Origin of the sequence: Ancylobacter sp. VNQ12 (assembly GCF_049445835.1) — a bacterium.
Lineage (GTDB): Bacteria > Pseudomonadota > Alphaproteobacteria > Rhizobiales > Xanthobacteraceae > Ancylobacter.
The window spans coordinates 1-222,449 of the sequence record NZ_JBMSDU010000002.1; the positions used below are offsets into that span (position 1 = coordinate 1).

At 67.4% G+C, this 222,449-nt stretch carries 212 protein-coding genes, 4 tRNA genes, 2 pseudogenes and 1 riboswitch (1 of these 219 running past the window's edge); of the genes and pseudogenes, 90 read left to right on the forward strand and 128 right to left on the reverse strand.

Annotated features, from left to right (window positions below; translation table 11 throughout):
• Positions 1 to 127 (reverse strand): annotated as a pseudogene (locus tag ACO2RV_RS03505) (2-hydroxyhepta-2,4-diene-1,7-dioate isomerase); the annotation flags it as partial.
• Positions 128 to 288: 161 nt separating this feature from the next.
• Between ACO2RV_RS03505 and ACO2RV_RS03510 the strand changes: the two are divergent.
• The 5 genes from ACO2RV_RS03510 (at position 289) to ACO2RV_RS03530 (ending at position 7,087) form a co-directional block, all read left to right on the forward strand.
• Positions 289 to 1,239: a LysR family transcriptional regulator gene (locus ACO2RV_RS03510; protein WP_423289889.1), complete on the forward strand. Its 951-nt coding sequence runs from the start codon at positions 289 to 291 to the stop codon at positions 1,237 to 1,239.
• A gap of 210 nt (positions 1,240 to 1,449) precedes the next feature.
• Positions 1,450 to 2,724 (forward strand): glycosyltransferase family protein, encoded by a 1,275-nt coding sequence (locus tag ACO2RV_RS03515; RefSeq protein WP_423289891.1) that lies wholly within the window; start codon positions 1,450 to 1,452, stop codon positions 2,722 to 2,724.
• A 1-nt stretch (position 2,725) separates the two neighbouring features.
• Positions 2,726 to 4,066, forward strand: coding sequence for a glycosyltransferase family 4 protein (locus tag ACO2RV_RS03520; protein ID WP_423289893.1), 1,341 nt, complete (start codon positions 2,726 to 2,728; stop codon positions 4,064 to 4,066).
• Positions 4,067 to 4,070: 4 nt separating this feature from the next.
• Positions 4,071 to 5,192 (forward strand): glycosyltransferase family 4 protein, encoded by a 1,122-nt coding sequence (locus ACO2RV_RS03525; RefSeq protein WP_423289895.1) that lies wholly within the window; start codon positions 4,071 to 4,073, stop codon positions 5,190 to 5,192.
• Complete coding sequence (locus ACO2RV_RS03530; protein WP_423289897.1) at positions 5,189 to 7,087, forward strand: glycosyltransferase; 1,899 nt, start codon at positions 5,189 to 5,191, stop codon at positions 7,085 to 7,087. Before ACO2RV_RS03525 ends, ACO2RV_RS03530 begins: the two co-directional genes overlap by 4 nt.
• 126 nt (positions 7,088 to 7,213) lie before the next feature.
• Here ACO2RV_RS03530 and ACO2RV_RS03535 read toward each other — a convergent pair whose 3' ends face one another.
• The 8 genes from ACO2RV_RS03535 to ACO2RV_RS03570 are packed head-to-tail and all read right to left on the reverse strand — an operon-like array spanning position 7,214 to position 18,814.
• On the reverse strand, positions 7,214 to 7,714 hold the full coding sequence (locus ACO2RV_RS03535) for a class I SAM-dependent methyltransferase (RefSeq protein ID WP_423289899.1): 501 nt from the start codon (positions 7,712 to 7,714) through the stop codon (positions 7,214 to 7,216).
• 15 nt (positions 7,715 to 7,729) lie between these two features.
• Positions 7,730 to 8,926: an ABC transporter permease gene (locus ACO2RV_RS03540; protein WP_423289901.1), complete on the reverse strand. Its 1,197-nt coding sequence runs from the start codon at positions 8,924 to 8,926 to the stop codon at positions 7,730 to 7,732.
• Positions 8,923 to 9,921 (reverse strand): ABC transporter permease, encoded by a 999-nt coding sequence (locus ACO2RV_RS03545; protein WP_423289903.1) that lies wholly within the window; start codon positions 9,919 to 9,921, stop codon positions 8,923 to 8,925. The genes ACO2RV_RS03540 and ACO2RV_RS03545 overlap by 4 nt, the downstream gene beginning before the upstream one ends.
• Positions 9,922 to 9,924: 3 nt before the next feature.
• Positions 9,925 to 11,886, reverse strand: coding sequence for an ABC transporter substrate-binding protein (locus ACO2RV_RS03550; RefSeq protein ID WP_423289905.1), 1,962 nt, complete (start codon positions 11,884 to 11,886; stop codon positions 9,925 to 9,927).
• A gap of 10 nt (positions 11,887 to 11,896) precedes the next feature.
• Positions 11,897 to 13,813: an ABC transporter ATP-binding protein gene (locus tag ACO2RV_RS03555; protein WP_423289906.1), complete on the reverse strand. Its 1,917-nt coding sequence runs from the start codon at positions 13,811 to 13,813 to the stop codon at positions 11,897 to 11,899.
• A 3-nt stretch (positions 13,814 to 13,816) separates the two neighbouring features.
• Positions 13,817 to 15,562 carry an adenylate/guanylate cyclase domain-containing protein gene (locus ACO2RV_RS03560; RefSeq protein WP_423289908.1) on the reverse strand — a complete coding sequence of 582 codons (1,746 nt, stop codon included), beginning with the start codon at positions 15,560 to 15,562 and terminating at the stop codon, positions 13,817 to 13,819.
• 10 nt (positions 15,563 to 15,572) lie between these two features.
• Positions 15,573 to 16,088: a cyclic nucleotide-binding domain-containing protein gene (locus ACO2RV_RS03565; protein ID WP_423289910.1), complete on the reverse strand. Its 516-nt coding sequence runs from the start codon at positions 16,086 to 16,088 to the stop codon at positions 15,573 to 15,575.
• On the reverse strand, positions 16,085 to 18,814 hold the full coding sequence (locus ACO2RV_RS03570; RefSeq protein WP_423289912.1) for an ABC transporter transmembrane domain-containing protein: 2,730 nt from the start codon (positions 18,812 to 18,814) through the stop codon (positions 16,085 to 16,087). The genes ACO2RV_RS03565 and ACO2RV_RS03570 overlap by 4 nt, the downstream gene beginning before the upstream one ends.
• 104 nt (positions 18,815 to 18,918) lie before the next feature.
• Between ACO2RV_RS03570 and ACO2RV_RS03575 the strand changes: the two genes are divergently transcribed.
• Positions 18,919 to 19,944 (forward strand): polysaccharide lyase, encoded by a 1,026-nt coding sequence (locus ACO2RV_RS03575; RefSeq protein ID WP_423289914.1) that lies wholly within the window; start codon positions 18,919 to 18,921, stop codon positions 19,942 to 19,944.
• 41 nt (positions 19,945 to 19,985) lie between these two features.
• Here ACO2RV_RS03575 and ACO2RV_RS03580 read toward each other — a convergent pair whose 3' ends face one another.
• Positions 19,986 to 21,350, reverse strand: coding sequence for a nucleotide sugar dehydrogenase (locus ACO2RV_RS03580; RefSeq protein WP_423289916.1), 1,365 nt, complete (start codon positions 21,348 to 21,350; stop codon positions 19,986 to 19,988).
• A 215-nt stretch (positions 21,351 to 21,565) separates the two neighbouring features.
• On the opposite strand from ACO2RV_RS03580, the gene ACO2RV_RS03585 reads away from it, so the two are divergent.
• On the forward strand, positions 21,566 to 24,478 hold the full coding sequence (locus ACO2RV_RS03585) for an autotransporter outer membrane beta-barrel domain-containing protein (protein ID WP_423289918.1): 2,913 nt from the start codon (positions 21,566 to 21,568) through the stop codon (positions 24,476 to 24,478).
• Positions 24,479 to 24,485: 7 nt separating this feature from the next.
• Here ACO2RV_RS03585 and glyA read toward each other — a convergent pair whose 3' ends face one another.
• Together glyA and ACO2RV_RS03595 are read right to left on the reverse strand one after the other, a co-directional pair.
• Positions 24,486 to 25,748, reverse strand: coding sequence for a serine hydroxymethyltransferase (glyA, locus tag ACO2RV_RS03590; RefSeq protein WP_423289920.1), 1,263 nt, complete (start codon positions 25,746 to 25,748; stop codon positions 24,486 to 24,488).
• A gap of 133 nt (positions 25,749 to 25,881) precedes the next feature.
• Positions 25,882 to 26,970, reverse strand: a complete 1,089-nt coding sequence (locus tag ACO2RV_RS03595) for a DUF2778 domain-containing protein (protein WP_423289922.1) — start codon at positions 26,968 to 26,970, stop codon at positions 25,882 to 25,884.
• Positions 26,971 to 27,192: 222 nt separating this feature from the next.
• Here ACO2RV_RS03595 and ACO2RV_RS03600 point away from each other — a divergent pair, with 222 nt between their 5' ends.
• On the forward strand, positions 27,193 to 29,079 hold the full coding sequence (locus ACO2RV_RS03600; protein ID WP_423291016.1) for a heavy metal translocating P-type ATPase: 1,887 nt from the start codon (positions 27,193 to 27,195) through the stop codon (positions 29,077 to 29,079).
• A 16-nt stretch (positions 29,080 to 29,095) separates the two neighbouring features.
• Here the strand turns inward: ACO2RV_RS03600 and ACO2RV_RS03605 are convergent, their stop codons facing one another.
• A complete protein-coding gene (locus ACO2RV_RS03605; protein WP_423289924.1) occupies positions 29,096 to 29,977 on the reverse strand; it encodes an NAD(P)-dependent oxidoreductase in 882 nt (293 codons plus the stop codon).
• A 278-nt stretch (positions 29,978 to 30,255) separates the two neighbouring features.
• On the opposite strand from ACO2RV_RS03605, the gene ACO2RV_RS03610 reads away from it, so the two are divergent.
• The 3 genes from ACO2RV_RS03610 to ACO2RV_RS03620 all read left to right on the forward strand — a co-directional run bounded on the left by ACO2RV_RS03610 (position 30,256) and on the right by ACO2RV_RS03620 (position 34,688).
• Positions 30,256 to 30,675 carry an Hsp20/alpha crystallin family protein gene (locus ACO2RV_RS03610; protein WP_423289926.1) on the forward strand — a complete coding sequence of 140 codons (420 nt, stop codon included), beginning with the start codon at positions 30,256 to 30,258 and terminating at the stop codon, positions 30,673 to 30,675.
• A gap of 15 nt (positions 30,676 to 30,690) precedes the next feature.
• Complete coding sequence (gene lon, locus ACO2RV_RS03615) at positions 30,691 to 33,108, forward strand: endopeptidase La (RefSeq protein ID WP_423289928.1); 2,418 nt, start codon at positions 30,691 to 30,693, stop codon at positions 33,106 to 33,108.
• A 146-nt stretch (positions 33,109 to 33,254) separates the two neighbouring features.
• Positions 33,255 to 34,688 carry a phospholipase D-like domain-containing protein gene (locus ACO2RV_RS03620; RefSeq protein ID WP_423289930.1) on the forward strand — a complete coding sequence of 478 codons (1,434 nt, stop codon included), beginning with the start codon at positions 33,255 to 33,257 and terminating at the stop codon, positions 34,686 to 34,688.
• Positions 34,689 to 34,821: 133 nt separating this feature from the next.
• Here ACO2RV_RS03620 and ACO2RV_RS03625 read toward each other — a convergent pair whose 3' ends face one another.
• On the reverse strand, positions 34,822 to 35,856 hold the full coding sequence (locus ACO2RV_RS03625) for a glutamine synthetase beta-grasp domain-containing protein (RefSeq protein WP_423289932.1): 1,035 nt from the start codon (positions 35,854 to 35,856) through the stop codon (positions 34,822 to 34,824).
• A 452-nt stretch (positions 35,857 to 36,308) separates the two neighbouring features.
• On the opposite strand from ACO2RV_RS03625, the gene ACO2RV_RS03630 reads away from it, so the two are divergent.
• The gene (locus ACO2RV_RS03630) at positions 36,309 to 36,509 is read left to right on the forward strand and encodes a DUF2735 domain-containing protein (RefSeq protein WP_423289934.1); all 201 of its coding nucleotides are present in this window, start codon (positions 36,309 to 36,311) and stop codon (positions 36,507 to 36,509) included.
• A gap of 125 nt (positions 36,510 to 36,634) precedes the next feature.
• Here the strand turns inward: ACO2RV_RS03630 and ACO2RV_RS03635 are convergent, their stop codons facing one another.
• Both ACO2RV_RS03635 and ACO2RV_RS03640 read right to left on the reverse strand, forming a co-directional pair.
• Entirely contained in the window at positions 36,635 to 37,600 is a 966-nt protein-coding gene (locus ACO2RV_RS03635; protein WP_423289936.1) for a glutaminase, read from the reverse strand.
• Positions 37,601 to 37,640: 40 nt separating this feature from the next.
• The gene (locus tag ACO2RV_RS03640) at positions 37,641 to 40,646 is read right to left on the reverse strand and encodes an HD domain-containing phosphohydrolase (protein ID WP_423289938.1); all 3,006 of its coding nucleotides are present in this window, start codon (positions 40,644 to 40,646) and stop codon (positions 37,641 to 37,643) included.
• Between the two features lie 262 nt (positions 40,647 to 40,908).
• Here ACO2RV_RS03640 and ACO2RV_RS03645 point away from each other — a divergent pair, with 262 nt between their 5' ends.
• The 5 genes from ACO2RV_RS03645 (at position 40,909) to ACO2RV_RS03665 (ending at position 45,593) form a co-directional block, all read left to right on the forward strand.
• Positions 40,909 to 41,976: a LacI family DNA-binding transcriptional regulator gene (locus ACO2RV_RS03645; RefSeq protein ID WP_423289940.1), complete on the forward strand. Its 1,068-nt coding sequence runs from the start codon at positions 40,909 to 40,911 to the stop codon at positions 41,974 to 41,976.
• Between the two features lie 192 nt (positions 41,977 to 42,168).
• Positions 42,169 to 42,672 (forward strand): gluconokinase, encoded by a 504-nt coding sequence (locus ACO2RV_RS03650; protein WP_423291018.1) that lies wholly within the window; start codon positions 42,169 to 42,171, stop codon positions 42,670 to 42,672.
• On the forward strand, positions 42,669 to 43,262 hold the full coding sequence (locus ACO2RV_RS03655) for a TRAP transporter small permease (RefSeq protein WP_423289942.1): 594 nt from the start codon (positions 42,669 to 42,671) through the stop codon (positions 43,260 to 43,262). Before ACO2RV_RS03650 ends, ACO2RV_RS03655 begins: the two co-directional genes overlap by 4 nt.
• Positions 43,259 to 44,536, forward strand: coding sequence for a TRAP transporter large permease (locus ACO2RV_RS03660; RefSeq protein WP_423289944.1), 1,278 nt, complete (start codon positions 43,259 to 43,261; stop codon positions 44,534 to 44,536). The genes ACO2RV_RS03655 and ACO2RV_RS03660 overlap by 4 nt, the downstream gene beginning before the upstream one ends.
• A gap of 40 nt (positions 44,537 to 44,576) precedes the next feature.
• Positions 44,577 to 45,593, forward strand: coding sequence for a TRAP transporter substrate-binding protein (locus tag ACO2RV_RS03665; RefSeq protein ID WP_423289946.1), 1,017 nt, complete (start codon positions 44,577 to 44,579; stop codon positions 45,591 to 45,593).
• 94 nt (positions 45,594 to 45,687) lie between these two features.
• On the opposite strand, the gene ACO2RV_RS03670 is transcribed toward ACO2RV_RS03665, so the two are convergent.
• Together ACO2RV_RS03670 and ACO2RV_RS03675 are read right to left on the reverse strand one after the other, a co-directional pair.
• On the reverse strand, positions 45,688 to 45,906 hold the full coding sequence (locus ACO2RV_RS03670) for a hypothetical protein (protein ID WP_423289948.1): 219 nt from the start codon (positions 45,904 to 45,906) through the stop codon (positions 45,688 to 45,690).
• 133 nt (positions 45,907 to 46,039) lie between these two features.
• Positions 46,040 to 47,008 (reverse strand): LysR family transcriptional regulator, encoded by a 969-nt coding sequence (locus ACO2RV_RS03675; protein WP_423289950.1) that lies wholly within the window; start codon positions 47,006 to 47,008, stop codon positions 46,040 to 46,042.
• 152 nt (positions 47,009 to 47,160) lie between these two features.
• On the opposite strand from ACO2RV_RS03675, the gene ACO2RV_RS03680 reads away from it, so the two are divergent.
• The 8 genes from ACO2RV_RS03680 to ACO2RV_RS03715 all read left to right on the forward strand — a co-directional run bounded on the left by ACO2RV_RS03680 (position 47,161) and on the right by ACO2RV_RS03715 (position 54,731).
• A complete protein-coding gene (locus ACO2RV_RS03680) occupies positions 47,161 to 48,150 on the forward strand; it encodes an agmatinase (RefSeq protein WP_423289952.1) in 990 nt (329 codons plus the stop codon).
• Positions 48,151 to 48,278: 128 nt separating this feature from the next.
• Positions 48,279 to 49,106, forward strand: coding sequence for a transporter substrate-binding domain-containing protein (locus ACO2RV_RS03685; protein WP_423289954.1), 828 nt, complete (start codon positions 48,279 to 48,281; stop codon positions 49,104 to 49,106).
• A 51-nt stretch (positions 49,107 to 49,157) separates the two neighbouring features.
• A complete protein-coding gene (locus tag ACO2RV_RS03690; RefSeq protein WP_423289956.1) occupies positions 49,158 to 49,817 on the forward strand; it encodes an amino acid ABC transporter permease in 660 nt (219 codons plus the stop codon).
• Between the two features lie 2 nt (positions 49,818 to 49,819).
• On the forward strand, positions 49,820 to 50,542 hold the full coding sequence (locus tag ACO2RV_RS03695) for an amino acid ABC transporter permease (protein ID WP_423289958.1): 723 nt from the start codon (positions 49,820 to 49,822) through the stop codon (positions 50,540 to 50,542).
• Complete coding sequence (locus ACO2RV_RS03700; RefSeq protein WP_423289960.1) at positions 50,539 to 51,333, forward strand: amino acid ABC transporter ATP-binding protein; 795 nt, start codon at positions 50,539 to 50,541, stop codon at positions 51,331 to 51,333. The genes ACO2RV_RS03695 and ACO2RV_RS03700 overlap by 4 nt, the downstream gene beginning before the upstream one ends.
• 11 nt (positions 51,334 to 51,344) lie before the next feature.
• Positions 51,345 to 52,298, forward strand: coding sequence for an arginase family protein (locus ACO2RV_RS03705; RefSeq protein ID WP_423289962.1), 954 nt, complete (start codon positions 51,345 to 51,347; stop codon positions 52,296 to 52,298).
• Positions 52,299 to 52,451: 153 nt separating this feature from the next.
• Positions 52,452 to 53,042 carry a DUF1989 domain-containing protein gene (locus ACO2RV_RS03710; RefSeq protein ID WP_423289964.1) on the forward strand — a complete coding sequence of 197 codons (591 nt, stop codon included), beginning with the start codon at positions 52,452 to 52,454 and terminating at the stop codon, positions 53,040 to 53,042.
• Positions 53,043 to 53,276: 234 nt separating this feature from the next.
• The gene (locus ACO2RV_RS03715; RefSeq protein ID WP_423289966.1) at positions 53,277 to 54,731 is read left to right on the forward strand and encodes a DUF1254 domain-containing protein; all 1,455 of its coding nucleotides are present in this window, start codon (positions 53,277 to 53,279) and stop codon (positions 54,729 to 54,731) included.
• A 28-nt stretch (positions 54,732 to 54,759) separates the two neighbouring features.
• Here ACO2RV_RS03715 and ACO2RV_RS03720 read toward each other — a convergent pair whose 3' ends face one another.
• Positions 54,760 to 55,323: a hypothetical protein gene (locus ACO2RV_RS03720; protein WP_423289968.1), complete on the reverse strand. Its 564-nt coding sequence runs from the start codon at positions 55,321 to 55,323 to the stop codon at positions 54,760 to 54,762.
• A gap of 324 nt (positions 55,324 to 55,647) precedes the next feature.
• On the opposite strand from ACO2RV_RS03720, the gene ACO2RV_RS03725 reads away from it, so the two are divergent.
• From ACO2RV_RS03725 to ACO2RV_RS03750, 6 genes are all read left to right on the forward strand, one after another.
• Positions 55,648 to 55,806, forward strand: a complete 159-nt coding sequence (locus tag ACO2RV_RS03725; protein WP_423289970.1) for a hypothetical protein — start codon at positions 55,648 to 55,650, stop codon at positions 55,804 to 55,806.
• Positions 55,803 to 55,976 carry a hypothetical protein gene (locus ACO2RV_RS03730; protein WP_423289972.1) on the forward strand — a complete coding sequence of 58 codons (174 nt, stop codon included), beginning with the start codon at positions 55,803 to 55,805 and terminating at the stop codon, positions 55,974 to 55,976. The genes ACO2RV_RS03725 and ACO2RV_RS03730 overlap by 4 nt, the downstream gene beginning before the upstream one ends.
• 18 nt (positions 55,977 to 55,994) lie before the next feature.
• Positions 55,995 to 56,318, forward strand: a complete 324-nt coding sequence (locus tag ACO2RV_RS03735) for a hypothetical protein (protein ID WP_423289974.1) — start codon at positions 55,995 to 55,997, stop codon at positions 56,316 to 56,318.
• Between the two features lie 80 nt (positions 56,319 to 56,398).
• The gene (locus ACO2RV_RS03740) at positions 56,399 to 56,674 is read left to right on the forward strand and encodes a DUF1488 domain-containing protein (protein ID WP_423289976.1); all 276 of its coding nucleotides are present in this window, start codon (positions 56,399 to 56,401) and stop codon (positions 56,672 to 56,674) included.
• 26 nt (positions 56,675 to 56,700) lie between these two features.
• Positions 56,701 to 57,513, forward strand: coding sequence for a transglutaminase-like domain-containing protein (locus ACO2RV_RS03745; protein WP_423289978.1), 813 nt, complete (start codon positions 56,701 to 56,703; stop codon positions 57,511 to 57,513).
• Positions 57,514 to 57,598: 85 nt separating this feature from the next.
• A complete protein-coding gene (locus ACO2RV_RS03750) occupies positions 57,599 to 57,724 on the forward strand; it encodes a hypothetical protein (protein ID WP_423289980.1) in 126 nt (41 codons plus the stop codon).
• Positions 57,725 to 57,735: 11 nt separating this feature from the next.
• Here ACO2RV_RS03750 and phnE read toward each other — a convergent pair whose 3' ends face one another.
• The 3 genes from phnE to ACO2RV_RS03765 all read right to left on the reverse strand — a co-directional run bounded on the left by phnE (position 57,736) and on the right by ACO2RV_RS03765 (position 60,290).
• Positions 57,736 to 58,530 (reverse strand): phosphonate ABC transporter, permease protein PhnE, encoded by a 795-nt coding sequence (gene phnE / locus ACO2RV_RS03755; RefSeq protein ID WP_423289982.1) that lies wholly within the window; start codon positions 58,528 to 58,530, stop codon positions 57,736 to 57,738.
• Positions 58,523 to 59,356 carry a phosphonate ABC transporter ATP-binding protein gene (locus ACO2RV_RS03760; protein WP_423289984.1) on the reverse strand — a complete coding sequence of 278 codons (834 nt, stop codon included), beginning with the start codon at positions 59,354 to 59,356 and terminating at the stop codon, positions 58,523 to 58,525. Before ACO2RV_RS03760 ends, phnE begins: the two co-directional genes overlap by 8 nt.
• Positions 59,357 to 59,432: 76 nt before the next feature.
• Positions 59,433 to 60,290, reverse strand: coding sequence for a PhnD/SsuA/transferrin family substrate-binding protein (locus tag ACO2RV_RS03765; protein ID WP_423289986.1), 858 nt, complete (start codon positions 60,288 to 60,290; stop codon positions 59,433 to 59,435).
• Positions 60,291 to 60,398: 108 nt separating this feature from the next.
• Here ACO2RV_RS03765 and ACO2RV_RS03770 point away from each other — a divergent pair, with 108 nt between their 5' ends.
• A complete protein-coding gene (locus tag ACO2RV_RS03770) occupies positions 60,399 to 61,568 on the forward strand; it encodes an alpha-D-ribose 1-methylphosphonate 5-triphosphate diphosphatase (protein ID WP_423291020.1) in 1,170 nt (389 codons plus the stop codon).
• A gap of 4 nt (positions 61,569 to 61,572) precedes the next feature.
• Positions 61,573 to 62,349, forward strand: a complete 777-nt coding sequence (gene phnF, locus ACO2RV_RS03775) for a phosphonate metabolism transcriptional regulator PhnF (protein WP_423289988.1) — start codon at positions 61,573 to 61,575, stop codon at positions 62,347 to 62,349.
• A gap of 22 nt (positions 62,350 to 62,371) precedes the next feature.
• Here phnF and ACO2RV_RS03780 read toward each other — a convergent pair whose 3' ends face one another.
• From ACO2RV_RS03780 to ACO2RV_RS03890, 23 genes are all read right to left on the reverse strand, one after another.
• Positions 62,372 to 65,092: a molybdopterin-dependent oxidoreductase gene (locus tag ACO2RV_RS03780; RefSeq protein ID WP_423289990.1), complete on the reverse strand. Its 2,721-nt coding sequence runs from the start codon at positions 65,090 to 65,092 to the stop codon at positions 62,372 to 62,374.
• Positions 65,092 to 66,693: a sulfite reductase subunit alpha gene (locus ACO2RV_RS03785; protein WP_423289992.1), complete on the reverse strand. Its 1,602-nt coding sequence runs from the start codon at positions 66,691 to 66,693 to the stop codon at positions 65,092 to 65,094. Before ACO2RV_RS03785 ends, ACO2RV_RS03780 begins: the two co-directional genes overlap by 1 nt.
• Positions 66,690 to 68,471 carry a NirA family protein gene (locus ACO2RV_RS03790; protein WP_423291022.1) on the reverse strand — a complete coding sequence of 594 codons (1,782 nt, stop codon included), beginning with the start codon at positions 68,469 to 68,471 and terminating at the stop codon, positions 66,690 to 66,692. Before ACO2RV_RS03790 ends, ACO2RV_RS03785 begins: the two co-directional genes overlap by 4 nt.
• Complete coding sequence (locus tag ACO2RV_RS03795; protein WP_423289994.1) at positions 68,471 to 69,715, reverse strand: NAD(P)/FAD-dependent oxidoreductase; 1,245 nt, start codon at positions 69,713 to 69,715, stop codon at positions 68,471 to 68,473. The genes ACO2RV_RS03790 and ACO2RV_RS03795 overlap by 1 nt, the downstream gene beginning before the upstream one ends.
• The gene (locus ACO2RV_RS03800) at positions 69,715 to 70,509 is read right to left on the reverse strand and encodes an ABC transporter ATP-binding protein (protein WP_423289996.1); all 795 of its coding nucleotides are present in this window, start codon (positions 70,507 to 70,509) and stop codon (positions 69,715 to 69,717) included. Before ACO2RV_RS03800 ends, ACO2RV_RS03795 begins: the two co-directional genes overlap by 1 nt.
• Before the next feature lie 10 nt (positions 70,510 to 70,519).
• A complete protein-coding gene (gene ntrB, locus ACO2RV_RS03805; protein WP_423289998.1) occupies positions 70,520 to 71,422 on the reverse strand; it encodes a nitrate ABC transporter permease in 903 nt (300 codons plus the stop codon).
• A gap of 50 nt (positions 71,423 to 71,472) precedes the next feature.
• Positions 71,473 to 72,801, reverse strand: a complete 1,329-nt coding sequence (locus ACO2RV_RS03810; RefSeq protein WP_423290000.1) for a CmpA/NrtA family ABC transporter substrate-binding protein — start codon at positions 72,799 to 72,801, stop codon at positions 71,473 to 71,475.
• A gap of 404 nt (positions 72,802 to 73,205) precedes the next feature.
• Positions 73,206 to 74,357, reverse strand: coding sequence for a CmpA/NrtA family ABC transporter substrate-binding protein (locus ACO2RV_RS03815; protein ID WP_423290002.1), 1,152 nt, complete (start codon positions 74,355 to 74,357; stop codon positions 73,206 to 73,208).
• Positions 74,354 to 74,944: an ANTAR domain-containing response regulator gene (locus ACO2RV_RS03820; RefSeq protein ID WP_423290004.1), complete on the reverse strand. Its 591-nt coding sequence runs from the start codon at positions 74,942 to 74,944 to the stop codon at positions 74,354 to 74,356. The genes ACO2RV_RS03815 and ACO2RV_RS03820 overlap by 4 nt, the downstream gene beginning before the upstream one ends.
• Before the next feature lie 145 nt (positions 74,945 to 75,089).
• Positions 75,090 to 75,845, reverse strand: a complete 756-nt coding sequence (arsH, locus tag ACO2RV_RS03825; RefSeq protein ID WP_423290006.1) for an arsenical resistance protein ArsH — start codon at positions 75,843 to 75,845, stop codon at positions 75,090 to 75,092.
• Between the two features lie 11 nt (positions 75,846 to 75,856).
• Positions 75,857 to 77,107, reverse strand: a complete 1,251-nt coding sequence (locus ACO2RV_RS03830) for an MFS transporter (RefSeq protein WP_423290008.1) — start codon at positions 77,105 to 77,107, stop codon at positions 75,857 to 75,859.
• Positions 77,104 to 77,433 (reverse strand): ArsR/SmtB family transcription factor, encoded by a 330-nt coding sequence (locus tag ACO2RV_RS03835; RefSeq protein WP_423290010.1) that lies wholly within the window; start codon positions 77,431 to 77,433, stop codon positions 77,104 to 77,106. Before ACO2RV_RS03835 ends, ACO2RV_RS03830 begins: the two co-directional genes overlap by 4 nt.
• 78 nt (positions 77,434 to 77,511) lie before the next feature.
• Positions 77,512 to 78,594 (reverse strand): ACR3 family arsenite efflux transporter, encoded by a 1,083-nt coding sequence (arsB, locus tag ACO2RV_RS03840; RefSeq protein WP_423290012.1) that lies wholly within the window; start codon positions 78,592 to 78,594, stop codon positions 77,512 to 77,514.
• A 17-nt stretch (positions 78,595 to 78,611) separates the two neighbouring features.
• Positions 78,612 to 79,037, reverse strand: a complete 426-nt coding sequence (arsC, locus tag ACO2RV_RS03845; protein WP_423290014.1) for an arsenate reductase (glutaredoxin) — start codon at positions 79,035 to 79,037, stop codon at positions 78,612 to 78,614.
• 10 nt (positions 79,038 to 79,047) lie between these two features.
• Complete coding sequence (locus ACO2RV_RS03850) at positions 79,048 to 79,602, reverse strand: arsenate reductase ArsC (protein WP_423290016.1); 555 nt, start codon at positions 79,600 to 79,602, stop codon at positions 79,048 to 79,050.
• Positions 79,595 to 79,981 (reverse strand): ArsR/SmtB family transcription factor, encoded by a 387-nt coding sequence (locus ACO2RV_RS03855; RefSeq protein ID WP_423290018.1) that lies wholly within the window; start codon positions 79,979 to 79,981, stop codon positions 79,595 to 79,597. The genes ACO2RV_RS03850 and ACO2RV_RS03855 overlap by 8 nt, the downstream gene beginning before the upstream one ends.
• A gap of 65 nt (positions 79,982 to 80,046) precedes the next feature.
• Positions 80,047 to 81,858: a phosphomethylpyrimidine synthase ThiC gene (thiC, locus tag ACO2RV_RS03860; protein ID WP_423290020.1), complete on the reverse strand. Its 1,812-nt coding sequence runs from the start codon at positions 81,856 to 81,858 to the stop codon at positions 80,047 to 80,049.
• Between the two features lie 94 nt (positions 81,859 to 81,952).
• A riboswitch (TPP riboswitch) is annotated at positions 81,953 to 82,085 on the reverse strand.
• Positions 82,086 to 82,149: 64 nt separating this feature from the next.
• Positions 82,150 to 83,001, reverse strand: coding sequence for an IclR family transcriptional regulator (locus ACO2RV_RS03865; protein WP_423290022.1), 852 nt, complete (start codon positions 82,999 to 83,001; stop codon positions 82,150 to 82,152).
• A gap of 73 nt (positions 83,002 to 83,074) precedes the next feature.
• Positions 83,075 to 83,464: a RidA family protein gene (locus tag ACO2RV_RS03870; protein WP_423290024.1), complete on the reverse strand. Its 390-nt coding sequence runs from the start codon at positions 83,462 to 83,464 to the stop codon at positions 83,075 to 83,077.
• A 14-nt stretch (positions 83,465 to 83,478) separates the two neighbouring features.
• Positions 83,479 to 84,249 carry an amino acid ABC transporter ATP-binding protein gene (locus ACO2RV_RS03875; RefSeq protein ID WP_423290026.1) on the reverse strand — a complete coding sequence of 257 codons (771 nt, stop codon included), beginning with the start codon at positions 84,247 to 84,249 and terminating at the stop codon, positions 83,479 to 83,481.
• A gap of 13 nt (positions 84,250 to 84,262) precedes the next feature.
• Entirely contained in the window at positions 84,263 to 84,928 is a 666-nt protein-coding gene (locus ACO2RV_RS03880; protein ID WP_423290028.1) for an amino acid ABC transporter permease, read from the reverse strand.
• A gap of 10 nt (positions 84,929 to 84,938) precedes the next feature.
• Positions 84,939 to 85,601: an amino acid ABC transporter permease gene (locus ACO2RV_RS03885; protein WP_423290030.1), complete on the reverse strand. Its 663-nt coding sequence runs from the start codon at positions 85,599 to 85,601 to the stop codon at positions 84,939 to 84,941.
• Positions 85,602 to 85,673: 72 nt separating this feature from the next.
• The gene (locus ACO2RV_RS03890; protein ID WP_423290032.1) at positions 85,674 to 86,519 is read right to left on the reverse strand and encodes a transporter substrate-binding domain-containing protein; all 846 of its coding nucleotides are present in this window, start codon (positions 86,517 to 86,519) and stop codon (positions 85,674 to 85,676) included.
• A 172-nt stretch (positions 86,520 to 86,691) separates the two neighbouring features.
• On the opposite strand from ACO2RV_RS03890, the gene ACO2RV_RS03895 reads away from it, so the two are divergent.
• Positions 86,692 to 87,771: a D-TA family PLP-dependent enzyme gene (locus ACO2RV_RS03895; protein ID WP_423290034.1), complete on the forward strand. Its 1,080-nt coding sequence runs from the start codon at positions 86,692 to 86,694 to the stop codon at positions 87,769 to 87,771.
• An 81-nt stretch (positions 87,772 to 87,852) separates the two neighbouring features.
• On the opposite strand, the gene ACO2RV_RS03900 is transcribed toward ACO2RV_RS03895, so the two are convergent.
• Positions 87,853 to 89,730, reverse strand: a complete 1,878-nt coding sequence (locus tag ACO2RV_RS03900; protein WP_423290036.1) for a sigma-54-dependent Fis family transcriptional regulator — start codon at positions 89,728 to 89,730, stop codon at positions 87,853 to 87,855.
• Between the two features lie 236 nt (positions 89,731 to 89,966).
• On the opposite strand from ACO2RV_RS03900, the gene ACO2RV_RS03905 reads away from it, so the two are divergent.
• The 12 genes from ACO2RV_RS03905 to ACO2RV_RS03960 all read left to right on the forward strand — a co-directional run bounded on the left by ACO2RV_RS03905 (position 89,967) and on the right by ACO2RV_RS03960 (position 103,730).
• Positions 89,967 to 91,019 (forward strand): NAD(P)-dependent alcohol dehydrogenase, encoded by a 1,053-nt coding sequence (locus ACO2RV_RS03905; RefSeq protein ID WP_423290038.1) that lies wholly within the window; start codon positions 89,967 to 89,969, stop codon positions 91,017 to 91,019.
• A 564-nt stretch (positions 91,020 to 91,583) separates the two neighbouring features.
• Positions 91,584 to 93,254: an aromatic/alkene/methane monooxygenase hydroxylase/oxygenase subunit alpha gene (locus ACO2RV_RS03910; RefSeq protein ID WP_423290040.1), complete on the forward strand. Its 1,671-nt coding sequence runs from the start codon at positions 91,584 to 91,586 to the stop codon at positions 93,252 to 93,254.
• A 73-nt stretch (positions 93,255 to 93,327) separates the two neighbouring features.
• Complete coding sequence (locus tag ACO2RV_RS03915) at positions 93,328 to 94,389, forward strand: NADH:ubiquinone reductase (Na(+)-transporting) subunit F (protein WP_423290042.1); 1,062 nt, start codon at positions 93,328 to 93,330, stop codon at positions 94,387 to 94,389.
• Between the two features lie 51 nt (positions 94,390 to 94,440).
• Entirely contained in the window at positions 94,441 to 95,511 is a 1,071-nt protein-coding gene (locus ACO2RV_RS03920; protein ID WP_423290044.1) for an aromatic/alkene monooxygenase hydroxylase subunit beta, read from the forward strand.
• 5 nt (positions 95,512 to 95,516) lie between these two features.
• Positions 95,517 to 95,888 carry an MmoB/DmpM family protein gene (locus ACO2RV_RS03925; RefSeq protein ID WP_423290046.1) on the forward strand — a complete coding sequence of 124 codons (372 nt, stop codon included), beginning with the start codon at positions 95,517 to 95,519 and terminating at the stop codon, positions 95,886 to 95,888.
• A gap of 110 nt (positions 95,889 to 95,998) precedes the next feature.
• A complete protein-coding gene (locus tag ACO2RV_RS03930; protein WP_423290048.1) occupies positions 95,999 to 97,021 on the forward strand; it encodes an amidohydrolase family protein in 1,023 nt (340 codons plus the stop codon).
• Between the two features lie 4 nt (positions 97,022 to 97,025).
• Positions 97,026 to 97,898: a metal-sulfur cluster assembly factor gene (locus ACO2RV_RS03935; protein WP_423290050.1), complete on the forward strand. Its 873-nt coding sequence runs from the start codon at positions 97,026 to 97,028 to the stop codon at positions 97,896 to 97,898.
• Between the two features lie 66 nt (positions 97,899 to 97,964).
• Positions 97,965 to 99,596 carry a molecular chaperone GroEL gene (locus ACO2RV_RS03940; RefSeq protein ID WP_423290052.1) on the forward strand — a complete coding sequence of 544 codons (1,632 nt, stop codon included), beginning with the start codon at positions 97,965 to 97,967 and terminating at the stop codon, positions 99,594 to 99,596.
• 134 nt (positions 99,597 to 99,730) lie between these two features.
• Entirely contained in the window at positions 99,731 to 100,411 is a 681-nt protein-coding gene (locus tag ACO2RV_RS03945; RefSeq protein WP_423290054.1) for an aquaporin, read from the forward strand.
• Positions 100,412 to 100,571: 160 nt separating this feature from the next.
• Positions 100,572 to 101,069 (forward strand): hypothetical protein, encoded by a 498-nt coding sequence (locus ACO2RV_RS03950; protein WP_423290056.1) that lies wholly within the window; start codon positions 100,572 to 100,574, stop codon positions 101,067 to 101,069.
• Positions 101,070 to 101,160: 91 nt separating this feature from the next.
• The gene (locus ACO2RV_RS03955; protein WP_423290058.1) at positions 101,161 to 103,221 is read left to right on the forward strand and encodes a sigma-54-dependent Fis family transcriptional regulator; all 2,061 of its coding nucleotides are present in this window, start codon (positions 101,161 to 101,163) and stop codon (positions 103,219 to 103,221) included.
• Positions 103,222 to 103,262: 41 nt separating this feature from the next.
• Entirely contained in the window at positions 103,263 to 103,730 is a 468-nt protein-coding gene (locus tag ACO2RV_RS03960) for a hypothetical protein (RefSeq protein ID WP_423290060.1), read from the forward strand.
• A 12-nt stretch (positions 103,731 to 103,742) separates the two neighbouring features.
• On the opposite strand, the gene ACO2RV_RS03965 is transcribed toward ACO2RV_RS03960, so the two are convergent.
• The gene (locus tag ACO2RV_RS03965) at positions 103,743 to 104,015 is read right to left on the reverse strand and encodes a hypothetical protein (RefSeq protein ID WP_423290062.1); all 273 of its coding nucleotides are present in this window, start codon (positions 104,013 to 104,015) and stop codon (positions 103,743 to 103,745) included.
• Positions 104,016 to 104,105: 90 nt separating this feature from the next.
• Here ACO2RV_RS03965 and ACO2RV_RS03970 point away from each other — a divergent pair, with 90 nt between their 5' ends.
• The 3 genes from ACO2RV_RS03970 to ACO2RV_RS03980 are packed head-to-tail and all read left to right on the forward strand — an operon-like array spanning position 104,106 to position 105,767.
• On the forward strand, positions 104,106 to 104,408 hold the full coding sequence (locus tag ACO2RV_RS03970) for a hypothetical protein (protein ID WP_423290064.1): 303 nt from the start codon (positions 104,106 to 104,108) through the stop codon (positions 104,406 to 104,408).
• A gap of 37 nt (positions 104,409 to 104,445) precedes the next feature.
• Positions 104,446 to 105,588, forward strand: a complete 1,143-nt coding sequence (locus tag ACO2RV_RS03975) for a WD40 repeat domain-containing protein (RefSeq protein WP_423290066.1) — start codon at positions 104,446 to 104,448, stop codon at positions 105,586 to 105,588.
• The gene (locus ACO2RV_RS03980) at positions 105,585 to 105,767 is read left to right on the forward strand and encodes a hypothetical protein (protein WP_423290068.1); all 183 of its coding nucleotides are present in this window, start codon (positions 105,585 to 105,587) and stop codon (positions 105,765 to 105,767) included. Before ACO2RV_RS03975 ends, ACO2RV_RS03980 begins: the two co-directional genes overlap by 4 nt.
• Positions 105,768 to 105,975: 208 nt before the next feature.
• Here the strand turns inward: ACO2RV_RS03980 and ACO2RV_RS03985 are convergent.
• From ACO2RV_RS03985 to ACO2RV_RS03995, 3 genes are all read right to left on the reverse strand, one after another.
• A tRNA-Arg gene (locus ACO2RV_RS03985) sits at positions 105,976 to 106,052 on the reverse strand.
• A 175-nt stretch (positions 106,053 to 106,227) separates the two neighbouring features.
• Positions 106,228 to 107,514 carry a glycosyl hydrolase gene (locus tag ACO2RV_RS03990; RefSeq protein WP_423290070.1) on the reverse strand — a complete coding sequence of 429 codons (1,287 nt, stop codon included), beginning with the start codon at positions 107,512 to 107,514 and terminating at the stop codon, positions 106,228 to 106,230.
• Entirely contained in the window at positions 107,507 to 109,096 is a 1,590-nt protein-coding gene (locus tag ACO2RV_RS03995) for a sensor histidine kinase (protein WP_423290072.1), read from the reverse strand. Before ACO2RV_RS03995 ends, ACO2RV_RS03990 begins: the two co-directional genes overlap by 8 nt.
• A gap of 487 nt (positions 109,097 to 109,583) precedes the next feature.
• Between ACO2RV_RS03995 and rpmH the strand changes: the two genes are divergently transcribed.
• The 5 genes from rpmH to ACO2RV_RS04020 all read left to right on the forward strand — a co-directional run bounded on the left by rpmH (position 109,584) and on the right by ACO2RV_RS04020 (position 113,932).
• On the forward strand, positions 109,584 to 109,718 hold the full coding sequence (gene rpmH / locus ACO2RV_RS04000; protein ID WP_183191444.1) for a 50S ribosomal protein L34: 135 nt from the start codon (positions 109,584 to 109,586) through the stop codon (positions 109,716 to 109,718).
• Between the two features lie 65 nt (positions 109,719 to 109,783).
• The gene (rnpA, locus tag ACO2RV_RS04005) at positions 109,784 to 110,188 is read left to right on the forward strand and encodes a ribonuclease P protein component (RefSeq protein ID WP_423290075.1); all 405 of its coding nucleotides are present in this window, start codon (positions 109,784 to 109,786) and stop codon (positions 110,186 to 110,188) included.
• Complete coding sequence (gene yidC, locus ACO2RV_RS04010) at positions 110,185 to 111,987, forward strand: membrane protein insertase YidC (protein ID WP_423290077.1); 1,803 nt, start codon at positions 110,185 to 110,187, stop codon at positions 111,985 to 111,987. The genes rnpA and yidC overlap by 4 nt, the downstream gene beginning before the upstream one ends.
• 110 nt (positions 111,988 to 112,097) lie before the next feature.
• Positions 112,098 to 112,751: a ribosome biogenesis GTP-binding protein YihA/YsxC gene (gene yihA, locus ACO2RV_RS04015; RefSeq protein ID WP_423290079.1), complete on the forward strand. Its 654-nt coding sequence runs from the start codon at positions 112,098 to 112,100 to the stop codon at positions 112,749 to 112,751.
• A 107-nt stretch (positions 112,752 to 112,858) separates the two neighbouring features.
• Positions 112,859 to 113,932 (forward strand): NAD(P)-dependent alcohol dehydrogenase, encoded by a 1,074-nt coding sequence (locus ACO2RV_RS04020; protein WP_423290081.1) that lies wholly within the window; start codon positions 112,859 to 112,861, stop codon positions 113,930 to 113,932.
• Positions 113,933 to 114,004: 72 nt separating this feature from the next.
• Here ACO2RV_RS04020 and ACO2RV_RS04025 read toward each other — a convergent pair whose 3' ends face one another.
• From ACO2RV_RS04025 to ACO2RV_RS04070, 10 genes are all read right to left on the reverse strand, one after another.
• Positions 114,005 to 114,331, reverse strand: a complete 327-nt coding sequence (locus tag ACO2RV_RS04025; protein ID WP_423290083.1) for a helix-turn-helix domain-containing protein — start codon at positions 114,329 to 114,331, stop codon at positions 114,005 to 114,007.
• A 111-nt stretch (positions 114,332 to 114,442) separates the two neighbouring features.
• Positions 114,443 to 114,907, reverse strand: coding sequence for a PTS IIA-like nitrogen regulatory protein PtsN (gene ptsN / locus ACO2RV_RS04030; protein WP_423290085.1), 465 nt, complete (start codon positions 114,905 to 114,907; stop codon positions 114,443 to 114,445).
• A 75-nt stretch (positions 114,908 to 114,982) separates the two neighbouring features.
• Positions 114,983 to 115,576 (reverse strand): ribosome hibernation-promoting factor, HPF/YfiA family, encoded by a 594-nt coding sequence (gene hpf, locus ACO2RV_RS04035; protein WP_423290087.1) that lies wholly within the window; start codon positions 115,574 to 115,576, stop codon positions 114,983 to 114,985.
• Positions 115,577 to 115,880: 304 nt separating this feature from the next.
• A complete protein-coding gene (gene rpoN, locus ACO2RV_RS04040) occupies positions 115,881 to 117,464 on the reverse strand; it encodes an RNA polymerase factor sigma-54 (RefSeq protein WP_423290089.1) in 1,584 nt (527 codons plus the stop codon).
• 63 nt (positions 117,465 to 117,527) lie between these two features.
• Positions 117,528 to 118,445 (reverse strand): LPS export ABC transporter ATP-binding protein, encoded by a 918-nt coding sequence (gene lptB / locus ACO2RV_RS04045; RefSeq protein ID WP_423290091.1) that lies wholly within the window; start codon positions 118,443 to 118,445, stop codon positions 117,528 to 117,530.
• Between the two features lie 163 nt (positions 118,446 to 118,608).
• Complete coding sequence (locus ACO2RV_RS04050) at positions 118,609 to 119,271, reverse strand: LptA/OstA family protein (RefSeq protein ID WP_423290093.1); 663 nt, start codon at positions 119,269 to 119,271, stop codon at positions 118,609 to 118,611.
• Between the two features lie 46 nt (positions 119,272 to 119,317).
• On the reverse strand, positions 119,318 to 119,968 hold the full coding sequence (lptC, locus tag ACO2RV_RS04055; RefSeq protein ID WP_423290095.1) for an LPS export ABC transporter periplasmic protein LptC: 651 nt from the start codon (positions 119,966 to 119,968) through the stop codon (positions 119,318 to 119,320).
• A gap of 317 nt (positions 119,969 to 120,285) precedes the next feature.
• A complete protein-coding gene (locus ACO2RV_RS04060) occupies positions 120,286 to 120,918 on the reverse strand; it encodes a ribonuclease D (RefSeq protein ID WP_423290097.1) in 633 nt (210 codons plus the stop codon).
• Positions 120,919 to 121,021: 103 nt separating this feature from the next.
• Entirely contained in the window at positions 121,022 to 121,972 is a 951-nt protein-coding gene (gene ubiA, locus ACO2RV_RS04065; RefSeq protein WP_423290099.1) for a 4-hydroxybenzoate octaprenyltransferase, read from the reverse strand.
• Between the two features lie 8 nt (positions 121,973 to 121,980).
• Complete coding sequence (locus ACO2RV_RS04070; RefSeq protein ID WP_423290101.1) at positions 121,981 to 122,727, reverse strand: hypothetical protein; 747 nt, start codon at positions 122,725 to 122,727, stop codon at positions 121,981 to 121,983.
• A 116-nt stretch (positions 122,728 to 122,843) separates the two neighbouring features.
• Between ACO2RV_RS04070 and ACO2RV_RS04075 the strand changes: the two genes are divergently transcribed.
• The 3 genes from ACO2RV_RS04075 to ACO2RV_RS04085 all read left to right on the forward strand — a co-directional run bounded on the left by ACO2RV_RS04075 (position 122,844) and on the right by ACO2RV_RS04085 (position 126,533).
• Complete coding sequence (locus ACO2RV_RS04075) at positions 122,844 to 123,608, forward strand: 16S rRNA (uracil(1498)-N(3))-methyltransferase (protein ID WP_423290103.1); 765 nt, start codon at positions 122,844 to 122,846, stop codon at positions 123,606 to 123,608.
• Positions 123,609 to 123,911: 303 nt separating this feature from the next.
• Positions 123,912 to 125,033: a carboxylate-amine ligase gene (locus ACO2RV_RS04080; protein WP_423290105.1), complete on the forward strand. Its 1,122-nt coding sequence runs from the start codon at positions 123,912 to 123,914 to the stop codon at positions 125,031 to 125,033.
• Between the two features lie 129 nt (positions 125,034 to 125,162).
• On the forward strand, positions 125,163 to 126,533 hold the full coding sequence (locus ACO2RV_RS04085; RefSeq protein ID WP_423290107.1) for a glutamate--cysteine ligase: 1,371 nt from the start codon (positions 125,163 to 125,165) through the stop codon (positions 126,531 to 126,533).
• Positions 126,534 to 126,560: 27 nt separating this feature from the next.
• Here the strand turns inward: ACO2RV_RS04085 and ACO2RV_RS04090 are convergent, their stop codons facing one another.
• Complete coding sequence (locus ACO2RV_RS04090) at positions 126,561 to 127,445, reverse strand: LysR substrate-binding domain-containing protein (RefSeq protein ID WP_423290109.1); 885 nt, start codon at positions 127,443 to 127,445, stop codon at positions 126,561 to 126,563.
• Between the two features lie 193 nt (positions 127,446 to 127,638).
• Between ACO2RV_RS04090 and ACO2RV_RS04095 the strand changes: the two genes are divergently transcribed.
• Both ACO2RV_RS04095 and ACO2RV_RS04100 read left to right on the forward strand, forming a co-directional pair.
• Complete coding sequence (locus ACO2RV_RS04095; protein ID WP_423290111.1) at positions 127,639 to 128,001, forward strand: DUF1127 domain-containing protein; 363 nt, start codon at positions 127,639 to 127,641, stop codon at positions 127,999 to 128,001.
• Positions 128,002 to 128,242: 241 nt separating this feature from the next.
• Positions 128,243 to 129,292: an LLM class flavin-dependent oxidoreductase gene (locus tag ACO2RV_RS04100; RefSeq protein ID WP_423290113.1), complete on the forward strand. Its 1,050-nt coding sequence runs from the start codon at positions 128,243 to 128,245 to the stop codon at positions 129,290 to 129,292.
• Between the two features lie 15 nt (positions 129,293 to 129,307).
• Here the strand turns inward: ACO2RV_RS04100 and ACO2RV_RS04105 are convergent, their stop codons facing one another.
• On the reverse strand, positions 129,308 to 130,708 hold the full coding sequence (locus ACO2RV_RS04105; protein WP_423290115.1) for a glutamine synthetase family protein: 1,401 nt from the start codon (positions 130,706 to 130,708) through the stop codon (positions 129,308 to 129,310).
• A gap of 194 nt (positions 130,709 to 130,902) precedes the next feature.
• On the opposite strand from ACO2RV_RS04105, the gene ACO2RV_RS04110 reads away from it, so the two are divergent.
• The 7 genes from ACO2RV_RS04110 (at position 130,903) to ACO2RV_RS04140 (ending at position 138,110) form a co-directional block, all read left to right on the forward strand.
• Complete coding sequence (locus ACO2RV_RS04110; protein ID WP_423290117.1) at positions 130,903 to 132,078, forward strand: ABC transporter ATP-binding protein; 1,176 nt, start codon at positions 130,903 to 130,905, stop codon at positions 132,076 to 132,078.
• Positions 132,079 to 132,089: 11 nt separating this feature from the next.
• Positions 132,090 to 133,001 carry an ABC transporter permease subunit gene (locus ACO2RV_RS04115; protein ID WP_423290119.1) on the forward strand — a complete coding sequence of 304 codons (912 nt, stop codon included), beginning with the start codon at positions 132,090 to 132,092 and terminating at the stop codon, positions 132,999 to 133,001.
• 110 nt (positions 133,002 to 133,111) lie between these two features.
• Positions 133,112 to 133,930 carry an ABC transporter permease gene (locus ACO2RV_RS04120; RefSeq protein ID WP_423290121.1) on the forward strand — a complete coding sequence of 273 codons (819 nt, stop codon included), beginning with the start codon at positions 133,112 to 133,114 and terminating at the stop codon, positions 133,928 to 133,930.
• Between the two features lie 9 nt (positions 133,931 to 133,939).
• On the forward strand, positions 133,940 to 134,335 hold the full coding sequence (locus ACO2RV_RS04125; RefSeq protein ID WP_423290123.1) for a VOC family protein: 396 nt from the start codon (positions 133,940 to 133,942) through the stop codon (positions 134,333 to 134,335).
• A 69-nt stretch (positions 134,336 to 134,404) separates the two neighbouring features.
• Positions 134,405 to 136,270 carry a DNA mismatch repair endonuclease MutL gene (gene mutL, locus ACO2RV_RS04130; protein WP_423290125.1) on the forward strand — a complete coding sequence of 622 codons (1,866 nt, stop codon included), beginning with the start codon at positions 134,405 to 134,407 and terminating at the stop codon, positions 136,268 to 136,270.
• A gap of 24 nt (positions 136,271 to 136,294) precedes the next feature.
• A complete protein-coding gene (locus ACO2RV_RS04135) occupies positions 136,295 to 137,575 on the forward strand; it encodes an NAD(P)/FAD-dependent oxidoreductase (protein WP_423290127.1) in 1,281 nt (426 codons plus the stop codon).
• A gap of 13 nt (positions 137,576 to 137,588) precedes the next feature.
• Entirely contained in the window at positions 137,589 to 138,110 is a 522-nt protein-coding gene (locus ACO2RV_RS04140) for a DedA family protein (RefSeq protein WP_423291024.1), read from the forward strand.
• Between the two features lie 57 nt (positions 138,111 to 138,167).
• On the opposite strand, the gene ACO2RV_RS04145 is transcribed toward ACO2RV_RS04140, so the two are convergent.
• The 7 genes from ACO2RV_RS04145 to ACO2RV_RS04175 all read right to left on the reverse strand — a co-directional run bounded on the left by ACO2RV_RS04145 (position 138,168) and on the right by ACO2RV_RS04175 (position 143,937).
• Entirely contained in the window at positions 138,168 to 138,353 is a 186-nt protein-coding gene (locus tag ACO2RV_RS04145) for a hypothetical protein (RefSeq protein ID WP_423290129.1), read from the reverse strand.
• A 7-nt stretch (positions 138,354 to 138,360) separates the two neighbouring features.
• A complete protein-coding gene (locus ACO2RV_RS04150; protein WP_423290131.1) occupies positions 138,361 to 138,654 on the reverse strand; it encodes a BrnT family toxin in 294 nt (97 codons plus the stop codon).
• A 103-nt stretch (positions 138,655 to 138,757) separates the two neighbouring features.
• On the reverse strand, positions 138,758 to 139,777 hold the full coding sequence (gene ilvC / locus ACO2RV_RS04155; RefSeq protein ID WP_423290133.1) for a ketol-acid reductoisomerase: 1,020 nt from the start codon (positions 139,775 to 139,777) through the stop codon (positions 138,758 to 138,760).
• Between the two features lie 16 nt (positions 139,778 to 139,793).
• Complete coding sequence (locus tag ACO2RV_RS04160; protein ID WP_423290135.1) at positions 139,794 to 140,456, reverse strand: TetR/AcrR family transcriptional regulator C-terminal domain-containing protein; 663 nt, start codon at positions 140,454 to 140,456, stop codon at positions 139,794 to 139,796.
• An 83-nt stretch (positions 140,457 to 140,539) separates the two neighbouring features.
• Positions 140,540 to 141,481 (reverse strand): DMT family transporter, encoded by a 942-nt coding sequence (locus ACO2RV_RS04165; protein ID WP_423290137.1) that lies wholly within the window; start codon positions 141,479 to 141,481, stop codon positions 140,540 to 140,542.
• 10 nt (positions 141,482 to 141,491) lie between these two features.
• Entirely contained in the window at positions 141,492 to 142,010 is a 519-nt protein-coding gene (gene ilvN, locus ACO2RV_RS04170; protein WP_423290139.1) for an acetolactate synthase small subunit, read from the reverse strand.
• Between the two features lie 166 nt (positions 142,011 to 142,176).
• On the reverse strand, positions 142,177 to 143,937 hold the full coding sequence (locus ACO2RV_RS04175; RefSeq protein ID WP_423290141.1) for an acetolactate synthase 3 large subunit: 1,761 nt from the start codon (positions 143,935 to 143,937) through the stop codon (positions 142,177 to 142,179).
• Between the two features lie 326 nt (positions 143,938 to 144,263).
• Here ACO2RV_RS04175 and dapB point away from each other — a divergent pair, with 326 nt between their 5' ends.
• Genes dapB through ACO2RV_RS04190 form a run of 3 tightly spaced genes read left to right on the forward strand, consistent with a single transcriptional unit; the run spans position 144,264 to position 146,087 of the window.
• The gene (dapB, locus tag ACO2RV_RS04180) at positions 144,264 to 145,079 is read left to right on the forward strand and encodes a 4-hydroxy-tetrahydrodipicolinate reductase (protein ID WP_423290143.1); all 816 of its coding nucleotides are present in this window, start codon (positions 144,264 to 144,266) and stop codon (positions 145,077 to 145,079) included.
• 19 nt (positions 145,080 to 145,098) lie between these two features.
• Positions 145,099 to 145,722: a 2,3-bisphosphoglycerate-dependent phosphoglycerate mutase gene (locus ACO2RV_RS04185; protein WP_423290145.1), complete on the forward strand. Its 624-nt coding sequence runs from the start codon at positions 145,099 to 145,101 to the stop codon at positions 145,720 to 145,722.
• A 47-nt stretch (positions 145,723 to 145,769) separates the two neighbouring features.
• On the forward strand, positions 145,770 to 146,087 hold the full coding sequence (locus ACO2RV_RS04190; protein WP_423291026.1) for an SMR family transporter: 318 nt from the start codon (positions 145,770 to 145,772) through the stop codon (positions 146,085 to 146,087).
• Positions 146,088 to 146,117: 30 nt separating this feature from the next.
• Here ACO2RV_RS04190 and ACO2RV_RS04195 read toward each other — a convergent pair whose 3' ends face one another.
• Positions 146,118 to 147,011 (reverse strand): methylated-DNA--[protein]-cysteine S-methyltransferase, encoded by an 894-nt coding sequence (locus tag ACO2RV_RS04195; RefSeq protein ID WP_423290147.1) that lies wholly within the window; start codon positions 147,009 to 147,011, stop codon positions 146,118 to 146,120.
• 83 nt (positions 147,012 to 147,094) lie between these two features.
• Complete coding sequence (locus ACO2RV_RS04200; RefSeq protein ID WP_423290149.1) at positions 147,095 to 147,637, reverse strand: DUF2244 domain-containing protein; 543 nt, start codon at positions 147,635 to 147,637, stop codon at positions 147,095 to 147,097.
• 22 nt (positions 147,638 to 147,659) lie between these two features.
• Here ACO2RV_RS04200 and nth point away from each other — a divergent pair, with 22 nt between their 5' ends.
• Entirely contained in the window at positions 147,660 to 148,526 is an 867-nt protein-coding gene (nth, locus tag ACO2RV_RS04205; protein WP_423291028.1) for an endonuclease III, read from the forward strand.
• Here nth and ACO2RV_RS04210 read toward each other — a convergent pair.
• Complete coding sequence (locus tag ACO2RV_RS04210) at positions 148,523 to 149,209, reverse strand: sulfate transporter family protein (protein ID WP_423290151.1); 687 nt, start codon at positions 149,207 to 149,209, stop codon at positions 148,523 to 148,525. The genes nth and ACO2RV_RS04210 overlap by 4 nt on opposite strands.
• A gap of 294 nt (positions 149,210 to 149,503) precedes the next feature.
• Between ACO2RV_RS04210 and ACO2RV_RS04215 the strand changes: the two genes are divergently transcribed.
• Positions 149,504 to 150,883, forward strand: a complete 1,380-nt coding sequence (locus ACO2RV_RS04215; protein WP_423290153.1) for a flavin monoamine oxidase family protein — start codon at positions 149,504 to 149,506, stop codon at positions 150,881 to 150,883.
• Positions 150,884 to 150,898: 15 nt separating this feature from the next.
• Here ACO2RV_RS04215 and pheT read toward each other — a convergent pair whose 3' ends face one another.
• The 5 genes from pheT to ACO2RV_RS04240 form a co-directional block, all read right to left on the reverse strand.
• Positions 150,899 to 153,304, reverse strand: coding sequence for a phenylalanine--tRNA ligase subunit beta (gene pheT / locus ACO2RV_RS04220; RefSeq protein ID WP_423290155.1), 2,406 nt, complete (start codon positions 153,302 to 153,304; stop codon positions 150,899 to 150,901).
• 19 nt (positions 153,305 to 153,323) lie between these two features.
• Positions 153,324 to 154,424 (reverse strand): phenylalanine--tRNA ligase subunit alpha, encoded by a 1,101-nt coding sequence (gene pheS, locus ACO2RV_RS04225; RefSeq protein ID WP_423290157.1) that lies wholly within the window; start codon positions 154,422 to 154,424, stop codon positions 153,324 to 153,326.
• Between the two features lie 206 nt (positions 154,425 to 154,630).
• Positions 154,631 to 154,999, reverse strand: coding sequence for a 50S ribosomal protein L20 (rplT, locus tag ACO2RV_RS04230; RefSeq protein ID WP_423290159.1), 369 nt, complete (start codon positions 154,997 to 154,999; stop codon positions 154,631 to 154,633).
• Positions 155,000 to 155,033: 34 nt separating this feature from the next.
• The gene (gene rpmI, locus ACO2RV_RS04235; RefSeq protein WP_183191402.1) at positions 155,034 to 155,234 is read right to left on the reverse strand and encodes a 50S ribosomal protein L35; all 201 of its coding nucleotides are present in this window, start codon (positions 155,232 to 155,234) and stop codon (positions 155,034 to 155,036) included.
• A gap of 243 nt (positions 155,235 to 155,477) precedes the next feature.
• Entirely contained in the window at positions 155,478 to 156,293 is an 816-nt protein-coding gene (locus ACO2RV_RS04240; RefSeq protein ID WP_423290161.1) for an SH3 domain-containing protein, read from the reverse strand.
• A 259-nt stretch (positions 156,294 to 156,552) separates the two neighbouring features.
• Here ACO2RV_RS04240 and ACO2RV_RS04245 point away from each other — a divergent pair, with 259 nt between their 5' ends.
• Positions 156,553 to 157,359, forward strand: a complete 807-nt coding sequence (locus ACO2RV_RS04245; RefSeq protein WP_423290163.1) for an undecaprenyl-diphosphate phosphatase — start codon at positions 156,553 to 156,555, stop codon at positions 157,357 to 157,359.
• Positions 157,360 to 157,432: 73 nt separating this feature from the next.
• Here ACO2RV_RS04245 and ACO2RV_RS04250 read toward each other — a convergent pair whose 3' ends face one another.
• Positions 157,433 to 158,458: a complex I NDUFA9 subunit family protein gene (locus tag ACO2RV_RS04250; protein ID WP_423290165.1), complete on the reverse strand. Its 1,026-nt coding sequence runs from the start codon at positions 158,456 to 158,458 to the stop codon at positions 157,433 to 157,435.
• A 267-nt stretch (positions 158,459 to 158,725) separates the two neighbouring features.
• Here ACO2RV_RS04250 and ACO2RV_RS04255 point away from each other — a divergent pair.
• The 4 genes and pseudogenes from ACO2RV_RS04255 (at position 158,726) to ACO2RV_RS04270 (ending at position 160,186) form a co-directional block, all read left to right on the forward strand.
• Positions 158,726 to 158,810 (forward strand) — tRNA-Leu (locus ACO2RV_RS04255).
• Positions 158,811 to 158,977: 167 nt separating this feature from the next.
• The gene (locus tag ACO2RV_RS04260; protein WP_423290167.1) at positions 158,978 to 159,145 is read left to right on the forward strand and encodes an Arm DNA-binding domain-containing protein; all 168 of its coding nucleotides are present in this window, start codon (positions 158,978 to 158,980) and stop codon (positions 159,143 to 159,145) included.
• A gap of 141 nt (positions 159,146 to 159,286) precedes the next feature.
• Positions 159,287 to 159,553: pseudogene (locus ACO2RV_RS04265) on the forward strand (phage integrase central domain-containing protein); the annotation flags it as partial.
• The gene (locus ACO2RV_RS04270) at positions 159,554 to 160,186 is read left to right on the forward strand and encodes a tyrosine-type recombinase/integrase (RefSeq protein WP_423291030.1); all 633 of its coding nucleotides are present in this window, start codon (positions 159,554 to 159,556) and stop codon (positions 160,184 to 160,186) included.
• Between the two features lie 201 nt (positions 160,187 to 160,387).
• On the opposite strand, the gene ACO2RV_RS04275 is transcribed toward ACO2RV_RS04270, so the two are convergent.
• From ACO2RV_RS04275 to ACO2RV_RS04285, 3 genes are all read right to left on the reverse strand, one after another.
• Entirely contained in the window at positions 160,388 to 160,861 is a 474-nt protein-coding gene (locus tag ACO2RV_RS04275) for a methyltransferase family protein (protein ID WP_423290169.1), read from the reverse strand.
• 85 nt (positions 160,862 to 160,946) lie between these two features.
• Positions 160,947 to 161,327, reverse strand: coding sequence for an antibiotic biosynthesis monooxygenase family protein (locus tag ACO2RV_RS04280; protein ID WP_423290171.1), 381 nt, complete (start codon positions 161,325 to 161,327; stop codon positions 160,947 to 160,949).
• Between the two features lie 56 nt (positions 161,328 to 161,383).
• A complete protein-coding gene (locus tag ACO2RV_RS04285; RefSeq protein WP_423290173.1) occupies positions 161,384 to 162,277 on the reverse strand; it encodes an NAD(P)/FAD-dependent oxidoreductase in 894 nt (297 codons plus the stop codon).
• 107 nt (positions 162,278 to 162,384) lie between these two features.
• On the opposite strand from ACO2RV_RS04285, the gene ACO2RV_RS04290 reads away from it, so the two are divergent.
• The 5 genes from ACO2RV_RS04290 to ACO2RV_RS04310 all read left to right on the forward strand — a co-directional run bounded on the left by ACO2RV_RS04290 (position 162,385) and on the right by ACO2RV_RS04310 (position 167,235).
• Positions 162,385 to 163,032, forward strand: coding sequence for a TetR/AcrR family transcriptional regulator (locus tag ACO2RV_RS04290; protein WP_423290175.1), 648 nt, complete (start codon positions 162,385 to 162,387; stop codon positions 163,030 to 163,032).
• A 711-nt stretch (positions 163,033 to 163,743) separates the two neighbouring features.
• Positions 163,744 to 164,676: a metal ABC transporter substrate-binding protein gene (locus tag ACO2RV_RS04295; protein WP_423290177.1), complete on the forward strand. Its 933-nt coding sequence runs from the start codon at positions 163,744 to 163,746 to the stop codon at positions 164,674 to 164,676.
• Positions 164,673 to 165,536, forward strand: coding sequence for a manganese/iron ABC transporter ATP-binding protein (locus tag ACO2RV_RS04300; protein WP_423290179.1), 864 nt, complete (start codon positions 164,673 to 164,675; stop codon positions 165,534 to 165,536). The genes ACO2RV_RS04295 and ACO2RV_RS04300 overlap by 4 nt, the downstream gene beginning before the upstream one ends.
• The gene (locus ACO2RV_RS04305) at positions 165,533 to 166,393 is read left to right on the forward strand and encodes a metal ABC transporter permease (protein WP_423290181.1); all 861 of its coding nucleotides are present in this window, start codon (positions 165,533 to 165,535) and stop codon (positions 166,391 to 166,393) included. The genes ACO2RV_RS04300 and ACO2RV_RS04305 overlap by 4 nt, the downstream gene beginning before the upstream one ends.
• Positions 166,390 to 167,235 (forward strand): metal ABC transporter permease, encoded by an 846-nt coding sequence (locus tag ACO2RV_RS04310; RefSeq protein WP_423290183.1) that lies wholly within the window; start codon positions 166,390 to 166,392, stop codon positions 167,233 to 167,235. Before ACO2RV_RS04305 ends, ACO2RV_RS04310 begins: the two co-directional genes overlap by 4 nt.
• A gap of 70 nt (positions 167,236 to 167,305) precedes the next feature.
• On the opposite strand, the gene ACO2RV_RS04315 is transcribed toward ACO2RV_RS04310, so the two are convergent.
• Positions 167,306 to 168,049, reverse strand: a complete 744-nt coding sequence (locus ACO2RV_RS04315; protein ID WP_423290185.1) for a universal stress protein — start codon at positions 168,047 to 168,049, stop codon at positions 167,306 to 167,308.
• A gap of 68 nt (positions 168,050 to 168,117) precedes the next feature.
• Positions 168,118 to 168,525, reverse strand: coding sequence for a fluoride efflux transporter CrcB (gene crcB, locus ACO2RV_RS04320; RefSeq protein ID WP_423290187.1), 408 nt, complete (start codon positions 168,523 to 168,525; stop codon positions 168,118 to 168,120).
• A 311-nt stretch (positions 168,526 to 168,836) separates the two neighbouring features.
• Here crcB and ACO2RV_RS04325 point away from each other — a divergent pair, with 311 nt between their 5' ends.
• Positions 168,837 to 169,556: a hypothetical protein gene (locus ACO2RV_RS04325; RefSeq protein WP_423290189.1), complete on the forward strand. Its 720-nt coding sequence runs from the start codon at positions 168,837 to 168,839 to the stop codon at positions 169,554 to 169,556.
• A 9-nt stretch (positions 169,557 to 169,565) separates the two neighbouring features.
• Here the strand turns inward: ACO2RV_RS04325 and ACO2RV_RS04330 are convergent, their stop codons facing one another.
• The 16 genes from ACO2RV_RS04330 to ACO2RV_RS04405 all read right to left on the reverse strand — a co-directional run bounded on the left by ACO2RV_RS04330 (position 169,566) and on the right by ACO2RV_RS04405 (position 190,443).
• A complete protein-coding gene (locus ACO2RV_RS04330; RefSeq protein ID WP_423290191.1) occupies positions 169,566 to 170,072 on the reverse strand; it encodes a DUF1993 domain-containing protein in 507 nt (168 codons plus the stop codon).
• Between the two features lie 121 nt (positions 170,073 to 170,193).
• Positions 170,194 to 170,514, reverse strand: coding sequence for a thioredoxin (gene trxA, locus ACO2RV_RS04335; RefSeq protein ID WP_423290193.1), 321 nt, complete (start codon positions 170,512 to 170,514; stop codon positions 170,194 to 170,196).
• Between the two features lie 81 nt (positions 170,515 to 170,595).
• A complete protein-coding gene (gene addA, locus ACO2RV_RS04340) occupies positions 170,596 to 174,027 on the reverse strand; it encodes a double-strand break repair helicase AddA (protein WP_423290195.1) in 3,432 nt (1,143 codons plus the stop codon).
• Positions 174,024 to 177,083, reverse strand: coding sequence for a double-strand break repair protein AddB (addB, locus tag ACO2RV_RS04345; protein WP_423290197.1), 3,060 nt, complete (start codon positions 177,081 to 177,083; stop codon positions 174,024 to 174,026). Before addB ends, addA begins: the two co-directional genes overlap by 4 nt.
• Before the next feature lie 39 nt (positions 177,084 to 177,122).
• On the reverse strand, positions 177,123 to 177,842 hold the full coding sequence (locus ACO2RV_RS04350; RefSeq protein ID WP_423290199.1) for a nucleotidyltransferase family protein: 720 nt from the start codon (positions 177,840 to 177,842) through the stop codon (positions 177,123 to 177,125).
• Complete coding sequence (gene tsaE, locus ACO2RV_RS04355) at positions 177,839 to 179,761, reverse strand: tRNA (adenosine(37)-N6)-threonylcarbamoyltransferase complex ATPase subunit type 1 TsaE (protein WP_423290201.1); 1,923 nt, start codon at positions 179,759 to 179,761, stop codon at positions 177,839 to 177,841. The genes ACO2RV_RS04350 and tsaE overlap by 4 nt, the downstream gene beginning before the upstream one ends.
• A 3-nt stretch (positions 179,762 to 179,764) precedes the next feature.
• Positions 179,765 to 182,263 carry an ATP-binding protein gene (locus ACO2RV_RS04360; RefSeq protein WP_423290203.1) on the reverse strand — a complete coding sequence of 833 codons (2,499 nt, stop codon included), beginning with the start codon at positions 182,261 to 182,263 and terminating at the stop codon, positions 179,765 to 179,767.
• Between the two features lie 339 nt (positions 182,264 to 182,602).
• Entirely contained in the window at positions 182,603 to 183,586 is a 984-nt protein-coding gene (gene cysK / locus ACO2RV_RS04365) for a cysteine synthase A (protein WP_423290205.1), read from the reverse strand.
• A 119-nt stretch (positions 183,587 to 183,705) separates the two neighbouring features.
• Entirely contained in the window at positions 183,706 to 184,149 is a 444-nt protein-coding gene (locus tag ACO2RV_RS04370) for an RrF2 family transcriptional regulator (protein WP_423290207.1), read from the reverse strand.
• Positions 184,150 to 184,158: 9 nt separating this feature from the next.
• On the reverse strand, positions 184,159 to 184,632 hold the full coding sequence (gene dut / locus ACO2RV_RS04375; protein WP_423290209.1) for a dUTP diphosphatase: 474 nt from the start codon (positions 184,630 to 184,632) through the stop codon (positions 184,159 to 184,161).
• Complete coding sequence (coaBC, locus tag ACO2RV_RS04380) at positions 184,629 to 185,858, reverse strand: bifunctional phosphopantothenoylcysteine decarboxylase/phosphopantothenate--cysteine ligase CoaBC (RefSeq protein ID WP_423290211.1); 1,230 nt, start codon at positions 185,856 to 185,858, stop codon at positions 184,629 to 184,631. The genes dut and coaBC overlap by 4 nt, the downstream gene beginning before the upstream one ends.
• Before the next feature lie 202 nt (positions 185,859 to 186,060).
• Positions 186,061 to 186,282 carry an amino acid transporter gene (locus ACO2RV_RS04385; RefSeq protein ID WP_423290213.1) on the reverse strand — a complete coding sequence of 74 codons (222 nt, stop codon included), beginning with the start codon at positions 186,280 to 186,282 and terminating at the stop codon, positions 186,061 to 186,063.
• Positions 186,283 to 186,298: 16 nt separating this feature from the next.
• The gene (gene ubiB, locus ACO2RV_RS04390) at positions 186,299 to 187,867 is read right to left on the reverse strand and encodes a 2-polyprenylphenol 6-hydroxylase (protein WP_423290215.1); all 1,569 of its coding nucleotides are present in this window, start codon (positions 187,865 to 187,867) and stop codon (positions 186,299 to 186,301) included.
• Between the two features lie 3 nt (positions 187,868 to 187,870).
• On the reverse strand, positions 187,871 to 188,668 hold the full coding sequence (gene ubiE / locus ACO2RV_RS04395; RefSeq protein ID WP_423290217.1) for a bifunctional demethylmenaquinone methyltransferase/2-methoxy-6-polyprenyl-1,4-benzoquinol methylase UbiE: 798 nt from the start codon (positions 188,666 to 188,668) through the stop codon (positions 187,871 to 187,873).
• A gap of 130 nt (positions 188,669 to 188,798) precedes the next feature.
• Positions 188,799 to 189,857, reverse strand: a complete 1,059-nt coding sequence (locus ACO2RV_RS04400; protein WP_423290219.1) for a L,D-transpeptidase — start codon at positions 189,855 to 189,857, stop codon at positions 188,799 to 188,801.
• 103 nt (positions 189,858 to 189,960) lie between these two features.
• Positions 189,961 to 190,443, reverse strand: a complete 483-nt coding sequence (locus ACO2RV_RS04405) for a hypothetical protein (protein WP_423290221.1) — start codon at positions 190,441 to 190,443, stop codon at positions 189,961 to 189,963.
• Between the two features lie 208 nt (positions 190,444 to 190,651).
• On the opposite strand from ACO2RV_RS04405, the gene ACO2RV_RS04410 reads away from it, so the two are divergent.
• The 7 genes from ACO2RV_RS04410 to ACO2RV_RS04440 all read left to right on the forward strand — a co-directional run bounded on the left by ACO2RV_RS04410 (position 190,652) and on the right by ACO2RV_RS04440 (position 197,410).
• Positions 190,652 to 191,182, forward strand: a complete 531-nt coding sequence (locus ACO2RV_RS04410; protein ID WP_423291032.1) for a GNAT family N-acetyltransferase — start codon at positions 190,652 to 190,654, stop codon at positions 191,180 to 191,182.
• A 4-nt stretch (positions 191,183 to 191,186) separates the two neighbouring features.
• Entirely contained in the window at positions 191,187 to 192,080 is an 894-nt protein-coding gene (locus tag ACO2RV_RS04415) for a DMT family transporter (RefSeq protein ID WP_423290223.1), read from the forward strand.
• Between the two features lie 99 nt (positions 192,081 to 192,179).
• Positions 192,180 to 193,394 (forward strand): ABC transporter substrate-binding protein, encoded by a 1,215-nt coding sequence (locus tag ACO2RV_RS04420; protein WP_423291034.1) that lies wholly within the window; start codon positions 192,180 to 192,182, stop codon positions 193,392 to 193,394.
• A 48-nt stretch (positions 193,395 to 193,442) separates the two neighbouring features.
• A complete protein-coding gene (locus ACO2RV_RS04425; RefSeq protein WP_423290225.1) occupies positions 193,443 to 195,377 on the forward strand; it encodes an ABC transporter permease in 1,935 nt (644 codons plus the stop codon).
• Positions 195,374 to 196,141, forward strand: coding sequence for an ABC transporter ATP-binding protein (locus tag ACO2RV_RS04430; protein WP_423290227.1), 768 nt, complete (start codon positions 195,374 to 195,376; stop codon positions 196,139 to 196,141). The genes ACO2RV_RS04425 and ACO2RV_RS04430 overlap by 4 nt, the downstream gene beginning before the upstream one ends.
• Positions 196,138 to 196,845, forward strand: coding sequence for an ABC transporter ATP-binding protein (locus ACO2RV_RS04435; RefSeq protein WP_423290229.1), 708 nt, complete (start codon positions 196,138 to 196,140; stop codon positions 196,843 to 196,845). Before ACO2RV_RS04430 ends, ACO2RV_RS04435 begins: the two co-directional genes overlap by 4 nt.
• 106 nt (positions 196,846 to 196,951) lie before the next feature.
• Entirely contained in the window at positions 196,952 to 197,410 is a 459-nt protein-coding gene (locus tag ACO2RV_RS04440) for a MarR family winged helix-turn-helix transcriptional regulator (protein WP_423290231.1), read from the forward strand.
• An 8-nt stretch (positions 197,411 to 197,418) separates the two neighbouring features.
• On the opposite strand, the gene ACO2RV_RS04445 is transcribed toward ACO2RV_RS04440, so the two are convergent.
• Positions 197,419 to 198,159, reverse strand: a complete 741-nt coding sequence (locus tag ACO2RV_RS04445) for an aspartate/glutamate racemase family protein (protein ID WP_423290233.1) — start codon at positions 198,157 to 198,159, stop codon at positions 197,419 to 197,421.
• A 62-nt stretch (positions 198,160 to 198,221) separates the two neighbouring features.
• Positions 198,222 to 198,296 (reverse strand) — tRNA-Gln (locus tag ACO2RV_RS04450).
• 159 nt (positions 198,297 to 198,455) lie between these two features.
• On the opposite strand from ACO2RV_RS04450, the gene ACO2RV_RS04455 reads away from it, so the two are divergent.
• Positions 198,456 to 198,532 (forward strand) — tRNA-Pro (locus ACO2RV_RS04455).
• 68 nt (positions 198,533 to 198,600) lie between these two features.
• On the opposite strand, the gene ACO2RV_RS04460 is transcribed toward ACO2RV_RS04455, so the two are convergent.
• The 27 genes from ACO2RV_RS04460 to ACO2RV_RS04590 all read right to left on the reverse strand — a co-directional run.
• On the reverse strand, positions 198,601 to 199,188 hold the full coding sequence (locus ACO2RV_RS04460) for a hypothetical protein (protein ID WP_423290235.1): 588 nt from the start codon (positions 199,186 to 199,188) through the stop codon (positions 198,601 to 198,603).
• Positions 199,188 to 199,445 carry a hypothetical protein gene (locus tag ACO2RV_RS04465; RefSeq protein ID WP_423290237.1) on the reverse strand — a complete coding sequence of 86 codons (258 nt, stop codon included), beginning with the start codon at positions 199,443 to 199,445 and terminating at the stop codon, positions 199,188 to 199,190. Before ACO2RV_RS04465 ends, ACO2RV_RS04460 begins: the two co-directional genes overlap by 1 nt.
• A 506-nt stretch (positions 199,446 to 199,951) precedes the next feature.
• Positions 199,952 to 200,299: a hypothetical protein gene (locus ACO2RV_RS04470; protein ID WP_423290239.1), complete on the reverse strand. Its 348-nt coding sequence runs from the start codon at positions 200,297 to 200,299 to the stop codon at positions 199,952 to 199,954.
• Positions 200,299 to 200,709 carry a hypothetical protein gene (locus tag ACO2RV_RS04475; protein ID WP_423290241.1) on the reverse strand — a complete coding sequence of 137 codons (411 nt, stop codon included), beginning with the start codon at positions 200,707 to 200,709 and terminating at the stop codon, positions 200,299 to 200,301. The genes ACO2RV_RS04470 and ACO2RV_RS04475 overlap by 1 nt, the downstream gene beginning before the upstream one ends.
• Complete coding sequence (locus tag ACO2RV_RS04480) at positions 200,706 to 201,578, reverse strand: glycoside hydrolase family 108 protein (RefSeq protein WP_423290243.1); 873 nt, start codon at positions 201,576 to 201,578, stop codon at positions 200,706 to 200,708. Before ACO2RV_RS04480 ends, ACO2RV_RS04475 begins: the two co-directional genes overlap by 4 nt.
• Before the next feature lie 364 nt (positions 201,579 to 201,942).
• Positions 201,943 to 202,863 carry a hypothetical protein gene (locus ACO2RV_RS04485; protein ID WP_423290245.1) on the reverse strand — a complete coding sequence of 307 codons (921 nt, stop codon included), beginning with the start codon at positions 202,861 to 202,863 and terminating at the stop codon, positions 201,943 to 201,945.
• 7 nt (positions 202,864 to 202,870) lie between these two features.
• A complete protein-coding gene (locus tag ACO2RV_RS04490; RefSeq protein ID WP_423290247.1) occupies positions 202,871 to 204,427 on the reverse strand; it encodes a DUF2793 domain-containing protein in 1,557 nt (518 codons plus the stop codon).
• Positions 204,428 to 204,433: 6 nt separating this feature from the next.
• Entirely contained in the window at positions 204,434 to 204,859 is a 426-nt protein-coding gene (locus tag ACO2RV_RS04495; protein ID WP_423290249.1) for a hypothetical protein, read from the reverse strand.
• Positions 204,856 to 205,986: a DUF2793 domain-containing protein gene (locus tag ACO2RV_RS04500; RefSeq protein ID WP_423290251.1), complete on the reverse strand. Its 1,131-nt coding sequence runs from the start codon at positions 205,984 to 205,986 to the stop codon at positions 204,856 to 204,858. The genes ACO2RV_RS04495 and ACO2RV_RS04500 overlap by 4 nt, the downstream gene beginning before the upstream one ends.
• Positions 205,987 to 205,996: 10 nt before the next feature.
• Positions 205,997 to 207,337 (reverse strand): hypothetical protein, encoded by a 1,341-nt coding sequence (locus ACO2RV_RS04505; RefSeq protein ID WP_423290253.1) that lies wholly within the window; start codon positions 207,335 to 207,337, stop codon positions 205,997 to 205,999.
• A gap of 2 nt (positions 207,338 to 207,339) precedes the next feature.
• Positions 207,340 to 210,789: a host specificity factor TipJ family phage tail protein gene (locus ACO2RV_RS04510; RefSeq protein ID WP_423290255.1), complete on the reverse strand. Its 3,450-nt coding sequence runs from the start codon at positions 210,787 to 210,789 to the stop codon at positions 207,340 to 207,342.
• Between the two features lie 8 nt (positions 210,790 to 210,797).
• On the reverse strand, positions 210,798 to 211,214 hold the full coding sequence (locus ACO2RV_RS04515; RefSeq protein ID WP_423290257.1) for a hypothetical protein: 417 nt from the start codon (positions 211,212 to 211,214) through the stop codon (positions 210,798 to 210,800).
• Position 211,215: 1 nt separating this feature from the next.
• Positions 211,216 to 211,428, reverse strand: a complete 213-nt coding sequence (locus ACO2RV_RS04520) for a hypothetical protein (RefSeq protein WP_423290259.1) — start codon at positions 211,426 to 211,428, stop codon at positions 211,216 to 211,218.
• A 132-nt stretch (positions 211,429 to 211,560) separates the two neighbouring features.
• Entirely contained in the window at positions 211,561 to 212,091 is a 531-nt protein-coding gene (locus ACO2RV_RS04525; protein WP_423290260.1) for a DUF1833 family protein, read from the reverse strand.
• Positions 212,091 to 212,495 carry a hypothetical protein gene (locus ACO2RV_RS04530; RefSeq protein ID WP_423290262.1) on the reverse strand — a complete coding sequence of 135 codons (405 nt, stop codon included), beginning with the start codon at positions 212,493 to 212,495 and terminating at the stop codon, positions 212,091 to 212,093. The genes ACO2RV_RS04525 and ACO2RV_RS04530 overlap by 1 nt, the downstream gene beginning before the upstream one ends.
• Before the next feature lie 15 nt (positions 212,496 to 212,510).
• Positions 212,511 to 214,415, reverse strand: coding sequence for a phage head spike fiber domain-containing protein (locus ACO2RV_RS04535; RefSeq protein WP_423290264.1), 1,905 nt, complete (start codon positions 214,413 to 214,415; stop codon positions 212,511 to 212,513).
• A complete protein-coding gene (locus ACO2RV_RS04540) occupies positions 214,415 to 217,834 on the reverse strand; it encodes a phage tail length tape measure family protein (protein WP_423290266.1) in 3,420 nt (1,139 codons plus the stop codon). Before ACO2RV_RS04540 ends, ACO2RV_RS04535 begins: the two co-directional genes overlap by 1 nt.
• Before the next feature lie 9 nt (positions 217,835 to 217,843).
• Entirely contained in the window at positions 217,844 to 218,116 is a 273-nt protein-coding gene (locus ACO2RV_RS04545) for a phage tail assembly chaperone (RefSeq protein WP_423290268.1), read from the reverse strand.
• A 56-nt stretch (positions 218,117 to 218,172) separates the two neighbouring features.
• Entirely contained in the window at positions 218,173 to 218,574 is a 402-nt protein-coding gene (locus tag ACO2RV_RS04550; RefSeq protein ID WP_423290270.1) for a hypothetical protein, read from the reverse strand.
• Complete coding sequence (locus tag ACO2RV_RS04555; RefSeq protein ID WP_423290272.1) at positions 218,571 to 218,756, reverse strand: hypothetical protein; 186 nt, start codon at positions 218,754 to 218,756, stop codon at positions 218,571 to 218,573. Before ACO2RV_RS04555 ends, ACO2RV_RS04550 begins: the two co-directional genes overlap by 4 nt.
• A 32-nt stretch (positions 218,757 to 218,788) precedes the next feature.
• Positions 218,789 to 219,718, reverse strand: a complete 930-nt coding sequence (locus ACO2RV_RS04560; protein ID WP_423290274.1) for a phage tail tube protein — start codon at positions 219,716 to 219,718, stop codon at positions 218,789 to 218,791.
• Positions 219,719 to 219,746: 28 nt separating this feature from the next.
• Complete coding sequence (locus ACO2RV_RS04565) at positions 219,747 to 220,157, reverse strand: phage tail terminator-like protein (protein ID WP_423290276.1); 411 nt, start codon at positions 220,155 to 220,157, stop codon at positions 219,747 to 219,749.
• Positions 220,157 to 220,858 (reverse strand): hypothetical protein, encoded by a 702-nt coding sequence (locus tag ACO2RV_RS04570; RefSeq protein WP_423290278.1) that lies wholly within the window; start codon positions 220,856 to 220,858, stop codon positions 220,157 to 220,159. The genes ACO2RV_RS04565 and ACO2RV_RS04570 overlap by 1 nt, the downstream gene beginning before the upstream one ends.
• Positions 220,858 to 221,196 (reverse strand): hypothetical protein, encoded by a 339-nt coding sequence (locus tag ACO2RV_RS04575; RefSeq protein ID WP_423290280.1) that lies wholly within the window; start codon positions 221,194 to 221,196, stop codon positions 220,858 to 220,860. The genes ACO2RV_RS04570 and ACO2RV_RS04575 overlap by 1 nt, the downstream gene beginning before the upstream one ends.
• Positions 221,193 to 221,819, reverse strand: a complete 627-nt coding sequence (locus ACO2RV_RS04580; RefSeq protein ID WP_423290282.1) for a hypothetical protein — start codon at positions 221,817 to 221,819, stop codon at positions 221,193 to 221,195. Before ACO2RV_RS04580 ends, ACO2RV_RS04575 begins: the two co-directional genes overlap by 4 nt.
• Position 221,820: 1 nt before the next feature.
• Positions 221,821 to 222,108 (reverse strand): hypothetical protein, encoded by a 288-nt coding sequence (locus ACO2RV_RS04585; protein ID WP_423290284.1) that lies wholly within the window; start codon positions 222,106 to 222,108, stop codon positions 221,821 to 221,823.
• Between the two features lie 71 nt (positions 222,109 to 222,179).
• Positions 222,180 to 222,449: the 3' portion of a phage major capsid protein gene (locus ACO2RV_RS04590; protein WP_423290286.1), read on the reverse strand. 1,104 nt of this gene lie beyond the right edge of the window; the window shows 270 of its 1,374 coding nt (coding positions 1,105-1,374); the start codon falls outside the window, past its right edge; its stop codon occupies positions 222,180 to 222,182.

Here is a 222,449-nt window from a genome sequence, read left to right on the forward strand (position 1 = left end):
GGCTTTCCGGCAGCAGCGCCGCCCCGGCAATGTCGGCAACGACGGCCGAGAGGTCGCGAAGAACCCCCGCCCCATCAACCAGCCCGGGCTTCTCCGAACCGAAAGACCCATAGCGCACGAGTTTCATCGAACGTTTCTCCTGAGCGTATTTTCACGGCAGCCTTCTGGCGGGCGGCTCTTGACCGCACTTCCACTAGCGGCAGGCCCGATAACTGAATAATGAAAATTCTGACTTGGATAATTCCTTCAGGTTATCGGTTCCATCTCCTCTCTCGGCACCCCCGTCCCATGGCCCCTCCCCTTGCCGCCCATCTGATCGCCCGGCTCCGCCTGCGGCACCTGCGCCTCGTCGACGCGCTGGCGCGCAACGGCAATCTGCACCGCGTCGCGGTGGAGATGCATGTGACGCAGCCGGCGGCGACCAAGATGTTGCAGGATGCCGAGCATATTCTCGGCGCCGCGCTGTTCGAGCGGCGTCCGCGCGGCATGGCGCTGACCGAGATCGGCGGCTTCGTCGCCGACTATGCCGCGCGCCTCCTGCGCGAGACCGACAGCTTCGCCGAGGGGCTGGACAATCTGAAGGCCGGCGGCTTCGGTGCGCTGGCCATCGGCGCCATCATGGCGACAACGCCGGGCCTCCTGCCGCGCGCCATCGCCGAACTGAAGCAGCGCCGGCCGCTGATGACCATCCGCCTGCTCGCCGCCACCAGCGACATCCTGCTCGGCGCGCTCAGCCGCAACGAGATCGCGCTCGCCATCGGCCGCTTCACCGAGCCGGAGGATGCGCTGGCCTTCGACATCGAGCCGCTGGCGCGCGAGGAACTGTGGATCTTCGCCGCCAACGACCACCCGCTGGCCGGACGCGCGGCGATCCCGCTTGTCGAAATGGCACGGCTGCCCTGGGTGCTGCAGCCCAAGAGCAGCCCGATGCGCCAGCTGATCGACCGCACCTTCGCCGAACAGGGCGTCGTCTCGCTCGACAATTGCGTCGAGACCACCTCGATCTTCGCCACGCTGCATCTGGTGCGCGAGGCCGGCATGGTGGCGTGCCTGCCGAAGTCCATCCTGGTGGAGGGCGTGGCCAGCGGCACCTTCACCCGCCTGCCGGTCGCCATGCCGAACCAGCTCGGCATGCTCGGCATCATCACCCGCAAGGGCGAGACACCCTCCGCCAACGCCGCCGACTTCATCGACGTGCTGCGTTCGATGGGGCGATCGACCCTCGGTGCGGAGGGTTAGGCTCGTGCAGAGCGACAAATATGCCGCAACGCGAAGTTTTCCCCAGCTGGCTGTCGCGAACGGTTTATCGAAACCGACCTACGCGTTATCCCGCACAGGCTCGACACAGCCTATCGCGTCGTCTTACCATCCCTCGGCACGCTTGTGCGGACGCCGCTGGTTTCCTCAGTGGATGCCGCATCGCGGCAAAGGCCCCTACCGGATATATTGATGGAACGCGTTACCAGCCCCGTCTCCCAGCCTGACTCTTCCCGGCCGGGCAAGAGGATGCCGCGTATCCTGATGTACAGCCACGACACCTATGGGCTGGGACATATCCGCCGCTCGCGCGCCATCGCCAACTCGCTGGTGGCGGCGCATGGCGATGTCTCGGTGCTGATCATCTCCGGCTCGTCGCTCGCCGGCAGCTTCAATTTCGCCCCCGGCATCGACTTCGTGCATGTGCCGGGCATCGCCAAGAGCGAGAATGGCAGCTACGCCAGCGCCAATCTGCGCCTCGACCTGCCGGAGGTCACCGCGATCCGGGAATCGCTGATCCGGCAGACGGCAGAAGCGTTCCGGCCCGACATCTTCATCGCCGACAAGGAGCCGGCCGGCTTTCGCGGCGAGCTGGTGCCGAGCCTGAAGCTGATGGGCACGATGGGCACCCGCCGCATCATCGGCGTGCGCGACGTGCTCGACAGCCCGGAGACCATCCGCGCCGAATGGCACGACAAGGGCGCCATCCGCGCCATGACCGACTATTACGACGACGTGCTGGTCTATGGCTCCGAAGAGTTCTACCGCCCGCTCGACGGAATTCCCATGCCGGCGGACCTGCATTCGCGCATCGTCTACACCGGCTATCTGCGCCGCTCCGTGCCCTCCGGCACTTCCGGCGTGCGCTACCCGCGCAGCACCAAGGGGCCGTTCATCCTGGTGACCACGGGCGGGGGCGCCGACGGGGCCGGGCTGATCGACTGGGTGATCTCGGCCTACGAGGCCAATCGCGACATTCCTCTGCCCGCCGTCATCGCCTTCGGGCCGTTCCTGTCCAACACCCAGCGCAGCCATTTCCAGGAACGCATCGACCGGCTCTCCAAGGTCGATTCCATCGTGTTCGATCCCAAGATCGAGCGGCTGATGAGCCGCGCCAGCGCCGTAGTCGCCATGGGCGGCTACAACACGTTCTGCGAGATCCTTTCCTTCGACAAGCCGGCGCTGCTGGTGCCGCGCTCGCGCCCGCGCCAGGAACAGCTGATCCGTGCCACGCGGGCGGAGAAGCTCGGCCTCATGCGCATGCTGGTCGATCCGGTCGAGGAAGGCGCCACCTCGCGCGATCCGCACGTCATGGCCGGCGCGCTCGCCGCGCTGTGCGAGCAGGGGCCGCCGTCGAAATCCGCCTCGCCGGGCATGCTGGAGGGCCTTGCCAGCATCTCCAACCATCTGGCGCCCTATATTGACGGGCCGGGCGCGGCCGGCGTTTCCGTCAGCGTCGGAGGCTGAGGTGCCGGCATCTGTGCCGTCGCCCGCGGTGCCGAACCACGGCACGCCCCGCGTCGCCCTCGTGCTGAAGGGCTATCCGCGCCTGTCGGAGACCTTCATCGCCCAGGAGATATTGGAGCTGGAGCGGCGCGGCTTCGTCTTCGACATCTGGTCGCTGCGCCGCCCCACCGACCGCTACCGCCACCCAATGCATGAGGAGATCACCGCCCGGCTCCTCTATCTCCCGGAATATCTCAAGGACGATCCGCGCCGGGTGTGGCAGGGCTTCGTTCACGCGGTCCGCCACCTCGCCTTCAGGCCGACGCTGCGCACCTTCCTGCGCGATCTGCGCCGCGACCCGAGCGCCAGCCGCCTGCGCCGGCTCGGTCAGGCGCTGGTGCTGGCCCGCGAGCTCGATCCCGCCATCCGCCATCTGCACGTGCATTTCCTGCACACGCCCGGCTCGGTGACGCGCTATGCCGCTCTGCTCTCCGGCCGCAGCTACTCTTTCTCCGCGCATGCCAAGGATATCTGGACCACGCCGGAATGGGAGCGCGCCGAGAAGATCTCCGACGCGCGCTGGGGCGTGACCTGCACCGCCGATGGCTGGCAGGAACTGCGCCGCGTCGCCGGCCCGGCGGGCGCCAGGGTCGAGCTGGTCTATCACGGCCTCGACCTCGCCCGCTTCCCCGCGCCCCCGCCGCGCGAGCACCTCGCCGACGGGCGCGCCCCCGCCGACCCGGTGCGGATCGTCGCGGTTGGCCGCGCCGTCACCAAGAAGGGCTTCGACAAGCTGCTCGACGCGCTCGCCCTGCTGCCCGCCGATCTCCACTGGCGGCTGGTGCATATCGGCTCGGGCGAACTCATCGCCGCACTGAAACAGCAGGCGGAACGGCTCGGCCTGTCGGATCGCATCGAGTGGCGCGGCAGCCAGGCGCAAAAGGCGGTCGTCGAGGCGCTCCGCGAGGCGGATATCTTCGTGCTGCCGAGCCAGCCCGGCGAGGATGGCGACCGCGACGGCCTGCCCAATGTGCTGATGGAAGCGGCGACGCAGGCGCTGCCGGCCATCTCCACTCGCTTCGCCGGCGTACCGGAATTCATCGATGACGACGTCAATGGCGTGCTGGTGCCACCCGGCGACGCTCCGGCTCTGTCGCAGGCGCTCGCCGCCCTTATCGGCGATCCGACGCGGCGGCTGCGGCTCGGCATGGCGGCGCTGGCGCGGCTGAAGGCCGACTTCACCTTTGACGCCGGCATCGACCGGCTGGAAGCCCGGCTGAGCGCGAGCGCCGGCGGCGTGCACCCGGCTCCCGGCACGGCGGCCGCCACCGAGGCGGCGGGCAGCCTCGCCCCCGGACAGTAAGGCGATGCGCTGCCTGTTCCTCGCCCCGCTGAAGGCGCCGGACCATCCCGTCCCCTCCGGCGAGCGCACCATGGCGCGGCTGTTCTCGCGGCTGCTCGCCAGCCTCGGCTATGACGTCGAGCTCGCCTCCCGGCTGCGCAGCTTCTGCCCCGAACCCTCGCCCGCGCACTGGAAAGCCTTGCAGGACGAGGCCGCCGCCGAGATCGACCGCCTCATCGCGGCCGAGCGTGGCCGCGCGCCCGTCGCCTGCGTGTTCACCTACCACGTCTATTACAAGGCGCCCGACCTGATCGGCCCGGCGCTCGCGCGCGCGCTCGGCGTGCCCTATGTCATCGCCGAGCCCTCGCGCGCACCCAAGCGCGCCGCTGGCCGCTTCGCCGAGGGTCACGCGCTGGCCGAAGCCGCCATCGACGCCGCCCAGCTGCTGCTCACCCCCACCAGGGCCGACCGCGAGATGCTGGATCTGCACCGCCCGCCGCAGCAGCGCATCGTCGACCTGAAACCCTTCCTCGACCTGTCGGAATGGCCGTCCCTGCCCGCCCACCGGCCGATGATGGACGCGCCGGCCACCCGTCTCGTCACCGTCGCCATGATGCGGCACGGCGACAAGCTCGCTTCCTATCGCCAGCTCGGGCAGGCGCTGGCCGGGCTGGAGGGCGACTGGACGCTGGATGTGGTGGGCGACGGCCCGGCACGGACCGAGGTGGAGGCCGCCCTCGCCCCGCTCGGGTCGCGCGTGCGCTATCGCGGCGCGATCGGCGAGCGGGCGGCGCTTAGTGAGGTGCTGGCGCAGGCCGAGCTCTTCGTCTGGCCCGGCGTCAACGAAGCCTTCGGCGCCGTCTATCTGGAAGCGCAGGCGCATGGCCTGCCCTGCATCGCCGGCGCCTATGGCGGCATCGCAGACGCCGTGCGCGAGGGCGAGACTGCGCTGCTGACGCCGCCCGGCGACATTCCCGCGCTGCGCGAGGCGGTCGCCGCGCTGGTCACGGATCCTCCGCGCCGTCGCGCCATGGGCGACGCCGCCGCCCGCTTCGTTGCCACGGAACGCACCCTGCCCGCTGCCGCCGCGACGGTTGCCGCTGCCTTCGACAGCGCCGGCATTTCGCGTCCCGCGAGGGCGGCATGAAGGTTCTCATCGTCGTCACCCATCTGCTCGGCGTCGGCCATCTCGCGCGCATGGCGGCGGTCGGGCGCGCCATGGCGGCGCAAGGCTTCGACGTCACCCTCGCCTCCGGCGGCCGGCCGGCGGGAACCGTCAACACGCAGGGCTGCCGCGTCATTCAGCTGCCGCCGGTGCATTGCCTCGGCAGCGATTTCCGCACGCTCTACGCCGCGCCCGGCATGATTGCCGACGCGGCCTATCTGGCGACGCGACGCGCGGCGCTGATCGATGCGTTCGACGACATCCGCCCGGATGCGCTGATCACCGAGCTCTACCCGTTCGGCCGGCGCTCGCTCCGTGCGGAGTTCGACGCGCTGCTCGAACATGCCCGCGCCGCCACGCCGCGGCCGGCGATCCTCGCCTCCGTTCGCGACGTGCTGAACCCGCCCTCAAAGCCCAAACGCGCGGAGGGCGCGCTGGCCAAGCTCGGTGCCTTCTACGACGGCGTGCTGTTCCATGGCGCGAGTGGGGTCGTGCCGCTCAGCGCTTCATGGCCGACGCCGCCCGCGCTGGCCCGCCGGCTGATCGAGACCGGCTATGTCCATGACGGCGAGCGGCTGGCAAGCGAAGCCGGCACGGACGGACAGGACGAGATCATCGTCTCTGGCGGTGGTTCGGCCGCCGGCCTGCCGCTGGCGCGGCGCGCGGTGGAGGCGGCACATCTCGTCCCCGAGCGCCACTGGCGGCTGCTGCTCGGCGCCAGCGTGCCTGCCGACGCCTTCGAGGCGCTGAAGACGCAGGCACCCGCCAATCTGATCGTCGAGCGCGCGCGGCCGGACTTTCCCGCCTTGCTCGCCCGCGCCGCGCTGTCGGTCAGCCAGGCCGGCTACAACACCGTGCTCGACCTCGCTGCCGCCAATGCCCGCGCCATCCTCGTGCCCTTCGCGGAAGGGCAGGAGCAGGAGCAGACGCTGCGCGCGGGCGAACTGGCCCGGCGCGGCCTCGCCTTCACGCTCGACGCGGCGACGCTGACGGCTGAAGCGCTGGCGCAGGCGGTACGCGCGGGCCTCGACGCGCCGCGCCCGGACTGGTCCGCCATCGGCCGTGACGGCGCCGCCCGTACAGTGGAACAGGTCGGCGCGGCCGTCGCGCGGCAGCAGGCCGCGAGTGCCGCCTGGAACCGGCTGGACGCCGTGCTGGCGCGCGCCTGCGAAGCCGGCCGCACACTCGATTTCTGGTGGCGCGACGATGACGCGGTGGCGCCGACGCCCGCGCTTGAGGCGCTGCTCGCCGCCCGCGCGCGCTGGGGCGTGAAGCTGCATCTCGCGGTGATCCCGCAACGCGCGTCGCCGGCGCTGGCCGAACGCCTTGCCGATGAGCCTGATGTCGAGGTGCTGGTGCATGGCTGGGCGCACGCCAACCACGCCCCCTCGCCTGAGAAGAAAGCCGAGTTCGGCGCGCACCGGCCGCTCGACGCCATGCTCGCCGAGGTGCGTGCGGGTAAGGCGCGGCTCGGTGAGCTTTTTGCCGGCAAACTACTCCCCGTCTTCGTGCCACCATGGAACCGCATCGCGCCGGAGCTGGCACAGGCCCTGCCGCAGGCCGGATTTACCGCGCTGTCGATCTATAAACGCCGCGCGCCGGGCGCCATGCCGCTGCGACTCAACACCCATTGGGACCCGATCAACTGGCGCGGCGGCGGCGGCCTCGCGGACGAGGCGGCCCTGCTCGATCAGCTGGTACGGCTGATCGAGGAGGAGCTGGCGAGCGACCCCGGCCGGTTAGAGCCCATCGGCCTGCTCACCCACCACCTCGTGCATGATGGGTGGATCGACCGCTTCCTCGACGAACTGGTCGGGCGGCTAAACGGTTCGGGCGCGGCGCGGTTCGTCAGCCTGCGGCAATACCTGCCGATCTGACGCGGCCGTCATCCCGGACGACCAAAGGCCGATCCGGGATCGCAGGACAATTGGAGAGCGATCCCGGCTCTACGGCTACGCCTTCGGCCGGGATGACGATGGGAAAGGGATGACGGCAGCGGGAGGCTACCCTCCCCGCCGATAAAGATAATACCGCCCCTCGCGCGCGCCGGGCGGCAGCGGCACGGTCTCGAAGCCGTCCAACTCCAGCGGTAGGTCCGACATGATGATGCCGCGCGGCGCCATCAGCGGCGGCAGCAGCCGCGCCGACATGGCGGCGACAACGCGGTTCAGCTCGCGGTCATGCGAGCCGAGGTCGGAATTTGCCAGAACCACCGTTCCGGCCAGCCGGGACGCGAGAGGTGGCAGCGTCTGCTCGATCTCGCCCAGATGCAGCAGGGACGGGTCGGGCTGGCAATCGACATAGGCGCCATTGACCCGGTCGAAGACGTGGATCTCGCGATCCGGCAGATGCCGGCGCAGATGGTCGAAGGTGCGCCCGAGCCCGAGGCCGAGCTCCACCACCGGCCCGGGTCGCCCGGCGATCTCGTCGAAGGCGAAGGCCAGGCATGCCTGCTGCGCCTGCAACCGGTGGAGCGTCTTCTCCAGGCGGGAAAGACCGGACATGCGTACTCCCAGTGCTCAGCGATAGGGATCGGCCGCGTCGCGCAGGCCGTCGCCGAGGAAATTGAAGGCGAGAATGACCACGATCACCGGCACCACTGGCAGGATCAGCCAGGGGTAGAGCACGACGATGTTGATGTTCTGCGCCTCGTTCAGCATCACGCCCCAGGAGGTGATGGGCGGGCGCAGGCCGAGGCCGAGGAAGGACAGCGCCGTCTCGCCGAGGATCATCGAGGGAATGGCAATGGTCGCCATGGCGATGAGATGGCTCATGAAGCCCGGCACCAGATGGCGGAACACGATGCGCGGTGTGCGCGCGCCCATCAGCTGAGCGGCGACGACATAGTCGTCCTCGCGCAGCGCCAGCAGTTTGGAGCGCACGGCGCGCGCCAGCCCGGTCCAGTCCATCAGGCCGAGAATTACGGTGATGCCGAAATAGACCAGGATCGGGCTCCAGCTCGGCGGCATGATCGCCGACAGGGCAAGCCAGAGCGGGATGTGCGGCAGCGACTGCACCACCTCGATGGCGCGCTGGGTCAGCATGTCGAAGATGCCGCCATAATAGCCGGCGAGGCCGCCGATGATGATGCCGAGCGTGAAGCTGACCGCGACGCCGATCAGGCCGATGGTGAGCGAGATGCGGGCGCCATAGATCATGCGCGAGAGCATGTCGCGCCCCAGCCGGTCGGTACCGAGCAGAAACAGCGTGCCGCCCTCGCCCGGACACACCAGATGCAGGTTGCCCTCGACGAGACCCCAGAACTGGTAGCTGTCGCCGCGGCAGAAGAAGCGCACCGGATAAATACGGCTGGTGTCCTCGGTATAGGTGCGCCGCAGCGAGTTCATGTCGAGCTGGTAGTTCAGCCCATAGGTGAACGGCCCGATGAAGCTGCCCTCGTGGAACAGGTGGATGCCCTGCGGCGGCGAGCGGATGAAGTCGGTGTGGCGCTGCTGGTAATTGTAGGGCGCCAGAAACTCGCAGATCAGGATCGAGGCATAGAGCCCGGCGAGGAAGATGCCGGAGATCAGCGCCAGCTTGTGGCGCTTGAACTTCCACCACATCAGGGTGAGTTGGGAGGCGAGATAGACCCGCTCCTGCGCCTTGGTCATCGGCTCGGCGGCGCTGGGGTCGAACGGGCCGGTGGCGACGAAGTGCGGCAGCGGCTCCCCGGCCGGCGGCAGCGGCTGGGAGGTCAGGGTGTCGGCCGTGCTCATTTGGTGCTGCCTCCGTGAAGCCGGATGCGCGGATCGAGGAAGGCGAGCACGACGTCGGAGATCAGCACGCCGACCACGGTGAGGCACGACAGGAACAGCAGGAACGAGCCGGCCAGATACATGTCCTGGCTTTGCAGCGCGCGCAGCAGCAGTGGCCCGGTGGTCTGCAGCGACAGCACCACGGCGGTCAGTTCCGAGCCGGAGACGATGGTCGGCAGGATGTCGCCGATCGAGGAGACGAAGAAGTTCAGCGACATGCGCAGCGGGTATTTCACCAGCGCCCGGCCCGGCGGCAGCCCCTTGGCCTTGGCGGTGATGTAGTACTGCTTCTGCAATTCATCGAGCAGGTTGGCGCGGATGGCGCGCACCATCGAGCCGGTGCCGCCGGCGCCGATGATGAGCACCGGAATCCATAAATGGGCGAGGATCGACTTCGCCTTGGCCCAGCTCATCGGCTCGTTGAAATAGACGGGGTCCATCAGCCCGCCGATCGACAGGCCGAACCAGACATTGGCGAAATACATGAAGATCAGCGCCAGCAGGAAATGCGGCACGGCGATGCCGATCAGGCCGATGAAGGTCAGGCCGTAATCGCCCCAGCTGTACTGGTGCGTGGCGGAATAGATGCCGATCGGGAAGGCGACGATCCAGGTCATCAATATGGTGCAGAACGACACCAGGATGGTCAGCGCGAGGCGGTCGCCGACGAGGTCGCGCACCGGCATCTCGTACTCGAACGAATAGCCGAAATCCCCGCGCACGAAATTGGCGACCCAGTAGACATAGCGCTCGATCGGCGGGCGGTCGAAGCCGTATTCGCGCTTGAGGAATTCGATGCGGCTAGTGTCCGCCTTCTCGCCCTGCGCCGCCATCTCGGCGACATAGGTCTCGAAATAGTCGCTCGGCGGCAGTTCCATCACGGTGAAGATCAGCGCGCTGGTGACCAGCAGCGTGGGGATCATGATGAGAAGGCGGCGGAGGATGTAGCGCAGCATCGCTCAGTCCCTCGTCACTTCAAGGCCCGACGTGCCGTCGTCGAACCAGAAGGTATCCGGCAGGTAGATGCCGAAATAGGCGCCGGGCTCGAAGGCGTAGATCCCCTCCTTCGGCACGTTGCGCAGCTTGTTGCTCACCACGACCGGCTGCTTGGTGCGGTTCAGGATGCCGATGGTGAACACCTCGTCGGCATTGATCTCCAGCATGCGCGTCCAGATGGCGCGGCGCTCGGCGGTGTCGACCGAGCGGCGCCACTTCAGGGCGAGGTCGGCGAGCTCGGCCGCCGCCGGGATTTCGGGCTTCTCGCCCTCGCGCCCACCCGTGTCGACATACTGGCCCCAGAGCGGCCACTGGAGTTGCATCGAATTGGTCGGCGCCAGCGCGTCAGGCGGCATGTCGGGGCCCGACGTGGCGTTGTCGAGCCCCGGCCACATCGACATCATCACATTGCCGGCGATGACGGACCGCCGCAGCAGGTTGGTCTGGGCGCTATGGACGAACAGCCGGATGCCGACCTTGTACCAGTCATGGGCGATCAGTTCGAGGATATCGGTCTCCTCGGTGCTCATGCCTGCGGTCTCGACGGTGATCTCGGCCCTCCGCCCGTCGGGCAGCAGGCGGAAGCCGTCATGGTCGCGCTTGTCCAGCCCCGCCGCGTCCAGCAGCTTGTTGGCGAGCGCGGGATCGTACTGCGCCCAGGCCCGGTCGTATTTCGACTCGTAGAGCGGGCTGCCGGGGATCACCGTATTGGCCCCCTCATGGCCCAGCCCGAAGAAGATCACCTGGTTGATGTCGCGGCGGTTGATGGCGACGGAAAGCGCGCGGCGCACATTGGCGTCGCGCAGCAGGGCGCGCCAGGCGGGATCCTTGACGTTGAGATTGGGCACCAACGTCACATAAGCGCCCTCGCCGCGCTCCCACAGCCGCACCTGATAATTGCCGCGCGCCTCGCCCTCCTTGAGGAAGGTGTAGTCGGAGAAGGCGATATAGCGGGCCTGGAGATCCGCGCCGCCGGCGGCCACCTTGGCCGGGATCAGCGAGGAAGTGCCGATGGAGATCGTGACTTCGTCGATATAGGGCAGCTGCCGCCCCAGTTCGTCGACCCGGTGATAGAACGGGTTGCGGCGGAACACGAACAACTCGGCTGGTGGCGAGGTGCGCGGAATCCACGGCCCCAGCTGCGGCAGCTCCGGGTTCTCCGGCCGGTAGGCGCGCGCCATGCGGTCGTGCAGCGCTGACCAGTCCTTCACCCGCAACTGCTTGATCAGGCTGGAGAGCTTCAGCGGATCGGCGTAGCGCTGGTGGAACTGCTTCATGTAATGGGCGGGGAGCATGATCACGAGCGGCTGCGCCGCCGCCAGCGCCGGCAGAAAGCCCGGATTGGGCTTCGACCAGCTGAAGCGCACCGTCGTCTCGTCGAGAACCTCGAATGTCGGCGCCTCGCCCTCCACCAGCAACTGGAGCGGCGGCCCGCCGGGGCTCAGCCTTTCATTGTTGGCGAAGTCCTCCCACCAGTAGCGGAAGTCCTCCGAGGTGAAGGGATGCCCGTCCGACCAGCGGTGCCCCTTGCGCAGATGCAGGGTGAAAATCCGCCCTTCCTCGACATCGACGTTGTAGAGGATGTCGGGGACGATCTCGCCCTTTTCGTTGAACACAACGAGGCGGGCATAGGAGTAGACGGAGATCATGCGGATGTCGCGCTGGTCGCCCATCAGCATGCGCAGCGTGCCGCCGTAGCGGCCGGGCTCGCGACCCATCGCCGGAAGATCGATGATACGCGGAGTTTGCGGCAGGCGCTCGGCGAGTGGCGGCAGCTGGCCTTCCAGTATATCGCGCACGAAGCTGGGCGGCTCCAGCGACAGGTCGCGCGCCTCGGCCCGGGCGGCGCCGGGGCCGGCGACGCCACAGAGCAGCAGCGCCAGGGCGAAAAGCAGCATGCGCGACAGCATGTTGTGCGTCAGCATAGCACCGCCCTCATGCCGCGGTCAGGTCGCGGGCGGTGCATTCGACATCGGCCAGCACGGTGTGCCCGCCGCCGAGGTCGAGCATGCTCAGCCGTCCGGGCGCGCTGGCGCGGAAGCATTCCGGCCAGGACGATGGGTCGGAGACGCTGGTGGTCGGCACGCAACTGGCGAAATCCAGCCGCCGGTCGAGATCGGGCTGCGGCACGGCCTTGAGCAGCGCCTGCGTATAGGGATGGGCGGGCTTGCGGAAAATGACGTCGCGCGGCCCGACCTCGACGATGCGCCCGCGCGCCATCACCGCGATCCGTTCCGCCATGTAGTGAACCACCGCGAGATTATGCGAGATGAACAGGTAGGTCAGGCCGAGCGAGGCTTGCAGGTCCTTCAGGAGGTTCAGCACCTGCGCCTGCACCGACACGTCGAGCGCCGAGACCGGCTCGTCGCAGATGATGAGGTCGGGATTGAGCGCGAGGGCGCGGGCGATGCCGATGCGCTGGCGCTGGCCGCCGGAGAAGCTGTGCGGATAGCGCGAGAGGAAGCGCGGGTCGAGGCCGACGCATTCCATCAGCTCCACCGCGCGGCGCTTCTGCTCGGCGTCATTGCCGCGGTTCTGCACGATCATCGGCTCGCGGATGATGTCGAGCACGGTCATGCGCGGCGAGAGCGAGGAGACCGGATCCTGGAAGATCATCTGCATGCGCGGGCGGAAGGCGCGCAGCGCCGCCCCCTCCAGCGCGCGTATGTCGATCGGCCCGGACGGGTCGTGATAGGTGATGCTGCCCGCATCCGCCGTGCGCGAGCGCATGATCATGTGGCCGACGGTGCTCTTGCCGGAGCCACTCTCGCCCACCAGGCCGAGGCACTGGCCGCGCAGCACGTCGAAGCTGACATCGTCCACCGCGAGGACGCCGGCGCCCTTCTTGCCGCCATAGGATTTGCGCAGGTTGCGCACGCTGAGCAGCGGCGTCGGCCCGGCCGCCCGCGTGGCGTCGCGGCGCACGAAATCGGCCGGCGGGCGGGGCGCCACCTCGCGCAGCGCCACCAGCCGCTCGCCCGGCTTCATGTCGAAATCCGGCGAGGCCTTGAGCAGCGCCTTGAGATAGGGATGGCCCGGCCGGCGGAAGATGTCGTCGACGGGGCCGGCCTCCATCACCTGGCCGCGATAGACCACCACCACCTCGTCCGCCATGTTGGCGACGACGCCGAGATCGTGGGTGATGAGCAGGATCGCCATGCCGATGTCGCGCTGAAGCTCCTTCATCAGCTTCAGCACCTGCGCCTGGATGGTCACGTCGAGCGCGGTGGTCGGCTCGTCGGCGATCAGCAGGGCCGGTCGGCAGATCAGCGCCATGGCCAGCATGGCACGCTGGCGCAGGCCCCCGGACAGTTCGAACGGATACTGGTCGTAGGAGCGATGCGGATCGCGGAAGCCCACGAGATCGAGCATCCGCTCGGTCACCGCGCGCGCCTCGCGGCGCGGATGCGGGCGGTGCAGCTGCAGGGCCTCCTGGATCTGGTTGCCGATGGTGTGCACCGGCGACAGCGAGGACATCGGCTCCTGGAAGATCATGCCGATCCGCCCGCCGCGCAGCTTGCGGATCTTCTTGCCGTCGCGCTCCAGCGAGGCGATGTCGAGGACATGGCCGGGCGTGACCGGGCTCTTGGCCGTGTTTTTGGCCGGATCGGAAAACAGGATGCGGCCCTCGGTGATGAAACCGTTGCGCGGCAGCAGGCCCATCACCGCCTGCGAGATCACCGTCTTGCCGGAGCCGGACTCCCCCACCAGCGCCACGGTGCGCCCGGCCGGTACCCGCAGGGAAACCCCCTTTACGACCTCGTTCGCCTGTCCGTGCGAGAGGAACGAAATACGCAGGCCCTCGATACGCAGAACGTCACCGCCGGCCGCCTGCGCCCCCTGCTCCCCCACGCCCTATGCCCTCGTCATGTGCAATGCGCCGAGCATGGCCGGTGCCGACATCGCCCGATCCAGCGCCGCCGCGTCCGGCACGGCATAGCAGGAGACGCCGGTGCCGCTGACATCCATCATGACCTCGCGCCGGCCGAGGCTGGAGAAGTCGAAGCCGGAGGCGTCGGCGGTCTCCTGCGAGATGACGTAGTCGGCGATGAATTCCTTGGTCGCGCTCTCCAGCGTCGCCGCCACCGCCACGGTCTCACCGATGGCCCGCACCTCGTTGACGTTGAGCCCGTCGCCGACGCGTGCCAGCACGACCGGCCCGGTGTGGATGCCGATGCCGGCGCGGATCGGAATGGGCAGCGCGCCGCGCATCTCCGCGTTCAGCAGCTCGAGCACGCGCGTCATGTCGCGCGCCGCGCGCAACGCCTCGCGCGCGCCCTTGCCCTTCTTGTCCGACGCCTCGAACACCGCCATCAAGCCGTCGCCATACATCTGGTCTACACGCCCGCCATGACTCTCGACCGCCTGCCGCATTTCGGCAGCGAAACGGTTGATCAGCACAGCGATCTCATAGGGAAGCCGGTTGTGCGTCAAGGTCGTGAAAGCGCGAACGTCGAGCACGAGCACCGTGGCCAGGCTTTCCATCGCCCATTCCTGGGCATCGGCGTCATGGTCGAAGCCGATGCCGGTGCGTCCCAGCACCGGCATCAGGATACGCACGCCGATATCGCGCGAGGGCCGCAGCTGGCAGGCGAGGCGCACATTGCCCGGTGCGCCGATGCTGGCGAGCACCATGCGCTCGGCGCCGAACGGCTCGGGAATACTGTCGGCGCCGCTCAGGATCTGCACCCGGCAGGAGGCGCAGCGTCCCCGTCCCCGGCAGGAGGAGGGATGGGGAATGTGGTTGACGCGGCTGGCCTCCAGAATCGAGGTGCCGATCGGCACCTCGACCCGTCCGAAGCCGCGATAGGTGATGCTGACGGTATTGCCCGCGCGCCGGCGCAGATAGAACACGCCGATGATACCGACGAAGCAGGCCGCGAAGGCGGCGATGCCCCAGTAGATCACGTCGCCGATTTCCTTCAGCCGCGCCGCGTCTTCTTCCGACAGCCCCTGCGGGGCGATGCCCCCCGACGCCTCGCGTCCGCTGGCGACGAAGCCCATCAATGCGGCGCTCGGGATCAGGATAGCCAGCACCAGGCCGACCATGCGCCAAGTTGAATTGTACCAGGTCTGGTAACGCATGGCGTGGTGCATGCCGATGACGCCATGGCTCCAGGACACCAGCAGCAGCAGTACCTGAGAGCCCACCGCCGCCGGCCACATCCGATACAGCACCGCCTGATAGCTGGTATCGAGGCTGAACCAGGAATAGGCAATCCGCGTCTGCATCACATGGCTGATTGCCAGCAGCGGGATGGCGAGGCCGGACATGATCTGCCACGCCTCGTCGCGCGGCATGCGCCAGGTGTGGCGGCGGGTGATGCGATAGGCGGACAGGCACATATGCGTCGCCACCGCGCCATAGAGCAGCACCGTGCCCGGCCAGGACTGCCAGAGCAGCCAGCGCCATTGCTGGGCATACTGCATCGCCTCCACGCCGAACACGCCCACGGCATGGTTCAGGAGGTGGGTCAGCACGAAGGCGAACAGGATGATGCCGGACCATTGCCGCGCGACGCAGCCCCACGGCATTTCGCGCAGCTGCGTTCCGGACGCCCCCGCTCCATCGCGCAGCTGATTTGACGAGGTCAGGGACATGGGTCAGCCGTCAGTGCGCCGTCTCGGCCACGGGCACCCCAATCCTGTGCCCGGCATCGACCGCCGGCGTGCCCTTCGGCAGCCGCTGGACGAGCTGGGCGCAGATATTGTTCAGCTCCATGATCTGGCGGCCGAGTTCGCGCATCACCGCGTGGTTGAACGGCGGCGATTCCTTCAGCAGTTCGAGGAAGGGCTGGCGGTCGAGCCGCAGCGCCACCACGGCGGTCTCCGCGGTGATGGTCGCCATGCGGTTCTGATCGCACAGCACGCCGGCTTCCCCGAGCAGGGCGCCGCGCACATGTTCGGCAAAGTCGATCACGCCGTTCAGCGTGTTGAGCGACACTTTGAACTGCCCCTCCAGCACGATGTAGACCGCGTCCGACATATCGCCCTGCGCATAGATCACCTCGCCGGGCTGGAACACCACGCGGTCGCTGATCATCGCGAGGAGCTTCAGCTTCGCGCTTTCCACATTCTTGAACATGCGGAACTTCTGAAGCGATCGGACTTCGTCCTCGATGGTCATTTCACGACCTCCTCGGGTGAGCGTTCGGCAGGTGCCGGCGCCTCCACCCCTTGTTCCTGGGAACCTTGCGCCCCTCGGCGCTCGGTCCCAATCAGCTTGGCTCCCTCAAACGTCAGTACCAGATCGAACGCGCCAAGATCATCATCGTTCGACTGCGCGGCGATGACAGTCTTACCCGTCATCGCCGCGAAGATATTCTCCATGATCATATGCGCCTCCGTGGCTCCGAAGCTAGAGAGCGCGTCGTCAAGGATGAGAATGTCCGGCCGGCGCAGCATGGCGCGGGCCAGATGGATCGTCACCCGCTGCTGCGGCGAGAGCAGGCGACCGCCGGGGCCCGCCTCCTGGTCGAGGCCCTTGGACACGACGAAGCTCTCCAGCCCCATCTCGTCCAGCACCTGCGCGGCGGCGGCCACCAGCTTCTCGCGCGCATGCGCCTTGCCGTAGCGGATCCTGCCGAAAAGCAGGTTGTCGCGGATGGAAGCGGCCGGCATCAGCCGGGTCGTGTCGTAGAATTCGATCTCCCCGGCATCCTTGGCTGGCAGGAATTCGCGGAAGCTGGCCCGCGCCCGCAGCACGCGCGCGATCAGCTGCTCGTCGACCAGATTGAGCCGGTGGCGTGGCTCGACATACATCAGCGCGTAGCTGATCAGCCTGTCGCGCAGCTCCGGCGAGAACTGCCGCCGCTGGCCGCGCTGCCAGGCGACCTGCACCTGCGACCACAATTCGCTGAGTTCCGCCTCGTCGATGAAGGAGTAGCGCTCGCGCAGCGGATTGTCGGCGGCCAGGCCATGGAAGGCTTCCGCGACCGTCTCCACCATCTTGAGCCCGATGGCGGTGAGCGGCCCGATCAGTGCCTCGGCGGCGATGATCGAGCGCACAAAGGGATCGTGCGCCAGGTTCTCCGGCGCGAAGCGGCTGCCGATCGACACGCCGAACAGCAGGTTCTCGCCGATCGAGGCGCTGGTGTTGAAGTGGTCGGGTCGGAAGGTCTCGACATAATTCGCCAGGCCGAGCGTCTCGTAGCGCGCCAGGATGGCGGCGCGTGCGGACAGCATACGCTCGGCGATGTGCGGATCGAGATCGTCGCCGAGCTGGCTCGACAGGCCGACGCGGAAGATGTCGTCATAGCCGCGCACGATGCGCAGCGCCGAAATGACCGCGGCGTTCAGCTCCTCCGGGCTGGCGAGGCCGAGACCGGCATAGTCGATCCATTCCGCGTCGGGCGACACGATCGGATTGTCGGTCATCAGCGCCTCGTCGCGCCAGTAGCGGGCGATCGCATCCGCCGGCTCTTCGGCAGGCGGCACGGCGCGCCGCACGGCGAGGCTGAGATTGTCGCGGATCGTGCCCGACATGATGTAGGGCTCGCCCGAGACATAGAGCATCACCGCGCTCGCCTCGCGGTCGGACATGGTGCCGACCTCGCGGCCGCCGATGGTGACGCTGCCCTGATAGTCGGTGATCTGCCGCCCGAGCACCTTGGGCAGGATGTCACGCGCGCTCCCCGAGGGCCCGGCCAGCGCGACCCGGCCGGGCCGGCCGATCGCCGCCGACATGCGGTCGATCTGCACCAGCCCGCGGGTGCTGAGCACGCGCAGGCCGACAATGGTGATCGGCGCGTCGAGCGGAATCGGCTCCGGCGGCGTCTCCGGGTCCGGCGGCAGCATGAATTCTTTGGAAAAGGCCCCGACCACCTGCTCGTATTTCACTGTGACGTCGGCGCGCTGCTGGTCCCAGTCGATCAGTTCCTTGATCGGACCGGGCAGGTCGCGATAGGCGGCGATGACGGCGACCAGCTGGCCGATGTCGAGCCGCCCCTGCAGCGCGAGATAGCCGCCCACCGTGTAGAAGATGAAGGGGGTCAGCTGGGCCAGCAGGTTGTTGAGGTACTTCACCGCGAATTTGCGGCGGTAGAGCCGCAGGCGGATGTCGAACAGTGTGCCGAGGCGCTTGCCGATCTCCGAGCCGGTGAAGCGGGTCACGCCGAAGATGTGCAGCACCGGCGCCGCCTCGACCATCTCGCCGATGCGCCCGGCAAGCACGCGTGACTCGATCTGCCGCATGCGGCCGAGCCGAATCTGCTCGCGACGCAGATAGGGGATGACCACGCCCTGCACCGCGATCAGCGACAGCGACAGCGTGCCCAGCCACATGTTCTGCGCCAGGATGAACACCATGGCGGTCAGCGCCTGTGTGCCGAGGAAGGCCGGTGTGATGAAGGCCTCGCCGAAAAACCCGCCAATGGGCTCCACCTCGTCCTTGATCATCGAGGTGACTTCGGCCGACTTGGTGGTGCGCACATCCTCCGGCCGGAAGCGCATCACCAGCGCGAACAATTCGAAGCGCAGCCGCCGCAGCATGCGCTCGCCGAGCACGCCCTTGCGGATGTTGATGACGTATTTGAACCATCCATTGATCAGCGTGAGCACGAGGAACACCATGCTCAGCGCGAACAGGTAGGGCACCTGCTGCAGCATGATGCCGTCGCTGATCTGGAAGGTCGCGCCGCCGAGGAAGGACGGCAGCGAGATCGAATAGTCGAACAGGCGGGCGGAGGCCTCGCCATGGGCGAACACGCTGCCCTGGATCGCCTCGTTGACGATGCGCTTGGGCACATCGAGCGACCACCAGTAGAACGGCAGCGATGCCACGACAAAACACAGCACGATCAGCTGCTCGCGCTGGCTGTGCCGCCAGACGTAACGGAAGAAGTTAACGGCCAAGGCCTTTACGCCCTTCTTGTCCCGAGCTTAAGATTTTGATCGTCCTAAATAGGAAGCTGCTCCTGCGCGCGCACGTACGATCACAAAATCATGACAATGGTAGCATGAACGAGCTCGATCCGCGTCATCCCCGTCCGTCCAGGCCGTTGTTCGCACTCATCTTCGCAGCGCTTCTCGCTCTCGGTGCCTCTGCCCCGGCCGGCGCGGCGGACAGCACACGCGACCTCGTCCTGTTCGACGGCTTCGAAGGAACCGACTTCGCGCCGGGTGGGGGGCTCTACTACAAGGACAATCACGAGCAGGAGGCCGGCACCTACGTCTTCCAGTCGCAGGTCGCGCGCGACGGCAAGCAGTCGATCGAGCTTTCCGTGCGCTCGCAGTGCAAGCACCAGAACGGCCTGTGCAGCGAGCGCGCCGAGGTGTGGGAGAAGCCGGAGGTGCTGGTGCCCTATGGCCAGCCGGTCTGGTACGCCTTCTCCATGCGGATGGCGACGCCCATCCCGGCCGAGATGCACCGCTATGTGATGGCGCAGTGGAAACGGGAGATCATCCCCGGCGCCCATGGCGACTATTCACCGCTGCTGGCTCTGCGTATGGTCGACGGGCGGCTGGTCGCCACCATCGACACCGACACCGGCGCCTTCCAGCCGACCGGCACCGCCGCGCGCCCGGAAGGCTGCCTGCCGGGAGAGGCGCCCGCCGGCACGCCCGACGAGTTCAACCAGTTCCGCACCCTTGTGGCGGCGGCGCAGGGCGAGCACCTGCCGGCGCAGATCGGCTTCCCCGGCTGCACGCCGGACCTCGTCGTCACCCCGCGTGGCGGCACGCTGCCCGCGCTCGAATCCGGCTGGATCGACCTCGTCTTCCAGGTGAAGCCCGGCCCCAAGGGCGACGGGCGCATCGACATTGTCGCCAACGGCCAGTGGATCGTCACCGTCGAGGGCAAGATCGGCCATGAGGGCGACGGCCTCGGCGACAACATGTACTTCAAGTTCGGCCCTTACCGCGCCGGGCGCGACGGCATCTGGACGCTCTGGTACGATAACTTCCGGCGCGGGCCGAACTGCGCCGACGTCGCGTCGGCGGAGGTCTGCGGCGGGCTGCAGGTGACGGCAACGTCGGCGCCGTAGAGGCTGCCCCCTCCCCCCATCGGGGAGAGGGAGAATTGACTTCACGCCTTCACCAGCCCCGCCGGCGCCAGCCCGAGCCGGGCGAACGCATTGCGGGTGTCGACCAGCACGCGGGCGTGGGCGGCGACGAGAGCGTAGTCGACCTCGTCATGGTCGGTCGCCACCAGCACCGCATCGACACCGGCAAGAGCTTCGGCGGTCAGCGCCACCGATTGCTTGCCACTCAGCCGCTGGTGGCGCCGGGTCGGCGGCAGCGCGGACACGAACGGGTCGTGGAACTCGCACAGGCCCCCGCGCTCGTCGATCAGCTCCATCAGCTTCAGCGCCGGACTCTCGCGCACATCGTCGACATTCTTCTTGTAGGCAGCGCCGAGCACGAGGATGCGCGCGCCGGCAAGGCCACGCCCGGCCTTCTGGTCCAGCGCCTCGGCCAGCTTGTCGACCACGAGATAGGGCATGCGGGTGTTGATCTGCCCGGCCAGCTCGATGAAGCGCGTCTCGATGTCGAATTCACGCGCCTTCCACGTCAGGTAGAACGGATCGATCGGGATGCAGTGGCCGCCAAGTCCGGGGCCGGGATAAAACGGCATGAAGCCGAACGGCTTGGTCGCCGCCGCCTCCAGCACCTCCCACACATCGATGCCCATGGCGCCGTAAACGGTCTTCAACTCGTTGACGAGGGCGATGTTGACCGAGCGGAAGATATTCTCCGTCAGCTTGGCTGCCTCGGCCACCTGGGTGGAGGAGACCGGCACGACCTTCGTCACCAGCGGGCGGTAGAGCGCCTGCGCCAGCTTTCCCGCCGCCGCGCCGTCGCCGCCGACCACCTTGGGTATGGTGGCGGTGGAGAAGCTGACATTGCCGGGGTCCTCGCGTTCCGGCGAGAAGGCGAGGAAGAAGTCGCGCCCCGAGACGAGCCCCCCCTCCTCCAGGATCGGCTTCACCACCTCGACCGTGGTGCCGGGCCAGGTGGTGGATTCCAGCACCACCAGCTGGCCGGGGCGCAGCGTGTGGGCAATCGTGCGCGCGGTCTCGACGATGAAGGACAGGTCCGGCTCGCGCTGCCGGGTCAGCGGCGTTGGCACGCAGATGATGATGGCATCGCAATCCGCCAGTCGGGCGAAATCGGTGGTCGCAGCAAACCGCCCGTCCGCCAGTGCCGCCTGCATGCGGGCCTGCGGAATGTACTTGATGACCTGCCGGCCGCTCGCGATCTCCTCGACACGGCGCGGATTGATGTCGAGGCCGATCACCGGGAAGCCGGCTTCCACCGCCACCAGCGCCAGCGGCAGGCCGACATAGCCGAGCCCGATCACGCCGATGCTCGCGCTGCGGTCGGCCAGGCGTGCGGCCAGACCAGCGGCAAGGAGCGCCTCGGAGCTATCGGCGGGTATGTTCTCGGTCATGCGGCGACTCGCGGCTCGACGATGGCGCGGGGATGGGCGCGGGGAACTAGGTGAGGTGATCTAGCCGTCTCCCGGCCAGCAGACAACGGCGCTCGCGAAACGATGCCGTGCGTGCGCGGATGACGCCACGCATGCCCTTGCGGCCAGGGCCCTGTCAACGGTAGCGTAATCCGTCCAGATCCGCGGGGCGGCGGAGCGGGTTTGGGGGTGGGCTCATGGATATTCGCATCAGTTTTCCGCGCGGCATGCGGTTCGGCTTGTCCGTCCGCGCCCGGTCGCTGCTGCGCACGAGCGCCCTGTCCGGCCTTGCCGGACTGGCTCTGCTGGCGCCGCCGGGCAGCGTGCAGGCGCAGGAGAGCGCGACCATTCCCCTGCACACCGGCGCCGCGACCAACGGCTTCAGCAACCAGATCGCCGTTGCGGTCGGCGGCGGCTCGACGCTGACGGTGCTGATGGATACCGGCTCCACCGGGCTCTATGTGTATGAGAGCCAGATCGGTCCGGCCAGTACGGTCATCACCTCTGGCGGCGCGCCGGTCACCTTCCAGTACGGCTATTCAAGCGGCAACGAGCTGCACGGCTACTTTGTCTCCACCCTGGTCGCCTTTCCCGAGGCCAGCACCGCCCTCTCCACCGGCTGGATCACCGTCGGCGCGGTCACCTCGCTCGAATGCAAGGGCGGCGGCGACTGGTGCCCCGGCTGGCCGACCGGCCAGAGCGGGGTGATGGGCGTCGCCTATTCCGCCGAACCGGCGGCGGTGTTCAATCCCTTCGCGCAGCTTCCCGGCAATTACGGCAGCGGCTTCATCGTCGTTTCCAACGATCTCGGTGAGCCCGGCATGACGCCGCACGTCATCGTCGGGCTGACGGCGCAGAACACCGCCGGTTTCGTCTGGTCGCAATTCGCGGCGGATGACGGCGGCACCCAGCCGGCCGGGCTCAATGCCTGGAACACCAAGTCGATCAACACCTGCTTCTCCGTGAACAACGGCTCGCCCGGCTGCTTCGTCACCGTGTTCGACACCGGCGCCCCGCTCGGTTCCTTCGAGACCGGCACCTCCGGCGAGGCATATGGCCAGGTGACGCCCGGCTCCAGCGTCACCACCACCGTGCCGGGGGTGATCTCCTTCGCCAATGTCGCGGGAAGCAGCAACAACGAGAACTTCTACGTCTACGACCCCGCGCACGGGACCTCGGCGGGCTACAATTCCGGCGCCGGCCTGTTCCGCTATTACGTCGTCGCCTATGACGGGGTGAACGGGCGCATCGGCTTCGCGCCGCTGCAGAACGTGCTGCTCGGCACCATCTTTGCGGCGAGCGATGCCGATCTCGGCGTACCGGGTGGCGGCGTGCTGCTCGCCGGCCAGCTCGTCACCTCGCCCGGCTTCTCCACCGACCGCGCCATCGCCTTCGGCACCGATGCCGGGCTGACTATCCTCGGCAGCGCGACCTTCGCCGGCACACTGTCGGGCAGCGTCGACATGGACGTGGCCATCGCGCCCGGCGGCGTGCTCGCGCTCTCCGGCACTAACCTCTATTCCGGCATCATGACCGTGTCCGGCGGCGCCCTCGTGGTGAACGGACTGCTGCCGGCGACGCTGCTGCTGGACGGCACGGTGCTGTCCGGCTCCGGCACGATCGGTGCCGTGGCGGCCGCCACCGGCAGCAGCCTCGCGCCGGGCAATTCCATCGGCACGCTCACCGTGCTCGGCAATGCCGTGTTCGCGGCCGGCGCGACCTACACGGCAGAGATCGGCGCCTCGGGCAGTAGCGACCTCATCGCCGTCGGTGGCACGGCCTTTCTCGCCGGCACGCTCGACATCGAGCTCTACGGACCGGGCACGCCGGTGCTCGGCAGCCACTACACGCTGCTCAGCGCGCAGGGAGGCATTGCCGGCAGCTTTCAGTCGGTGCAGGCGGCCGATTTCGGCGCGGCCGGCACCGCCTTCCCCTTCCTCGAACCGCTGGTGAGCTATTCCGCCGGCACGGTCGAGCTCACCATGGGCCGCAGCGCGGTGAGCTTCACCACTGCCGCGCGCACGCCCAACCAGTTCGCCATGGCGCGCGCCGCCGACAGCGCCACCGATGCCAGCGACGCCATCGTCGCGCTTGCCGGGCTGAACGAGACCACGGCGACGCCGGCGCTACAGGCGCTGTCGGGCGAAATCTACGCTTCAGCGCAGAGCGTGATGCAGCAGCAATCGGCCTATCTGCGCGACGCGCTCAGTGCGCGGCTGCGTCAGGCCCAAGACGAGCCGGGCGCTCCCGCCGCCGCGCTCGGCCCGACGGTCGTCGCTTCCGGCGGCCTGCCGCTGTCCTTCTGGGGGCAGGGCTTCGGCGGCTGGGGCGACATTTCCTCGAACGGCAATGCGGCCTCGGTGTCGAATTCCATTGGCGGCGCGGTGTTCGGCCTCGACACGCCGCTCGGCGAGGGCTGGCGCGCCGGCCTTGTCGGCGGCTACAGCCGTTCCTCGTTCTCGCAATCGAGCGGCTGGGGCAATATCGACACCTATGATATCGGCCTCTATGCCGGCGGGCGCATCGGTGCCGCCAGCCTCAGCCTCGGCGCCGCCTATGGCTGGAACGACGTCACGGTCAGCCGCAGCGTCGCCTTCTCCGGCTATGCCTCCGGCGCCGCGGGCGACTACGACGCCGATGGCTTCCAGGCTTTCGCCGAGCTCGCCTATGACGTCGTCCTAGACCGGGTGACGCTGACGCCCTTCGCCGGCCTCGCCTATGTCGGCCTCAACGGCGCCGATTTTGCCGAGAGCGGCACCGGCGCGGCGCTCGATGTCGCCACGAAGGACATGGACACGCTCTATTCCGCGCTCGGCTTGCGATTCAGCGTGCCCATCGCCATCCGTGGCCACGATATGTGGCTCGGCGGCACGCTGGGCTGGCAGCATGCCTTCGGCGACGTGACGCCGACAACCACCGTCGCCTTCGCCACCGGGTCCGATGCGGTGGCGCTTAGTGGCGTGCCGATCGCGCAGGACGCCGCCCTACTGGGGCTGGAGCTGGCCTATGCCCCCACCGACGCCACGCGGCTGGCGGTGAAATATGCCGGCCAGCTCGCTGACAGCGCCAACCAGAACACCATCCTCGCCCAGTTGGTAGTGAAGTTCTGAGGCCCGCTCAGCGGTAGATCGGGAAGCGGGCGCACAACGCGCGCACCTCGCGCCCGACCTCGGCGATGCCCGCCGCGTCCGCCGGCGCCTTGACGATGCGGGCGATCCATTCACCGATGGTGGCGAATTCGGCCGTGCCGAAGCCGCGCGCCGTGCCGGCATTGGAGGAAAGCCGCAGCCCCGAGGGCGCCTCCGGCGGACGGGTGTCGAACGGGATGAGGTTCTTGTTCACCGCCAGCCCCGCCTTTTCCAGCGCCTTGGCGGCGACGTCCCCGGTGGTGCCGATGCCGCCGAGATCGACCAGCATCAGCCCGCAATCGGTGCCGCCGCCGACGATGCGCACGCCCGCGTCCGACAGCGTGTCCGCGAGCACCCGCGCATTCTCCAGCACGGCGAGATTGTAAGCGGTGAATTCCGGCCGCAGCGCCTCGCCGAAGCAGGCGGCCTTGCCGGCGACGATGTGCATCATCACCGAACCCTGTACGCCGGGGAAGATACCGTAATTGATGCGGTCGCTTAAGAACGCATCGTTCCACAGCACGAGGCCGCCGCGCGCCCCGCGCAGCGACTTGTAGGTGGTCGAGGTCACCACATGCGCGTGCGGGAACGGATGCGGGTAGAGCCCGCTCGCCACCAGCCCGGCGAAATGCGCCATGTCGACCATCAACAGCGCGCCGACCTCATCGGCGATCTCGCGCATGCCGGCGAAATCCAGCGCGGGCGGATAGGCCGAGCCGCCGGCGACGATGAGCCGGGGCTCATGCGTCCGCGCCAGCGCGCGCAATTCGTCCAGCTCGATGCGCTCGCTCTCGCGGCTCACGCCGTAGCGCACGATGTTGTAGTCGCGCCCGGTCAGCGTCGCCGGGTGACCGTGGCTGATGTGGCCGCCGGCCGCCGTGTCCATCGACAGGATGGTGTCGCCGAGCTTCAAAAGGCCGAGAAACACGCCGGCATTGGCGTTGGAGCCGGAATGGGGCTGCACATTGGCGAATTCGCAGCCGAACAGCCGCCGGGCCCGGGCCACCGCCAGCGCCTCGATGGCGTCGGCGAATTCCGCCCCGCCATAATAGCGGCCATAGGGCAGGCCCTCGACGGTCTTGTTGGTGAGCACCGAGCCCTGCGCCTCCAGCACGAGGCGTGAGACGATGTTCTCGGAGGCGATCAGCTCGATGCCGTCCTGCTGGCGGGCCTGCTCGCCGCGAATGGCGGCGGCAAGTTCCGGATCGGCGTCGAGGCCTTCGGTGAAATAGCCGGCGTGGAGCGTGGACATGTCGTTCCCGGTGCGTGGGTGCGGCGCGAAATGGCGCCGCTATACCGCGCGGTCCGGCGGCCCGATGCAAGAGGATCGATCAAGGTCAAGCCGTCAGGACCGAGTCGGACCCGGTCCATCCACGTCTTTCGGCTCAGCTGCGCTTGCCGGTCAGCCAGGAGATGAGCGGGCTTTCCGGCTCGGCCGACTTCGGCATGGATTCGACTACGATAACCTCCTCCACCTCGCCCTTCTTGAACGAGGCGAGGAAGGCGTCGTAGTCGGCGATCGAGATGCAACCGTTGGAATCGCCGCGCGGCCCGAGCAGATAGGGATGCAGCAGGAAGCCGTTGCGGCCATACATCTTGCCCTCGCCGACCGGGGTCATGCGCACCGCTTCCGTGCCGTGGAACAGCGCCTCGCGCATCCTCAGCTTGTAACGGTTCGGCGGCGTCGGGCCGAGCATCTTCACATGGACGTAGCGCACGTCGTCGAACTTGTCGCCATAGCCGGAATGCGCCTCCAGCTTCCTGCCGCCCGGCAGATAGAGCTTCTTGGCGCGGATGTCGTAAATGGCGAACCGGTCTTCCGCCGCGGGGTAGCGCAGCTCGTCCTTCGCCTCGGGAGCGGTGTCGGCAGGCGGCTCGGCGGCCGCCGGCGCCATGTCCTCTTCCATCGGCGGCGGCAGCATGGCGACGTCCACCGGCGCGGCCTGCGTCGGAATGCCCGGCTTCCTCGGCGGCAGCGGCGCCAGAGTGAGCGAATCCTCGGGCTGGTCGCCCGGCATCACGCGGCCGGCGAACAGCGGGTTGGCCATCGGCAGCGGCACCACGCTCGCCACCTCGACGGTCGGCTCGCTTGTCGGGCGCGGCACCGGAACGGTGGCCAGCAGGGCGGGGCGCACCGGCATGACGGCGGGGTCGAACAACCAGCCTTCCGGCTGCGACAGCTCGCCGGACGCATAGAAATTGCGGACGTCCATCACCGTGCGCACCGGCTCGGCCACGGGGACGTCGGTCATCTTGGTGTCGAAAGGCAGCGGCGCAGCATCGAAAGGTGCCGAGGCGGCGTTGAAGGGCGCCATGGCGGCAGGCACCAGCCGCAGTTCGGGATCGACCCGCGCGGCATCGGCCGGCGTCGGGATGAACGCATTCGACACCCAGGCCACCGCCACCGCCATGGCGACGAAGCTCACTGAGCCGATCAGGAACGTTCCGACAAATCGAGGCGCGACGTGGCGCATGCAGGCGTCTCTACTCAGGTGGCGAATCAGGCGAAAGCGTCGTCGGCCCGGGCCATCACCCGGACGTTACCGGCAGTCCTCGCATTCGAACAGTCCCCAAGCTCCGGCTCTTTCGGCCGGTTGGCGGCGCTGATCGCGTCGACCCTAGAATTGTTTAGGTAATATTTCATTAATGCCGCAAGGACAATGCCCGCACGGCAAAGGGAGCGCGACGTGCCCGACATGGTTAACCCTGCGGCGATGCCGGGAAGCATGCTGCAAGCCCTCAAGCGCGGCCTGTTGCCGCTGGCGCTGGGCTGCCTCGCCGCCGGGGCGGTCGGCTGGCTGGCGGCCTCGCCCGGCCTCGCCGCATGGCTGTGGAGCGGAGCCACGGCCGCCGTGCTCGCCGTGCTGCTCGCCGACATGGCGACCCGGCTGCGGCGCGGCGATTTCGGCCTCGATCTGATCGCGGCGATGGCCATGGCCGGTGCGCTGGCGCTGGGCGAGCATCTCGCCGGCGTCATCATCGCGCTCATGTTCACCGGCGGCGAGGCGCTGGAAGCCTTCGCCCAGGGCCGCGCCCGCCGCGAGATGACGGCGCTGCTGAACCGCCTGCCGCGCCACGCCGCGCGCTATGCCGACGGGAGGCTGGAGGAGGTCGCGCTCGACGCGCTACGCCCCGGCGACCGGCTGCTGATCCGCCGCGGCGAGGTGGTGCCGGTCGACGGCTGCGTTTCCGGCGTGCCGGCTGTGTTGGACGAATCCGCGCTCACCGGCGAGGCGCTGCCGGTCCGCCGGGATGTCGGCGAAGCGGTCATGAGCGGTACGACCAACGCTGGCGACGCCTTCGATCTGGTCGCCGCCCACGCCGCCGCCGACAGCACCTATGCTGGCATCGTGCGCCTCGTCGCCGCGGCGGAACAGTCCAAGGCGCCGATGGCCCGGCTCGCCGACCGTTTTGCCCTCGGCTTTCTCGCCCTCACCCTCGCCATTGCCGGAAGTGCCTGGCTGGCGACGGGCGAGGCGGTACGAGCGCTGGCCGTGCTAGTGGTGGCGACGCCCTGCCCGCTCATCCTCGCCGTCCCGGTCGCGATCATTTCCGGCATTTCCCGCTGTGCCGGCCGGGGCGTGCTGGTCAAAAGCGGCGGCGCGCTGGAGATGCTGTCGCGCATCCGCACCATACTCATCGACAAGACCGGTACGGTGACCGACGGGCGCCCGCATCTCGTCGACATCCGCGCCCGGCCGGGCATCGCTCCGGACGAATTGCTGCGCCTCGCCGCCTCGCTCGACCAGGGCTCGGCCCATGTGGTCGCGCACGCCTTGGTAGCGGCCGCGCGCACGGCCGGGCTGGCGCTGGAGACGCCGCTCGACCTGCGCGAGACGCCGGGCGATGGCGTCACCGGACGCCTCGGCGGGCATGAGGTCGCGGTCGGCGGCTGGGATTTCGTCCGGGCGCAGGTTCCCGACGATGCCTTCGTGGCCGAACTCGCCACATGGATCGCACGTCCTGGCACGGTGGCCGTGGCGGTGGCGGTCGACGGCGCACCGGCCGGCGCCCTGCTGCTGGCCGACCGCATGCGCGAGGGCGCGCCCGCCATTGTGCGCCAGCTGCGCGCGACCGGCATCGGCCGCGTCATCCTCGCTACCGGCGACCGGGCGGACCGCGCCGAGCCGATCGGGAAACAGATCGGCGTCGACGCCATTCTCGCTGGCATGACCCCGGAGGCGAAGGCCCGCGCCGTGGCTGTGGAGCGGGCGACCGGCCCGGTCATGATGGTCGGCGACGGGGTGAATGACGCCCCCGCGCTCGCCAGTGCCGATATCGGCGTCGCCATGGGCGCGCGCGGCGCCGCCGCCTCCTCGCAGGCCGCCGACATCGTCATCCTGGTCGACGATCTCGGCCGGCTGGTCGATGCGCGGCGGATTGCCAGCCGCGCCCGCGCCATCGCGTTGCAGAGCGTCTATGTCGGCATCGGCCTGTCCTGCGCCGGCATGCTGGCCGCCGCCTTCGGCTATTTGTCGCCGGTGCAGGGGGCGCTGTTTCAGGAGCTCATCGACGTCGCGGCGATCCTCAACGCGTTGCGCGCGCTGGCCGCTCCCGCCGCCGAGCCGCGCGCGACGTCCTGATCCTCCCGCGAACCCCTCACTGGGCCTCACCAGCATCCTTGCCCGGCAACCGGCCGATCGCCGACCAGTCGAGCCCCTCCCCGCCGGTGGCAAGCAGCGTGAGGAAGCGGTCGCGCACCAGATTGGCGAGCGGCAGCGGCACGCGCAGCTCCTCGGCGGCGGCGAGCGCCAGGCGTACATCCTTGAGCCCGAGCGGAGCGGCGAAGCCCACCGGGCGCGGGCTCGTGTCGATGATGAGGTTGCCGTAATTGCGGTAGACCGGCGCGCCGAACAGCGTGGAGGTGAGGAAGTCGAGATATTGCTTCTTGTCGATCCCACCCTTGCCGACCAGCGCCAAGACCTCGCCCAGCGCCTCGATCACCGTGGTGATGAGGAAATTGCCGCTCAGCTTCACGAGGTTTGCCTTAGCCGGCTCGTCCGAGAACACGAAGGTCTGCTTGCCGATGGCTGCGAAGATCGGCTCGGCGGCCGCCCGCGCCGCAGCACTGCCCGCCGCGACGACGAAGAGATCGCCCGCCGCCGCCGCGTCCGGCCGGCCGAACACCGGCGCGGCGACATAGAGCTGTCCGGCCGCCGCATGCGCGCCGGTGAGCCTCTCGGACAAAGCGACGCTAACGGTGGAGCAGGACACATGCAGCGCCCCCTTGGCCAAAGTGCCCAATATGCCGCCCTCGCCCTCCACCACGCCGGCGAGTGCCGCATCGTCCGCCAGCATGGTGACCACCGCCTCGCCCTTGCACGCCTCGGCGACGCTGGCGGCGGCCACCGCGCCAACTTCGACCAGCGGCGCGGCCTTGGCCGGCGTGCGGTTGAACACGGTCACCTCGTGGCCCGCCTTGATGAGGTTGCGCGCCATGGCAGCGCCCATATTGCCCAGTCCGATGAATCCGATCTTCATGATGTCTCTCGTGCTTGCGTGCGCCGGCTTCGTCCGGGCCCGGCGCAATGCCTGTGAAAGCGTAGATCGTGACGGCGCCCCGGCATCGCCATGTGCCAGGCCGATCAACTTTCGAACCGCGGGCGACCGGCCCGCTCTGCCAGCCGGGCAGCCCGGCGTTTCGAGAGCGCCCGGTCGGGCGGCAAGGTCGGCATGCGCTCTCTGGCACGTTGTCGAAGCGTCACCATATGAGCCTCGCGGGCCGAAGGAGACGCCCCCGGTCTGCCCAGGAGAACCCCATGAAGAAGACTGACCCCCGCGCCTGGATGTGGTCGGAAGCCCTCGACATGCTGAACCGTGCCGAGCGCATGCACCGGCAGATGTTCCAGCCCGTGCCGGTATCCGATACCCGGCGCCGCCCCGGCCCGCTGTGCTGGGAGCCACCGGTGGACGTGCTTGAGACCGAGCGCGAACTGCTCGTGCTGGCGGCGCTGCCCGGCGTCGACCCGGACCGCATTTCCGTCGCGATCAACAGCGGCGTGCTGACCATTACCGGCGAACGCGTGCTCCCGCCGGAGCTTCATCGCGCCACCATCCATCGCATGGAGCTGCCGCAGGGCCGTTTCGAGCGCCAGCTGGCGTTGCCGCCCGGCCGCTACGAGGTCGCGCATCCGCGCGTGGTCAATGGCTGCCTCGCCGTCGTGCTGCGCAAGGTTTGAGAGGGGGACTGAGACATGACACACCCCGTTTACGAGAATTTCGCCCCCGCCCGCGCGGCCGATGCCGGCGGCAATGGCGGCACCAACGGCAACATTCCGGCCGATCAGCTGATCATCCTGCCGGTGCGCAATTTCGTGCTGTTCCCCGGCGTGGTGATGCCGGTCGCGGTCATGCGTCCGTCTTCCGTCGCCGCCGTGCAGCAGGCCATCCGCGAGGGCCGGCCGGTCGGCATCCTCATGCAGCGCGACGCGCAGCAGGAGGAGCCGGGCGTCACCGACCTGCACCGCATGGGCGTTGTCGCCAACATATTGCGCTACGTCACCGCGCAGGACGGCACGCATCATCTCGTCTGCCAGGGCGAGCAGCGCTTCCATGTCGAGGAATTCGTCAAGGAGAAGCCGTTCCTCACCGCCCGCGTGCGGCGGATCGAGGAGAATGACGAGCGCAACTCCGATGTCGAGGCCCGCTTCGTCCATCTCCAGGGCCAGGCCGCCGAGGCGCTCGAACTGCTGCCGCAGGTGCCGGGCGAGCTGATGGCCGCCGTGCGCGGGGCGGAATCGCCCTCGACGCTGGCCGACCTCGTCGCCGCCTATATCGACATCTCGGCCGACGAGAAGCAGGAGCTGCTGGAAACGATCGACATCGTCGCGCGCATGAACAAGGTCGCCCGCCTGCTGGCGCACCGCATCGAGGTGCTGCGCCTGTCGCAGGAGATCGGCCGGCAGACCAAGGCGTCGCTGGACGAGCGCCAGCGCGAGGTGCTGCTGCGCGAGCAGATGGCGGCAATCCAGAAGCAGCTCGGCGAGGACAACGGCAACAGCCAGGAGATCGCCGACCTCGAGAAGCAGGTCGCGGATGCCGGCATGCCGGACGATGTGGAGCAGATGGCCCGCAAGGAGCTGGGCCGGCTGCGCCGCATGTCCGATGCCGGGCCGGAATATGGCATGATCCGCACCTATCTCGACTGGCTGATCGCCCTGCCGTGGAAGCTGCCCGAGGAGGCGCCGATCGACATCGCCGAGGCGCGCCGCATCCTCGACGAGGATCATTTCGGCCTGCCCAAGATCAAGCAGCGCATCGTCGAATATCTCGCCGTGCGCAAGCTCGCGCCGAACGGCAAGGCGCCGATCCTGTGCTTCGCCGGCCCTCCGGGCGTCGGCAAGACCTCGCTCGGCCAGTCGATCGCCCGCGCGCTGGGCCGCAAGTTCATCCGCGTCTCGCTCGGCGGCGTGCATGACGAGGCGGAGATCCGCGGCCACCGGCGCACCTATATCGGCGCGCTGCCCGGCAACATCATCCAGGGCATCCGCAAGGCAGGCACCCGCGACTGCGTGATGATGCTGGACGAGATCGACAAGATGGGTTCCGGCATCCAGGGCGACCCCTCGGCGGCGATGCTGGAGGTGCTCGACCCCGAGCAGAACGGGACGTTCCGGGACAATTATCTCGGCGTGCCGTTCGACCTGTCGCGCGTGGTGTTCATCGCCACCGCGAACATGCTCGACACCATACCGGGGCCGCTGCGCGACCGCATGGAGATCATCACGCTCTCGGGCTACACCGACAGTGAGAAGCTGCAGATCGCCAAGCGCTATCTCGTCCGCCGCCAGCTCGAGGCCAATGGCGTCAGCCCGGAACAGGTCGAGGTCGATGACGGCGCGCTGCAGACCATCATCCGCGCCTATACGCGGGAGGCCGGCGTGCGCAATCTCGAACGCGAAGTCGGCCGCGCCGTCCGCCACGTCGCGGTCGGCATCGCCGAGGGCAGCGTCACCCATGCGCATATCACATCCGACGGCGTCGCCGAACTGCTCGGCCCGCCGATCTTCGAGGACGAGGTCGCCTTGCGCGTCAGCGTGCCCGGCGTGGCCACCGGCCTTGCCTGGACGCCGGTCGGCGGCGACATCCTGTTCATCGAGGCGACAAAGGTGCCGGGGCGCGGCGGGCTGATCCTCACCGGCCAGCTCGGCGACGTGATGAAGGAAAGCGCGCAGGCGGCGATGAGCCTGGTCAAGAGCCGCGCCGCCGAGTTCGGCATCGATCCGGCGGTGTTCGCCTCGAACGATGTGCACGTGCATGTGCCCGCCGGCGCGACACCGAAGGACGGGCCGAGCGCGGGCGTGGCCATGTTCACGGCGCTGGTCTCGCTACTCTCCGGCCGCACGGTCCGCAAGGACACGGCGATGACCGGCGAAATCTCGCTGCGCGGCCTCGTCCTGCCCGTGGGCGGCATCAAGGAGAAGGTGGTAGCGGCGGCACGCGCGGGGTTGACCCGCGTCATGCTGCCCGCCCGCAACCGGCGCGACTATGAGGACATTCCCCAGGACGCGCGGGACCGGCTGGAGTTCGTCTGGCTGGAGCGGGTGGACGACGCCATCGCCAATGCGCTGGAGCCGGCCGAAGAGGCCCAGCCCCTGCGCGCGGCGGTATGAGGCAATCCCAACCCACAAGCCCCGGGACAGCGTTCCGGGGCTTTTAACCGGGGTAGACCACCCCGCCGGCCGGATGACGCACGCCCGAATACCGGCTAGAGGCTTGTACAGGGAGTACCCCGCTCCCAGCCTCCCGGGTCGTCGCGATGCTCAGCGTCTTGTTGGAATACTGGCCGCACATCTTCCTGGCGATATCGACCGTGATCGGCATCGTCGCGGCCATCCATGCCGCGATGACAAAGGACGACGTGCGCGCTGCCATCGGCTGGGTCGGCGTCATCCTGCTCTCGCCGGTGCTCGGTGCCCTGCTGTATCTGGTGGCCGGAATCAACCGCATCCGCCGCACCGTGGCGAAGCGACGCCGCGCCAGCCAGGAGCGGCGCCGCCACCATGAGCGGGCGCCCATCGCCATCACCCTGTCGCCCAGCCTCTCCGCGATGAAGCGGCTCGGCGACCGGGTGTGCGCCTTCCCGCTCACCACCGGCAACAAGGTCCGCCTGCTCGACAGCGGAGACGAGGCCTATCCCGAGATGCTCGCCGCCATACGCGGCGCTACGCGCCATGTCGCGCTGTCGAGCTACATCTTCGACAATGATGCCGTGGGCGTCGAATTCGCCGACGCGCTGATCGCGGCGCGTCAGCGCGGCGTCGCGGTGCGGGTGCTGATCGACGCCATCGGCGCACGCTATTCGCGCCCCTCCATCGTCGGCCGGCTCATGGATGGCGGCGTGATCACCGACCTGTTCATGGGCAACCTCATCGGGCTGCGCCTGCCCTATGCCAATCTGCGCAGCCACCGCAAGATGCTGATCGTCGACGGCGCGCTCGCCTTCACCGGCGGCATGAACATCCGCGCCCAGTTCACCAGCAACCATGGCGGCACCGACCAGGCACGCGACACGCATTTCCGCGTCGAGGGGCCGGCGGTCGAGCAACTACTGACGGTGTTCAGCCAGGACTGGACGTTCACCACCGACGAATTCCTCGACGGGCCCGCCTGGGCCGAGGCGCCGTCGGGCACGGTGCACGGCCCGGCCGCGGTGCGCGTGGTGCCCTCGGGCCCCGACCGCAACCTCGCGTCCGCGCACAGCGTGATCATGGGCGCGCTCGCCATGGCGCAGAGCCGCGTGCGCATCTGTTCGCCCTATTTCCTGCCCGACCAGCAGCTCATCGCCGCACTGCAGGTCGCCGGACGGCGCGGCGTCGAGGTGGACATCGTCATCCCCTCAGCCAACAACCTGAAGCTGGTCGACTACGCCATGACCGCGCAGCTCGACCAGGTGCTGGACGGCGACTGCCGGGTGTGGCGCGCCAGCGGCATGTTCGACCATTCCAAGCTGCTGGCGGTCGATGGCTGCTGGGCCTATGTCGGCTCCTCCAACCTCGACCCGCGCAGCCTCAGGCTCAATTTCGAGCTGGATCTGGAGATTTACGACCCGGCCCTCGCCGGCGCGGTCGAGGCGCGCATCGGTGCGATGATCGCCTCCGCTGGTGCCGAGACGCTGGAAACGCTGAAGGCCCGCCCCTTCCTCAAGCGGCTGCGCAACCGTGCCATCTGGCTCGCCTCGCCCTATCTGTGAACCGCTCTAGCGTCCTGCCGGACAAACAAAAGCCAGCCCCGTTTCCGGGACTGGCTTGAGGGAGACGGAAGTCCGTCTCGGGAGTTCGCGGGCGGCAGTACAGCGGGGCGCCGCCCGCCCGGTCGAGTCGGGCTCAGGCCGCGGCGACGGCCTTGGTCGGCACTTCCGAAACGGTCTTGAGGACCTGGGAAGCGATGGCATAGGGGTCGCCCTGGGAGTTCGGGCGGCGATCCTCGAGATAGCCCTTATAGTCGTTCTTGATGAACGAGTGGGGCACGCGGATCGAGGCGCCACGGTCGGCGACGCCATAGCTGAACTTGTTCCACGGCGCCGTCTCGTGCTTGCCGGTCAGACGCAGGTGGTTGTCCGGGCCATACACGGCGATGTGGTCGTCGAGGTTCTTCTCGAAGGCCGCCATGAGCTGCTCGAAATACTCCTTGCCGCCCACTTCGCGCATGTACTTCGTGGAGAAGTTGCAGTGCATGCCCGAGCCGTTCCAGTCGGTGTCGCCGAGCGGCTTGCAGTGGAACTCGATGTCCACGCCGTACTGTTCGGTCAGGCGGAGCAGCAGGTAGCGGGCCATCCACACTTCGTCGGCGGCCTTCTTGGAGCCCTTGCCGAAAATCTGGAATTCCCACTGGCCTTTCGCGACTTCCGCGTTGATGCCTTCGTGGTTGATGCCAGCCTCGAGGCAAAGCTCAAGGTGCTCCTCGACGATCTCGCGGGCAACGTCGCCTACATTCTTGAAGCCGACGCCGGTGTAGTACGGGCCCTGCGGCGCGGGATAGCCATGCTCGGGGAAGCCAAGCGGACGGCCGTCCTTGTAGAAGAAGTATTCCTGCTCGAAGCCGAACCAGGCGCCTTCATCGTCCAGGATGGTGGCGCGCGCATTGGTGGCATGCGGGGTGACGCCGTCCGGCATCATCACTTCGCACATCACCAGGGCACCGTTCTTGCGAGCCGGGTCGGGATAGACCGCGACGGGCTTCAGCACGCAGTCGGAGCTGCGGCCCTCGGCCTGCATGGTGGACGAGCCGTCGAAGCCCCACAGCGGGAGTTCCTCGAGCGAGGGGAAGTGGTCGAATTCCTTGATCTGCGTCTTGCCGCGCAGGTTCGGGGTCGGCTTGTAACCGTCGAGCCAGATGTACTCGAGTTTGTACTTCGTCATTGCGTGTCTCTCATAGCTTGTGACCGGGCGCCGAAGACCCCAGGTCGCTTTGCCGGCCGCGCGAGGAGGTCCGACCGCCAACGGCTATCTTCCCGCAAGCATTTCGCGTGCCAACTCGGGCGCGCGCGGCGCGCGAGCGGTGGCGGCCGGGCGCCGGATGCGCGGCCGCCACCGCCGCCCTTTCGGCGGCCAGGCGCACGATTCGCCTGAGTTCTGCGCGGCTTGAATGAATCTTCGCGCCGCGCCGGCCCTGCTGCAGCGCACAGTCGCACGCAACCAAACGGCCGTCAGCGCCGTTCACTCATGGGCATCGGCCGCCTCATTCGGCGATGCACAATTCTTAGCCTCTTTGTGATCTTAAAATGTGCATATTGCGCAAACGCCAAGCATAAGATGCTATATTGCTATCAAGGGCTGACGCACGAACGCGCAGCCTCATAAGGAGCGAAAGAATGAACACCAATGCCCGGCGCGAAAGCGCGGAGATTTTCCAGTTCCCGACCGGCGGTCGTGCCGGCTTGGCGGCGCGCACCACGGTCGCCCGTCAGGCGGCGGAGATTCCGGCCAATGTGGCGAACATCGCCTTCGGCAGCTGGTATCACGAAGAGGCCGTCCGGGAAGATCGCGAAGGCGATCACAACCGCAAGAACTGACATCGCACGACGATGACCCCAGTACGCGCCAACCGACGCGCCATGCGGAATTCCGAAGGACTAAAGTGAGGACCAGCGTTCCGGCGTCTGGTCCTCACTCGTTTCAGGGCCCCTGAAGCCCCCCGTTAGCCGAACACCGACCAGCCGAGCCGCTGGGTGAGCATTTCGAGCGCGATTCGGCCCAGATGCGAGTTGCCGCTGGCGTCGAGCCCCGGCGACCATACCGCAATCGAGGCCTTGCGCGGCGCGATCGCCAGAATGCCGCCACCCACGCCGCTCTTGCCCGGCAGCCCCACGCGATAGGCGAACTCGCCCGAACCGTCATAATGGCCGCAGGTCATCATGATCGCGTTGATGCGGCGTGCCCGCTCCGGCGATACCACCGACAGCCCGGTCGCCGGGTTGCGCCCGCCATGGGCTAGGAAGCGCCCGGCCAGCGCCAGTTGGCGGCACGACATGGCCAGCGCGCAGTGGTGGAAATAAACCCCCAGCGTGTAGTCGACAGGGTTCTCCAACACGTCGAACGCCTTCATGTAATTGGCGAGCGAGCGGTTGCGGAAGCCGGTGCGCTGCTCGGAAGCGGCCACGGCATCGTCCATGGAGATGCTCGGGTCGTCGGCAAGGAAGCGCATGAAGCGCAGGATCTCGCCGAGTACCTCCTTGGGCTGGTGGCCGGAGAGGATGACGTCGGTGACGGCGATGGCGCCGGCATTGATGAAGGGATTGCGCGGAATGCCGTTCTCGGCCTCCAGCTGCACGATCGAGTTGAACGCGCTTCCCGAGGGTTCGCGCCCCACCCGCTTCCACAGCCGGTCGCCGACCTTGCCGAGCGCCAGCGTGAGGGTGAACACCTTGGAGATACTCTGGATCGAGAACGGCACGTCCGCGTCGCCGCCGACCGCGACATGGCCGTCGGCATCGGCCACCGCGATGCCGAAGGCGGTGGGGTCGGCGCGCGCCAGTTCCGGGATGTAGCTCGCGACCTCGCCGCGATCCGGGCGGGCTCGCATTTCCTCGGCGATTTCCCTGACGATGAGGTCGAGATCGGGCACGGTCTTGTCGGTTCCTGTCGCAAATGGCGGGGTCGTCACCTGCAATAGCCCATCGTCGAGGCAAATCGCCAGCGCGGAGTCAGGCGCTCGCCATGTCGAGCGGAGCGGTGCGCGCATTGGGGCGGATGGCGAGCACCGCGGCGATGTCGGGCTCGTCGATCTGCTCGGGGCGCAGGTAACGGCGCGCATAGTCGCGCCAATGGCCGCAGGTCAGGAACAGGTCCAGCAGTTCGGGGTCGAGATGGTTGTCACGCTTCATGGCACCCATGATGGCAATCGCCTCGCTCAGCGTCTTCGCCTTCTTGTAGGGCCGGTCGCCAGCGGTGAGCGCCTCGAACACATCGGCAATGGCCATCATGCGGGCGACCGGGCTCATCTGGTCGCGCGTGAGGCCGCGCGGATAGCCCTTGCCGTCCATCCGCTCATGGTGGCCGCCGGCGAATTCCGGCACCTTGGTGAGCGCCCCCGACAGCGGCAGCGCCTCCAGCATCAGGATGGAGCGCGTGACATGGCGGTTGATCTCGTAGCGCTCCTCCTCGGTCAACGTACCGCGTGGAATGGAGAGATTGTGCAGCTCGCCGAGATCGAGCCGCACCGCCGGACGTTTCATCGCGAAGCCGGCCTTGCGCTCCTGCTCATCGAGCTCGTTGCGGAAATGCGGCACGATGTGCTGCGGCTTGTCGGCCAGCAGCGGCTCCTCCACCGGCAGCGTCGGCGCAGGGGCGTCGCCAAAGCGCTGGCTCTCTCCCGTGGAGATGCCGAGGCGATCATCCAGCGTGCGCGTCCACCTTCGCGCGGCGATCCGCTTCAAACGCTCGATCTTCGCCGGCTCCATGAACTCGCCACCGAGATTGCAGTCGGCGACGAAGGCGAATTCCTCGTCGAGTTCGCGCCAGGTGGCATCGCGCGCGGCCCGCAGGCCCGCCGCGTCGCCGCCCTCGGCCACGCCCTTCCAGTACTCGGTGTCCGCCTTGGCCTTGAGCAGCTCGAACCGCATGCGGACCTCGTGGATGCGGTTCCAGATCGTCTCCAGCTTGGTCGCCTTGTCGATCACATATTCGGCCGTGGTCAGCTTGCCGCAATCGTGCAGCCACGCCGCGACATCGACCGCCTCCCATTCGTCCGGCGACAGATGGAAATCGGCGGACGGTCCCTCGCGCGCCTCGCAGGCGGCCTGCACCAGCGCATGGGTCAGGATCGGAACGCGTTGGCAGTGCCCGTTGGTATAGGGCGACTTGGCGTCGGTCGCCTGCGCGATCATGCGGATCACCGCGTCGAGCAGCGCCTTGCGCGACTTGAGCAGCAGCGTCGTCTCGATGGCGACCGCGGCATTGCCGGAGAGCGCCCGCGCGAGGTCGAGGCTGTCATCGGAGACGGTCTCGTGCTCGCCGACCCGGTTGATCAGCACCAGCGCGCCCATCGTCTCGTTGCCGCGATTGCGCAACGGGATCACCGAATAGCGGAGCAGTTCGTCCGGCTTGAGCGGCAGGCCGGCGGTAAGGCCGGCGAAGAACGGATCCTGCTCGGCCGGCTTGACGTCGACATGGCTGACGGACGAACGCTGAAGTGCGTTGACGAGGCGCCGGGCAAAGCTGCCGGCCCCGGCATCGAGGCGCTGGGCGCGGGTCTGCATTTCCGTCTCGCCATCGTACCCCTCATCCGGCGCGACCACCGCGTCCGGCCGGTAGACGACGGCGGAATAGCTCTTCCCACTATCCTCGCTGAGCAGGATAAGCCCGGCCTCCGCTCCGGTCAGGTTGGTCGTCTCGGTGAGCAGGCGCTGCATCAGCCGCTCGGGATCGCGCTCGGCGGCCAGCGTGCGACCGATCTCGATGAAGCGCTGGATGGTGAGCCGCGCATTGCGGATGGCGCGCGAAAGCGTGTCGATCTCGGCGACGGAGGAACGCACGACACCGGGTTCATCCCTGAAATTGAACGCCTGCATCGCCTCCGCCTCGCCGGCGATGGCCATCAGCGGCCGGCTCACCGCGCGTGCCGTGAGGCGGATGGCAACGACGACGAACAGGATGAAGGCGAGGCTGATCCAGCCGAGCGTGGCGACTAGCCGGCGCACGCCGGCGATGATCTCGTCATGCGGCATGGCCACCGCCATGGCGAAGGTCCAGGGCCCGGAGCGCAGCGGAGCGACATGCATCATCCAGGACTGGCCACGCTCGCGCACGATGGCGCTGTGGTCCTCGGTTCCGCTGCCGCGCACGGCCCGCAGCATATCGGGAACGATGTCGGGCATGGCCGCGCTCGCCCCGCTCGAGCGTCGCGGTGGGCCGTCGAAGCTCTGCGGCAGCGCCGCCACCGGGTTGCTCGCCGCCAGCACCCAGCCGGCCTGATCAGCGATGACGATCTCGGTCGAGGGCGTACTCTTCATGCGCCGCAATTCGCTCGACAGGTCAGCAAGGCTGAGATCGATGCCGATCACCCCGCGCCCGCTCTCCAGCTGCTGGGCGATGGTGACGCCGCTCTCGGCCGTGGCGAAGAACCGGTAGGGCCGGGTGAGGATCGGCTCCGACACGCTCATGGCCTCGATGAACCAGGGTCGCTGTCGCGGGTCGAAGCTGAAGCCGGGACGCTGCAATTCGCCGACCTTCCGCAGCGCGCCATCGAGAAAGGTGAAGCTGGCCTGGGGCGTGGGCCCGTCCTGTTCGACGACCTGCAACAGATAGGCTGCATCCTCGCCGGCCTGCAGGTTACGGCGGGCCACGTCCGACGTCAGGTGGCGCAGCAGGAGGAAGTCGCCATTCGTATAGCCGACATAGATCGCCGAGGTGAAGGGCAGGGAATCCATCACCGTGCGGAAGCGGTCCAGCACCGACATGCGCGCCGCCTCGTCCGGCGCGTTCAGCTGGGGATCGGCCGCGAAGACCTGCACCAGTACGTCAAGCGTATTGAAGTTCTTGTCGATATGCGACCGGCTCTCGCCGGCCATGCTGGCGAACAGCGCTGTGGTGGCGTCCTCGACAATCGCCGCCGCCCGGTTGTTCACGACGACAATGATGCCCGCGAGTGCCAGCGTGATAGTGACACCGAACACCAGTGCAAGATGCGTGTCGAGGCGTCGACGTGCCATGGGGGCGCTACCCTCGCGTGCAAGCCTCCAGATAAAGCATCACGAGACTAGAACGAATCTCCATCAAGTTATGAATGAAATCCACGGCATATGCGGCGAATTTGGCAGCCGGCTCCGCCGGCGCCACGTGATCGGCGGGGGAAATCGCGCAGGCGGGGTGAGAGGGAGTTGAAACGGCCGGTGGGCCAGCGCCAATGTCAGCGCTATCATGGTGGAGGCGACCAGGCGGTTCGACCCGCCATCGCAAGTGAGGGACGCGAGGATGCGCACGAGACGAAACGCCGGCCGGCCGACCATCGCCGATGTCGCGAAGCGCGCCGGGGTGAGCTCGATCACGGTGTCGCGGGCGCTGCGCGATCCCGAGCGCGTCTCGCAGGAACTGCGTCGGCTCATCGACGAGGCGGTGCGCGCGCTGAACTACGTGCCGGACCAGAATGCACGGGCGCTGGCCTCGGCACGCACCGACGTCATCGGCGTCATCATCCCCTCGCTCACCAACAACGTCTTCGCCGATGTGCTGCGCGGCATCTATGACGGCGTGGCGCAGACCCCGCATCAGGTCCAGCTGGGCAATAGCCGCTATTCGCCGATCGAGGAGGAGCGGCTGCTCGACACCTTCCTCAGCCAGCGGCCGGCGGCGCTGATCGTGGCCGGCATCGACCAGACCCCGCGCAGCCGCGCCCTGCTGGAGGGCGCCGGTTGCCCGGTGGTGCAGATCATGGAGCTGGGCGACGCCCCCATCGACATGATGGTCGGCTTCTCGCACCGTGCCGCCGCGCAGCTGGTCACCGGGCACCTGATATCCGCCGGCTACCGGCGCATCGGCTTTCTCGGCGCGCGCATGGATCCGCGCACCCAGCGACGCCTGGAGGGCTACCGCGCCGCGCTGATGGAGGCGGGCCTCTACGACCCGCAGCGCGTCACCACCACGCCCACCTCGTCCAGCGTGACGCTCGGCCGCGACCTGCTGCGCGACCTTCTGGCGCGCATGCCCGACACCGATGCGGTGTTCTGCATCAATGACGACCTCGCCATCGGCGCCCTGTTCGAGTGCCAGCGCGCCGCACTCGCGGTGCCGGAGCGCATCGGCATCGCCGGCTTCAATGATCTGGAGATGATGGCCGCCGCCTGGCCGGCGCTGACCAGCGTGCGCACGCCGCGCTACGAGATCGGCCAGCGTGCGGTCGAGATGGCCCGCGCTGCCATCGCCGGCAAGCGACCGGCCGAGCGCGTCATCGATGTCGGCGTCGAGCTGCAGATCCGCGCCAGCACGCAGCGCACCGGCACCGGCGCGACGGGCGCCGTCGGTGCGCTTTACACAGTCACATGATAGCGCTAACATAGCATCATCCAAGAACGAGAGCAGATCATCTGCCAGCCTGTCGATCCTATGGGTCGGCAAGCCTCAAGGGAGGACGATCGTGTCTGTTAGCGCTGTCTTCACAGCGAGCGCTTGGCCGTGAACGCGCCGGCTCCCCGCGATTTTTCCGCCGCAACCCCATCCGCTCCCGTCATCGTGGTGATGGGCGTGTGCGGCTGCGGCAAGTCAAGCATCGGCGCGGCGCTCGCCGCCCGCCACGGCTGGGCCTTCCTCGAAGGCGACGATCTCCACCCGCCGGCCAATGTCGCACGCATGTCGCAGGGCCTGCCGCTCACCGACGAGGACCGCCTCGGCTGGCTGGACGCCATCGGCGCGCACATCGCCGCGGCGAGCCATGCCGGCACCGGCCTCGTTGTCGCCTGTTCCGCCCTCAAGCGCAGCTATCGCGCGCGGCTCGATGCCGCCGGGCCGGATGTGCGCTTCCTGCATCTTGCCGGCGACCGGCCGCTGATCGAGGCGCGGATGGCCGCGCGCGCGAACCATTTCATGCCGCTCAGCCTTATCGAGAGCCAGTTCGCCACGCTGGAGCCGCCCGGCCCCGGCGAGCGCGCGGTCAGCGTCACCATCGACCAGTCGCCCGAGGCGCTGCTGGAGGAGGCCGAGCGCGGCCTCGCACGCCTGCGCCAGAAGGAACCACAGCCATGAGCCGTGCGCTGGGTTATGTGCAGACCCTCATCGAGTGGACCATCGGCGCCCTGCTGGCGGTGATGGTCGTTCTGGTCTTCGCCAACGCGGCGGGGCGCTACCTGCTCAATACCGGCCTTGCCGCCTCGGAGGAGATCGCCCGCCTCGCCTTTGTGTGGATGATCTTCCTCGGCGCCATTCTCGCCGTGCGCGAGCGCTCCCATGTCGGCGTTGACATGCTGGTGACGCGCCTGCCGCGCTGGGGTCGCCGGCTCTGCCTGCTGGTCACCAATCTCGCCATCCTCTACGGCCTGTGGCTGTTCGCTGAGGGCAGCTGGCAGCAGGTGATCGTCGGCTTCAACAGCCGGCTGCCAGTCACCGACATCTCGCTCGCCGCCTTCGCCGCCGCCGGCCTCGTCTCGGCCATCGCCATGGGGCTGCTGATCGCGGCCGACCTCGTGCGTCTCGTCACCGGACACCTGCGCGAGGACGAGCTGGTGCAGGTGCGCGAGAGCGCCGATGGCGAGGAAATCCGCGAATACCAGCACGATTTCGCCGACATCGAACGTGCGGCGGCACAGGGTTCGGCCCGTTCGGGGAAGCCGTCATGACCATCGCCATCTTCCTCGGCTCGCTGCTGGGCCTGATGACCATCGGCATGCCGATCGCCTTCGCGCTGATGCTGACCGGCGTCGCGCTGATGTACCATCTCGACTTCTTCGACGCGCAGCTGCTGGCGCAGAACATGCTGGGCGGCGCCGACAATTTCCCGCTGATGGCGGTGCCGTTCTTCCTGCTGGCCGGCGAACTGATGAATGCCGGCGGCCTGTCGAAGCGCATCGTCGATCTCGCCGTCACCCTGTTCGGCCATATCAAGGGCGGGCTGGGCTATGTGGCGATCGGCACCTCGGTGGTGCTGGCCAGTCTGTCCGGCTCGGCCATCGCCGACACCGCGGCGATCGCGGCGCTGCTCATCCCGATGATGCGCAACAACGGCTACAATCTCGAGCGCTCCTCCGGCCTCATCGCCGCCGGCGGCATCATCGCGCCGATCATCCCGCCGAGCATGTCCTTCATCATCTACGGCGTGGCGACCAACATCTCCATCACCAAGCTGTTCATGGCCGGCATCGTGCCGGGCCTGCTGATGGGCGTGACGCTGGTGCTGATCTGGATGCGCGTGGCGCGTAAGGAGAACGTGCCGGTGCGCCCGCGCCAGCCCTGGTCGGTGCGAGGGCGAGCGGCGCTCGACGGCATCTGGGCGCTGGTCATGCCGGTCATCATCATCGGCGGTATGCGCTTCGGCATCTTCACGCCGACCGAAGCCGCCGTGGTGGCGGCGGTCTACGCGCTGGTGATCGGCCTGTTCGTCTATCGCGAGATCACGCTGCGCGATCTGCCGCGCCTGTTCATCGCCGCCGCCAAGACCACCGCCGTGGTGATGTTCCTCGTCGCCGCCGCCATGGTCACCGCCTACATGATCACGCTGGCAGAGCTGCCGGGGCAGGTCATCACCCTGCTGGAGCCGATGCTCGACCATCCCAAATGGCTGATGGCGGCGATCGTCGTGCTGCTGACGCTGGTCGGCACCGCGATGGACCTCACCCCCACCATTCTGATCCTCGGCCCGGTTCTGGTGCCGCTCATCACCCGCGCCGGCATCGACCCGGTCTATTTCGGCGTGATGTTCGTCATGGTCGGCGCGGTCGGCCTGCTCACCCCGCCGGTCGGCACGGTGCTCAACGTCGTGTGCGGCGTCGGCCGGGTCAGCATGGAAGGCATCATCCGCGGCGTCTGGCCCTATGTCGTCGCCTATACGGCGCTGATCGGGCTGTTCGTCGTGTTCCCGGAGATCATCACCGTGCCGGCGAGCTGGCTGCACTGACAGCCGCGCCGGCCAACAACTGGAAGAGGAGGAAACACGCATGAAGAAACTGCTGCTGACAGTCACCGCCACCGCTCTCGCCCTCTCGTTCGGCGCCAGCGCCTATGCACAGGACATCAAGCCTCGGCTGATCCGCTTCGGCTACGGCCTCAACGAGGACAGCAACCAGGGCCGTGCCGCCCGCTTCTTCGCCGAAGAAGTCGCCAAGCGCTCCGACGGCAAGCTGAAGGTGCGCACCTTCGGCGCTGCCACGCTCGGCCCCGACCCGCAGATGCAGAACGCCCTGATCGGCGGCGCGCAGGAGATGATGGTCGGCTCCACCGCCACCCTCGTCGGCACGGTGAAGGAATTCGCCGTGTGGGACGTGCCGTTCCTGTTCACCAATGAGAAGGAAGCCGACGCCGTGCTGGACGGCCCGGTCGGCCAGAAGCTGCTCGACAGCCTCCAGGCCAAGGGTCTCGTCGGCCTGGTCTATTGGGAGAACGGCTTCCGCAACCTCACCAACAGCCGCCACAAGATCGAGAAGGCCGAAGACCTCGAAGGCGTGAAGCTGCGCGTGATGCAGAACCCCGTCTTCATCGACACCTTCAAGGCCGCTGGCGCCAATGCCGTGCCGCTCGCCTTCGCCGAACTGTTCACCGCGCTGGAGACCAAGGCGGTCGACGGCCAGGAGAACCCCTACACCACCATCGTCTCGTCGAAGTTCTACGAGGTGCAGAAGTACCTCACCGTCACCAACCACGTGTACAGCCCGTGGATCATGACCGCGAGCAAGGTGTGGTGGGACAAGCTCTCCCCGGACGAACAGAAGATCCTCATGGAAGCTGCCGTCGCCTCGCGCGACTTCGAGCGCGTTGACACCCGCGCCCAGGCACAGAAGGCGCTCGACGAACTCAGGGCCGCCGGCATGGACGTCACCGTGATGCCGGAGCCGGAAGTCGCCAAGCTGCGCGAGAAGGCCGCCCCGGTTACCAAGACGGTCATCGACAGCGTCGGCCAGCCGCTGTGGGACGAGGTTCAGGCCGAGATCAAGAAGAGCCGCACCACGACGAACTGATCCGCTCCTGCGATCAGCATCGAAGATCAGCCCCCGGACCCGCGTCCGGGGGCTTTTTTATATTGGACCTTCATGGGCGGTAAGCCGGTGCCGGCTAGGCCGGGTCGCCGAGGCGCGCCCAGATCCGCCGGACATTGCGCATTATGTGGTCGGTGGAGTGATCGACGCCGGACTGGGCGCCAGTGCCGCGCGTGACATGCTGCCGGATGGCCTCGGAATGCAGCAGGATCGCCGTCATTGCGTTGGCGATGTCGGCGTTGGCGATGTCGGCATCGGCCGGCGGCGGCTTCGCTCTGTCTCCAGACCGGCCCATCGCTGTCTCCTGCGTTGCCGTCTGCCCCAGGACGGTCCGCGACAGCTTACCTCGCGCGCGACCGAAAGCTTACCCGATTCCACATAACTGATGATCGAATGCGCAAAATCCGCCGGTGAGCGCGCCGGAGACGTTAGGCATAGTTGCCCGATACCAGCGCGAAGCGCTGGCCGAGCGCACGCTTTTCCGCCCCCTGCAGCTCGCGCAGGATGCGTGTCAGCAACGCGGCACTGGAGGGCAGCGGGCGGTCCTTCAGCGTCACCAGCGAGAAGATGGTGTCATAGGCGAGGTCCTCGGCGCCCTCGACCTCGACGAAGCGATAGAGCGGCGCCCACGCTTCCACGTAATGCACGGGCAGGAAGCCGACAAAGCCGCCGCTCACCAGCATGGTCGCCACCGCCTCCAGCCCGAAGGCCATCGCCGTGCGCTCGAGCTTCAGTTCGCGTGCCGCCATCTGCGTGCGCTGGTCGTTGGTGCGGGTGACGAGGCCGAAGCCCTCGCGGGCGAGGTCGGCACGCGCAGGGGCACGGCCGTCGCGCGCATAGGTGTAGAGGCGGAAATCCTCCAGGAACAGCGGCTCGAACACCAGCCGCTCCACCCCCGGCGCGGCGCCGGTGACGCCCAGATGAAGGTTCTTGTCCTGCAGTCCGGTAAGGATGTCGCCCGGCAGCTTGATGGAGAGGTTCACCGTCACATCCGGCGCCAGCTCGCGAAAGCGCGTCAGTGCGCGGGCGAAGGCCGAGCGCGGGTTCGACAGGCAATTATCGGCGATGCCGATGCGCAATTCGCCGGTCATCACATGGCGGGCGAGGTTCAGCTCGTGGCGGATGGCGTCAAGCGCTTCCGAGGCCGACACCGCCGCGACGAGCGCGCGCCGCCCAAACTCGGTCAATTCGAACCCGGCCGGCCCGCGCAGGCACAGCCGCCCGCCGAGCCGCAGCTCCAGCGTCTGCAAATGCCGGCTGATGGTGGAGCGCTCCATACCCAGCGCAGCCTCGGCCGCCGTCAGCCCACCAGCCTCGGCGACGCTGCGGAAAATCCGCAGGAGCCGGAGGTCGCTCTCGGTGAGCGGGGGCACGGAGGAGTGGGGCGAGGCATCCATGTTGCACATTATACAAGCATGGTTTCGATCTGCGACATTTTTAATCCTCCCCCTCCCTCCTACCGTGAGACCACGCAGTTCGTTGCGTTCGGTTTCGCATTCCGGCGCGGGCGCCAGACGGTTCCGCGTCGCTTCGCCCCTTGGGAGGTCACATGGCCCTGCCGCTCACCGTCGAGCCCTCGAAGGCTCACCAGAGCTTCCTGTTCGCGCCGATCTCGACAGATCTCGACAATCTCGACGCGCACATCGCCTTTCTCGGCATCCCTTATGGCAGCGCCTATCACGCCGGTGCCATCACCAACGACCAGACCAAGGCGCCGGATGCGGTGCGCGCGGTGACGGACCGCATCTCGCGCCATCTCGAGCGCTACGATGTCGATGTCGGCGGGCCGATCTATGACCGGCGCGCGGTGAAGGCGGTCGATGTCGGCAATGTGCCGGCCGACATGACCGACCTGAAGAGTCATTACATCCGCGCCGAGCAGGCGGTCCGCAAGATCCTCAAGGCTGGCGCCATGCCGATCACCATCGGCGGCGATCACGGCATCCCGATCCCGATCCTGCGCGCCTACGAGGATGAGGGCCCGATCACGCTGATCCAGGTCGATGCGCATATCGACTGGCGCGACCACGTGAACGGCGTTCATGATGGCCTCTCCAGCCCGATCCGCCGCGCCTCCGAGATGGCGCACATCAAGGACATCTTCCAGATCGGCATCCGGGCCCAGGGCTCGGGCCGCCCGGAGGAGTTCGAGGCGGCCGCTGCCTATGGCGCCAACATCATCCCGGCCTTCGAGGTGCACGACAACGGCATCGAAGCCGTGCTCGCGCGCATCCCGGACGGCGGCAAGTACTACATCACCATCGACGCCGACGGCCTCGACCCCAGCGTCATGCCGGCCGTCGAGGGCCCTGCGCCGGGCGGGCTCACCTTCCACCAGGTGCGCAAGCTCATCCATGGCCTGGTCGGCAAGGGTCGCGTCGTGGGCATGGACATCGTCGAGATCACCCCGTCGCTCGACGTCAACATGATCACCTGCATCACCGCCGGCCGCCTGATCGTGAACCTGATCGGGGCGGCGGTGCGGGCCGACTATTTCGACGCGCCGAAGGTCGATCCCTCGACCATCGTGGCTCCCTGAGCTGGGCCGAATTGAGCTGAGCTGTGCCGCGTCGCGTTCCGGAGTTGCCCCCGACTCCGGGACATCCATTGCCAACGAGACGATAACCAGAGGGTCGTGCCATGTCACAGATGTGCCGCAGAGTGCTCATGTTCGCCGCAGGCGCCGCCTGCGTCGCCTCGTTCAGCCTGCCCGCCGGCGCCGAGACCACGCTTGAGAAGATCAAGCGCACCGGCGAGGTCACGGTCGGCACTGAGGCCGCCTTCCCGCCCTTCGAATTCGTGCAGGACGGCAAGATCGTCGGCTACGGCTCCGACATCCTCGCCGTCGTGGTCGAGGAACTGGGCGTGAAGAAGCTGAACCAGCTCGACCTGCCCTGGCAGGGCATCCTGCCGGGCGTGCTGGCCGGCAAGTTCGATTTCGTCGCTACCACGGTCGGCATCAATGAAGAGCGCGCCAAGCGCTACGCCTACACCTTCCCGATCGCCGACGGCATGCCCTACACGATGAAGCGCAAGGGCGAGGCGATCACCAAGATCGAGGATTTCAACGGCAAGGTGATGGCGACGCAGCTCGCCTCCTCCACCGAGCCGGTAGCCCGCGCCCTCGACGAGAAGCTGAAGGCCAATGGCGGCACCGGCTTCAAGGAACTGAAGCTTTTCACCTCCTTCCCGGAATCCTATGTCGCGCTCGCCAATGGCGAGGTCGACGCCGTCATGCAGTCGCTGCCGGCGCTGGCCGTCGCGGTGAAGGAGAAGCCCGACCTTTTCGAACTCGCGGTCGCCACTCCGAAGGATGGCGGCTACCCCTATCTCGCCTGGGTCACCCGCCCCGATGACAAGGACCTGCGCGACGCCATTTCCGCCACCATCAAGAAGATGCGCGACGATGGTCGCCTCGCCGCTCTGCAGAAGAAGTGGTTCGGCTTCGAGATGAAGATCCCGGATTCCGGCTACCTCCCGCCCGGCGCCGAGTGAGGCGAGCGCCCCGTCCGGCTGCGCTCTAACGAAGAGAGGAGACGTTCGCTCTTGAAGTTCAATGTGGACTATCTCCTCTCCATCCTGCCGCGTCTCATCGACGCCTCGCTGGTGAACATCAGGCTGGCGCTGATCATCATGGCGATCTCGCTGATCCTCGGCACCAGCCTCACCGTGCTGCGCGCCGCCAAGCTGCCGGTGGTCAACGAAGTCATCGCCGTCGTCATCAGCTTCGTGCGCGGCACGCCGCTGCTGATCCAGATCTTCATCGCCTATTACGTGCTGCCGGCCATCGGCCTCGACATGTCGCCGCAAGTGGCGGGCGTCGCCGCCATCTCGTTCAACTCAATGGTCTTCGTGTCGGAGACGCTGCGCGGCGGCCTGTCCACCATCGATCCCGGCCAGATCGAGGCGTCGACCGCGCTCGGCCTGCCCCCGCGCGCCATCTGGCGCAAGGTAGTGCTGCCGCAGGTCTTCCGCCGCGTCGTGCCCGTGCTGATCAACGAGGCCACCATCGTGGTGAAAGGCACCGCCCTGCTCTCGGTCATCACCGTGATCGAGGTACTGCGCACGGCTCAGCAGATCGCGGCCTCCAGCTTCCGGCCGTTCGAGACGCTGGTCGGCGCGGCGCTGATCTTCCTCGTGCTCAACCTCGCCATCAGCCTCGCCGGCAAGGTGGCCGAGGCGCGCTTCTCCCTGGCGAGGGCCTGACCATGCGCTTCGAACCGCTGCTGCTGCTCGACTACTGGGACATCCTGCTGCTCGGCGCCTGGCTGACGGTACGCATCACCTTCATGGCCTTCGTCTTCGGCTACATCTTCGGCATCGCGGTGGCGCTGCTGGCGATGGCGCCCTCACGCATCGCCCGGGCGGTTGCCGGCAGCTATGTCGAGGTGCTGCGCAACATTCCGTTCATCATCATATTGTTCCTGGTCTATTACGGCCTGCCCTTCTCCGGGCTGCGCCTGCCCGCCATGTTCGCCGGCACGCTGGCGCTGTCGCTGTTCGTCAGCGCCTATTATGCGGAGATCGTGCGCGCCGCGATCCTCGCTCTGCCGCGCGGCCAGTTCGAGAGCGCGCGCGCCATCGGTATGTCGCCGGCGCAGGCGATGCGCCATGTGGTGGGCCCACAGGTGCTGCGCACCGTCATCCCGCCCTCGACCAACATGACGCTGACCATGATGAAGGAGAGCGCCGTGCTCTCCTCCATCACCGTGCCGGAGCTGACCTATCAGAGCCTCGTCGTGCAGGGGAACACCTTCGCCCCGTTCGAGGTGTTCGCCGCGGTGACGCTGATCTACTGGCTGATCGCCGCCATCATTGCGGAGGCCTCGCGCCGGCTGGAGAAGCGGGTCGGCCTCGCGCAGCAGGAGAACGTCGCCCGCAACAAGATCGCCGACCGCTATCTCTCGCTCGAGCGGAGGCCGGCGCGATGAGCATTCCCGCCCTCAAGGTCGAAGGCCTCACCAAGAACTTCCGCGCCACCACCGCGCTGGACCAGGTCTATCTGGAGATCCAGCCGGGCGAGATCGTCGCGCTGATCGGTCCCTCCGGCTGCGGCAAGAGCACGTTCCTGCGCTGCCTCACCTGGCTGGAGCAGCCCGATGACGGCTTTATCGAGGTCGCCGGCCAGCCCTTCGGCCGCGAGCGCGAAGGCGCCGTGGTGCGCCGCCAGTCCGCCCGTCAGATCGACCGTATCCGCCCCAAGATCGGCCTCGTCTTCCAGCAGCTCAACCTCTGGCCGCACCTCACCGCGCTGGAGAATGTGGTGCGCCCGCAGGTGGTGGTCCTGAAGCGCCCGCGTGAGGACGCCGCCCGGCGCGGGCGCGATCTGCTTACCCGGCTCGGCCTCGGCGACAAGGCCGAGCGCTATCCGCATTCGCTGTCCGGCGGGCAGAAGCAGCGCGTCGCCATCGCCCGCGCGCTGGCCATGGACCCGGCTTTGATGCTGTTCGACGAGCCAACCTCGGCGCTCGACCCCGAGCTGGTCGGCGAGGTGCTCGCCGTACTGCGCCAGCTCGCTGAGGCCGGCACCACCATGCTGGTGGTCACCCACGAGATCGGCTTCGCCGCCAATGTCGCCGACCGCATCGCCTTCATGGACCATGGCCGCATCGTTGAGGAGGGCCCGGCGCGGCAGATCATCGACGCCCCGCGCGACCCGCGCCTCAAGGGCTTTCTCGACCTCGTGCTGTCGCATCGCGACGCAGCCAGACCCGCTTCCTGACGGAGTTTCCCATGTCCCGCGTCAACCGCCCCTATGTCGGCATACCGAGCTTCCTGCGCGCGCCCATCGTCGAGGACCTCGCCGCCATCGACGCCGACATCGCCGTGCTCGGCGTGCCGTTCGACGAGGGCTCGCCCTTCCTGCCCGGCTCGCGCATGGGCCCGCGCGCGCTGCGCGAACATTCGCTGCGCTTCGGCACATCGGGCATCTACGATCCCGAGACCAAGAAGAGCTACCTCGTCGAGGAAATGCGGGACAGACGCATCGTCGATTGCGGCGATGTCGACGTGCAGCCGACCAATGTCGAGGCCACCTTCGCCAACATCACCGCCGACGTGAAGGCCATCCTCGCCTCGGGCGCGCTGCCGGTGGTGCTCGGCGGCGATCACTCGATCACCTATCCGATCTTCCGCGCGCTGGACGAGCCGGTGCATGTGCTGCATTTCGATGCGCACAGCGACTATGCCGATTTCGACGACGGGCTGCGCTACACCAATGGCCACGCCTTCCGCCACATCAACGCGCTGCCCAACAAGCTCAGCCTCACCCAGATCGGCATCCGCAGCCTGCGCTCGGCGCGGCCGATGATGGAAGACGTGGAGACCGACGGCAATCGCATCATCCCCATGGGCGAGTTCCGCGTCCTCGGCCCGGCCGGCATCGGCGCGTTGCTGCCAAAGGAGTCCAGGGTCTATGTCTCCATCGATGTCGATGCGCTCGACATGTCGCTGGTGCCCGGCTGCGTCTCGGCCGAACCGAACGGCATGAGCTATGCCGAACTGCGCGACAGCCTGAAGGCCATCGCGGAGAATTACCAGGTCGTCGCCTTCGACTTTGTCGAGGTCAATCCGCCGCTCGATGTCGGCACCGGCGTCACCGCCTATCTCGGCGCGGTGACCGTCATCGAGTTCCTTGGCCATATCTGCGCTCAACCGCGCTGGGCCGCGCGGCGGGTGAGGGCGTAAGGCTCCAACTATTCCTCTCCCCATTGGGGAGAGGTGACCCGCGCAGCGGGTCGGTGAGGGGTTACACCATTGCGGAGCTGAAGAGAACCCTCACCCCACCCCTCTCCCTGACGAGGAGAGGGAGCATCATCCGCAATTACAGAGGTGCCTTCCATGTCTCTCCAAACCATTCCCGCCCGCCACGGCAAGGCCGTGCACCTGAAGGCCGGCCAGGCCATCGAGGTGATCAATACCTCCGGCACGCAGGTCGTCGACACCTGGGCGTTCTGCCCGGAGGATCTCGAGCATCACATGTCGATGATGCACACCCGGGTAGAAACCAGCAGGCTGATGCCGGCGGTGGGCTCGACGCTTTACACCAATCGCCGCGAGCCGATTCTCGTCATGGAGGCGGACACCTCGTCCGGCATCCACGACACCATCATGGCCGCCTGCGACCGCTGGCGCTACGAGCATCTCGGCTGCACCGAATACCACCGCAACTGTGCCGACAACATGCTGGAGGCGTTGGCCGAACTCGGCCTCGACTTCGGCCACATTCCGCAGCCGCTGAACCTGTTCATGAACATCCCGATCGAGGGGGACTACAGGCTGGTGCAGGGCGTCCCGCCCTCCAAGGCCCGCGACAAGGTGGTGCTGCGCGCGGCGCGCGACTGCATCGTGGTGTTCTCCGCCTGCCCGCAAGACATCACCCCGATCAATGGCGGCCTGCCGACCGACGCGCATTACGCCGTCATCGACTGACGCTGGGAGAGCCGCACCACGCGCCGCCGCGCAGGTGCCGCGCAGTGCGTGCGCCGGCTAACCATTTCGCCACGTCTGCCGTTGCGGCATGGCGCGGCCGGCATCAAAAAGTTGCCGGCCGCGCGATCATTCGCGATTTCGTGCCATAAAGTTTGCGGATAGCTTGCCATTGTCGCTCCCCATCCCGCGGGGCAATCGCCCGGCGGGACGCGCAGAATGGTTGAGGATCCGCCCGTGTTCACTCGTCGCGATATGCTTCGCACTTCCGCGCTGGCGGCCCTGGCGCCTGTGCTCGCCGACACCCCCGCGCTCGCCCAGACCAGCCTGGCCGGCAACAGCACCAGCCGGCCCGGCTTCTTCAGCGCCCGCACTATTGCCGAGGCCGGCTACATCTACGGTCTGCCGCTGGTGATGAATTACGGCGTGATGAACGACTTCGTGCTGAACCGGAAGTCCGGCCAGTGGAAAGCGCCGTTCAACACGCTGCTCAACACCGCCCGCGTGTTCACCCCGCGCGACACTGCCATTCCCACGCCCAACAGCGACACGCCCTATTCCATGGCGTGGCTCGACCTCAGGGCCGAGCCGATGGTGGTCTCGGTGCCGGAGGTCGACCCGAAACGCTACTACTCGGTGCAGTTCTGCGACGGCAACACCTATAATTACGGCTATGTCGGCAGCCGGGCCACCGGCAGCCGGGCCGGCAACTATCTCGTCGTGCCGCCGCGCTGGACCGGCGCGGCCCCGGCCGGCATCGACGGCGTGTTCCGCTCCGGCACCTATTTCTCGCTGGTCATTTTCCGCACGCAATTGTTCGATGCCTCCGACATCGACAATGTGAAGAAGGTGCAGGCCGGCTATAAAGTGCAGCCACTCGCCAGCTTCCTCGGCAAGGGCGGGGCACAGCCGGTCCGGCATTTCCGCTTTCCCGCCTTCTCGCGCGAGCGCTACGGCACCGAGTTCTTCGACTATCTCGACTTCGCGCTGCGCTTCGCACCGGCCCAGCCGGAGGAGCGCTGGATCCGGCAGGAGCTCGCCCGCATCGGCATCGGCCCTGGGCGCAATTTCCGCATCCAGGACCTCTCCTACGAGGACCAGATGGAGGTGCTCGCCGGGCTGAAGGATGGCGAGCGCAAGGTGGAGGAGGCCGCCGCCACCATCGGCGCCGACGTCAATGGCTGGCGGGTTGCTTCCGCCTTCGGCGACGCTGACTTCTTCCACGGGGACTGGCTGCTGCGCGCCGCCGGCGCCAAGCTCGGCATCTATGGCAATGACGCGGCCGAGGCGGTGTACCCCGCCACACGGACGGATAGCGACGGGCAGGCGCTCGACGGCTCGAAGCACCGCTACACCATCACCTTCCCCAGGGGTGGCCTGCCGCCGGTCAACGCCTTCTGGTCGGTGACGATGTATGACGGCAAGACCCAGCTGCTGGTCGACAACCCGATCAACCGCTACCTCATCAATTCGCCGATGCTGCCCAGCCTCAAGACCGGTCCGGACGGCTCGCTGACGCTCTACGTACAGAAGGATTCACCCGGCGCCGACAAGCAGGCGAACTGGCTGCCGGCGCCGGACGGGCCGATCTATCTGGTCATGCGGCTCTACTGGCCGAGCGAGGGCGTCCCCTCCATCCTGCCGCCTGGCCGGGGCACCTGGCAACCGCCGAGGATCGTCCGCGCCGCCTGATCACCGGGCCGCAGCGAGCCGATCCGCGTCAGTCGACGACATCGTGATAGAGGTCGATCAGGGCGCGTATCCGACTGTCCGCGACGCCGGGCCGGCGGGCGAAAACCGTGAGGTCTTCGGTCTCCGCGACCGGCACCGCGACCTCCTCGATCGGGTGATAATGCGGGCGCGAGCTATAATCGTGGATCATCAGCCGCGCGTCCGGCCCCGCCCGCAGCAACGCCTGGCAGAAGCAGGCGACGCGGAAGCGGCCATCGATGAGATAGACGTCGAAGCTGCGGTCGATATCGACCCATATGTTGTTGTGATAATTAAGATAATCGACTTCGCCGTGGACTTTAAGCGGGCGCCCCCAGCGCCCCGTAGGCCCGATATCAGCGAAAATGAAGCGGCGCTCATAATCCGTCCCGGCGGCCAGCGAGCGCACCTTGGCGATCCATTCGCGGTCGGATTCGACCGAATAGACCGGCCCCCGCACCAGCCGGTCGGCGAGCACGGTGCTGCCACCGGCACCGAACTCCATGTAGGACCCCGCGCGCGTGAGGAAGCTCTCGAAGAGGCTCCTCTCGCCTTCAGTCATATGCGGTTCCATGCCCACTCCCCCGTTCCCGGACGTAAGCATGAACCTCCCCCGTCCCGCAATGCACAACAACCCTCTTTCAGCACACGCTTTCCCTCTGGGCACGGCGACACATCCCGACCGATCCAGAGGTCGGCGGGAGGCTCATGCGCATGCGTGCAGCGCTGAAATTGCAATCCATTCCGGCGATTATATTGGGACACGCCTTTTGCTTTCCGAGCGACAGGATGTTTTCTGACGAGATCATCGACGTATCTCGGACGAGTGAGGCGATATTTCTCTTTTTGTCGCAGCCTAATATCCGATATTTATCGACGCACGTGGATATTTCCTTGCATGAAAGGCAGTATCGGTATATTGGGTAGTCCTGTTGGTTTGACTGAGTTGGCTTTTCGCGGCGTCGAGAAAATTGACCCGCCATTCACCATCAAATTCTCGACAACGGATGCGTGCAACCAGCTGGCGCGCGTGCTGACCTGTTCGAAATCGGAATGAAATCTGCGCTGACCACGGATGTACTGGCAGCGGATGGTGTCATTCTGGTTCGGATGGGAGCGGATTTTCATTTCGGCCAACGCTTGCCGCGCTCATTGCTGATCGAACCGTCGATCGCCCCGGCATTCGATGGCGCCGACCCGCCCGGCGAGCCGACCGATCGCGTTTGACAAGGACCACAAGCTACCATGACCGCCACAACCACACCGCAACGCAGTGCTCATCCGGTCGGCCGCGATGCGGGAACGCATATCTTCGAAATCGGCCAGACCGTTCGCCTCAAGGGCGGCTACGGCGTCTCCGCCTCCCGCTTCGGCGACATCTATCGCGTTACCGGCACGCTGCCGGCGCGAGGGGATTCGCTACAGTACCGCATCCGCAACGACGGCGAGCGGCATGAGCGCGTGACGACGGAAGACAGCCTGGAGCTGGTCCTCGACGCCCCCTCGAACGAGGGCCCGACGCTGCGCGAGCTGACGTTCGGCAATGGCAGATCCTGGCCTCACATCTGAGGCGGGAGGAAGACCGGCGCTATTAATGCCCCAGGCCATGAAGCCGCGCGATGCATGCGCTCCATCGGGATGCGATCATCATGACGCTGGCATTCCCTAACCCGAGCCGCAGCTTCGACCGCACACGCAACGCCGTCCGGTTTACCGGCTATGATGGCATGTTCGAAGTGCCGTTCTTCGTCGAGACCAGCGCTCTGGGCCAATCGGGTGCCGAACCGCGCGGCGAGGACGTTCCGGAGACCCGGTTCCTTTCAGCCTTTGACGCATTGCGTGCGTCCATCCATGATGCCGCGCGCAAGGCGTATTTCGGCGGCCGGCTTACCTCTTACATTCTGACCGCCGCCGATCTCCGGTAGGCGGATCGATACTCCCGAGAGTGTGCATGCTGATCCGCTACGGCTATGAAATCACGCTGACCTGCCCGCAACCGACCGCCCTTGTCTGCCTTTTATCGGTCCATGAGGACCGCGCGGCCTATATCCGGGTGCCAGAAACCTTCTTCACCACGCCCGATCTTCCCACATCGACCTATCGCGACCTGTTCGGCAATCGCTGCCGGCGCATGGTCGCGCCGGCGGGCGACCTGATGATCTGGGGCGACGCGACGATCGAAGATGACGGCAGGCTGGACGAGGTGCTTCCGCAAGCGCGCGAACTACCCGTGCCGGAACTGCCGGACGATACCCTCGTCTATCTCTTGGGCAGCCGCTATTGCGAGACCGACCGCCTCAGCCAGACAGCATGGGATCTGTTCGGCACTGTCGCGCCCGGCTGGGGCCGGGTCCAGGCGGTGTGCGACTTCGTCCATAGTCACATCCGCTTCGACTACATGCAGGCCCGCTCGACGCGGTCGGCGTTCGAGACCTTCCACGAGCGCGTCGGCGTCTGCCGCGACTTCGCGCATCTCGCCGTCACCTTCTGCCGCTGCCTCAATATTCCCGCCCGCTATGTGAACGGCCATCTCGGCGACATCGGCGTGCCGGTCGTTGACCCGATGGATTTCAGCGCCTGGATAGAGGTCTTCCTCGATGGCGCCTGGCACACTTTCGATCCGCGCAACAATGTACGGCGGATCGGCCGGATCGTGGTCGCCCGCGGGCGCGACGCCGCCGACATCCCGCTGATCAATTCCTTCGGCCCCCACGTGCTGAAATCCTTCCGCGTGTGGACCTACGAGGTGCCGGATCTGCGATAAGCGTTGGAAATCCCGCGCCCTTCCAGGAGCGCGGGGCGTTCCGCTTCGTTACTGACGATCACAATGCAACATGGAGGATGCGATCATGGCCAAGGGTCAGCTACGCAGCAACAAGGAAGCCAAGAAGCCGAAGAAGATCAAGGAGCCCGCGCCGTCGCCCGCGCTCATCAGGGGCTCGGCCGCGATCGTGCTGCCGAAGAAGAAGGGTTGAGGCGTGGTCATCTACTGAAATTTCGTGCGCAGCCGGTCGGTCAGGAACTCCATCACCAGCACGATGGCGAAGATCGCCAGGATGATGGCGGAGGCGTTTCTGCACTGAAACAGATCGAACGCCACCTTCAGCTCCTGCCCGATCCCGCCCGCGCCAACAAGGCCAAGCACCACCGACGAGCGCACCGCCTTCTCCAGCGCGAAGAGCGAGGAATTGATCAGCGACGGCATGACGTCCGGCAGGATCGCCCCGCATAGCACCGCGACCCGGTTGGCGCCGATGGCCTGAAGCGCCTCCTGGGGCTTCTTGTCGGCCTCCTCCATGGACTCGGCGAAGAAGCGCCCGCAAAAGCCTATCGTGTCGACCACGATGGTCATCGTCCCGGCCACGGCGCCTAGTCCGAGCGTCGACACGAAGAGCAGCGCCCAGACGAGGTCCGGCACCGTACGGAAGAGCGACACGATCGCCTTCACCACATGGCGGAACGCGCCAAGCGGAGAGATGCCACGCGCCGCGAACCACGCCATGGGCAAGCTGATAATCACGCCGAACACCGTGCCGACGAGCGCGATCTGGAAGGTCTCGACGATGCGCCAAAACATGCGCTGCATGAAGGCCGGCTCGGTGTTCGGCGGAAGCATGCGGCCCACGAGGTCGGCCATGCGCGGCGCGCCCGCGGCCAATCGCTCGGGCGAAGGGGCGACCTGCCCGACGGAGGCGAGGAACATGGCGCCGAAGATGACGAGCAGGGTGAACGAAACCGGCGAGATCGACGGCAGCCGCGACGGCAAGGACGGGCTATGCATGGAAGACGCCGTCCATGTCGCGCAATGACACCGCCGAGGTCGGCAGGTCGAAGAACACCCGGCCTCCCTTCAGCGCGACGATGCGGTCGGAGTAGTCAAGCGCATGCTGCATGTCATGCGTCGTGTAGACGAGCGTGATGCCATGCTCGCGCGCGAGGTCGGAGAATATCTGCATGATGTCGCGCCCCACGGCCGGATCAAGGCTCGCCGCCGGTTCATCGGCGATCAGCAGCTTCGGCTTGCGGATCAGCGCCCGGGCGATGGCGACGCGCTGCGCCTGCCCGCCCGAGAGTTCATCGGCACGCGCGCGCGCCTTATCGGCAAGCCGAACCTCCGCGAGAACCTGCATCGCCTCCTCACGCCACATACGGTCTGCCAGGGCGTGATGCCAGGCGCGCCAGCTTCCCGGCAGGCCGAGCTTGCCCTGAATGACGTTGGTGAGTACGGACTGCCGGCTCACAAGACCATGGTTCTGGAACACGAAGCCGATCTGCCGCCGCAGCCGCTGAAGCTGCACCGGCGTCGGCGCCGCCGAGAAGCTCTCGCCGAGCGTCATGATCTCGCCCTCGCTCGACGGCAGCAGGCCGATCAGGCATTTCAGAAGTGTCGACTTGCCTGCACCGTTGGAGCCGATCAGCGCGACCCGCTGGTCCGCGCGAATGTCGAGCTGCACCCCCGCGAAGACGGACGGCCCCTTCGGGTAACTCTTGCCGAGGCCGTGGGTGCGAATGATCTGCGCGCCGTTCGGCGGCCGCGCCGGCGTGTGCGCCGGCGGCACGTTCACGGCGGCGGCCTGTCTCAGGGCGTCTTGCAACGCGGCATCCATGTGTTGCCCCTCGGTGCGGCGCCAAAATAGGAGAGCACCGGACAAGCGCGTGCTTGTCCGGCCTCGGAAGACGGGATCACTCGACGAAGGAGTTGAAGCTCTCGACACCGATGGTGCGGTACATCGAGCGGACATAGTCGTAGTCGCTGTCCTTGATGTCGGTGATGAAGATGCCGCCCTTGAACTTCTTGTTGTCCTCGCCTTCCAGCACGGCGCTCATCAATTCGTTGCCATGCTTGAGGAACGCCTCGCGGACCTTCACGAAGGTTTCCTCCGGAATGTCCTTGCGGGCTACGAGGATGTCGTTCGGCAGGTCGCGGCCGCGCGCCACCACGGCGAAGGCCGCGTTCGGGAATGCTTTGCGGATCGCGTTGAGGTGGCCGAAGTTCAGGCCCATGGCGGCGATGTCACCGCGAATGAGCGCTTCCGCCGCCACGTTGCGCGAGATGATCACGCCCTCATAGTCCTTGCCATAGACGAGGCCCTGGTCGGCAAGTGCCTGCGCCGGCCCCAGATGCTGCGAGGTCGAGCCCACCGACCCGAACGCGATCTTCTTGCCCTTAAGGTCGCCGAGCGTGCGGATCGGGCCGTTCGCCAGAACCGCGATCTGGGCGAAATAATCGGGACGCTGCCACGCGACGACGATACGCGGATCGCTGAGCTGCTTCATGATGACGTATTCGGCCGGGCCGGTGAGCACCAGCTCGACATGGCCGGCATTCATCGCCTCCACGGCGGCGGTACGCGAGCTGACGGGGATCAGCTCGATATCAAGACCGGTCTTCTCTTCCAGGGCCTTCTGGAACGGACCGAACTCCTGCTGGAGGGCCTCGAGCCCCTCAATGTCCGTTACTGCGAAGCGAACCGGCTCCGCCATGGCGGAGAAGGCGGTCACCAGGGAGATGGCGAGGGCGGGAACAAGCCTGCGAAACATTTTCTGCCCCTTGCTGTATAGACAGGATGTCTTTCGATTGCTTATCTGTATAGACAGCGAATGACGAGTTCGTGACATGGATGACGACAGGGCGGCGGGTGTGCGGTGATGGCGTGGCGGATTGAAAACGGCTCGACGCTGGTCGATGGTCGATGGTGCGACGGCCCGCTCTATATCGCCGGCGCGGGCCTGGCACCGGCGATCGATGGCGCGCGCCGCCTCGATGCTTCGGGGCTGCTGATCTTACCGGGTATCGTCGATATCCATGGCGACGCGTTCGAGCGTCACATCATGCCCCGCCCGGGCGTGCGCTTCGACACCAAGCTCGCGCTGCTGGACACCGATCGCCAGCTCGTCGCGAACGGAATCACCACGGCTTTCCACGGCGTCACCGTCTCGTGGGAGCCCGGCCTTCGCTCCGCCGAGGCGGCGCAGGCGTTCGTGCAGACTCTTACCGAGTTGCGCGACACGCTGGCCTGCGACACACGCCTGCATCTGCGCTGGGAGACCTTCGCGCTCGACGAAGCGGTGCAGGTGGCCCGGTGGCTGGAATTGTCGCCTGCGCCTATCCTCGCCTTCAACGACCACACGACAGGTTCGGTGCTGAAGGGCACCATAGCTCGCAAGATCGGCCAGATGGCCGAACGTTCAGGCGTCAGCCGCGACGACTACATGGCGCTGCTCGACCGCGTCTGGAGCCGTCGGGATGCGGTTCCCGCCGCCATTGAGGGCCTTGCCGCCCGTGCGCGAGCACACGGCAATGTCCTGCTCGCTCACGACGAAGCCTCGCCTGGAGAGCGGACCCGCTTCCGCGCGCTGGGAGCCGCATCGTCGGAATTCCCGTTGACGCTGGACACGGCGGAAGCTGCCCGCGCGGTGGGCGAGGACGTCATCCTGGGCGCTCCCAATGTCGTGCGTGGCGGCAGCCATAACGGCGCGCTCGATGCGGGCGACGCGGTCCGCCGGAATCTGTGTACCGTCCTCACCAGCGACTATCATTATCCTTCCCCGCTCTACGCGGCGTTCACACTGGCCGGCGGCGACCTGGACAAGCTGGCGAGCCTCTGGCCGCTCGTCTCGGGCAATCCCGCGCGGGTGGCGCGGCTGGCGGACCGCGGCAGCCTCCGCTGCGGCCAGCGCGCTGATCTCATCCTCGTCGATGCTGCCGATATGTCCCACCCGCAGGTGGTGGCGACGATCGTCGCCGGCGAAATCGTCTATGCTCGCCGAGCGCTTGATCGAGACCTGATGTCCAATCTCGCGCATGCCGCGGAGTGAAAGCGTGAACAGAAGCGTGAGGCCTCCGTCCGGCCGATCGGGCGACGTATCCGGCTTCGACGGTTTGGTCTTCCGTCCCCGCACCGACACGCCCATCTGGCAGCAGATCTACGCCTACATACTGGCATTGATCGACAGCGGCTGCCTGCAGGCCGGGAGCCAGCTTCCCGGCGAGGTTCATCTTGCCGAAAAGCTCGGGGTCACGCGCATCACGCTGCGCCGCGCCTTGCAGCAGCTCCAGCAGGAGGGCCATCTCACCTCGCGCAAGGGCGTCGGCGTCTTCGTGCGCAGCCTGCCCTCGGCACTGATCGTGCGCGACGGCAGCCGTTTCGCGGAGAGCCTGCGTGCGGACGGCAAGAATGTCTCCACCCAGACGCTTTTTCTCGATCGGGAACCCGCCGATGCCGAAATGGCGGCCCAGCTGCGATCGCCTGTGGGATCGCCGGTCATCCGGCTGCGACGCGTGCGCAGTGCCGATGGCCAGCCGATCTACATCAGCACCAAGGTTTTCCCCGCCGACCGGCTTGCCGATTTCGAGGTGGTCTACGCACGGCGCCAATCAGTGACCGACGCCTTTGTCGCACATGGCATTCAGAAGTACCGGCGGGTCGAGACACGTATCAGCGGAGGCTTCGCGACCGCCGAGGAGGCGCACCTGCTCCAGCTCACGCCCGGCACCCCGGTCTTCCGGACCAGCTCGATAAACGCGGATGCCTCAGGCAACCGCATCGAATGGGCGCGAGGGTGCTGGCTGCTGACCTCCGTCGACTTCGTCTTCTGAGCCCGGCGGAGGCCAGGCCGGCTCATCGCGCCGCCAGCATTCGCCTGATCTCCGGAATGCAGGAGCCGCATCCGGTCCCTGCCTTGAGCACGGCGCCGACCGTCGCGAGATCAGCCGCGGCATCGGCGCCTATGAGCTGAGCCACGGCCTGGTCCGTCACGCCATGGCAGGCGCACAATATGGCGCCGCAGGAGGGCGAGGCGCCCGACTTGCCGGACAGCACGCCGCGACGCTCCGCCGGTGGCAGAGCCCCATCGTTGAAGAGACGCAAAGGCGTATGCCAGTCGAGCCGCGCCTCGGCGGGTTCGGTGAAGGCAATCGTGTCGATGACGCCGAGCGCGTCGAAGGTGGCGAGACGATAGCGCCCGGCGTGATGGTCCTCATAGACCACCGTCCGGCCATCCTCCCCCGACAGATCGAGCCATGACGCCAGCCAGTCGCGCGGCGAGCCCGCACTGGCGAGGAAATGCGCCTGCCCGCCGGCAATCGCCGTGCGCGCCCACCAGTCGGCCGGCGGCGCGCCCCGGCGGCGCCGGGACAGCACGAAACCACGGAACGGCAGATCGACCCGCGCGAGTGTGACCGGCGTCGCCTTGGCCTCGGGCTGTCCGGAGAACGGGTCGGTCTCACCGGAGACCAGTGCGCCGACGCGCCCGCTGGACGAGGTCGCGGCGCTCCAATGGATCGGCGCGAAGACCGTTCCAGCCGACTGCCCGGGCTCGACATGCGCTTCGAGGACAGCGGAGCCGTGGCGGGAAGCGATCCGCACGAGCCCACCCTCGCCGATACCGAGCCGGGCGGCATCGGCCGGATTGATCTCGACGAAGGGAACCGGCCGATGGGCACCGAGCCGAGGGCTGAGCCCGCTGCGGGTCATGGTGTGCCATTGGTCACGCGTGCGGCCGGTGTTGAGCAGGAAGGGGGAATTCTCATCCACAGCGTCGGCGAGAGCCGGCACCGCCGACACGATGAAGCGCGCCTTGCCGTCGGGAGTATAGAACCGCCCATCGGCAAAGAAACGCTTCGCCGAGACGTCTCCCAGATGGTGCATCGGCCATTGCACCGGCTTGAGGCCGTCGAACGCCGCCTCGTCCATCCCCACCAGCCCGGACAGGTCGAAGTCGCGCGCGCCGTCATTCTCGAACGCCGAGAGCGCGGCATGCTCGCGAAACACATCCCCCGCCGAGCGCCACGCGAAGGCCGAGCCGTGGCCGAGGCGCCGACCGACCTCGGCAACCGCCCACCAATCCGCCTTCGCCTCCCCCGGCGGCGGCAGGAAACGCCGCTGCCGCGAGATGCGCCGCTCAGAATTCGTGACCGTGCCGTCCTTCTCGCCCCAGGCAAGCGCGGGAAGCACGAGGTGCGGGTGGCAGTCCAGCGTGTCGTTGATCGCGACATTGTCGGAGACGACGAGGAAATCGAGCTGGCTCAAAGCCTCCCGTACCATGTCCGCGCGCGGCAGGCTGACGGCGGGATTCGTGCCCATCACCCACAGCGCCTTCACCTTGCCGGCGGCGATGGCGTCGAACAGAGCGACCGCCTTCAGTCCTTCGCGCGTCGCCATTCGTGGCGCCTGCCAGAAGCGGCGCACACGATCGACATTCTCCGGCGCGAAATCCATATGCGCGGCCAGCTGGTTGGCGAGGCCGCCAACCTCGCGTCCACCCATCGCATTGGGTTGGCCGGTGAGCGAGAACGGACCCATGCCGGGCCGGCCGATGCGCCCGGTCACGAGATGGACATTGATGATCGCGTTCACCTTGTCGGTGCCCTGCGCCGACTGGTTCACGCCCTGCGAGTAGCAGGTGACGACCCGTTCGGTGCCGGCGAACAGCCGGTAGAAGGCGGAAAGGTCATCCTCGCCGATGCCGGTCTGCGCCGCGACGGCTTCGACATCAGGGGCCAGGCGACGCGCCGCCTGCAACGCTTCCGCGAAGCCGGAAGTATGGGTGGCGACGAAGTCCTCGTTGAGCGCCCCCTGGTCGGCAAGCCAGACGAGAAGGCCGGAAAACAGGATGGTATCCGCTCCCGCCGCCACCGGCAGGAAAAGATCCGCCTCGTCGCCGGTGGCCGTGCGGCGCGGATCGATCACCACCACCCGTGTGCCGCGCTTTACCCGCGCGGCCTCGATGCGGCGGAACAGGACCGGATGGCACCAGGCGGCATTGGAACCAACGAGCACCACAAGATCGGCCTCGTCGAGGTCCGCATAGACGCCGGGAACCGTATCCGAGCCGAAAGCGCGGCGATGGCCGGCAACGGAGGACGCCATGCACAGGCGCGAATTGGTGTCGACATTGGCCGTGCCGAGGAAGCCTTTCGCGAGCTTGTTGGCGGCGTAGTAATCCTCGGTCAGCAATTGCCCGGAGAGATAGAACGCGACGGAATCGGGGCCGTGCCGGGCAATCGTATCGGCGAAAGAGTTGGCGATGCGGTCGAGCGCCTCGCCCCAACCGACACGATGCAGGCCGCCATCCATGCCGCGCGCCATCGGGTGAAGCAGGCGCGTCTCCAGCCCCAGCGTCTCGCCCAGCGCCGTCCCCTTCGAACAGAGGCGGCCGAAATTCGCGGGATGTTCGGGATCGCCCGCGATGGTCGCTCCACCAGAGTCGTCCGGGGTCGCCAGCACGCCGCAGCCGACCCCGCAATAGGGGCAGGTGCTGCGGATCGCGGACGCCGTCCGGTTCAAGGTTGGATCAGGCGGCGCCAGTGCCGCCGGCCTTATGGGACCAGGCGCGTTCATCAATAGACATCCGCCTGGTAGCGCCCGGCCTTCTTGAGCGCGGCGACATAGGCGAGCGCCGCCTCGGTGCCGTGCCCGCCATGGGCGGCGGCGATGTCGACGAGCGCGTGCTCGACGTCCTTCGCCATGCGCTTGGCGTCGCCGCAGATATAGAAATGAGCCCCCTGCTCGATCCATGCCCAGAGATCCGCACCCACCTCGCGCATGCGGTCCTGCACATAGACCTTCTCCGCGCCGTCACGTGACCAGGCGAGCGTCAGCCGGGTAAGGTGGCCGGTGGCGCGCATGCCGGCGAGTTCGTCCTCATAGAAGAAGTCGCAGTCGCTGCGCTGATGGCCGAAGAACAGCCAGTTGCGGCCCGGCGCGTTCGTCGCGAAGCGTTCCCACAGGAAGGCGCGGAACGGCGCCACGCCGGTGCCGGGACCGACCATGATGACCGGCACCGACGGATCGGCAGGCAGCGCGAAGCCGTGCGCCTTCTGCACATAGGCGCGCAACTCGGCGCCCTCATCGAGGCGGGCGGCGAGGAAGGTCGAGCCGACGCCGATCCGCGTGCGCTCTCCGACGCGGTAACGCACCGCGTCGACGGTAAGCGCCAGGCGACCCGGCGTCGCCTTGGGACTGGAGGAGATGGAATAAAGCCGGGGCTGCAATGGTTCCAGCGCTTCAACCAGCACTTCGGGGGCGATGCGCGGACGGCCGAACTTCTCCAGCGCCGCCAGCACATCGAGCGTCGCGAGGTCGCCGTCCGGATCTTCCCCGGCCGCAAGCGCGCGGGCCTTGCGGCGCATCTCGCCGCCGGTGTGGTAGGTGAGCAGGTGGAACAGCCCGTCAGGCGCGGCGCCGAGCGAGACATCCCGCGCCAGCACGTCGGCGGCGGCTCGCTCGCCGATCACGTCCTGCCCCGTGCTCCCCAGCGCCTCCATCACGGCGGAGACGAGACTGGGATCGTTCTGCGGGAAGATGCCGAAGCTATCGCCTACCGCATAGTCGAGCCCGGCGGCGGAGAGGTCGAACTCGACGTGCCAGGTTTCCTTTTCCGAGGTGCCCTTGTTAAGCCTGCGGCGCGAGACCAGCGTGACGAGCGCGGGATTGTCGCGCGTTATGCCGGGGACGCTCGGGGCAGCAGAGGGTTCAGCGATGGTGGTGGATGCGGGCCCGCCATCGAGCTCGGCAGCCAGCGTCTTCAGCATGCGCATCGTATCCCTGCCGCCGGGCGCGCAGAGATTGAGCTTGCCCTCCTTGCCGCTGGCAATGGCCGCGGCATAGCTCTCGCAGACATAGCCGCACTGGCCGCAATCCTGCTGGGCCATGGCCGCCATCATCCGGCGCGCCAGCGGACGCCCTTCGGCGAGCTTCATGCGCTCGTCCAGCGGCATGGCGGGGTCGTGCCAGGCGGCACCGTCGTCAGCCTCGGCGGCGGACAGGATCGCAGCATTCTCGGCCGGCGACAGTTCGCTCACCCCGCCCGGCAGCCCCTGCGGAACGAGGATGCCGGCGAAGAAGCCGTTCAGCCAGGCGCGCTGCTCCTCCGAGAAGGGTGCGGTTTCAGGGAAGAAGGAGATCGCCGGCGGGGCGGAGAGCGATGTCGGTGCGTTCATTCCGCGACATCCTCGACAAGCGCGCGCAGCGCCTCGGGCTCAAACCGGCGCGTGAAGCCGGCGAGCGTTTCGGTTGCATCGGCGCGATGGGCAAGCCAGGCCTTAAGCAGATGCTCGACCCGCGCCGGCGCGTCCTCCGCCGTCACGTCACGCCAGAGCTCGCGGCCGATATGGCCGTCCGAACCGAAACCACCCCCGACCACGACATGATAGCCGGCAACCGTGCTGCCTTCCTCATTCACCGGCACGCGGGCGCCGACGAGGCCGATGTCGCCGATGTAGTGCTGGGCGCAGGAATGATGGCAGCCGGTGACGTGGATATTCACCGGCAGGTCGATGGCGACCCGTGCCTCGCAATGCCGGGCAATCGCCTCCGCGGTGGCCTTGGTATCGGCATTGCCGAACTTACAGCCCGCCGCCCCGGTGCAGGCGACGAGACCGGCGCGGATCGCGGTGGCACGGGTGGACAGGCCGATCGCCTCCGCTGCCGCCTCGACAAGCCCGACATTCTCATCGGCGACGCCGGAGAGGACGAGGTTCTGCCAGACGGTGAGCCGCAGATCGCCGTCGCCGAGGTCACGAGCGATACGTGCAAGACCGCGCATCTGCTCGACGGTCATCCTGCCGACGGGAAGCACGACGCCGATCCAGTTCAGCCCCGGCTGCTTTTGCGGATAGACGCCGATATGGGCGAGGCGGTCCACCTCGGGACGCGGCGCCACGGCTTCGGCCGGCACGCGGGTCAGCTTTGCGCCGAGCCTGTCCTCGACGGCGGCGAGGAATTTCTCGAAGCCCCAGGCGTCCAACACATATTTCAGCCGCGCCTTCCTGCGGTCGGTGCGATCGCCATTGTCGATGAAGACGCGCACGACGGCATCAGCCACCCGCGTCGCGTCCTCCGGCCTCACGATCACGCCGGTATCGCGCGCGAGATCGAGATGGCCGGTGATGCCGCCAAGCACGAGGCGGAACCATATGCCCGGCTCGACATTGCCGCCCGCACGCACCTCCACCGCCTGGAAGCCGATGTCGTTAGTGTCCTCCAGCGCGCCGATGCGCCCGCCGCCGTCGAAGGCGACGTTGAACTTGCGCGGCAGGCCGTAAAGCGAACGGTCCGCGAGGATGTGATGGTGCCATTCCAGCGCATAGGGGCGGGTGTCGAGGAGTTCCTGCGGATCGATGCCGGCGGTGGGGCTGCCGGTAACGTTGCGGATATTGTCGGCGCCGGAGCCGCGCGAGGTGAGGCCGAGGCCGATGAGCGCTTCCAGCACGGCAGGGCCGTCCGTCGCGGGGATTTCGCGGATCTGCAGGTTGGCGCGGGTCGTCACGTCGCTATAACCGCCGCCATGGGTCGCGGCGATGTCGGCGACACCGGCAAACTGCCAGTGCTTCAGAATGCCATTGGGAATCCGTAGCCGACACATGAAGCTGTCCTGCGTCGGTGCCACATAGAACAGGCCATGGAACTTCCAGCGGAAGACATCGATCCCCTTGGGAAATACGCCTTCCCGCGCATGCTGCTTCATGCGGGCATAGGAATCGAGCCCGAGTTCCTCGCGCTTGGCCTTCTCCTCATTCACCAGTTTGCGGCCCTCGGCCTCGGTACGGGCCATGGCGCGCAGTGCCGCAGCCTCCGGCCCGGTATATTCCGCTGCGGCCGGACGGGGCGACGCGGCGGGCGCTCCACCCGCGAGGCCGCCGATCGCACGGGTGGCGGCGACACCACTGGCGAAGCCTTCCAGATAGCGCTTCTGCTCCGGGGTGAAGTCGGTGCCCATCACGCGGCCTCCGCGGTGTCGGAAAGGGGATCGCTCAGGAAACTGCGGCCGAAGGCGAGATCGGCGCGCTGGCGGCCGATGTCGCGGCCGGAACGGATGAGATCGAGATAGAAGCCGCCATCGGCGGTGTCGCCGAACAGCACCGCGCCGAGGAGACGCGTGGCATCTGCCTCCTGTCGCAGCACGAGGCGGCGATAAAGGCCGAGGCCGGGATCGGACAGCACGATGTCCTGCGTGCCGGCCCCGCCATCGAAGTCCCCGGCGGAGAAGACGCGAACGCCGGAGACCTTCAGATTGGTCGACACAGTGCTGCCGGCATAGGCGGCCTCGGCGCCGGCAAGACGCGCGGCCAGCACCCGCGCCTGTTCATAGGCCGGCTCGACCAGACCGTAGACCTGACCGCGATGCTCGGCGCATTCGCCGATGGCGTGAATGCGTGGGTCGCTCGCCGCAAGGCCGTCATCCACCAGCACGCCACGATTGCAGGCGAGGCCGGCCGCGCGGGCGAGATCGGCGTTCGGCCGCACGCCGCAGGCGACGACCACCAGATCGGCGGGCAGGACTCGCCCATCGGCGAGGCGCAATCCGCAGACGCGGTCCTCACCTTCGATGGCCTGCGTCGAAGCCCCCAGCAGGACCTCGATGCCCCGCGCCTCGACGGCACGGCGGAGCAGCGCGGCGGCGCGGGCATCGAGCTGGCGCTCCATCAGCCGGTCGGCGAGGTGGATCACCGTGGTTTGGGCCCCGGCACCGGCGAGGCCGGTGGCGGCCTCCAGCCCCAGCAGGCCGCCACCGATGACGATCGCCCGCGTGCCGCGGCTGGCGGCGGCAAGCAGCGTTCCGACATCCGCCATGTCGCGAAAGGCGGTAACGCCGGGAAGCGTCATGCCGGGCAGCGGCAGGCGCACCGGGTGGGAGCCGGTGGCGAGCACCAGCTTGGCGTAGGGAAGGAAGGTGCCATCGGCGAGCACGACACGACCCGCCGCGCGGTCGATGGCGACAGCCGGGCGGTCATAGACCAGGGTGATGCCGCGCGCCGCCCACCACTCGGCCGGGCGCAACACGAGGTCGGACGCCTCCACCTCCCCTGCGAGCAGCGAGGAGAGCAGCACGCGGTTATAGGCGAGGCGCGGTTCGGCACCGATCACGCCGACGGCGTAGCGGCCGAGGCAACGGCCGGCGAGTTCCTCGCAGAGCTTCGCCGCGGCCATGCCATTGCCGATGATGACGAGGGGCTCGCTCATCACGCCGCTTCCACCAGGCGGTGACGCTCATAGAGAAATTTGAGCACCGTCTCGCGGCATCGCAGATAGATCGGGTCGGCGACGAGATCGAGCCGGCGGCGCGGGCGCGCCAGCGGCACGTCGAGCACCTCGCCGATGCGGGCGGCAGGGCCGTTGGACATCATCACGATGCGATCGGAGAGCAGCACCGCCTCGTCGACGTCGTGGGTGATCATGATGACGGTGTTGCCCAGCGCCGCATGGATCTGCATCACGCTGTCCTGCAAATGCGCGCGGGTCAGAGCGTCGAGAGCGCCAAAGGGCTCGTCGAGCAGCAGCACTTTCGGCTCCATGGCCAGCGCGCGCGCAATGCCCACGCGCTGCTTCATGCCGCCGGAAATCTCCGACGGGCGCCGGTCCTTCGCGTGCACCATCTGCACGAGATCGAGATTGTGCAGCGTCCAGTCGTGACGCTCCGCCCGGCTCTTGCGGCCGGAGAACACCTTGTCCACGGCGAGGCGCACATTGTCGTAGACGGTGAGCCACGGCAGCAGCGAGTGGTTCTGGAACACCACGGCGCGGTCCGGGCCGGGGCCGTCCACCTGCCGGCCTTCGAGGATGACGCCGCCGGCGCTCGCCGGGGTGAGCCCGGCGACGATGTTGAGCAAGGTGGACTTGCCGCAGCCGGAATGGCCGATGATCGAGATGTACTCGCCCCTGGCAACGTCGAGCGAGACTTCCCTCAGCACCTCGGTGACGTTGCCGCCGCGGATGAAGGACTTGTCGATGTGGTCGAACTTGAGATAGGCGCTCATCGGTCCCTCCTCAGGCGGCCTGTGTGCCGCGGGTAGCGAAGGCGCCGATGCCGGCGACGAGGCGGTCGAGGATGAATCCGACCACGCCGATATAGGCCAGCGCCACGATGATGTCGGACAGGCGTGAGGAGTTCCACGCGTCCCAGATGAAGAAGCCGATGCCGACGCCGCCGGTCAGCATCTCCGCCGCCACGATAGCGAGCCAGGAGAGACCTATGCCGATGCGCAGCCCGGTGAAGATGTAGGGCGCCGCCGCCGGCAGCATGATCTTCCAGAAGAACTCCAGCGGGTTGAGCCGCAGCACCTGAGCGACGTTACGATAGTCCTGCGGAATGTTACGCACGCCGACGGCCGTGTTGATGATGATCGGCCAGATCGCGGTGATGAAGATCACGAAGATCGCCGACGGATTGGAATCGCGGAAGGCGGCGAGTGCGATCGGCAGCCAGGCGAGCGGGGGTACGGTGCGCAGCACCTGGAAGATGGGATCGAGTCCACGCATCGCCCATACCGACTGGCCGACCGTCACGCCGAGCCCAACTCCGATCACCGCCGCGAGGCCGAAGCCCACGGCAACACGCTGCAGCGAGGTGAGCACCCGCCAGCCGAGCCCGATATCCTGCGGCCCGTAGACGAAGAACGGATCGACGATGAGCTCGCGCGCCTCGCTCCAGATGGTCGAGGGCGGCGGCAGCGTGGCACCGGGGCTCGCACACAGCATCTCCCACAGCCCGAGCAGCAGGACGAGCACCAGCGCCGGCGGCACGATGGCCACCGCCAAGCCCTTGCCGAGCGTGGCGAGACGTCCAGCCACCATCGGCCGCGCCGGCGCGGCAAGACGGACGACTTCAGCGCTGACGATCGGATCCCTGCGCGGCGACGGCGCCGCGCTCTTGAGGACAGTGAGCGACATGGTTGGCTCCTTATGTGTCGTCGGACGCCTCCGGAACGGGAGGCGACGGGTCAGGCCACGCGCTTGATGTCGAGGCTGGCGAGGTAGGCGGTCGGGTTGTCGGGATCGAAGACCTTGCCGTCGAAGAAGGTTTCCTTTCCGCGAGAGGACGAGGTGGGGACCTCGGCCGCCGGCACGCCCAGCGTTCGGGCCGCCGCCCGCCAGAGGTCCTCGCGGTTCACCTTGTCGACCAGTGCCTTGACGTCGACGGTGGGTTCGAACCGGCCCCAGCGGATGTCCTCGGTGACGAACCAGGCGTCGTGGCTCTTGAAGGGGTAGGAGGCGAAGTCCTGCCAGAACTTCATGTACTGGTCGGAGCCCTTCACGTTCCTGCCGTTACCATAGTCGATGTCGCCCTTCAGCCGGCCGGCGATGTCGGCGACGGGGACGTTGAACCACTGGCGCTTGCTGACGATCTCGGCGAGTTCCTGCCGGTTCTCCATCCGGTCGCACCATTGCTGGGCTTCCATGACGGCCATGAGGATCGCCTGGGTCGCCTTCGGATTGGCGTCGACGAAGTCGGCACGCATGCCGAGCGCCTTCTCGGGATGGTGCTGCCAGATTTCGCCGGTGGTGCAGGCGGTGAAGCCGATGCCCTGGTTGACGAGCTGGGCATTCCAGGGCTCGCCGACGCAGAAGGCGTCCATGTTGCCCACCTTCATGTTCGCCACCATCTGCGGCGGCGGCACGACGATGGTGGAGACGTCCTTGTCCGGGTCGACGCCGGCGCTCGCCAGCCAGTAGCGCAGCCACAGATCATGCGTGCCGCCCGGGAAGGTCATGGCGACCTTCACCTCCTTGCCGGCCGCCTTCTTCGCGGCGAAAGCGGCCTTCAGCGCCGCGGCATCGGTGCCGACCTTGAGATCCTTGTACTCGTTGGAAACCGAGATGCCCTGCGCGTCGAGATTGAGCCGCGCGAGGATGTACATCGGCGTCGGCACATTGTTCTGCGTCACCTTGCCGGCGGAGATGAGGTACGGCATCGGTGAGAGAATGTGCGCACCGTCAATGCCGTTGGCGCTGCCGCCGAGCACGAGATTGTCGCGGGTGGCGCCCCAGGAAGCCTGCTTCACCACCTCGACATCGGGGACGCCATATTTGGCGAACAGGCCTTTTTCCTTGGCGATGATGAGGGGAGAAGCATCCGTCAGCGCGATATAGCCGAGCGTCGCCTTGGTGGTTTCCGGCGTGTCGGCATGCGCGGAAGGCACGCCACCGGGAAAGGCGAGGCCAATCGCATCGAGGAGTGCCGCGGTGCCGAGCGTGGCGACAGAGCCCTTCAGCAGCGAGCGGCGGGACAGGCCGCGGGTGGAGCGATGCGGGAGAAAGAGTTTGGCCATGGAGCCCTCGGAACCGTTGTTTCGAGAAGCCACGCCCCGACATTCAGGGATCCGAGCGCGGCGATGAAATGCGCACAAAACAGCCGACCCTGACGGCATGTGCCGTCACGGAGTCAGCGTCGCTGCTGCAAGCCCATCGTCGGGCGTAATCGGAAAATGACCCCGGTCATCGTTGGCCGGCGGCGAGAACTTATATTCACGAAGCGTGCCAACCCGCCTCGGCGACGCCTGTATCGAATTCATCCAATGTGAATTCAACGACTTGCCACGAATAGCCGCGCGTGACGGCGCATCCCCTGCCACCCACGCCGGGACATGCGGCATGCCAATATAGCGCGCACAAGTGCGCCCATTGTGCCGCGATCATGTGCAGCGCCGCAGACTGGGCGGAGAGTCCAAGGCGCTCAACCCGCCTTCACCCGAGCGAGATAGCCGGGGATATCCTCCGTGGTGAAGGGCTCGCCGAAGCGCGTGCGCACCGGGTCGGCGCCCGGCGCAACCCCGCCGCCGGCAAGCCCGGTCGCAGCGTCGTAAAGGTCCGGGCGATAGACCGCTGCCGCCTGTTCGGCCACCGCCGCGCTGTAGCTCGTCTGGCCGGCGCGCACCATCTGCGCGTAGATCCACAGCGCATGTGCAGGTTCGGGCCGGTTGGCGCCGTCGCGGTGCATGACGAGGAAGCCCGCATCGGACCGCGAGGCGCCTTCTCGCGTGGCATGGAGCCGACCTTCAAGGGCGCCGCGCAGCATGTCCGTCGGCAGGTCGAGATGGCGCGGCTCGGCCAGCAGGGCGGAGAGGTCGCCGAGCGCCTCGGGCGTCTCGCACCAGCGGGCCGCCGCATCGAGCGCGCGAACCAGCCGGCGCAGCACCTCCGGCTCGGCCTGGGCGAACCGGGCGTGCACGCCGAGCACCTTCTCCGGCGCCCAGCCGAACACCTCCGACCCGAGCAAGGCGATGCGCCCGGCGCCCGCCGCCACCGCGACGCTGTTCCATGGCGAGCCGACGCAGAAACCGTGAATCAGCCCCGCGCGCAGGCTCTCGACCGTGTAGGAAGGCGGCACGACAACGAGCCGCACGTCGCGGTCCGGATCGAGCCCGCCGGCGGCGAAGACATGCCTCAGCATGAAGGCGTGGGCGGAGAAGGGATAGACCGAGGAGAAGGTCAGCGGCTCGTGACCCCTCGCCTGTCCCGCCCGCACCACGCGCGCCAGCGCCCGCGCCGTTCCCTCCCCGGTCGAGAGGTCCTCGCCGGTTTCGGCCATCGCGTCGTGCAGATCGTTGCTGACGGTGAAGGCATTGCCGTTGAGGTTCAGCGCGAAGGGCGCGACCAGAGGCACCCTGACATGACCGAGGCCGAGCGAGGAGGCGATGGCGAGCGGCGCCAGCATATGGGCGCCATCGAGCAGGCCGACATTCACCTTGTCGCGAATATTGGCCCAGGACACCTCGCGATGCAGGTCGATCTCCAGCCCTTCGGCGGCGGCGAAGCCACGCTCGGCGCACGCGATCAACACGGCAGCGTCGGTGAGTGGGATGAAGCCGATGGCGAGGCGGGTCATTTCAGCAGCTCCGCCGCGGTGATGATGGACTGGGCAATGTCGACGATGCGCTTCTTCTCGTTCATCGCGGTCCGGCGCATCAGCGCATAGGCCTTCTCCTCATCGAGATCCTTCAGCTTCATGAGGATGCCCTTGGCGCGATCCACGATCTTGCGCTCCTCGAGCTGGGTGCGGGTCTGCTCGAGTTCCTGCTTGAGCCGGGCGAAGGCGCGAAAGCGGCTGATGGTCATGTCGACGATCGGCTTTACGCGCTCCTTCTTCAGCCCATCGACGATATAGGCGGAGACGCCCGCCTCGATGGCCGCCTCGATGGTCGAGGAATCCGACTGGTCGACGAACATGGCAACCGGGCGTTTCACTTCGCGGCTGACATGGAACATCTGCTCGACGACGTCGCGCGAGGGGGCCTCGAGATCGATGACGATGACGTCGGGATCGATGGCGTGCAGGCGCGCCAGCAGGTTCTGGTGCTCAGGCAGGCGCAGCACGTTGAGATAGCCGGCCTCGCGCAGTCCTTCCTCGAGGATGGCGGCCCGCAAGGGGCTTTCGTCCACGATGACGATCTTGAGATTAGTGTCGACCGTCATGCCACCGCGAAAACTTGTACCGCATCGAAAACCCCGTCGCAGCATGCAAGGCGGGGGCCATCCGTGCGGCTGCGGTCACCGCCATGGACCGCCGTATGCGCGTCACCGGCAGTCTAGCTCAGACCGGTGGGGAACGCTCACGGCATCACCGAGACCCGACCGTTCCCGCCATGGCGATGGTCGAAAGATCCGCTTCCGCCGCCACCGCCAGCTTCCTGGCGGCTTCGCGTCGCTCGCTGTAGCGACTGGTGAAGTAGTCCCGGCGATCGCGCGTCAGCAGGGTGAACTTCATCAGTTCCTCCATCACGTCGACCACGCGGTCGTAATAGGGCGACGGCTTCATCCGCCCGGCCTCGTCGAATTCCTCGAACGCCTTGGCGACCGAGGACTGGTTGGGGATGGTGATCATCCGCATCCAGCGGCCGAGCACGCGCAGCGTATTGACGGCGTTGAAGGACTGCGAGCCGCCCGAGACCTGCATCACCGCCAGCGTGCGCCCCTGGGTGGGGCGGATGCCGCGATATTCCAGCGGCAGCCAGTCGATCTGGCACTTGAACACGCCGGTGACGGTGCCGTGCCGCTCCGGGCTGCACCAAACCTGGCCTTCCGACCATTCCGACAGCGCCCGCAGTTCCTGCACCTTGGGATGGTCCGCCGGCACGGCGTCCGGCAGAGGCAGGCCGGAGGGATCGAAGATGCGCGTTTCCGCCCCCATGGCGGTCAAGAGACGCGCAGCTTCCTCGACCAGCAGCCGGCTGTAGGAGCGCGTGCGCAGCGAGCCATAGAGCAGAAGAATGCGCGGCGGGTGCGTCATCGGCGTGGCCGGCGCCAGCTTGCCGGCATCCGGCCGGTCGAAATGATCGGGGTCGAGCGCGTCGGTGAAGTCATCGAATGTGTTCATCACGAAGAACCTCAGATCGCGGCGGCGCGGCGCGACAGGAAGGCGGCGAGCCAGAAGCCGGCGGCGAGCAGCAGCGTCAGGAAGATGATCGTCATGAGGACCGCATCATAGGAACCCGACAGCGACCAGATGAGCGCGGCGCCGAGCGGGGCGAGCGCGCGGGAGATCGTGCTCGGCGCCGACATCGCCCCGTTCACCGCGCCATAAGCCTCGCGGGTGAGCATTTCCGGCACGGACAGCCCCCGCACGATGGTGGTGATGCCGTTGGCTCCGCCATAGAGCAGCGCCACGAGCGCGATGAGCATGAAGCTCGGCGGCAGCACATCGAGCGCGACGAGGGTCAGCGGAAAGATCGCGACGGTGAAGGAACCGATCACCCGCACCGGCGCGCGCGGCGCGAACACCCAGATGGCGATGCGCCCCGCCACCTGCGCCGGGCCGATCAGCGTCATGGCGGCAACCACCGAGGCCGTCTCGAATCCCTTCTCCACCAGCAGGGGATAGAGATGGAAAGTGAAGGCCGAGAACGCCGCGGAATAAGCGGTGAAGGCCACCGCCAGCGCCCAGAACACCGGCTGGCGCGCCGCCCACGCCACCGCCGCCCTTCCGCTCAGCGCCGGCAGGCCGCTTGAGGCGCGGTGCACCGGCGCATCGGCGGCGGGGTCGATCACCGACCAGTAGCAGCCGGCGCAGACGAGAATGTTGACCGCCGCCAGCACCATGAGCGCGTCGCGCCACCCCACAGTGTCGAGCAGCACCTGCACCAGCGGGATGAACACGGTCGAGGCGAAGCCACCCCACAGCGTCAGCGCCGTGATCCCCGCCCGCGCATGCAACGGGCCCGAACGGCGGGCGATGACGGCGAAGGCCGGATCGTAAAGCGTCGCCGCCTGCAGAGCGCCGATGCCGGCCACCGCGACATAGAACAAAGCGAGGCTCTGGACTTGCGACCACAGCACGAAGAGCAGCCCGGCCAGCACCGAGCCGATGGTCATGATCGCGCGGCCATGACCGCGGTCGATGGCGGCGCCGATCGGATAGGCCGCCAGCCCCGCCAAAGCGAGGCCGAGCGTCGCCGCGCCGTAAAGCGCGGTCTTTGACCAGCCCAACTCATGGCCCATCGCCTCGGCGATCAGCGGGAAGCTGTAATAGAGCGAACCCCAGGAGCAGACCTGCCCGATGCCCAGGCCGGTGACGAACAGGCTGCGCGCGCCGGGCGGGCGATGCTCCCCGGCGCCAGAGGCGAGAACGTTGCCGCTCATGAAGAGGCGCTCGCACCGGCGGATAGGCCCCCGCCGCAGCCTTCATCCTCACAGCATTCGTCGGCGAGATAGCCGACCAGTGCGTTCATTGCCGGATAATGTGCGCGGCAGATCAGGCTCGTCGCCTGCCGCTCCTGCGTCACCAGCCCGGTGTCGACGAGGCGCCGCAAATGGTGCGAGAGCGTCGAGGCGGCGCTGCCGATGCGCTCCTGCAATCCGCCGACCGGCAGGCCGGCATGGCCCGCACGGACCAGCGTCCGGTAGATCTGCAGGCGCGTCGGGTTGCCGAGCGCCTCAAGCTGGCGGGATGCTTGTTCGATATTCATCGAAATAAGCTATGCGGCGCGGCAGAGTGCCGTCAATGGCTATTTCGATAGCTATCGAAATATTCAGCCTCCCCGGTCTCACCCGGCGCGCGGTGCCGTGGCGGGGAACCAGCGACCGCCGAGCCGCAGGGCGACCTGCACCAGCAGGATCAGTACCGGCACCTCCACCAGCGGCCCGATGACGGCGGCGAAGGCGACCTGTGAGCCGAGGCCGAAGGCGGCGATGGCGACCGCGATGGCCAGCTCGAAATTATTGCCGGCGGCGGTGAAGGCGATCGCCGTGGTGCGGGGATAATCCGCCTCGATCAGCCTGCCCATGGCGAAGCTGATGAGGAACTGGACGACGAAATAGATCGTCAGCGGAATGGCGATCATCACCGCGTCCATCGGCAGGCGCACGACGTCGCCGCCCTTGAGGCTGAACATGGCGACGATGGTGAACAGAAGCGCGCCGAGCGTGATCGGGCTGATCTTCGGCAGGAACACCTCGGCATACCAGTCCGCCCCCTTGCGGGCGATGAGCAGGCGGCGGGTGAGGAAGCCGGCGAGGAAGGGAATGCCGAGATAGATCAGCACCGCTTCGGTGATGGTCCAGAAGCTGACATCGACCACGCTGCCCTGCAGCCCGAAAAGCGGCGGCAGCACCGCGAGGAACAGCCAGGCATAGGTGGAGAAGAACAGGATCTGGAAGATCGAGTTGAAGGCGACCAGCCCGGCGACATACTGGTTGTCGCCGCAAGCCAGCTGGTTCCACACCAGCACCATGGCGATGCAGCGGGCGAGGCCGATGAGGATCAGCCCGGTCATGTATTCCGGGTGGTCGCGCAGGAAGATCACCGCGAGCGCGAACATCAGGGTGGGGCCGATCAGCCAGTTCTGCACCAGCGAGAGCAGCAGTATCCGCCGGTCGGCGAACACCCGGTGCAGTTCCTCATAGCGCACCTTGGCGAGCGGCGGGTACATCATCAGGATCAGGCCGATGGCGATCGGGATGTTGGTGGAGCCGACCGAAAGCGTGTTCAGCGCCTCCGGCAGGCCGCTGAACGCCGTGCCGAGCCCGACGCCGAGCGCCATCGCCGCGAAGATCCACACGGTGAGATAGCGGTCGAGGAAGGACAGCCGCGCGGCCGGCCGGGGCGTGATCGCCAAGGTCTGGGACATGAAAGCTCCGGTTCGGTTCAGGTGGCGCGGTGGCCGTGGGCGTCGATGACGAGCTCGCCGTCTTCCTTGCGGAATTCGCCGCGCTGGGGAGCGTCGATGAGGTCCAGCACCGCCTCCGAGGGGCGGCACAGCTTCACGCCGCGCGGGGTGATGACGATCGGGCGATTGATCAGGATCGGGTGGGCCATCATCGCGTCGAGCAGCGCGTCATCGGTGAGAGACGGGTCGCCCAGGCCCAGTTCGGCATAGGGCGTGCCCTTCTCGCGCAGCAGCTCGCGCACGGTGATGCCCATACGAGAGATGAGCGACACCAGTTCGTCGCGGCTCGGCGGGGTCTTCAGATATTCGATGACGGTCGGCGTGAGGCCGGCATTGCGGATCAGGCCGAGCACGTTGCGCGAGGTGCCGCAGGCGGGGTTGTGGTAGATGGTGACATCGGTCATCGAGGGTTCCTCAGGCCACGTCGCGCCGGGGCGCGGTCGCGCCCTCGCTGCGGCCGATCTCATGCAGCCTGGCGCCCAGCGTCATCGTGTCGAGGCTGCGGATCGGCAGGGCGGCGAAAGTGGCGATGCGGTTCTTGAGGTAGCGGAAGGTGCGCGCAAACGCCGCCTCCTTCTGGACATCGGTCCCCCCGACGGCGGCGGGATCCTCAATGCCCCAATGTGCGGTCATCGGCTGGCCCGGCCACACCGGGCAGGTCTCGCCCGCCGCGTCGTCGCAGACGGTGAAGACGAAATCCATCACCGGCGCGTCGGGCGCGGCGAACTCGCTCCAGCTCTTCGAGCGCAGGCCGTCCGTCGGATAGTCGAGGCTGCGCAGCGTCGTCAACGCCAGCGGGTTCACCTCGCCCTTGGGCTGGCTGCCGGCGGAGAAAGCCCGGAAGCGTCCGTGCCCATCCTTGGCCAGGATCGATTCAGCGAGGATCGACCGGGCGGAATTGCCGGTGCAGAGAAACAGCACATTGTAGATGTGGCCGGCGTTCTGGCCGGGCAGCGTCTGATCAGCCATGGCGCGCCTCCTTGGCGGCTTGGGTGTCTGCACCTTGCCCCTCGGCGGAGCAGCAGGGCTGAAGATCGGCGATCAGCGGGGCACAGATCTCGGGCTTGCCGCCGCAGCAATCCCTGAGGATGAAGGACGCGAGGTCGCGTACCGCGTCCAGTTGCGCGCGATAGATGATCAGGCGGCTCTGGCGCTCCGCCACGATCAATCCGGCCCGCGCGAGAATGCCGAGATGGGTGGAGAGCGTGTTGTGCGGCACGTCCAGCTTTCGCGCGACCTCGCCCGCCGCGAGGCCCTCGGGCTCGTGGGCCACGAGCAGCCGGAAGACATCGAGGCGGGTCGACTGAGAGAGTGCCGCGAAGGCCAGAAGCACTTTATTCGTGTCCATATGTCGACGATACACGACACATAGACATTGATCAAGTGGACCGACCCTCGCGGTGCCTCGCCCTGTCAGGTCAGGGGGAGATAGATCTGCCCGGCCTCGCGGTATTTCTCCGCCATTGCCGCCATGCCCTCTTTCTGCGCCTCGGCCCGAATGTCGTGGGAGATGCGCATGGAGCAGAATTTCGGCCCGCACATCGAGCAGAAATGCGCGACCTTGTGCGCCTCCTTCGGCAGCGTCTCGTCGTGCATGGAGCGCGCGGTATCGGGATCGAGGGAGAGGTTGAACTGGTCCTCCCAGCGGAACTCGAAGCGCGCGCGGGACAGCGCGTCGTCACGCAGGCGCGCGGCGGGGTGGCCCTTGGCGAGATCGGCGGCATGGGCGGCGATCTTGTAGGTGATGACGCCCACTTTCACGTCGTCGCGGTCCGGCAGGCCCAGATGCTCCTTCGGCGTGACGTAGCAGAGCATCGCCGTACCGAACCAGCCGATCATCGCCGCGCCGATGCCGGAGGTGATGTGGTCATAGCCCGGCGCTATGTCGGTGGTCAGCGGCCCGAGCGTGTAGAACGGCGCCTCGCCGCAGACGCTAAGCTGCTTGTCCATGTTGGCCTTGATCTTGTGCATCGGCACATGGCCGGGCCCCTCGATCATCACCTGGCAATCCCTGGCCCAGGCGATCCGGGTGAGTTCGCCCAGCGTCCCCAGCTCGGCGAACTGCGCGGCGTCATTGGCATCGGCGATGGAGCCGGGGCGCAGCCCGTCGCCGAGCGAGAACGAGACGTCATAGGCGCGGCAGATGTCGCAGATCTCCGCGAAATGCTCATAGAGGAAGCTCTCGCGGTGATGGGCAAGGCACCACTTCGCCATGATCGAGCCGCCGCGCGAGACGATGCCGGTCACCCGGTCGACGGTGAGCGGGATGTAGGCGAGCCGCACGCCGGCATGGATGGTGAAATAGTCCACGCCCTGCTCGGCCTGCTCGATCAGCGTGTCGCGAAACACTTCCCAGGTGAGATCCTCGGCGATGCCGCCGACCTTCTCCAGCGCCTGGTAGAGCGGCACGGTGCCGATCGGCACCGGCGCGTTGCGCAAGATCCAGTCGCGGATGTTGTGGATGTTGCGCCCGGTGGAGAGGTCCATCACCGTGTCGGCGCCCCAGCGGATCGCCCACACCATCTTCTCCACCTCCTCGGCCATGGAGGAGGTGACGGCGGAATTGCCGATATTGGCGTTGATCTTGACGAGGAAGTTGCGGCCGATCGCCATCGGCTCGGCTTCCGGATGGTTGATGTTGGCGGGGATGATCGCGCGCCCGCGCGCCACCTCCTCGCGCACGAATTCCGGCGTGACGAAATCGGGAATCGCCGCGCCGAAGCTCTCGCCATCCCGCGCCGCTGCCGCGCGCATCTGCTCGCGGCCGAGATTCTCGCGGATCGCGACGAACTCCATCTCCGGCGTGATGATCCCGGCGCGGGCATAGGCGAGCTGCGTCACCGCCCGCCCGCCGGCCGCCTTCAAGGGCCGATGGCGCACCGGAAATTCCGGCGTCGCCCGCTCCCCGGCGGCAAAGCCGTTGTCCTCCGGCTTCACATGCCGCCCGTCATAGGCGGCGACATCGCCGCGCGCCGCGATCCATGATGCGCGCAGGCGCGGCAGGCCCGCCTCGATGGCGACGCGGGCCGTGGGGTCGGTATAGGGGCCGGAGGCGTCATACACCGTCACCGGCGGCTCGCCGGCGCTGGGATGCACGGCGATCTCGCGCATCGGCACACGGATATCGGGGTGCAGCGTGCCGGGCTTGAACACCTTGGTGGAGGCCGGCAGCGGGCCGGTGGTGACAATCGGCGTCGGGGTATTCGTCGTCGGAAGGATCGTCATGGGTCGAGGCTCCTCGCAAACAGCATGGAGACCCAGCTCTGACAGGAAGGATAAGGGAGATTCCCCCGCAACAGGGGGAATCGGCCGCGCTCGCCGCGACGCATCCGCACCGTCCCTACGCCAGTATGAACTGGATCAGGTTCAACGGGTCACTGCGCCGTGGACGGCCGGTAAGGGCCGCACCAGCAGTATCTCAGCCCCTTGCCGGGACTCCCCTGGTGAATGCGCGAAGCCTGGGCAGAAGATTGATTCATGTCAAGGCGGGCGGGGAACCCTGCCCCGCCCTGCCGCTCAGGGCCGCGCGCTGCCGGGGCGCAGCCGGTCGGAGCGGACCGTGCCACTGCCGGGCAGATAGCCGAGCTGCTCGGAGAGTTCGCCCGCCGCGGCGAGGAGGCGATCGAGATAGACGTCCCGGTTGCGCAGCCCGTCCTCGCGCGGGGTGACAAGGCACAGCGTGGCGATGCAGGCGCCATCGGCCTGATGCACCGGCACCGCGAAGCAATAGGTGAAGTTCTCCACCGCGCTGTTGAAGGTGAAGAAGCCGTCGGCCGTGGCGCGGCGCGCCTCGGCGATGAACTGCGCCGGTTCCAACAGCCGGCCGTTCGGCAGCACGAAATCCTCGGGCGGAATGAGGGCGAGGATTTCCTCGTCGCTCATATGGCCGACCAGCAGACGCCCCGAGGCGGTCCACGGGATCGGCACGATCTCGCCGACATCGGAGGAAATGCGGAACGAGCGCAGCCCCTCGCGCATCATGGCGACGGTGTATTTGTTGCCGTCGAGCATGCACATCTGCGAGGTTTCGCGTGTCTCCTCGGCAAGGCGCTGCAGCAGCGCGGCGCTCTCGCGCATCAGGTCGAACTGCGCGGAATAGGCCATGCCGAGGAAATAAAGCCGGCGACCGAGGAAGACGCGCCCCTCCCCGCCGGAATATTCCAGCATGCCGTGGCGCAGCAGCAGGTTGACGAGTTCATAGACGGAGGAGCGGGGGCCGCCCATCTCTGCGGCGATCTCGTTCGGGCGCATGGGCTGGCGACGGGTGCGCAGGAATTCGAGTATCTCGAAGGCGCGGTCGAGCCCGCGGCTGCGCTTGGCGCCGTCCTTGGCCGCCCCGTCCTGCGTCACCGACTCCTCACCCTTCATCGTCACATCCCTGGTCATGCGGGCCGCATCGCCCAGTTCGCCCGTACGGCCTTGGGCGGGACGGCGGCCGGCATCACATCTTGTCCGCGCGGAAGGCGACGCAATCGATTTCCACCTTGCAATCGACCATCATGCGGGACTGGACGCAAGCGCGGGCCGGCGGGTTCTCCGTGAAATATTCGGCATAGACGCCGTTGAAACTCCAGAAGTCGCGCGGGTCGTCGAGCCACACGCCGCAGCGTACGATGTCCTCAACCCCATAGCCGGCTTCGTGAAGGATGGCGATCATGTTCTCGATGGCCTTGCGGCTTTCCGCGACGATGCCGCCGCGGACGATCTCGCCCTTCTCCATCGCCACCTGGCCGGAGACATAGAGCCAGCCATTGGCCTGCGTGGCACGGGCGAAGGGCAGCTTCTGGCCGCCTGCGCCGACTTCGCCAGCGCCGTAACGGATAATGGTCATGCGTACCTGCTTTTCTACTGGAAACTCGAGGATTTGAGGAAGTCGGCCAAACGTTCGGTCTTCGGCCGCACGAACATCTCCTTCGGATCGCCCTCTTCCCCGATCACCCCCTTGTTCATGAAGATGACGCGGCTGGAGACCTCATAGGCAAAGCGCATCTCATGGGTCACGAGCAGCATGCTCATGCCCTCGCCGGCCAGCGCCTTGATCACCTGCAGCACCTCGCCCACCAATTCAGGGTCGAGCGCCGAGGTCACCTCGTCGAACAGCATGAGACGGGGGTTCATCGCGATGGCGCGGGCGATGGCGACGCGCTGCTGCTGGCCGCCGGAGAGCTGGCCGGGATAATGGTCGGCGCGCCCCGCCAGCCCGACACGGCCGAGCCAGCTCTCGGCCAGCGCGCGGGCCTCGTCGCGGCTCATCTTCTTCACCTTGACCAGGCCGAGCATCACGTTCTGCGCCGCGCTCATATGCGGAAACAGGTTGAACTGCTGGAAGGCCATGCCGGTGAGCGCGCGCTGGCGGGCGATCTCCCTCTCGCTCTTGCGGCGCCGCCCGCCAGCGGCGTCCTCATAGCCGATGGCCTCGCCATCGATGAGGATGCGCCCGCCCTGGAACTCCTCGAGCATGTTGATGCAGCGGAGCATGGTGGTCTTGCCGGAGCCGGAGGAGCCGATGATCGAGATCACCTCGCCCTGCTGCATGGTGCAGTCGACGCCCTTCAGCACCTCGACGGCGCCGTACTGCTTGCGCAGGCCCTGTATTTCGAGAAGCGGCTTGGTCATGGGAATAGCGCCTTCAGGACGGCACGGCGGTCTTGCGCTCGACGAACTTGCCGAGCCGCTCGATGCCGAAATTGATCAGGAAGTAGAGAAAGCCGGCGAAGAAATAGAATTCGAGGCTCATGAAGTTGCGCGAGATGATCTCCTGCGTGCGCAGCAGCAGCTCCGCCACGCCGATGACCGAGAGCAGCGTCGAGGCCTTCACCATCTCGGCGGCGGTGTTCACCCAGGTCGGCAGGATCTGCCGCAGCGCCTGCGGCCACAACACCGAGGTGAAGGTCTGGCCGAAGGTGAGCCCGATCGCCTTCGCCGCCTCGCTCTGACCGACGGGAATCGCCTGCAGCGCGCCGCGCACGATCTCGCCGATATGCGAGGAGCAGAACACCGCCAGCGCCAGCACGCCGGCCTGGAACGGGCCGAGATCGAGCCCGACGGTGGAGAAGATGTAGTAGCTCGCCAGCACCAGCACGAGCACCGGCGTGCCGCGCACGATGTCGACATAGACGCGGATCAGCGCCCGCAGCACCCGATGACCATAGACCAGGCCGAGCGCCACGCCGACGCCCAGCAGCGAGCCGGCGAGAATGGCCAGCAGCGAGATCGACATCGTCACGCCCAGCCCCTTGAGCAGGGGAAGGCGCGCGATCCAGATCTCGTTGAGGAAGAGCATCAGATCGTTCATCGCTCCATCCTCACTTGGGAATCGCCAGACGGCGCTCGACGAAGCGCAGAAGCGCGGCGAGCACGGCGCAGGTCGCGACATAGAGCGCGGAGGTGACCATCCACACCTCGATCACGCGGAAGCTCTCCACATTGATCTTGCGCGCCGCGAAGGTGAGTTCCGGCACCGCGATGGCGGCGGCGAGCGAGGTGTCCTTGAACAGCGAGATCAGCGTCGAGGACAGCGAGGGCAGCACGTTGCGCAGCATCAGCGGGATGACCAGCGAGGTGCGGATCTGCATCGGCGTCAGACCGATGGCGAGCCCGGCCTCCTTCACCCCGCGCGGCACCGAGATCAGCCCCGCGCGAAACACCTCGGCGAGATAGGCACCGGAATAGACCGCCAGCGTCAGCACGAAGCTCTGGATCTTGTCGATCCGCAGGCCGAGCTGAGGCAGCGCGAAATAGGTGAACAGGATCAGCACCAGGATCGGCAGATTGCGGATCACCGTCACATAGAGCGCCGCCGGCCGGCGCAGCCAGCCCGGCCCTCCCGCCAGCGCGAAGGCGACGGCAAGGCCGATGACCGCGCCGATCGCCAGCGCCATCGCCGCCAGTTCGAGACTGAGCAGCAGCCCGCCGAGCAGCAGGTCGAAACTGCGCCAGACCGCGGCGAAATTGAGCGTGTAGCCCATTACGGATTCCCAGGAGATGGCAGGGGACGCGCGCCGCCGGCAGGCCGCGCGCGCCCAGTCGCTAGCAGCGTATCACTTGAACTCGACGGGGAAGCCGATCTGCGGCGGCGGCAGGGTCTTGCCGAACCAGGTCTTGAAGGACTTGGCGTAGGTATCGAACTCGACGCCGGTCATCGCCTCGTGCAGGGCGGTGTTGACGAAGTTGAGCCAGTCCTGGTCGCCGCGCTTCACCGCGCAGGCATAGGTCTGCGGCCCCCAGCCATAGCCGGCATCGATGTAACGGTCCGGATTCTGCGTCATGAACCAGCCGATCGAGGACTGGTCGGTGGCAACCGCGTCGGCACGGCCCGAGTTCAGCGCCTGATAGATCAGGTCCTGCGCGTCGTACTGGTCGACCTTCGCCTGCGGCAGCGCCGCATGCACCATGTCCTCGGCATAGACATTCTGCAGCACCGCGACGGTGACCTTGGAGCCGGCGGCCTTGAGCGCGTCGTAATCCTTGTAGGGCCCGCCCGCCTTCATCATCAGGCCGACGCCTTCACGGTAATAGGGAATGGTGAAGGCCACCTGCTGGGCGCGCGCGCCGGTCACCGTCATGAACTGGCAGGTGATGTCCACCTTGCCGGTGGTGATGTTGGGAATGCGGGCGTCGGAGGACTGGTTGACGTACTCGACCTTGCTCGGATCGTTGAACAGAGCCTTGGCGATGATGTGGCCCATGTCGACATCGAAGCCCTGCAACGTGTCGTCGGCACCCTTGAAGTGCCAGGGGGCGTTGGTCGAGCCCGTCCCCATGACGAGATGGCCACGCGCCAGCACCTTGTCGAGCGTGCTGCCGGCATCCTGCGCGAGAGCCGCGCCGGACAGAAGAAGAGACGATGCCAGCGCGATGACGCCGGCGCGAAGAGTCGCGCTCATGCCAGTTCCCCATGGTTGCATTTTGCATTGTCCAATATATTGGATATGAGTCCGAATTACTGGATTGACCTATTCACACAGCTGCCTCATAGCTTGTCAAGACGAAAGATGGAGCGGACGGCGCAGGCTCTGCTGCACGACATGGGCCGGCCGCAGCCTGACGAGGATCTGCATGAGCGCGACGCCCGAAAACCCTTCGCCCGCCCTGCCCGAAACGCCGGCGGTGCTGATCGATCTTCCGGTGGTCCGGCGCAACATCGCCCGCTTCCAGCACTATGCGGACGCGCATGGGCTGAAGGTCCGCCCGCACATCAAGACCCACAAATTGCCGGCCATCGCGCAGATGCAGCTGGCCGCCGGCGCGATCGGCATCACCTGCCAGAAAGTCTCGGAGGCCGAGGCGATGGTCGCCGGCGCGCCGGAGATCCGCGACGTGCTGATCACCTATAATATCGTCGGCGCCGGCAAGCTGGCCCGCCTCGCCGCACTGGCGCGCAAGGTCGATCTCTCGGTGGTCGCCGACAGCGAGGCGGTGGTGGCCGGGCTTTCCGCCACCTTTGCCGCCGCGCCCCGGCCGCTTGCCGTGCTCGTCGAATGCGACACCGGCGCCCGGCGCTGCGGCGTCGCAAGCCCCGAGGAGGCCGCAGCCCTCGCCCGCACCATCGCCACCGCGCCCGGCCTCGTCTTCGGCGGGCTGATGACCTATCCGCCGGTCGGCGCGGCCGCGGCGGTCGAAACCTTCATGACGACGGCGAAGGCATTGATCGAGGCGAGCGGCATTCTCGTACCGGTCGTCACCTCCGGCGGCACCCCGTCCATGATGCACGCGGCCGAGGCCCCGGTGACCACGGAGTATCGGCCCGGCACCTATGTCTATAATGACCGCTCGCTGGTCGAACGCGGGGTGTGCGGCTGGGAGGACTGCGCCCTCACCGTGCTCGCCACCGTGGTTTCGGTGCCGGCGCCGGACCGCGCCATCGTCGATGCGGGGTCGAAGACGCTGACCTCCGACCTGCTCGGCCTCACAGGCTATGGCCATGTGCTGGGCCGGCCCGACATCGCCATCGACCAGCTCTCGGAAGAGCATGGCCGCCTCGTCAGCAAAGGGCCGATCAGCCTTCATGTCGGCGACACGGTGCGCATCGTCCCCAACCACGCCTGCGTGGTCACCAACATGGTCGACGCCGTCTACGCTCTGGACGAGGGGCGCGTCGAGCGCTGGCCGGTGCCGGCCCGCGGCTGCATCACCTGATACCCGATGAGATCGATCGGCATCGGCGCCATTTCTCGGGATGAGGATGCTCGTCCCCCGATGTGAACGACGCCAACGCCCTCAGTCGACTTCCGTATGTTTGTAGACCGTTGTCCGGGAGATGCGGAGCTGGCGAGCGGTCGCCTGGACGTTGCCTCCGGTCGCCGCAAGGGTTTCGCGGATGCGCCGGCATTTGTCGCGGCTCAGCGGATTTTGGGCGCAATGCGCGCACGTCGGACCGGCAGCGCCGTTGCCGTCGTCACACAGCGCCAGGGTCAGTCCGTCGCCATCGCTCTCGATCGCGGCCCGCCGCAGCCAGGACTGCAGCTCGCGTATATTGCCCGGCCACGGCCGCTGGCGCAGACGCGCAAGCACGGCGTCATCGATCGACGCGTCCGGCGCATGCCGGGTCAGGAGATGACGGACGATAGCCTCGAAATCACTGCGTTCGCGCAGCGGCGGGATCTCGATGGAGAGACCGTTCAGCCGGTAATAGAGATCGGCGCGGAACTGATGCGCGGTGACGGCGGCGGCAAGGTCGCGATTGGTGGCGGACACGATCTGCACATCGAGCTTCGCGCTCTTCGCGCCGCCGAGCGAGCGCACCTCCATCGTGTCGAGGAACCGCAGCAACGCCGTCTGCGCGCCGAGCGGGATGTCGCCGACCTCATCGAGAAACAGCGTTCCCCGGTCCGCCAGGCGGATGAGGCCCGGCGCGCCTTCGCTGCGCGCATTGGTGAAGGCGCCCCGGTCATGGCCGAACAGTTCGGCAATGAACAGCGATTCCGGCACGCCGCCGCAATTGATGGCGACAAACTCGCCACTTCGACCGCTCAGCGCGTGAACATGGCGCGCCATCAGTTCCTTGCCGGTGCCGGTCTCGCCATGGATATGGACGGCGAGACGATCGCCGGTGGCGGCCGCCAGGCCACGCATCCGCCGCCGCAGCAGCGGGTCTTCGCAAACGAAATCGACAGAGGATGCCGCGGTTGGCACCGGCAGGCGACGCGCCACGGGTGCCGGGCTGGAATTCACCGGCGGCGCGGCGAAGCGTCGGCATGTGATGTAGAGCATGCTGCCGGCGCGGTCGCGGACACGGGCGATGCCGTTGCTGCGCAACTCGTCGACCACGCTGCCGAAGCCAGGCTCGAACACGGCATCGAAGGCTTGGCCGACATTGGCGTCCAGCCCGGCGAGCAGCGCCCGCGCCGCGCGGTTGATCGAAACGACATCTCCCTCCGCCGACAGCGCCAGCAGACCGGCCGACAGGGTGTCGAGATACTCCGCGCGTGGATGCAGGGCCAGCAACAGCACATCCGGCCGACCATTGACGATCAGCCCGTTCTCGACCGCCGCCGCCGCCATGCGCACCAGCGCATGCGTATGCTGCTGGCGCGCCTCGTTGGAACTCGACGCGTCGAGCAACCCGACCAGCCGATCCGCGGGGTCGAAGATCGGCACGGCCACGCAGCTGAGATGGCCGTGGCAGGCGAAGAAGTGCTCGCGCCCATAGATCGCAACCGGAGCCCGCTCGACGAGAGCAAGGCCGAGCGCATTGGTGCCGCGCCCGCTCTCCAGCCACACGCTGCCCGGCACGATGGAGCGCCCTGCCTCGCTGTCGGCGAAATGCGGATCGCTCAGCGCATCCAGCACCACGCCGCCGGCATCGGCGAAGGCGATCATGAAATCGGAGCCGGCTATCTGTTCATGCAGAAGCTGCATCTGCGCCAGGGCCAGGCGGCGCAGCAGAGCCTGCTCCTCGCGCCGGATGCGCACCTCGGCGAAGGGAATGACGACATCGTCCGGCCGCCGCGCCGGGTCGAGCCCTCCGGCGATACAACGTTCCCAGCTGCGCGCGACCTCGGGAGACAGCGCGCCGCCGGGCACGCGCGAGCCCGTCTCCAGCGCGACGCGCGCGCGGTCGACATTGGATCGCGGCGGGTGGGAGAGGGACGGCATGGGCGCTATCCTCCGGCTGTTCTTGTCGTTTTGCCGCAGGTTCGGCGCAAAACAGACGGAAGGCAATATCCAGAAACTGGACACTGTTCGACACGCCCTGTTCAGGCGATGCACGCGCAAATACCTTCGCACTTGCAGTAACGCGTTGATGAAATGAACGAATAACGCGTGGCACGTTTGCTGCGATGGGTCTTCCGACGGCGACGCGTTCCGGTGCCGAAAAAAGGGAGGACGCCATGAAGGCGCAGGTGCTGAAAACCTACGACACGAGTCTCTCCGCCGACCTCTGGGTCGCGGAGGAGAACGTGCCCGATCCGAAGATCGTGAAATCCACCGATGTCATCGTCCGCATCGGCGGGGCCGGCGTGTGCCGCACCGATCTCCATATCATCGAGGGGGTGTGGAAGCCGCATATGGATCCCAATGGCGACCAGCTGCTGCCGCTCATCATGGGCCATGAGAATGCCGGCTGGATCGAGGAGGTCGGCAAGGAGGTCGAGGGCCTGAAGAAGGGCGACCCGGTGATCGTGCACCCGAAGATCACCGGCGGCACCTGCCTCGCCTGCCGCCGCGGCTTCGACATGCACGGACCCGGCACGTTTCCCGGCCTCGACTGCGATGGCGGCTATGCCGAGTTCATCTGCACCTCGGAACGCAACATCGTGCCGCTGCCGCGCTCGCTGGCGCCGAAGGAGGTGGCGCCCTATGCCGATGCTGGCCTCACCGCCTATCGCGCGGTGAAGAAGGCCACCCGGCATCTGCTGCCCGGCGAGAGCTGCGTCGTAATCGGCGCCGGCGGCCTCGGCCATATCGGCATCCAGTGCCTGAAAGCCATGTGCGCCGCCGACGTGATCGTGGTCGACAAGTCCGACGCCTCGCTGGCGCTGGCCAGCAAGAGCGGCGCCGACCGGACGGTGAAGGCCGATGGCAACGAGGTCGAGGCCGTGCTGGCGCTGACCGGCGGCGCCGGCGCGGAAGCCGTGATCGACTTCGTCGGCGAGAAGGGCACCACCGCCAAGGGACTGGCCATGACCCGGCCGATGGGCAGCTACTACATCGTCGGCTATGGCGAGGACATCAGGATCCCGACGGTCGACCTGATCATCTCCGAGCGCAACATCATCGGCAATCTGGTCGGCACCTGGGCCGAGCTCACCGAACTGATGGCGCTGGCCGATCGCGGGCTCGTCGAGCTGGCAACGGCAGAATACAGGCTCGCGGACGCGAACCGGGCGCTGCATGACCTCAACGCCGGCAAGATCCACGGGCGAGCCGTGCTTGTGCCCTGACAAGGCCGGGGCCGATCTCTGGTATTCCGGAGACAAAATAATGTGCAGCGCAGCATAGATGCCAGGTACGTAAGCAAGATTTACCGATCATTCTGCGCCGCAGCATTTTCTCATAATGAAACACTTCCTGATGTTCGATTCGCAAAACAGTTCAATTCCGCGAATCGAGACGTGTGCTACCGCTGAAAATTCGTTGGAATACCTATTGCGACGAATTGGCACGGCACTTGCTACATTACTATTAGAACAATGCTGACATGTCCCACGGGGCAGGCCGCGACAAGAACGAAGGGAAGAAGTCCGGGGAGGCTGCCGACACGGCGATGAGCCGGTTCGGCGGGTCATGGGGCGGTCAGGTCAGGATCGCCGTCCCGCACCCGTTACGCCAACAGCCGATCCCGGTGCCTTGCACCTTTGCCCAGGCCTTCGACGCTCGCCGCATGTGCGACGGGCGAAGGCCCGCTCATGTCTGAAACCCGCTCGGCCGGGCAGCGCAAATCGCTGTGCCGCGCCTGACGGGAGGAAATCGACCGTGGACTCCGCTCCAAGAGCAGGATGGCAAAAATGACAAGTACACTGACCCTGAACAAGATTACCGCGCAGAAGGGCATCTCCGTCGCCGACGCGGCGAAGAAGATCGCCGACCTCGGGTGGAACCCCTCCTATGTGCAGGAGGCGATGACCTTCCCGACCGACTACAAGATCACCAAGGCGCCGAAAGACCCGATGAAGCAGGTGCTTCGGTCCTACTTCCCGATGCAGGAAGAAAAGGACAACCGGGTCTATGGCGCGCTCGACGCGGCTCTGCGCGGCGACATGTTCCGCAATGTGGAGCCGCGCTGGGTGGAATGGATGAAGCTGTTCCTTGCCATCATCCCCTTCCCGGAAATCTCGGCGGCCCGCTCCATGGCGATGGTCGGTCGCCTGGCGCCCGGCGAGGACCTGCGTACCGGCTTCACCATGCAGATGGTCGACGAGTTCCGCCACTCGACGATCCAGATGAACCTGAAGAAGTGGTACATGGAGAACTATATCGACCCCGCCGGGTTCGATATCACCGAGGAGGCGTTCGGCAAGTGCTACGCCACCACCATCGGCCGCCAGTTCGGTGAGGGCTTCATCACCGGCGACGCCATCACCTCGGCCAATGTCTATCTGACCGTGGTGGCGGAGACGGCGTTCACCAACACGCTGTTCGTCGCCATGCCCTCGGAAGCGGCGCGCAACGGCGACTACGCCCTGCCGACCGTGTTCCTGTCCGTGCAGTCGGACGAGAGCCGGCACGTCGGCAACGGCCACTCCATGCTGATGTCGATGCTGAAGGAGCCGGAGAACCACCTCCTGCTCGAGCGCGACATGCGCTACGCCTTCTGGCAGAACCACGCCATCGTCGACGCCGCCATCGGCACCTTCATCGAATACGGCACCACCAACCGCGACAAGAACAAGGAGTCTTATGCGGAGATGTGGCATCGCTGGATCTTCGAGGATTACTACCGCACCTACATGCTGCCGCTGGAGAAGTACGGCATCAAGATCCACCACGACGACGTGCAGACGGCGTGGAAGCGCATCACCGAGAAGCACTATGTCCACAAGATCGCGCAGTTCTTCTCGGTCGGCTGGCCGGTGAACTTCTGGCGCATCGAGGCCCAGACCGACAAGGACTTCGAGTGGTTCGAGCACAAGTATCCGGGCTGGTACGCGCAGTTCGGCGAGTACTGGAAGTGGTACGACAAGCTCTCGCATCGCGGCCAGACCAACATGCTGTTCAACGCCGACACCGGCTATGTCTATCCGCACCGGTGCTGGAGCTCGATGGTGCCCTGCGTGGTGCGCGAGGACATCGTCACCGACACGATCGACGGCAAGCTGCACACCTTCGCCCATGAGCTCGACCGCTGGACCGCGGTAGAAGCCTTTGCCGGCGAATATCAGGGGCGCCCGACCCCGGCGATGGGCCGCTTCAGCGGCCGGCGCGAGTGGGAGAGCTGCTACCACGACTGGGATCTGGCGGATGCCATCCAGGATCTCGGCTTCGTGCGCACCGACGGCAAGACCCTCGTGCCGCAGCCGCATCTGCGCTTCGAGGAGAAGGAGATGTGGACGCTTGACGATGTGCGCGGGCACACCATCAAGAGCCCGCTCATCACCCTGCGCGAGATGAGCCCCGAGCAGCGCGAGAAGCATCTCGCCGACTATCGCGCCGGCTTCACCATCAACCCCTGCAACTGAACGTCGCGCGGGACCGGCCTCGCCGGTCCCGCATCGACCGAGGTGCTCCAGAACATAACGGGGAGGTCGCACGATGGGCGACGTCTATACCGTCCGCTTGAATCCGGTCGGCGTCGAATTCGAGGTCGAAGAGGGGGAAACCGTCCTCGACGCGGCCTTCCGGCAGGGCATCGCCTTGCCGCATGGCTGCAAGGAGGGGCGGTGCGCGGCCTGCAAATGCGTGCTGAACGAAGGAGAAGTCGAGCTCAAGCCCTATTCCACCTTCGCGCTGAACGAGATGGAGCGGGACCAGAACCACGTCCTGCTGTGCCGCACACTGGCCTATTCGGACATCGAGGTCGATCTGCTCAACTTCGACGAGGAGATCCTCTCGAAATCGATACCCGTCCGAACCTTCGGCGCAGAGGTGGCGCGGGTCGTCGAACTGACCCACGACATAAGGCGCCTGGAGATCGTGCTCGATCAGCCTCTCAAATTCTGGGCGGGCCAATATGTCGACATCACGCTCCCGGGGCCAGAGGCGGTTACGCGCTCGTTTTCCATGGCAAATACGCCGGTCGAGGGCAAAGAACTCGCCTTCATCATCAAGAAATACCCCAACGGGAAATTCTCCTCCCGCCTCGACGGAGAGCTCAGCCCCGGAACCCGGCTCACCGTCCGCGGCCCCTTCGGAACCTGCTTCCGACGGGAAGACAAGGGAGGAGCCCTGATCCTGGTGGGTGGCGGCTCCGGCATGTCGCCGCTGTGGTCGATCCTTCACGACCATCTGGAGAGCGGGGAGGATCGCGAGGTCCACTTCTTCTACGGCGCGCGCACCGCCAAGGACCTGTTCTACCTCGACGAATTCGCCCGGCTCGCGGCGGACAATCCACGCTTCCACTTCATTCCCGCGCTCTCGGGCGCCGGCGATGAGGACGACTGGAGCGGCGAGCGCGGCTTCATTCACGAGGTGCTGAACGCCCATCTGCGCCGGCTGGATCTCGGCGAAGAGGTCGACGTCTACGCCTGCGGCCCGGAGCCGATGATCGAGGCGCTCGTGCCGGTGCTGCAGATGAACGACGTGCCGACCGAACGGATCTTCTTCGACAAGTTCACGCCGGCCTCAAGCTCCACCGGGCAGCTGGCGCACGCCTGAGCGCCATACCCACACGCCTTCGCCAGACAACGATAATTTGGGAGGACCACCATGACAGCCACGCAAACGGCGCCGGTCAAGTCGGGGGCAGCCGGTTCGGCCATCTTCGCCGATTCCGACAGCCGCAAATACCGCTACTTCGAACCGCGCGGCAAGCGCGCGACCCATTACGAGGACGTCACCGTCGACGTCCAGCCCGATCCCGAGCGCTATCTGCTGCAGGACTGGATCATCTCGTTCCCGAACGGGCGCGGCGCCTACTCCAAGGATAACACCGCCGCGCTGAGCTCGAACTGGCACCTGTTCCGCGCCCCGGACCAGGAGTGGGAGCGCACCCACTACCAGCGCCAGTCCAAGATCGAGGCGATGGTGCAGGCGGTCATCGCCAATGGTCGCAAGTCGGGCGCGCCGCTGCACTTCGACAAGGCCTGGGTGAAGGTGCTGCAGAACCATCTCGGCGCCTGGAAACATGCCGAATTCGGCCTCGGCACCTCGCTGATGCAGGCGCAGCGCTACGGCTATACGCAGATGATCAACAACGCGACGCTGACCAACTCGTCGTACAAGCTGCGCCTCGCCCAGGACATCACGCTCTACCTCGCCGAAATCGGCATGGACATCGGCAATTTCGATGACGAGGCCGGCAAGCGTGCCTGGCTCGAGGACGGCATCTGGCAGGGAACGCGCGAGGCGGTGGAGTCCATCATGGGCTCGCCGGACTATCTCGAGCAGTACTTCGCCATCAACATCGTGTTCGAGCCGCTGGTGGGCGAACTGTTCCGTTCGGGCTTCCTCATGCAGGTGGCCTCGCCGAATGGCGACTTCATCACCCCGCCGGTGATCTCGGCGGCGGAAGCCGACTACGAGCGCAACCTCGCCAACGCCATCGACCTGTTCCACCTGCTGGCGCACGACCCCGAGCACGGCGCTCACAACAAGCGCCTGTTCCAGTCCTGGCTGCACAAGCACGTCGCGCTGGCCAACAAGGCGTCGGCCGGCCTGCAGCCGATCTGGTCGCAGCCGCATTCCAAGCCTGTCCAGTATTCCGACGCGCGCGCGCAGTCGGTCGAGCGCATCGGGAAGATCCTGGGCGAACTCGGCCTCGAACTTCCCAAGGAGTGACCTCCATGTCCGTAATGTCCCGCTCGGCCACCAACCAGAACATCTTCCAGAAGATGGGCGATCTCGTCTTCGACCAGACGATCTCGCACCAGTGCGGCGTCACCATGAACGACAGCGTCGAGGCCCGCGCCATCGCCGAGTTCATGGGGCAGAAGCCCGATGTCACCATCACCTACCAGCCGGCACTGATCCGCATCGACGGTGAGGGCAAGCTCGTCTTCAAGATGGACGAGATCAGCGAGATTCTCGGCAAGGAGATGACTGCCGAGATCTTCGAGGTCAATACGTCGACGCACTATGGACGCATGATCCGCGTCGACGACAACACCGTGACGCTGTTCGGCGACATGGATGAGATCCGCCAATACATCGAGTGATCACGGGAAGGCCAGCTCCGGGGAAGGTTCGCCTTCCCCCGGGCGGTCGACCCGTCGCCATCAGGCGCGACGCCACGCGCTCACAGCCTTCGTTCAAGGGGAGAGATTTCATGTTCAGGACGCCGGACGGTGAAGAGGTCTTCATCATCGATGGTCACACGCATTTCTGGGACGGCAGCCCGGAGAACCAGGCCAACATCCACGGCAAGCAGTTCATCGACTGCTTCTACGCCTACCACACCTCCTTAAGCCCCAAGGACAAGCTGTGGAGCAAGGAACAGTTCGAGAAATACAGCGCCGACAAGATGTACAACGACCTGTTCGTCGACGGTCCCGACGACATGGCGATCGTCCAGTCGACCTATCTCAGCGAATTCTACAAGAACGGCTTCAACACCATCGAGCGCAACCTCGACATGGCGAAGGCCTATCCGGACCGCTACATCGTCAACGGCGCCTTCGACCCGCGCGATGGCGAGAAGGCGCTCGAATACATCCACTTCATGAAGGAAAACTACAACATCAAGGGCGTGAAGCTCTACACGGCGGAGTGGAAGGGCGATTCCCGCGGCTGGAAGCTCACCGATCCCAGCGCCTATCGCTGCCTGGAGCTGTGCCAGAAGCTCGGCATCACCAATGTCCATGTCCATAAGGGACCGACCATCATCCCGCTCGACAAGGATGCGTTCGATGTCCACGACGTCGACCACGCGGCGACCGATTTCCAGGGCCTGAACTTCATCATCGAGCATTGCGGCCTGCCTCGGCTCGACGATTTCTGCTGGATCGCGGTGCAGGAGACCAATGTCTATGGCGGCCTCGCCGTGGCGTTGCCCTTCATCCATTCCCGCCCGCGCTACTTCGCCGAGGTCATCAGCGAACTGCTGTTCTGGGTGGGCGAGGACAAGATCCTGTTCGGCAGCGACTACGCGATCTGGACGCCGCGCTGGCTGGTCGAGAAGTTCTGGAACTTCGAGATCCCGGAAGACATCAAGCAGGAGCACGGCGTCGACCTCACCCCCGAGGCCAAGCGCAAGATCCTCGGCCTCAATGCGGCCCGGCTCTACAATGTCGATGTCGAGGCGCAGAAGGCGAAGCTGAAGAACGCTTCGCTCGCGGTCGCGGCGGAGTAGGCTGATGCGCCGCCCCGCCAACCCACAGGTCGGCGGCGATGTGCGCATCGCCGCCGTATGGAACCAGCTCGCCGGCGTCATGGACCCGGAGCTCGACGAGTCGATCGTCGATCTCGGCTTCGTGGAAGACATCGTCCTTGGCGCCGACGGCCGCGTGGATGTCGCGTTCCGCCTGCCGACCTACTGGTGCTCGCCCAACTTCGCCTTCCTGATGGCGGACGACATCGGCCGGGCGGTACGGACATTGCCCTGGGCGGGCGAGGTCCATCCCCGGCTCGAGGACCACATGTTCTCCGACGAGGTCAATCGCGGCACCCGTCTCGGCCTCTCCTTCGCCGAGGCGTTCCGTGACTTCGAGGTCGGCAGCTCGCTGGAAGACTTGCGCGAGACGTTCCTGCGCAAGGCGTTCCAGCGCCGGCAGGAGGCGGTCATCCTCGGCCTGCGGCGGGCCGGCTGGTCGGACCCCGCCATCGTGACGACGGACCTCGCGACGCTCGATCGCGCCGTCATCACCGACCCCGAGGGCCTTCGCCAGAAGCCGCGCTATCGCGACATCCTGCTTGCGCGCGGTCTCGCCACGAGGCCATCCGACCTCGCCTTTGTCACCCTCGACGGCGAGGCCATCCCGGCCACGGGCCTGCCTGTGCATCTGCGTGGGCTGCGCGCGGTACGCATCAACATGGAAGCCAATGGCGCGCTGTGCCGCGGGCTCCTGGATGCACGCTATGACGAAGGGCCGCGCGCGGCGATTGCCGCGCCCTCCCGCCACGCCTGCGGCGGCGACGGAGCGTCCACGGGATGCTGCGGCAGTTGCGCCCTGCACGCCGCCGGCGCCGTGCCTGCCGCGAGAGATGCCGGCACGCCGCTCTCCCTGTGAACGAGGCGGCGACGCCCCGTTCCGACGTCGATCCGAACAAGCAAACAAGATGACGAGGAAACAGCCATGGCAAAGATGATTCTGCATGACGGCGAGGCGCGCCGCGCGCTCGCCCGCGGCGTTGGCAAGCTGGCGGCGGCGGTCGAATCGACACTCGGCCCCAAAGGCATGAACGCCATGGTCGACCGGCCGATCGGCACCCCCATCGTCTCGCGCGACGGCGTCACCATCGCCTCGGAGATCGAGCTGCCCGACCGCTTCGAGAACATGGGCGCGCAGGTGGTGCGCGAGGTTTCGATGCAGACCAACGAGGTCGCCGGCGACGGCACCACCACCGCCATGGTGCTGGCCAATGGCCTCATCCAGAACGGCGTCGCGGCACTGGAGCGGGGCGCCAAGCCCGTCGATCTGTGCCGGGGCATCGACACTGCGGTCGACCTGGTGGTGGAAACGCTGAAGGGTCGCGCCCGTCCGGCCTCCGAGCGCTCCATGCTGGAAGCGGTGGCGACCATCGCCGCCACCAACCCGCACCTCGGAAATCTGGTGGCCGAGGCACTGCACCGGGTCGGCCTCGACGGCATCGTCTCCTCCGATTACGGCCTCACCATCGAGACCACGCTCGACGTGGTGGAAGGTATGTCCTTCGACCGCGGCTATATCTCCCACCACATGGTGACCGACGTCGAGAAGATGGAAGTGGTGCTGCACGAGCCCTACATCCTGCTGACCGACCTCAAGATCCGCGCGCCGCAGGAAATCGCCGGCATCCGCAAGGCGGTGGCGCAGACCGGGCGCACGCTGGTCATCATCGCCGAGGAAATCGCGCCGGAGGTCGTGGTCACCCTGCTGGGAGACGGCAATCGCGGCAAGGTGCTGGTGGTCAATCCGCCGGATTACGGCCACTGGCGCAAGGCTATGATGGACGATCTCGCCATCATCACCGGCGGCAAGGTCATCGCCCGCGATCTCGGCGGGAGGCTGGAGGACGTCACCCTCGACGATCTCGGCACCGCCCGCCAGGTCCGCGCCAGCGCCCGCGAGACCGTCATCGTCCGCGGCGGAGGAAACCCCGAGGAGATTGCCGCCCGCCGGGCGCAGGTCACCCGCCAGCACGAGCTCGCCCCGCCGAACATCGAGCAGGACAAGCTGAAAGAACGCCTCGCCAAGCTCTCCGGCGGCACGGCGGTGATCTATGCCGGCGGCGTGACGCCGGTGGAGCAGAAGCGCACCATCCAGCTCATCGACGACGCGCTCAGCGCGACCCGCGCGGCGGCGGAGGAGGGCATCGTCGCCGGCGGCGGCACGGCGCTGCTGCAATGCGCGCCGATCGTCGCGGCCCGGCTCGGCAATCTCAACGGCGATGTCGGCGAAGGCATAAGGCTGGTTCGCGAGACGCTGGCCCGTCCGGCCGCCTTCATCGCCCGCAATGCCGGCTACGACCCCGACACCATCGTCGGCAAGCTGATGGCGGCGTCGGACGGCGTCGGCTTCGATGCCGCCACCGGCGAGATGACGGACATGATCGCGGCCGGCATCGTCGATCCGGTGCGCGTCACCTACAGCGCGCTGCGCAACGCCGCCTCGGTCGCCACGCTGGTGCTGACCACCAACACGCTGGTCGCCGACATCGCCGACTATGTCGACCCGACCGCCGGCCCCGCTCTCGGCGGCGGCGCCGAAAGGCTCGGCCGCGCATGATCATGGCATCCCGCCGGCGGTCCCCGTCCGTCCGGCGGGCGGCCTCCCGGACGAACCCGGACATCCCACGCCTCGACATCGTGCCGGCCCCGTTCCCGCGAAGGCTGGCAGCACCGACATCAAAGGAAATGACTATGCGGAAGTATATCGCCGAGTTCATCGGCACCTTCACACTGGTGTTCTTCGGTTGCGCCACCGTCATCTTCATGCGCGAGGAGGTCGGCCTTCTCGGCGTTGCCTTCGCCTTCGGACTGTCGGTCGTGGCCATGGCCTACGCGGTCGGACCGATCTCCGGCGCCCATCTCAATCCCGCCGTCAGCCTCGGCGCGGTGGTGGCCGGCCGGCTGCCGATGAACGACTTCCTGGGCTATGTCCTCGCCCAGTTCCTCGGCGGCATCGCCGCGGCGGCGGTGCTCTATGTCATCGCTTCCGGCCGCGTCGGTGGTTTCGATGCCGCCGCCAACGGCTTCGCGCAGAACGGCTGGACCAAATACGGCATGTTGTCGGCCTTCCTCTTCGAGGCCACCGCGACCTTCCTGTTCCTCACCGTGATCCTCGGCGCGACGCAGCAGGGCGCCTCGGCCATCTATGCGGGACTGGTCATCGGCCTCACCTTGGTCGCCATTCACCTCGCCGGCATCGCGGTCTCGGGCGCCTCGGTAAACCCGGCGCGTTCCTTCGGCCCGGCGTTGTTTGCCGGATCCTCGGCCATGTCGCAGGTATGGCTCTACTTCGTCGCGCCCTGTATCGGCGCCGTTCTTGCCGGGGCGCTGTTCCGCATGGGCGTGACACGGCATGCGGCCGTAGCTGCGTGATGATCGGCCTCCCGATCGGCATGAGCCCGTCGGGAGGCCTCGTTGAGTGACGCTTGATTGGAAGCGTGTTAAAAACTTCACAAACGAAGCGAAACAGATCCCAAACGCCAAGAATTCGGGGATCTGATGTTTGCATAAAAATAAATGGGAGGGTGCTTTGGTGTATATCTTCACCAAGAACGATGGACCTCGAAAAGAGGACGTCGCCGCCAAGCAGATGATCGAAAGAAACTGGGGGACGATTGACCGTCTCGCCAATCAGATTTCTGGTGGTCGCTGGCAAGACATCAAGCAGGCCCGGACAGCCAAGACACCCATCGCCGAATACGATCGAAAAAGTTTCGTCGGCTATGTCTCGACGGGACGGAGCGCGGCGGCGCGGCCCTATATCCGCATCAGCCTGAACAACCGTGTCGTCGTGGTCGATGAGGAGACCAACCGACAGGTCCTGTTCCTCGGCGAGATCCGGCACCGTCCGCAGGGCCGGGTGTTCTGCCTCGCCACCCGCGCCAACGGCTTCTTCGATCCGGCGGCGGACGAGGTGCTGGAGGCGCTGGCCGGGCTCGATGGCTGCGTGCTGCGCGAGGACGAGGTCGACGAGCCGTTCAAGCAGGAACTTGCACGCCGCCTGGGTTTCGCCGCGCCGCGGGAAGTCTGAGCGGGCGCCCCGAAGGAACCTCCGGTCCTTTCTTGCGCGGATACCGGTCCGAGCGCGGTTACGGGACACTGGGATGCAGACGGAAGCGCCTATGACCAAGCCGCCCCTTCAGCGCCATTCGACGGCACTCCCCTCTCGCCCGAACGGGGACGAGGATGCCGCCGATCACGCAGCGGACGGCACTTCCTACGACGCCTCGGCCACGATGAAGGCGTGGGAGAATTTCCTCGATCAGGGCCGGCCGGTCGCGCCGGGCGGCCTGGTCCGCAGCGTCATCGAGCGATCCTGGCAGCGCAGCGCCGTCTCCGGCGTCGACCCGCGCGGCCGCGGCAGCGACCTCATCGTCTCCGCCGACGAGGTGGACGGGCTGCGCCGGCACCATGGCGGCCTGCTGCAGGCGGCCGGCAAGACCTTCGAACGCCTCGCCGATATCCTCGGCGAGACGGCGACCATGGTCGTCATCACCGACCAGCGCGGTGTCATCATCGAGACCGCCGGCGATCCGCATATCGTCGACGCCGCCCACGACATACGTCTGGAAATCGGTGCCAACTGGGGCGAGACCGTCACCGGCACCAACGGCATCGGCACCGCGCTGGTGACCGGCAAGCCGGTCTATGTGCGCGCCGCCGAGCACTTCTGCGAGGGCGTGAAGTCCTGGACCTGCATCGGCGCGCCGATCCGCAATCCGCTCGACGGCAGCGTCATCGGCGTCGTCGATTTCTCCGGCCCGCAGGACATGTTCCGCCGCCATAACATCGCGCTCGGCATGATGGCGGCGAGCCATATAGAGCTCGCCCTCGCCGACCAGCTGCGGGTCGAGCGCATGCGGCTGCTCGAACTGTGCCTGTCCCGGCTGCAGGGCGGCGGGCGCGGCGACGGCTTCGTCATCCTCGACCGCCAGGGGCGGGTGATCCATCACAGCGACACCGCCGCGGCCCGCTGGCGCCATGCCAATCCCGGCGCCGAACTGCGACTCGGCGAGCAGCTGGTGGACTTCAAGGGCGACAACTGGCCGGACAATATCGCCTCGGACATTCCCGGCATCGACGCGCAGCGCATGGAACCGCTGATGCAGGACGGGGCCTTCTCCGGTGCGGTGCTGCTGCTCGGCCCGACGGGGCACCCTTCCCCTGCGGTCCGGGCCGGCACAGGCGCGGCGCGCGTGGCATTGAAGGCGGCGCGCGAGGCCATCGTCGGCGAGAGCGCGGTGCTGGTCGAGGCGATCGAGCGGGCCGAGCGGGCCGCGCAGGGCCGCAGCGCCATCCTGCTGGAGGGGGAAACCGGCGTCGGCAAGGAACTGTTCGCCAGGCTCATCCACGCGGCCGGCCTCACAACGGGCAAGGAACCCTTCGTAACCTTCAATTGCGGCGCGGTCTCCAAGGAATTGCTGGGCGGAGAACTGTTCGGCCACGCCCCCGGCGCCTTTACCGGGGCCACGCGCGAAGGGCGCGCCGGGCGCTTCGAGATCGCCGACAGCGGCGTGCTGAGCCTCGACGAGATCGGCGAGATGCCGCTCGAACTCCAGCCCTATCTGTTGCGCATCCTTGAGGAGAATGCGGTCTACCGCATCGGCGAGGCGCGGCCGCGGCCGATCAATGTGCGGCTCGTCGCCTCGACCAATCGCAACCTCAAGGTCGAGGCGGCGGAGGGGCGCTTCCGCAAGGACCTCTATTTCCGCATCGGCGCGGTGAAGATCACCATTCCCCCGCTGCGCAACCGCCATGGCGACATCAGCCTGCTGATTCACCATTTCAACCATCAGGTGGCCGAGGCCCACGGCACCGAGCCGTTGCGCTTCCAGCCGGCGGTGCTCGATCTGCTCGAACGTTATGAGTGGCCGGGCAATATCCGGGAAGTCCGCAACCTCGTCGAATCGATGTCGCTGATGGCGACCGGCCGCACCGTGGGCATCGACGATCTGCCGGAAGACTTCGTCGAGGAGGTGCAGCATCTGCGCGACGCGGGCGGCGGTCCCGCCGGAACGTCCGATGGCGGCGACGAGATCGCGCGCATCGACGAGGCCGAGCGCCGGCTGATCGAGCGCACGCTCGTCGCCTCGGGCGGCAACACATCCATCGCCGCCGATCGGCTGGGGATCTCGCGTAGCACGCTCTATCGCAAGCTCCAGCAATACCGGGCGAAGCATTAGCGGCTCGCGATGGCGGACGGAACCGAAAAAGCGAGGATCAGATGACAGAACGGCGCTATGGCTCCGGCCGTGTCCCCCGCTCGACGGAGCTTGCCTCGACCATCCTCGACAACGCCGAGCGCGATGTGGTCTTCACCCTGCGCATCCGCGGCGAGAGCCTTGATCTGCTGTCGCGGCACTTCCAGGGCTTCATCGAACGCTCTCTCGTCTCCAACGGAGTCGACTATGGCGACCATCCGCTGCTGCGGCTGTTCGTCGAAACGCATGGGCGCGAGCTCACCGACTTCGTGGTGAACGGCATGGCGCTGTCGCACCAGATGGATCTGACGGCGTTCGAGCGTTTCGGCGGCGATTCGACTCATCTGCTGCGGGCCGATGTCTGGGACAGCCTGCGCGGCTACATCGAGAGCGCCGAGCTGCATTTCATGTCCGGGCTCGGCGGCCTGCACGACATTCTGGCCGAAGTCGACGCCCACCGGCCCGACGCCGCAGGAGGCGCCGATGGCTAGGGTCGCCAAGGTTCAGTGCAGCCGGCCGCGCGGCGCCATGGGGGCGAGCGACCCGAGCAGGCTGGCCGGATTCTCCCGCAGGGTCCTGTGCCCGGCCGCCATCAGCGCCTCGCGCGCGCTCTCCGGCAGTGCCCGGAGCGCGGCCTCGGCGACGGCGATGTCTTCGCGCGCGCCGCTCGCGGCCGCCTGCCGCAGCGCCCTGGTGCAGGCATGCTCGCTGCTGAGTTGGCCCTCGGCGCAGGTGGCGAGCGCGGCGAAGAATGGCTTGCCGATCGTGTCGAACATGACAGCCATCCTCTTGAATGAGCGGGCCGGCATTATCCGGTCCGACAGGGCGCCGTGTCCAGCCGGGCAGGATCGAGCGGAGGGCGCGCGGTGACGGACACGCAGCAACTGCGCTCCCTGCTCGGCGAGCGTCTGGAGATCGTGCAGGAGATCACCCGCCTGAACGCGCGCCAGTTGCAGAACCGGCAGCTCTTCAGCGGCTTCGAGCTGGAGGTGATGCTGTGTGAGCGCGACCTGGCGCAGGCCGGGGGCGCGGCAGCCGCGGCGGATCGTCTCGAACAGGCACGGGCACAGCGCGACACGGCCGAAGCCCGGCTCGCCGAGGACGATCGCGAACTCATGGAATCGCATAGGCGGCTCGACGCCGTGGACCGCCGGATCAGCGAAAGCTGAGCCGACTGGCCGGGCATCGGCAAGGGAGCGCACTGGAATGAGCACGACGGAAGCCGACACATCGCCACTCTTCGCTCTGCTGGCACGGCAATGGCGTCTGGAGGCAGAGGTCCAAGCCTGCGCTTTCGCCCGGGACGGCGCCAGCCTTGCCTTCGCGCTGGCGGACGGCACGCTCGCCATCGTCTCGATGGACGATCCGGAAGCGGCGGGAACGCGCTGGCGCATGTCGATCGAGGACGGCCGCTCCACGATCTCCCCGCGCGCCCGTCCGGTGTCGGCGCCAGTGCGGGTATCCGTGGGCGAGGGGCCGCTGCGTCTGTCAGCGTTCGGTCCGTCGGGTTTCCTGGTCGGCGGCGCCATTGGTCGGCTGGTGCGCGTCGAAGCCGATGGTTCGGCGCGGGTGGTGGTCGAGCACGACTGCACGGGGGTCGACGCCATCGCGACCTCGTGCGCGGCGGGCGACCGCACGGCCTGGGTCGCCGCCAGCGGCTGCGTCACGCGCTACGACCCCGAGGGCGGCACGGCACGGGCGATGGCGCGCTATGAGGGCTCCGCGCGCGTGATCGCGCCCTCGCCCGACAGCGGAAGGGTGGCACTCGGCTTCGAGGCGAGCCTGTCCATCGTCGACGAGGGAGGCACGGCCGGCGAGCGCTTCGAGACCGCAATTGGACCGGTCGAGGCCCTGTCCTGGTCGCCGGATGGCCGCCGGCTGGCCGCGGGCCTGCGCGATGGCGGCGTCGCCCTGATCGATACGGCGGACCGGCGCGTGCTCCGCCTGCCGGACTATCCCGCGCCGGTGCGCACGCTCGACTGGAGCACCGATTCCCGGCACCTCGTCACCGGCGGCGCCTTCCGCACCATCATCTGGACAATGGGAGAAGGCGGCGAGCGACCCAGGACCCTGGAGACCGGCCGTTCCGGTTTCGTGGCGGTCGAGGCGGCGCGGCTGCATCCCCATTTGCCGCTCGTCGCCGCCGGCTATGAGAACGGCATGATCGTCGTCATGGCCGTCGGTCATCGAGACGAACTGGTCATTCGCGATCCCGCGCCGGGCGGCCTGCGCGACCTGAGCTGGTCGACGGACGGCGAGCACCTTGCCTTTCACGCAGCTCAAGGCTGGGCCGGGGTGATCGACCTGCCCGCGCACATGTTCAAACAGATCGACAGGAGGACAGCATGACGTCGCCCGACAAGACAGCCGAAAGCAAGGACAAGTTCTTCGAGGAAATCGCCGCTCTCGCCGAACGGATGATCGCCGAGCATGGCCGCGAGTTCACCATGGGCGCGTTCGTTCTCGCCGCCCGCTTCATCGCCGAGAAGAAGGATCTTGGCCGCGGCCGTCTTGAGCCCACAAACTGAGTCTGTACCCCGACCAGGCCTTTCCAGCACAGCGGAGCATGGAGGCCGGCGAATATCGCCGCGCCCATCTCCTCGCCCTCAACACGTCGAGGTAGTGAGCAAGTCGGAGATTCGGCTGATGGGGAACAAGTCGACCATGCTGCGCACGCTGACTGCCGCATCAAGCGGAGAAGCGGCGGCGAACGGCGTTCGCGGTTTTGTTCGGAAATGGCGCGCCCGAAAGGATTCGAACCTCTGACCCCCAGATTCGTAGTCTGGTGCTCTATCCAGCTGAGCTACGGGCGCCCGGCTTCCCGTCAGGCGGGAAACCAACCTCGCGACGGCAAAGCGACCGCGAGGGCCCGTCAGCTACCCCGTTTCGCCGAGCAATGCAATACGTTCCGATGACAAGCCGAACTATCCACAGGCCGAATCCTCGACCGACACAAGGTCCGTCTACCGATGCACCCCGCCAGCCGGGTCAGCGTACCTCGAAGGGCATGTTGGCCGTCGCCGCCGCGCCGCGCCCGTCGAGCACCTCGACAAAAAGCCGGTATCGCCCGGCTTTGAGGCCGCCAATACGTGCGCCCGAGGGGCCGGCAAGGCGCACCGCTTCGGGAAAGGCGGAAGGTATCGCCTCGGCGTCGCCGCCAATCCCGTGCGTCGTGCTCTCGGCCCGCACGGTCCAGCGCACCTCCAGCCGGTCGCCGTCGGGGTCGAGCGCATCCAGCGTGAAGGCACCCTCCCCGCCCGCAGGCCAGCTGGCGAAAGGCGCGCTCGAATCGGTGGCCACATTCAGCGCGGCGATGCGCGGGGCGTGGTTGCCGCCCGGCGTGCGACCGCTCCAGACCTCCGCCATCGCCTCGGCGCCTTCCGTCCATTCGCCGGAGGGCAGAAGCAGGCTGTGCCAGCTCGGCGTCACCTCCTGCTTCTGCCCCCACAGGAAGACGATCGCACCGGTGTCGCCGAGCGCCTGGAGGTAGCGGCGCAGCTGGATCGCCTTCTGCGTCGAAGACGGCTCGAAGGGCGCGCCCCAGGGCGTGGTGGCGGCCTGCCATTGGCCGAGCGCGCCCAGCTCGGTGATGACGATGGGCCCCTGCCATCCCTGCTCGCGGGCACGCGCCGTGACGGAATAGAGCGCATCGCCATAGGAGTTGAGCCCCAGCACCTCGATGCTCGGCGCCTGCGCGATGAGCTTCGCCACCTTGTCGGTGCCGGTTTCCGCGAGAACGGCAAGGGTCGGATGGGCGGGATCGACCCGCCGCACCATGGCGGCCACCTGCTCGATCACCGGCCAGACCGCCGAATCGTCGGCGAGGTCGACCTCCACCTCATTGCCGATGGCCCACATCAGCAGCGCCGGATGATCCCTGTAGGTCTCGACGATGCCTTGCAGCTCGGCGAGCTGGCGCGCCACGAAGGTACGGTCGGCATAGTCGGCGCCCTGGCGCGGCTGGCCGACCCACAGGCCGACAATGACCTTCAGTCCCGCCTTCGCCGCCGCGTCGAGCCGGGCTCCGGGATCGCTGCCATAGGTGCGCAAGGTGGTGGCGCCAAGCCCGGCCAGTTCATCGAGCGGCCCCTCGCCCGCGGCGCCGCGGACGGCGAACGGCTTGCCGTCGACCAGCAGCCGGGTGCCGGAGACCGTCACTTCCGCCGGGGCGGCGGCTGCGGCCAGTGGCGCGACGACGAGACCGGCGGCAAGGAGCAGCGCCCGGCAAAGACCTCCGCGCCAACCACGCCCTGCCGTGCGGCGACGCCTAGCCATGCGAGCGGGCGGCGCGGCGGGCGTCGAGATCGACGGGACGGTCCGGCACGCGCAGCTGGAAGGTCGCGCCCATCGTGCCGGGCACCAGCCGGATGCCGCCGCCATGCGCCTGCATCAGCTCCGCCGCGATGGCGAGGCCAAGGCCGGTACCGCCGCGCCGCGCCGAGCCCTGGAACGGCTCGAACAGATGCGCGCGGGCGCGCTCCGGCACGCCGGGGCCGGTATCAGCCACCTCGATCACGGCAATGGAGCCCTCGCGCCGCCCGGTGATGCGGATCTGGTCGCGGGCGGAATCGTTGGGCGCGCGGGCGGAGAGCGCTTCCATCGCGTTGCGCGAGAGATTCAGCAGTACGCGGAACAGCTGGTCGGGATCGGCATCGACCTTCATGCCGTGCTCGATGGAGGCGACCCAGCCGATCGCGGTTGCCTCCTCGCCGCCGAGGCCGAGCGTGTCGCGCACCTCAGCAACCAGCGGGGCGAGCTCGACCGGGCGGCGTTCCGGCGCCGGCTCCTGCGCGCGCCCATAGGCGAGCGTGTGCTCGCAATAGGCGATGGCCCGGTCGAGCGCGGCTTCCAGCTTCGGCGCGAAGCGCTGCACGGTGGGATCATCCACCTCGGCGAGCCGATCGGACAGCAATTGCACCGAGGCGAGCAGGTTACGCAGATCGTGATTGATCTTGGACACGGCGAGGCCGAGCGCGGCGAGATGGCTCTTCTGCTGGAGGGTCTCGGTGATCTGCCGCTGCATGGCGACGAATTCGCGCTCGGCCAGGCCGATCTCGTCCATGCGCTCCCCCGGCTCCAACGCCGCCGCCGGCACCGCGGGGTTCTCCCGGAAGGCGACCATGCGCTGGGTGAGCCGGCGCATCGGCCGCACGAACATCCAGGCAAGGCCGAGATAGACCAGCGCGCCGGTCAGCGCGGCGATCACCAGCGACACCAGCAGCACATTGCCGGTGAAGCGCAGCATCGCCTTGCGCAGCGGCGTCTCGCTCAGCACGATTTCGACGAAGCCGCCACCGCGCGGCGGGGTGCCGACGACGCGGATCACCCGCCCGTCATGTGCCAGCAGCGTGTCGAATGCCTGCGACACGGCCTGCCAGGGCGAGATGTCGCGCAGGTCCGCAAGGCTGTCCACCTCGGGCGGCATGTCCGAGGAGGCGAGCAGCCGGCGTGTGTCGTCGCGCTTCAGCGCCACGGTGATGGCGCCGACGCTGCCGAGCAGTTCACGGGTGAGCTCGGGCGGGATCATGCCCTCCGGCGCCGCGTCGAGCACGAGAGCGGCGGTACGCGCGCCGGCGAGGCGGTCGGACAGCCAGTTGATGCGGAAAGCCGCCACCGCCGGCACGATGATCAGCACCTCGGCGAGCAGCACGAAGGCGAGAGTGAAGGCGAGCAGCTTGCCCGAGAGACCGAGATGGCGCGCGCCCCTAGGCGTCGCGGTGCCCGAGGCCGATCCAGCGGCCGCGCCGTGGACAGTGCCGGCCGGCGCCGCGCCGGCGGGAGCCCGTGCGACTGCCTCGCCTCCCGCGCCCTGGCTCAGCTCTGCGGTTTCCCCGGTCCTGGTCACGCGCTCGTCCATCTTCCCTCATGATCGCGCACCGCCATCTCTGGCGGCCAACACCCGATTCCGCTACGCGAACCAATAATTGCGGCGGCCCGACGGCGGTATCTGCAGACGCTTGTCTAAATTACGCAGCTGCCTTGCACGGCCCTTACGCATCGGAGCGATGCCATGGATCCACCCCGCCGGGCCCGCTCGCGTTTCTGTGATGTATGGTGCCGACGGCCAATCACCAGAGGGGATAGGCTGCGCAGCATCGCAATGCTCGGAATTCCGGGTTGCAGAGCGTGGTGAGTCACCGGCTCGACAGGGCAACGACACGTGTCGGCCTCGATCAAGTTGACTTCAGCCGATGCCCCCCCTATAAGCCCGCTCCAACCACGGCTGCCCTCGCGGTCGGGTTGCCCCCCGTATGTGCGTCTTGCGCGGCGACGATGTCGCAGCCTGCGTCATGTGGATGGCACTCCGAACCGGGCAGTGAATTCGAACAAGCGGAGAGATTCCCGTGAAGCGCACTTATCAACCGAGCAAGCTCGTGCGCGCCCGCCGGCACGGCTTCCGTGCGCGCATGGCGACCCGCAACGGACGCAAGATCCTCAATGCCCGCCGGGCGCATGGCCGCAAGCGCCTGTCCGCCTGAGCACGCATTTCGGCCCCGTATGGCTGGGGCGCGCCGCCCTGCCGCCTGAGGATCGGCGCCCCGCCATGCACCGGCTCGTCAAGCGCAAGGACTTTCTGGCCGCTGCCGCCGGGCAGCGTGCCAACTCCGGCACCCTGCTTTTGCAGGGCCGTGATCGCGCGGACGAAGACGCTCCCCGCATCGGCCTCACCGTCACCAAGAAGCACGGCAATGCCGTGGAACGGAACCGCATCCGCCGGCGCCTTCGTGCCGCCGTGCGTGACGCCCTGCCACACGCGGGCAAGGACGGTTTCGACTATGTGATCGTCGCCCGGCGCGCCGCGCTCGGCGCCCGTTTTGCCGATCTCATCAAAGACATAGAGCGGGGCATCGCCCGCCTTCATTCAGGAAGCCGACGTCCGCCGAAAACTGCGGCCCGCGACATCGCGGCCCAGCGGCCGGCGCGCGCCGACGGAGAGCACCTGCCATGACGTCCGAAAACCGCAACATGATCGTCGCCATCGTGATGTCGATGGCCGTGCTGATCGCCTGGCAGTATTTCTCGGGCACCTTCCATCCGCAACCTCAGCAGCAGGCGGCGCAAAGCCCTGCGACGCAGAACCCGGCCGATCCCTCGGCCGCGCCCGCGCCGGGCACCAGCGCACCGACCGCTGGCGCGGTGCCGGCCAAGGCGCTCACCCGCTCCGAAGCGCTCGCCCGCTCGCCGCGCGTCGCCATCGAGACGCCGCGTGTCATCGGCTCCGTCGCCCTCAAGGGCGGGCGCGTCGACGACCTGTCGCTGAAGGATTACCGCGAGACGGTGCAGCCGGACTCGCCGATCATCGTGCTGCTCTCGCCGTCGGGCGGCCCCAACCCGTTCTATGCCGAATTCGGCTGGGTGCCGGGCGCCGGCGCGAACGTGCAGGTGCCGGGCACCGACACGCTGTGGACCGCGCCCGAGGGTAGTAAGCTGACCCCGGAGACGCCGCTGGTCCTCACCTGGGATAATGGCGCCGGCCTTACCTTCCGCCGCACCATCACCATCGACGCGAACTACATGTTCCATGTGGTCGACGACGTCGAGAACGCCACGGCCGCCCCGGTGGCGCTGCATCCCTATGCGCTGGTCTCGCGCCACGGCACGCCGCACACCCTCGGCTACTACATCCTCCACGAGGGCCTGATCGGCGTGACCTCGGAAGGCGGCCTGCACGAGATCAAGTACAGCGCCATTGCCGAGAAGAAGTCCGAGGTCTTCCCCTCGGTCGGCGGCTGGCTCGGCATCACCGACAAGTACTGGGCCGCGACCGTCATTCCCGGTGCGCAGGAAAAGGTGCAGGCACGGTTCTCCGCCTCGCAGGTGGGCAATGACCTGACCTACCAGACCGACTTCCTCGGCGACGCCGTCACCGTCGCGCCAGGCGCGAAGGCGACCACGGACGGACGCCTCTTTGCCGGCGCCAAGGAAGTGCGCGTCGTCGACGGCTACCAGAAGACCTACAATATCGACCGCTTCGACCTGCTGATCGACTGGGGCTGGTTCTATTTCATCACCAAGCCGCTCTTCCTGCTGATCGACTGGATCTACAAGGGCGTCGGCAATTTCGGCGTGGCGATCCTCATCGTCACCGTGATGCTGAAGACCGTGTTCTTCCCGCTCGCCAACAAGAGCTACGCCTCGATGGCGAAGATGAAGGCGGTGCAGCCGGAGATTCAGGCGCTGCGCGAGCGCTTCGGCGACGACCGCGTCAAGCTCCAGCAGGAGATGATGGAAATCTACAAGAAGGAGAAGATCAACCCGATCGCCGGTTGTCTTCCCATCGTGATCCAGATCCCCGTCTTCTTCGCGCTCTACAAGGTGCTGTTCGTCACCATCGAAATGCGGCATGCGCCGTTCTTCGGCTGGATCAAGGACCTCTCGGCGCCCGATCCGACGACCATCTTCAACCTGTTCGGCCTCATCCCGTGGGATCCCGGCACGGTGCCGGTGATCGGCCACTTCCTGCTGCTCGGCGTCTGGCCGATCATCATGGGCATGACGATGTGGGCGCAGATGAAGCTGAACCCGGCCCCGCCGGACCCGACGCAGAAGATGATCTTCGACTGGATGCCGCTAATCTTCACCTTCATGCTCGGCTCCTTCGCCTCGGGCCTGGTCATCTACTGGGCGTGGAACAACACGCTGTCGGTGGTCCAGCAGTCGGTGATCATGCGCCGCAACGGCGTGAAGATCGAACTGTGGGACAATCTGAAGAGCATTTTCGTCCGCAAGAAGCCGACGGCCGGCTGATCGCATCGGGCGCTTCCGGGGAATTCGCGACGGCGGAACGGCAACGTTCCGCCGTTTTCGTTTCAAGGCCGCATCTTGCGGTTCGGCGCCCGCCGGCCGATAAGCGGGGCATGAGCACCACCGACACCGACGATGCCCTGATCGAAGCCGGCCGCAAGCTGTTCGCCGGCGAATGGCAATTCCTCAGCGCCGCACCGACCATTGCCACCCTCCCGCCCATGCGCGGCATCGAGATCGCGCTTGCCGGCCGCTCCAATGTCGGCAAGTCGAGCCTGGTCAACGCGCTCACCGGCCGCAAGGCGCTGGCGCGCACCTCGGTGACGCCGGGACGCACGCAGGAGCTGATCTTCTTCGGCGTCGGCCCCGACCTCACGCTGGTCGACATGCCGGGCTACGGCTTCGCCAAGGCGCCGAAGGACAAGGTCGACGCCTGGACCGCGACCGTGCATGCCTATCTGCGCGGCCGGCCGAACCTTGCCCGCGTCTTCGTGCTGATCGATTCCCGCCACGGCCTCAAACCGATCGATCTCGAGGTGTTGGACGGGCTCGACAAGGCGGCGGTCTCCTACGCCATCGTCCTGACCAAGGCCGACCAGCTGAAGAAGGGCGAGCTGGAAACCCGCATCGCCGAGACGCAGGCCGCCCTGTTGCGCCGGCCGGCGGCCTTTCCTACCGTCTTCCCGACCTCCAGTCGTGAGGGCGACGGCATTGGCGAACTGCGGGCGGCCGTGGTGCGGCTGATGAGCGAGCGCGGCATCGGCTGAATTCGGGCGTACGGCCGGAGACGGTGGCTCGCCGGCTTTTGACCCGTGTCATGGCCCGGCCTCAGGCGTCTGGCATGGTGCAGCCACCTCATGTCCAGGAGCCCGCCATGCCCAAGATGAAAGCCGCCATCTTCGTCGAACCCGGCCGTATCGTGCTGGACGAGAAGCCGGTTCCCGATGTCGGGCCGCTCGATGCGCTGGTGCGGATCACCACCACGACGATCTGCGGCACCGACGTGCACATCCTCAAGGGCGAGTACCCCGTCGCCCGCGGGCTGACCATCGGCCATGAGCCGGTCGGCATCATCGAGAAGCTCGGCTCGGCGGTCACCGGCTATAGCGAAGGCCAGCGCGTCATCGCCGGGGCCATCACGCCCAGCGGGCATTCCTATGCCTGCCTGTGCGGCTGCGGCTCGCAGGACGGCGCCGGGACGAAGCACGGCTTCAAGGCCATGGGCGGCTGGAAGTTCGGCAACACCATCGACGGCACCCAGGCAGAATATGTGCTGGTGCCCGACGCGCTGGCCAATCTCTCGCCCGTGCCGGATCACCTCTCGGACGAGGAGGTGCTGATGTGCCCGGACATCATGTCGACCGGCTTCTCCGGCGCGGAGAGCGGCGAGGTGAGGATCGGCGACCATGTGGCGGTGTTCGCGCTCGGCCCCATCGGCCTGTGCGCGGTGGCCGGCGCCAAGCTGAAGGGCGCGACGAAGATCATCGGTGTCGATACGGTGCCCGAGCGGCTGGAGATCGCCCGGAAACTCGGCTGCTCCGATGTGGTCGACTTCAGGCAGGGCGACGTCTACGAGCAGATCATGGCCCTCACCGACGGCCGCGGCGTGGACGTCGCCATCGAGGCGCTGGGCACCCAGAACACTTTCGAGACCGCGCTGCGCGTGCTGCGTCCGGGCGGCACGCTGTCTTCGCTCGGCGTTTATTCCAGCGACCTTAAAATCCCGCTCGGTGCTTTCTCTGCGGGGCTGGGTGACAACAAGATCGTCACCACGCTGTGTCCGGGCGGCAAGGAGCGCATGCGCCGGCTGATGGACGTCATCGCCTCTGGCCGCGTCGACCTCAAGCCGCTGGTGACGCACCGGTTCAGGCTGGACGACATCGAGGCCGCCTACGACCTGTTCTCGCACCAGCGCGACGGCGTGCTGAAGGTGGCGATCACGCCTTAGGCGCCGTTCCCCCCAACCGTCATCCCGGCCGATCCGCAGGACCAACCGGGATGACGGATGAGGAGGGCGCCCTCACACGTCGTTGGCCGAGCTCAGCCTCTCCGACGGAATGTAGCCGCCGCGCTGCTTGACGCGCAGGCCCGGCCCGCCGCCGCTGCTCGCTTCGCCGGGATCGAGAAAATCGATGCCGGCCTCCTCCAGCGCGCCACGCAGCCGCTCGACCTCGTTCGGGTCCGCATCGCTGCCAGGCTCGCGCCCCTGTTCGAATTCCTGCACCCAGCCCGGCGTCACGCGGGCACGCTCGGCCAGCTCCGCCGCCGTCCAGCCCAGCAGCGCGCGGGCAGCGCGGCACAGTTCCGGTGCAAGCGCCAGATTGGCGGGAACGGTGGCTTCAGCCATGGCACGGATCTCCCAACGTCGAAGGCCAGAATGCTAGCCCTATTCAGATAGGGCAAGCGCGCGCGTCTGACAGGCCCGGCACGACGCCGGACGGAAGATCGCGAAGGACGCTCAGGCCGCGTCGGTTGCGGGCGTGCCGGTGAGGATGGCGTGAATACCGGCCGCATCGCGCGATGAGCGCAGCTTGCGCGCCACTTCCGGATCGCGCAGCAGCCGCGCCACGCGCGCGAGCGCCTTGAGATGGTCGGCGCCCGCCGCCTCCGGCGCCAGCAGGAGAAAGACGAGGTCGACCGGCTCGCCGTCCAGCGATTCGAAGTCGATCGGCTTCTCCAGCCGCGCGAACATGCCGAACAGCTTGTCCATCTTGGCGAGCTTGCCATGCGGGATGGCGATGCCGCTGCCGACGCCGGTGGAGCCGAGCCGCTCGCGCTGGTTCAGCGTCTCGAAAATCTCCCGCTCGTCCCGGTGAAGGAGTTCGGCGGCACGGGCGGCCAGCTCCTGCAGTGCCTGTTTCTTGCTGCCCACTCGAAGGGCGGGAAACACTGCCGAAAGCGCCAGAATGTCGTTCAGGGCCATGGAAGGATCCGGGTCCGTCGCGCGCCGACATGCGCGACCACCGAAGCGGCCGCGCATATCGCGCAAAGATGAGCGTTAATGGACGTCTTCCGCCGCAGCCTGGGCGGGCGGATCGACCCAGCCGACGTGGCCGTCGACGCGCCGGTAGACGACATTGATGCGACCGTGGCCGGCGTGGCGGAAGACGAGAACGGCGGCACCGGTGAAATCGAGTTCCAGCACCGCGTCGCTCACGGAAAGCCGCGGAAGATTGGTGGTCGCCTCGGCGACGACCGTCGGGCTCCAGCCTTCGGGTGCCTCGTCCTCATGGTCGGGCACGGTCAGCACGGTCAACGCCGCCAGTTCGGGCAAGGCAGTGCCGTTCTCGCCATTCGCCGGCCGCCGCTTGAAGCGGTCGCGATAGCGGCGCAGCCGGACCTCGATGCGCTCCACCGCCGCGTCCGCGCTGGAATAAGGATCCTGCGCCGCGGCATGGGCCTGAAGGATCGTGCCGCTGTCGAGATGCAGCGCGCAGTCCGAGCGGTAACCCGAGCCTTCGCGAGCCACGGTGACATGGCCAGACCAGCCACCGTCAAAATACTTGCCCATGGCACCGGCGACGCGGTCGCTCACCCGCTGTCGCAGCGCCTCGCCTACGTCGAGATTTTTCCCTGAAACCCGCAGCGGCATCGTGACTAGTCCCTCTGCTGGGGCATGTCCGCGGCGGCGTCTGGATTCCGCGCCCCGCTGCCTGCCCGAACCCCCTACTTGCCCGGCCGGTGCCTTAAAGAGGTAGGAGCCGCGAGGGAAAGTGTCAACGACGGCGGTGGATAGCTCACCGAAACCACTCGCCTGCAAGGGTTTGCGGTGCAGCGCAGCACGAGGAAATCGAAGACTGCCGGTAAACGGTTGCCATCTTGCCCCCACAATGCCGCCACGTTCACGCCACGCGCGCCGGTTCCGGGCGTCCAGGAGGGGGAGGTGCGGGTCGCCTTCAACCGGCGGAGGCCGCCGCCTGCTTTTCCCGCCGGCGCTGGACGGAGGAGGGGATGCGCATCGCCTCGCGGTATTTGGCGACAGTTCGCCGGGCGATATCGATGCCGGATTCGCGCAGCTTCTGCACAAGCGTGTCGTCGGAGAGCACATCGTCCGGCGTCTCGGCGTCGATCATCTGCTTGATGCGGAAGCGCACGGATTCCGCCGAGTGCGCCTCACCTCCATCGGAAGAGGAAATGGAGGACGAGAAGAAATACTTCATCTCGAAGATACCGCGCGGCGTCGCCATGTATTTGTTCGAGGTGACCCGCGAAACCGTGGATTCATGCATGCCGATCGCGTCGGCCACCATCCGCAGGTTCAAGGGACGCAGATGCTGCACGCCGAGCGAGAGGAACGCCTCCTGCTGCCGCACGATCTCCGTTGCCACCTTGAGGATGGTGCGTGCGCGCTGGTCGAGCGAGCGTGTCAGCCACGTCGCCGTCTGCATGCAGTCGGTGAGGAAAGCCTTCTCCTTCTCGCCGCGCGCGGTCTTCTGCACGCGCGAATAATAGGCCTGGTTGACGAGCACGCGCGGCAGCGTGTCGGAATTGAGCTCGACCAGCCAGTTTTCCGGCGTTCCCCGCACGAACACGTCCGGCACAATGGGCTGAATGACGCCGGAGCCGAAGGCGAGACCAGGCTTGGGATTCAGCCGGCGGATTTCGCCGACCATCTCGGCGAGGTCCTCGTCGTCGACGCCGCAAACCCGCTTGAGCGCGCCGAACTCGCGCCGCGCCAGCAATTCCAGATGGCCCAGCAGCGCCGCCATGGCCGGGTCGAAGCGGTTGCGCTCCTTCAGCTGGATGGCGAGGCATTCGGCCAGCGAGCGCGCGCCGATGCCGGGAGGATCGAAGGTCTGGATCACCTCCAGCACCTTCTGCACGGCTGAAAGCGGGGCCCCGAGACGCTCGGCGACGCTGGGGAGATCGGTCGTGAGGTAGCCGGCCTCGTCGATGAGGTCGATCAGGTGATGGCCGATGAGGAGGGCGACGGGATCGTTCGTCGCCAGCGTGAGCTGACCCTCCAGATGGTCGGCCAGCGTCGTCTCGGCGGAGACGAAAGCCTCCAGATTGTAATCGTCATCCTCGCGCCCGCCGCCGCCCACGCCCGACCAGTCGCTGTAGGACCCGCTGTCGCCGGTGGCAGGATGCACGGTCTCGCGGCCGGCATCGTCGGGGAAGACGTTCTCCAGGCCGGTGTCGAGCCGGTCCTCGATGGCGCTGCGGCTGGAGCCGAGGCTTTCCTCGAGCCAGTCGGTGGTTTGTCCTTCCTCGCGCGTCTCGTTCGAATGCGCGCGCGGGTCGAGCTGGTGATCCTCGCTGCGCAGCACCACCTCGTCGCGCCCGCCCTCGCCCTCCGCCGCGCTCGCCGCCTCCGGCTCGACCTGCCGCTCCAGCAGCGGGTTGCGCTCCAGTTCCGCCTCGACATAGGCGACGAGGTCGAGATTGGAGAGCTGCAGCAGCTTGATGGCCTGCATCAGCTGCGGGGTCATCACCAGCGATTGCGTCTGGCGGAATTCGAGACGCGGACCTAGCGACATGGCGCGCAACCTCCGGGGGCGGCTCGCGACAGGACTGCTGGGGATTGTCGCCGGAGGGCCATGCTAGAGACGGAACTCCTCACCGAGGTAAAGCCGACGCACTTCCGAGCTCGCGACGATCTCGTCGGGCGAACCCTCCATGAGCACGCTACCGGAATGGATGATGTAGGCGCGGTCGATCAGGCCGAGCGTCTCGCGCACATTGTGGTCGGTGATCAGCACGCCGATGCCGCGCTGGGTGAGATGGCGCACCAGCGCCTGAATGTCGCCGACCGCGATCGGATCGATGCCGGCGAAGGGCTCGTCCAAGAGCATGAAGGTCGGCCGCGAGGCGAGCGCGCGGGCGATCTCGACGCGCCGCCGCTCGCCGCCCGACAGCGCGATCGAGGGCGACTTGCGCACATGGGTGACGCGGAACTCCTCCAGCAGCGCGTCGAGCTCACGCTCGCGTGCCTTCCGGCTCGGCTCCACCGCCTCCAGCACCGCGCGGATGTTGTTCTCCACCGAGAGGCCGCGGAAGATCGAGGCTTCCTGCGGCAGGTAGCCGACGCCGAGGCGCGCGCGACGATACATGGGCAGGTGGGTGACGTCGTGGCCGTCCAGCTCGATGCGGCCGGCATCGGCCTTCACGAGGCCGGTGATCATGTAGAAGATCGTGGTCTTGCCCGCGCCATTGGGACCCAGCAGCCCGACCGCCTCGCCGCGCCGCACGTGAAGGCTCGCTTCGCGCACGACCTTGCGCCCGCCATAGGATTTGGCGACGCCGACAGCGTTGAGCACACCCTGGCGCTGTGCGGGCAGTTCGGAGAAGCGCGGCGCCTCGCCCGCAAACGCGGCCTCGAACTGAGGTTCGTCACGCGGTGCACGGGCTTCCCGAGACGGCGATTCGGACTGTCGCTGACCGCCGCTTCCGAAGCCGCGCGGTGTCTGACCCGACGGAGCCTTGCCGCCACGACCGCTCAATCCCGAGAAAAAACCCACGCGTACCCTCCGTGGTGAGACACCACTGCGAAGGTGATAAACTCTCCGGCACGCGCTGGCAAATGCGCAGATGCAAAAAGCGGGCCGAAGCCGGCCACGCCGGCTCGAAAATGGGAATCAGGGCCGCGTTACGGACACTGCCGGCGAGGCCGGCCAGGGCCGTTCAGGGTGCCGGCTTGGCCGCGGGCTTCGCAGCAGGCTTGGCCGCGGGCTTGGCTCCCGGTGCGGCCGCGCCGCCTTCCATCTGCTTGACGCTGTTGGGCACGATCAGGCTCTCGACGCGCCCGCCCTCGAAGCGCGAGGCGCCGTTGGCGAGATCGACGGTAAGCTTCTTGCCGCGGATGACGTTCGGGCCCTGCGTCAGTATCACGGGATTGCCGGTGAGGGTGATGGTGTTGCTGGCCGTCTCGAACACACCCTGATCGCCGGTTGCCGTCTGCTCCTTGGTGGTCACGACCACCGAGCCGTTGATCTCCAGACGGCGGATCGACGACGAACTCATCGGATTGCCCGACGCCAGCGCATCGCCGGCCTTGGCGGTGTCAGCCGCGCCGGCGCCCGCGCCCTTGCCGTCATAGAAGACGACGAGTTCCTTGGAACGCAGCGTCGTGTCGCCCTGCTGCACCACGACATTGCCGGAGAAGATCGCCTTCTTCTGCTGGTCCAGCACTTCGAGGCTGTTGGCGTCGATGCGGATCGGCTGGTCGCGGTTGGTGGCGAAACCCTGCAATGCATTGGGTACGTTGCGCGACTGGGCGAGCCCGGCCGCGGGCGCGGCAACGAGCAGGACCAGACTGGCGGCGGCGAAGCGGGCAAATGCGATCATGGTCTCTTGTCTAGCCGTGCACGTCCGGCCATTCAATGAAATAGGCTCAGGGTTGGCTGCTTAACGACGAGCCGCGCAGCATCGGCGCCGCGCTCGGGACGGAGGCGCCGGAGGCCCGAGGCGCGTCGTCCGCCGGCGGCATGCGGAAATTGAGCTGGACGTTCCCGGTCAGAAGTGCGCGGGAGTCCTTCTGCGACACTTCCATCCGGTCGGCGGTCAGCTTGCCATCGAGATAGGTCAGCTTCACCGGGTGATCGGAAACCAGCCGCCCGCCCTTGATGTCGATCGTCGCTTCGGAGAACTCGCCGCCATAGCCGGCGGAGGTGGAGAAATGCACGCCGTCGCCAAGTTTGATCAGCTCGGTCTTGGTATCGTAGCTACCGGCCTTCGCCGCCAGCTTCGCCCAGCCATGGTCGGCCAGTTCGAGATTGGCGGCAATGGTCTCCAGATCGATACGGTTGGGCTCCGTCAGATCCTGCGAGGCGGCTTCCGCGGTGACGCTGTAGCCGCGATTGTCCTGCGTGAAGCCCTGGAGCTTGGGGAACTCCATCTTCACCTTGGTGCCGGACAGAGAGACCCGGCCAAGCTCGAACGGCAGGTCCATCGCGAGGCTCAGCGGCTTGAGGTAGTTCGCCGCCAGCGTCAGGCCGAGCACGATGAGCACGCCGGCCGGCAGGGCGCGGCGAAAGAAGCGCACGCGCCGGCTGTGGCTGCGCGCGCGCCTGAACTCGGCCGCCTCCCGACGCGCAGCCTCAGGCGTGCGGCCGGAGTCCCGCTCCGCCGCGACCGCCCGGGGGCGAACAGGAGGTTGCACATGTCGGTTCATACGCGATGACGAATCCCTGCGGCCGGCTCCCTGGCCAGCATCATTCCAAAATGGCGGCTTGCGCGGCCCGGCGCAAGCGCGAGCGGCGCAGGAGACAGCACGCGCCACCCCATCCGCTATTCGAACCGCAGATTGCGGCCGGGATAGGAAGCGGGGAAGGCGCAAGCGTGCCGAATATCCGGCCGCGGTCAGGAATGCGAAAAGATGTCCTGATCCGGCCAGCCGGCAAGGTCGAGCTTTGCGCGGGTCGGCAGGAAGTTGAAGCATTCCTGCGCCAGCTCGGTGCGGCCTTCACGCTCGAGCATGGCCGCGAGCTTGATCTGCAGCGCGTGCAGGTGCAGCACGTCCGAGGCCGCATAGATGAGCTGCGCGTCGGAAAGTTCCTCGGCCGCCCAGTCCGAGCTCTGCTGCTGCTTGGACAGGTCGACGCCGAGCAGTTCGCGTACCAGCTCCTTCAGGCCGTGCCGGTCGGTGTAGGTGCGGGTCAGCCGCGAGGCGATCTTGGTGCACCAGACCGGCCCGACGGTCAGCCCGAACGCCTTGCCGAGCACCGCAATGTCGAAGCGGGCGAAATGGAACAGCTTCACGATGGCCGGATCGGTGAGCAGCTTCTCGAGGTTCGGCGCGCTGCCCGGACCCGCTCCGGCGGGAATCTGCACGACGTCGGCGGTGCCGTCACCCGGCGAAAGCTGCACGACGCACAGCCGGTCACGGTGCGGATTCAGCCCCAGCGTCTCGGTGTCGATGGCAACGAAAGGCGAGCGTTCGGCCGAATAGCGCGAAAGGTCGACAAGATCGCCGCGATGCAGGCGGATGCTCATGAGCGGACAGTTTCCGACAATGGGATTTCGTGAACAGGCGGCTCCTTAGCACTGGCGGTGCCGCAGGAGCAACCAAGGGCCGCACAGCCGAGGTCGCGCGGCGTCAGGCGAGCAGCGCGTCCACCATCAGGCCGGCGAAGAGAGTCAGCCCCGCGTCGCGGTTCGACTTGAACAGGGCGAGGCATAATTCGCGATCGTCAATGTCGAGCCGGCGCACCTGGGTGGCAAGCTGCACGGTGAAGATGCCGAGCCCGCCCCAGGCGATGGAACCCGCCCCCGCGGCCCACAGCGCGGCCCCGATCAGCACCACGGCGCCCGCATAGAAAACGACGAGCCAGGGTTTCGTATTGCGCTCGAACAGCCGCGCCGAGGATTTCACGCCGACGATCGCATCGTCCTCACGGTCCTGATGCGCATAGATCGTGTCATAGCCCACCACCCAGAGCACCGAACCCGCATAGAGCAGGAAGGCAGCCGCCGGCAGCGTTCCCAGCAGCGCCGCGAACCCCACCAGCGCACCCCAGGAAAAGGTGAGCCCGAGCACGGCCTGCGGAATCCAGATCACGCGCTTCATCAGCGGATAGATCGCCACCAGCCCCAGCGAGGACAGTGAGACCAGGATGGCGAAGCGCGGCAGGCAGATCAGCACCGCGAGCCCGACCAGCCCCTGCAGGGCGAGGAAGGTGAAGGCGCCCGTGACGCTGACCTGTCCGGAAGGCAGCGGCCGGCCGCGCGTGCGCTCGACCATGCCGTCGATGTCGCGGTCGAGAATGTCGTTCCAGGTGCAGCCGGCGCCGCGCATGGCCACCGAGCCGATGGCGAACAGGGCCAGCAGCGCCGCCAGCTGCAACGCATCGACGGGCGTGCCCGCACGCGTGGCCATCGCCGCCGCGAGCGCGGTCGACCACCAGCAGGGAATGAGCAGCAGCCAGCTGCCGATCGGCCGGTCGGCGCGCGCCAGACGCAGAAACGGGCGCAGGAAACCGGGCGCGTATCGGTCGACCCAATTGCCGGCGGCATCCTCCGGCACGAGGCTGGGAGCAGGCGCGATCATGCTTCCACTCAGCGCAGCGCGCTGCCGCCGAGCGTGTCGAACACACCGCCCTTGCCGCCATCGGTATTGGGCAGGCCGCTCGACAGGCCAAGACCCGCCGCGACGGCGCCCTGCGGCGGCGGACCACCGCCGCCACCGCCGCCGCTTTCCTGCAACTGGGCGGCCTTGCACACCTTGTCGCGGATCGAGGCCACCTGGGCGGAATTCTGCTTCAGGCCCTTCAGGGCCTCGTCGGGCACGCCGCACTTGGTCTTGTTCGTGCTGAGGTAGTTGAAGAATTTCTGCTGGGCGGTAGCAAAGCCGCGGAACAGCGGGCAGATCTCGGAAGGAGTCGCCTTGCGCTCGGCGGCCTTGCGCAGCGTCTCGTTGCGACTTTCGAGATCGCCGCGCAGCTTTGTCACCTGCGACTGGCAGTCGGCCATGTCCGCCTCGTTGGGACCCGCCGGAGCCGCCGGAGCGGTCGAGAAGCCGCCGGGCGCAAACCCGCTGGGAAGCTGCTGCGACATGTCGGGCGACGGCAGGGAGGACGACGGCGCCATCGCCGGAGAGGGGGCCGGCGTTGTGCTGGGCGCCGGAGCGGCGCTCGGTGCGGGCGCGTCGCTCGGGGCCACGGCCGCCCCGTCGCCCGAGCCGCCGGGCGTGCCAATCCATTGCGCCTGTGCCGGCAGGGCCGTCATGGCTCCACCCATCAGGCCGCCGGTGAACAGGCATGCGGCGAAAAGCGCACCCCGCGCGTGCGATATCATCCGTGTCATCAACATTTCCGCCCGTACAGCGTTCTTGACCCAGCGTGATACAGAGGCCTTAAGGATTGGGCAACATCACGGCAGGTGGCTTCCTGCGGCCAATATGCGAGAAAATGGCCCGTATCATGGCCCGCCCCGAAGATTCGCCCGATCAGCCCTATGATTTCCGCGCCCAGCGCCTTTTCGTCGAGGACGACCTCGGCGAGGGCGCGCTGGTCAGCCTCGACCGCGACCGCGCGCATTATGTCTCGGATGTGATCCGGCTACCGGTCGGTGGCCGGCTGCACCTGTTCAACGGGCGCGACGGCGAATGGCGGGCGGTCCGCGAGGCGGGCGGCAAGCGCGAGGCTCTGCTGCGCTGTGAAGCCCGCTTGCGGGCGCAGGCCCCGGCACCCTACCTCGACTACGTCTTCGCGCCGCTCAAGCATGCCCGGCTCGACTATATGGTCCAGAAGGCGGTGGAGATGGGTGCCGGCCGGCTCCAGCCGGTTCTCACCCAGCACACCCAGGCGAGCCGCGTGAACACCGAGCGCATGCGCGCGAATGTGGTCGAGGCAGCCGAGCAATGCGGCATTCTCTCGATCCCCGAGGTTCTGGAGCCACTCCCCCTCACGCGCTGGCTCGCCGGGTTGGAGCCCGCCCGCACGCTGGTATTCTGCGACGAGGCGGCCCCGGTTGCCGACCCTCTGGCGCCCCTGCGGGCCGCGGTCGCCGGCCCGCTCGCCGTGCTGATCGGTCCCGAGGGGGGCTTCTCCGACATTGAGCGGCGCCAGCTGCTCGCCCGCGCCGGCACGGTGGTGCTCTCGCTCGGCCCGCGCATCCTGCGCGCCGACACCGCCGCCGTCGCCGCCCTCGCTCTGGTCGAGGCGGCGCGCCAGCACGTTCCCTGATACCGCTAGAAAGTTGACAGATGGGCGGGAACCAGATGCCGGCCTCCGCGTTGGTGAGCGCCGGTTCGCCCGGCTCCGGTACGCGGAAGGACGCGCCGGGCATTACGGTGATGATATTTTAGGTATACCTTCGACCAGACGCGAAGAAATATAATAAAAATGTGACGCCCGGCGAAACAAATACCAGGTCACATTCCGGTCTCACTTCTCACTCATCAAACCCCCGCGCCAAGACGCACCGATTCTGCGTCGGCTAAACTATGCACGTTCGTTAACATTTCGATTCCTTCGGAGAAAGACGCCATGGTCGAAGAATACCGCATCGGCATCGAGGAGGAATATTTCATCGTCGACGGCGAGACCAAGAGCGCGCTTCGGCGCCTGCCGGGCTCTTTCATGGAAAAAGCGCGCGACGCGCTCGGCGAACGGGTCTCCGGCGAGATGCTGCAGTCGCAGATCGAGATGATGTCGCGCCCGCATGCCAGTGCCGCCGATGCCCGCGCCGAGCTGCACGGCCTGCGCCGCGTGCTCGGCGATGTCGCCTCGAATTTCGACCTCGCCTTCTTCGCCTCCGGCACGCACCCCACGGCGAGCTGGCAGGGCGGGAAACGCACGCCGACGAAGCGCTATGACGGGCTGATGCACGATCTGCAGATGCTCGGCGAGCGCAACATGCTGTGCGGCATGCATGTTCACGTCGAATTGCCCGACCCGGATTTACGGGTCGACGTGATGCGCCGCATCACGCCCTATCTGCCGATCTTCGTCGCGCTCTCCACCTCGTCGCCGTTCTGGGAATCCAAGCGCACCGGACTGATGGGCTATCGGCTCGCCGCCTATGACGAGTTGCCACGCACCGGCCTGCCGGAGCTGTTCGAAACGGCCAAGGACTACCAGGATTATGTCGACGCGCTGGTGGCGGCGCGGGCGATCCGCGATTCGAGCTATGTCTGGTGGACCATCCGGCCCTCGCAGAAGCATCCGACGCTGGAGTTGCGCGCACCCGACAGCTGCACCCGCGTCGAGGACTCGGTGGCCATCGCCGCGCTCTATCGCGCGCTGGTGCGCCATCTCGTGCGCGATCCCAAGCTCAATGGCGGGATCGATGCCGTCGACCGCGCCATCGCGGTGGAGAACAAATGGCGCGCGCAGCGCTACGGTATCCATGGCAGCTTCGTCGACCGCGACGCGAAACAGGCGATCCCGGTCGCGCAGGCCGTCGAGACGCTGATCGACCAGGTGGCGGACGACGCCGACGCGCTCGGCAGCCGGCAGGAGCTGCAGCATCTGCGCACCATCCTCGACGGTGGCACCAGCGCCGACATCCAGATCGCGGTCTATCAGGAGGCAGCCCACCGCACGGGCAACCGCAACGAAGCGCTGCGCGCGGTGACGACCTGGCTCACTCACGCCTCCGCGCAGTGACGTAAGGTACGGCTCCGCCCACGAGCCGGCCCGGTATTGTCCACGGTCTATCGGTAGTTACGGCGATTTGCGTCGCCGCGCCGCCTGTGTATGGTCTCGCGCCCCAGCCTACCCCCCGCGGAGCCCACCATGGCGCGAGACCAAATCGACACGCAGCCCATCGAAAGCCGCGACGAACTCGTCGCCTGGTTCGAGGAAGGCTGCAAGGCGCCCTCGAAGTTCCGCATCGGCACCGAGCACGAGAAATTCCCCTTCACCCTGCAGGGGCACGATCCCGTGCCGTATGAAGGCGCGAACGGCATCCGCGCGCTGCTGGAAGGCATGCAGGCGCTGAACGGCTGGGAGCCCATCATGGAGGGCTCCACCATCATCGGCCTCGCCGACAATGTCGGCGGCGGCGCGATCTCGCTGGAGCCGGGCGGCCAGTTCGAGCTGTCGGGCGCCCCGCTCGTCTCCATTCACGAGACCTGCGCCGAGGTGAACTCGCACCTCACCCAGGTGAGCAACGTGGCGACGCCTCTCGGCTTCGGCTTCCTCGGCCTCGGCATGAGCCCGAAATGGACCCTGGCGGAAACGCCGGTGATGCCCAAGGGCCGCTACAAGATCATGACCAACTACATGCCGAAGGTCGGCACGCGCGGCCTCGATATGATGTACCGGACCTGCACCGTGCAGGTGAATCTCGACTTCGCGTCCGAGGCGGACATGGTGAAGAAGCTGCGTGTCGGCCTCGCCTTGCAGCCGATCGCCACGGCTTTGTTCGCCAATTCGCCCTTCACGGAAGGGCGGCCGAACGGCTTCCTCTCCTATCGCTCGGAGATCTGGCGCGACACCGACAACAACCGCGCCGGCATGCTGCCCTTCGCCTTCGAGGAGGGTATGGGCTTCGAGCGTTACGTCGACTACGCGCTCGACGTGCCGATGTATTTCATCAAGCGCGGCGACCGCTATATCGACGTCGCCGGCTCCTCCTTCCGCGACCTGCTTGCCGGCCGGCATCCGGCGGTGCCGGGCGAGACGGCGACCGTCTCGGACTGGGCCAACCACCTCTCCACCATCTTTCCCGAGGTGCGGCTCAAGCGCTATCTGGAGATGCGCGGCGCCGATGGCGGGCCGTGGGCCAATCTGTGCGCCCTTCCGGCCCTGTGGACCGGGCTTTATTACGATCAGTCGAGTCTCGACGCCGCCTGGGATCTGGCGAAGGGCTGGAGCGCCGAGCAGCGTCAGAAGCTGCGCGACGACGTGCCCCGGCTCGCCTTCAAGGCAGAGATCGCCGGCCGCCCGGTACTGGAGGTCGCACGCGACGTCGTAGAGATCGCGCGCGCGGGTCTTGCCCGCCGCGACTATCGCGACAGCCAGGGCCGCGATGAGACGCGCTTCCTCAAGCCGCTGGAGGAAAGCCTCGCTTCCGGGCTCACCTCGGCGGAGGTGCTGCTGAAGCGCTATGCCGGCGAGTGGAACCGCTCGGTCGAACCGATCTTCGACGACTGCGCCTATTGACGGCGGGGCCGGGCATCAATGCCCGGCCTACTCCGCCGCGATCGCCGCCTCGGAGATGTTGTCGAGGCCCTGCACGATATGGAGGGCGAGGGCATCGGCGAGAGGTGACACCTCGTGCCGGTTGCGCAGCAGCCCGATGCGGCAGGGCGCCAGCGCGGGGAAGCCGTCCGAGGGGCCAAGCACCCGCATGCCGGGACGCAGGCCCGATTCCGGCAGCACGGAAATGGCAAGGCCCGCGAGCACGGCCGCCGAGACGGCGGTGCTGTTCGACGAGGTGTAGAGAATGCGGAAGGGGCGCCCCGCCGCCTGCAGCATGGCGATCGCTTCCTGCCGCCAGTTGCAGCTCTGCCGGCCGAGTGCCAGCGGCACCGGGTCGTCCAGATGCGAGGAATGACGCATGGAGCCGACCCAGAGCAGTTGCTCGCGGCGAATGATCTCGGTCTCGCGGTGGACCATCTCGCAATCGGTGATGATGGCGAGGTCGAGGTCGCCGGTGTCGATGCGGTCGATCAGGTCGGTCGAGGGATCGCAGACCACGGTCAGCTCGACATTGGGATGGGTCGCCGAGAAGCGCGCCATGATCTCCGGGAGATAGCGGTCGGCATAATCGTCCGGCACGCCAAGCCGCACCCGCCCCGAGAGCTCGGCGCTGGCCAGGCTCGCCATGGCCTCGATATTGAGCTTCACGATGCGGCGGGCATAGTCGAGCAGCCGCTCGCCCTCATCGGTAAGGCGCGAGGCCCGGCCGTCGCGCGCGAAGATCGGCTTGCCGACCCGTTCCTCAAGCCGCTTCATCTGCATAGAGACGGCGGATTGGGTCTTGTGCACCACCTCGGACGCTTTCGTAAAACTGCCCGTTTCGGCGATGGTTATGAATGTTCTTAATTGATCAATGTCGAGCAGCACCGTCATGGGGCAACCTCCCGGCGGATGATTATCACAGATGATGATAAGTCAGATCAGAAACATTCGCTAGTGTGATTGATGGTCCTCGTCCATAAGTCTGCCATCGCGAAACGACGTCGTCGGGATCGGGTGGCCGCCGGGCATGGCAGCCATCAGAAGAGACGGCATCGTCCCCCGCGACCGACAGATGGAGGGTTCAGTGTCGTACATTGGCGAAGTTCGGAGAAGCGCGTTCGCGTCCTTCGGCGCCGCGGTCAGCGGTCTGCTGGTCGCCAGCGCCCTGGGTACCATTCAGTTCATCAAGGCGCTGGGCCGCCGCCGCTACCTCGTGCAGCTCGGCGAGTTCGACGATCACATGCTCAAGGATATCGGGCTCACCCGCGCCGACCTGCGCGACGCCTCGTCCGGTCCGATCTGGCAGGACCCGACGGCGACGCTGGTGGTGCGTGCCGTGGAGCGCCGCGCCAGCCGGCGGCAGGTCGCCCGCAGCAATCTGCGGCTGGTCAGCTCGAAGGTTCCCACCCAGCAGCCCCCGGCGGGCGACCTCATTTCGTGCGGCTGATCATGAAAGGCCGTGACCGAATTACCGGCGACATCGACCCCCTCGTGTCGCCCACTTGAGCCCGCTGGTTCGTCCAGCGGGCTTTTTTCATGCCCGGCCGGCATCGGGGCGCGAAGCTGCCGCTAACTTGCAACCGTGAAAGAATGCCCTTGCAACGCGGGTAATGCGCCGCGGCCAGCATCGGTCCATATGAGGGCAGCCGGCGGGTGCCGGTCTCTTCAGGAACCGGAGCGTGCGCGTCATGGCAAAGCATCTCGATTTCGGGCTCGACACCTTCGGCGATGTGATGGCCGATACGCAGGGCCGTCCGCTCACCCAGGCGCAAGCGCTCCGCAACGTGGTGGAACAGGGCGTGCTTGCCGACGAGGCGGGCGTCGACTTCTTCGCTGTGGGCGAACATCACCGCGACGATTACGCGATTTCCGCCCCCGAGGTGGTGCTCGGCGCCATCGCCGCGCGCACCAGACGCGTGCGGCTCGGCTCAGCGGTGACGGTGCTGTCGTCGGATGACCCGATCCGGGTCTATCAGCGCTTCGCCACCGTCGACGCGATCTCGCAAGGGCGCGCGGAGATCATTCTGGGTCGCGGCTCGTTCACCGAGTCCTTCCCGCTGTTCGGCTTCGACCTCAACGACTACGAAAAGCTGTTCACCGAGAAGCTCGACCTGTTCGTGCACCTGCTGCGCCAGAACGGGACGGCCGACGGCGTGACATGGAAAGGCGAGCTGCGCCCGCCGCTGGCGCGGCAGCATGTCTATCCGCTGCCCGAAAGCGGCACGATGAAGACATGGATCGGCGTCGGCGGCTCGCCGGAATCGGTGGTGCGCGCGGCGAGCTACGGCCTGCCCATGATGCTCGCCATCATCGGCGGCAGCGCCAGCCGCTTCAAATCCTATGCCGAACTCTACCGGAAGGCCTTTGCCCAGCTGGGCACCGCCCCGCAGCCGCTCGGCGTGCACAGCCCCGGCTATGTCGCCGACACCGACGAGGCGGCGAAGGAGGAGTTCTTCCACGCCTTCAAGGCCAATCGCGACCGCATCGGCCGCGAGCGCGGCTGGCCGCCCATGGGCCGCGAGGAGTTCGAGCGCGAGGTCGCGCACGGCGCGCTCTATCTCGGCTCGCCCGAAACGGTGGCGCGGAAGATCGCCGACACCGTGAAGGCGCTCGACCTCGATCATTTCGACCTGAAATACAGTGCCGGGCCGCTCGGCCACGACAAATCGATGCGCTGCATCGAACTGTACGGCACCAAGGTGATCCCGCGCGTGCGGGAGATCCTGGCGGAGGGGTGACCCCTCCGCCGTTCCTCACACGTTCAGCAGCAGGTATTCGCGCTCCCAGGGCGAGATCACGCGCATGAAGGTGTCGAACTCCTGCTGCTTCACCGCCGTGTAGGTCTTCACGAAGCTCGGGCCGAGCACATTGGAGATTTCCTCCGAGTACTGCATCGCCGCCACCGCCTCGAGCAGGCCGCGCGGCAGCTCGAAATCGAGCCCCTTGGCGTCCGCTTCCAGCGGCTCGGTCGGACGCAGGCTCTCCACCAGGCCGAGATAGCCGCAGGCCAGCGAGGCCGCGATGACGAGATAGGGGTTGGCGTCCGAGGACGGCACCCGGTTCTCCACCCGCCGCGCCGCCGGCGAGGAGGGCGGCACGCGCAGGCCCGCCGTGCGGTTGTCGTAGCCCCACTGCACGTTGATCGGCGCCATGGAATCGCGGGTGAGGCGGCGATAGGAGTTCACATAGGGCGCCATGATCGACATCACCGTCGGCATGTAGCGCTGCTGGCCGGCGATGAAGGCGAAGAATTCCGGCGTCGGGTCGCCATCCTTGTCGGAGAAGATGTTCTTGCCCGTCTCGGCATCCACGATGGACTGGTGGATGTGCATGGCCGAGCCCGGCTCGTCGGCGATCGGCTTGGCCATGAAGGTGGCGTAGATCTTGTGTGCCAGCGCCGCCTCGCGGATGGTGCGCTTGAACAGGAACACCTGGTCGGCGAGCACGACGGGATCGCCATGCAGCAGGTTGATCTCCATCTGCGCCGCGCCGTCCTCGTGGATCAGCGTGTCGATCTCCAGGCCCTGCGCTTCCGAGTAGTCGTACATGTCCTCGAACAGGGCGTCGAACTCATTCACCGCCTGAATGGAATAGGACTGACGGCCGATCTCCGGCCGGCCGGAGCGGCCGATCGGCGGCTTCAGCGGATAGTCGGCGTCGGTATTGGGCTCGACGAGATAGAATTCGATCTCCGGCGCCACCACCGCCTTCCAGCCCTTCTTGGCGTAGAGGTCGACGACGTTCTTCAGCACCTGGCGCGGGGCGAGGTCCACCGGGCGCCCGTCGCGATGATAGGCGTCGTGGATGATCTGCGCGGTCGGATCCTGTGCCCACGGCACCACCGCCAGCGTCGAGAAGTCCGGCTCCATGACGAGATCGCTGTCGACCACCACCGAATCGACGAGGTTGTCATAGGGCGGGTAATCGCCGGAAATCGTCTGGAAGAACACGCTGAGCGGCAGGTTCATGGTCGGGCCGTTCAGGAACTTCGACACCGGCATGATCTTGCCGCGCCCGACGCCGGCAAGGTCCGGGACCGCGCATTCGATCTCGGTTATGCCGCGCGCCGCCATCCACGCTTTCGCCTCTTCGAGCGAGGCTACGCCGCGCGGAGAACTCACCGCGTCCTTCTCGGAACGCTTCTTCTTGGCCATGATGTCACTTTCCCGATGCGCCTTCCGCGCATCAGGAGGCAACCATGCCCTCACGACAGCCGTCAAGGCGCGCCGACGCTGCTCGTTTGCGGGCATGGTAAAATTGTTTGCATTGTGCCGTTGAGCCGCCGCCCGAAGCCGGATAGCGTTCCTTCAAGAGCCGAACCATTCGGCCGGGGACAACGGGGCTAGGCATGAGCACAGGCGTCGCCGAAAAGACGCAGAAGACCGTCGGCGGTATCCGCCGCAAATTCGCCCCCTGGAACGACCCGCAGGCCGTCCCGCTGATCCGCTATCAGAACGTCACCAAGCGCTTCGGCGATTTCGTCGCCATCGACAATCTCTCCCTCGACATCTACGAGCGCGAGTTCTTCGCGCTGCTGGGCCCGTCCGGCTGCGGCAAGACCACGCTGATGCGCATGCTCGCCGGCTTCGAGGAGCCGAGCTCCGGCCAGATCACGCTGGCCGGCCAGGACCTCGTCGGCACGCCGCCCTACAAGCGGCAGACCAACATGATGTTCCAGTCCTACGCGCTGTTCCCGCATATGAGCGTGTGGGACAACATCGCCTTCGGCCTGCGGCAGGACGGCATGGAGAAGGGCGCCATCGCCGCCCGCGTCGAAGAGATGCTCAAGCTGGTGAAGCTTGAGAAGTTCGCCAAGCGCAAGCCGCACCAGCTCTCCGGCGGCCAGCGCCAGCGCGTGGCGCTGGCCCGCTCGCTCGCCAAGCGGCCCAAGGTGCTGCTGCTGGACGAGCCGCTCGGCGCGCTCGACAAGAAGCTGCGCGAGGAGACGCAGTTCGAGCTCATGGACATCCAGATGGAGCTGGGCATGACCTTCCTGATCGTGACGCACGATCAGGAAGAGGCGATGACGGTGGCCGACCGCATCGCGGTGATGAACCACGGCAAGCTGGTGCAGGTCGCCCCGCCCGCCGTCATCTACGAGCAGCCGGCCTCGCGCTATGTCGCCGAATTCGTCGGCGACGTGAACATCCTGCCCGCCCGCATCGACTCCATCACGCCCGGCCTGCTCACCTTGCGGCCGGAGGTGGCGCCCGACATGCCCTTCCACGTCACGCAGGAATGCCCGGCCGCCGTGGGCGATACGGTCGCCCTCGCGCTGCGTCCGGAAAAGCTGCGCGTCGAGCTGGAGCCGCCCGCCGATCCGAGCGTGAACTGCCTGTCCGGCAGCATCTGGGACATCGGCTATCTCGGCGACCTCTCCATCTACCATGTGGAACTCGCCGACGGCTCGCGCATTAAGGCGGCCAAGCCGAACCTCACCCGCATGGTCGAGCGTCCCATCACCTGGGAGGACAAGGTCTATGTCTCCTTCACGCCGGATGCCGGCGTGATCCTGACAAGCTGAGGAGACAGGGCATGGCGGGCAAGGCGAGGGGGCGCGGACTGGTCGTCGCCATTCCGTATCTGTGGTTGCTGGCGCTGTTCCTGGTGCCGTTCCTGATCGTCTTCAAGATCAGCCTGTCGCAGGACGCGATCGCACAGCCGCCGTATTTCCCGACCTTCGATCTTTCCGAGGGCTGGCAGGCGTTCAAGGACAGCTTTGCCGAGCTCTCCTTCGACAACTACGCCTATGTGCTGAGCTGGGACAACGAGTTCATCGAGGCCTATGGCTCGAGCCTCTGGATCGCCGGCATCTCGACCCTGCTGCTGCTGCTGGTCGGCTACCCCATCGCCTACGGCATGGCGCGGGCGCCGAAATCGATCCGACCGACGCTGCTGATGCTCATCATCCTGCCGTTCTGGACCTCGTTCCTGATCCGCGTCTACGCCTGGATCGGCATCTTGTCGCCGGAGGGGCTGCTCAACCAGCTGCTGATCGCGCTCGGCATCATCTCGCCGGACGCGCCTTTGCAGATTCTCGCCACCGACACGGCGGTCTATATCGGCATCGTCTATTCCTACCTTCCCTTCATGATCCTGCCGCTGTACTCGGCGCTGGAGAAGATGGACGAGACGCTGCTGGAAGCCGCCGCGGACCTCGGCTGCCCGCCCTTCGCCGCGTTCTGGAAGATCACCTGGCCGCTGTCGCTGCCGGGCGTGTTCGCCGGCTGCCTGCTGTGCTTCATCCCGGCGGTGGGCGAGTTCGTCATCCCCGACCTGCTCGGCGGCTCCGACACGCTGATGATCGGCAAGGTGCTGTGGACCGAATTCTCGGTGAACCGCTCCTGGACCGTGTCCTCGGCGGTCGCCGTGCTGCTCCTGATGGTGCTGGTGATCCCGATCGTGTTCTACCAGAACGTCCAGCAGCGCGAAGTGGAGGGCAGGTAGCATGCGCCACAAAAATAGGATTTTTGTGATGAGAGCATGCTCCAGTTTGTTGAATCGAGAGCACTTTCTTATCCATCGGATGGGTTCATCCGAAGGGAAAGGGCTCTAAGATGCGCAAGGGGCTCTCCTGGTTCAACGTCACCTCGATCGTTCTGGGATTCGCGTTCCTGTACATCCCGATCGTGCTCCTGGTGATCTATTCCTTCAACGCCTCGCGGCTGGTCACCGTGTGGGCCGGCTTCTCCACCCACTGGTACTGGCAGCTGCTGCAGAACGAGCAATTGCTCGATGCCGCCTGGGTGACGCTGCGCGTCGCCTTCATAACCGCCACGGTGGCCACCGCGCTCGGCACCATGGCCGCCATCACGCTGACGCGCTACGGCCGGTTCTACGGCCGCACGCTGTTCTCCGGCATGATCTACGCCCCGCTCGTTATGCCGGAGGTGATCACCGGCCTGTCGCTGCTGCTCTTGTTCGTCGCCGTGAACATCGACCGCGGCTTCTGGACCATCACGCTGGCGCACATCACCTTCACCATGTGCTTCGTCTCGGTGGTGGTGCAGTCGCGGCTCGTCACCTTCGACCGCAGCCTCGAGGAAGCCGCACTGGATCTCGGCTGCCCGCCCCTCAAGACCTTCTTCGTGGTGACGCTGCCGATCATCCTGCCGGCGGTGATCTCCGGCTGGATGCTGGCCTTCACGCTCTCGCTCGACGATCTCGTCATCGCCAGCTTCACCACCGGTCCCGGCGCGACCACGCTGCCGATGCGCATCTACTCGCAGGTGCGCCTCGGCGTGACGCCGGAGATTAACGCCATCTGCACCATCATGATCGCCATCGTCACGGTGATCGTGATCTTCGCCTCGGTCATGACCAAGCGCCAGGAGATGGAGCGCGAGAAGGCCGAGCGGCTGGCGGCGGCGGGATAGGCATCCGCCGTGCTCTCCCACGTCAATATCGGCATCGCCGATTTCGACCGTGCCTTCGCGTTCTATGCGGCGTTGCTACCGGAACTCGGGCTGCAGCTGAAATTCGCCGAGCCCGAAAACGCCTGGGCCGGCTGGATGCAGCCCGGCGTGGCACGGCCGCTCTTTCTCATCGGACGCCCCTATGATGGCGGCGCCGCGGCACCGGGAAACGGCCAGATGGTCGCGTTTCTGGCGGCCGATCGCCCGATGGTCGACCGCGCGCACGCCCGTGCGCTCGCCCTTGGCGGCACGGACGAAGGCGCGCCCGGCCTGCGCCCGCATTACCATGCGGATTATTACGGCGCCTATTTCCGCGATCCCGACGGCAACAAGCTGTGCGTGTGCTGTCACGATCCGGTGGCGTGAGTGCGGCTTCGCTAGGTCCGCCGCCCTCCTGCGGCTAGACTTGTCCCAAGCCTCGAATCGGATTCTGCCATGCCGCTGCGCCTGTTGCCCCCCACCCTGGTCGACCGCATCGCCGCGGGCGAGGTGGTGGAGCGGCCGGCGGCGGCGCTGAAGGAGATCGTAGAGAACGCGCTCGACGCCGGCGCGAGCCGCATCGAGATCGTCATCGACGGCGGCGGGCGGCGCCTCCTGCGCGTGACCGACGACGGGTGCGGCATGAATGCGCAGGAGCTGGCGCTGGCGGTCGAGCGCCATGCCACCTCCAAGCTCGACGACGAGGATCTGCTCGCCATCTCCACCCTCGGCTTTCGCGGCGAGGCGCTGCCCTCCATCGGCTCGGTGGCGCGCCTTTCCATCACCAGCCGCCCGCAAGGGGCGGAGACGGCCCACGAAATCCGCGTCGAGGGCGGCATCAAGTCGCCGGTGAAGCCGGCCGCTTTGGGCTTCGGCACGCGGGTCGAGGTGCGCGACCTGTTCTTCGCGACGCCCGCCCGGCTGAAATTCCTCAAATCCGAGCGCGCCGAGACGGCCGCCGCCGTCGATGCGGTCAAGCGGCTGGCGCTGGCCCGCCCCGATGTCGGCTTCACCCTGGTCACGGATGATCGCGCGCCGATCACCTGGCCGGCCCGCGCCGCCGAGGCCGGCGGCCAGCGGGCGCGGATCGCCGATGTGCTGGGGCAGGACGTCGGCACCAACGCGCTCGACGTCGACGGAAGGCGCGAGGGCGCGCGGCTCACCGGGTTGGCCGGGCTGCCGACCTATTCCAAGGCCAATTCGCTGTCGCAGTTCCTGTTCGTCAACGGGCGGCCGGTGCGCGACAAGGTGCTGATCGGCGCGATCCGCGCGGCCTATGCCGACCTGCTGCCGTCCGACCGCCATCCCGTGACCGCGCTGTTTCTCGATCTCGACCCGCGCGAGGTCGATGTGAACGTGCACCCGGCCAAGACCGAGGTGCGGTTCCGCGACCCCGGCCTCATCCGCGCGCTGATCGTGCGCACGCTGATGGACGCGCTCACCGCCGGCGTGCCGCGCACGGCCTCCACCGCCGCGGACCGGCTGGCGCAGTTCGCCCGCGCCGATTTTCGTACCGACTACCGGCCCGAACCGCGCCCCGGCACTTACGACTGGACCCGCTCCTGGGCGATGCCGGACGGCGCCGCGCCGGCGACCGACGCGACGGCTTCGGGCTTGCACGAAGCACCCGCCCGGTTCGAGTTCGACGACACCGGCGGACCGGGTGCCGGTCTCGGCCTTGCCCTAGCTCCCGGCGCCGATGCCCGCGCGCACATGACGGAAGCCGCGACGCAGGCGATGGAGCGCCCGCTCGGCGCCGCCCGCGCGCAATTGCACGAGACCTACATCATCGCGCAGACCAATGACGGCGTGGTCGTGGTCGACCAGCATGCCGCGCATGAGCGCATCGTCTATGAGAAGCTCAAGGCCGCCATGGAGCGCGACGGCCTCGCCCGGCAGATGCTGCTGGTGCCCCTCGTCGTCGAACTCGATCCCTCCGACGCGACGCGGCTGGCCGAGCGGGCGCCGGCGCTGGAAAAGCTCGGCCTCGTCATCGAGCCCTTCGGCCCCGGCGCTCTGCTGGTGCGCGAGGTGCCGGCGCTGCTCGGCGACGCCGACGTCTCCGCTCTAGTGCGCGAACTCGCCGAACATGCGGCGGAATGGGACGACGCGCTGCCGCTGGAGCGGCGCCTGCTCCACATCGCCGCCACCATGGCCTGCCACGGCTCGGTGCGCGCGGGCCGGCGGCTCAGGGTCGAGGAGATGAACGCGCTGCTGCGCGAGATGGAAGAAACCCCCAACGCGGCCCAGTGCAACCATGGCCGGCCGACATTCGTCACGCTGGCGCTGGCGGATATCGAACGTCTGTTCGCGCGCCGCTGAAGTCTGACGTAGAGTGCCGGCATAATGGCGTCCAATACCGATCATCCCAACAGCTGGTACGCCGCGACGGCGCATGAGCTGCCGCCCTACCCGCAACTCGCCGGCACGGTGCGTGCCGATGTCTGCGTCGTCGGCGGCGGCTATACCGGGCTCTCCGCCGCGCTGCATCTGGCCGAGGCCGGGCTCAATGTGGTGCTGCTGGAAGCCTCGCGCGTCGGCTCCGGCGCTTCGGGCCGCAATGGCGGGCAGATCCATTCCGGCCAGCGCCGCGACCAGGACTGGCTGGAAGCGCGGGTCGGGCTCGACGACGCCAAGGCGCTGTGGAACATGGCGGAGGACGCCAAGGCGCTGCTGCACGCCCTCATCGCCCGCCACGGCATCGCATGCGACGTGCGCCACGGCCTCATCGTCGCCGACCACAAGCCGGCCTATGTCGCCCACAGCCACGCCTATGCGCGCCGGCTGAACGAGGTCTATGGCTACAGCCAGGCCGCCCCGCTCTCGCGCGAGGAGCTCCGCGAGCTGGTCGGCTCCGACGTCTATCATGGCGGCATGATCGACCATGGCGGCGGCCATCTGCACCCGCTCAACCTCGCGCTCGGGCTGGCGAGGGCCGCGACGCAGGCCGGGGCGACGCTGTTCGAGCATTCCCGCGCGCTCTCGATCGAGGAAGCCGCCAGGGTGCGGGTCACCACAGCCACCGGCACGGTGGAGGCCGACTGGGTGCTGGAATGCGGCGACGGGCTGCAGGACGGGCTCGACCGACGGGTCGACAATTACGTCATGCCCATCGCCAACTATATCGCCGCCACGCAGCCGCTGGGCGCGCGTGCCAAGACGATCATCGCCAATGACGCGGCGGTGGCCGACAGCCGCTTCGTGGTGAATTACTACCGACTTTCATCGGACGGGCGGCTGCTGTTCGGCGGCGGCGAGAGCTATACGCGCCGGCTGCGCGCCAACCCCGGCGCCTTCGTGCGCCCCTATATGCTGAAGATCTTCCCGCAGTTGGAGGATGTGCGCATCGACTATGGCTGGGGCGGCATTCTCGGCATCACCATGACCCGCCTGCCCTTCGTGCGGAAACTCTCGCCGCGCGTGCTCACCGCCGCCGGCTATTCCGGCCAGGGCGTGATGCTGGCGCCGTATTTCGGCATGCTGCTGGCTCAGGCGATCAAGGGCCAGCTCGGCCAACTGGACCTGCTGGCGCGCCTGCCGGTGCCGCCCTTCCCCGGCGGCCCGCTGATGCGCTGGCCGCTGATGGTCGCCGGACTGAGCTATTACGCGCTGCGTGACCGGCTGTGAGGGCGCGCGGGTGATCGAACTCGAAGCCTATGCGCGCGACGCGCTCGCCTTTGTCGAGGCGCATGCGCACTGGGCACCCTACATCGCCTTCATCCTCGCCTTCGGCGAATCGCTGGCCGTGCTGTCGCTGTTCTTCCCCGCGACCTTCGTGCTGATCGGGCTCGGGCCGATCATCGAGGCGGGCGGGGCGCCGTTCCTGCCGGTGTGGGCGGCGGCGGCGGGCGGCGCCGCGCTGGGCGATGCGCTGTCCTACTGGGTCGGGCATTATTTCAAGGACAGCGCGCGCCAGGCCTGGCCGCTACGCCACTATCCCGACATGCTGGAGCGCGGCGAGCGCTTCTTCCACCGCTTCGGCTCGTGGAGCGTGTTCCTCGGCCGCTTCTTCGGACCGTTGCGGGCCGTCGTGCCGCTGGTCGCGGGCATGTTCGCCATGCCGCATGTCATCTTCCAGATGGCGAACGTCGCCTCCGCCATGCTCTGGGCCTTCGTGCTGCTGGCGCCCGGCGCGGCGGCGATGAAGGTGCTGGGGTGGTGAGAGGGACGCACGGAACCTCCGCTCACGTCAGGCGCGCCTGCGGCCACACGGGACGCGCTATTCGGCGGCTTCCTTCGGCGGCTTGGGCAACTGCTTCTCGCGCCGCGCCTTGGCGGGGAACACGAGATCGAACTCGGCAAGTTCGGCTTCGGTGGGGAGCGCAGTATCAGGGTCGGCCTTCGCGGCCTCTATGATCTGCTCATCGGTAAGCGCATCGACCTTCGACCAGTCGAAGTCGCGCAACAGCCGTTCAGCTTCTCTCGATGGCTTGTGCGAAGACACGTCTCTCGCTCCGATGCGCCCGTCTCACGGATATAGGACGCCGCCGGCGCCCTCTCCAGACGAAGACGCAGAATATAACACGTCCCGCCACATCGGCCATCGCTTCGAAGCGCGGCTCGCCGGCCATCTCCCTGGGTGACAGACGCTCGAAGCGCGGGCGCCCGTCAAATACGAACTCAGCAAAGCGGAGCGGCAAACCGTGCTTGGCCCGGTTCGCCGCATCCTTGTCATCGTCCCACTCGAAGTCACCGGTCTCGCCCATTAGCCCCGCTCACAAAGAGTGGCCAGCATATCGACGACTGGTGAAAAACACCTTAACGAAGAGTTAACAGCGCAGAGCCGCTGTTAACTCTTCGTAGCTGACCTCAGTTCTTCGCCTTGTCGACCAGCTTGTTCTTGCCGATCCACGACATCATGCCGCGCAGCTTGGCGCCGACTTCCTCGATCTGGTGGCTGTCGTTCAGGCGGCGGATGCCCTTGAAGCGCGCCGCGCCGGCCCGGTATTCCTGCATCCATTCCGAGGTGAACTTGCCGGTCTGGATGTCGGTCAGCACGCGCTTCATCTCGGCCTTGGTGTCGGCGGTGATGATGCGCGGGCCGGAGACGTACTCGCCCCACTCGGCGGTGTTGGAGATCGAGTAGTTCATGTTGGCGATGCCGCCCTCATAGATGAGGTCGACGATGAGCTTCACTTCGTGCAGGCACTCGAAATAGGCCATTTCCGGGGCGTAGCCGGCTTCCACCAGCGTCTCGAAGCCGGCGCGGATCAGCTCCACCAGACCGCCGCAGAGCACCACCTGCTCGCCGAACAGGTCGGTCTCGCACTCTTCCTTGAAGGTGGTCTCGATGATGCCGGAGCGGCCGCCGCCGACGCCCGAGGCGTAGCTGAGGCCGAGATCGAGCGCGTTGCCCGAGGCGTCCTGATGCACGGCGACGAGGCACGGCACGCCGCCGCCCTTCTCATATTCGCCGCGCACGGTGTGGCCGGGGCCCTTCGGCGCGATCATCAGCACGTCGACGGAGGCCTTCGGCTCGATCAGTCCGAAATGCACGTTGAGGCCGTGGGCGAAGGCGATGGCGGCGCCGTCGCGGATGTTGGGGGCGATCTCGTCGCGGTAGATGTCGGCCTGCAGCTCGTCCGGGGTGGCCATCATCATCAGGTCGGCCCACTTGGCGGCCTCGGCGACGGTGAGCACCTTGAGGCCGTCGGCCTCGACCTTCTTGGCGGTCGCCGAACCCGGCTTCAGTCCGATGGCGATCTCCTTGACGCCGGAATCCTTGAGGTTCAGCGCATGGGCGCGGCCCTGCGAGCCGTAGCCGATGATGGCGACCTTCTTGCCCTTGATCAGGTTAACGTCGGCGTCGCGATCGTAATAAACGCGCATGGGGTGTCTCCTTATGTCACGCGTTGGTCTGGTTCCGGCCCGAGCTGGTCTTTTCCGTGCCGTAGAGAGTGAGGAACTGGTCGGTGGCGCGCGCGGCGTCGCGCTCGATCTCGCGCGCCCCGAGGTTCAGCGTGTCGCCGAGCAGCAGGCGGATCTGCACGTCGCGGCCGACAAGGCCGAGGAAGGTGCGGAACGCCGTCTCGGTATCGTCGAAAGCGATCAGACCCGCCTCGCGGCCGGCCTCGAAGACGGGCTTCAGCCGCTCGCCGATGGCAAAGCGTCCATTGGCCAGCATGATGGCGCCGAGCGTGCCGCCTCGCGGGCGCCCTTGCGCGATGGCGAAGCGGTTCAGCGCGATCGAGGTCGGGCTGGAGATGACCGACAGCCAGTTGGCGGCGAAGCGGATCAGGCTGTCGCGCAGGGCGAGCGCGTCGAGCCTTGTGCGGTCGTAATTGCCGGCCCGCACCTTGGAGGCCTGCCAGCGCACGGTCGCGCTCAACAGGCCGTCGCGGTCGCCGAACCATTTGTACAGGCTTTCCTTGGAACAGCTGGCGCGGCGCGCGACGGCGGTCATCGTCAGGTCGCCGCCCTGCTCCACCATCAGCGCGAGCACGGCGTCGAGAACGGCCTGCTGCCGCTCCGTCAGCGTCTCGCCGCTCTGGTCGGGATGCGTCGCCATCTGCCTCGAAATGTCCGTACCGTACGTTACGGTTCTCTCCTACATGAGGCCCTGTCCCTCCGCAAGCCACCGACGGCACCGATTCAGCGGCGGATCCGCAGTATCCCGCGCCAGGGCAGCCGCTGGATCGAGGCGAGCGCGACGCCGGAGGCGGCCAGCGCCATGCCCGCCCAGGCGAGCAGCGGCATCGCCTCGCCGAGCAGCGCGAAGGCGATCAGCGCCGAGCAGGGCGGCACGAGGAAGAACAGCGCCGAGACCTTCGAGACCTCGCCGGCGCGGATCATCGCGAGATAGAGCGAGATGGCGATGAGCGAGTTGCCGATCACCAGATAGGCCAGCGCGGCGATGAAAGGCACCGACCAGTCGACATGGCCGTCGTCGAGAAACAGCGCCAGCGGCAGCGTGCAGATGAAGCCCACGGCATATTGCACGCTGTTGGTGACCAGCGGGTGCTGGGGCAGGCCGAAGCGCTTCTCGTAGAGCGAGGCGCCGGACATGGCGAACAGCGCACCGACCGCCAGCAGGATCACGCCGGGCGAGGTGACCTCCACCGCCGCGCGCGAGACGATGACCAGCGCCGCCCCGACCAGCCCGAGCAGCAGCCCGGCCCAGCGCCGCAGCCCCACCCGCTCGCCGGCGAAGGCGGGCGCGGCGAGCCCGACGACGATGGGCTGCATGGAGACGATGAGGGCCAGCGCGCCGGCCGAAATGCCATAGCGGAACGCGAAATAGCTCAGGTCGAAATACAGCACCTGGATGAGGAAGCCGACGACGGCGAGATTGATCCAGGCGCGCCGCGTGCGCGGAAGCGCGGGGCGGAACCACGCCAGCAGCGGCAGCAGCACGACCAGCACCAGACCGTAGCGCAAAGCGAGCAGCGTGAACGGGCCGGTGTAGAGGATGCCGATCTTGCCGACGGCAAAGCCGCCCGACCACAGCAGCAGGAACAGGAACGGCGCCGCCTGCAGCCAGAACGGCTTGCCGACCGCCGCCACGGCCTGCACGGCGGCGGCCCGCTCGTTCATGATCGCGCGCTCACATACCCTCCGGGCCGCGGCCGATGGCGGCGACGCCGGTGCGCGAGACCTCGACGAGGCCGAGCGGCTCCAGCAGCGAGACAAACTGGTCGATCTTCTCCGGCTTGCCGGTGATCTCGAACACGAAGCTCTCCAGCGTGGTGTCCACCGTGCGGGCGCGGAAGCTCTCGGCGATCAGCAGCGCCTCCTGCCGCATCTCGCCCTTGCCGCGCACCTTGATGAGGGCGAGCTCGCGCTCCACCGCCTTGCCGACCACGGTGAGGTCGACCACGCGATGGACCGGCACCAGCCGGTCGAGCTGGCTCTTGATCTGCTCGATGATCATCGGCGCGCCCGTGGTGACGACGGTGATGCGCGAGAGCTTGGAATCGTGGCTGACCTCCGAGACGGTCAGGCTGTCGATGTTGTAGCCGCGCCCGGAGAACAGGCCGACGATGCGGGCGAGCACGCCCGGCTCGTTGTCGACCAGCATGGAGAGGGTGTGGCGCTCGGGAGCTTCGTGATTGACGGGGGGCATGGGGAACTCTGGAAGAAGAGGGAGGTAACCCCCTCTCCCCGTCGGGGAGAGGGTTGGGGTGAGGGGCCTTCGACGCTCCGCAGCCGCCCCCCTCACCCGACCGCTAAGCGGTCGACCTCTCCCCAATGGAGAGAGGTGAAGAGAGCGGGCGACGGCAAGGCCTCCTTCACACCAGCATCTTGCCTTCCTCGTCGATGGCGTCGTCGAGCGCCTCGGCATTGTCGGGCAGGATCATCTCGTGATGGCCCTTGCCGGACGGGATCATCGGCAGGCAGTTTTCCTTCTGGTCGACGAGGCAGTCGAACAGCACCGGGCGGTCGATGCTGAGCATCTCCTTGATGGCGCCGTCGAGATCGCCCGGCTTGTCGCAGCGAATGCCGACGCCGCCATAGGCCTCGGCCAGCTTCACGAAATCGGGCAGCGATTCCGAGTAGGAATGCGAATAGCGCCCGCCATGCAGCAGGTCCTGCCACTGGCGCACCATGCCCATATATTCGTTGTTCAGCACGAAGATCTTGACCGGCAGGTTGAACTGCAGCGCGGTCGAGAGTTCCTGCAGGCACATCTGGATCGAGGCCTCGCCGGCAATGTCGATGACGAGGCTGCCGGGATGGGCCACCTGCGCGCCGATGGCGGCGGGCAGGCCATAGCCCATGGTGCCGAGGCCGCCGGAGGTCATCCAGCGGTTGGGCTGCTCGAAGTGGAAGTGCTGCGCCGCCCACATCTGGTGCTGACCGACTTCCGTGGTGATGTAGACGTCCTTGTCCTTCACCTGGTCGTACAGCGCCTTGATGGCCTGCTGCGGCTTGATGATGCCGGACGAGGTCTTGTAGGACAGCGACTTGCGCGCCCGCCATTTGTCGATCTGCACCCACCAGTCGGCAATGGCGCGCCGGTCCGGCTCGGCCTTCATGCCGCGCCACACGGTGAGCATGTCCTCGAGCACATGCTTGACGTCGCCGATGATCGGCAGATCGACCTTGACGTTCTTGTTGATCGAGGACGGATCGATGTCGATGTGGATCTTCTTCGAGTTCGGCGAGAAGGCATCGAGGCGGCCGGTGATGCGGTCGTCGAAGCGCGCGCCGACGCACACCATGACGTCGCAATCATGCATCGCCATGTTGGCTTCATAGGTGCCGTGCATGCCGAGCATGCCGAGCCACTGCTTGTCGGAGGCCGGATAGGCGCCGAGGCCCATCAGCGTCGAGGTGACGGGATAGCCGGTGAGACGGGCGATCTCGCGCAGCAGGCGGCTGGCCTCGGGGCCGGAGTTGATGACGCCGCCGCCGGTGTAGAAGATCGGCCGCTTCGCCTTGGCGAGCATCTCCACCGCCGCGCGGATCTTCTCCGGGTCGCCCTTCAGGCGCGGCTGGTAGGTCTTGTGCTGGATGTTCTCGGGGCCGACATACATGCCCTTGGCGAACTGCACGTCCTTCGGGATGTCGACGACGACCGGGCCCGGACGCCCGTTCTGCGCGACATAGAACGCCTCGTGCAGCACGCGGGCGAGATCGTTGATGTCGCGAACGAGGTAGTTATGCTTGGTGCAGGGCCGGGTGATGCCGACCGTGTCGCACTCCTGGAACGCATCCGAGCCGATCAGATGCGTGGGCACCTGGCCAGTGATGCAGACCAGCGGGATCGAATCCAGCAGGGCGTCGGTGAGGCCGGTGACGGCATTGGTGGCGCCGGGGCCCGAGGTGACGAGCACGACGCCGACCTTGCCGGACGAGCGGGCATAACCCTCCGCCATGTGCACCGCGCCCTGCTCGTGGCGCACGAGGATGTGCTGCACCTGGTTCTGGTGGAACATGGCGTCGTAGATCGGCAGCACCGCGCCACCGGGATAGCCGAACATGTGTTCGACGCCCTGATCGATCAGGGCCTGCATCACCATTTCGGCGCCGGTCATCTCGCGCATCATGGTCGTGTTCCTCTGAGCTTTACTTTGGTCTTGCGTGTACGGGTGTCCAGAAAATCAAAAGGCCCCGAGAGGGGCCATTTTCGCGCGTCACCGTTAGGCGGAGCTGCTGTCAGGCAAGCTCCGCGGCGACGCGCCGTCCTACGATAAGGATAATATTCTTGCGCATCTCGGCGCCACTCCTTCGAAAAGTTGCGCGACCTGTACAGCCACGCCGCACGCCCGTCAAGCCGCGAGCCGATCATCGCGCAGAATGACCGGCGATCAAGCACTTTTCGTGACGGCCCAAGGCCGCTATACGCCATCAGGCAAGCGGAGAATTCATTGACATGACGCAGATGCGGCTCGTGGTCGTCGGTGCGGGTGGCCGCATGGGGCGCGCGGTCATCCGGGCTATCGCCGAGGCGCCCGACCTCGTCCTGTCGGCCGCCGTCGACAGCCCCGGCAGCGAATGGCTCGGCAAGGATGTCGGCGAGCTGGTCGGGCTGCCGCCCTTCGACATCAAGGTGACGGACGACGCGCTGGCCGCCTTCGCCGCCTCCGAGGGCGTGATCGACTTCACCGTGCCCGCCGCCACCGTCGCCCATGCCGCGCTCGCCGCGCAGGCCCGCATCGTGCACGTCGTCGGCACCACGGGCTGCTCGCCCGAGGACGACGAGAAGATCGCGGCGGCCGCGCGCCATGCGGCGATCGTCAAGTCCGGCAATATGAGCCTCGGGGTCAACCTGCTCTCGGCGCTGGTAAAGCGCGTGGCGCGCACGCTGGACGAAGGCTTCGACATCGAGATCGTCGAGATGCACCACCGCGCCAAGATCGACGCGCCCTCCGGCACCGCGCTGCTGCTCGGCCAGGCCGCTGCCGAGGGACGCGGCGTCAGCCTCGCGGAGAACGGCGTGTTCTCCCGCCACGGCCACACCGGCGCCCGGCGCGCCGGCGACATCGGCTTCGCCACGCTGCGCGGCGGCTCGGTGGTGGGCGAGCACAATGTCATCTTCGCCGGGCCGCATGAGCGCATCGAGCTGGCGCACAAGGCCGAGGATCGCGGCATCTTCGCCCGCGGCGCGCTCGCCGCCGCCCGCTGGGGACGCGGCCGCAAGCCGGGCCTCTATTCCATGGCCGACGTGCTCGGCCTCGGCGACATCTGACCGAACGGAGAACGAACCGATGTCCGAACGCCTCCTTGTGCTTGTCCGCCACGGCCAGAGCGAGTGGAACCTGAAGAACCTCTTCACCGGCTGGCGCGACCCCGACCTGACCGCGCTCGGCGTCGAGGAGGCGAAAAAGGCCGGCGCGCGCCTGAAGGCCGACGGCTACCAGTTCGACATCGCCTTCACCTCGGCGCTCACCCGCGCGCAGAAGACGCTCGACCTCGCGCTGACCGAACTCGGCCAGACCGCATTGCCGATCGTGCGCGACCAGGCGCTGAACGAGCGCGACTATGGCGACCTCGCCGGCCTCAACAAGGACGATGCCCGCGTGAAGTGGGGCGAGGAACAGGTGCACATCTGGCGCCGCTCCTATGACATCTCCCCGCCCGGTGGCGAGAGCCTGCGCGACACGGTGGCCCGCGTGCTGCCCTATTACGTCACGCAGATCCTGCCCAAGGTGCTGCAAGGCAACCGCGTGCTGGTCGCCGCGCACGGCAATTCGCTGCGCGCGCTGATCATGGTGCTGGAGAACCACACGCCGGAAAGCATCATGAAGCGCGAGCTCGCCACCGGGGTGCCGGTGATCTATCGGCTGAAGGCGGATTCCACCGTCGAGAGCGTCGTCGACCTCGCGGACTGATCCGCCGCCGGAGGGGCACCCCCGTGAACTCGCTCGCCACCTATGGGCTGCTGCTGATCGCGATCGCCGCGGAGGTCGTCGGCACTACCGCGCTGTCGCGCTCGGACGGGCTGACCAAGCTGGTGCCGAGCGTGATCACGGTGATCGGCTATGTCTTCGCCTTCTGGTGCCTGTCCATCGTGCTGCGCACGGTGCCGACCGGCATCGCCTATGCCGTCTGGTCGGGCTTCGGCATCGTGTTGATCACGCTGGTGTCGTGGATCTATTACGGCCAGAAGCTCGACATGCCGGCACTCATCGGCCTCGCCATGATCATCGCCGGCGTGCTGGTGGTGAACCTGTTCTCGAAATCGGTCACGCACTGAACTGAGCGAGGGCGCCACACGCCCTCGCCCTCACAGGCCGCCCCATTCCTGGCAGAGCTGGCCGGCTTCCCAGCCGAGGATCGCCCGCTTGCGGGTGAGGCCCCAGTGATAGCCGGTGAGGTCGCCGTCCTTGCCGAGCACGCGGTGGCACGGCACGACGAAGGACATCGGGTTCTTGCCGATCGCCGCGCCCACTGCGCGCGCCGCCTTCGGCCGCTCGACGCAGCCGGCGATGCTGGAATAGGTGGTGGCCTTGCCGAGCGGGATGCGCATCAGCGTCTCCCACACCCGCACCTCGAAATCGGTGCCGATGAAGACGATGCGCAGCGGGTCGTCGAGGCTCCAGTTCTGCCGCTCGAAGATGCGCACCGCGTAAGGCCGCGTCGCCAGCGGATCCTCGATATAGATCGCGTTCGGCCAGCGCCGGCGCATGTCGGCCAGCGCCTTGTCCTCCTCGCCCTCGTCGGCGAAGGCAAGGCCGCACAGGCCGCGCGGCGTGACCATGGCCAGTGCCATGCCAAATTGCGAGGCGTGGAAGCCGTAGCGCACCACGAGGCCGGCGCCGCCGGTCTTCCATTCGCCGGGCGACATGCTCTCATGCACGACGAAGAGATCGTGCAGCCGGCCGGGACCGGACAGGCCCACCTCATAGGCGGCGTCGAGCACATTGTCGGATTCCGACAGCACCCGCCGGGCGGCGTCGATCGTCACCGCCTGCAGAAAGTCCTTCGGGGTGAGGCCGCACCAGCGGCGGAACAGCTCGGTCAGCGCGCGCGGATTGACGCCGGAGGCGCGGGCGATCTCCTCGACCTCCGGCTGATCGCGGAAGCGCAGATTCACATATTCGACCGCCCGGCGCACGATCTCGTAATCGGCGGCGGCGATCTCCAGCGGATGGGCGGCATCGAGATTGGGAGCAAGCACGGTCGTTCTCCTGCTGTCTGCCCTATCGGACCACGCCATCGTGGAACCATCCACCCGATTTCGACGCGATGCGTTCGCCGCCGCTAATAGGCGACGCGATCGATACCGCGTTTGGCCGCGCTCAGCGCCTGCGACAGGCCCAGAGCCAGCTCCTCGCGCTGTGCCGTGTGCAGGAAGCCGCCGACCACGACAGGCGTCCCGCGCGAATGCAACGTGAGCTTCTGCACGCCGAAATCCTCGTGCAGCTCCTTGTCGAGCCGCGTCCACAGCGGGTTCATCCGCGCCTCGCGCGTCTCGCCTTTGGCGGAGACCTGGCGCACGGTGATCAGGCTCGGCGTCACGACGATCTCCTCGACCGCGCGGGCCGAGCGGAAGTTCAGGCGGAACGCCCACCAGATCGCCAGCACGTCGAGCCCGAACACTCCGAACACCGGCCAGGCCCCCATCAGCAGGAAGGCAAAGCCGCAGACGAAGCTGATGCCCGCCACGATGGCCATGACGATGAGGAAGCCGCGCTCGTCGAGCGAGCGATAGGGCGTGAACCGCGCCTCAAACAGCGCTGGCTCGTCATCCCAGTTCATCGGTGCGGCGGACCCGCCGGAATCGTGGCTCTTGGCAGCGCTCATGGGCGGGCATTATAGGTCGGAAATGGCGGATGGTGACAAGGATTCGGCGCCGAAGCGCCCGCGCGCGGGCTCGGCAGCGGGCAAGACGGCGGTGACGCCGAAAGGCGCCGCCCGCAAGCCGGGACGCGCCGCCGGGCCGAAGCTCGCGGCGAAGGCCCAAGCGCTCCTTGAAGAACAGGCCACCACACGCCCGGCGCGCCGCCGCGCGGTCGCCAATGCCGCCGCCGCGGCCATTGGCGGCGGCTTCCACCCGTGGACGAGAGAGGAAGTCACCACCGCCTTCGCCCGCTTCGAGGCCGCCGATCCCGAGCCCAAGGGCGAACTCGACTACCACGACCCCTTCACCCTGCTGGTCGCGGTCGTGCTCTCGGCGCAGGCCACCGACACCGGGGTGAACAAGGCGACGCGCGGCCTGTTCGCGGCGGCGCCGACGCCCGAGGCGATGGTCGCGCTCGGCGAGGAAGGCGTCGCCGGCCACATCCGCACGCTCGGCCTCTATCGCGGCAAGGCGAAGAACGTGGTCGAGCTTTCCCGCCGACTGATCGCGCAGCATGGCGGGCAGGTGCCGCCGGACCGCGCCATGCTGGAAGAACTGCCGGGCGTCGGGCGCAAGACGGCGAATGTGGTGCTCAACATCGCCTTCCAGCTGCCTACCATCGCGGTCGACACCCATCTGTTCCGAGTGGCGAACCGCACCGGCCTCGCCCCCGGCAAGACGCCGTTGGAGGTCGAGCTCGGGCTGGAGCGCGTCATTCCCGACCGCTTCAAGCTGCACGCCCACCACTGGCTGATCCTGCACGGGCGCTACGTCTGCAAGGCGATCAAGCCCGACTGCCTGCGCTGCCTCATCGCCGACCTGTGCCGCTGGCCGGAGAAGACCGCGGTCTAGCGCGGGCGTGTCCTGGCGTAGGAGCGCGACCTCGTCAGCCGCTTGTGCAGCAGCACCATGAAGATGGTGGCGAAGATCGGCGTGATCAGGTTGAGGATGGGGATCGAGACCAGCCCGGCGATGATCAGCCCGGCGAGGAAGATCGCCAGCGCATGGTGGCGCCGCACCAGCGCCGCCTGGTCCTCGTCGCGGTAGCGCATGGCGGCGAGCTGGAAATATTCGCGCCCCAGCAGATAGCCATTGGCGACATAGAACACGACGAGGTTCACGCCCGGCACCAGCAGGAGCAGCAGCGCCAACAGGTTCACCGCGATCATCAGGCCGAAGAACTTGACCGACAGCCAGATCGACCGGCCGACGGGCAGCGCGGTTCCTACCGCCTGATCGAGGAATTCACTGCCCTCGACCTTGTCGGCGACCTCGTCGAGGAAGAAGCCGGCGACCAGCGAGGTGACGGGGGGCACCAGGAATATGGCGGCGACGACGATGCCGATCGTCCCCAATATGTCGACCGTGATTTCCGCCCAGCGCATGTCGAGCGTGACGAAATAGGTCAGCCCGTAATGTGCGCCGATGCCGAGCGCGACCAGGAGGCCGATGGCGAGCCCGCCCGACCTGATCAGGAACGAGCGGTAGTCGCGGGAGAATGTGAGGATAAGGGCTCTGTACGCGTCTTGCAGCATGATCGATTCGATACCCGACAGGCGCCCCAACTAAGCACGCCCGCGCGCCGCCGGAAATGCCTTTACGTCAGGCGGAATTCGGGGCTTGCAATTTTCGATTCACACGCCGAGTCCCGATTCGTTCCGCCGCGAACAAAACATGATTCGGAACAGGTACTTAGCCGACCTTCCGAGGGGACACCGGAATCCATCCGGGGAGAAGGTGCTCACGATCCAGCGCGATCGCGGTGGCCGGCTTCGCCCGCCGGAACCGTCGTGCTAGCCTTGGAATATCCTGTCGAGGTCGCCTGACGCATGAACGAATCCGCCCCGAGCGATAAACTCCCCTCGCGCGGGTCCCTCACCCGCCGCCGGCTGCTCGCCGCCAGCGCGGGTGCCGCGCTCGCCGTGCCGCTCGGCGGGACCGCGTGGGCACAGGCCAGTATCACCGATGTCGATGTGGCGATCGTCGGCGGTGGCGCCGCCGGCATCGCCGCCGCGCGCAAGATTGCCGAATCGGGGCGTTCCTATGTGCTGCTGGAGGCCGGCCCGAAGCTGGGCGGGCGGGCACGCACCGACACCGCCTTCGGGCAGGTGTTCGACCTCGGTGCCGGCAGCTTCGGCAGTGGCGGCGGGCTCGCGGCGGCCGCCGATGCCGGCAAGCTTCCGACGACCGCCTTGCCCAGCGGGCGGCGCCTGTTCATCGATGGGCGCGAGGCCCGCGCGGGGCGCTATGACGCCTTCACCGCCGCGCTCGGCCGGGCGCGGCGGGACATTTTGGCGGCGGCGGACGGCGGCAAGGATCCGGCCGCCTCGACCATGCTGACCGCGCCCGGCGAGTGGTCGGCGACGGTGGCCGCGCTGATCGGTCCGCTCAGCTGCGGGCGTGCTCTGGCGGAGCTTTCCAGCCTCGACCTGTCGCTGCGCCATGTGCCGCCGGACGATACCACCAGCCCGATCGGCGTCGGCGCCGTGCTGGAATCGCTCGGCGCCTGGCTCAGCACGCAGACCCATGCGCAGGTGACGCTGATCACCAATGCCGGGCGGATGCATACGCTGAGCCTTGCCGGCCAGCGCTCGCAGATCCGCGCCCGCGCTGTCATCCTCGCCGTGCCGGCGGCGGTGGTCGCGGCCGGCGCCATCCGCTTCAATCCGCCGCTGCCGCCGCGGCTGGCCGGCGCCTTCCGGGCGGTCCCCTCGGGCGCGCTCGAACAGGTGGCTTTCCAGCTGCCGGGCAATCCGCTGCAACTGGAGGCGGACGAAAACGTGCTGGCGAAGGTGAGCGGCGACACCGCCCCCGCTCTGCTGCGCGGGCGGGTGAACGGCAGCGACCTGCATGTGCTGACCTTCGGCGGCGCGGCGGCCCGCGAGATCGGCGAGAAGGGCGAAGCCGCGGCGCGGCGGCTGGCGCGGAGCTTCCTCGACACCGCCTTCGGCCATGCCCATGGCGAGGGTGTCACCGAGGTCGCCTGCTCGCGCTGGACCAGCGACCCGCTGATCCGCGGTGCCATCGCCGCCGCCCTCCCCGGCCAGGGCGCCCAGCGCCGGCTGTTCGCCGAGCCGGTGCAAAGCCGCATCCTGCTGGCCGGCGAATACACCGCGACCAATGACTGGGGCACGCTCAACGGCGCGTGGGACTCCGGCGAAATCGCCGCCGAAAAGGCGCTGCGGCTGGTGAGCGCCGGGCCGGCGTGACGCCGGCCCGAACTTTCACCCGCGCAGGCTGGCGCCGGTCTTCTTCGTCACTTCGGCGACGATCTTGCCCGTGACCGCCTCGATCTCGGCGTCGGTCAGCGTCTTCTCGCGCGGCTGCAACGTGACAGAGAGCGCCACCGACTTCTTGTCGGCATCGATCCCCGGCCCCTCATAGACGTCGAACACGTTGACGCCGGCGATCAGCTTGCGGTCGACGCCGGCCGCCGCCTTGACGATGTCACCCGCCGCGACGGAACGCGCCACCACGAAGGCGAAATCGCGCTCGACCGGCTGGAAGGCGGCGAGGTCGAGCAGCGGCTTAACGCGGGTCGCCTTGGCCTTGGGTTCGGGGATCCTGTCCAGCAGCACCTCGAAGCCGACCAGCGGGCCGTCGGCGTCCAGCGCCTCAAGCACGGACGGGTGCAGCTCGCCGAAATGGCCGATCACATTTGCCCCAAGGCGGAAAGTGCCGGAGCGGCCGGGATGGAACCAGGAAGGCGCGTCGGTCGAAATCTGCAGATTCGCCACCGGCGCGCCGGCCGCGGCGAGCACCGCCAGCGCATCGGCCTTGGCGTCGAACGCATCGACCGGAGCCGCCTTGGCCGACCAGTGGCGCCCAGTGCCGGCCGGCTTCGCGAAGGCACGGCGCAGGCCCGTCGCGGCGATGAACTGGTCCTGCGGGCGGTCCCCCCGAAACACCTGCCCGACCTCGAACAGCGCCACGTCGCCAAGCCCGCGATCGGCATTGGTCTGGCCGGCGCGGATGAGGCCCGGCAGCAGGCTCGGGCGCATGTCGGAGAGATCGGAAGCGATCGGGTTGGCCAGCGCCAGTTCAGGCTTGCCGCCGCCGAACAGCTCCGCCTGCGGCTTCGATACGAAGGACCAGGTGACGGCTTCCACCAGCCCTCTTGCCGCCAGGGCGCGCTTGGCCTTGCGGGTGCGCAATTGCAGCGTGGTGAGCACCGGCTTGCGGGCCGTCTCGTCGCGCGGGAAGGGAATGGAGGGCACGCGGTCGAGGCCGGCAATGCGCAGCACCTCCTCCACGAGGTCCGCCTTGCCCTCGATGTCGCCGCGCCAGGACGGCGGCGTGACGCGCACCGTGCCGGACGTACCCTCGACCTTGAAGCCGAGCTTTTCCAGCGTCTCCACCTGCTCGGCGTCCGAGGCCACCAGCCCGGTGAGCTTCTCGGTGAGGCCGAGCGGGAAGTCGATGACGCGCGTGGTGTCGGGAATGGCGCCGGCCAGCACGATCTCGGACGCCTCGCCGCCGCAGAGGTCGAGAATGAGCCGGGTCGCCAGCTCCAGCCCCGGCACGGTGAAGGCCGGGTCGATGCCGCGCTCGAAGCGGAAGCGCGCATCCGAATTCAACCCGAGCTTGCGGCCGGTCTGGGCGATGTTGATCGGCTCCCACAGCGCCGATTCGACCAGCACGTCGACAGTCGCCTCGTCGCAGCCGGACTCCTCGCCACCCATCACGCCAGCGAGCGATTCCACCGCGCGATCATCGGCGATGACGCAGATCGACGGGTCGAGCGTGTAGGTCTTGCCGTCGAGCGCCAGCAGGCTCTCGCCCTCGCGGGCCCGGCGCACGACAAGATTGCCGTGCACCTTGGCGGCATCGAAGACGTGCAGCGGACGGTTCTGGTCGAAGGTGAGCAGGTTGGTGACGTCGACCAGCGCATTGATCGGTCGCAGGCCGATGGCGCGCAGCTTGGCCTGTAGCCATTCCGGCGAAGCGCCGTTCGTCACGCCGCGAATGAGCCGCAGGCCGAAGGCGGGGCACGGCGCGCCCGGTTCGATGGTCACCGAGACCGGGCAGGGAAAGGCACCCTTTACCGGAGCGATCTCGTCCTCGATGAGCTCACCAATGCCGGCGGCCGCGAGGTCGCGGGCGATGCCGTGAATGCCGAGCCCGTCGGCGCGGTTCGGCGTCACCGCGATCTCCACCACCGGATCGTCGACGCCGAGCCAGTCGACATAGACCGCGCCGACCGGCGCGTCGTCGGGCAGCTCGATGATGCCGTCATGCTCCTCGGAAAGCTGCAATTCGGCGGCCGAGCACAGCATGCCCCGGCTCTCGACGCCGCGAATCGTGCCGATGCCGAGCGTGATGTCCTTGCCGGGAATGTAGGTGCCGGGCGGCGAGAACACGCTTTTCAGGCCGGTGCGGGCATTGGGCGCGCCGCACACCACCTGCACCGGCTCACCGGCGCCGGTGTCGACCATGCACAGGCGCAGCTTGTCGGCATTGGGGTGCTGCACGGCGGAGACGACATAGGCGATGGTGAAGCCCTTGAGCTTGGCCGCCTTGTCCTCGACGCCCTCGACCTCGAAGCCGATGCGGTTGAGCGTGCCGGTCACGTCGTCGAGCGTATAGCTGCCGGAAAGGTGCTCGCGCAGCCAGGAGAGGGTGAATTTCATGTGTCTGTCCTCTCCGCGATCAGTTCGACAGGCCGCCGGCCAGCGTCGGGAAGTCGAGCGGGCGAAAGCCGTAATGGGCGAGCCAGCGGACATCGGCCTCGAAGAAGGCGCGCAGGTCCGGCATGCCGTATTTCAGCATGGCGATGCGGTCGATGCCCATGCCCCAGGCGAAGCCCTGATACTCGTCCGGGTCGAGCCCGCAATTGCGCAGCACGTTCGGGTGCACCATGCCGCAGCCGAGGATCTCCAGCCAGTCCGAGCCCTCGCCGAAGCGGATCTCGCCGGGGCGGGAGCGGTCGCACTGGATGTCGACCTCCATGGACGGCTCGGTGAACGGGAAGAAGGACGGACGGAACCGCATCTTCACATTGTCGACCTCGAAGAACGCCTTGCAGAATTCCTCAAGGATCCATTTGAGGTGGCCGAGATTGGAGCCCTTGTCGATGACGAGGCCCTCCACCTGATGGAACATCGGCGTGTGGGTCTGGTCGCTGTCGGAGCGATAGGTGCGGCCGGGGCAGATGACGCGGATCGGCGGCTTCTTCGACAGCATCGTACGCACCTGCACCGGCGAGGTGTGGGTGCGCAGCACGAGGCGCGAACCGTCTTCCTTCGTCGGGAGGTAGAAAGTGTCGTGCATCTCGCGCGCCGGGTGTCCCTCGGGGAAGTTCAGCGCGGTGAAGTTGTGGAAGTCGTCCTCGATGTCGGGGCCTTCCGCCACCGAGAAGCCCATGTCGGCGAAGATGGCGGTGAGCTCGTCGATCACCTGGCTGATCGGATGGACGCGGCCGAGCTCGGCCGGCGTCTCGCGCACGGGAAGCGTGACGTCGACCCGCTCGGTTTCCAGGCGCCTGGCCAGCGCGGCGGTCTTGAGCTCGCCGCGCCGGGCGGTCAGCGCCGCATTGACGCGGTCGCGCAGGCCGTTGATGGCAGGGCCGGCGGTCTTGCGCTCCTCCGGGCTCATGCCGCCAAGGCTTTTCAGCAGCTCGGACACCGAGCCCTTCTTGCCGAGCGCAGCGACGCGGATCGCCTCCAGCGCCGCCTCGTCGGCAGCGGCGGCGATGCCGGGAATGAGCTCGCGCTCCAGTGCGTCGAGATCGGGAAGGGTGGCGACGGACATGACGGATCCTCGGCGGAACGGGTTCGGCATTGCCGGGCTCGCCAGCGATGACGCAGGAAGGGCACGGCGGACAGGCGAGGCGCTTATACCCGCGGCGTACAGTGGGGCAAAGCCACCGCGAGCGCGCGGATGCGCCCTCAACGCGAAAAGCCCCAACGCTTGCGCGCGGGGCTTTTCATTTTTCCGGTCCCGGCATTATCGGGAGATCAGGCGGCCTGCTTTTCCAGCGCGGCCTTGGCCTGCTCGACCAGCGCCGCGAAGGCGGCGGGCTCATGGATGGCGATATCCGAGAGCACCTTGCGGTCGACCTCGATCCCGGCCTTGCCGAGACCGTCGATAAATCGGCCATAGGTGAAGCCGAGCTCGCGGGTGGCCGCGTTGATGCGCTGGATCCAGAGCGCGCGGAAATTGCGCTTCTTCACCTTGCGGTCGCGATAGGCGTATTGCTGCGCCTTCTCGACGGCCTGCTTCGCGACGCGAATGGTATTCTTGCGGCGGCCAAAATAGCCCTTCGCCGCATTGAGCACTTTCTTGTGCTTGGCGTGGGAAGTTACGCCGCGCTTGACACGTGCCATGGGAGTTCTCCTCGGAACTGGCTAAGGGGTGGCGTCAGCCGTTGGGCAGATAGAACTTGCGAACATTGAAGGCATCACGCTCGGACATGACCGTGGTGCCGCGCTGGTCGCGGATCTGCTTGTTGGTGCGCTTGATCATGCCGTGGCGCTTGTTTGCCTGGGCCATGATCACCTTGCCGGTGCCGGAGAGCTTGAAGCGCTTCTTCGCTCCGGACTTGGTCTTCATCTTGGGCATTTGGCTCGGTCTCCACAGGCACGGGTTCCTCTCGCGAGGCAACCGGCCCAATCTAGTGTGAGCGTTCGAACCGCCACGGCAGCCCTTGTAGCCGGGCGGTTCTTGAAGGCCGCACCCTCTACAGGAGCGGCCCGATTATTTCAAGTGTGCGACGCACCGGAATGCGCAAACCCGGACCTCGCGGCCCGGGCCTGCCGTCTCATGCCCCGCCGGACGGGGCGCCATTCCTCGCCGCGCGACGGTTCATCTGTCGCACATGGCCATGTTCGGGTTGCGCTCGCACGGGCTGCTGCCCCGCGGCTGACGCTGCTGCGGCTGGCCCTGAGGCTGGTTGCGCGGCGGACGCTGCTGCTGCTGGGGCGGCGGCGCGGCCGGCGGCTGGGCCCGGGGCGGACGCTGCTGAGGCGGCTGCGCCTGCGGCGGCGGCCCGCCCTGAGGCGGACGCGGCTGGGGCGGCTGCCCCTGCGGCGGACGGCCGCCGCCATTGTTCCAGCCGCCATTGTTCCAACCCGGACCACCGCCGGGAGGAGGGCCGCCCCAGTTGCCGCCGCCCTGCGGCGGGCGGCCATTGTTCCAGCCGCCATTATTCCAGCCACCATGGCCATAGCCCGGAGGCGGGGGGCCGTAGCCCGGCCCGCCATGCGGCGGGCCGCCATAGCCACGCGGCGGCGGGGGACCCCAGCGGTCATAGGTCGAGTACCAGGGGCGGCCGCGATAATACCGGCCCCAATAATCGCCGAAGCTGAAGGCGACGATGGGCACGCCGATGGTGGGCGCGTAATCGTAGAAGTCGACGCGCCGGCCGCGATAGTCGTAGCCGAGATACTGCGCGGCGATCCAGCCGCGATAGCCGCGCCAGTCGACGTCGCACCAGCTGTAGTCGTCGATGCAGCCATAGATCCCGAGCGGCGTGCCGCCTTCGAGAATCACCACCACGGGATAGACGGTGCCGGGCCCGGCCCGCAGATTGACGTTCGTCGTGACGTAGCCGCGCTCCTGCGCGAAGGCGCTGCCGCCCAACGCCAGCAGCAGCGCCGCGGCGGCGAGAATTCGTTTCATCGATGCACTCTCCCAACGCTGTAAGTGCCTACAACGCCGACCAATCCCGAATGGAGCCATGCTCTTTGGCGGATTCGTGTTGCCAAAGTGTTGAGCGCGCGTCTCTCCGCGAAAATCCGCCGCGGCGCCGGATATCTCCAGCCCTTCGACCTGCCACAACGGCACGTTGATCGAAACCGGCGAAGCAGACAGGATGCGCGCGATCCGGCTCCGGGTCCCTCTCCCCTCCTCCGCCCCGCATCAGACGGATCCCGCCCCAATGTCGTTCGGCACGCTGATCGAAGCCTTCCTGCTCGGCCTTCTCGAAGGTTTCACCGAGTTCCTGCCGGTCTCCTCGACCGGCCACATCCTGCTCGCCGGGCATTTCCTTGGCTTCGAAAGCCAGGGCAAGGTGTTCGAGGTGCTGATCCAGCTCGGCGCCATCCTTGCCATCCTCGTGGTGTATTTCCAGCGCTTCTGGCAGGTGCTGGTCACGCTGCCGTCGAGCCAGCGCTCGCGCAATTTCGTGCTCGGCATCGTCATCGCCTTCCTGCCGGCGGCGGTGATCGGCGCCCTGGCGCACGGCTTCATCAAGAGCGTGCTGTTCGAATCGCCGGCGCTGATCTGCGTGACGCTGATCCTCGGCGGCATCGTGCTGCTCTGGGTCGACACGCTGAAGATCCGCCCGATCCACACCGACGCCATGGCCTTCCCGAAGTCGCTGGCGCTGAAGATCGGCTTCGCCCAGTGCCTTGCCATGATCCCCGGCGTGTCGCGCTCGGGCTCGACCATCGTGGCCGGCCTGCTGCTCGGCGCCTCCAAGCCCGCCGCCGCCGAGTTCTCGTTCTTCCTCGCCTTGCCGACCATGGCGGGGGCCTTCGCCTACGACCTCTACAAGAACCGCGACGCGCTCTCGGCCGATGACGGCATCATCATTGCCGTCGGCTTCATCGCCGCCTTTGTCGCCGCGCTCGCCGTGGTGCGCTCGCTGCTCACCTTCGTGTCGAAGCACGGCTACACGCCGTTCGGCTGGTGGCGCATCGCGGTCGGCGGCGTCGGCCTCGTCGCGCTGGCTCTGGTCGGCTGAGGCCGCGCAAAAGAAAAGCCGCCGGACGCACCCCGCGCCGGCGGCTTTTGCTTCTTCGGACGGATCGATCGGTTCAGGCGGCTTCCGGCCGGGTGAACTGGCCGGCCTTGCGGTAGCGCCAGAGATAGGACGGCAGGATGGCGCCGAGCGCGGTTGGGCGGATGCCGAGGCCCTCCAGCGTGCGTCCCTCGGCCTTCGCCGCTTCCGAGACCACATTGTCATAGGCGAGCAGCTTGACCTGATCGCGGGTCAGCAGCGGGTTCGGCAGCAGTTCCAGGACGCGCGCCTGCAACGAGGCGATGGCACCCGGCACCGGGATGAGCAACCGCTTGCGGTCGATTTCCTTCAGGGTGATGTCCATCAGCTGGCGGAAGGTCAGCACTTCCGGCCCGCCGAGCTCATACACCGTGCCGGGCCGCGCCAGCCCGTCCACCGCCTTGGCGAACGCCTCGGCGACATCGCCGACGAACACCGGCTGGAAGCGCGTATGCCCGCCGCCGATCAGCGGCAGGAAGGGCGACAGCCGCGACATCGCGGCGAAGCGGTTGAAGAAGCCGTCTTCCGGGCCGAACACGATGGAGGGCCGGAAGATCACCGATTCCGGCAGCACTTCCAGCGCCGCCGCCTCGCCGGCCGCCTTGGAGCGGGCATAGAGCGCGGTGGAGGCGGCATCGGCACCGATGGCCGAGCCATGGATCAGCCGCGCCCCGACCTCGCGGGCGGCGAGCGCAACCTGGCGGGCGCCGAAGCCGTGCACCGCCTCGAAGCTCTGCCGGCCGCCCTCATGCAGGATGCCGACGAGGTTGATCACCACCTGCGAGCCCTCCGCGGCGCGCAGCACCGAGGCGGGATAGCGCAGATTGGCCTGCACCGGCATGATCTGGCCGACGGCGCCGAGTGGCTGGAGATGACCGGCGAGGTCCGGCCGGCGGACGGCGACGCGGATGCGCCAGCCCTGCCGCGCCAGCGCGCGCACCACATGACGGCCGACGAAGCCGGAACCGCCGAAGACGGTGACCAGCCGATCCATCGGCGCCGCGCGCTTCACCAGCTCGGCTTCGCTTTCCAGCGGCAGTTCATTGGCGGCGGCGTCGACCATGTCCATTCTCTCCCGGCCCGGCGATTGGGATGGGTGAGGATTAGCGCGCCGCCGTCCCATCGTCCAGCGCGCGTGTATACCACGCACATGCGGAACCGGCCGCGCCCACCCCATCCGCCGCGGAAGCTGGCACGGAAGACCTCGATGGGGATCCGGGGAAATCCGAGGACGAATAAAAACGCGCCGCAACGGGGGACATCGCCAAAGCCACGTTGACAAGACGGATGCCTCCCGACTATGTGTCGCCGCCGTGCCGCAAGGCACAGTGCCCAGGTGGCGGAATTGGTAGACGCGCTGGTTTCAGGTACCAGTGGGTAACACCGTGGAGGTTCGAGTCCTCTCCTGGGCACCATCTGACCGTCCGAGACGGTCCTGAGACGACCGAAAAGCCGCTAAAACCAAAGGGTTTAGGCGGCTTTTTCGTTTGGGACAGTCCGACGCGATCCGTTGGCATCCAACGCTTTTGTTGGCATATTTGTTGGCATCGCCGATGCCAACACAAACCGAATGCCAACACCCATGGCACTGACGGACACGGCCTGCAAAAACGCCAAGGCAACGGACAAACCCCAAAAACTGTCCGATAGCGGTGGCCTCCACCTGTTCGTCAGCCCCTCGGGCAGCCGGTTGTGGCGCATGGCCTACCGGTTCGACGGCAAGCAGAAGCAACTCTCTTTCGGCGCCTAACCCGCTGTATCGCTCAAGGGCGCACGGGAGCGACGGGACGAGGCGAAGGCCGTCCTCGCCGCTGGCGTCGACCCCGCCGCGCAGCGCAAGCAGGACAAGGCGGAAAGCGATGCCGTCTCGAAGCACACCTTTCAGGCGCTCGCGACCGAGTACCTAGCGAAGATGGCCGCCGAGGGCCGCGCCGGAGCGACGCTCAACAAGGCCCGCTGGCTGCTTGAGGATTTCGCCTACCCGGCCTTGGGCGACCGCCCCATTGCCCAGATCAAACCCGCTGAGGTGCTGGAACTCCTCAAGAAGGTGGAAGGGCGCGGGACGTTTGAGACGGCGCGGCGCCTGCGGGGAATCTGCAGCCGCGTGTTCCGCTATGCGGTGAGTACGCAGAAGGCCGAGATCGATCCCACGCATCCCCTGCGCGGCGCCCTTATCGCCCCGAAGACCCGGCACCACTCCGCGATCATCAAGCCAAAGGCGATCGGCGCCTTGATGCGGGCAATCTATGACTACCAGGGTAACTTCCTGACGGCATCGGGGCTGAAGCTGGCGGCACTCACCTTTGTGCGCCCCGGTGAGCTTCGACTGATGGAGTGGAGCGAGATCGACCTTGAAACGGCCGTCTGGTCCATCCCGCCTGAGCGAATGAAGATGCGGCGCCCGCACAAAGTGCCCCTGGCCCGGCAAGCGCTGGCTGTTCTCGACGAGGTGCGCCCCTTCACCGGATCAGGCCGCTTCGTATTTCCCAGCCTGCGCTCGGACGATCGCGGCATGAGCGAGAACACCCTAAACGCCGCCCTTCGGCGGCTGGGCTTCGACAAGAGCGAGATGACCTCACACGGCTTTCGGGCGATGGCCGCGACTCGGCTGAACGAGATGGGCCAATGGAGCGCAGATGCCATCGAACGGCAGCTCGCGCATCAAGACGCCAACGCCATCCGCCGCGCCTACACCCACGCCGCCGAATACTGGGAAGAGCGCGTGCGCATGATGCAGGCGTGGGCTGACTATCTCGACGTAATGAGGCAGGCGCCCGCGAAGAAGGGTTGAGGTCGGCGATCAGCGGGGCGCCAGAAGTTCACTGAGGCAACGACGAATGGCCGGCATGGGGCCGTAGCCAGACGATCCGCTCTTGGGTGCCAAGGATCGAATAGCTTCCATTGAAGGCGGGCCGATCTCGGCGACGGCTCACGAACTCACATTCGGCCATTGGCAGCACAGCCAGTCCCGCAGGCGGCCGCGGCGGAATAGTCAGAGCCATCGACGAACCTCGGCCTTGTAGCGGCGGTAGTCGTCGCCGAACTTTGCCTCGAGATAGCGCTCCTCGCGGGCGATCACCTGCGTCTGGATCACGATCAGCACCAACGGGAGCAGGGCGAGTGCGATGGGCCCGTCGAGGCCGATCGCAAGGCCGGCATAAATAAGCACCATGCCGAGATACATGGGATTGCGGGTCCACCGATAGGGACCCGTCGTTGCGATGAGGGACGTTGGCTGCGTTGGCCGAACGTTGGTGCCCAGCCGTCGGAACAGACCTGCCGCCACAAGCATTATCGCCGCGCCGGCAACGAACAGCAGCGAGCCCATCGCGACCAGCAACCGCCCGTCGATGCCGAAAGAGCTCAGGGGGACGAACCGCTCTGCCGCGAGCCCCAGCAGCAGCGCTCCCAGATAGACCAAGGGCGGAGGGAAGCGCACACCCGCGCTGTCCGGTTCGACGGCCATGCTCATCCTCCGATCTGCGCTCTCAAAACAAGCAGCGACTGCCGGGCCGAGATACCCGTCATCGCGCCTTGCCGTATTTCCCAAGTCAGGCCGTGCAGAAGCCGGGGACGGCGACCTTCTGGAACAGGTGCGGTCTGGCTTCGACCGATGACGGATATGCTGGAAGTTTCGCGAGGAACGCGGGATCAGTGAAGGCAGCGCGGACCGCCTCGGTGGATTCCCACACCACATAGTTCAGATATGTCGGGCTATCGCCGATCGCTCGATGTAGTTGCATGGAGATGAAGCCCGGTGCCTTCGTTATTACCTCGGCAGCCGCCTTGAAAGCATCCAGGAAGCCCGCTTCGTCAGCGGGATCGACGACCGTGAAAAGGTTGATGAGCACGAGAGGCGCCGCTGCGATACCGAGTTGGCGGTTAAACGGAAATTTCTCGTCGAGAGGTATGAATGGTTTTGCTGCGGCCATGGTGGCGCTCCGGTCTGTTGTGAAATTGAAACGGATGTGATCGAGGCTGCTTGCACTCAAGCGAGCATCGACTGCTGGGCGAAGATCCCCGCCATCGCGCCCTGCCATGTTGCCGTGGTGACCGAGGGGATTCCGGGGTTGGCGAGGTCGCCGGCGGCGTAGATGCCGGGCACGCTGGTTTCGCGCCGCTCGTCAGTCTTGAGGGCGATGCCGGTTGGCGTATTGACCGTGGCGAGGCCCAGTGAATCATGCAGGCTTGCAGACGGCTTGGTACGCGGATGCGCGAACAGGATATCGACTGCGACATCCAGGCCGGTATCGAGCTTGATGGTGGCACCATGGCTCCCGTGGCGGGCGATCCCGGTGATCCGGCCATCAACGAGAGGTACCTGGCGGCCCGCCAGATCGGCCCGGATTTCGGGCGTGATGTCGTGACCATCGGCGAAGACCGTCAGCCTGTCGGTCCAATCGTGAAACAGCCTGACCTGATTCATCGACTGCGGACCCGACCAGACAAGGCCCCAATGCTGGTCGGCAACTTCGAAGCCGTCGCAATAGGGACACGGGATGACGGATGTGCCCCAGTTTTCAGCATAACCCGGAACATCAGGCATCTGGTCCACAACGCCATAGCTCAGGATCAGGCGGCGCGCGCTGAGGCTTTCGCCATCGCTAGTGAGGACGGAGAAATTGTCGATGGTACCGGTGATGCTGTCGGCGCGGGCATTGACCATTTTTATCGCGGGATAGCGCGCGAGTTGCTGCCGCGCCTCGGCCCAGATGTCCGACGGGGGCTTGTGATCGTGGCCGAGCACACCGTGCGAGCGGCCCGCAAAGCGATTGCGCCGCAGGCCGGTATCGAGAACGGTGACCTTGCGGCGGGCACGGCCGAGTTGAAGGGCGGCAGCGAGACCGGCGAAACTGCCGCCGATGATGATGACGTCATCCATGGGGATGGGCTCCGTGTTGTGGTCGGGCAAGGCCGGGCTTGCATACTTTCGATACTGAGTGGTATCGTAATGTACGAATTGCGATACTGTCAAGGACTGTAATTGTCGTGACCAAAAACAGTCAGGCCCGGCGCGGCCGGCCCGCCAACGAAGCGCTTGGCCGAACGATAGTCGACGCCGCGTACGAACTCTTTGTGGAATTGGGTTTTCAAGCGACGACCTTGGACATGGTCGCCCAGCGAGCGAGCATATCCAAGCTCAGCATCTATCGGCACTTCGAGAACAAGGAGGCGCTGTTCAGCGCGGCCATCGCTGCCCACTGCCATCAGTTTGCACCACTGGCTCTTATTGAAGGCTTGGATGGTTCGGCCGAAGATCAGCTCATGGCGGTGGGATCATCCCTGCTTCGCACGCTGTTGAGCCCGGACGTCCGCAGTCTCGAAGCCATGATCATGGCCGACAAGACCAATCAAAAGTCGTTAAGCAAGCTCCACTACGAAGCTGGCCCCGCCTATGTCATCGCTCAAATCGAGGCCCTGTTGCGCCAGTTGCACGCGAAGGCGGCTCTGAACGTGCCTGATCCTCATCAGTCCGCCCGCTTGTTCGGTGCGCTTTTCAAAGGCTCCGATCTCCTGTTTATCGCACGCTTCGATGCGACGAGAGCAGAGGACGGCAACGAGATCGAATCCTATTGCCGGTCGGCCGTCGCCATGTTCATCGCCGCGCACGGTGGCAACGCGCACGTGGGCGGATAGGCAAGACGGACGTATTCGAATCGACTGAGGGCTTCCACAAACTTGGGGCGCCGACGCTCGATAGTGGGCTGACCCAGCCACGTAGATACGAAGAGCAAGCTAACCTATCGCGCGTCAGCCGAACCGGCATGAGCTCAGTCCAAACCTCTACGGCTTGAGACCTATGTCCGGCGGCGTAACAACTGCTGCCCCATTTGGGGACCCGTTGCCAGTTTAGCCGACCGTCGGCCTTCTGGAAGCCGCGACCGTGATCTCCTGCCACTCGCTTCTCATCAACTCGGTGAGTTCCAGAAGCGGTTATCGTTCAACGAACATTGAGGCGCCTGCTGCACAAGGGCGCCCCACATGCCGCCGCATCTGGCCGTGAGCTGGAACGCGGCTGACGAGATGGCGTGCTTGCGGCGCCCTCGGTCGTCAACGCTCCCGCCCCCTGCTCCTTCAGCATGCCGTTGATCGGCTCTTCCGAGAGCGCGAGCGTTGCATCCATCCGTCGCCATGCCGACGGCCCCCCGGATTCGCGAAAGCATCAGGCGCTCGCGCCATCAGCCGCCTGGCCGCTCATACCGGCGGCGCCGTGGTGCGCGGTTCACCTAGCCGTCAATCGGCAGCCGGCGCCCCCTTCAAATCAATAATGCAAATCATTCGCAGTTGCGTATGGGATCGAGTTCTGCGTAACATGCTTTTGCAACTCATTCGCAACAGGAGACCAGCATGCGAGACAGGTCGAGGCGGGCGGTTCTGGCCGGGCTGATGGCGGCCGGCGTCATGAGCGTGGCGGGCAGCGCCGGGGCCCTCGCGCAGGAGGGCACGCCGCCGAAATTCAAGGCGGTGACCACCTTCACCGTCATCGCCGACATGGCGCGCAACGTGGCGGGGAACGCCGCGGTGGTGGAATCGATCACCAAGCCCGGCGCCGAGATCCACAATTACGCGCCGACGCCCGGCGACATTCAGCGCGCGCAGGGCGCGCAGCTCATCCTCTGGAACGGGCTTAATCTCGAGCTCTGGTTCGAGAAGTTCTTCCACAACCTGAAGGGCGTTCCCGGCGTCGTGGTCTCTGCCGACGTCGAGCCGATGGGCATCGCCGAGGGCCCCTATAGCGGCAAGCCGAACCCGCATGCCTGGATGTCGCCGGCCAACGCGCTGATCTATGTCGACAACATCCGCGACGCTTTCGTGAAATATGATCCGGCCAATGCCGCGACCTACGCGGCCAATGCGAGCGCCTACAAGGCGAAGATCGAGGCCGCGGTCGCGCCGATCCGGGCGAAGCTCGGCACCATCCCCGCCGACAAGCGCTGGCTGGTGTCGAGCGAGGGCGCCTTCTCCTATCTCGCCCGCGATTTCGGGCTGAAGGAACTCTATCTCTGGCCAATCAACGCCGACCAGCAGGGCACCCCGCAGCAGGTGCGCAAGGTGATCGACGCGGTGCGCAAGAACGGCATTCCCGCGGTGTTCAGCGAGAGCACCGTCTCCGACAAGCCGGCGCGGCAGGTCGCGCGCGAGACCGGCGCGCATTATGGAGGCGTGCTCTATGTCGACTCGCTGAGCGAGGCCGACGGCCCGGTGCCGACCTATATCGACCTGCTCGCAGTGACCACGAGCACGCTGGAGAAGGGCCTCGCCGAGGGATTGTCGCAATGAGCGCGGGCCTCGCGGTCACCGGCGTGACCGTCACCTATCGCAACGGCCACACCGCGCTGCGCGACGCCAGCTTCGCTATCCCGACCGGCACCATCACCGCCCTGGTCGGGGTCAACGGCTCGGGCAAGTCGACACTGTTCAAGGCGATCATGGGCTTCGTGCGCCTTGCGACGGGCGACATCTCCATACTGGGCCTCGGCGTCGACGCCGCCCTGCGCCGCAACCTCGTCGCCTATGTGCCGCAGGCCGAGGAGGTCGACTGGAACTTCCCCGTGCTGGTGGAAGACGTCGTCATGATGGGCCGTTACGGCCATATGGGCCTGATGCGCATCCCCCGCGCGGCCGACCGGCGCGCGGTGACCGACGCGCTCGCCCGCGTCGGCATGGGCGACTTCCGCGAACGGCAGATCGGCGAGCTCTCCGGCGGCCAGAAGAAGCGCGTCTTCCTCGCCCGCGCCCTCGCGCAGGATGCGAGGATCATCCTGCTCGACGAGCCGTTCACCGGCGTCGACGTGAAGACCGAGGAGACGATCATCGCCCTGCTCCAATCGCTGCGCGACGAGGGACGGGTGATGCTGGTCTCGACCCATAATCTCGGCAGCGTGCCGGAGTTTTGCGACCGTACCGTGCTGGTCAAGGGCACGGTACTGGCCTATGGGCCGACGGCGGAGATCTTCACCGAGGCCAATCTGGAGAAGACCTTCGGCGGTGTGCTGCGGCACTTCGTGCTCGGCGGCGCCGGGCTGCACGCCGACGACGACCGGCGCCAGCTTGCGGTGCTGACCGACGACGAGCGCCCGCTGGTGTTCTATGGCGAGAAGGGCGAGCGCCCGCCCCGCACCATGGAGGACGCTCCGTGATCGCGCTGCTCGCCGAGCCCTTCGGCTACGAATACATGCGCAGCGCCATGTGGGTCTCGGCGCTGGTCGGCGCGGTCTGTGCGTTCCTGTCCTGCTATCTCATGCTCAAGGGCTGGTCGCTCATCGGCGATGCGCTCTCGCATGCCATCGTCCCCGGCGTCGCCGGCGCGTACATGCTCGGCCTGCCCTTCGCCATCGGTGCCTTCTTCTCGGGCGGCCTCGCGGCGGCGGCCATGCTGTTCCTCAGCCAGCGCACGAAGCTGAGGGAGGACGCGATCATCGGGCTGATCTTCTCCTCCTTCTTCGGGCTCGGCCTGTTCATGGTGTCGCTGTCGCCGACCTCGGTGAACATCCAGACCATCGTGCTCGGCAACATCCTCGCCATCACGCCGGAAGACACGCTGCAACTCGCCCTCATCGGCTTCGTCTCGCTGGCGATCCTCCTGCTGAAATGGAAGGATCTGATGGCGGTGTTCTTCGACGAGGCGCATGCGCGCTCCATCGGGCTGAAGCCGATGCCCCTCAAGATCATGTTCTTCACGCTGCTCTCGGCCTCGACCGTGGCGGCGCTGCAGACGGTCGGCGCCTTCCTCGTCATCTGCCTCGTGGTCACGCCCGGCGCCACCGCCTATCTGCTCGCCGACCGCTTCCCGCGCCTGCTGACCATCGCCGTCGCCATCGGCGCGACGACCAGCTTCATCGGCGCCTATGCGAGCTATTTCCTCGACGGCGCCACTGGCGGCATCATCGTCGTGCTGCAGACGCTGATCTTCCTCGCCGCCTTCGTCTTCGCGCCCAAGCACGGCATGCTGGCGGCGCGGCGGCGGGCGGCGCAGGTACTGAAGGCGGAAGCGTGATCATGCTCGACACCCTTCTCACACCGTTCCAGTTCACGTTCATGGTGAACGCGCTGGTCATCGCCGGTCTGGTGGCGGTGCCGATGGCGCTGCTGTCCTGCTTTCTCGTGCTCAAGGGATGGTCGCTGATGGGCGACGCCATCTCGCACGCCGTCTTTCCCGGCGTGGTCATCGCCTATATCGTCGGCCTGCCCTTTGCGCTCGGCGCTTTCGCCGCCGGCATGTTCTGCGCCGTGGCGACGGGCTTTCTGAAGGACAACAGCCGGATCAAGCAGGACACGGTGATGGGCATCGTGTTCTCCGGCATGTTCGGCTTCGGGCTGGTGCTCTATGTGAAGATCCAGTCCGAGGTGCATCTCGACCACATATTGTTCGGCGACATGCTCGGCGTGTCGTGGCGCGACATCGGCGAGACGGCGCTGATCGCCACTGTCATCGCCGGGATCATCGCGGTGAAATGGAAGGATTTCCTGCTGCACGCCTTCGATCCGGCGCAGGCGCGGGCAGTGGGGCTGCGGGTCGGGCTCTTACATTACGGCCTGCTGTGTCTGATCTCGCTGACCATCGTCGGCGCACTCAAGGCGGTCGGCCTGATCCTCGCCATCGCCATGCTGATCGCGCCGGGCGCCATCGCCTTTCTGCTGGCGCGGACCTTCGGCGCCATGCTGATGGTGTCGATGGCGGTCGCCGTCGGTGCCTCGCTGCTGGGCGTCTATCTCGCGTTCTTTCTCGACAGCGCCCCGGCGCCGACCATCGTCCTGCTGATGAGCATCGTCTTCGTCGCGGCCTTTGTCCGCTCGTCGCGGACCGTGACGAGGGCGGAAACGGGCGAAGGCGCGTGACAGCCGAGCGCCCGCGCCGCGCTTCGCTTCCGACCGGCCCTCTGCCTCGGCACGGCCTCGCGCCCATTTCTCAGTGAGCGAGCAGCAGCGGCACCTCCGCCACCTCCAGCAGGTCGCGCGTGACGCCGCCGAACAGCCACTCCATCAACTCCATGTGGCCATACGCACCGGCGACGAGCAGATCGGCTTCGAGGCGACGAGCCTCCTCGACGAGCCGGATGGCGGTCTTGTCGTGCGAAGCGGCAAGCGCGACATAGTCCGGGTGAATGGAAGCAAGCGGCCACATCGAGGCCGGATCCGGACTGACATTGCCGGCTCCCTGAATGCTGATGGCCGAGATCCGGTCCGCCGAGCGGAGCCACGGCTCCGCGGCGACGATCGCGCGACGCATGGTGACATCATCGATCAAGCCTACTGCAAGATGCGAAAAATGCGTTCGCGCGCCCGGTCGCCAGCCGGCGGGAACCAGCAGCACCGGCCTGCCGGTCGAGAAAATTGCCGCATGAAGCGCATCCGTGGCGTCCATGTTGGCGTCGTGAGCCATGACGATGAGGGCTATGTCCGCCACCGCTTCCTTGATCACGCTGTCCGTCTCCGCCCCGGTGACGGAGCGCCACTCCACCGGCGCCGCCTTGGGATCGCGCTGCGCATACCAGCCGTCGAACGCCGCGCGGGTCGCGCGAGCACGCTGCTCTCCCGTACCCTCCTTCAGTTCCCGCAATTGCTGGCTGCTGATCTCCTCGCTCGAAGCCATCATATGCGCGGGATCGACGACCACGTTGAGCGCCTCAATCGACGCGCCGGGCAGGGCCACCGCCGCAAGCTCGGCCGCGTCGAGTGCGGCAGGAACGCTGGCGAAGCTCGTCAGGACGGAAAGGATTCTCATGTGCCCGCACTCCTCGTCATCGCAGCCAGAGCACTCGGCAGCGTGTAGCCCAGGCTGACGGCGATCAGGCATAGCATGACCGACAGCACGACATTGAGCATGGCCCGGCCGGCTTCGCCGGCATTGAGCAGCACGAGGGTCTGCAGGCTGAACGAGGAAAAGGTGGTAAAACCGCCGCACAGGCCGACCAGCACGAACTGGCGGATTTCGAGCGGTATCGCCGCGCGGGCATTGCTTTCGAAATAGGCCGCGAACAGGCCGATCGCGAAAGACCCGCTTATGTTGATGAGAACCGTTCCCCAGGGGAGCGCATCGCCGAGCAGAACCGTAAGCCACCGGTTTATGCCGAAGCGCAGCATGGAACCGAGCGCGCCACCGAGCGCGACATATCCGTATGAGAGCATGATGCCACCGCTCCGGTAAAATCTGCACGGGCCAATAGATGGCAGCGATGCTGACAGAGTTTCACGGCGGACCGGCCCGCAACATTCTACACTGATCTTGCCGCGTTGAACCTTGGTATGGCGCCGGTGCCGGCCACATGCGGTGCGGTCCGCGTGCTGAATTTGGCGAAGGCGGACGCGAGAGGAGCCGCTCGGACCGTGACGTCGCAGCTGACGCGCGAGGGTCGCTCCCGTCTCTTCCTGATGCGTCACATCTGCTAGAAACGCCGCCCGTGCCATCCCGGCGCGGGCAGTTTCACCGGGTGGGTCTCATGGTTGGCAGGACAGGACAACGGGGCAGATCGACCGGGCATTTTCTGGCGCGGGCGGGCGCGCTGGTCGCCCTTTTGCTGGCCGGGGCGCCGGCACGCGCCGGGGAGGCCGCGCCGGCCTGGCCCGACAGCGTGCCCTCCCGCCTCGCGGCGCTCGCACTCATCCAGACGCTGAACGCCGACCTCTTGAGCAATGCCAGCGCGACGCTGACGCTCGACCGCTGGTGCGCCGCTCACAAGCTCGCCGCGACGCCCACCATCGTCGCCGACCGCGTCACCGGACAGGACAAGGAGGCGACGCCGGAGATCCGCACCCTGCTGAAGGTCGGACCGGAGGAGCCGGTGCGCTATCGCCGGGTAAGGCTGCGCTGCGGCACGCAGGTGCTGTCCGAAGCGGACAACTGGTATGTCCCGGCACAGCTGGCGCCGGCGATGAACGCCGAACTCGACACCACCGACACCTCGTTCGGCCGCGTGGTGCGTCCGCTCGGCTTCCGCCGCACCACGCTGGCGGCCACTCTGCTGTGGCAGCCGCTGCCCGCGGGCTGGGAGATGGGCGGGGCGCTGCCGCCCGCAGGCGACGGCGCGCTCGCCCTTCCCGACTTCGTGCTGGAGCACCGCGCCGTGCTCACTTTGCCCGATGGCACGCCGTTCAGCGCGCTGGTCGAGAGCTATACCCGCGCGGTGCTGGCCTTTCCCCCGCCGGCGCTGCCGCGCTGACGAGAACCGTCAGAAGGCGCCGAGATAGTCGCTCTTGCCGACCGGCACGCCCTTGTGGCGCAGGATGTCGTAGGCGGTGGTGACGTGGAAGAAGAAGTTCGGCAGCGCGAAGGTCAGGAGATAGCTCTGGCCGACGAAATGCCGCTCGCCGCGCCGCGACCTGGTGACGATCTCGCGGGTCTCGCTGCCCTCGAAACCGGCCGGATCGACGCTGGCGATGAAGGCGAGCGTTTTGGCGATTCGCTGGTGCAGTTCCTCGAAGGTAGTCTCGGTATCGGCAAAGCTCGGCGCCTCCGTGGCGGTGAGGCGGGCGACGGCGAATTTGGCCGAATCGCTGGCGCTCTGCACCTGTCCCGTCAGCGGGAACATGTCCGGCGCCAGCCGCGCCGTGGCCAGCTCGGAGAGGGCGAGCCCCTGCGCGGCGGCATATTCCTCGCCCTTGACGAGAAGCGCATCGAGATTGCCGAGCGCGCGCTGGAGCACCGGCACCGTGGCGTCATACATGGAAAGCGGCATGGGAGTTCCCTGAGATTGGTGGCCGCGCGAGGCGCGGCGCAAACGGGTTCACGGGCATTAAAAAAAAACCCCGGGGCGGCGAGGCGACCCGGGGTTTTTTGCGGTCAGGACGACAGCACGATCAGATCGCGCTGTTGATCCACTGCAGCATCTTGGCCTTCGGCGCCGCGCCGACCTGGCGCGAAGCGAGCTGGCCATCCTTGAACAGCAGCAGGGTCGGGATCGACATGATGCCGTACTTGGAAGCGGTGGCGGGATTCTCGTCCACGTTCAGCTTGACGATCTTCAGCTTTTCGCCGAGTTCGCCGGCCACCTCGTCGAGAACCGGAGCGACCATGCGGCAGGGGCCGCACCACTCGGCCCAGAAGTCGACGAGAACCGGACCGTCCGACTTGATGACATCGGACTCGAAGCTCTGGTCCGACACTTTTTCGACGCCCATTGGGACACCTCTAGGAATGTGAAAAATCACGAGAAGTTGGATGGAAGGTAGGGAGCCGCCCCCCGCCCCGTCAAGGCACCGTCACCATGGTGTGACGTCCTCCACCGCGCGTTCGAGCGTTACGGCATCGAGCGTGTGCACGAGCGGGCCGGCGGTATAGACCAGCAACGCGCCTATCTCCTTGGCGGGATAGAGCTTTCGCAGCAGCCGCGCATAAAGACCGACCTGCCGGACATGCGCCTGCGGCAGGTCAGCCGTGCCCGAGGCGACATTGCCCGTGGGAACATGCCGGTCGGTCTTGAAGTCGGCGATGAGGATGGCCCGCTCGGTGACGAGCAGCCGGTCGATTCGCCCGTTCACCGCCGCGCCATCGTCCAGTTCGCCGATGAGCGGCACCTCGGCGAGCGTGCCCGGCCCGAACAGCGGCCCGAGCTCCGGCAAGGCCAGCACGGCGAGGCTCTCCGCCAGCAACGCCTCGCGCGCCGCCTCCGGCCAGTCGGAGGCGACCGCGAGCAGGCGGCGGCCGGCCTCCGCGCGCTGGTCCGACGGCAAGGGCGCGAGCGCCGCCATCAGCCGATGCAGCAACTCGCCCCGCTCCAGGGCGCGGGCGGCGGCGCCTTCCGGTCGTGCATCCGTGGGACCGGCAAGCGAGGGACGAAGGACCCGGCGCGCGGCCAGCCCCGGCACGGGACGCCGCAGAGCCGCGGCAAGTGCGTGCTCCTGCGCGTGCGCAGGATCTTCCGCTGTCATGGACGCGGGAGTCACTGGCGCGCTGGCGATGGGCGCGCCGGCGCGCCAGTGCAGCACGGTGCCGGCAAAGCCCGTCGCAGGGTGCTCGCTGGCCTCGGGCCCCAGCGCGCCGCGCACAAGGTCATACCAGCAATCGGGCGGACGCTTCCTCGCCCCATCGGCTCCGCACAGCACCAGCGCGGTCTCGGCGCGGGTAAGTGCGACATAGAGCAGACGGCGATATTCGTCCTGCTGCGCAGCGTCGCCTTCGGCGCGCGCCTGAGCCATGGAGGCGGTGTCATAGCGCTTGGAGGGCGCATGCAGCAGCACACGCCGGCCCGCGCGCGTCTCCACTTTGAGCAGCCCGGCGCTGCGGCGGGTCATCGGCCCGGACGTGGTGTCGGCGAGGATGACATAGGGCGCCTCCAACCCCTTGGCGCCGTGCACGGTCATCACCCGCACCTCGTCGCGCCCGGCCTCCATGTCGCGCTTGGCCTCGGCGCCGCCGCGCTTGAGAAAGGCAAGGAAGCCGGCCAGCGAGGGCGCCTCGATGTTCTCATAGGCCCGCGCCAGCGCCAGCATCTCGTCCAGCGCGTCCGCCGCTTCCGGCCCGAGGCGCGCCAGCATGGCAGCGCGGCCGCGCTCGCGCCCCAGCACGCGGGCATAGAAGTCGAACGGCCGCAGACGCCGCGCTTCCTCGCGCAACCTCGCCAGCCGCCCGGCCGCCGCCGCCCATTTCGCGTCCTCGCCCGCGCGGGCGATCAGCGCATCTTCCAGCAGCCCCGTCCGCTCCGGAGCGAGCCGCATCAGGTCGCCGTCGTCGAGGCCGAAGAGCGGGCTTTTCAGCACGGCGGCGAGCGCGAGTTCGTCGTCGCGCGACAGGAGCGCCTCACCCAGCGCCATCAAATCCATCACCGCGATGTGCTGAGCGACGACCAGCCGGTCGGCGCCGGCCACCGCGACGCCGGCCTGCTTCAGCTCGCGGATGATCGCCTCGAACAGCGAATCGCGCCGGCGCACCAGTATGAGGAAATCGCCCGGCCGGGCGGGGCGCGCGCCATGCCGCCCGCTCAGCGGGAAACCGGAGCGGATGCGCGCGGCGATGTGGCCGGCGATGTTCTTCGCCAGCCGGCCCTTGGGATCGTCGGTGGCCGGCGCATCGAGCGGGCGCTGCCAGGCATCGACGTCTATCCTTTCGGTCGGCGCCTCGGGCTCCCACAGCTCGACCAGCGCCGGCAAGGCGGCGTGGATCGCCTCGTGCAGCGGCCGCTCCGCGATCGCCGAGAGCCCGGCATAGGCGCTCGCCTCGGCGAAGACGGTGTCGACCGCGCCAAGGATGCCCGGCGCCGAGCGGAAGGAATGGCGCAGCTGGATATGGGCGAAGCGTTCCCCGGCCGCCGCCTCGAATTCGCGGCGGACCGTGTCGAAGCGGCGCGGATCGGCCCCCTGGAAGGAGAAGATCGACTGCTTCTCGTCGCCGACCACGAACAGCGTGCGCGGCAGGCTACGGTTATCGTCACGCGCTCCTTCGCCGGCAAAGAATTCGCCGACCAGCGGGCGGATCACCTCCCATTGCTCGGGACTGGTGTCCTGCGCCTCGTCCAGCAGCACATGGTCAATGCCCTGGTCGAGCTTGTAGTGCACCCAGGCCGAGGCACCGGAGGCCAGCAGGCGCCGCGCCGCGGTGATGAGGTCGGCGAAATCGAGCACGCCGCGCGCGGCCTTGGCCCGCTCATAGCGCCGCGCCGCCTCGCGCCCGAGCACCAGCAGCGCGCGGCTGCGCTCATAGGCGCGAGCGGCCGCCAGCAGCTTCGCCAGCGGTGCGACACGCTCACGCTCGGCGAGGAGCTGCGGATATTTCCCCCGCACCCCCGCCGCACCGAACTGCGCATCGCCATAGGGCTCGCCATCGTCCTTCAGGAACACATCGGCATAGGCATCGGCGAGCGCATCCTCCGGCGCCTGTGCGGCGGCGAGCAGGCCGTAGCCGCGCTTCGCGGCGTTGCCGCCCTCCAGTGCCAGCGCCTGCCCCAGGCCGAGCCAGGCGTCGCGCGCGATCAGTGCCTCCTCGACGATGCGCCGCTCGATGTCGCGCGAGGCCACCGGCGCATCGAGCCCGACGGCAGCGGCAATGTCGGCTTCCGTGGCGTCAAGTGCGTCCGGGTCGGCAACCAGCCCGGCGATCAGCTGGTCGATGCCGTCGTCGGAGGTCTCCCCGATGATGAGGGCGAGCGCCTGCCCAAGTTCGCTTTCGGGGCGGCCGGCACCTTCCAGCACCACTTCGGCGCGGACACGGGCGAGCAGTTCCTGCCGCGCCGCCTCCTCCAGTTCGCCGAAGCCGGCCGGCACGCCGGCCTCGAAGGGGAAGGCGTGCAGCAGCGCGCCGCAGAAGGCGTGAATGGTCTGGATCTTCAGCCCGCCCGGCGTCTCCAGCGCCTGCGCGAACAATCGTCGCGCGCGGGCGCGGCGCCCGGCATCGGGGCGGCCACCATCGGTACGGACGATCTCCACGTCGAGCGCGTCGTCGTCCAGCGTCACCCAGCGGCGCAATTCGTCGAGCACGCGGTTCGCCATGTTGGCCGCGGCCGCCTTGGTGTAGGTGAGGCACAGCACGCGCCCCGGCAGCACGCCGCGCATCAAGAGCCGGATGACGCGGCGCGCCAGCACATGGGTTTTTCCGGAGCCGGCATTGGCGGAGACCCAGGCGGATATAGCGGGGTCGGACGCCCGGCTCTGTAGCGCGGTGGCGTCGCGCAGCGCGGCGGTCAGCGGCAGCTCGCTCATTCCTCGCCCTCCCCTGCGGTCGACCATTCCTTGACGCGGGCCAGGTGGTCGTAATCGCCGAAGCGGCCGCGGAACATCGGCCGCGCCAGCGAGGCATAGCCGCGCGCGGGGTTCTCGAAGGCGGCGACCAGCTGTTCCAGTCGCTCGCGGGTCGAGGCGGCAAGGCCGGCGGCGGTCTCGTCTTTGTCGACCGCGTTGCCTTCCCTCAGCTCGCCGACGCCGAGCTTCACATAAGTGAGCGCCCCCGCCGGCTCCGCCGGCACGTCGCGGAAGCCGCCGGACGCGGCGATGGCGGCCTCCAGCGGCAATTGCGGGGAATAGCCGGCCTTGACCTGTTTGGCGGTCGGCGCTTGCCCGGTCTTGAAGTCGAGAATGGCGAGCCCGCCCTCCCTCAGCTGCTCGATGCGGTCGGCGCGTCCGGTCAGGGTGAAGCGCCCGCCGGGCAGCACCAGCCGGCCGCCCACTTCGGCGAAGATGCGGCGCGCCCCAGTGCGGCGCGTGCGCTCCCAGGCGATGTAGCGGCCCGCCAGCCGCTCGAAGCGCGCCCACCACAGCGCATATTCGGCCGGAAAGGCTTCAAGCGCCGCGAAGGCCGCGCGGCCATGCGCCAGCAGCGCCGGCTCGGCCTCGGCCGGCAGCGCCTCGGGAAAGGCGAGCGCGAAGGCGCCGAGCGCTTCGTGAATGGCATTGCCGCGCTCGGCCGCGCCGGGTGCCTCGTCCAACCCGTCCAGCGGGCGCAGCCGCAACACATGGCGCGCGTAGATGGTGTAGGGATCGCGCAGCCAGGTCTCGATCTCGGTGACGCTGAGCTGCGTCGGGCGCAGCGCGACCGGCGGCACCGGCTCGGGGCGGGCGAGGCGGGGCGCCGGCGGGTCCTCGTCGATCAGCTGCGCCAGCCGGCGGTAGCGGTCGCCCCGCGCCATCGCCGCCTTCCAGCGCGTCTCGCCGGAGACAGCGGCAAGGCGCTGGAGAAAGCGCGAGGGCACGGTTGGCGCGCCGCCGAGCTTGCGCGGGCGCGACAGGATCAGCTCCGGCGCGCCGCAGGCCTGCGCGAAATCGTGCGCGGAAAGGCCGATGCGGCGCTCCGGCGCCTCCAGCCCCAGCGCCGCGCGCATCGGCCGGCTGAGCCAAGGATCGGTCCGCACCGCCTTCGGCCAGGTCTGCTCGACCAGACCGGCGAGCACCACGCGGTCGACATGGACGAGACGGGCTTCCAGCGGCCCGAGAATGCGCAGCCGCGCATCGGTGAGCAGCGGCGGACGCACCGGCTTGTCGGCCAGCAACAGCGGCAGCGCGGCGGCATAGTCGGCGAGCGTCATGTCCGGCGCGGCGGGGGCGCCCTCCGCCATCGCCTCGAAGGCCCGTGTGAGCTCGTCGAGCGCGATCCGGTCGGTCTCCGAGCCGGCGTCCAGTCCGCTCCACGCGCCCTGCACGGCTGTGCTGTGCGCCTCAAGCAGCGTGCCGAAGGGGTGGACACCCCGCCCCAGCGCCAGCAGCGGCGCCAGCGCCACGCCGATCCGCACTGCGAGATCGCCGGCGCGCTCGCGCACATCCTCACCGAGACGATGGCGCGCATCGCTGCGGTGGAAGGTCTTCGGGTCGAACGCCGCCACCGCGCCGATCAGCCCCTCCGCCCCGCCGGCAGGCCGGGGGCCACGCAGCACCATCAGTTCCAGCGCGTCGACGGCGCGGTCGAGCTCAGCCTGTGTCAGCCCGAAGCGCGCGAGATCGTGGCGCAGCAGCGCCGCCAGCGGCACCGGCGCCAGTTCCTCGTGGCAGACATCGGCCACCAGCCGGGCAAAGCGTCCCGGCGCGCTCTCGGACAAGGGCTCGCCGGCCGAATCGTCGATGGCGACCTCGAAGCGCAGCAGTTCCGCCGTCACCCGCCGCGCGAGGTCGCGGTCCGGGGTGATGAGCGCGCCGGTGCGGCCGGGCACCTCCAGCACCTCGCGCAGGGCGACGGCGATGGACAGCGCCTCCTCGCGCGAATCCTCCGCCTCGATCACCGCCACGGCCTCCAGCGCCGCGTCGATCTCGCCCGCGCCGACCCGCATGTCGAGGCTCGCCCAGGCTTCCGTGCTGGCCACCGGGCGCAGCGCCTCGGAGAGCAGCACCTCGCGGCCATGCGGCGCGGGCGCGCTGAGCGACAGCACCGCCTCGCGGCCGACCCGCATGTGCCGCGCGAGCAGCAGGGCGAGGCCATATTGCGGGTGGCTCGGGGCGGGCGCCTCGGCATCGGTCAGCGCTGCCCAGGAGGGGGCATCGAGATGGGTGTCGAGCCCCGGCAGCACGACGCAGCCGCGCGGCAGATGCGCCACCGCAGCGAGCAGGCGGGCGGTCGCCGGCATCGAGCCGGTGGAGCCGGCGGCGATCACCGGACCGCCCTCGGGGACGGCGCGCAGCCGCTCGGCCTCGGCATCGACCAGCCGGTCGTTGCGCACGCGGGCGTCGACCATCTTCTCGCCGGCGAGGTAGGCCGGCCAGAACTCGCGGGCGATTTTCAGGAAGTCGAGCGCCATGTCCCAATAGGCGTCGTGCTCGCCGGGAACCAGCACGTCGAGCTTGTCCCACGGCACTTCCTGCGCCGCCATCTCGTCGATCAGCTGCGCCAGCGCATCGGCCAGCGCGATCTCAGCGCCCGGCCCGGAGGCGACGGCGACCCGGCCGTCATCGCCCCGCAGCAGCGAGCGCCAGCGCGCAACCAGATTGGCCAGCGCCAGGCGCCGCGTGGTCGGCGGCACGGCGTGCGGCGGGTCGATGAAGCCTTCCGCGAAGGCGAGCGCGTCCTCGTCCACATCGCCCAGCGGCACGATGCGCGGCAGCAGCGTGACGCCGGACGGCATGCGCTGGCGCAGCGCCTCGGCGAGCAGCCGGCCGGCGCGGCGCGTCGGCAGGAACACCGTGGCGCTCGCCAGCGCCAGCGGGTCGTTGCGCGGGGAAAAGCCCTCGACGAGCCGCCCGTCCAGCAGCGCGTCGGCCAGCGTCGGCAGGAACGGCACCGAAGACGGAATGGTGAGAAGGCGTGGGGCGGAGTGGCTTGGCGCGCACGGGCTCATGCACCCGCTCCCCGGCACGCGCGGGCGGGGGTCATGGCGTCAGTCCTTCGAGCGCCGGATGGCCTCTTCCGCCTCGCCGACCGCCTCGGGCGTGCCGACATGCATCCACACCCCTTCCATGCGCAGGCCATACAGCCGGCCCGCCTCCGCCGCGCGGAAAAACAGCCGGTTCAGCGAGAAGGCGCCTTCGGGCGCGTCCGCGAAAATGTCCGGCGTCATCACCGCCGCGCCAGCATAGACGAACGGGGCGACGATGCGATCGGGACGCGGGGTCAGCCGGCCGTCGCCATCCATGAGGAAATCGCCATTCCCCTCATAGCCCACCGATTCCGCCGTCGGCGCCAGCAGCAGCCGCAGGTCCATGGCGGCGGGATCGAAATCCTCGGCAAGCGATGGCAGGTTCGGCCGGATACCCTCGATCCAGATCGTGTCGGCATTGATGGAGAAGAACGGCCCCTCGCCGAGCAGAGGGAGCGCCTTGCGGATGCCCCCACCGGTTTCCAGCAATTCGCCGCGCTCGTCGGACAGCACGATGTGCGGATGCCGGCGCCGGGCGAGATGACGCTCCAGCACCTCGGCGTGCCAGTGCAGGTTGACCACGGCGGTCTCGACGCCGGCCTCCTCCAGCCGGTCGAGCACATGGTCGATGAGCGGGCGGCCATCCACCTCCACCATCGGCTTCGGGATGCGGTCGGTCAGGGGGCGCATGCGCTTGCCGAGGCCGGCAGCGAGCACCATGGCGGTGCGGATCACGGTCATTGAACGGCCGGCGAGGGGGATGTGGATGGGTTGGTCGGGTCGTCCGAGACGGGGGCCTCGGAGGATTGCACCTCCGGCACCTGCTCCTCGGCCGGCATCTCAATAGGGGATGCGGGGTCCGCCGGTACGGGCGCGTCACCGGCGGGTGCCACGGGCATCGCGACCTCTGGCGCCGGGCGGGCGACCGGCTCGGCTTGTGCCGGCGGGGCGGGTGGCGGCGCCGCGACCGGCGGCTCGGGCAGGCGCGAGGGAACCGGCGGCGGCACGGGACGGACTTCGTCCGGCCGGCGCGGGGGCGGGGCGAAGGAGGCGCGCGGCGGCTCGGCGGTACCTGCCATCCGCGCCAGCACGGTCGGAGGGACCGGCCCGTCCGGCGCGGGCACATGCGCGTCGAACCACTCCTTCAGCGGGCCGAGATCGGTGAAGGCGAGGCAGCGCTGGAGATAGGTCCAGATGCGGGGAATGTGGCGGAGATAGCCGGGCTTGCCGTCGCGCTGATTCAGCCGGGCGAAGATACCGAGGATCTTGGTCGCGCGCTGGGCGCCCATCACCGCATAGGAAGCGGCGAAGGCGCGCATGTCGAAGGCGGGATCGGCCTCGCGGCGCGCCTTGATGTAGCGGCCGAGCAGATGCAGTTCGAGTTCCTCGGGCACGTCGACCCGTGCATCCTGCGTCAGCGACACGAGGTCGTAGGCCGCCGGCCCCATCAGCGCGTCCTGGAAATCGAGCAGGCCGATCTGCTCCAGCCCGTCGCGCTCGGCCATCCAGATCAGGTTGGGCGAATGATAGTCGCGCAGCACCCAGACCGGCTTCTGCGCCAGCGAGGGCGTGAGCGCCTGCGTCCACAGCCGGCGGAAGGTCGCACGCGGCAGCGCCGGCACGCTCGGCACGCCGCGATGCGGCAGATACCAGTCGAGCAGCAGCTCGACCTCGATCAGCAGCGCGTCGATGTCGTAGGGCGGGATGCGGTGGTCGATCTCCGGCGAGACGGTGAGCGTGTCCGGCAGATCGAGTTCGTGCAGCGCCGCCAGCACATCGGTGGCGACCTCGTAGCGCTCGGGGATCGGTGCGCGCGGATCCTCGCTCAGCACGCCCTCCTCGCCGAGATCCTCCATGACCAGGAGGCCGGCCTCGAGGTCGGCGGCATAGATGGTGGGCGCCGAGAAGCCGCGCGCCTTCAGCCCCCGCGCCAGCGCCACGAACGGCTTCACGTCCTCGGCGAGATGGGCGATGGCGCTATAGGGCTTGCCCTCGCGCACCGGCGGCCCGTCCGGCCGGCGCGGCGCGTTCATCAGCACGGCGTTGCGGCGCGAGCCGATCAGCCGCTCATAGGTGCGGGTCGAGGCATCGCCTTGCAAATGCTGGCGGCGGGCCGGGCCGTAGCCGGCGACATCGATCAGCGAGCGGATTGCCTTCATGCGCTGCAAGGCGCCGGCCAGCCTTCCATAGGCGAGCAGGCGCACGCGACGGCGCGTCTCCGGTGCTTCGGGCGGGATGGTGATGCTCACCTCGAGCCGGTTGGCCTGCAACACGCCCTCGCCGGCGCGCTCGGGCCATTCCACCAGCGTGACCGCGCCATCGGTCTGGTCGGCCCAGCCCAGCTCGTCCAGCTCGGAGGCATCGCCAAGCCGGTAGAGATCGGCATGCACGACGCGGTGGCGCGGCAGGTCGTAGGTCTGCATCAGCGTGAAGGTCGGGCTCGGCACTTCCAGCAGCGGGTCCTGCGCCAGTTCGCGGATCAGCGCCCGCGCCAGCGTCGACTTGCCGGCGCCGAGGTCGCCGGTCAGCGCCACCACGTCGCCCGCCACCAGCATGGCGGCGAGGTCCATGGCGAGGCGGCCGGTCGCCTCCTCGTCGGGCAGCACGACATCCCAGTGCGCGACCTGGGGCGTGGCGGCGGTTGAGCGCGTATCGACCATGGCCTACTCCGCCGCTTCCCGGCTGAAGCCGGCATCCAGGGGGAAGGTGCACGTCACCAGCGTGCCGCCACCGGGCGGCGACTGGATGGACACGCTGCCGCCGTGCAGCGCTACCAGCGAGCGCACGATCGACAGGCCGAGCCCGACGCCGCGATGGCGCGAGCCGGTGGTGTGGCTCTCAAAGCGGTCGAACACCCGGGCGCCGATTTCCGGTGGGATGCCCGGCCCGACATCACGCACGCGGAACACGATGTCGCGCTCGCGGCGCTCGGCCGACAGCGTGACGACCGAGCCCTCCGGCGCGAAGCCGACGGCGTTGGAGAGCAGGTTGTAGAGGATCTGCCGTACCCGCTTGGCATCGGCATGGAAGCTGCCGGAGGCATTGCCGGCCTCGATGGCGAGGCGGATGCCGCCCTCGGCCAGCCGGTCGCGCAGTCCCTCGGCCGCCGCGTCCATCGCCGCGCGCACATCGACCTCGCCGAGTTCCAGCGCCATGGCGCCGGCATCGATGGTCGCGAGGTCCAGAATGTCGTTGATGATGGCGAGCAGCGCCGCGCTGCTCTCGGTGATGTGGCTGACATAGGCGCGCTGGCGGGTGTTGAGCGGGCCGATGCCGGTGTCGTCCAGCAATTGGGCGAAGCCGATGATCGTCGTCAGCGGCGAGCGCAGCTCATAGGAGACATGGCTGACGAAGGTGCTCTTGAGGTGGTCGGCGGCCACCAGCGCCTCGTTGCGGTCGACCAGCGCCCGCTCGACATGCACGCTGTCGGTGACATCGCGCAGCGTGACCAGCGTGCCACCATCCGGCAAAGGCTGGGTCGAGCCGTCGAGGATGACGCCGTCGGTGCGCTCCAGCCGGAACTCGGTGGGTATGCGGGCCTCGATGCCGGTGACAGCGGTGCGCAGGCGCGCCCATACCGCGGTGTCGGTCGACATCGGCCGGCACGCCTCGGCCACCGCGTCGATATGCGGATGCGCCTTGAGCAGCGCCGCATCGAGCTTCCACAGCCGGGCGAAGGCGGAATTGCTCAAGCCCAGCCGGCCATCGCTGCCGAACACCGCCACGGCTTCCGCCAGCGCGTCGAGCGTCTCGCTCTGGATGCGGGTGAGCGAGTTGTAGCGGCTTTCCAGCGCGAGGCGCTCGGTAACCTCGTCGAACAGATAGGTGACGCCGCCTTCCGGGTTGGGCGCGGTGACGACGCGCAGCGTGCGCCCGGCCGGCAGATGCCACCAATATTCGCTCGGCTCGATGGCGCGATAGGCGGCGTGCAGCTGCTCGCGCCACAGGCGGAAATCGGCCTGTTCGGGCAGGCGCCGGGCCGTGCGCAGCCGGTCGAGCACCGCCGTGTCGGTCGGCCGGTCGTCGAGGAAGGCCGGATCGAGCTCGAACAGCGTGGCATAGGCGGCATTGTGGAAGACGAGACGCTGGTCGGCACCGAAAATGGCGACTGCGGTCGCCAGCTGGTCGAGCGTGCGCCGGTGCGCGCTCACCACATGCGCCAGCTCGCTGCGGACCGCTTCCGCCTCGGTGGCGTCGAGCGCGAGGCCGGCGACCCCGCTGCCGCCGGTGCCGACCTCCAGCACATCCAGCACCTTGCGGGTGCCGGCGACGACCACGGGCAGGCGCGCGGCAAAGGCCTTGCCCTCGGCATGCGTGCGGCTCGCCTGCGTGCGGCTGGCCTGATCGAGCAGCTTCAGGTCGCGCGCGGCGGCATCCTGCGCATCGCGCGCCTCCACCGCATGGACATAGGCGGCGTTGCCCCAGCGCAGCCGCCCGCCCTCGCCGCCGACCCAGGCGGGCGCCGGCAGCGCGTCGAGCAGCAGGCGCAGCGCCGAGCTTTCCGCGTCGAGCGCGCGATAGGCCTCCTGCAGGCGGGCATGATCGAGCCGCACGCCGGTGATGTCGCGCAGGCGCAGGATGACGGCGGAGCCGACCGGCCGGCCGTCCGCCTCGAAATGCCGGCCGTCCTGCGAGGTGAGGATCAGCGTGAGCGGCATGCCGCGCGCGCGCAATCGCTCGACGCCGGCCTCGATCTCGCGCGCCGAGGCCGGGCTGAGCCAGGCGCCGAAGGCGAGGATGCGGGTCGGCGAGGCGACCCCGGTGAAGGCGGGGGTATTGCCGATGATCTCCGGATCGGCCGCCGGATCGCGCCACACGACGACGATCTGCGGCTCGGCCATCAGGAGAGCGAGCCCTTCCTCGATGCGGGCCTCCAGCCGTGAGATCTCCCCGAAGGCAAAGGCCTCGCGCGCCAGCGCCAGACGGCGGAAGCGCACATGCACGATGGCGGTGGTGGTGGCGAAGGCGATAAGGCCGAGCACGAGGGCAAGGCCCGTCAGCATGCCGGGCTCCAGATGCGACAGCGTGCCCGCCACACCGGCCAGGAAATCGCCGCCCGTCGCCGGATCGGTCGGCGCGGCGAGCACCGGCACCGGCAGGCCGAAAGACGCGAGCAGCGCGAGGCGTGACACGCAGCGCGCAAGCCTTTGGCGAACGGACATAAATCTCCTGCCGCGCCCAAGCGGGTCACGGGCATCGGGTCTCGTCCCGTTCATGCCGGCCGGCTGCGCCATCCGCGCCCGTCCCCCCTTGCCGACTGCCGCATTCGGACCTGCTGAGCTGTCCGGCCGACCAGATCCCGGCGACCGAATCACCGAGACTTTACCGAAGCGGGAGTCGCACTAGAAGGGCGGTGGAAACGATCGGGGACAACGGCGGTAACGGAGCGCCGTCAGCTGCCGGCGGAGGGGCGGAAAACCGCCGGAAATGCAACATCCCGGACACGGCCTCGGCCGCTCCGGGATGTCGATGTCGAATAGGGCAGCCGCAACCCAAAAGGCTCAGAGACCCTCGAACAGCGCGGTCGAGAGATAACGCTCGGCGAAGGAGGGGATGATGATGACGATGGTCTTGCCCTCGTTCTCCGGCCGCGCACCGATCTCCAGTGCCGCCGCGATGGCCGCGCCGGAGGAGATGCCGACCGGGATGCCCTCCAGCCGGGCGATGGCGCGGGCGGTCTCGAAGGCGGTCTGGTTGCCGACGGTGACCACCTCGTCGATCACCGAGCGGTCGAGCACCTCAGGCACGAAGCCGGCGCCGATGCCCTGGATCTTGTGCGGGCCGGGCTGGCCGCCGGACAGCACCGGGCTGTCCTCCGGCTCGACGGCAACCATGCGCAGGCTCGGCTTGCGGGGCTTCAGCACCTGGCCGATGCCGGTGATGGTGCCGCCGGTGCCGACGCCCGAGACCACCACGTCGACCTCGCCCTTGGTGTCGTTCCAGATCTCCTCCGCCGTGGTGCGGCGGTGAATGGCGGGATTTGCCGGATTGCGGAACTGCTGCGGGATGATGGCATCCGGCAGCTCCTTGACCAGTTCCTCGGCGCGGGCGACGGCGCCGCGCATGCCCTGGGCGGCCGGGGTCAGCACCAGCTCGGCGCCGAGCAGCGCCAGCATCTTGCGGCGCTCGACCGACATCGATTCCGGCATGACGAGGATGAGCCGGTAGCCATGCGCCGCCGCCACGAAGGCGAGGGCGATGCCGGTATTGCCCGAGGTCGGCTCGACCAGCACGGTGCCCGGCTTGATCAGCCCGGCCTCTTCCAGCGCCTGGATCATCGAGACGCCGATGCGGTCCTTCACGCTGCCGATCGGGTTGAAGAATTCGAGCTTGGCGAGGATGCGCGCCTTCACGCCGCGTTCGGCCGGCAGCCGGTTGAGCTGGACGAGCGGCGTGTTGCCGATGGTCTCGGTGATCGACGAGTAGACGCGGCCGCGCCCGACCTTTTCGGCGGGAGCGGAGGAGTTGATCGTGGCCTCGGCCATGGGTGTCTCCAGCGGACGCGGGTACGGATGTTCCGTAGACCCTTTATTGGCGTTCAAATCTCGCCAACATCGCTAGCTTATCCACGCGATAGTGTCGAGGAAATAAAAAATAAACAAAATTATATCGTAAAATCTATTCCCTCGGGCACGCCCTTGCGCAGCGTGTTCTGCGCGGCGGCCCGACAGAGATCCTCGACAGTCACGCCATCCAGCGCCGCCTCGAAGGCGCGCTCGGCCTCGGCCACGGCGGGCTGGACGATATCACGCACGATGGGTGGGGAATTATCGATGGTGACGTCGCTTTCGGCCTCGACGACGCGCACCACCTCGGCGACGGTAATTCGACGCCTCTCGCGCGCCAGCTCATAGCCGCCGCGCGGACCGCGCACGCCTTTCAGCACGCCGGCATGCACCAGCGCCTGCAGCACCGGCTCAAGATGGCGGGGCGGCAGTTCATGCCGCGCGGCCAGCGCCTTGGCGGCGACGGGCGTGCCCCGCGCATGCAGGGCGACGTCGACCACGGCGGCGATGGCGAGCAGACTCTTGTCGGAAAGGCGCGGCATGAATCATCGCTAGCGTGAGACTGCCCGTCCGTCGAGCCCCGTGGAACCGAAACCACCGCTTCCGCGTGTTGTTTCCTCCAAATTACCGGTTCTGACAAGCTGAATCCGGGTCACCGGTGCCACAACGAGCTGCGCGACGCGCTGTCCGCGCTCCAGTTGCACGGGCGAATCACCCAGATTGACCAGCAGCACCTTCACCTCGCCGCGATAATCGGCATCCACCGTGCCGGGCGCGTTCAGCACCGTCAGCCCCTGCTTCAGGGCAAGGCCGGAGCGCGGGCGCACCTGCGCCTCGAAGCCTTCAGGCAAGGCGAGGCACAGCCCGGTCGGCACGGCGGCGCGGGCGAGCGGACCGAGCGTCAGCGGTGCGCCCTCCGGCAGCGCGGCAATGAGATCGAGCCCGGCTGAACCGGCGGTGGCGTAGTCCGGCAGGGGCAGGCCCTCGCCATGCGGCAGCACGAGAACGGCAACGGCAATGCTCACGAGAGCGTCTCCAGCGGACCGAGCGCGGTGGCGACGCGGGCAACGAGGCGCTCGGCGACCTCGGCCTTGGACGCGCGCGGCCAGTGCTCGACACCCTTTTCCGAGATGAGATGAATGAGGTTCTCGTCGCCGCCCATCACCCCGCCATCGATGCCGCTGCGGGGCGACACATCATTGGCGAGGATCCAGTCGCAGCCCTTGCGCAGCCGCTTCACCTGCGCATAGGCAACCACGTTCTCGGTTTCGGCGGCGAAGCCGATGACGAGGCGGGGGCGCCGGTTGGCGAGGCGGGCCACAGTGGCGAGGATGTCGGGATTTTCGGCGAGCGGCAGCGCCGGAATCGCCTGGCCGTCCTTCTTCATCTTCTCGCCGGCCTCGGTGGCGGCGCGCCAGTCGGCCACCGCCGCGGCGAAGATGGCGGCATCGGCCGGCAGCGCGGCTTCCACCGCCGCCAGCATCTCGCGCGCGGTCTCGACATGGCGGACCGCGACGCCGGCCGGATCGGGCAGGTTCACCGGGCCGGACACCAGCGTCACCTGCGCCCCTGCGCGGGCGGCGGCGGCGGCGATGGCGTGACCCTGCTTGCCGGAGGAACGGTTGGCGATGTAGCGCACCGGGTCGATCGGCTCATGCGTCGGGCCGGAAGTGACGAGCACATGGCGTCCCGTCAGCGGGCCGGCGACGGCGAGCCGCGTCTCGGCGGCGGCGACGATCTCCAGCGGCTCGGCCATGCGGCCGGGCCCGTCCTCGCCGCGCTCGGCCATGGCGCCGGCATTGGGGCCGACGAAGGCGACGCCGTCGGCGGCAAGCTGCGCCACATTGCGCGCGGTGGCCGGGTTGGCCCACATCAGCGGGTTCATCGCCGGAGCGACGAGCACCGGCTTGTCGCTGGCGAGCAGCACGGCACTGGCGAGGTCGTCGGCCAGGCCATGCGCCATCTTCGCCATCAGATCGGCGGTCGCCGGCGCGACGATGACGAGATCCGCCTCGCGCGAGAGCCGGATATGGCCGATATCGTGCTCGGCCTCGCGGTCGAACAGCTCGGTGAACACTTTGGTATGGCTCAGCGCGCCGGCGGCGAGCGGCGTGACGAAGTGCTGCGCCGCCGCGGTCATGATCACGCGCACCGAAGCGCCGCGCTCCTTCAGCCGGCGGATGAGATCGAGGCTCTTATAGGCGGCGATGCCGCCGCCTATAACGAGCAGAATGCGCTTGTGAGCGAGCATGCGGGTGAGCCTGCGCCTGTTTGCCTGCGTGGCCTATAGCGCAGCCTCGCGGCACGGCCCAGAGGCAACCACGCCACGAGCCGGGGTCATTCGGCCGGACCGGCGTGGGGATGGTGGTCGCGTGAAGCGACGAGATAGACGATGCCGCCGACGACAAGGGCGCCGACCGGCATGATCAGCAGCAGCAGGAAGTCCGCAGCGGTCATGGCACAAGACTCCCAAGAAGACGTCTCGCAAGGAAATGTAGGGCGACGCTGCCCGCGAGGCAAATCACGCTGACGGCGGCGATACCCAATGCGGGCGTGGAACCGCCGTTCAGGACCGAAATGACCGGGCCGAGCCCGCCGACAGCCATCACCGCGATGGCGATGCCGTTCAGGTAGGTTGCCGACAGCTTCGTCCGCTCGTTATGGATCAGGCTCACGCAGCAAGCCCCTTCCTCAGAACAGCAGATGCCCGGCCAGCAGCCCGGCGATCACCCACAGCGCGACGCTCATCCAGCGGTTGCCGCGCCCTTCCGCCCGGCCGATGGCTTCCATCGTCTCCGGGGCCAAAGCGAGGCCGTTGCGCGTCGCAGCATCCAGCTGGACGGCGATGCGCTGGCCCTGGGCGATCAGCTCGGGCAGCGTCTGCAGCGAGCGGCCGAGCGCACCGATACCGTCCGCCACTTCCTCGATCCGCCCCACCGGGCCGAGATTGCGCTCGATCCATGTGCGCACGACGGGCTCGGCGGTCTTCCACATGTCGAGATGCGGGTCGAGATTGCGCGCCACGCCCTCGACCACGACCATGGTCTTCTGCAACAGCAGCAGTTCCGGCCGCGTCTTCATGTCGAACAGCGAGGTCACCTCGAACAGCAGAGTGAGCAGCTTGGCCATGGAGATCTGGTCGGCGCGGCGCGAATGGATCGGCTCGCCAATGGCGCGGATCGCCTGCGCGAAATCCTCCACCGAATGGTGCGGCGGCACATAGCCGGCCTCGAAATGCACCTGCGCGGTGCGCAGCCAGTTGCGGGTGATGAAGCCGAACAGGATTTCGGCGAGGAAGCGCCGCTCCTTCTGGCCGAGCCGGCCCATGATGCCGCAATCCACCGCCACCAGCCGGCCCTCGCCGTCGACGAACAGGTTTCCCGGATGCATGTCAGCATGGAAGAAGCCGTCGCGCAGCGCGTGGCGCAGGAAGGACTGCATGACGATGCGGCCGAGCGCGGGCAAATCGTGGCCGGCCGCGCGCAGGCCGTCGAGATCGTTCAGCTTGATGCCGTCGATCCATTCGGTGGTCAGCACCTCGCGCCCGGTACGGTCCCAGTCGACCGCCGGCACGCGGAAATCGTCCTCGCCTTCCGTGTTCTGCGCCAGCTCGGCGAGCGCGGCCGCTTCCAGCCGGAGGTCCATCTCCATCGCCACCGAGCGGGCGAGCGTGTCGACCACGGCCACCAGACGCAGGCGCCGGCCCTCGGGAGAGGCGCGCTCGCCGAGCCGGGCGGCGCGGTAGAAGGAGGACAGGTCGACGCGGAAACGCTGCTGCACGTCCGGCCGCAGCACCTTCACCGCGACGCTGCGGGCGACGCCGTCCATGTCCACCGCCACCGCCTTGTGGACCTGCGCGATGGAAGCCGCGGCGATCGCCGGTCCGAGCTCGGCATAGACCGCGCGCGCCGGCCGGTCGAAATTGCGCGCGATGGTCGCCTCCGCCACCTCCTGCGGGAAGGGCGGCATGCGGTCCTGCAACAGCTCCAGGTCGCGCGCCAGCTGCGGGCCGACCACGTCGGGGCGGGTGGCGAGGAACTGGCCGAGCTTCACATAGGACGGGCCGAGCCGCGACAGCGCCGCACCGAGGCGGGCCGCGCTGGAGGCCGGGCCGCGGCGCTCGATCAGCCGGGCCATCGCGAACAGCGGCTCGGAGCCGGGCGGCAGCACAGCGGGGTCGATGCGCGAGAGTACGCCCTCGCGGGCCATCACGAAGCCGGCGCGCGCTAGGCGCAGGAAATCACCGAGGGGAGTGGCCACGCGCTAGATCCGCACGCCGGAATGCAGCGCCACCACGCCGCCGGTCAGTGGCGTGAAGCCGACGCGGCTGAGCCCCGCCTGCCGCATCAGCTCGGCAAAGGCCTCCGGCGCGGGGAACTTGCGAATCGATTCGACGAGATACTGGTAGGAATTCGCATCGCCGGTGACGAGTTTGCCCATGCCGGGGATGAGCTTGAACGAATAGGTGTCGTAGATCGCGTCCAGCCCCGGCACGTCGACGCGGGAGAATTCCAGCACGAAGCAGCGCCCGCCGGGCTTCAGCACGCGACGCATTTCGGCGAGCGCCTTGTCCATGCGCGGCACGTTGCGGATGCCGAAGGCGATGGTGGTGGCGTCGAACGACTTGTCGGGGAAGGGCAGCTCCTCGGCATTGGCCTCGACGAACTCGACCCGGTCGGCAAGGCCCAGCGCCTGCGCGCGCTCGCGGCCCACGGCGAGCATGCCGCCATTGATGTCGGCGACGGTGGCACTGGTTCCCGAGCCGCCGGCCTCGACGGTGCGGAAGGAGACGTCGCCGGTGCCGCCGGCGACATCCAGCAGCCTGAAGGAACGCGCACCCTTGGGCGGGCGCAGGCGCGAGACCAGAAGGTCTTTCCACGCCCGGTGCAGGCCCATGGACATCAGGTCGTTCATCAGGTCGTAGCGCCGCGCGACCGAGTGGAACACCTCGTCCACCATGCGCTGCTTCTCACTGATCGGCACGGTGCGGAAACCGAAATGGGTGTCGGCGCCGCTTGTCGCCTCCGCTGTGCTCGCAGCCGTCACTGTGCTTGCAACCATGGGGCGCGGCTCCCGCGTTCGATCCGAAAACGGCGCGGACCATAGCGGAGACCCCGCCGGCCTCCAAGCGGGGAGCACGGGCGGCGGTCATGCGTCCAGCGAGGGACGAAAGACGACGGTGGAAGCGGGTTCAGATCACCCGCACCAGCGTGCCGACCTTGACGCGGTCATACAGGTCGATGACGTCCTGGTTGCGCATGCGGATGCAGCCCGAGGACACCGCCTGGCCGATGCTCTCCGGCTCGTTGGAGCCGTGGATGCGGTACAGCGTCTTGCCGAGATAGAGCGCGCGCGCACCGAGCGGATTGTCCGGACCGCCGGGCATGACATTGGGCAGGTCCGGGCGGCGCTCGACCATTTCCGGCGGCGGGCGCCAGTCCGGCCATTCGCGCATGTCGGTGACGCGCTCCGAGCCGCTCCAGGCGAAGCCCTCGCGGCCGACGCCGATGCCGTAGCGCAGCGCCGTGCCGTCGCCCTGCACGAGGTAGAGATAGCGCGCGCCGGTGTCGACGATGATGGTGCCGGCCGGATCGGAGCTGGTGTAGCGCACGAGGTGGCGGTCGAATTTCGGATCGACGCCCTTGCCGCCGCTATTGGCGCGGTAGATCGGCAGCGGCGCGGCATCATCCTCCAGCGCGGGATCGTCATAGACGTCCGCTTCCACCGCGACCGGCTGCACCGTGGCCGCCGGCACAGGCGCGCCGTTGCGGCCGGCGCCATAGGCATTCACCGTGATGTTGCCGCGCGAGCGCACCGTGCCCGGCGGTGCCGAACCGGGCGGGACCGTGCCATAAACGCCGCCGGCCGAACCATAGGCGCCGCCGACCACACGCCCGCTGCCGCCCGCGCTCGCATAGGTGCCGCCATAGGCTCCGCCAATGTCGGCGGGCGGGCGGGGCGCCTCGTAGACCTGGCCGGGCGGATAGACATTGGCCGCGCCGGGACGCCACACGCCGGTGTTGCTGGCGCGGTTGTGCCGCTGCTGGCCGCCGCCCGCGCCCTGACCGACGAAAACATTATAGGAAGAGCCGAAGCCGTAGATGCTGTTCTGCGCCGCGGCCGGGGCGGGAAGCAGCCATCCCGCCAGCGCGGTGACGGCCGCGAGCCGCAACAGGCCATCCCGTACGGGCTGGCGCAGCCATGCCCGTTTCGCCACATCGCCGCCGGCAGAGACCGAATCAGCCTGCATCTCAAGCGCCCCGCTATGGTCTGTTAACCATAGACTGGGGCGGTATGGTTAATTTCCGGTTAGTGGCCCCCTGATACCGGAGGCCAGCCTGCCGGCAGCCCGGTCACGGGCAGCGCACATAGACCATGGTGCCGTAGCGGCCGGCGACTTCCGGGTCGAGCCATTTGAGCACCAGCACCTGTCCGTCGAAGCGCAGCACTTCGCGGTCGGACTGCGCGCCCGGAGGCTCGTCCGGCAGGCCGATATAGATCGGGCCGGGCAGAACCTGCTTCGACACCACCTCGGAGGGCTCGGACTGGTCGGCGAGATACATCATGAACCCGCCCGACGGGCCGGCATTGATGACGTAGGGCTGGCGGCAGCCCTGGCGCGCCTGCGCCTCGGTGCGCGCCGCGTCTTCCGGCCGATGATAGGCGGCGAGGCCCCATTTGCCGACGACCTGCTGGGCGGTGATCGGCGAGGTGAACTGCGGCGCGGCCGGTGCCACCGGCGCCGGCGCCTGGTTGGTGGTGGAGGCGCAGGCCGCGGTCAGCGCGGCGAGGACACCAAGGACCGCCAGACGCGGAAGACGGTGGGACAGGTTCATTGAGCACTCCGGGACGAATGGCTGCCGGGCGGGCGACGCGGGCAAGAATATCCCCGCAACCTTAAAGATTCGCATTACCAGCATAGTGATTACGCTTTACGCGGGAAGACCGTCCGAACATATTCCGCCCGCGCCCGCGCGTCGAACCTTTCCGGCATCCGACCGGAAAGGACCGACATGGAGGGCCGGAGTAGCCGCCGTGAACAGCATGACCATCCGACCGGCCACGGACGCCGACGGCGACGCCGTCGCCGGGCTGATCGCCGAAGCCTTCGCCGAATATGAGGGCTGCATCTTCGACCGGGCCGCCGAATTCCCCGAGCTCGACGCGCTCGCCAGCCATTTTTCCGCGCGCGGCGGCATCATCTGGGTCGCCGAGGACGATCACGCGGTCATCGGCTCGATGGCGCTTGCCCCGACCGCGGATGCGGATGCCCCGGCTGGCGGGCTGGAAATCTTCAAGGTCTATGTCGGCCGCGCCGCCCGCCGCCGCGGCGTCGCGCGCGCCCTGTTCGAGCAGGCGCTCGGCCTTGCCCGTGCGCGCGGCGCACCGGAAATCCGGCTGTGGACCGATACGCGCTTCACCAATGCGCACCGCTTCTACGAGACCTGCGGCTTCGTCCTGGCGGGCGAGCCGCGCGAGGTACACGACCTGTCGGCGACCTGGGAATATTCCTACCGCCTCGCGCTCGATCCGGTCGCCGCGTCCGCCCGCGCCGCCACGCTTTCCGAAAGCTGAACCCATGCCGCGTTTCGCAGTCGGCCCGGCGCTCATCGCGGTGCTGGGCATCGGCGTCCTGTCCGTCATGGATGGCCTGATCAAATATGTCGCCGCCAACCATGCCACGCCGCAGATCGCGCTGCTGCGCTACGTGTTCGGCGGGATTTTCGCGCTCGCGGCCTTCCGGCTCGCGGGCACACCCTGGCCGAGCCGGAAGACGCTCGGCCCGCATATGTGGCGTTCCGTCGTGGTGGCGGGGACGGCGCTGAGCTTCTTCTACGCGCTCTCGGTGCTGCCGCTGGCGGTGGTGCTGGCGCTTTCCTTCACCTCGCCGATCTTCATCGCGCTGTTCGCCGCGCTGATTCTCGGCGAGCGGCCCAACCGCACCATTTTCATTGCGCTGACGCTCGGCTTCGCCGGCGTGCTGGTGGTGCTGTGGCACGAGCTGGCCGAGGCCGGCCGCGCCGACAATGTGCTCGGCCTCGGTGCGGCGCTGTTCTCCGCCGTCACCTATGCGCTCTCCATGGTGGTGCTGAAGAGCCGCGCGACGCGTGACCCGTTGCCGACCATCGTGCTGCTTCAGAACGGCTTCGCCATGCTGCTGCTGGCGCCGCTCGGCATTGCCCAGTGGACGCCGCCGGCGATGGGCGAGCTCGGCGTGTTCATCGCCATCGGCCTGCTCGGCACAACCGGCCATCTGTGCATGGCGTGGGCCTACAAGCGCGCCGATGCCAGCCGCCTCGGCGTGCTCGAATACACGTCCTTCATCTGGGCCGTCGGCATCGGCTTCATCGTCTTCGCCGAGATCCCGACACTGAGCACGCTGGGTGGGGCGGCGCTCATCGTCGGCGGCGCGCTCATTGCCTCGCGCCAGCCGCCAGCGGTGCGCGAGCCGGAGATCGAGGTCGGGCCGTAAGCCCGGATCGGCACGGTTGAGGCTGGACGCGAGGACGGGACGCGGTAGGTTGTGTCCCGCCGGGCAACCCCACGGAATCAGATCCTTATGCGCCGCCACCTGCCGTCACGACGCCTGCTGCTTGCCGCCACGGCGGCGCTCTCGCTGTCGCTCCCCTTCGCCGGCGCGGCCCTTGCCGCCGAGCCGATCCGCATCGGCGAGCTGAACAGCTACAAGGCACAGCCGGCCTTTCTCGAACCCTATCGCAAGGGCATGGAGCTGGCGGTCAGGGAGATCAACGCGGCGGGCGGCGTGGCCGGGCGGCCGCTCGAGCTGATCAGCCGCGACGACGGTGCCAATCCGGGCGACGCCATCCGCGTCGCCGAGGAACTGGTGACGCGCGAGAAGGTGGACCTGCTCACCGGCACCTTCCTGTCCAATATCGGCCTCGCCATCGCCGACTATGCCGGCAAGCGCCGGGTATTCTTCCTGGCCGCCGAGCCGCTGACCGACAAGATCACCTGGGCCGACGGCAACCGCTATACCTTCCGGCTGCGCCCCTCCACCTACATGCAGGTGGCGATGCTGATGCCGGCGGCGGTGGCGGCGAACAAAAAGCGCTGGGCCATCGTCTATCCCAACTACGAATACGGCCAGTCCGCCGCCGCCACCTTCAAGCGGCTGCTGAAGGAAGCGCAGCCCGATGTCGAGTTCGTCGCCGAGCAGGCCACTCCGCTCGGCAAGCTCGATGCCGGCCCGGTGGCGCAGGCCATCGCCGACGCCAGACCCGACGGCGTGTTCAACGTGCTGTTCGGGCCGGACCTCGCCAAATTCGTGCGCGAGACCAACACGCGCGGCGCGCTGGAGAATGTCTTCGTCGTCAGCCTGCTGTCGGGCGAGCCGGAATATCTCGACCCGCTGAAGGACGAGGCGCCGGTCGGCTGGGTGGTCACCGGCTATCCCTGGTACGACATCCCGACCCCGGAGCATCAGGCCTTCCTCGATGCCTATCGCAACGCCTATGGCGAGCCGCCCCGGCTCGGCTCGGTGGTCGGCTACACCACCATCAAGTCGCTCGCGGCCGGCATCGCCAAGGCCGGCGGCACCGACACGGAAAAGCTGGTCGACGCCTTCAAGGGGCTGGAACTGGTCGGCCCGTTCGGTCCGTTCAGCTACCGCGCCAGCGACCATCAGGCGACCATCGGCGCCTTCGTCGGCACCACGGCGGTCAAGCACGGCACCGGCGTGATGACCGCCCCGCGCTATGTCGACGGGCTGTCCGTGCTGCCGAGCGACGCCGAGGTGAAGAAGCTTCGTCCCGCCGCGGCGGACTGACCGCCCGTCCCGTCAATTCCGCTCCGCCCGCGAGGCGACGAGAGCCCGATGCCGCTCGATGCGCTGCTGTCCTCGCCTGTGCTGCCCTCGCTCGCCTTCCAGGCAGTGAACGGGCTTGCCTCGGCCTCGGGCCTGTTCCTCGTCGCGGCGGGGCTGTCGATCATCTTCGGCGTCACCCGCATCGTGAACATGGCCCATGGCTCGTTCTACATGCTGGGCCTCTATCTCGCGGTGACCCTCGCCCCGGCGCTGGGCGAGCGCATCGGCGGCGCGATCGGCTTCTGGGGCGGCATCCTCGGCGCGGCGCTCATCACGGCCGCGCTCGGCGCGCTGGTCGAGCGGCTTTTGCTGCGCCGCCTCTATGGCGCGCCGGAGCTTTACCAGCTGATCGCGACCTTCGCCCTGCTGCTGATCATCAACGATGCCGTCCTGTTCCTGTGGGGGCCGGAGGATATTTTCGGACCGCGCGCGCCGGGCCTCACCGGCACCCTTCCGCTGCTCGGCCGGCGCCTGCCGGACTACGACCTGTTCCTGGCGCTGGCGGGGCCCGCCGTGCTGATCGGCCTGCACCTGCTGCTGGTCCGCACCCGATTCGGCCGGATGATCCGCGCCGCGACGCAGGACCGCGAGATGGTGGCGGCGCTCGGCATCAATGAGGCGCTGCTGTTTACCGCCGTGTTCGCGCTCGGCGCCGGCATTGCCGGCCTCGGCGGCGCGCTGCAGATGGCGCGCGAGCCCGCCAATCTCTCGCTCGACCTCTCGGTGCTGGGCGACGCCTTCGTCGTCGTCGTCATTGGCGGCATGGGCTCCATTCGCGGCGCCTATCTCGCCGCCGTGCTGGTCGCCGAGGTGAAGGCGCTGTGCACCGCGCTCGGCATGGTCGAGATCGGCGGGTTGAGCTTCAACATGTCCAAGCTCAACCTCGTGGCGGAGTTCCTGGTCATGGCGATCGTGCTGGTGCTGCGTCCGCACGGGCTGTTCGGCCGCCCGCCGACCGCCGCGCGCGGCCGGGCGGAAATCGAGCCGCCGCTGCGCCCGCTCGGCGTGGGCGGGCGCCGTCTGGCGCTCGCCGGCCTCGCGACGCTCACAGCGCTGCCGCTCGCCGAGAGCGTCTTCGCCTATGCGCCGGTGCTGGCGCTGGATGTGCTGATCGCCGCGCTGTTCGCCGCCTCGCTGCACTTCCTCATGGGACCAGGCGGGCTCGCCTCCTTCGGCCACGCCGCCTATTTCGGCCTCGGGGCTTATGGCGCCGCCTTCGCCGCCACCGTGCTCGGCCTGCCGACCCCGGCCGCCTTCGCGCTCGGCATCCTCGCCGCCGGCCTCGGCGCGCTGGTGTTCGGCTGGTTCTGCGTGCGGCTGGAGGGGGTCTACTTCGCCATGCTGACGCTGGCCTTCGCGCAGATCGTCTGGTCGGTGGTCTATCAATGGGAAGAGGTGACCGGCGGCTCCAACGGCATGTTCGGCATCTGGCCGGACCCGCCCTTCGAGAGCCGCGCCGGGCTCTATCTCGCCGGGCTCGCCGTCGTCGCCTTGGGCGTCGTCCTGCTGCGGCGCATCGCGTTCTCGCCCTTCGGCTATGCGCTGAGGGCCTCGCGCGATTCGGCGCTGCGGGCGGAGGCGTCCGGTATTCCCGTGGGCAAAGTGCGCTGGCTCGCCTTTGCCATTGCCGGCACGGTCGGCGGCGCCGCCGGCGCACTGTTCGCCTTCGCCAAGGGCTCGATCTCGCCGGAGACCATCTCCGTCGGCCGCTCGATCGACGGGCTGGTGATGGTGCTGCTCGGCGGGGTGGAGGGCCTGATGGGGCCGCTGGTCGGCGCGGGCGCCTTCACCCTGTTGCAGGACACGGTGATGCGCGAGACCCCGTATTGGCGGGCGCTGCTGGGCGGGCTCATCCTCCTCGCCGTGCTCGTCTTCCCCGGTGGCATCGCCGGCGGGCTGAGGCGCGCGGGGGACATGCTGCGCCGGGCGGGAGGCGGGCGATGAAGGTGCTGGAGGTGGAGCACCTCGCCAAGTCCTATGGCGGCGTGCGGGCGCTGGACGGGGTCGGCTTTTCCATCGCGCCGGGCGAATTGCTGGCGCTGATCGGGCCGAACGGCGCAGGCAAATCGACCTGCTTCAACATCATCAACGGGCAGGTGCGGGCGGATTCGGGCCGCGTGCGCCTCATGGGCCGGGACGTCACCGGCTTCTCGCCGCGCCGCATGGCCGGGCTCGGCGCCGGCCGCACCTTCCAGATCGCCGCCGTGTTCGGCTCGATGACGGCGGCCGAGAATGTGCAGACGGCGCTTCTCGCGGCGAAGGGCGAGCTGTTCCGCCTGTGGCGACCGGCCCTGACGCTCCACCGCGAGGAGGCGATGGCGCTGCTGGAGCAGACCGGCATGGCAGCGCTGGCCGAGCGGCCGGCCGCCACCCTCGCCTATGGCGACGTGAAGCGGCTGGAACTCGCCATGGCGCTCGCCGCCGCGCCGCGCCTGCTGCTGATGGACGAGCCGACCGCCGGCATGAGCGGGCCCGAGCGCGGCGCGCTCATCGCCCTGGTCCGCCGACTGAGCCGGGTGCGCCAGCTGGCGGTGCTGTTCACCGAGCATTCCATGGATGTGGTGTTCGGCCATGCCGACCGGGTGATCGTGCTGGCCCGCGGCCGGCTGATCGCCGACGGCAGCCCCGACGAGGTGCGCGAGGACCCCCGCGTGCGCGAGGTCTATCTCGGCCGCGGCGCGGCCGCCGGCACGCGGGCAATGCCATGACGCAAAGCGATCGCGCGCCGCTTCTGGAGGTCGAGGGTCTGGACGCCTGGTATGGTGCGGCGCAGGTGCTGTTCGGCGCCGGCCTCACGGTCGGGCGCGGCGAGGCGGTCGCCCTTGTCGGACGCAACGGGGCGGGGAAATCCACCACGCTCAAGGCCATCATGGCGATGGTGCAGCGGCGGGCCGCAAGGCTCGCCTTCGACGGACAGGACCTGCGGCCTCTCCAGACTTTCGAGATCGCACGGCTCGGAGTCGGCTATGTTCCGGAGGATCGCCGCATCTTCACCGAGCTGACGGTGATGGAAAATCTCGACCTCGGGCGCCGCCGCACGCCCGGCGGCGGGCCGCAATGGAGCGACGACGCCCTCTTCGCGCTGTTCCCGAACCTTGCCGACATGCGCAACCGCCTCGGCGGGCAGATGTCCGGCGGCGAACAGCAGATGCTCGCCGTCGCCCGCGCCCTGGTCGCCGGGCCGGCTTTGCTGCTGCTCGACGAACCTTCCGAAGGTGTCGCCCCGATCATCGTTGAACAAATGATCGTCGCCCTGCAGGCGATGACCGCGCAGGGCCTGTCAATTCTGCTTTCCGAACAGAATTTCGAGTTGTGTGCAGCGATCTGCGATCGCGCTTACCTGATCGAACACGGCGAGTTGAGATCGGAAGGCAGCATCGATAATCTGTCACTCCCCACATTCGGCCAATAATATTGGTGTACGTACGAAATTATTTTCGTTGCAGATTTATAGGCAATTTGCGAGCCGGCTCAATTGTGATGTGATAGGCCATACTCGGTGGGGCGGGGAAGCATCAATGACGGCCGATCACCGGTCAGGGCGCGATGCCGACAGCGAAGTGGTTGAATCATACCGGCTTGTCGAGCAGGTCGGCTTCCTCATGCGTATCGCCAACCAGCGCCACACCGCCATATTCGCCAGCCGGATGATCGAGGGGCTGACGCCGCCGCAATTCGCCACCCTCGCCAAGCTGCGGGAAGTCGGCCCCTGCTCGCAGAACCGCCTGGGCCGGCTCGTCCATCTCGACGCCGCCACCATCAAGGGCGTGGTGGACCGGCTGAGCGGGCGCGGCTTCGTGCTCACCGCCGAGGATCCGCACGACCGCCGGCGGCGCGCCGTCGGCCTGACCGAGCGTGGCCACGCCGTTGCCGACACCGCGATCCTGCTCGCGCGCGAGATTTCCGAGGCGACGCTGGAACCGCTGAGCGCGCCCGAGCGCGAGCAGCTGGTCCGGCTCCTCAAGAAGATCGGCTGAACCGCGCGTCAGTTCTCACGCGGCGCGAAATCGGCGAGCCGGCCCGCATAGGCCTTCGGCCGAGGCGCGGCATAGGGGCCCGTCTTCGAGGTTCTGAGCCCGGTGCGCACCAGCGCCTCGGCCAGCGTCACCGCGCTGGCGACGCCGTCGATCACCGGCACGCCGTGCTCATCCGCCAGTGCGCGCGCAAGATCCGCCATGCCGGCACATCCCAGCACCACCGCTTCCGCGTGGTCCTGCGCGATCGCCCGGCCGATTTCCTGGGAAACCCGGGCGCGGGCATCGGACGCCGGGTCTTCCAGTTCCAGCACCGCCACGTCGGACGCGCGCACGCGGGCGCAGCGCCGGTCGAGGCCGTAGCGCATGAGATTGGCCTCGATCACCGCCACCGAGCGCGACAGCGTCGTCACCACCGCGAATCGATGGGCGATCAGCCCGGCGAGATGGAACCCCGCCTCGCCGATGCCGACCACCGGCGCACGGGCCAGCGCCCGCGCGGCATCGAGGCCGGTATCGTCGAAGCAGGCGATGATGTGGGCATCGACGCCGGCGGCCTCCGCCTCGGCAATGGCGGCCAAGAGGCCCGGCAGCGCCAGCGCGTCGTCATAATGGCCCTCGATCGAGGCCGGCCCCATGCTCGACGTCGCCTCCGCGATCACCGTGCCCGGCGCCGCCACGGCGCGCGCGGCGGCGGCGATCTTGTCGGTCATGGAGCGGGTCGTATTGGGATTGACGAGGTGAATGCGCACGGCCGAGCGAATCCCGTTCGATTGGATACAATCTTTTCTACGGTGCGCTTCTAACATGGGATTGGCTGGGGCGGGAGGATTCGAACCTCCGCATGGGGGAATCAAAATCCCCTGCCTTACCGCTTGGCGACGCCCCACCGGGCCCGAGGCCGATGTGGGCGCGGACATAGACACAGGAACGTCCCGCTTTCAACCGTCTCGTCCACGGCAGGGCGGCCAAAACAATTCGTCCACCGCAAAGCATCACGTCGCGCTTGCAGCCCTGCGCATTCGCATGCTAGAGGCTCGCGCCGCGGCGGAGTGTAGCGCAGTCTGGTAGCGCACCTCGTTCGGGACGAGGGGGTCGCAGGTTCAAATCCTGCCACTCCGACCACGTTTCTCAAGGGTTTCCCGGACCCTTCCCCCGACTAGGGGGACAGATATGGCGACAGAAACCATATCCTAGGCTCGATTCACATCATCGATGACCATCGTCCCCTCAGGGGAAGATCCGCCGCCCTGCAACGCCGCCAGCGTCAGCCAGGCGCGCCACGCCTCGATGAACCTAGCTAAGGCCTCATCGCGCGTGAGCCCTCCGCCGCACCGTGCGCCGCCGTGCTCGGGATCGTAGACAGAGCTGAACGACCAGTGCCAACGGCTGGTGTCGACCCCGTAGGTTCGCCCGACGAGCCCGAGGCCGACGCCAGCGGTCACCACGGTATAATCCTCAGATCTCCCACCCTCGCGGGGGTGAAGGATAAGCGGCGTAGGATCGCGGGGCGGACCGTCACCGGCGCCCTCACTAAGGCCAGCCAGAGAGAGCCACAGGCGCCAGCGCCGAGCGAGCATGGCCTTGGCCTCATCCAGATCCCGCCCTGAACCATGCGCAGGGCCACGCCCATCAGCGTTCAGGTCCACATTGCCGATCGACCACACCCATGATTTCGACGGCGCATGGTCCTGATGCTGGATTCCTCCCAACAGGAACCCGCCGCTACGCACATGATAGGCGTCAAACTCGACATCGCGCCGGCGCTGCAACTTGAGCATCAGTCGTCGAAGGCGTGCGGCCGGGTCAGCCCATCAGGAATTTCGCCGATCGCCGCGAGGATGGTCGGTGCCGAATGCTCACCCGTGTGCTTATCGATCGAGCGAGAGAAGGCCAGCACACCGGCATGCTTTGGCGCCAGCACTTCCACAAGCGCCAGGGCCCCGCGCCTGGTGCGTGGCTGCTCGGCATCGCCCTGCTGTAGCAGCCCGTCGCCATCCCGGTCGATCGGCAGAACCACAAAGTACGTCGCAGCCATCCTGTCTCTCCCGCGTTCTGAAATGAGAACATAGTGAGAACAGACAGCGACCCGAGTCAAAGACCGATGCGCAGGCGAAACGACCAAGCTCGACCACGCACAACAGAAAATGGCCCCGCCTTCCCGAAGGAGAGCGGGGCACCTTTGTGAGCCTATCGCCGACGAGCGGGCAGCGTCGGCCCGCGCATCATACCCGGTTTTGCGCGGGCGACCGCGGGAAGCAGCTTCTGGAGATAAGGCAAGGCAGCAGGATCGCGAGGAGAGAAGTACTGCTCCGCGTATTTCGGAATCCAAACCGTCTCGACGAACTCGATGTGCCTCCCAGCACGCCGCGATAATCTCGGCGGCCAACCGCGCCAGATCCTCGCGCGAGCCGGAAACGCACTGCCCGTCGCGGCTGATGATCAGCAGGCCGGTCGGCCGGTGCAGGGTCGCGCGGGCGCCCGGGTCCAGTGTCGGCAGGCGGACAATGTCGGCCTGCCGAGCACCAGTCGCGTCACCGCCCGTCATTTGGCGGGCGGCCAGAAGCCGGGCGGCGGCCCGTCACGCCACAGCTTGACCCAACGGATCGTCGCCTCGCACAGCGACATGCCGGTGAGGCCGAGAGCGAAACCCACCATGCCCTCGAGAGACGCGACAGAGATGTCGGGCGAGGCCACCCAGCGCGCCGCGATATGCGCGCCCAGCGGGGTGCAATAGCCCGCCACGGCGGTGCCTACGATAGCGGTGCCGATGTGGCGGGTAAGCGAGCCGCCGGGCTTGGTGAGGGAGCGCGCCAGCCCGCCGATGCCGCCGGCGATGAGGTGGGCGAGCTTGAGGCCGAGCAGCGCTGGCTCGGGAGGAATATCAGCCATCATCGCCCCTTACTGGCCAGGCTGACCGCGATCGCCTTCGCGCTCGTGCCGGCCGCGTAGATTCCGAAAAAGCTCAACAGGATGGCTCCCTGCCATTCGTCGAAGGGCGAGGGAAAAGCCGGGATGCGCCACCCCAGCCGGAAGCAGGTATCCAGCGTCACCAGCACCAGGTGCAGGGTGAAGCAGCCGGCGATGAGCGCGGTGATGAACCGCATCTCCCAAAAGCCCGCCGTGGCGAGCCTGACCTGCAGCGCGGCCTGCCGCGCCGCCATCTCGGCGTCGATCTGCTTGAGCAGGATATCCGCCTTGATGCGCTCGCTTTCGACCGCGCTCGATTTCGCGGCCACATAGGCCTGCGTCAGCTTGCCGAGTACGTCGCCGGTGAGCCAGCGAAGGATGGCGCCAATCATGCCACCGCCCCGATCGCCGGCAGCTCGGAAAGATCGGCGACCGCATCGCCGCTCGCGATCGCCGCGTTGCGTGCATTGCGGCGCGAGGCCCAGAAGGCATAGGCCGCGCCGCCGATGGCGACGACGACGCCAGCGACCACCAGCCCCGCGAACACCTGGTCGATGATGCCGCCCGAGCCGATCATGGGCTCAAGCGACTTCTTGGCCTGGTCAATGAGCACGGCCGTTCCGCCACCGCCCGCAATGGTGCCGGCCGAACCGCCGATCGGCGCCGGCGGCTTGGCGATGTCATCGAGGCGAGCGCGCTGCGCACCTTCCTCGCTATAGGTCGGTGCCGGGCCGACGCTGCCCATAGCCGCCGCCTGCCCGTGCGCCAGCGCCTCCGCCACGCGGCGGGACCAGCCCGCGCCGAAGGTCTTCCACGTCTTGAGCCCCTTCAGCATGGCGAGCCGACGCTTCGCCATGTCGGCGATCAGCGCATCATGGTCGGGGTGCGCCTTGAGCGCCGCCAGCGTGACGGCGCCGACCTGTCCATCAGCGGCGACGCCGAGCGCGCGCTGCAGCCACTTCACCGCCTGCGAGGGGCCGGAGTTCACGGCGCCATCCATGGCGAAGTAATCGACGCCGGGCGGAAGCTCGTCGGCGCGGATCACATCCCAATACTGCGCGCGATAGATCGCCTTGACCTCATCGGCCGCGATCTGACGGACGGCGCGCGGCGCCTTGCCCTGACGCCGACGCCAGGAATCATAGACGCGTTGCGTCACGCCCTTCATCGTCGCTCCGCCCGGGTCGGCGGGATGATTGGCGTAGCCGCCCTCATGCACGAGCACGCGCTTAAGCGCCTCGTCGAAGCTCGACGCGGTCATGGTAGTCTCCAGATTGTCAGGGGATGGAGGGCGGCGATGACGCCAGATCAGGCGTGGTGGGCAGGGTTCGGGGGCGTCTTCTTATTCGTCGCCCTCGGCGTCGCGTGGCTCAGGTGGCGTCTATGGTCGATTGAGCGGCGAGAGCGCGAATAGCGCCCTCATGCCGCAGCGACATGGAGGTAATTGGGTGCAAATCTGATCCATTGCATCAGATTGACCTATGGGGCACCCGATGGACTGGGGTGATTTGGTCGTGACGATACTGGGCGGCTGGGTTTCTCTCAGCTTCGCCGCCGCCTTCCTGCTGTGGTGTAGGAAGAATTAGAGCTCACCTATCGCTGAGCCGCCGATCGGTGCAGGTGGATCAGACGGCCGCGACGAAGCTCGCGAAGTCGCCCGAGGTGAGGATCGGACCTTCGGCACCGCGCAGGTGATAGGCCCGCATCTCGGTGTCGATGATCAGCCGGGGCATGATGGTGAGACCCTTGGCGCGCAGATCTGCCATTGCCCAGGCGACGCTAGCGGCGCCGGCCGCGAAGCCATTTGCCTGCGTGGCGCTGGCCGCCGCCGCGTCGGCCTTGGTCGTGGAGAGGCCGGCAGCAGAGGTTGAGGTGCCGGCGGCCTGCACGGCAAGCGTGGCCGCATCCGTCGCTTCGACCGCCTTGGTGATCGAGGTCGTGGCCGAGCCCGCAGCGGCGCCGGCGGCGCCCGTGGCGGTTGCGGCGGCGGCTTGAGCCTGCGTCAGGGCGAGCGCCTTCAGGTCGGACGCTTCCGCTGCGGTCGCCACCAGCCCGGTCGCACCGATATAGACCGGAGCGGCGGGCTTCGTGCCGCTGCCACCAATCCAGTCCTGCACCTGCATCACGGTGCGGGCGCCGTCTTCCACCATGGCGAGGATCGGCGTCCAACCGGGCGGGCCTTGCAGCACCGGGCCGAGCACCACCATCTGCGACGCACCCTTGTACTTGCCGGCGCCCATCACCTCGATTGAGGTGGCGCCGATCTTCTCACGCCGCCCGTCGACATGCCGGAACACATCAACTGCGGTGTTCTGGCCCAGCGGCAGCGCCTCCACCATCTCGGACGTGGGATAGAAGCGCAGCAGATTGCTGCTGATGAGATCGAGGCCGGCCTCGGTCGAGAGGAAGAATTCCACCGGTGCCGCGCTGATCGGCTGGCCGGTGATCTCGAGGTCGATCAGGGCGCCGTCGAGAACGGCGCCGGGTATTTCCAGCACCACTTCAGGGGCGATCTCGCCGCGATAGAGCGTGATGAGCTGTGCCATGGGATCCTCAGAAGTACCGGCCGCCATTGTATTCGATGCCCGCCACGTCACCGGGCAGGTAGTTCGGGTTGCTGGGCCCGCTCGGATCGCCGATGCCCACGCCCGTGCCGGTGTCGATTACCGCCAGCTTGTGGACGAGGAAGCGCAAACCCGTTGCCGTGCCGACGAAGGTGTTTCCCGGCACCTGAATAAAGCCGGAGGCCGCCGTCCCAGCGAAATACGCCGAAAAGTTCGGCGTGCCCGTCAGGGTGATGGTCATGCCGGCGACGATGATCTGCGCCGCGGAGGGCGAGTGCCAATGCGCCACGGCGCCGCCGACAATGGCGTAACTGGCGATGCACAGCATGAAGGATCGCTGGTCGGCATTCACATGGATGCCGGTGCAGGCGCCAAAACGGACATTGCCATATTCGATGCGCGAGCCGCCGAGCGCATTGAGGCAGTTACCGGAGCCGGAGATCACGCGCATCTCGACGCCCTGCACGCGCAATGCGCAGCCCGGCCCGTCGGTGCGGAAGCAGTCGCTGCTGACACCGGTGATCACCACGCTGCCAGGCGAGGCGATATTGCCTTCGACCTCGAGCAGGCTGGAAGAGCCGAGCAAGGGTCGCGTCATGATGATGGATTCGCCATAAAGGCTGCTCATCACCTTGATTTTGACCTTGAAGCCGTTGCAGTCGAGCTGCGCCGCGATGTTGGCCGCATGCTGCATGCTGGAGAACGGCGCGCCGGTCGAAAGCCCATTATTGGCATTGTTGCCGGTGGCACTGACATAATAGGTACGGTCTGCCGTCAGGCGCTCGCGGATCAGCGGCACGACAGACGCGGCAGAAGCTGCCGCCGCAGCAGCGTAATTGCTCGCGGCCGTTGCCGAGCCCGCCGCAGCATTGGCGCGTGTAAGGGCCAGAGCCGCAGAATCGCCGGCGGCGGTCGCGCGGGTGAGTGCTGCGTCGGCAAAGCCAGAGGCGGCATCGCGCGCGGTGATGGCGGCCGCAATCACGTCGGCAACTGCGGCGTCGCTCACCGGGCCCCACGCGCTGCGGAAGAGGTATACTACCTGCGTGGCGAGGCTATAGGCCATCCATCCGCCATCGGGGGCGGTGAAATCCCAGGCGGCGCCGTTCCAGCGGACGATATTGTTCGCCTGCCCGGCCCATTCGCCCGTCGGCACGGGGCCTATCACATAGGTGTCGCCCTCCGTGCGGGCGGTCGGCGGGGTGGACTGGTTGGCCGCCAGCACCCGGTAGCAGGGCGCGGTGAAGTTGAGGATTGCCGCGCTCTCGGTGAGCTTGCGCACACGGGTGCCGATGACGATGGCTTCCGAGCGTTCCGGCGAGGACAGCTGCACGGCATAGGCGGCACCGGCTGCGCTCGCGCCCGGCCAGCCATAGGCCAGGGTAAGCTGGGCGCTGCCGGTCACGCCCGCGATCGGCACGGAAAGACCGCCGAGGTTGAACATGTCGCCCGGTAGCAGGGCCATGGACCAGGCGGGCCCTCCGGCGCCAGTCACGACGGTGCTGCCGGCCACGACGCTCGCCGTGCCCGTGGAATAGATCGCGCTCATGTGGCGTCACTCGGGCCAGGCGAAGGGGCAGGCGAGATTGATCTCGGCGAGAAAATCCTCGACGGGCGGCGCAGCCCGGGTGCCTGCCTGCACGGCTGCCATTACGGCGAGGGCATAGGTCCAACGGGCATCGCGCCAAGCGACGAATGCCTCGGCTTCCGCGCTCCACTGCACATTGGTGCTCGACACATAGCTGGCGAGGCTGGCGCCGTTGTCATAGCCGCGCTCGCGGGCCTTGGCATCGATCCCCGCCTGTATGGCGCAGGAGTAGTCCGCTTGAGAGGGAATAGGCTCCCATGGCGTGTTGAGCTCAATGACGAGATCGGCAAGGCTCTGCCCCTCGCGGCCGACGAACAGCCCGCCATCCTCGGTGCGCCAGTGGTGCCGGGTATCCTCCACCGGCGTGAATTGCTCTGCGGTATAGGTCGTCATCCCGAGTCCCTCATTTTGAAGTTCATGACATTTATGGCTATTGGGCCGCCGCGATTGTTCTGGACGATATAATAGGGACCGGGCGCATACCACAGAACGTTTACCGTTCCAGAATTAGCAAACGTCATGCTGAAACCCGGACCGCTATCCAGTCGAGCAACGGCAGCATTAGCCAATTTGAAGTATCCATGGTTTCCATTATTGTTATCGGCCACAATGAGGAAACCAGATGACGCGGAAAAGCTTATCGATGCGCCATCAAGCAATGTGACTGCCGAGGTCTGGGCGAGAGACCACTGCTCGCTTGCGGACGCCCGGACATTCAGCGTGCCGGCAAGGGTGTCCCCGGCCTTGTTGACGGGCGTATAGCCGAGAGCCGCCTGCGCGCCGAGGGTCACGCGCGCAGCGGCTTGGTCGGCATCATCAAGCAGGGTCTTTATGTAGGTCGACACGCCGAGCGTGGTAAGTGCGGCAGAGGCGTCCACCGCCGGCATCAAGGTCTGGAAATAGCTGCTCGCAATCGCCGCCTTGATCTGCGTCGCCGTCACCGTGCCGGTTTGCCCCACGACAGAGGCCACCCCGTCGGTCAGCTGCCAGCTGCCGGCCACCAGCGCGAATATCTGATCGGTCGCGAGGCTGTAGACATGCCACCCGCCGGCGGGGGCGGTGAAGGCCCAGGCCGAACCCGCCCACTGCGCCAGCATCTTCGCGCGCCCTGCCCAGGCACCCGTCGGCGCCGTGCCGACCACATAGGTGTCTCCGAGGATTGGCGTGGCCGGCGGTGCATTCAGGCCAACCGACTGCACGTCATAATAGGGCACGTTGTTTTCCAGCAGCCCGAGCTTGTCGAGCGCTTCGCGCGTGCGGGCCGCGAGATAGCCCGGCTCGCTGCGCGTGGGCGAACTGTAGTTCACGATATAGGCCGCGCCGGCCGCGCTCGCCCCCGGCCAGCCGTAAGCCAGGGTAAGCGCCGTCTGGCTCTCAATGGAGGCGATTGGCACCATCAGCCCGGCGCGGCAGAACACATCACCGGGCAGCAGGGTGGCCGCCCACATGGTGCCGTCGCCAGTAACAGCCGCGCTGCCGGCGACCACCGAAGCGGTGCCGGTCGAATAGAACGAACTCATGGGTAAAACCTCAGAAGTCGGATACGTTCATGGTGGCAACGCTGCCGAAGAAACCCGAACTGAACGTTGGGTTATTGTAGAGTTTGAATGTGTTTATCGTGTAATTCGCTGCCACGACGGCAGGCCCGAAATAGTAGTTCGTTCCGGATATTGTGAAGCGATAGGCGTCCTGCATCAGAACCATGCCGCAGCCGCACCACCACTGCGTTTCCGGGTTCCAATAGGCCATGAAGAAGGAGAACGGGATGCCCCCAGTAGTTGGCGGATTCGGCAGGGCATAGATGCCGGTCGGCGCCCCGGCGATGATCGGGGCAAAGCCGGTGAACCGTGGCGTCTGCCGGTCGCTGCGAAACAGAAAGTCGTTCGGACCGGCGAAACGGAAGTCGATGCCCTTCTTGGTGACGAAGTAGCCCTGCCCTCGCACCTTGGCGATGCGCACCACCTCGGCGGCGGTGCCGGGAGCATAGGCCGGGTCGGAGCCGACAATGCCCACGCGCACCCCGCCGGACAAAGAGGTGACGACGAGGATCTGGTTGGGGGAAAGCCAGAAGACGCTGCAATTGTGCGAATACTTGACCTGAAACGACGGGTCGCTCGGGTCCATATCCGTCGAATAGGCGATCACCGGCGGATAGTCGGGATACCAGCCATTGAGGTTGATGGTGAAGCCGCGCCGCGAATGCGGAGAACTCTGGTTCGGCCCGGTGAAGGGGAAGGGATCGTCGGTCACGACGGTGTCGTGCGCCGACGATGTCTGTGCGGTTTCCGCAATCTGGAAGTGGTTGCGCTGCGTCGTCAGCATCATGTCGTCGAGGCTGGCCGACCTCGGGTCGACACCCGGCCGGCCGATATAGAGGCCGGTGCCGTAGAGCGGGTGCCGGCCCAGGAATATGCCGCCGGCGCCGCTGGCCTCCTCGGTCTGTGGGTTCACGGTGAAGACATAGTAGACGTAGTCGACGGTGTTGCGCGCCGGCGAGATGTGTATCTGGCTCCCGGTCATCGACACGCCGCACACGCCATAGCCGCGCGCATAGCCCAAGGCGCCACCGTTCAGCGCCCCGCCATTGTTGCGCTGCCAAGCCAGTGTCGGGCGGTCAGGCCCGGAGCCGCCAAAGGGCAGAACCTTCGATTGCCGGTACGCGACGCCGCCACTCATCGTCGTGTAGCCCGCCCCAAGGGCCGCACCAGAAACCACGCCGTTGGCGCGCACCCGGAAGCTGTTGGTCCACTTGCTGTCGAAGGTCACCAGCCGGCGATCGAGGGCAAGATTGCGCGGGTCGTTTCCGGCCTTCACAGAGCGCAGGCGCATGCCGCCGGAGCTATCGCGGAAGGTGGCAAAGCTCTCGGCCATGGTCAGACGCCCGACCAGTATTCGTAGCCCTCGGTGAGATTGATATCGACCTTACCGTCATAGGAGAGCAGTCGCCCGGCGCGGATCGTGCCCATATCCGCCTGAATAGCCGCAAGATTTGCAACACTTAGCTTCTGCGCCGTGATCGAGCCGTCCAGATACATGTCGCCGCGCATGTAGATGGTGCCGCTCTGCCAGATGAACGGCGCCACATAGCCCGCCGCCCCCTGCTTGCCGATCGCGAAGCGGTCCGCCTCGAACCACACCTCGGAGCGGTAATTGCCGGGCGTGCCGAAGGCATAGATGTTCATGCCGGCCTGGCTGGTATAGACGCCGTCCGTCACCTTGGCCTGAAAGCCGAACCCGGCGACCGCGCCGGAGGGGAGCGACGCCGCGATGTAGCGCACCGAGAAGCTGGCCTCGATGCTCCCCACCGCCGTCTGCAGATTGGTGATCGCCAGCGCGATCGCCGAGCCGGGGCCCACCGCCGCCTCGATCCGAGTCGTCACACTCGCATCGAGGTCGTCAACCGCGGCGTTCAGTTCCGTGATGGCCTGTGCCAGCGCCGAATCCGGCCCGGTGGCGACGGTGATTTCCTCGCGATAGGCCGCCGTGATGCGGCCCGTGGCGGACTTCACCTCCCGCAGGATGGTCTGTTTGTCGAGGTAGTTCGCCGAATCCTGCTCCGCCATCAGCATGGCGAGGTCGTCGAGCAGCTTTTTCACCGTGCGGGCTTGGTCGATGATCTCGCGCCCAACCAGATCGCGCAGCCCCTGCTGGAAATTCTCCAGATCCCACGCCACGTTGTCGGCGGAGATCACCGGCGTGGCCAGTTCCCGGCGGCTCCATGCGCCCTGCTTGCCGCTGGGGTGGATGCCCGCCACCTCCAGCCACAGCGCCACCGGCTCCACCAGCGCCGAGAGCTTTGGGAGCCGGGTTTCCCCGAGCGGGACATAGCTCTGACCCTCGTCATAGCTGACGCGGGCCACATAGGTGATGGCGTTCGCCGCCGGGAACCACGAAGCCTCGAGCTTGGTCGGGAACTCATTGGCGAGGAAGCGCGCATTGAGGCCGGCGATGAATGGGTATGTCGGGTTGAACAGCCCTGTTCCATCGGGCAGCGGCGGCGGGTCCGTCAGATCCTCGTCATGCACGCGGGCGTCATCGACGAACAGGTCGATTGCCACCCGGTCGCCCGAAGGCGACCCGCTCTTGACCACGCACCGTTTGATCCACGTCGTGCCCAGCCCGAAAGAGAAGCTGGGCAGGATGCCGCCCTGGCTGCGCTCCAGCACCAGCGCCAGCGTGGTCGACTGCGCCGCCTCCACCGCGGCGAGATCCGCGCCGTCGAGAATGGCAATGCTGTCGCTGGCGCCGCGCGCGCACTTGATGGGCCCGAAGGCTTTGCCGCGCGGCGTGCGCAGCACCACATAGTGCTGGCCGGCATCCCATGTGAGCGGACGGTCGAGCACTAGCGCGGTGCCGACATTGCGCACCACCTTGCCGGCCTGCCCCCATTCCTGCGGCAGTTCGGATTGCAGCAGCACGGTGGAGCCGACCGAGAGCATGCGCCCGTCATGCTCGGTTTCCAGCTTCACGGTCTGGCGCCGATAGAGGTTCTGCCGCAGCAGAAACTCCGCCTCGCGCTGCGCCTGCGCCCGCGCCACCAGCCCGGGCAGTTGCAGCCGCGTGGCGTCGGCGATCATCTCCTCGGTGGCATCGCGCGGGGCGACAGCCTCCGCAAGCTGCCATGTGCTCTCGTCGATATATTCCAGCACCACGCACTGCGAAGCCTCGGTGGCCTTCAGGAGGTACTCAATCTCCAGCGAGCCACGCACGATCTCATTGTCGGTCAGCATCATGGTGGGGATCGCCACCGGCTCGTCGCGCACCAGCGAGAGCGTCCCGCCGAGCCATTTGTGCTTGGCCCGGCAGACGCCGAGCGCCGTATCCAACGCCTCGGTCACCGGCTGCGTCGAGGTGAAGTCGTAGTTGAATGTGTCGCCGCGCGCCGCGCACCTGGCGGCAAGGTCGACGAAGGCCTGAAAGTCAACCCGCGCCAGCGCGAAGCGCCCGCCATAGGTGGCGTTGGTGGCGATATCCAGTGCCGCCCAGGCCGGCGAGCGGGTCGGCTGGTCGACCCAGCCCGAGCCCGTCCACACCGGCAGAATGCGGGTCTCCACCACCGATATCTTGCTGATGGCGTCGCCCGAGAATTGATCCGTGGCCACGGCCTTGATGGCGATGGTGGAGCATGGGAACGCCTTCGGCCCGGTGATGAGCGCCCGCAGGCCCGACCACACCACCGTGTCGGTGATCTTGGTGTCGGTCGACGCCGGCAGGGTGCGCTGCACCCGAGCCTCATAGCGCCCGGCGGCGACTTCGGCACCGATGGTGAAGCGCACCGCGCTCTTGCTGGCGAGCAGCTTGACGGCGGAGGCGATCTCCATCCATCCGCCCGTCGGCGCGCCCGCGGCGTCGATCGTGCGCACCTCCAGCCGCACGCCGACCCAGGTGCCCACCATCTTGCCCTTGTCGTTCACGCCATAGACGCCACCGGGGGCGAGGATGTCGGCATAGATGTGCGTCGCCGTGGTGTCGGGCGCATTCGCCGCGAAGCCGCCGACATAGGAGGGGTAGGAAAGCTCCTGCCCGTCGACCTCGCTGGAGGTGACGACGTTGATAGGAAACGCCGTGATCTCCTGTTCCGGCTCGTAGAAGCTCACCTCGACGCCGGAGAAGTTGGGGGAGACGCCCCCGGCCGAGGTCCACAATGCCGTGTCCTCGATCAGGATCTGCTCGCGCGAATAGCGGCCCTCGCCTTCCGACAGCAGGACATGCACCACCTGGTCGTCGCCGTCGAAGGACGACCAGGGAACGGCGGCGTAATCGAGCGTGCGCTTGGTGCGGCCATAGGCGCAGGGCATGGGCTGCAGCGGGCGGGCGGAGTTGGTCTGCCGCGCCCAGGAATAGATCGGCGTCGCCGCATCCTGCGATCCGCCGGCTTCGACCTTGGAGAGGGTCGAGAGCAGGAAAGACCCGCCCAACACTATGGCGCCGGTGATGATGCCACCGGCAACACCAGCCAAAGCCGTGCCGGCATATGCGGTTCCGGCCAAGAGTGAGCCGGCGAGCGCGCTGCCCGCCCAAGGTGCCAGCGCCGTCAGCGCGATAACGCCGATCAGGCCGATCAGCGAGCTGCCGCTGGTGCCGCCGCCCATCGGTAGGGAGTGGAACTCCACCATGCTGGTCTTGCGGATGCGCCGCGTGCGCCACCGCCGGCGCATCACCGGCTCGCCGTCGATTACACAGATCGTCGGCACGCGCGTGGCGCTCCAGCCGTTACGGCGCAGGAATCCGGTGATCGTCTCATTGCGGCGGGGGAAGGCGCGCGCGAGTTCGATCCCCGGGGCCGCGATGTGCAGCACCGGAAGCAGGACGGCAGCGGTCATGTCGGGGTCTATTCCGTGATGGGTTCGAAGAACATCAGCCGGTTCCAGCCGGCAGCACGCAGGGCGACGGGCGTTTCCGCCTGCACGCCAAAGCTCTCGTCGCAATGGATGATGCGGCGCTCGGGGGCGAGCCACACGCCGGCATGCGCAGCCCGGTCGGCGCGGGCCATCGCCACCAGCGCGCCGTCCGGCGCGGTGATCAGGCCGGCCACGGGCGGCGGCGCCACCTCGCGCCAGCGCGCCCGCTCGGGATGCTCGGCAAGGGTGTCGATCATCCAGCGCCATGTCGGCGCGGCAGGGAGCGTCACCGATGGCAGATCGCGGCCGAACAGTGCCGCCTGCACCTCAGCGGCCAGATGCCAGCACGAGCGCTCGCGCGACCACGGCCGGCCGATCAGCGAGGTGAGGTAGGCGGCGCGATCCATGTCAGGCGGAGAGGGTCGGCAGGTCGGACACGGAGAGGCCCGACGCGATGATCAAGCCATTCGCGAGCGCATCCTCGCGGAGGTGTACCGTCCCCTCCGCGTCGATGAACATGAACGGCTCAAAGCCGCCCTTGCCGATGACGGTTTCCCCCATGTCGGCATCGATCATCGACATGTCGCGAATGTGGATGCTGGGATGGGAAAGCTCGATCATGGGAGCCGCCGGCGCCGCAGCGGGGAGAGTGGCCGCAATAGCTGCCGCCGGGGCACCAAGGCCAAGGGCGCGCAACATCGATCGACGCGAGAGCATCGTTGTTCCTCCAGATTTTCAGGGGGTAGGCCGGCGCTAGCGCACCAGCCCGGGGAACCGCGCCCGGGTGTAGACCCGCGTCGGGAATTTTTTGTCGGAAAGGTTGGACACGCGGGCCGCGCCGGTGATGCGCGTCCCGCTCACCCGCACATTGCGAATGATGAACTCGATCGGGCCATAGATCGGCTCGCCAGGCTCGGTCAGGCTGTACTGGCGGAAGATCGCTTTGAGCTCGGCATTGTAGCCGAGCGCGGCCTCGAGATAGGCGGCCATGTCCCGCCCCACATTGTCCATCGTGATTTCGCACGTCGGCACCTGCCCCTCCGAATATTCCGGAAAGGCCGCGCCAAAGGCGGAGGGCGAGAATTCCACCAGGTCGCCGGGGTCGAACACGCCGCTCAACTCGATCCCAAGCGCGCGCGCGATCACGTCATTGACCATCCGCAGGGGGCGTATGACGCCGCCGAGCAGGATGGCCGGGTGCTGCAGTTCCAGCGTGTCGAGCACGCGGATATCCGTCGGACAGGAGGCTATTGCCTCCTCCCATGCGGGCGTCCAGTCGGTCATCAGCCTTCCACCACCGGCGCGCCGAAGGGGTAGTCGGAACCGGCGAACACCGGCTCCAGCCGCAGCGTGGCGAGGTCCGCCTGCGTGGTGATGGTGTGCAGGATCGTGCCGGCCTCCCGGTCGGCGATCAGCACCACGGCATCAGCCGGGAAGGCGCCATCATCGCGCGTGTCCAGCGCGACGATCACATACCAGCCCGGCAGATACTCGCGCACCGGCACCTCGATCTCGCCCATCTCCGGATCTTCGACGGTATCGGTGCCGAGGTCGCGGAAGCACCGCACGTTCGGCAGGCAGCGGGAAGTGTCCCAGCTGCGTGGCTCGGGTGAGAAGTCCGGCGCGAACACAGGGAGAGCGTCCATCGCCTGCGTCTCGCTGGCGAAGCGGAGAAGATAGTCGATCATGTCGGGTGTTCCTGCTCAGGCCGTGAGGGCTTGCAGCTGCGCGTCAGAGAGCGCCGTGGGGAAGTATTTGAGGCCGGAGATCCAGCCGTAGAACGCGACGCTGCCAAGGGTTATCGTGGCACCATCGAGCGTGGGGAATAGGAAGCCAGAACCAGAGTCGCCCCCAACTGGCGCACCGCCATTACGCGCCGCCCGCATGGCCCCGCTCTTGGCCGACACAGCCACCCTCTCCCTCACCCCGACTGCAGAGACGGGAGAGAACCCAGCCCCCGACTGGGGAATACCTTCGCGATAGGAAGCAAAGCCAATCAAGAAGGACGGGGTCATGTAGATATAGACCGAGTTGGAGCCCAAACCTGTCTTTTGCAGACTGAGAACTCCAGTAGTCGATGCTACGAACTCGGTGGCGAGGTCGAGCGCGATGGTGCACTCGGTAAGGCTGGCGATGTTCGCCATGTTGACTGAGCAGCTCTCCGCCGCACGAGTCGTGACACCGGTAAGCGCCGGAATGTAACTCGACGGACCGCGAGCCGCCGTCACTTTCTCAAGCTGGCGACCCCAGACGATGAGGCCGGAGGTGCCGTCGCCCGTGTAAACGGAAGACACGCCATCATGCAGGTGCATACGAGCAATGAGGCTACCAGCAGCCGTGGCCGTGACACACATCCACACTCGCCACCAGCCATTCGGCAATTGCTCAAAACCTCGGCTGACATAGCCAGCCCCGGCGCCCAACCAGCTTCCCGCGCCAGCATCGAAGGTGCTGTTGGCGCCTGCGGCAGTAACAGTCCTGATATAGAAGCAGCGCTTGGCGCCTGATGGCGCCTCTTTTACATAGGCTGACCAGACATAGATATCGCCGACTACGGCGGTAACCGCGATATCCGCCACATAGTGCTCTGAATTCGCAGTGCTCTCGACTACAAACGTCGCGTTGTTCGTGCCATCCGGAGCCGCGAAGCTCTTGGAATACGACAGTATCCCGGCCCCGCCGCCGAAGGTCTCGCTGTTATTGTTCGTCGCCCCAAAAGCCAGATTGGTACCAGCCCCCTCCATCCGCAGCCCCTTCAGGGCCTTGGTGATCGGGCCATAGTCGAACCGCGGCACATTGGCAGCGGCGGTGCGGAGGATGCCATCCTTGTCGAAATAGGTGGCGGTGCTGGCGCGAGAGAACACGGTCGCCCCCATGGCAGGTCCGAGATATTGGGAAGCCGGCGCAGCCGGCGCGAGGATCAGCCCGCCCTGCGTGCCCGCAAAGTCGAGCACCAGGCCGGAGGCGGAGCCCAGCAGCAGGGTGCGCAGCGTGGTTTTCAGCGGCGTCGGCATGGACATCAGCACCGGGATCGACCAATGCCCGCCCGCATAGCGCGCCCGCACCCAGTAAGCGCCGTCGGCAAGGAACGGCGTGTCAACCGCGAACACTCCGCCCGCCGCCACCACCGACCGCGTCGCCGCCCCGCCGAAGTCGATCTCGATCGTCTGCCCGCTGGTGCCGGTGCCCACCACCTGGTCACCCGCGGCGGTGATCACCGGCACAGGCGGGGTCAGCACGGCGGGGAAGACGTAGAGCGCCAACGACACCAGCGTCTCGACGCCGAGCGGGGCATAGCGCAGGCCGCCCTTGCCACCCTTGATCTGCACCACGCGCAGCTCATAGGCTTGCCCGTCGAGCGACACCGGCATGAGAAAGCGGGCCGCGCCGCCCGCGATGCTGGCAAGGAACGCCTCCCAAGCCCCCATCTGCGCCGCTGTCAGGCCCCGGCCCCATTGCAGGGTTGCGAGATCATCGCTGGGCTGCCAGCGCTGGCGCACATCGCCGCCCTGCATGTCTGTTGCAAGTGCCTCCCGGCCGGGCGCACCGTTCCAGTTATCCCGCTCCGGACGGAATGGCACACCGGCAGGCCAGTCTGCGTAGGCCATCACATCTGCCTCCGCCAACCAAAGCGCCGCTCGCCGACCCTATCGAGGTGTCCTTCCTCGATGGCGTTCGTCATTTCGCCGCGAACCATGCGGCGCATCCTCGCTTCGATATCCACGGTGCCGTCTGCGCCTACCGTCTGCGTCACATCGGCCGTCTCGCCCGATGTGGGGATGATCCGGACATTGATATTCGGTGCGGAGATCACCTGCGCCGCCTGAACCTGCGCCGAGCGCAATGCGGCACGTTCGCTTTCCTCATAGAGTCGCCGCCGGGCGCCGACATGACCGCCCTTGGCGAACGCCGGCAGCGGCGCGTTGTCATTGATCGCCTCAAGAAGCGGGCGGTGCGCAGCCGTCGCCGCCGCGTTCACGACGAACTCGCCATTACTCACGCGAGCAACGATGCTGTCCGAGGTGCCGGTACCCTCCCCACGAATGAGACCGCCACCAGCAAGTGGACCAGCGTAACGGCCGGTCGAGGTCGCGACGGCGCTCGCCGACGGCGATCCAAAATTGAGGAAGCCGCCCACCAAGCTCGTCAGCCAATCCGTCGCGCCGCCACCTCCCGACTGGCCGAAGGCATTGGCGACGAGGTTCTGCACCGCCATGTCGAGCAGGGTACCGGCGACACGCTTGAACGCATCGTTCAGCGCATCGACCGCGCTTTTCCCTTCAAGCACGTCATTGAGGAAGCTCGACGCCACACCCCCGAGCAGATCCTTGGTCGCGCTCAGCGTCGCATTGAGCCGCAACCCCGCCGCCTCGGCCGAATCCAGATCGACCGCGAGACCAGAGGCGCGCAGTGTCGAGGCGATCTGCTGATCGACGGGATTGCGGCCGAGTTGCTCGCGCTCAAACTGGATATCCGCCTGTAGGTTCGCCCGAGCCGCCAGATCAACCGATCGACCAAGCTCGGCATTCTTGGCGCGGAGAGCGGCAAGCTCCTGCTCGCTCACCGCGATGCCGGTCTCGGCCGCCTGCCGACGCAGATCCGCTTCGGCCTCATAGTTGGCGCGCAGCTCGGCCACCTGGCCGGCCGTCTTGCCGATCAGCTGGATTTCAAGCCGCTGCGCGCGGATCGATTCATCTGCCGCCATCAGCCGGTCGCGCGTGGCGCGGGTCAGCTCTACCTGTGCCTGCACCATCTCCTGCGACGCGGCGGCATTGGCGCGGGCCGACACGGTCGCATTATCGGCGCCTTCAGCCTCGGCGCGAAAGCGCTCCAGCGATGCCTGCGCCGCTGCGCGCTGCTCTGTCGTCACGGCCGCCGTGACGGCGTTCTGCAGCTCCTGCTCGCGGCGAACACGCTCGGCCTGCGGCACCAGATTGCCATAGGCGTCCGTCATGGCGCGGATTTGATTGGTGACGCCTTCCAGGGCGGCGGCTGTGCCGCCCGGCGCCACACCACCCGCCAGCACGTCACGCAGCTTGGCCTGCTGCTCCTGCAAGTCCTTCAGCTGCTGCACGCGCGGATCGCGGGAACCGACGATCGCTCGCGCCTCGCTCTCCAGTGTGCTTCGGCGAGCATCCTCCCCGCGCTTCTCAACCATCGCGCGATCGGCATAGGCCTTGGAAAGCTCGGCGGTGTTCTGGCGAAGGTTGTCGGCCCAGCGGTCGCGATACCGGCTGTTCGGGTTCCGCTCGATCGCCGCCTCAATTTCCGCGCGGCGCTGTTCGAGCACAGCAATGTGCTCTTCCAGCGACGGGCCGGAAAGCAGGGCGTCGATGCCGCGACCCATCGCCGTGTAAGCATCCGACGCCATATTGCGAACAGAGAGCCACGCCCTGCCGAGCAAGGTAAGGTTCGCGCTGGCGGACGGCAGCACCTGATCGAGCTTCTGCAGCAAGAGTGCCGCTGCCTCGTGCGCGCGGTTGCTGTTGGCGACATCGCGGATGTACTTCAGCGTCGTACTGTCGAGAAAGGAAAGCTTCTCGTTCAGATCCTCTGCGCCTTGGCCCGGTTTGGCGAAAGCCTTCGCGATATCCTCTGACGCGGATGCAAGATCCGACTTGGTCACTTCGGCGTAGCGCCGCGTTACATCGACCAGCCCTTCGTAAAGCTCCGTGCCGATTTTTCCGGTCGACGCCAGGGCGGCGACAATCTCTCGCGCCTCGCCAGCAGTTGCGTCGCCGGCGGCGGCGGCGGCAACGGCGATCGCGTTCAAATCATCAATTGTCGCGCGGGTCGCCGCCCCGCGCCCATGCAGAGCAGCCTGCAGCTGCTTCTCACCCGCGAGCCAGCTCGCATAGGACGCGGCCGCCGCGACACCCACGGCGGCGACCGCGCCGACCGCTAGACTAGCCGGAGTGACGAGCCCGCCGATGGTGCCGCCGAGCGCCTTGAAGCCGCCGAGAAGTCCGCGACCGTCGCCGGCGAGCACCTGATAGACTTGGCCGCCCTGCGTCGCCAGCACTTGGAACGGGCTGGAACCCGAGGCCAGCATGGTGGCGATATCGTTGATCTGATAGCCGAGGTTTGTTACCTCGTGTGACGCCAGACGGACGCCGGCGCCGGCATCCTGCAGGCTGCGCAGCGCCGTCACCTGAGCCGCGAAGGCCACCTTGGTCCGGCCGATCGCATTGGCGCGCTCGTCTTCAGTCAGGGCGCCGAGCTTGGCACTCTGGTTGATGTCGTCGAGCGTCTCCTTATAGCGCCGCTGCAGCGCCACGAGCGGGATGTACTTTTCGCGAACAGCTTGGATCTGCTCTCCGACTGTGGCGAGTGCGGCCGCCTCGGCCCGAGCCACGGCCTGCCCCAAATTGCGGAGCTGATCATTAGCCCGCTCGCTCAGCTGCGGCGCGGCCGACATCTTGCCGAGGTTGCCGAGCGCCCGCTCGGCCTGCACGTTCAGTCGGCTGTACTCGGCGGCAAGCTCGGCTACAGCAGCCGCCTCATTGCGCGCGACCGTGGCGCCGAGATTGCGCAGACGATCATTGGCCTGAGCATTGAGCAGCGGGGCCGCCGCTGCCGAGGCCCGCCCCATTCCACTGAGCGACTTCTCGGAAAGCGCCAAGCGCGCACGGAGCGTGTTTTCCCGCTCAAGCTGGCCATTGAGAGCGGCCTGCGCCTCAGTGACGATGCCGTATCGGGCATGCATCAGCGTGAGCGTCTGCACATAGTCGTCGGCGCTCATGCGCCCGGCATCGACTGCTGTCGCCAGCGCCCGATGCTCCCGCGCGAGCATCTGCGTCAGCTTGTACTGCTCGTCATACTTCAGCCGGACGCGTTCGGCCGCTGCGCTGGCGTCAAGCTGACGCTTGGTCGAGCGCTCGGTGATCGTCGCCATATTTTCCGCCGCGCGGGCAACACTGCCCTCGGCGGCCGCGATAGCAGCGAGATCCGCAGCGGCCTTATCGGCGCCACGGCTCTCATACTGCGTAACGACGCGCCGGATCTGCTCGACGGTAATGGTCGCCATGGAACACCATCAGGTTGCGGGAGGCGGCGCCCTCGACGCCAAGACCTCGGAAAAGGTCGCGTTCATCGCGGACATCAGCGCATGGAAGCGCTCGAAGGCTTCCGGATCGTCGAGGCCGAAACGAGCCGCGTAGCGATCGAGGGAAGAGAAGGGGATCGCGCCATGAATACCGGGGGCGCGATCGGAGAGCAGCACGTGAAACGCGCGCCACTCGAAGGTCAGATATCCGGGAACGCGCGGCCGCTCACGGAGCGGTTTCGGTGTCTCTCCGTCGCGCTCCATGGCTTGCAGGAAATCGAGGCTGTCTCCCCATTCCAGCCACCAGCGGAGCGCACCAGTCAGTTTTTTACGTCGGCTTCCAGCTCGGCGGCGCCGCGATCGGCAACGATCAGCGAGGCATAGGAGAAGGCGTCGCGGAAGACGCGGCCGACAACCGGATGCGTCAGGAGCTTGCCAACCTCTTCCGGCGTGCAGGGCAGGGGCTCGCCATCGGCCGAGGTTAGATTCCAGTCAAGGGCGAGCGCATGGGCGATGAGGTGGGTATTCAGCTCTTCATCGCTGGGCACGCGATCTTCCGCCTTGCACATAACCGTAAAGTTGCGCTGGACCTCCACCGCGTGAAGGCTGTCCGCGGCACGCACCTTGAGGGCGAGCCCTTCGCAGCCGGCATATGGGATTTTCTTCACCCAGCCACCGAAGTTCCCAAGTTCAACGCGTTCAATGAGAGTATCGAGCTTCAAGACACCTTCTCCTGTTTGGCGGCGGGCTTGGCCCAGCGCGCGTGCTTCTTGTCGACGACGAGCTGCGCGAAATCCGCGGGCACATCGTCCGGGACGTTCAGGATCTCGCCGGCAGCGAACGCGCGCGGGCGATCCTCGGGATAGCCAGTGAAGGCCTCCACGATCTCGATCTGCTTGGACATGGTCAGAGGGTTCCTATGGCGGGCGCTACAGGTCACACGACGGCGCGGGTGATCTGGATCGAGCACGCGGCCGTGGTGTCATAGACGGCGCGGAACGGCACACTCAGGATCACATCATCCGCATTGCCGCCGACCTGGCGCACGCCGTCCAGGAGGATGATCTTGGGCAGCGACACCGTGTACTTCTTGGTGGTGGCCGCGCCCATGGTGAAGGCCAGCGCGCCGGACGCGTGGTCGAGCACCGCTTGATACTGGCCGCCACCTTCCAGATAGGCCTCGAACGTGCCCGTCACGTCGAGCCGGCCCGCGCCGAACTCTTCGGAGAACAGAGAGCCCAGTACCGGGCGTTCGCGCAGGTTGTTATTGATCTCAAGATTGAGCTGCCGGAGCTTCAGCGCCGGCGAGATGCCGGTGATCGACAGCGCCGCCAGATGCGAAGAGGAATTCACCACCGGCTCGGTGCTGGCGGCGGAATAGGTGGCGCCGGAGATAATCGCCGAGGCAAGCGTTTCTTTCTGCGCCATCAGCCCGAGCGAGCCGGTGATCTTGCCCTGCGCCGGGATCGCCAGCGACAAGGTGTTGACCGTCGCGCCGGTGAAGCGGCTGAAGCTGTCCGTGGTGCCCAGCTCGACCGTCTCTTCGATCGTGAAATAGGAGGGCGTGACGCCGTTCTTCAGCACGTTGGTCGCCCAGGCGCCGCGAAGGGCGGCGGCGAGGAACGGATCGAGCGAGCCATAAGAGAGCTCGAAGGGATACGCGCCGCCGGCGCCGAGCCCGACAAGCACTTCGTCGATCACGTTGCGGTCGGCCCGCAGCTCGTCCGAAACCACGGTGCGCTTATTGGTGCGGACGCCGCCGCCCGTGGTGCGCAGCGCGGCGAAGGTCGGCGTTGCAGGGGTGACGCCGAAGGACGCCTCGGCGACATACGCAATGCGGGTCTCGCTCGAATTACCGAACGCCATGGTCGTGCTCCAGATTGTGAAGGGGAGATCAGCCGAGGAAGTCGGCTTCGAACTCGACGGCCGCGCTCATCGCGAAATAGCCGCCATTATCGGCCCGATCGTCGAGGACGCCGGGGGAGGCACTGAAGGTACGCACCGGCCCGAAGGTCTCGTGCCGGAAATGCGTGCGCAGATCATCGAGCCAGGCCGCGAAGGCGATGACATCGGCGCCGCTGCGTATTTTCAGCACGAAGCGGATTGTGCCGGTCTCACGCTGCACATTGGCGCCCGGCGCGCCCATGCTCGCCGCATGCTCGCCCGCCACCGGATATTGCAGCGCGAGAAAAGCCGAGCCATCGGCCGGCGGCTCGGCGCCCTCATTCGGGTAGACGATCGGCGTGCGGGTCCAAAAGGCGTCAAGGCGGGCTTTCACCGCCGACATCACAGCTGCAGAGGCCATCAGCGCACCGTGATCACGATGGCGGGCTGGCGGGTGGCGTGCTCTCTCGCGCGCGCCTCCGCCATCGCCTGCGGCGTCGCGGCAAAACGCCCACGCTTGGTCCGATTGCGCATCAGGGCCGTGCCGGTCGGGATGTAAGCGGTAATGCCGCCTTCCTGAAACGACCGGAACGAGAACTTGATGCTGGCGACGTTGCCGAAACGCCTGCGCGCCATCAGCGCGACGGATTCATAAACGCCATCCGGCGCCTGCCCCGACAGCCCGCGCTCGATCTTGCGGGCATAGGGCTGGATGTTGAGGAACACATACTCTCCCGCCGCCGGCACCGCGCCGCCGGGATCGACGGCGACGCCATCGGCGAAGAACACATGGCGGGCGGCATAGTCGCCGGTCAGGACGGGTGAGTTTTTCACCAGCATGTCGCCGATCCACGCGAACAGCTCGCCGAGCAGTTCGAACTCGGCGACGATCACGCCATCCGGCCGCACGCTCTCCAGCGGCGCCCCCTGCCGCCCGTCCACGAAGGTCTCATGCGGCGGCACGCGGCCGATCGCGCGGCGGTTCACTTCCTGCGCCTCGGCGATCGCCTGCCGGGCGTAACCGGCCAGACGCACGCCACGCTCGGCCGGCGGTTCGCCTTCTCGGATCGCCAGCACGATACTGCGCTCGATTGGCTCGATCTTGGTGGTGACGTATGCCATCAGCCCTTCACCTGCAGCTCGATCCGCACCACGACGCCACCCACGCGGATCTCGGCCGCCGCCTCGATCATGCAGCTGCGTCCTGCGATCAGGACCAGATCCCCGCGCTTCGGCAGATCGCCGTCGAGACCGGACGGCGAAAGGATCACCTGGCGGTCGCCCTGCGCGATGTTGCCCACCAGCTCGTCAGGCCGATAGCCGCGCACATGCGCACGAATGCCGGGCCGGTCGGCAGGGGTCGACGTGGTGCCGAGATGCGTCATGCGTCGCAGCACGACATCCTCGCCATTGGCCGCGAGCGCGCGGTCCAGCATGGCAATCGCCTCGGCCGGGCTCATACGCGTGGGATCCGGTAGGGCTGCAGAAGACGATCGGCGGCATCGCGCATCATGCGCTCGGCGGAAGGCGAGACAGCCCATTCCCTTTCGCCGACGCCGTCTGTCTTCTCGCGCTTTAGGAAGAGGTCTTCACGGGCGAAGACACGGAGAGCCTGCACGGAAAGGGCGATGGCCTGCTTTGCAGGTAGCAGGCGGGGATCGGCCGCGTCGTATCCGGCAACATAACGGATGCGCGCAATGCCGCATCCACTCGGCCATGCCGTGCCGACCGCCGGGCGCACGGCGCCGAACAGGCCGTCCGAGAATACCCAATAGGCCGTCTCCGGCAGGGTGATGGCGCCCCCTGGCGCTTGCTCGAAAGTGATGGAGACGATGCTTCTCAGCGGCGGATGCGGCAGATCAATCACCGCTAGCGCGGACGCGAAGCCGTCCATGACCATTTCGAGGGTCTGACGGCCGAAGGCACATCGCGCCCACCCCAAGGGCGGTTCAATCGACTGCTGGGCTACCGAGATGAGCATGTTCAGATGATCGTCGTCGAGCCCATCGAGGCCGGGCACCAATCGCCTTAGTGCGGAGGCATCGAGTAAAGGCTGCGCCGGCTCGACGACGATCACCGTCATGTCACTCGCCCTTCAGGTTCTTGGCGACAGCGGCGGCCCCAGAGAGGTGAGGGTCGTTCATGTCGATGCGGTTCTGCGCTTCGACCGTCCCGGCGCGCGGGTTGGCGTCGATCGCCGGATGCGAGAGGTCAAGATCCGGAACGGTCTGGTTCGGGGCGCCCGAGGGAGAGAAGCTATCGGCCGGCGAGATGTTCGCCGGCTTTTCGCCCTCCGGCGTCACGACTGTGGCGGGCACGACCTGCGCAGTACCGGCGCTTTTGGCCGGCGCCGTGGTGGACTTGGGTGCCATCGTAAGCCTCCATTGCAGATGGAAATGAAAAAGCGGCGGGCCGTGGTCCGCCGCCTGCTCGCGCGATCAGGTCACGCGGAGATCTTGAGGGCGCGCATGGGCTCCGGATTGAAGACGCCGCCGCCGACCCGCTTCGTGGTGTAGAAGTGCACGAAAGGCTTGTTGGTGAAGGGGTCGCGCAGCACGCGGATGCCGACACGATCGACGACGAGATACGTCTCTTCCATGTTGCCGTAGAGCGCCGCGATCGCACCGGCGGCGATCGCCGGCATGTCGGGAATCTCGACGATGGCTTCGCCGGCCAGCGTGGCGGGCTGGCCCTGCGAGAAGGACGGCTGCCA

What these genes read in the sequence shown, in the direction of transcription:
- ACO2RV_RS04070 (WP_423290101.1), bottom strand. Translation starts at nt 122,727, where the DNA reads ATGACACGGATGATATCGCACGCGCGGGGTGCGCTTTTCGCCGCATGC.
- ACO2RV_RS03945 (WP_423290054.1), top strand. Translation starts at nt 99,731, where the DNA reads ATGCGGAAGTATATCGCCGAGTTCATCGGCACCTTCACACTGGTGTTC.
- ACO2RV_RS03620 (WP_423289930.1), top strand. Translation starts at nt 33,255, where the DNA reads ATGCTCAGCGTCTTGTTGGAATACTGGCCGCACATCTTCCTGGCGATA.
- ACO2RV_RS04490 (WP_423290247.1), bottom strand. Translation starts at nt 204,427, where the DNA reads ATGAGCGCGATCTATTCCACGGGCACGGCGAGCGTCGTGGCCGGCAGC.
- ACO2RV_RS04330 (WP_423290191.1), bottom strand. Translation starts at nt 170,072, where the DNA reads ATGCCGCTTTCCATGTATGACGCCACGGTGCCGGTGCTCCAGCGCGCG.
- ACO2RV_RS04565 (WP_423290276.1), bottom strand. Translation starts at nt 220,157, where the DNA reads ATGGCCTCTGCAGCTGTGATGTCGGCGGTGAAAGCCCGCCTTGACGCC.
- ACO2RV_RS04495 (WP_423290249.1), bottom strand. Translation starts at nt 204,859, where the DNA reads ATGACGACCTATACCGCAGAGCAATTCACGCCGGTGGAGGATACCCGG.
- arsC (WP_423290014.1), bottom strand. Translation starts at nt 79,037, where the DNA reads ATGACCGATGTCACCATCTACCACAACCCCGCCTGCGGCACCTCGCGC.
- ACO2RV_RS04540 (WP_423290266.1), bottom strand. Translation starts at nt 217,834, where the DNA reads ATGGCGACCATTACCGTCGAGCAGATCCGGCGCGTCGTTACGCAGTAT.
- ACO2RV_RS03580 (WP_423289916.1), bottom strand. Translation starts at nt 21,350, where the DNA reads ATGACCGAGAACATACCCGCCGATAGCTCCGAGGCGCTCCTTGCCGCT.
- ACO2RV_RS03940 (WP_423290052.1), top strand. Translation starts at nt 97,965, where the DNA reads ATGGCAAAGATGATTCTGCATGACGGCGAGGCGCGCCGCGCGCTCGCC.
- ACO2RV_RS04475 (WP_423290241.1), bottom strand. Translation starts at nt 200,709, where the DNA reads ATGATTGGCGCCATCCTTCGCTGGCTCACCGGCGACGTACTCGGCAAG.
- ACO2RV_RS03855 (WP_423290018.1), bottom strand. Translation starts at nt 79,981, where the DNA reads ATGGACACGAATAAAGTGCTTCTGGCCTTCGCGGCACTCTCTCAGTCG.
- ACO2RV_RS04435 (WP_423290229.1), top strand. Translation starts at nt 196,138, where the DNA reads ATGACGCAAAGCGATCGCGCGCCGCTTCTGGAGGTCGAGGGTCTGGAC.
- ACO2RV_RS04325 (WP_423290189.1), top strand. Translation starts at nt 168,837, where the DNA reads ATGGTTGGCAGGACAGGACAACGGGGCAGATCGACCGGGCATTTTCTG.
- ACO2RV_RS03990 (WP_423290070.1), bottom strand. Translation starts at nt 107,514, where the DNA reads ATGGCTAGGCGTCGCCGCACGGCAGGGCGTGGTTGGCGCGGAGGTCTT.
- ACO2RV_RS03875 (WP_423290026.1), bottom strand. Translation starts at nt 84,249, where the DNA reads ATGACCAAGCCGCTTCTCGAAATACAGGGCCTGCGCAAGCAGTACGGC.
- ACO2RV_RS03680 (WP_423289952.1), top strand. Translation starts at nt 47,161, where the DNA reads ATGGCCCTGCCGCTCACCGTCGAGCCCTCGAAGGCTCACCAGAGCTTC.
- ACO2RV_RS04215 (WP_423290153.1), top strand. Translation starts at nt 149,504, where the DNA reads ATGAACGAATCCGCCCCGAGCGATAAACTCCCCTCGCGCGGGTCCCTC.
- ACO2RV_RS03790 (WP_423291022.1), bottom strand. Translation starts at nt 68,471, where the DNA reads ATGGGCACCGACTTCACCCCGGAGCAGAAGCGCTATCTGGAAGGCTTC.
- ACO2RV_RS03585 (WP_423289918.1), top strand. Translation starts at nt 21,566, where the DNA reads ATGGATATTCGCATCAGTTTTCCGCGCGGCATGCGGTTCGGCTTGTCC.
- ACO2RV_RS03565 (WP_423289910.1), bottom strand. Translation starts at nt 16,088, where the DNA reads ATGACCATCGAGGACGAAGTCCGATCGCTTCAGAAGTTCCGCATGTTC.
- ACO2RV_RS03650 (WP_423291018.1), top strand. Translation starts at nt 42,169, where the DNA reads ATGGGCGTGTGCGGCTGCGGCAAGTCAAGCATCGGCGCGGCGCTCGCC.
- ACO2RV_RS03820 (WP_423290004.1), bottom strand. Translation starts at nt 74,944, where the DNA reads ATGACGGTCGACACTAATCTCAAGATCGTCATCGTGGACGAAAGCCCC.
- ACO2RV_RS03870 (WP_423290024.1), bottom strand. Translation starts at nt 83,464, where the DNA reads ATGACCATTATCCGTTACGGCGCTGGCGAAGTCGGCGCAGGCGGCCAG.
- ACO2RV_RS03535 (WP_423289899.1), bottom strand. Translation starts at nt 7,714, where the DNA reads ATGTCCGGTCTTTCCCGCCTGGAGAAGACGCTCCACCGGTTGCAGGCG.
- ACO2RV_RS03740 (WP_423289976.1), top strand. Translation starts at nt 56,399, where the DNA reads ATGACGCTGGCATTCCCTAACCCGAGCCGCAGCTTCGACCGCACACGC.
- ACO2RV_RS03675 (WP_423289950.1), bottom strand. Translation starts at nt 47,008, where the DNA reads ATGGATGCCTCGCCCCACTCCTCCGTGCCCCCGCTCACCGAGAGCGAC.
- ACO2RV_RS04580 (WP_423290282.1), bottom strand. Translation starts at nt 221,819, where the DNA reads ATGACGGTGATCGTCGTCGAGCCGGCGCAGCCTTTACTCGATGCCTCC.
- ACO2RV_RS04570 (WP_423290278.1), bottom strand. Translation starts at nt 220,858, where the DNA reads ATGGCATACGTCACCACCAAGATCGAGCCAATCGAGCGCAGTATCGTG.
- ACO2RV_RS03745 (WP_423289978.1), top strand. Translation starts at nt 56,701, where the DNA reads ATGCTGATCCGCTACGGCTATGAAATCACGCTGACCTGCCCGCAACCG.
- ACO2RV_RS04280 (WP_423290171.1), bottom strand. Translation starts at nt 161,327, where the DNA reads ATGGCCGCAGCAAAACCATTCATACCTCTCGACGAGAAATTTCCGTTT.
- ACO2RV_RS04405 (WP_423290221.1), bottom strand. Translation starts at nt 190,443, where the DNA reads ATGAACCTGTCCCACCGTCTTCCGCGTCTGGCGGTCCTTGGTGTCCTC.
- ACO2RV_RS03910 (WP_423290040.1), top strand. Translation starts at nt 91,584, where the DNA reads ATGACAAGTACACTGACCCTGAACAAGATTACCGCGCAGAAGGGCATC.
- addA (WP_423290195.1), bottom strand. Translation starts at nt 174,027, where the DNA reads ATGAGCGAGCTGCCGCTGACCGCCGCGCTGCGCGACGCCACCGCGCTA.
- ACO2RV_RS04370 (WP_423290207.1), bottom strand. Translation starts at nt 184,149, where the DNA reads ATGCCGCGCCTTTCCGACAAGAGTCTGCTCGCCATCGCCGCCGTGGTC.
- ACO2RV_RS03800 (WP_423289996.1), bottom strand. Translation starts at nt 70,509, where the DNA reads ATGAGCGCCTATCTCAAGTTCGACCACATCGACAAGTCCTTCATCCGC.
- mutL (WP_423290125.1), top strand. Translation starts at nt 134,405, where the DNA reads ATGCCGCTGCGCCTGTTGCCCCCCACCCTGGTCGACCGCATCGCCGCG.
- ACO2RV_RS04075 (WP_423290103.1), top strand. Translation starts at nt 122,844, where the DNA reads ATGGCCCGCCCCGAAGATTCGCCCGATCAGCCCTATGATTTCCGCGCC.
- ACO2RV_RS04120 (WP_423290121.1), top strand. Translation starts at nt 133,112, where the DNA reads ATGCGCAAGGGGCTCTCCTGGTTCAACGTCACCTCGATCGTTCTGGGA.
- addB (WP_423290197.1), bottom strand. Translation starts at nt 177,083, where the DNA reads ATGAGCCCGTGCGCGCCAAGCCACTCCGCCCCACGCCTTCTCACCATT.
- ACO2RV_RS03705 (WP_423289962.1), top strand. Translation starts at nt 51,345, where the DNA reads ATGTCCCGCGTCAACCGCCCCTATGTCGGCATACCGAGCTTCCTGCGC.
- ACO2RV_RS04430 (WP_423290227.1), top strand. Translation starts at nt 195,374, where the DNA reads ATGAAGGTGCTGGAGGTGGAGCACCTCGCCAAGTCCTATGGCGGCGTG.
- nth (WP_423291028.1), top strand. Translation starts at nt 147,660, where the DNA reads ATGGCGGATGGTGACAAGGATTCGGCGCCGAAGCGCCCGCGCGCGGGC.
- ACO2RV_RS04505 (WP_423290253.1), bottom strand. Translation starts at nt 207,337, where the DNA reads ATGGCCGAGAGCTTTGCCACCTTCCGCGATAGCTCCGGCGGCATGCGC.
- rnpA (WP_423290075.1), top strand. Translation starts at nt 109,784, where the DNA reads ATGCACCGGCTCGTCAAGCGCAAGGACTTTCTGGCCGCTGCCGCCGGG.
- ACO2RV_RS03770 (WP_423291020.1), top strand. Translation starts at nt 60,399, where the DNA reads ATGGCGTGGCGGATTGAAAACGGCTCGACGCTGGTCGATGGTCGATGG.
- ilvC (WP_423290133.1), bottom strand. Translation starts at nt 139,777, where the DNA reads ATGCGCGTTTATTACGATCGCGACGCCGACGTTAACCTGATCAAGGGC.
- pheT (WP_423290155.1), bottom strand. Translation starts at nt 153,304, where the DNA reads ATGAAATTCACCCTCTCCTGGCTGCGCGAGCACCTTTCCGGCAGCTAT.
- ilvN (WP_423290139.1), bottom strand. Translation starts at nt 142,010, where the DNA reads ATGCCCCCCGTCAATCACGAAGCTCCCGAGCGCCACACCCTCTCCATG.
- ACO2RV_RS04500 (WP_423290251.1), bottom strand. Translation starts at nt 205,986, where the DNA reads ATGAGTTCGTTCTATTCGACCGGCACCGCTTCGGTGGTCGCCGGCAGC.
- ACO2RV_RS04105 (WP_423290115.1), bottom strand. Translation starts at nt 130,708, where the DNA reads ATGGCCAAGAAGAAGCGTTCCGAGAAGGACGCGGTGAGTTCTCCGCGC.
- ACO2RV_RS04250 (WP_423290165.1), bottom strand. Translation starts at nt 158,458, where the DNA reads ATGGTCGACGCCGCCGCCAATGAACTGCCGCTGGAAAGCGAAGCCGAG.
- ACO2RV_RS03890 (WP_423290032.1), bottom strand. Translation starts at nt 86,519, where the DNA reads ATGAGCGCGACTCTTCGCGCCGGCGTCATCGCGCTGGCATCGTCTCTT.
- ACO2RV_RS04135 (WP_423290127.1), top strand. Translation starts at nt 136,295, where the DNA reads ATGGCGTCCAATACCGATCATCCCAACAGCTGGTACGCCGCGACGGCG.
- arsB (WP_423290012.1), bottom strand. Translation starts at nt 78,594, where the DNA reads ATGTCCCAGACCTTGGCGATCACGCCCCGGCCGGCCGCGCGGCTGTCC.
- ACO2RV_RS03545 (WP_423289903.1), bottom strand. Translation starts at nt 9,921, where the DNA reads ATGCTGCGCTACATCCTCCGCCGCCTTCTCATCATGATCCCCACGCTG.
- ACO2RV_RS03575 (WP_423289914.1), top strand. Translation starts at nt 18,919, where the DNA reads ATGAACGAGCTCGATCCGCGTCATCCCCGTCCGTCCAGGCCGTTGTTC.
- ACO2RV_RS03640 (WP_423289938.1), bottom strand. Translation starts at nt 40,646, where the DNA reads ATGGCACGTCGACGCCTCGACACGCATCTTGCACTGGTGTTCGGTGTC.
- ACO2RV_RS03830 (WP_423290008.1), bottom strand. Translation starts at nt 77,107, where the DNA reads ATGAGCGGCAACGTTCTCGCCTCTGGCGCCGGGGAGCATCGCCCGCCC.
- ACO2RV_RS04535 (WP_423290264.1), bottom strand. Translation starts at nt 214,415, where the DNA reads ATGGCCTACGCAGACTGGCCTGCCGGTGTGCCATTCCGTCCGGAGCGG.
- ACO2RV_RS04470 (WP_423290239.1), bottom strand. Translation starts at nt 200,299, where the DNA reads ATGGCTGATATTCCTCCCGAGCCAGCGCTGCTCGGCCTCAAGCTCGCC.
- ACO2RV_RS03550 (WP_423289905.1), bottom strand. Translation starts at nt 11,886, where the DNA reads ATGCTGACGCACAACATGCTGTCGCGCATGCTGCTTTTCGCCCTGGCG.
- ACO2RV_RS03865 (WP_423290022.1), bottom strand. Translation starts at nt 83,001, where the DNA reads ATGAAGGGTGAGGAGTCGGTGACGCAGGACGGGGCGGCCAAGGACGGC.
- ACO2RV_RS03655 (WP_423289942.1), top strand. Translation starts at nt 42,669, where the DNA reads ATGAGCCGTGCGCTGGGTTATGTGCAGACCCTCATCGAGTGGACCATC.
- ACO2RV_RS04480 (WP_423290243.1), bottom strand. Translation starts at nt 201,578, where the DNA reads ATGACCGCGTCGAGCTTCGACGAGGCGCTTAAGCGCGTGCTCGTGCAT.
- ACO2RV_RS03900 (WP_423290036.1), bottom strand. Translation starts at nt 89,730, where the DNA reads ATGCCGTCCCTCTCCCACCCGCCGCGATCCAATGTCGACCGCGCGCGC.
- phnE (WP_423289982.1), bottom strand. Translation starts at nt 58,530, where the DNA reads ATGCATAGCCCGTCCTTGCCGTCGCGGCTGCCGTCGATCTCGCCGGTT.
- ACO2RV_RS03980 (WP_423290068.1), top strand. Translation starts at nt 105,585, where the DNA reads ATGACGTCGCCCGACAAGACAGCCGAAAGCAAGGACAAGTTCTTCGAG.
- ACO2RV_RS04165 (WP_423290137.1), bottom strand. Translation starts at nt 141,481, where the DNA reads ATGAACGAGCGGGCCGCCGCCGTGCAGGCCGTGGCGGCGGTCGGCAAG.
- arsH (WP_423290006.1), bottom strand. Translation starts at nt 75,845, where the DNA reads ATGAACACATTCGATGACTTCACCGACGCGCTCGACCCCGATCATTTC.
- ACO2RV_RS03785 (WP_423289992.1), bottom strand. Translation starts at nt 66,693, where the DNA reads ATGAACGCACCGACATCGCTCTCCGCCCCGCCGGCGATCTCCTTCTTC.
- ACO2RV_RS04210 (WP_423290151.1), bottom strand. Translation starts at nt 149,209, where the DNA reads ATGCTGCAAGACGCGTACAGAGCCCTTATCCTCACATTCTCCCGCGAC.
- ACO2RV_RS03955 (WP_423290058.1), top strand. Translation starts at nt 101,161, where the DNA reads ATGACCAAGCCGCCCCTTCAGCGCCATTCGACGGCACTCCCCTCTCGC.
- ACO2RV_RS04175 (WP_423290141.1), bottom strand. Translation starts at nt 143,937, where the DNA reads ATGATGCGCGAGATGACCGGCGCCGAAATGGTGATGCAGGCCCTGATC.
- ACO2RV_RS03995 (WP_423290072.1), bottom strand. Translation starts at nt 109,096, where the DNA reads ATGGACGAGCGCGTGACCAGGACCGGGGAAACCGCAGAGCTGAGCCAG.
- ACO2RV_RS04465 (WP_423290237.1), bottom strand. Translation starts at nt 199,445, where the DNA reads ATGGCTGCGACGTACTTTGTGGTTCTGCCGATCGACCGGGATGGCGAC.
- ACO2RV_RS04300 (WP_423290179.1), top strand. Translation starts at nt 164,673, where the DNA reads ATGAGCGCGGGCCTCGCGGTCACCGGCGTGACCGTCACCTATCGCAAC.
- ACO2RV_RS04410 (WP_423291032.1), top strand. Translation starts at nt 190,652, where the DNA reads ATGACCATCCGACCGGCCACGGACGCCGACGGCGACGCCGTCGCCGGG.
- ACO2RV_RS03765 (WP_423289986.1), bottom strand. Translation starts at nt 60,290, where the DNA reads ATGTTTCGCAGGCTTGTTCCCGCCCTCGCCATCTCCCTGGTGACCGCC.
- ACO2RV_RS03720 (WP_423289968.1), bottom strand. Translation starts at nt 55,323, where the DNA reads ATGGAACCGCATATGACTGAAGGCGAGAGGAGCCTCTTCGAGAGCTTC.
- ACO2RV_RS03610 (WP_423289926.1), top strand. Translation starts at nt 30,256, where the DNA reads ATGAAGAAGACTGACCCCCGCGCCTGGATGTGGTCGGAAGCCCTCGAC.
- ACO2RV_RS04100 (WP_423290113.1), top strand. Translation starts at nt 128,243, where the DNA reads ATGGCAAAGCATCTCGATTTCGGGCTCGACACCTTCGGCGATGTGATG.
- ACO2RV_RS04415 (WP_423290223.1), top strand. Translation starts at nt 191,187, where the DNA reads ATGCCGCGTTTCGCAGTCGGCCCGGCGCTCATCGCGGTGCTGGGCATC.
- yihA (WP_423290079.1), top strand. Translation starts at nt 112,098, where the DNA reads ATGAGCACCACCGACACCGACGATGCCCTGATCGAAGCCGGCCGCAAG.
- ACO2RV_RS04350 (WP_423290199.1), bottom strand. Translation starts at nt 177,842, where the DNA reads ATGACCGTGATCCGCACCGCCATGGTGCTCGCTGCCGGCCTCGGCAAG.
- glyA (WP_423289920.1), bottom strand. Translation starts at nt 25,748, where the DNA reads ATGTCCACGCTCCACGCCGGCTATTTCACCGAAGGCCTCGACGCCGAT.
- ACO2RV_RS04110 (WP_423290117.1), top strand. Translation starts at nt 130,903, where the DNA reads ATGAGCACAGGCGTCGCCGAAAAGACGCAGAAGACCGTCGGCGGTATC.
- ACO2RV_RS04555 (WP_423290272.1), bottom strand. Translation starts at nt 218,756, where the DNA reads ATGTCCAAGCAGATCGAGATCGTGGAGGCCTTCACTGGCTATCCCGAG.
- ACO2RV_RS04460 (WP_423290235.1), bottom strand. Translation starts at nt 199,188, where the DNA reads ATGCTCAAGTTGCAGCGCCGGCGCGATGTCGAGTTTGACGCCTATCAT.
- ptsN (WP_423290085.1), bottom strand. Translation starts at nt 114,907, where the DNA reads ATGGCCCTGAACGACATTCTGGCGCTTTCGGCAGTGTTTCCCGCCCTT.
- ACO2RV_RS03935 (WP_423290050.1), top strand. Translation starts at nt 97,026, where the DNA reads ATGCGCCGCCCCGCCAACCCACAGGTCGGCGGCGATGTGCGCATCGCC.
- ACO2RV_RS03925 (WP_423290046.1), top strand. Translation starts at nt 95,517, where the DNA reads ATGTCCGTAATGTCCCGCTCGGCCACCAACCAGAACATCTTCCAGAAG.
- yidC (WP_423290077.1), top strand. Translation starts at nt 110,185, where the DNA reads ATGACGTCCGAAAACCGCAACATGATCGTCGCCATCGTGATGTCGATG.
- ACO2RV_RS03630 (WP_423289934.1), top strand. Translation starts at nt 36,309, where the DNA reads ATGAACACCAATGCCCGGCGCGAAAGCGCGGAGATTTTCCAGTTCCCG.
- ACO2RV_RS04520 (WP_423290259.1), bottom strand. Translation starts at nt 211,428, where the DNA reads ATGATCGAGCTTTCCCATCCCAGCATCCACATTCGCGACATGTCGATG.
- ACO2RV_RS03885 (WP_423290030.1), bottom strand. Translation starts at nt 85,601, where the DNA reads ATGGGCTACACGCTCAATTTCGCCGCGGTCTGGCGCAGTTTCGACCTG.
- ACO2RV_RS03560 (WP_423289908.1), bottom strand. Translation starts at nt 15,562, where the DNA reads ATGTCCCTGACCTCGTCAAATCAGCTGCGCGATGGAGCGGGGGCGTCC.
- coaBC (WP_423290211.1), bottom strand. Translation starts at nt 185,858, where the DNA reads ATGCTCGCTCACAAGCGCATTCTGCTCGTTATAGGCGGCGGCATCGCC.
- ACO2RV_RS04585 (WP_423290284.1), bottom strand. Translation starts at nt 222,108, where the DNA reads ATGGCACCCAAGTCCACCACGGCGCCGGCCAAAAGCGCCGGTACTGCG.
- ACO2RV_RS04400 (WP_423290219.1), bottom strand. Translation starts at nt 189,857, where the DNA reads ATGCAGGCTGATTCGGTCTCTGCCGGCGGCGATGTGGCGAAACGGGCA.
- ntrB (WP_423289998.1), bottom strand. Translation starts at nt 71,422, where the DNA reads ATGTCGCTCACTGTCCTCAAGAGCGCGGCGCCGTCGCCGCGCAGGGAT.
- crcB (WP_423290187.1), bottom strand. Translation starts at nt 168,525, where the DNA reads ATGCTCTCATACGGATATGTCGCGCTCGGTGGCGCGCTCGGTTCCATG.
- ACO2RV_RS04080 (WP_423290105.1), top strand. Translation starts at nt 123,912, where the DNA reads ATGGTCGAAGAATACCGCATCGGCATCGAGGAGGAATATTTCATCGTC.
- ACO2RV_RS03530 (WP_423289897.1), top strand. Translation starts at nt 5,189, where the DNA reads ATGAAGGTTCTCATCGTCGTCACCCATCTGCTCGGCGTCGGCCATCTC.
- ACO2RV_RS03645 (WP_423289940.1), top strand. Translation starts at nt 40,909, where the DNA reads ATGCGCACGAGACGAAACGCCGGCCGGCCGACCATCGCCGATGTCGCG.
- ACO2RV_RS03525 (WP_423289895.1), top strand. Translation starts at nt 4,071, where the DNA reads ATGCGCTGCCTGTTCCTCGCCCCGCTGAAGGCGCCGGACCATCCCGTC.
- ACO2RV_RS03710 (WP_423289964.1), top strand. Translation starts at nt 52,452, where the DNA reads ATGTCTCTCCAAACCATTCCCGCCCGCCACGGCAAGGCCGTGCACCTG.
- trxA (WP_423290193.1), bottom strand. Translation starts at nt 170,514, where the DNA reads ATGGGCGTCGAAAAAGTGTCGGACCAGAGCTTCGAGTCCGATGTCATC.
- tsaE (WP_423290201.1), bottom strand. Translation starts at nt 179,761, where the DNA reads ATGGTCGATACGCGCTCAACCGCCGCCACGCCCCAGGTCGCGCACTGG.
- ACO2RV_RS03850 (WP_423290016.1), bottom strand. Translation starts at nt 79,602, where the DNA reads ATGGCTGATCAGACGCTGCCCGGCCAGAACGCCGGCCACATCTACAAT.
- ACO2RV_RS03780 (WP_423289990.1), bottom strand. Translation starts at nt 65,092, where the DNA reads ATGAACGCGCCTGGTCCCATAAGGCCGGCGGCACTGGCGCCGCCTGAT.
- ACO2RV_RS03685 (WP_423289954.1), top strand. Translation starts at nt 48,279, where the DNA reads ATGTTCGCCGCAGGCGCCGCCTGCGTCGCCTCGTTCAGCCTGCCCGCC.
- ACO2RV_RS04060 (WP_423290097.1), bottom strand. Translation starts at nt 120,918, where the DNA reads ATGAGCATCCGCCTGCATCGCGGCGATCTTGTCGACCTTTCGCGCTAT.
- ACO2RV_RS03835 (WP_423290010.1), bottom strand. Translation starts at nt 77,433, where the DNA reads ATGAATATCGAACAAGCATCCCGCCAGCTTGAGGCGCTCGGCAACCCG.
- ACO2RV_RS03665 (WP_423289946.1), top strand. Translation starts at nt 44,577, where the DNA reads ATGAAGAAACTGCTGCTGACAGTCACCGCCACCGCTCTCGCCCTCTCG.
- ACO2RV_RS03670 (WP_423289948.1), bottom strand. Translation starts at nt 45,906, where the DNA reads ATGGGCCGGTCTGGAGACAGAGCGAAGCCGCCGCCGGCCGATGCCGAC.
- rpmI (WP_183191402.1), bottom strand. Translation starts at nt 155,234, where the DNA reads ATGCCCAAGATGAAGACCAAGTCCGGAGCGAAGAAGCGCTTCAAGCTC.
- ACO2RV_RS03930 (WP_423290048.1), top strand. Translation starts at nt 95,999, where the DNA reads ATGTTCAGGACGCCGGACGGTGAAGAGGTCTTCATCATCGATGGTCAC.
- lon (WP_423289928.1), top strand. Translation starts at nt 30,691, where the DNA reads ATGACACACCCCGTTTACGAGAATTTCGCCCCCGCCCGCGCGGCCGAT.
- ACO2RV_RS03975 (WP_423290066.1), top strand. Translation starts at nt 104,446, where the DNA reads ATGAGCACGACGGAAGCCGACACATCGCCACTCTTCGCTCTGCTGGCA.
- ACO2RV_RS04295 (WP_423290177.1), top strand. Translation starts at nt 163,744, where the DNA reads ATGCGAGACAGGTCGAGGCGGGCGGTTCTGGCCGGGCTGATGGCGGCC.
- ACO2RV_RS04200 (WP_423290149.1), bottom strand. Translation starts at nt 147,637, where the DNA reads ATGAGCGCTGCCAAGAGCCACGATTCCGGCGGGTCCGCCGCACCGATG.
- ACO2RV_RS03915 (WP_423290042.1), top strand. Translation starts at nt 93,328, where the DNA reads ATGGGCGACGTCTATACCGTCCGCTTGAATCCGGTCGGCGTCGAATTC.
- ACO2RV_RS03595 (WP_423289922.1), bottom strand. Translation starts at nt 26,970, where the DNA reads ATGCGCCACGTCGCGCCTCGATTTGTCGGAACGTTCCTGATCGGCTCA.
- ACO2RV_RS04440 (WP_423290231.1), top strand. Translation starts at nt 196,952, where the DNA reads ATGACGGCCGATCACCGGTCAGGGCGCGATGCCGACAGCGAAGTGGTT.
- ACO2RV_RS04575 (WP_423290280.1), bottom strand. Translation starts at nt 221,196, where the DNA reads ATGAGCCCGGCCGAGGCGATTGCCATGCTGGACCGCGCGCTCGCGGCC.
- ACO2RV_RS03960 (WP_423290060.1), top strand. Translation starts at nt 103,263, where the DNA reads ATGACAGAACGGCGCTATGGCTCCGGCCGTGTCCCCCGCTCGACGGAG.
- ACO2RV_RS03760 (WP_423289984.1), bottom strand. Translation starts at nt 59,356, where the DNA reads ATGGATGCCGCGTTGCAAGACGCCCTGAGACAGGCCGCCGCCGTGAAC.
- rplT (WP_423290159.1), bottom strand. Translation starts at nt 154,999, where the DNA reads ATGGCACGTGTCAAGCGCGGCGTAACTTCCCACGCCAAGCACAAGAAA.
- ACO2RV_RS03750 (WP_423289980.1), top strand. Translation starts at nt 57,599, where the DNA reads ATGGCCAAGGGTCAGCTACGCAGCAACAAGGAAGCCAAGAAGCCGAAG.
- ubiA (WP_423290099.1), bottom strand. Translation starts at nt 121,972, where the DNA reads ATGATCGCGCCTGCTCCCAGCCTCGTGCCGGAGGATGCCGCCGGCAAT.
- ACO2RV_RS04485 (WP_423290245.1), bottom strand. Translation starts at nt 202,863, where the DNA reads ATGGCACAGCTCATCACGCTCTATCGCGGCGAGATCGCCCCTGAAGTG.
- ACO2RV_RS03605 (WP_423289924.1), bottom strand. Translation starts at nt 29,977, where the DNA reads ATGAAGATCGGATTCATCGGACTGGGCAATATGGGCGCTGCCATGGCG.
- ACO2RV_RS03725 (WP_423289970.1), top strand. Translation starts at nt 55,648, where the DNA reads ATGAAAGGCAGTATCGGTATATTGGGTAGTCCTGTTGGTTTGACTGAG.
- ACO2RV_RS04050 (WP_423290093.1), bottom strand. Translation starts at nt 119,271, where the DNA reads ATGATCGCATTTGCCCGCTTCGCCGCCGCCAGTCTGGTCCTGCTCGTT.
- ACO2RV_RS03795 (WP_423289994.1), bottom strand. Translation starts at nt 69,715, where the DNA reads ATGAGCGAGCCCCTCGTCATCATCGGCAATGGCATGGCCGCGGCGAAG.
- ACO2RV_RS04515 (WP_423290257.1), bottom strand. Translation starts at nt 211,214, where the DNA reads ATGGATCGCGCCGCCTACCTCACCTCGCTGATCGGCCGGCCGTGGTCG.
- ACO2RV_RS04085 (WP_423290107.1), top strand. Translation starts at nt 125,163, where the DNA reads ATGGCGCGAGACCAAATCGACACGCAGCCCATCGAAAGCCGCGACGAA.
- ACO2RV_RS03735 (WP_423289974.1), top strand. Translation starts at nt 55,995, where the DNA reads ATGACCGCCACAACCACACCGCAACGCAGTGCTCATCCGGTCGGCCGC.
- rpoN (WP_423290089.1), bottom strand. Translation starts at nt 117,464, where the DNA reads ATGTCGCTAGGTCCGCGTCTCGAATTCCGCCAGACGCAATCGCTGGTG.
- ACO2RV_RS04285 (WP_423290173.1), bottom strand. Translation starts at nt 162,277, where the DNA reads ATGGATGACGTCATCATCATCGGCGGCAGTTTCGCCGGTCTCGCTGCC.
- ACO2RV_RS04530 (WP_423290262.1), bottom strand. Translation starts at nt 212,495, where the DNA reads ATGATCGACTATCTTCTCCGCTTCGCCAGCGAGACGCAGGCGATGGAC.
- ACO2RV_RS04275 (WP_423290169.1), bottom strand. Translation starts at nt 160,861, where the DNA reads ATGGCCGTCGAACCGGACAGCGCGGGTGTGCGCTTCCCTCCGCCCTTG.
- pheS (WP_423290157.1), bottom strand. Translation starts at nt 154,424, where the DNA reads ATGTCCGTCGCCACCCTTCCCGATCTCGACGCACTGGAGCGCGAGCTC.
- hpf (WP_423290087.1), bottom strand. Translation starts at nt 115,576, where the DNA reads ATGCCGCTGCGGGTTTCAGGGAAAAATCTCGACGTAGGCGAGGCGCTG.
- ACO2RV_RS04260 (WP_423290167.1), top strand. Translation starts at nt 158,978, where the DNA reads ATGGCACTGACGGACACGGCCTGCAAAAACGCCAAGGCAACGGACAAA.
- ACO2RV_RS04115 (WP_423290119.1), top strand. Translation starts at nt 132,090, where the DNA reads ATGGCGGGCAAGGCGAGGGGGCGCGGACTGGTCGTCGCCATTCCGTAT.
- ACO2RV_RS03660 (WP_423289944.1), top strand. Translation starts at nt 43,259, where the DNA reads ATGACCATCGCCATCTTCCTCGGCTCGCTGCTGGGCCTGATGACCATC.
- cysK (WP_423290205.1), bottom strand. Translation starts at nt 183,586, where the DNA reads ATGGCCGAGGCCACGATCAACTCCTCCGCTCCCGCCGAAAAGGTCGGG.
- ACO2RV_RS03880 (WP_423290028.1), bottom strand. Translation starts at nt 84,928, where the DNA reads ATGAACGATCTGATGCTCTTCCTCAACGAGATCTGGATCGCGCGCCTT.
- ACO2RV_RS03965 (WP_423290062.1), bottom strand. Translation starts at nt 104,015, where the DNA reads ATGTTCGACACGATCGGCAAGCCATTCTTCGCCGCGCTCGCCACCTGC.
- ACO2RV_RS03600 (WP_423291016.1), top strand. Translation starts at nt 27,193, where the DNA reads ATGGTTAACCCTGCGGCGATGCCGGGAAGCATGCTGCAAGCCCTCAAG.
- ACO2RV_RS04525 (WP_423290260.1), bottom strand. Translation starts at nt 212,091, where the DNA reads ATGACCGACTGGACGCCCGCATGGGAGGAGGCAATAGCCTCCTGTCCG.
- ACO2RV_RS03695 (WP_423289958.1), top strand. Translation starts at nt 49,820, where the DNA reads ATGCGCTTCGAACCGCTGCTGCTGCTCGACTACTGGGACATCCTGCTG.
- ACO2RV_RS04185 (WP_423290145.1), top strand. Translation starts at nt 145,099, where the DNA reads ATGTCCGAACGCCTCCTTGTGCTTGTCCGCCACGGCCAGAGCGAGTGG.
- ACO2RV_RS04025 (WP_423290083.1), bottom strand. Translation starts at nt 114,331, where the DNA reads ATGGCTGAAGCCACCGTTCCCGCCAATCTGGCGCTTGCACCGGAACTG.
- ACO2RV_RS04020 (WP_423290081.1), top strand. Translation starts at nt 112,859, where the DNA reads ATGCCCAAGATGAAAGCCGCCATCTTCGTCGAACCCGGCCGTATCGTG.
- ACO2RV_RS03730 (WP_423289972.1), top strand. Translation starts at nt 55,803, where the DNA reads ATGAAATCTGCGCTGACCACGGATGTACTGGCAGCGGATGGTGTCATT.
- ACO2RV_RS04245 (WP_423290163.1), top strand. Translation starts at nt 156,553, where the DNA reads ATGTCGTTCGGCACGCTGATCGAAGCCTTCCTGCTCGGCCTTCTCGAA.
- ACO2RV_RS03905 (WP_423290038.1), top strand. Translation starts at nt 89,967, where the DNA reads ATGAAGGCGCAGGTGCTGAAAACCTACGACACGAGTCTCTCCGCCGAC.
- ACO2RV_RS04160 (WP_423290135.1), bottom strand. Translation starts at nt 140,456, where the DNA reads ATGGCGACGCATCCCGACCAGAGCGGCGAGACGCTGACGGAGCGGCAG.
- ACO2RV_RS03810 (WP_423290000.1), bottom strand. Translation starts at nt 72,801, where the DNA reads ATGGCCAAACTCTTTCTCCCGCATCGCTCCACCCGCGGCCTGTCCCGC.
- ACO2RV_RS04150 (WP_423290131.1), bottom strand. Translation starts at nt 138,654, where the DNA reads ATGGGCGAGACCGGTGACTTCGAGTGGGACGATGACAAGGATGCGGCG.
- ACO2RV_RS03540 (WP_423289901.1), bottom strand. Translation starts at nt 8,926, where the DNA reads ATGAGCACGGCCGACACCCTGACCTCCCAGCCGCTGCCGCCGGCCGGG.
- ubiE (WP_423290217.1), bottom strand. Translation starts at nt 188,668, where the DNA reads ATGGTTGCAAGCACAGTGACGGCTGCGAGCACAGCGGAGGCGACAAGC.
- ACO2RV_RS04545 (WP_423290268.1), bottom strand. Translation starts at nt 218,116, where the DNA reads ATGGAGCGCGACGGAGAGACACCGAAACCGCTCCGTGAGCGGCCGCGC.
- ACO2RV_RS03895 (WP_423290034.1), top strand. Translation starts at nt 86,692, where the DNA reads ATGAGCGCGACGCCCGAAAACCCTTCGCCCGCCCTGCCCGAAACGCCG.
- ACO2RV_RS04560 (WP_423290274.1), bottom strand. Translation starts at nt 219,718, where the DNA reads ATGGCGTTCGGTAATTCGAGCGAGACCCGCATTGCGTATGTCGCCGAG.
- ACO2RV_RS04360 (WP_423290203.1), bottom strand. Translation starts at nt 182,263, where the DNA reads ATGTCCGTTCGCCAAAGGCTTGCGCGCTGCGTGTCACGCCTCGCGCTG.
- ACO2RV_RS03515 (WP_423289891.1), top strand. Translation starts at nt 1,450, where the DNA reads ATGGAACGCGTTACCAGCCCCGTCTCCCAGCCTGACTCTTCCCGGCCG.
- ACO2RV_RS04425 (WP_423290225.1), top strand. Translation starts at nt 193,443, where the DNA reads ATGCCGCTCGATGCGCTGCTGTCCTCGCCTGTGCTGCCCTCGCTCGCC.
- ACO2RV_RS03920 (WP_423290044.1), top strand. Translation starts at nt 94,441, where the DNA reads ATGACAGCCACGCAAACGGCGCCGGTCAAGTCGGGGGCAGCCGGTTCG.
- ACO2RV_RS04240 (WP_423290161.1), bottom strand. Translation starts at nt 156,293, where the DNA reads ATGAAACGAATTCTCGCCGCCGCGGCGCTGCTGCTGGCGTTGGGCGGC.
- ACO2RV_RS03510 (WP_423289889.1), top strand. Translation starts at nt 289, where the DNA reads ATGGCCCCTCCCCTTGCCGCCCATCTGATCGCCCGGCTCCGCCTGCGG.
- ACO2RV_RS03625 (WP_423289932.1), bottom strand. Translation starts at nt 35,856, where the DNA reads ATGACGAAGTACAAACTCGAGTACATCTGGCTCGACGGTTACAAGCCG.
- ACO2RV_RS04090 (WP_423290109.1), bottom strand. Translation starts at nt 127,445, where the DNA reads ATGACGGTGCTGCTCGACATTGATCAATTAAGAACATTCATAACCATC.
- ACO2RV_RS03700 (WP_423289960.1), top strand. Translation starts at nt 50,539, where the DNA reads ATGAGCATTCCCGCCCTCAAGGTCGAAGGCCTCACCAAGAACTTCCGC.
- dapB (WP_423290143.1), top strand. Translation starts at nt 144,264, where the DNA reads ATGACGCAGATGCGGCTCGTGGTCGTCGGTGCGGGTGGCCGCATGGGG.
- ACO2RV_RS03815 (WP_423290002.1), bottom strand. Translation starts at nt 74,357, where the DNA reads ATGACCCGCCTCGCCATCGGCTTCATCCCACTCACCGACGCTGCCGTG.
- thiC (WP_423290020.1), bottom strand. Translation starts at nt 81,858, where the DNA reads ATGACGATCCTTCCGACGACGAATACCCCGACGCCGATTGTCACCACC.
- ACO2RV_RS04510 (WP_423290255.1), bottom strand. Translation starts at nt 210,789, where the DNA reads ATGACCGCTGCCGTCCTGCTTCCGGTGCTGCACATCGCGGCCCCGGGG.